193 protein-coding genes, 1 tRNA gene, 2 pseudogenes and 1 riboswitch (2 of these 197 running past the window's edge) are annotated in these 229408 nt (G+C 71.7%); of the genes and pseudogenes, 70 read left to right on the forward strand and 126 right to left on the reverse strand.

Going from position 1 to position 229408, the window contains the following annotated elements:
• From serA to ACF1G2_RS12920, 6 genes are all read right to left on the reverse strand, one after another.
• On the reverse strand, positions 1–346 hold the 5' portion of the coding sequence (serA, locus tag ACF1G2_RS12895; protein WP_391798301.1) for a phosphoglycerate dehydrogenase. 1244 nt of this gene lie to the left of the window's left edge; 346 of the gene's 1590 nt are visible here — the first part of the coding sequence; the start codon lies at positions 344–346; its stop codon lies beyond the left edge, outside the window.
• A 238-nt stretch (positions 347–584) separates the two neighbouring features.
• The gene (gene ilvC / locus ACF1G2_RS12900) at positions 585–1586 is read right to left on the reverse strand and encodes a ketol-acid reductoisomerase (protein ID WP_391798302.1); all 1002 of its coding nucleotides are present in this window, start codon (positions 1584–1586) and stop codon (positions 585–587) included.
• A 149-nt stretch (positions 1587–1735) separates the two neighbouring features.
• Entirely contained in the window at positions 1736–2260 is a 525-nt protein-coding gene (ilvN, locus tag ACF1G2_RS12905) for an acetolactate synthase small subunit (RefSeq protein WP_215065241.1), read from the reverse strand.
• A 30-nt stretch (positions 2261–2290) separates the two neighbouring features.
• Positions 2291–4168, reverse strand: a complete 1878-nt coding sequence (locus ACF1G2_RS12910) for an acetolactate synthase large subunit (protein WP_391798303.1) — start codon at positions 4166–4168, stop codon at positions 2291–2293.
• 211 nt (positions 4169–4379) lie between these two features.
• The gene (locus ACF1G2_RS12915; RefSeq protein WP_391798568.1) at positions 4380–7232 is read right to left on the reverse strand and encodes a putative bifunctional diguanylate cyclase/phosphodiesterase; all 2853 of its coding nucleotides are present in this window, start codon (positions 7230–7232) and stop codon (positions 4380–4382) included.
• 602 nt (positions 7233–7834) lie between these two features.
• Entirely contained in the window at positions 7835–8797 is a 963-nt protein-coding gene (locus ACF1G2_RS12920) for a 2-hydroxyacid dehydrogenase (RefSeq protein WP_391798304.1), read from the reverse strand.
• A gap of 74 nt (positions 8798–8871) precedes the next feature.
• Here ACF1G2_RS12920 and ACF1G2_RS12925 point away from each other — a divergent pair, with 74 nt between their 5' ends.
• From ACF1G2_RS12925 to ACF1G2_RS12935, 3 genes are all read left to right on the forward strand, one after another.
• A complete protein-coding gene (locus ACF1G2_RS12925) occupies positions 8872–9870 on the forward strand; it encodes an aldo/keto reductase (protein WP_391798305.1) in 999 nt (332 codons plus the stop codon).
• Between the two features lie 109 nt (positions 9871–9979).
• A complete protein-coding gene (locus ACF1G2_RS12930; RefSeq protein WP_391798569.1) occupies positions 9980–11089 on the forward strand; it encodes a PQQ-dependent sugar dehydrogenase in 1110 nt (369 codons plus the stop codon).
• A 19-nt stretch (positions 11090–11108) separates the two neighbouring features.
• Entirely contained in the window at positions 11109–11312 is a 204-nt protein-coding gene (locus ACF1G2_RS12935) for a DUF6191 domain-containing protein (protein WP_391798306.1), read from the forward strand.
• On the opposite strand, the gene ACF1G2_RS12940 is transcribed toward ACF1G2_RS12935, so the two are convergent.
• From ACF1G2_RS12940 to ACF1G2_RS12965, 6 genes are all read right to left on the reverse strand, one after another.
• Positions 11309–14389, reverse strand: a complete 3081-nt coding sequence (locus ACF1G2_RS12940; RefSeq protein ID WP_391798307.1) for an AAA family ATPase — start codon at positions 14387–14389, stop codon at positions 11309–11311. The genes ACF1G2_RS12935 and ACF1G2_RS12940 overlap by 4 nt on opposite strands.
• Before the next feature lie 7 nt (positions 14390–14396).
• Positions 14397–14576: a hypothetical protein gene (locus ACF1G2_RS12945; protein ID WP_391798308.1), complete on the reverse strand. Its 180-nt coding sequence runs from the start codon at positions 14574–14576 to the stop codon at positions 14397–14399.
• Positions 14577–14704: 128 nt separating this feature from the next.
• Complete coding sequence (locus ACF1G2_RS12950) at positions 14705–15319, reverse strand: hypothetical protein (RefSeq protein WP_391798309.1); 615 nt, start codon at positions 15317–15319, stop codon at positions 14705–14707.
• A 60-nt stretch (positions 15320–15379) separates the two neighbouring features.
• Entirely contained in the window at positions 15380–15946 is a 567-nt protein-coding gene (locus tag ACF1G2_RS12955; protein WP_391798310.1) for a GNAT family N-acetyltransferase, read from the reverse strand.
• Complete coding sequence (locus ACF1G2_RS12960; protein WP_391798311.1) at positions 15924–18203, reverse strand: MMPL family transporter; 2280 nt, start codon at positions 18201–18203, stop codon at positions 15924–15926. The genes ACF1G2_RS12955 and ACF1G2_RS12960 overlap by 23 nt, the downstream gene beginning before the upstream one ends.
• 197 nt (positions 18204–18400) lie before the next feature.
• Entirely contained in the window at positions 18401–20476 is a 2076-nt protein-coding gene (locus ACF1G2_RS12965) for a phosphocholine-specific phospholipase C (protein WP_391798312.1), read from the reverse strand.
• A 214-nt stretch (positions 20477–20690) separates the two neighbouring features.
• Here ACF1G2_RS12965 and ACF1G2_RS12970 point away from each other — a divergent pair, with 214 nt between their 5' ends.
• The gene (locus ACF1G2_RS12970) at positions 20691–21311 is read left to right on the forward strand and encodes a TOPRIM nucleotidyl transferase/hydrolase domain-containing protein (protein WP_391798313.1); all 621 of its coding nucleotides are present in this window, start codon (positions 20691–20693) and stop codon (positions 21309–21311) included.
• 123 nt (positions 21312–21434) lie between these two features.
• On the opposite strand, the gene gatB is transcribed toward ACF1G2_RS12970, so the two are convergent.
• From gatB to ACF1G2_RS13015, 9 genes are all read right to left on the reverse strand, one after another.
• Entirely contained in the window at positions 21435–22946 is a 1512-nt protein-coding gene (gene gatB / locus ACF1G2_RS12975; protein WP_391798314.1) for an Asp-tRNA(Asn)/Glu-tRNA(Gln) amidotransferase subunit GatB, read from the reverse strand.
• Between the two features lie 16 nt (positions 22947–22962).
• Positions 22963–23196, reverse strand: a complete 234-nt coding sequence (locus ACF1G2_RS12980) for a hypothetical protein (RefSeq protein WP_189513203.1) — start codon at positions 23194–23196, stop codon at positions 22963–22965.
• Positions 23197–23201: 5 nt separating this feature from the next.
• Positions 23202–24701, reverse strand: a complete 1500-nt coding sequence (gatA, locus tag ACF1G2_RS12985) for an Asp-tRNA(Asn)/Glu-tRNA(Gln) amidotransferase subunit GatA (RefSeq protein ID WP_391798315.1) — start codon at positions 24699–24701, stop codon at positions 23202–23204.
• 4 nt (positions 24702–24705) lie between these two features.
• Positions 24706–25002, reverse strand: coding sequence for an Asp-tRNA(Asn)/Glu-tRNA(Gln) amidotransferase subunit GatC (gatC, locus tag ACF1G2_RS12990; RefSeq protein ID WP_015036350.1), 297 nt, complete (start codon positions 25000–25002; stop codon positions 24706–24708).
• A 97-nt stretch (positions 25003–25099) separates the two neighbouring features.
• Positions 25100–27241: a putative bifunctional diguanylate cyclase/phosphodiesterase gene (locus ACF1G2_RS12995; protein WP_391798316.1), complete on the reverse strand. Its 2142-nt coding sequence runs from the start codon at positions 27239–27241 to the stop codon at positions 25100–25102.
• A gap of 262 nt (positions 27242–27503) precedes the next feature.
• Positions 27504–29684: an NAD-dependent DNA ligase LigA gene (ligA, locus tag ACF1G2_RS13000; RefSeq protein WP_391798317.1), complete on the reverse strand. Its 2181-nt coding sequence runs from the start codon at positions 29682–29684 to the stop codon at positions 27504–27506.
• A gap of 34 nt (positions 29685–29718) precedes the next feature.
• Positions 29719–30732, reverse strand: a complete 1014-nt coding sequence (locus tag ACF1G2_RS13005) for a methionine synthase (RefSeq protein ID WP_391798318.1) — start codon at positions 30730–30732, stop codon at positions 29719–29721.
• A gap of 33 nt (positions 30733–30765) precedes the next feature.
• A complete protein-coding gene (locus ACF1G2_RS13010; protein WP_391798319.1) occupies positions 30766–31464 on the reverse strand; it encodes an SDR family oxidoreductase in 699 nt (232 codons plus the stop codon).
• Between the two features lie 7 nt (positions 31465–31471).
• Positions 31472–32011, reverse strand: coding sequence for a TIGR00730 family Rossman fold protein (locus ACF1G2_RS13015; protein ID WP_391798320.1), 540 nt, complete (start codon positions 32009–32011; stop codon positions 31472–31474).
• A gap of 97 nt (positions 32012–32108) precedes the next feature.
• Between ACF1G2_RS13015 and ACF1G2_RS13020 the strand changes: the two genes are divergently transcribed.
• A complete protein-coding gene (locus ACF1G2_RS13020) occupies positions 32109–32894 on the forward strand; it encodes an alpha/beta fold hydrolase (protein ID WP_391798321.1) in 786 nt (261 codons plus the stop codon).
• 41 nt (positions 32895–32935) lie between these two features.
• On the opposite strand, the gene mnmA is transcribed toward ACF1G2_RS13020, so the two are convergent.
• Complete coding sequence (mnmA, locus tag ACF1G2_RS13025) at positions 32936–34072, reverse strand: tRNA 2-thiouridine(34) synthase MnmA (protein ID WP_391798322.1); 1137 nt, start codon at positions 34070–34072, stop codon at positions 32936–32938.
• Positions 34073–34133: 61 nt separating this feature from the next.
• Between mnmA and ACF1G2_RS13030 the strand changes: the two genes are divergently transcribed.
• Positions 34134–34784: an N-acetylmuramoyl-L-alanine amidase gene (locus ACF1G2_RS13030; protein ID WP_391798323.1), complete on the forward strand. Its 651-nt coding sequence runs from the start codon at positions 34134–34136 to the stop codon at positions 34782–34784.
• Here the strand turns inward: ACF1G2_RS13030 and ACF1G2_RS13035 are convergent.
• From ACF1G2_RS13035 to ACF1G2_RS13085, 11 genes are all read right to left on the reverse strand, one after another.
• A complete protein-coding gene (locus tag ACF1G2_RS13035) occupies positions 34777–35940 on the reverse strand; it encodes a cysteine desulfurase family protein (protein ID WP_391798324.1) in 1164 nt (387 codons plus the stop codon). The genes ACF1G2_RS13030 and ACF1G2_RS13035 overlap by 8 nt on opposite strands.
• Positions 35941–36083: 143 nt before the next feature.
• Positions 36084–36938, reverse strand: coding sequence for a thioesterase family protein (locus ACF1G2_RS13040; RefSeq protein WP_391798325.1), 855 nt, complete (start codon positions 36936–36938; stop codon positions 36084–36086).
• Between the two features lie 22 nt (positions 36939–36960).
• Positions 36961–37638: a trimeric intracellular cation channel family protein gene (locus tag ACF1G2_RS13045; RefSeq protein WP_391798326.1), complete on the reverse strand. Its 678-nt coding sequence runs from the start codon at positions 37636–37638 to the stop codon at positions 36961–36963.
• 256 nt (positions 37639–37894) lie between these two features.
• A complete protein-coding gene (locus ACF1G2_RS13050) occupies positions 37895–39118 on the reverse strand; it encodes an ABC transporter ATP-binding protein (RefSeq protein WP_391798327.1) in 1224 nt (407 codons plus the stop codon).
• Positions 39115–40236 carry an ABC transporter ATP-binding protein gene (locus ACF1G2_RS13055; protein WP_383222135.1) on the reverse strand — a complete coding sequence of 374 codons (1122 nt, stop codon included), beginning with the start codon at positions 40234–40236 and terminating at the stop codon, positions 39115–39117. Before ACF1G2_RS13055 ends, ACF1G2_RS13050 begins: the two co-directional genes overlap by 4 nt.
• On the reverse strand, positions 40233–41231 hold the full coding sequence (locus ACF1G2_RS13060; protein ID WP_383222133.1) for an ABC transporter permease: 999 nt from the start codon (positions 41229–41231) through the stop codon (positions 40233–40235). Before ACF1G2_RS13060 ends, ACF1G2_RS13055 begins: the two co-directional genes overlap by 4 nt.
• Before the next feature lie 125 nt (positions 41232–41356).
• Positions 41357–43123: an ABC transporter substrate-binding protein gene (locus ACF1G2_RS13065; protein WP_391798328.1), complete on the reverse strand. Its 1767-nt coding sequence runs from the start codon at positions 43121–43123 to the stop codon at positions 41357–41359.
• A 128-nt stretch (positions 43124–43251) separates the two neighbouring features.
• Complete coding sequence (locus ACF1G2_RS13070; protein WP_391798329.1) at positions 43252–44256, reverse strand: ABC transporter permease; 1005 nt, start codon at positions 44254–44256, stop codon at positions 43252–43254.
• Positions 44257–44566: 310 nt separating this feature from the next.
• The gene (locus ACF1G2_RS13075) at positions 44567–45355 is read right to left on the reverse strand and encodes an enhanced serine sensitivity protein SseB C-terminal domain-containing protein (RefSeq protein ID WP_391798330.1); all 789 of its coding nucleotides are present in this window, start codon (positions 45353–45355) and stop codon (positions 44567–44569) included.
• Between the two features lie 40 nt (positions 45356–45395).
• Positions 45396–46136: an enhanced serine sensitivity protein SseB gene (locus ACF1G2_RS13080; RefSeq protein WP_391798331.1), complete on the reverse strand. Its 741-nt coding sequence runs from the start codon at positions 46134–46136 to the stop codon at positions 45396–45398.
• A gap of 91 nt (positions 46137–46227) precedes the next feature.
• Positions 46228–46899 (reverse strand): AAA family ATPase, encoded by a 672-nt coding sequence (locus ACF1G2_RS13085; RefSeq protein WP_391798332.1) that lies wholly within the window; start codon positions 46897–46899, stop codon positions 46228–46230.
• 139 nt (positions 46900–47038) lie between these two features.
• Positions 47039–47141: riboswitch (glycine riboswitch) on the forward strand.
• A gap of 159 nt (positions 47142–47300) precedes the next feature.
• Here ACF1G2_RS13085 and gcvT point away from each other — a divergent pair.
• From gcvT to ACF1G2_RS13110, 5 genes are all read left to right on the forward strand, one after another.
• Positions 47301–48428 (forward strand): glycine cleavage system aminomethyltransferase GcvT, encoded by a 1128-nt coding sequence (gene gcvT / locus ACF1G2_RS13090; protein WP_385853296.1) that lies wholly within the window; start codon positions 47301–47303, stop codon positions 48426–48428.
• Positions 48429–48505: 77 nt separating this feature from the next.
• Positions 48506–48886: a glycine cleavage system protein GcvH gene (gene gcvH / locus ACF1G2_RS13095; protein ID WP_260227860.1), complete on the forward strand. Its 381-nt coding sequence runs from the start codon at positions 48506–48508 to the stop codon at positions 48884–48886.
• A gap of 20 nt (positions 48887–48906) precedes the next feature.
• Positions 48907–50166 carry a serine hydroxymethyltransferase gene (gene glyA / locus ACF1G2_RS13100; RefSeq protein ID WP_391798333.1) on the forward strand — a complete coding sequence of 420 codons (1260 nt, stop codon included), beginning with the start codon at positions 48907–48909 and terminating at the stop codon, positions 50164–50166.
• Between the two features lie 152 nt (positions 50167–50318).
• Entirely contained in the window at positions 50319–51689 is a 1371-nt protein-coding gene (locus ACF1G2_RS13105) for an L-serine ammonia-lyase (RefSeq protein ID WP_391798334.1), read from the forward strand.
• Positions 51690–51822: 133 nt separating this feature from the next.
• Positions 51823–51978, forward strand: coding sequence for a hydrophobic protein (locus ACF1G2_RS13110; protein WP_383172807.1), 156 nt, complete (start codon positions 51823–51825; stop codon positions 51976–51978).
• 60 nt (positions 51979–52038) lie between these two features.
• On the opposite strand, the gene ACF1G2_RS13115 is transcribed toward ACF1G2_RS13110, so the two are convergent.
• Positions 52039–52254, reverse strand: a complete 216-nt coding sequence (locus ACF1G2_RS13115; protein WP_352189563.1) for an EF-hand domain-containing protein — start codon at positions 52252–52254, stop codon at positions 52039–52041.
• Positions 52255–52358: 104 nt separating this feature from the next.
• Here ACF1G2_RS13115 and ACF1G2_RS13120 point away from each other — a divergent pair, with 104 nt between their 5' ends.
• Entirely contained in the window at positions 52359–52997 is a 639-nt protein-coding gene (locus ACF1G2_RS13120) for a GNAT family N-acetyltransferase (RefSeq protein ID WP_391798335.1), read from the forward strand.
• Positions 52998–53026: 29 nt separating this feature from the next.
• Here ACF1G2_RS13120 and ACF1G2_RS13125 read toward each other — a convergent pair whose 3' ends face one another.
• From ACF1G2_RS13125 to ACF1G2_RS13150, 6 genes are all read right to left on the reverse strand, one after another.
• Positions 53027–54214 carry a hypothetical protein gene (locus ACF1G2_RS13125; RefSeq protein WP_391798336.1) on the reverse strand — a complete coding sequence of 396 codons (1188 nt, stop codon included), beginning with the start codon at positions 54212–54214 and terminating at the stop codon, positions 53027–53029.
• Positions 54214–54987, reverse strand: a complete 774-nt coding sequence (locus ACF1G2_RS13130) for a polysaccharide deacetylase family protein (protein WP_391798337.1) — start codon at positions 54985–54987, stop codon at positions 54214–54216. Before ACF1G2_RS13130 ends, ACF1G2_RS13125 begins: the two co-directional genes overlap by 1 nt.
• A 389-nt stretch (positions 54988–55376) precedes the next feature.
• A complete protein-coding gene (locus ACF1G2_RS13135; RefSeq protein WP_391798338.1) occupies positions 55377–55880 on the reverse strand; it encodes an ATP-binding protein in 504 nt (167 codons plus the stop codon).
• A 166-nt stretch (positions 55881–56046) separates the two neighbouring features.
• Complete coding sequence (locus ACF1G2_RS13140; RefSeq protein ID WP_383172817.1) at positions 56047–56814, reverse strand: enoyl-CoA hydratase/isomerase family protein; 768 nt, start codon at positions 56812–56814, stop codon at positions 56047–56049.
• A 117-nt stretch (positions 56815–56931) separates the two neighbouring features.
• Positions 56932–58176, reverse strand: coding sequence for an Ig-like domain-containing protein (locus ACF1G2_RS13145; RefSeq protein ID WP_391798339.1), 1245 nt, complete (start codon positions 58174–58176; stop codon positions 56932–56934).
• 184 nt (positions 58177–58360) lie between these two features.
• Positions 58361–59545, reverse strand: coding sequence for an Ig-like domain-containing protein (locus ACF1G2_RS13150; protein WP_391798570.1), 1185 nt, complete (start codon positions 59543–59545; stop codon positions 58361–58363).
• A 217-nt stretch (positions 59546–59762) separates the two neighbouring features.
• Here ACF1G2_RS13150 and glgX point away from each other — a divergent pair, with 217 nt between their 5' ends.
• Complete coding sequence (glgX, locus tag ACF1G2_RS13155) at positions 59763–61979, forward strand: glycogen debranching protein GlgX (RefSeq protein WP_391798340.1); 2217 nt, start codon at positions 59763–59765, stop codon at positions 61977–61979.
• Positions 61980–62051: 72 nt separating this feature from the next.
• Here glgX and ACF1G2_RS13160 read toward each other — a convergent pair whose 3' ends face one another.
• The 4 genes from ACF1G2_RS13160 to ACF1G2_RS13175 are packed head-to-tail and all read right to left on the reverse strand — an operon-like array spanning position 62052 to position 65781.
• Positions 62052–62714: a response regulator gene (locus tag ACF1G2_RS13160; RefSeq protein WP_391798341.1), complete on the reverse strand. Its 663-nt coding sequence runs from the start codon at positions 62712–62714 to the stop codon at positions 62052–62054.
• A complete protein-coding gene (locus ACF1G2_RS13165) occupies positions 62707–64131 on the reverse strand; it encodes a sensor histidine kinase (protein ID WP_391798342.1) in 1425 nt (474 codons plus the stop codon). Before ACF1G2_RS13165 ends, ACF1G2_RS13160 begins: the two co-directional genes overlap by 8 nt.
• A 4-nt stretch (positions 64132–64135) precedes the next feature.
• On the reverse strand, positions 64136–64879 hold the full coding sequence (locus tag ACF1G2_RS13170) for an ABC transporter permease (protein WP_391798343.1): 744 nt from the start codon (positions 64877–64879) through the stop codon (positions 64136–64138).
• The gene (locus ACF1G2_RS13175; RefSeq protein WP_391798344.1) at positions 64876–65781 is read right to left on the reverse strand and encodes an ABC transporter ATP-binding protein; all 906 of its coding nucleotides are present in this window, start codon (positions 65779–65781) and stop codon (positions 64876–64878) included. The genes ACF1G2_RS13170 and ACF1G2_RS13175 overlap by 4 nt, the downstream gene beginning before the upstream one ends.
• A 153-nt stretch (positions 65782–65934) precedes the next feature.
• On the opposite strand from ACF1G2_RS13175, the gene ACF1G2_RS13180 reads away from it, so the two are divergent.
• Both ACF1G2_RS13180 and ACF1G2_RS13185 read left to right on the forward strand, forming a co-directional pair.
• A complete protein-coding gene (locus tag ACF1G2_RS13180; protein ID WP_391798345.1) occupies positions 65935–67755 on the forward strand; it encodes an ABC transporter ATP-binding protein in 1821 nt (606 codons plus the stop codon).
• Positions 67752–69797, forward strand: a complete 2046-nt coding sequence (locus ACF1G2_RS13185) for an ABC transporter ATP-binding protein (protein WP_391798346.1) — start codon at positions 67752–67754, stop codon at positions 69795–69797. The genes ACF1G2_RS13180 and ACF1G2_RS13185 overlap by 4 nt, the downstream gene beginning before the upstream one ends.
• A 435-nt stretch (positions 69798–70232) precedes the next feature.
• Here the strand turns inward: ACF1G2_RS13185 and ACF1G2_RS13190 are convergent, their stop codons facing one another.
• Positions 70233–71732 (reverse strand): MFS transporter, encoded by a 1500-nt coding sequence (locus ACF1G2_RS13190; protein WP_391798347.1) that lies wholly within the window; start codon positions 71730–71732, stop codon positions 70233–70235.
• 125 nt (positions 71733–71857) lie between these two features.
• Between ACF1G2_RS13190 and ACF1G2_RS13195 the strand changes: the two genes are divergently transcribed.
• From ACF1G2_RS13195 to ACF1G2_RS13210, 4 genes are all read left to right on the forward strand, one after another.
• Positions 71858–72763 carry a TetR/AcrR family transcriptional regulator C-terminal domain-containing protein gene (locus ACF1G2_RS13195; protein ID WP_391798348.1) on the forward strand — a complete coding sequence of 302 codons (906 nt, stop codon included), beginning with the start codon at positions 71858–71860 and terminating at the stop codon, positions 72761–72763.
• Positions 72764–72946: 183 nt separating this feature from the next.
• Positions 72947–74974 (forward strand): M4 family metallopeptidase, encoded by a 2028-nt coding sequence (locus ACF1G2_RS13200; protein WP_391798349.1) that lies wholly within the window; start codon positions 72947–72949, stop codon positions 74972–74974.
• 118 nt (positions 74975–75092) lie between these two features.
• The gene (locus tag ACF1G2_RS13205; protein ID WP_391798350.1) at positions 75093–75785 is read left to right on the forward strand and encodes a response regulator; all 693 of its coding nucleotides are present in this window, start codon (positions 75093–75095) and stop codon (positions 75783–75785) included.
• 56 nt (positions 75786–75841) lie between these two features.
• Positions 75842–77524 (forward strand): sensor histidine kinase, encoded by a 1683-nt coding sequence (locus ACF1G2_RS13210; RefSeq protein WP_391798351.1) that lies wholly within the window; start codon positions 75842–75844, stop codon positions 77522–77524.
• Between the two features lie 7 nt (positions 77525–77531).
• On the opposite strand, the gene ACF1G2_RS13215 is transcribed toward ACF1G2_RS13210, so the two are convergent.
• From ACF1G2_RS13215 to ACF1G2_RS13245, 7 genes are all read right to left on the reverse strand, one after another.
• Positions 77532–78767: an alginate lyase family protein gene (locus ACF1G2_RS13215; RefSeq protein WP_391798352.1), complete on the reverse strand. Its 1236-nt coding sequence runs from the start codon at positions 78765–78767 to the stop codon at positions 77532–77534.
• Positions 78768–78883: 116 nt separating this feature from the next.
• A complete protein-coding gene (gene glgP, locus ACF1G2_RS13220) occupies positions 78884–81472 on the reverse strand; it encodes an alpha-glucan family phosphorylase (protein WP_391798353.1) in 2589 nt (862 codons plus the stop codon).
• A gap of 139 nt (positions 81473–81611) precedes the next feature.
• Positions 81612–83090, reverse strand: coding sequence for an FAD-dependent monooxygenase (locus tag ACF1G2_RS13225; protein ID WP_391798354.1), 1479 nt, complete (start codon positions 83088–83090; stop codon positions 81612–81614).
• Positions 83087–84412, reverse strand: coding sequence for a monodechloroaminopyrrolnitrin synthase PrnB family protein (locus tag ACF1G2_RS13230; protein WP_391798355.1), 1326 nt, complete (start codon positions 84410–84412; stop codon positions 83087–83089). The genes ACF1G2_RS13225 and ACF1G2_RS13230 overlap by 4 nt, the downstream gene beginning before the upstream one ends.
• 230 nt (positions 84413–84642) lie before the next feature.
• Positions 84643–86064, reverse strand: coding sequence for an MFS transporter (locus ACF1G2_RS13235; protein ID WP_391798356.1), 1422 nt, complete (start codon positions 86062–86064; stop codon positions 84643–84645).
• Between the two features lie 151 nt (positions 86065–86215).
• Positions 86216–87628: a 4-hydroxyphenylacetate 3-hydroxylase family protein gene (locus tag ACF1G2_RS13240; protein WP_391798357.1), complete on the reverse strand. Its 1413-nt coding sequence runs from the start codon at positions 87626–87628 to the stop codon at positions 86216–86218.
• Between the two features lie 296 nt (positions 87629–87924).
• A complete protein-coding gene (locus ACF1G2_RS13245; protein ID WP_391798358.1) occupies positions 87925–88905 on the reverse strand; it encodes an AraC family transcriptional regulator in 981 nt (326 codons plus the stop codon).
• A 116-nt stretch (positions 88906–89021) separates the two neighbouring features.
• Between ACF1G2_RS13245 and ACF1G2_RS13250 the strand changes: the two genes are divergently transcribed.
• From ACF1G2_RS13250 to glgB, 5 genes are all read left to right on the forward strand, one after another.
• A complete protein-coding gene (locus tag ACF1G2_RS13250) occupies positions 89022–89966 on the forward strand; it encodes an SDR family oxidoreductase (RefSeq protein ID WP_391798359.1) in 945 nt (314 codons plus the stop codon).
• Between the two features lie 482 nt (positions 89967–90448).
• Positions 90449–92434 (forward strand): alpha-1,4-glucan--maltose-1-phosphate maltosyltransferase, encoded by a 1986-nt coding sequence (locus ACF1G2_RS13255; RefSeq protein ID WP_391798360.1) that lies wholly within the window; start codon positions 90449–90451, stop codon positions 92432–92434.
• A complete protein-coding gene (gene treS, locus ACF1G2_RS13260) occupies positions 92431–94140 on the forward strand; it encodes a maltose alpha-D-glucosyltransferase (RefSeq protein ID WP_391798361.1) in 1710 nt (569 codons plus the stop codon). The genes ACF1G2_RS13255 and treS overlap by 4 nt, the downstream gene beginning before the upstream one ends.
• Positions 94141–94381: 241 nt before the next feature.
• Entirely contained in the window at positions 94382–95731 is a 1350-nt protein-coding gene (locus ACF1G2_RS13265) for a maltokinase (protein WP_391798362.1), read from the forward strand.
• A 136-nt stretch (positions 95732–95867) separates the two neighbouring features.
• Positions 95868–98135: a 1,4-alpha-glucan branching enzyme gene (glgB, locus tag ACF1G2_RS13270; RefSeq protein WP_391798363.1), complete on the forward strand. Its 2268-nt coding sequence runs from the start codon at positions 95868–95870 to the stop codon at positions 98133–98135.
• Here glgB and ACF1G2_RS13275 read toward each other — a convergent pair.
• Positions 98122–100353: a HelD family protein gene (locus ACF1G2_RS13275; protein ID WP_391798364.1), complete on the reverse strand. Its 2232-nt coding sequence runs from the start codon at positions 100351–100353 to the stop codon at positions 98122–98124. The two genes, glgB and ACF1G2_RS13275, sit on opposite strands and share 14 nt — an antisense overlap.
• Positions 100354–100535: 182 nt before the next feature.
• Between ACF1G2_RS13275 and ACF1G2_RS13280 the strand changes: the two genes are divergently transcribed.
• Both ACF1G2_RS13280 and thrS read left to right on the forward strand, forming a co-directional pair.
• A complete protein-coding gene (locus ACF1G2_RS13280) occupies positions 100536–100859 on the forward strand; it encodes a DUF6817 domain-containing protein (RefSeq protein WP_391798365.1) in 324 nt (107 codons plus the stop codon).
• A 225-nt stretch (positions 100860–101084) separates the two neighbouring features.
• The gene (gene thrS / locus ACF1G2_RS13285; RefSeq protein ID WP_391798366.1) at positions 101085–102341 is read left to right on the forward strand and encodes a threonine--tRNA ligase; all 1257 of its coding nucleotides are present in this window, start codon (positions 101085–101087) and stop codon (positions 102339–102341) included.
• 34 nt (positions 102342–102375) lie between these two features.
• On the opposite strand, the gene ACF1G2_RS13290 is transcribed toward thrS, so the two are convergent.
• The 4 genes from ACF1G2_RS13290 to ACF1G2_RS13305 form a co-directional block, all read right to left on the reverse strand.
• Positions 102376–103482: a zeta toxin family protein gene (locus ACF1G2_RS13290; protein ID WP_391798367.1), complete on the reverse strand. Its 1107-nt coding sequence runs from the start codon at positions 103480–103482 to the stop codon at positions 102376–102378.
• A gap of 43 nt (positions 103483–103525) precedes the next feature.
• The gene (locus tag ACF1G2_RS13295) at positions 103526–103771 is read right to left on the reverse strand and encodes a hypothetical protein (RefSeq protein WP_391798368.1); all 246 of its coding nucleotides are present in this window, start codon (positions 103769–103771) and stop codon (positions 103526–103528) included.
• 65 nt (positions 103772–103836) lie between these two features.
• Positions 103837–104175 carry a thioredoxin family protein gene (locus tag ACF1G2_RS13300; RefSeq protein ID WP_391798369.1) on the reverse strand — a complete coding sequence of 113 codons (339 nt, stop codon included), beginning with the start codon at positions 104173–104175 and terminating at the stop codon, positions 103837–103839.
• Between the two features lie 3 nt (positions 104176–104178).
• Positions 104179–104571, reverse strand: a complete 393-nt coding sequence (locus ACF1G2_RS13305) for a MerR family transcriptional regulator (protein WP_215066265.1) — start codon at positions 104569–104571, stop codon at positions 104179–104181.
• A gap of 109 nt (positions 104572–104680) precedes the next feature.
• On the opposite strand from ACF1G2_RS13305, the gene ACF1G2_RS13310 reads away from it, so the two are divergent.
• Positions 104681–105508 (forward strand): DsbA family protein, encoded by an 828-nt coding sequence (locus ACF1G2_RS13310; RefSeq protein WP_391798370.1) that lies wholly within the window; start codon positions 104681–104683, stop codon positions 105506–105508.
• 65 nt (positions 105509–105573) lie between these two features.
• On the opposite strand, the gene ACF1G2_RS13315 is transcribed toward ACF1G2_RS13310, so the two are convergent.
• Positions 105574–106095 carry an Lrp/AsnC family transcriptional regulator gene (locus ACF1G2_RS13315; protein ID WP_391798371.1) on the reverse strand — a complete coding sequence of 174 codons (522 nt, stop codon included), beginning with the start codon at positions 106093–106095 and terminating at the stop codon, positions 105574–105576.
• A gap of 44 nt (positions 106096–106139) precedes the next feature.
• Here ACF1G2_RS13315 and ACF1G2_RS13320 point away from each other — a divergent pair, with 44 nt between their 5' ends.
• From ACF1G2_RS13320 to ACF1G2_RS13330, 3 genes are all read left to right on the forward strand, one after another.
• Positions 106140–107033 (forward strand): NAD-dependent epimerase/dehydratase family protein, encoded by an 894-nt coding sequence (locus ACF1G2_RS13320; RefSeq protein ID WP_391798372.1) that lies wholly within the window; start codon positions 106140–106142, stop codon positions 107031–107033.
• The gene (locus tag ACF1G2_RS13325) at positions 107033–107920 is read left to right on the forward strand and encodes an aldo/keto reductase (protein WP_391798373.1); all 888 of its coding nucleotides are present in this window, start codon (positions 107033–107035) and stop codon (positions 107918–107920) included. Before ACF1G2_RS13320 ends, ACF1G2_RS13325 begins: the two co-directional genes overlap by 1 nt.
• A 109-nt stretch (positions 107921–108029) precedes the next feature.
• Positions 108030–109487, forward strand: coding sequence for a glycoside hydrolase family 16 protein (locus ACF1G2_RS13330; RefSeq protein WP_391798374.1), 1458 nt, complete (start codon positions 108030–108032; stop codon positions 109485–109487).
• Between the two features lie 244 nt (positions 109488–109731).
• On the opposite strand, the gene ACF1G2_RS13335 is transcribed toward ACF1G2_RS13330, so the two are convergent.
• Positions 109732–111105, reverse strand: coding sequence for a cation:dicarboxylate symporter family transporter (locus tag ACF1G2_RS13335; protein ID WP_391798375.1), 1374 nt, complete (start codon positions 111103–111105; stop codon positions 109732–109734).
• Positions 111106–111228: 123 nt separating this feature from the next.
• Here ACF1G2_RS13335 and ACF1G2_RS13340 point away from each other — a divergent pair, with 123 nt between their 5' ends.
• From ACF1G2_RS13340 to ACF1G2_RS13355, 4 genes are all read left to right on the forward strand, one after another.
• The gene (locus ACF1G2_RS13340; RefSeq protein WP_391798376.1) at positions 111229–112884 is read left to right on the forward strand and encodes an ATP-binding protein; all 1656 of its coding nucleotides are present in this window, start codon (positions 111229–111231) and stop codon (positions 112882–112884) included.
• Positions 112881–113567: a response regulator gene (locus ACF1G2_RS13345; protein WP_391798377.1), complete on the forward strand. Its 687-nt coding sequence runs from the start codon at positions 112881–112883 to the stop codon at positions 113565–113567. Before ACF1G2_RS13340 ends, ACF1G2_RS13345 begins: the two co-directional genes overlap by 4 nt.
• 209 nt (positions 113568–113776) lie before the next feature.
• Complete coding sequence (locus ACF1G2_RS13350; protein ID WP_391798571.1) at positions 113777–114385, forward strand: helix-turn-helix domain-containing protein; 609 nt, start codon at positions 113777–113779, stop codon at positions 114383–114385.
• 48 nt (positions 114386–114433) lie between these two features.
• Positions 114434–115252: an inositol monophosphatase family protein gene (locus tag ACF1G2_RS13355; protein WP_391798572.1), complete on the forward strand. Its 819-nt coding sequence runs from the start codon at positions 114434–114436 to the stop codon at positions 115250–115252.
• 84 nt (positions 115253–115336) lie between these two features.
• On the opposite strand, the gene ACF1G2_RS13360 is transcribed toward ACF1G2_RS13355, so the two are convergent.
• Together ACF1G2_RS13360 and ACF1G2_RS13365 are read right to left on the reverse strand one after the other, a co-directional pair.
• Positions 115337–116413 carry a helix-turn-helix domain-containing protein gene (locus ACF1G2_RS13360; protein WP_391798378.1) on the reverse strand — a complete coding sequence of 359 codons (1077 nt, stop codon included), beginning with the start codon at positions 116411–116413 and terminating at the stop codon, positions 115337–115339.
• A 267-nt stretch (positions 116414–116680) separates the two neighbouring features.
• A complete protein-coding gene (locus tag ACF1G2_RS13365) occupies positions 116681–117706 on the reverse strand; it encodes an ATP-dependent 6-phosphofructokinase (RefSeq protein ID WP_391798379.1) in 1026 nt (341 codons plus the stop codon).
• A 259-nt stretch (positions 117707–117965) separates the two neighbouring features.
• Here ACF1G2_RS13365 and pta point away from each other — a divergent pair, with 259 nt between their 5' ends.
• From pta to pyk, 3 genes are all read left to right on the forward strand, one after another.
• Positions 117966–120077: a phosphate acetyltransferase gene (pta, locus tag ACF1G2_RS13370; RefSeq protein ID WP_391798380.1), complete on the forward strand. Its 2112-nt coding sequence runs from the start codon at positions 117966–117968 to the stop codon at positions 120075–120077.
• A complete protein-coding gene (locus tag ACF1G2_RS13375; protein WP_391798381.1) occupies positions 120074–121309 on the forward strand; it encodes an acetate kinase in 1236 nt (411 codons plus the stop codon). Before pta ends, ACF1G2_RS13375 begins: the two co-directional genes overlap by 4 nt.
• 74 nt (positions 121310–121383) lie before the next feature.
• Positions 121384–122814, forward strand: coding sequence for a pyruvate kinase (gene pyk / locus ACF1G2_RS13380; protein ID WP_391798382.1), 1431 nt, complete (start codon positions 121384–121386; stop codon positions 122812–122814).
• Between the two features lie 79 nt (positions 122815–122893).
• Here the strand turns inward: pyk and ACF1G2_RS13385 are convergent, their stop codons facing one another.
• The 4 genes from ACF1G2_RS13385 to ACF1G2_RS13400 form a co-directional block, all read right to left on the reverse strand.
• Complete coding sequence (locus ACF1G2_RS13385; RefSeq protein WP_391798383.1) at positions 122894–124198, reverse strand: hypothetical protein; 1305 nt, start codon at positions 124196–124198, stop codon at positions 122894–122896.
• On the reverse strand, positions 124188–124820 hold the full coding sequence (locus ACF1G2_RS13390; protein ID WP_391798384.1) for a DUF6114 domain-containing protein: 633 nt from the start codon (positions 124818–124820) through the stop codon (positions 124188–124190). The genes ACF1G2_RS13385 and ACF1G2_RS13390 overlap by 11 nt, the downstream gene beginning before the upstream one ends.
• A 137-nt stretch (positions 124821–124957) precedes the next feature.
• On the reverse strand, positions 124958–125608 hold the full coding sequence (locus tag ACF1G2_RS13395) for a DUF6230 family protein (RefSeq protein ID WP_352191711.1): 651 nt from the start codon (positions 125606–125608) through the stop codon (positions 124958–124960).
• Positions 125609–126190: 582 nt separating this feature from the next.
• Entirely contained in the window at positions 126191–127168 is a 978-nt protein-coding gene (locus ACF1G2_RS13400; protein WP_391798385.1) for a tetratricopeptide repeat protein, read from the reverse strand.
• Between the two features lie 251 nt (positions 127169–127419).
• Between ACF1G2_RS13400 and ACF1G2_RS13405 the strand changes: the two genes are divergently transcribed.
• Both ACF1G2_RS13405 and ACF1G2_RS13410 read left to right on the forward strand, forming a co-directional pair.
• Positions 127420–128058: a TetR/AcrR family transcriptional regulator gene (locus ACF1G2_RS13405; protein WP_352191709.1), complete on the forward strand. Its 639-nt coding sequence runs from the start codon at positions 127420–127422 to the stop codon at positions 128056–128058.
• 10 nt (positions 128059–128068) lie between these two features.
• Positions 128069–128479: a PPOX class F420-dependent oxidoreductase gene (locus ACF1G2_RS13410; protein ID WP_391798386.1), complete on the forward strand. Its 411-nt coding sequence runs from the start codon at positions 128069–128071 to the stop codon at positions 128477–128479.
• Positions 128480–128546: 67 nt separating this feature from the next.
• Here ACF1G2_RS13410 and ACF1G2_RS13415 read toward each other — a convergent pair whose 3' ends face one another.
• The 4 genes from ACF1G2_RS13415 to ACF1G2_RS13430 form a co-directional block, all read right to left on the reverse strand.
• Positions 128547–130247, reverse strand: a complete 1701-nt coding sequence (locus ACF1G2_RS13415; RefSeq protein ID WP_391798387.1) for a methylmalonyl-CoA mutase — start codon at positions 130245–130247, stop codon at positions 128547–128549.
• 83 nt (positions 130248–130330) lie between these two features.
• Positions 130331–130663: a DUF3817 domain-containing protein gene (locus tag ACF1G2_RS13420; RefSeq protein WP_352191706.1), complete on the reverse strand. Its 333-nt coding sequence runs from the start codon at positions 130661–130663 to the stop codon at positions 130331–130333.
• 54 nt (positions 130664–130717) lie between these two features.
• A complete protein-coding gene (locus ACF1G2_RS13425) occupies positions 130718–131227 on the reverse strand; it encodes a MarR family winged helix-turn-helix transcriptional regulator (protein WP_391798388.1) in 510 nt (169 codons plus the stop codon).
• A 9-nt stretch (positions 131228–131236) separates the two neighbouring features.
• On the reverse strand, positions 131237–132727 hold the full coding sequence (locus ACF1G2_RS13430; protein WP_391798389.1) for an MFS transporter: 1491 nt from the start codon (positions 132725–132727) through the stop codon (positions 131237–131239).
• Positions 132728–132809: 82 nt separating this feature from the next.
• On the opposite strand from ACF1G2_RS13430, the gene ACF1G2_RS13435 reads away from it, so the two are divergent.
• Entirely contained in the window at positions 132810–133808 is a 999-nt protein-coding gene (locus tag ACF1G2_RS13435; RefSeq protein WP_391798390.1) for a DUF5937 family protein, read from the forward strand.
• Between the two features lie 51 nt (positions 133809–133859).
• Here ACF1G2_RS13435 and ACF1G2_RS13440 read toward each other — a convergent pair whose 3' ends face one another.
• Complete coding sequence (locus ACF1G2_RS13440) at positions 133860–134153, reverse strand: MTH1187 family thiamine-binding protein (protein WP_391798391.1); 294 nt, start codon at positions 134151–134153, stop codon at positions 133860–133862.
• Complete coding sequence (locus tag ACF1G2_RS13445) at positions 134150–134494, reverse strand: DUF3817 domain-containing protein (protein WP_391798392.1); 345 nt, start codon at positions 134492–134494, stop codon at positions 134150–134152. Before ACF1G2_RS13445 ends, ACF1G2_RS13440 begins: the two co-directional genes overlap by 4 nt.
• A 113-nt stretch (positions 134495–134607) precedes the next feature.
• Here ACF1G2_RS13445 and ACF1G2_RS13450 point away from each other — a divergent pair, with 113 nt between their 5' ends.
• The 4 genes from ACF1G2_RS13450 to ACF1G2_RS13465 all read left to right on the forward strand — a co-directional run bounded on the left by ACF1G2_RS13450 (position 134608) and on the right by ACF1G2_RS13465 (position 137277).
• Positions 134608–135246: an AIM24 family protein gene (locus tag ACF1G2_RS13450; RefSeq protein WP_352191700.1), complete on the forward strand. Its 639-nt coding sequence runs from the start codon at positions 134608–134610 to the stop codon at positions 135244–135246.
• Entirely contained in the window at positions 135246–135896 is a 651-nt protein-coding gene (locus tag ACF1G2_RS13455; protein WP_391798393.1) for an AIM24 family protein, read from the forward strand. Before ACF1G2_RS13450 ends, ACF1G2_RS13455 begins: the two co-directional genes overlap by 1 nt.
• A complete protein-coding gene (locus ACF1G2_RS13460) occupies positions 135893–136684 on the forward strand; it encodes an AIM24 family protein (protein ID WP_352191698.1) in 792 nt (263 codons plus the stop codon). The genes ACF1G2_RS13455 and ACF1G2_RS13460 overlap by 4 nt, the downstream gene beginning before the upstream one ends.
• Before the next feature lie 116 nt (positions 136685–136800).
• Entirely contained in the window at positions 136801–137277 is a 477-nt protein-coding gene (locus ACF1G2_RS13465) for a MarR family winged helix-turn-helix transcriptional regulator (RefSeq protein ID WP_391798394.1), read from the forward strand.
• Here ACF1G2_RS13465 and ACF1G2_RS13470 read toward each other — a convergent pair.
• A pseudogene (locus tag ACF1G2_RS13470) lies at positions 137274–137582 on the reverse strand (sensor histidine kinase); the annotation flags it as partial. The gene ACF1G2_RS13465 and the pseudogene ACF1G2_RS13470 sit on opposite strands and share 4 nt — an antisense overlap.
• Between ACF1G2_RS13470 and ACF1G2_RS13475 the strand changes: the two are divergent.
• Entirely contained in the window at positions 137554–137691 is a 138-nt protein-coding gene (locus ACF1G2_RS13475) for a hypothetical protein (protein ID WP_391798395.1), read from the forward strand. The pseudogene ACF1G2_RS13470 and the gene ACF1G2_RS13475 sit on opposite strands and share 29 nt — an antisense overlap.
• Before the next feature lie 78 nt (positions 137692–137769).
• On the opposite strand, the gene meaB is transcribed toward ACF1G2_RS13475, so the two are convergent.
• Together meaB and ACF1G2_RS13485 are read right to left on the reverse strand one after the other, a co-directional pair.
• A complete protein-coding gene (meaB, locus tag ACF1G2_RS13480; RefSeq protein WP_391798396.1) occupies positions 137770–138726 on the reverse strand; it encodes a methylmalonyl Co-A mutase-associated GTPase MeaB in 957 nt (318 codons plus the stop codon).
• 26 nt (positions 138727–138752) lie between these two features.
• Positions 138753–139955, reverse strand: a complete 1203-nt coding sequence (locus ACF1G2_RS13485) for an acetyl-CoA C-acetyltransferase (protein WP_391798397.1) — start codon at positions 139953–139955, stop codon at positions 138753–138755.
• 137 nt (positions 139956–140092) lie between these two features.
• Here ACF1G2_RS13485 and mce point away from each other — a divergent pair, with 137 nt between their 5' ends.
• The 7 genes from mce (at position 140093) to ACF1G2_RS13520 (ending at position 149942) form a co-directional block, all read left to right on the forward strand.
• Positions 140093–140533 (forward strand): methylmalonyl-CoA epimerase, encoded by a 441-nt coding sequence (mce, locus tag ACF1G2_RS13490; RefSeq protein ID WP_391798398.1) that lies wholly within the window; start codon positions 140093–140095, stop codon positions 140531–140533.
• Between the two features lie 174 nt (positions 140534–140707).
• Positions 140708–144988, forward strand: coding sequence for a polarized growth protein Scy (scy, locus tag ACF1G2_RS13495; protein ID WP_391798399.1), 4281 nt, complete (start codon positions 140708–140710; stop codon positions 144986–144988).
• A 114-nt stretch (positions 144989–145102) separates the two neighbouring features.
• On the forward strand, positions 145103–146041 hold the full coding sequence (locus tag ACF1G2_RS13500; RefSeq protein WP_158990544.1) for a cellulose-binding protein: 939 nt from the start codon (positions 145103–145105) through the stop codon (positions 146039–146041).
• Between the two features lie 100 nt (positions 146042–146141).
• Positions 146142–147122 carry an ABC transporter ATP-binding protein gene (locus ACF1G2_RS13505; protein WP_391798400.1) on the forward strand — a complete coding sequence of 327 codons (981 nt, stop codon included), beginning with the start codon at positions 146142–146144 and terminating at the stop codon, positions 147120–147122.
• A 3-nt stretch (positions 147123–147125) separates the two neighbouring features.
• Positions 147126–147905 (forward strand): ABC transporter permease, encoded by a 780-nt coding sequence (locus ACF1G2_RS13510; RefSeq protein WP_391798401.1) that lies wholly within the window; start codon positions 147126–147128, stop codon positions 147903–147905.
• A 124-nt stretch (positions 147906–148029) separates the two neighbouring features.
• Positions 148030–149121 carry an ABC transporter ATP-binding protein gene (locus tag ACF1G2_RS13515; RefSeq protein ID WP_391798402.1) on the forward strand — a complete coding sequence of 364 codons (1092 nt, stop codon included), beginning with the start codon at positions 148030–148032 and terminating at the stop codon, positions 149119–149121.
• The gene (locus tag ACF1G2_RS13520) at positions 149118–149942 is read left to right on the forward strand and encodes an ABC transporter permease subunit (protein WP_391798403.1); all 825 of its coding nucleotides are present in this window, start codon (positions 149118–149120) and stop codon (positions 149940–149942) included. The genes ACF1G2_RS13515 and ACF1G2_RS13520 overlap by 4 nt, the downstream gene beginning before the upstream one ends.
• Positions 149943–150041: 99 nt before the next feature.
• Here ACF1G2_RS13520 and ACF1G2_RS13525 read toward each other — a convergent pair whose 3' ends face one another.
• On the reverse strand, positions 150042–150368 hold the full coding sequence (locus ACF1G2_RS13525) for an ATP/GTP-binding protein (protein WP_391798404.1): 327 nt from the start codon (positions 150366–150368) through the stop codon (positions 150042–150044).
• Positions 150369–150568: 200 nt separating this feature from the next.
• Between ACF1G2_RS13525 and ACF1G2_RS13530 the strand changes: the two genes are divergently transcribed.
• A complete protein-coding gene (locus ACF1G2_RS13530) occupies positions 150569–151603 on the forward strand; it encodes an LLM class flavin-dependent oxidoreductase (protein ID WP_391798405.1) in 1035 nt (344 codons plus the stop codon).
• A 98-nt stretch (positions 151604–151701) separates the two neighbouring features.
• Here ACF1G2_RS13530 and ACF1G2_RS13535 read toward each other — a convergent pair whose 3' ends face one another.
• On the reverse strand, positions 151702–152094 hold the full coding sequence (locus ACF1G2_RS13535) for an SCO5389 family protein (protein ID WP_017236120.1): 393 nt from the start codon (positions 152092–152094) through the stop codon (positions 151702–151704).
• Between the two features lie 228 nt (positions 152095–152322).
• Here ACF1G2_RS13535 and nucS point away from each other — a divergent pair, with 228 nt between their 5' ends.
• Complete coding sequence (gene nucS, locus ACF1G2_RS13540; RefSeq protein ID WP_329115828.1) at positions 152323–152994, forward strand: endonuclease NucS; 672 nt, start codon at positions 152323–152325, stop codon at positions 152992–152994.
• 79 nt (positions 152995–153073) lie between these two features.
• On the opposite strand, the gene ACF1G2_RS13545 is transcribed toward nucS, so the two are convergent.
• The 3 genes from ACF1G2_RS13545 to ACF1G2_RS13555 form a co-directional block, all read right to left on the reverse strand.
• Entirely contained in the window at positions 153074–155632 is a 2559-nt protein-coding gene (locus ACF1G2_RS13545; RefSeq protein WP_391798406.1) for an ATP-binding protein, read from the reverse strand.
• A 292-nt stretch (positions 155633–155924) separates the two neighbouring features.
• Positions 155925–156248, reverse strand: coding sequence for an STAS domain-containing protein (locus ACF1G2_RS13550; RefSeq protein WP_024761898.1), 324 nt, complete (start codon positions 156246–156248; stop codon positions 155925–155927).
• A 126-nt stretch (positions 156249–156374) separates the two neighbouring features.
• A complete protein-coding gene (locus tag ACF1G2_RS13555; RefSeq protein ID WP_383165288.1) occupies positions 156375–157223 on the reverse strand; it encodes a 3-hydroxyacyl-CoA dehydrogenase family protein in 849 nt (282 codons plus the stop codon).
• Positions 157224–157452: 229 nt separating this feature from the next.
• Between ACF1G2_RS13555 and ACF1G2_RS13560 the strand changes: the two genes are divergently transcribed.
• Entirely contained in the window at positions 157453–158025 is a 573-nt protein-coding gene (locus ACF1G2_RS13560; RefSeq protein WP_391798407.1) for a cob(I)yrinic acid a,c-diamide adenosyltransferase, read from the forward strand.
• On the opposite strand, the gene ACF1G2_RS13565 is transcribed toward ACF1G2_RS13560, so the two are convergent.
• Entirely contained in the window at positions 158022–158597 is a 576-nt protein-coding gene (locus tag ACF1G2_RS13565) for a hypothetical protein (RefSeq protein ID WP_391798408.1), read from the reverse strand. The genes ACF1G2_RS13560 and ACF1G2_RS13565 overlap by 4 nt on opposite strands.
• Positions 158598–158751: 154 nt before the next feature.
• Between ACF1G2_RS13565 and ACF1G2_RS13570 the strand changes: the two genes are divergently transcribed.
• The 3 genes from ACF1G2_RS13570 (at position 158752) to ACF1G2_RS13580 (ending at position 162576) form a co-directional block, all read left to right on the forward strand.
• Positions 158752–159966 (forward strand): sensor histidine kinase, encoded by a 1215-nt coding sequence (locus tag ACF1G2_RS13570; RefSeq protein ID WP_391798409.1) that lies wholly within the window; start codon positions 158752–158754, stop codon positions 159964–159966.
• Entirely contained in the window at positions 159954–160604 is a 651-nt protein-coding gene (locus ACF1G2_RS13575; protein WP_391798410.1) for a response regulator, read from the forward strand. Before ACF1G2_RS13570 ends, ACF1G2_RS13575 begins: the two co-directional genes overlap by 13 nt.
• Before the next feature lie 124 nt (positions 160605–160728).
• Positions 160729–162576 (forward strand): glycosyl hydrolase family 18 protein, encoded by a 1848-nt coding sequence (locus ACF1G2_RS13580; RefSeq protein ID WP_391798411.1) that lies wholly within the window; start codon positions 160729–160731, stop codon positions 162574–162576.
• A gap of 74 nt (positions 162577–162650) precedes the next feature.
• Here the strand turns inward: ACF1G2_RS13580 and ACF1G2_RS13585 are convergent, their stop codons facing one another.
• The 25 genes from ACF1G2_RS13585 to ACF1G2_RS13705 all read right to left on the reverse strand — a co-directional run bounded on the left by ACF1G2_RS13585 (position 162651) and on the right by ACF1G2_RS13705 (position 188663).
• Positions 162651–163097 (reverse strand): DUF2550 domain-containing protein, encoded by a 447-nt coding sequence (locus tag ACF1G2_RS13585; protein WP_391798412.1) that lies wholly within the window; start codon positions 163095–163097, stop codon positions 162651–162653.
• 144 nt (positions 163098–163241) lie between these two features.
• Entirely contained in the window at positions 163242–163616 is a 375-nt protein-coding gene (locus ACF1G2_RS13590) for a F0F1 ATP synthase subunit epsilon (RefSeq protein ID WP_352188973.1), read from the reverse strand.
• 111 nt (positions 163617–163727) lie between these two features.
• Positions 163728–165170, reverse strand: a complete 1443-nt coding sequence (atpD, locus tag ACF1G2_RS13595) for a F0F1 ATP synthase subunit beta (RefSeq protein WP_384521856.1) — start codon at positions 165168–165170, stop codon at positions 163728–163730.
• Positions 165170–166087: a F0F1 ATP synthase subunit gamma gene (locus tag ACF1G2_RS13600; protein WP_391798413.1), complete on the reverse strand. Its 918-nt coding sequence runs from the start codon at positions 166085–166087 to the stop codon at positions 165170–165172. Before ACF1G2_RS13600 ends, atpD begins: the two co-directional genes overlap by 1 nt.
• Before the next feature lie 20 nt (positions 166088–166107).
• A complete protein-coding gene (atpA, locus tag ACF1G2_RS13605; RefSeq protein WP_391798414.1) occupies positions 166108–167706 on the reverse strand; it encodes a F0F1 ATP synthase subunit alpha in 1599 nt (532 codons plus the stop codon).
• 133 nt (positions 167707–167839) lie between these two features.
• Positions 167840–168655, reverse strand: coding sequence for a F0F1 ATP synthase subunit delta (locus ACF1G2_RS13610; RefSeq protein ID WP_391798415.1), 816 nt, complete (start codon positions 168653–168655; stop codon positions 167840–167842).
• Entirely contained in the window at positions 168652–169194 is a 543-nt protein-coding gene (locus ACF1G2_RS13615) for a F0F1 ATP synthase subunit B (RefSeq protein ID WP_391798416.1), read from the reverse strand. Before ACF1G2_RS13615 ends, ACF1G2_RS13610 begins: the two co-directional genes overlap by 4 nt.
• 41 nt (positions 169195–169235) lie before the next feature.
• Entirely contained in the window at positions 169236–169493 is a 258-nt protein-coding gene (gene atpE, locus ACF1G2_RS13620) for an ATP synthase F0 subunit C (RefSeq protein ID WP_158990502.1), read from the reverse strand.
• 95 nt (positions 169494–169588) lie between these two features.
• The gene (gene atpB / locus ACF1G2_RS13625; RefSeq protein ID WP_329115866.1) at positions 169589–170398 is read right to left on the reverse strand and encodes a F0F1 ATP synthase subunit A; all 810 of its coding nucleotides are present in this window, start codon (positions 170396–170398) and stop codon (positions 169589–169591) included.
• Between the two features lie 225 nt (positions 170399–170623).
• Positions 170624–171040 carry a hypothetical protein gene (locus tag ACF1G2_RS13630; RefSeq protein ID WP_352188980.1) on the reverse strand — a complete coding sequence of 139 codons (417 nt, stop codon included), beginning with the start codon at positions 171038–171040 and terminating at the stop codon, positions 170624–170626.
• A 265-nt stretch (positions 171041–171305) separates the two neighbouring features.
• Entirely contained in the window at positions 171306–172652 is a 1347-nt protein-coding gene (locus ACF1G2_RS13635) for an MraY family glycosyltransferase (protein ID WP_391798417.1), read from the reverse strand.
• A gap of 107 nt (positions 172653–172759) precedes the next feature.
• Positions 172760–174007 (reverse strand): serine hydroxymethyltransferase, encoded by a 1248-nt coding sequence (glyA, locus tag ACF1G2_RS13640; protein ID WP_391798418.1) that lies wholly within the window; start codon positions 174005–174007, stop codon positions 172760–172762.
• A gap of 331 nt (positions 174008–174338) precedes the next feature.
• On the reverse strand, positions 174339–174983 hold the full coding sequence (locus ACF1G2_RS13645; protein WP_352188983.1) for a protein-tyrosine-phosphatase: 645 nt from the start codon (positions 174981–174983) through the stop codon (positions 174339–174341).
• Entirely contained in the window at positions 174980–175627 is a 648-nt protein-coding gene (locus tag ACF1G2_RS13650; protein WP_391798419.1) for an L-threonylcarbamoyladenylate synthase, read from the reverse strand. The genes ACF1G2_RS13645 and ACF1G2_RS13650 overlap by 4 nt, the downstream gene beginning before the upstream one ends.
• 44 nt (positions 175628–175671) lie before the next feature.
• Complete coding sequence (gene prmC / locus ACF1G2_RS13655) at positions 175672–176517, reverse strand: peptide chain release factor N(5)-glutamine methyltransferase (protein WP_391798420.1); 846 nt, start codon at positions 176515–176517, stop codon at positions 175672–175674.
• 37 nt (positions 176518–176554) lie between these two features.
• Positions 176555–177631, reverse strand: coding sequence for a peptide chain release factor 1 (prfA, locus tag ACF1G2_RS13660; protein ID WP_391798421.1), 1077 nt, complete (start codon positions 177629–177631; stop codon positions 176555–176557).
• Between the two features lie 98 nt (positions 177632–177729).
• On the reverse strand, positions 177730–177948 hold the full coding sequence (rpmE, locus tag ACF1G2_RS13665) for a 50S ribosomal protein L31 (protein WP_383553251.1): 219 nt from the start codon (positions 177946–177948) through the stop codon (positions 177730–177732).
• An 8-nt stretch (positions 177949–177956) separates the two neighbouring features.
• Positions 177957–179216, reverse strand: a complete 1260-nt coding sequence (locus ACF1G2_RS13670) for an LCP family protein (RefSeq protein ID WP_391798422.1) — start codon at positions 179214–179216, stop codon at positions 177957–177959.
• Between the two features lie 205 nt (positions 179217–179421).
• Positions 179422–181458, reverse strand: coding sequence for a transcription termination factor Rho (rho, locus tag ACF1G2_RS13675; protein WP_391798423.1), 2037 nt, complete (start codon positions 181456–181458; stop codon positions 179422–179424).
• 384 nt (positions 181459–181842) lie between these two features.
• Complete coding sequence (thrB, locus tag ACF1G2_RS13680) at positions 181843–182760, reverse strand: homoserine kinase (RefSeq protein ID WP_391798424.1); 918 nt, start codon at positions 182758–182760, stop codon at positions 181843–181845.
• A gap of 287 nt (positions 182761–183047) precedes the next feature.
• Positions 183048–184118 (reverse strand): threonine synthase, encoded by a 1071-nt coding sequence (thrC, locus tag ACF1G2_RS13685; protein WP_391798425.1) that lies wholly within the window; start codon positions 184116–184118, stop codon positions 183048–183050.
• A gap of 6 nt (positions 184119–184124) precedes the next feature.
• Positions 184125–185417: a homoserine dehydrogenase gene (locus ACF1G2_RS13690; RefSeq protein ID WP_391798426.1), complete on the reverse strand. Its 1293-nt coding sequence runs from the start codon at positions 185415–185417 to the stop codon at positions 184125–184127.
• Between the two features lie 116 nt (positions 185418–185533).
• Positions 185534–186925, reverse strand: a complete 1392-nt coding sequence (gene lysA / locus ACF1G2_RS13695) for a diaminopimelate decarboxylase (protein ID WP_391798427.1) — start codon at positions 186923–186925, stop codon at positions 185534–185536.
• A gap of 11 nt (positions 186926–186936) precedes the next feature.
• A complete protein-coding gene (nrtL, locus tag ACF1G2_RS13700; protein WP_391798428.1) occupies positions 186937–187980 on the reverse strand; it encodes an ArgS-related anticodon-binding protein NrtL in 1044 nt (347 codons plus the stop codon).
• Between the two features lie 200 nt (positions 187981–188180).
• Positions 188181–188663: a response regulator gene (locus ACF1G2_RS13705; protein ID WP_391798429.1), complete on the reverse strand. Its 483-nt coding sequence runs from the start codon at positions 188661–188663 to the stop codon at positions 188181–188183.
• 159 nt (positions 188664–188822) lie between these two features.
• Here ACF1G2_RS13705 and ACF1G2_RS13710 point away from each other — a divergent pair.
• Positions 188823–188894 (forward strand) — tRNA-Arg (locus ACF1G2_RS13710).
• Positions 188895–189110: 216 nt separating this feature from the next.
• Here ACF1G2_RS13710 and ACF1G2_RS13715 read toward each other — a convergent pair.
• Both ACF1G2_RS13715 and ACF1G2_RS13720 read right to left on the reverse strand, forming a co-directional pair.
• A pseudogene (locus ACF1G2_RS13715) lies at positions 189111–189287 on the reverse strand (site-specific integrase); the annotation flags it as partial.
• A 105-nt stretch (positions 189288–189392) separates the two neighbouring features.
• Entirely contained in the window at positions 189393–191768 is a 2376-nt protein-coding gene (locus ACF1G2_RS13720; protein WP_391798430.1) for a hypothetical protein, read from the reverse strand.
• A gap of 202 nt (positions 191769–191970) precedes the next feature.
• Between ACF1G2_RS13720 and ACF1G2_RS13725 the strand changes: the two genes are divergently transcribed.
• Positions 191971–192501: a hypothetical protein gene (locus ACF1G2_RS13725; protein WP_391798431.1), complete on the forward strand. Its 531-nt coding sequence runs from the start codon at positions 191971–191973 to the stop codon at positions 192499–192501.
• A 51-nt stretch (positions 192502–192552) separates the two neighbouring features.
• Here ACF1G2_RS13725 and ACF1G2_RS13730 read toward each other — a convergent pair whose 3' ends face one another.
• The 9 genes from ACF1G2_RS13730 to ACF1G2_RS13770 form a co-directional block, all read right to left on the reverse strand.
• Positions 192553–193947, reverse strand: coding sequence for an NADase-type glycan-binding domain-containing protein (locus tag ACF1G2_RS13730; RefSeq protein WP_391798432.1), 1395 nt, complete (start codon positions 193945–193947; stop codon positions 192553–192555).
• Between the two features lie 4 nt (positions 193948–193951).
• Positions 193952–194515 carry a phage tail protein I gene (locus ACF1G2_RS13735; RefSeq protein WP_391798433.1) on the reverse strand — a complete coding sequence of 188 codons (564 nt, stop codon included), beginning with the start codon at positions 194513–194515 and terminating at the stop codon, positions 193952–193954.
• Positions 194512–196476, reverse strand: a complete 1965-nt coding sequence (locus tag ACF1G2_RS13740; protein ID WP_391798434.1) for a putative baseplate assembly protein — start codon at positions 196474–196476, stop codon at positions 194512–194514. The genes ACF1G2_RS13735 and ACF1G2_RS13740 overlap by 4 nt, the downstream gene beginning before the upstream one ends.
• Positions 196476–196898, reverse strand: a complete 423-nt coding sequence (locus tag ACF1G2_RS13745) for a GPW/gp25 family protein (RefSeq protein WP_352189000.1) — start codon at positions 196896–196898, stop codon at positions 196476–196478. The genes ACF1G2_RS13740 and ACF1G2_RS13745 overlap by 1 nt, the downstream gene beginning before the upstream one ends.
• Positions 196895–197206 (reverse strand): PAAR domain-containing protein, encoded by a 312-nt coding sequence (locus tag ACF1G2_RS13750; RefSeq protein WP_391798435.1) that lies wholly within the window; start codon positions 197204–197206, stop codon positions 196895–196897. The genes ACF1G2_RS13745 and ACF1G2_RS13750 overlap by 4 nt, the downstream gene beginning before the upstream one ends.
• A 105-nt stretch (positions 197207–197311) precedes the next feature.
• Positions 197312–199093, reverse strand: a complete 1782-nt coding sequence (locus tag ACF1G2_RS13755) for a VgrG-related protein (protein ID WP_391798436.1) — start codon at positions 199091–199093, stop codon at positions 197312–197314.
• A complete protein-coding gene (locus ACF1G2_RS13760; protein WP_391798437.1) occupies positions 199090–199806 on the reverse strand; it encodes a LysM peptidoglycan-binding domain-containing protein in 717 nt (238 codons plus the stop codon). Before ACF1G2_RS13760 ends, ACF1G2_RS13755 begins: the two co-directional genes overlap by 4 nt.
• A gap of 46 nt (positions 199807–199852) precedes the next feature.
• Positions 199853–200278 (reverse strand): phage tail protein, encoded by a 426-nt coding sequence (locus tag ACF1G2_RS13765; RefSeq protein ID WP_383177814.1) that lies wholly within the window; start codon positions 200276–200278, stop codon positions 199853–199855.
• A 144-nt stretch (positions 200279–200422) separates the two neighbouring features.
• Positions 200423–201673, reverse strand: coding sequence for a hypothetical protein (locus ACF1G2_RS13770; protein ID WP_391798438.1), 1251 nt, complete (start codon positions 201671–201673; stop codon positions 200423–200425).
• Positions 201674–202043: 370 nt separating this feature from the next.
• Between ACF1G2_RS13770 and ACF1G2_RS13775 the strand changes: the two genes are divergently transcribed.
• Positions 202044–203285 carry a hypothetical protein gene (locus ACF1G2_RS13775; protein WP_391798439.1) on the forward strand — a complete coding sequence of 414 codons (1242 nt, stop codon included), beginning with the start codon at positions 202044–202046 and terminating at the stop codon, positions 203283–203285.
• Positions 203286–203773: 488 nt separating this feature from the next.
• Here the strand turns inward: ACF1G2_RS13775 and ACF1G2_RS13780 are convergent, their stop codons facing one another.
• From ACF1G2_RS13780 to ACF1G2_RS13815, 8 genes are all read right to left on the reverse strand, one after another.
• Entirely contained in the window at positions 203774–203932 is a 159-nt protein-coding gene (locus ACF1G2_RS13780) for a DUF6760 family protein (RefSeq protein WP_018492281.1), read from the reverse strand.
• Positions 203929–204444, reverse strand: a complete 516-nt coding sequence (locus ACF1G2_RS13785) for a hypothetical protein (protein WP_391798440.1) — start codon at positions 204442–204444, stop codon at positions 203929–203931. Before ACF1G2_RS13785 ends, ACF1G2_RS13780 begins: the two co-directional genes overlap by 4 nt.
• A complete protein-coding gene (locus ACF1G2_RS13790) occupies positions 204441–204881 on the reverse strand; it encodes a phage tail protein (protein ID WP_352189007.1) in 441 nt (146 codons plus the stop codon). The genes ACF1G2_RS13785 and ACF1G2_RS13790 overlap by 4 nt, the downstream gene beginning before the upstream one ends.
• Positions 204882–204902: 21 nt before the next feature.
• Entirely contained in the window at positions 204903–206456 is a 1554-nt protein-coding gene (locus ACF1G2_RS13795; protein ID WP_391798441.1) for a phage tail sheath family protein, read from the reverse strand.
• 180 nt (positions 206457–206636) lie between these two features.
• Positions 206637–208802, reverse strand: coding sequence for an ATP-binding protein (locus tag ACF1G2_RS13800; protein ID WP_391798573.1), 2166 nt, complete (start codon positions 208800–208802; stop codon positions 206637–206639).
• Positions 208803–208915: 113 nt separating this feature from the next.
• Positions 208916–209614 carry a DUF4255 domain-containing protein gene (locus ACF1G2_RS13805; protein WP_391798442.1) on the reverse strand — a complete coding sequence of 233 codons (699 nt, stop codon included), beginning with the start codon at positions 209612–209614 and terminating at the stop codon, positions 208916–208918.
• A complete protein-coding gene (locus tag ACF1G2_RS13810; protein WP_391798443.1) occupies positions 209611–212790 on the reverse strand; it encodes a hypothetical protein in 3180 nt (1059 codons plus the stop codon). Before ACF1G2_RS13810 ends, ACF1G2_RS13805 begins: the two co-directional genes overlap by 4 nt.
• A 115-nt stretch (positions 212791–212905) precedes the next feature.
• Complete coding sequence (locus ACF1G2_RS13815) at positions 212906–213571, reverse strand: response regulator transcription factor (protein ID WP_391798444.1); 666 nt, start codon at positions 213569–213571, stop codon at positions 212906–212908.
• 175 nt (positions 213572–213746) lie between these two features.
• Here ACF1G2_RS13815 and ACF1G2_RS13820 point away from each other — a divergent pair, with 175 nt between their 5' ends.
• Positions 213747–215081 carry a hydrolytic protein gene (locus ACF1G2_RS13820; RefSeq protein WP_391798574.1) on the forward strand — a complete coding sequence of 445 codons (1335 nt, stop codon included), beginning with the start codon at positions 213747–213749 and terminating at the stop codon, positions 215079–215081.
• Between the two features lie 212 nt (positions 215082–215293).
• On the opposite strand, the gene ACF1G2_RS13825 is transcribed toward ACF1G2_RS13820, so the two are convergent.
• A complete protein-coding gene (locus ACF1G2_RS13825; protein WP_391798445.1) occupies positions 215294–218218 on the reverse strand; it encodes a BTAD domain-containing putative transcriptional regulator in 2925 nt (974 codons plus the stop codon).
• A gap of 152 nt (positions 218219–218370) precedes the next feature.
• On the opposite strand from ACF1G2_RS13825, the gene ACF1G2_RS13830 reads away from it, so the two are divergent.
• A complete protein-coding gene (locus tag ACF1G2_RS13830) occupies positions 218371–219186 on the forward strand; it encodes a hypothetical protein (protein WP_391798446.1) in 816 nt (271 codons plus the stop codon).
• 229 nt (positions 219187–219415) lie between these two features.
• On the opposite strand, the gene ACF1G2_RS13835 is transcribed toward ACF1G2_RS13830, so the two are convergent.
• Positions 219416–220501, reverse strand: coding sequence for a Ku protein (locus ACF1G2_RS13835; protein ID WP_391798447.1), 1086 nt, complete (start codon positions 220499–220501; stop codon positions 219416–219418).
• 49 nt (positions 220502–220550) lie between these two features.
• Between ACF1G2_RS13835 and ligD the strand changes: the two genes are divergently transcribed.
• The 7 genes from ligD to ACF1G2_RS13870 form a co-directional block, all read left to right on the forward strand.
• Positions 220551–221435, forward strand: coding sequence for a non-homologous end-joining DNA ligase (gene ligD, locus ACF1G2_RS13840; protein ID WP_391798448.1), 885 nt, complete (start codon positions 220551–220553; stop codon positions 221433–221435).
• Positions 221432–222349 carry a DNA ligase gene (locus tag ACF1G2_RS13845; protein ID WP_391798449.1) on the forward strand — a complete coding sequence of 306 codons (918 nt, stop codon included), beginning with the start codon at positions 221432–221434 and terminating at the stop codon, positions 222347–222349. The genes ligD and ACF1G2_RS13845 overlap by 4 nt, the downstream gene beginning before the upstream one ends.
• A gap of 240 nt (positions 222350–222589) precedes the next feature.
• Complete coding sequence (locus ACF1G2_RS13850; protein WP_391798450.1) at positions 222590–224704, forward strand: HEAT repeat domain-containing protein; 2115 nt, start codon at positions 222590–222592, stop codon at positions 224702–224704.
• 313 nt (positions 224705–225017) lie between these two features.
• Entirely contained in the window at positions 225018–225806 is a 789-nt protein-coding gene (locus tag ACF1G2_RS13855; protein ID WP_391798451.1) for a hypothetical protein, read from the forward strand.
• Complete coding sequence (locus ACF1G2_RS13860) at positions 225803–227071, forward strand: ATP-binding protein (RefSeq protein ID WP_391798452.1); 1269 nt, start codon at positions 225803–225805, stop codon at positions 227069–227071. Before ACF1G2_RS13855 ends, ACF1G2_RS13860 begins: the two co-directional genes overlap by 4 nt.
• Positions 227072–227127: 56 nt before the next feature.
• Entirely contained in the window at positions 227128–228507 is a 1380-nt protein-coding gene (locus ACF1G2_RS13865; RefSeq protein ID WP_391798453.1) for an FtsW/RodA/SpoVE family cell cycle protein, read from the forward strand.
• Positions 228504–229408 carry the 5' portion of a penicillin-binding transpeptidase domain-containing protein gene (locus ACF1G2_RS13870; protein ID WP_391798454.1) on the forward strand. Its footprint extends 565 nt past the window's final position, so the window shows 905 of its 1470 coding nt (coding positions 1–905); the start codon lies at positions 228504–228506; its stop codon lies beyond the right edge, outside the window. Before ACF1G2_RS13865 ends, ACF1G2_RS13870 begins: the two co-directional genes overlap by 4 nt.

Genomic DNA, 229408 nt, shown 5'->3' on the forward strand with positions numbered 1-229408 from the left:
GCGCGGTGGCGACGAGCAGACCGCACGCGAGTTCGGCGGCGGTGACGATGTTGGAGGTCGGGGCGTTCACGACCATCACGCCGGCCTTGGTGGCGGCGGAGACGTCGACGTTGTCCAGGCCGACACCGGCCCGGGCCACGACCCGGAGCTTGTTCGCGGCGGCGATGGCCTCCGCGTCGACCTTGGTGGCGGAGCGGACCAGGATCGCGTCCACGTCGGCGATGGCGGGGAGAAGCTCGGCGCGGTCCGCGCCGTTGCAGTGCCGGATCTCGAAGTCCGGGCCCAGTGCGTCGACGGTGGCGGGCGACAGCTCTTCAGCGATGAGTACGACGGGTTTCGAGCTCACGTGAGTCCTCACAGATCCAGTGCGGACGGCCGTCCCGACGGCCGCAGGCGGTGGAGGGGGCTTGCCGCGTGAAAGCGCACGACGCTGTGGGCCTGAACGCGAATGTTGTTGAGCAGTGTAGTGGTGCGTCGGCGCCGATCATGCGCCTCGTTGGAAGGATCACCCGTCCGTGGTTGGACGGCCTGTCCAACGGTCCGGCGCGGGGCCGGACGGTGTGTCCGGCCCCGCGCCCGAAGGCTTACGCCTCCTCGTCGTTCACCCAGCTCATGAGCTTGCGCAGCTCCTTGCCGGTGGTCTCCAGGAGGTGCTTCTCGTCCTGGGTCTTGTACTCGTTGTACTTCTTCAGACCGCCGTGGTACTCGTCCATCCAGTTCTGGGCGAAGGTGCCGTCCTGGATCTCCGCGAGGACCTGCTTCATCTCGGCCTTGGTGGCGTCGGTGATGATGCGCGGGCCGGTGATGTAGTCGCCCCACTCGGCCGTCTCGGAGACGGACCAGCGCATCTTCTCCAGGCCGCCCTCGTACATGAGGTCGACGATGAGCTTCAGCTCGTGCAGGCACTCGAAGTAGGCGATCTCCGGCTGGTAGCCGGCCTCGACCAGGGTCTCGAAGCCCGCCTTGACGAGGGCGCTGGCGCCACCGCACAGGACGGCCTGCTCACCGAACAGGTCGGTCTCGGTCTCCTCGGTGAAGGTCGTCTTGATGACACCCGCACGCGTGCCGCCGATGGCCTTGGCGTAGGAGAGCGCCAGGGCGAAGGCGCTGCCCGTCGCGTCCTGCTCGACCGCGGCGATCGCGGGGACGCCGCGGCCTTCCTCGTACTGGCGGCGGACCAGGTGGCCCGGGCCCTTCGGGGCGACGAGCGCGACGTCGACGCCGGCCGGGGGCTTGATGAAGCCGAAGCGGACGTTGAAGCCGTGCGCGAAGAAGAGGGCCTTGCCGTCCTTCAGGTTCGGCGCGATGGACTCCTCGTAGACCTTGGCCTGGATCGGGTCCGGGATGAGGATCATGATGACGTCGGCCTCGGCGGCGGCCTCGGCGGGCGTCACCACGCGCAGGCCCTGCTCCTCGGCCTTGGCCTTGGACTTGGAGCCCTCGTGCAGACCGACACGGACGTCGACACCCGAGTCACGGAGCGACAGCGCGTGGGCGTGGCCCTGGCTGCCGTAACCGATCACCGCGACCTTGCGGCCCTGGATGATGGACAGGTCGGCATCGTCGTCGTAGAACAGCTCGGCCACTGGGATTCTCCTTGGTGTGCTGGTGTTGCGTCCCACCGTACGGCGGGCGGGGGAAGGGAAGTCTTCTGTCTCGTCAGGCGGACCGGTCGACGGACGCGTCGGCGGACCGCCCGGGAGGCCGGCCGGGGAGGCCTGGCCGGCGGGGCCGGTCAGGCGCTGCGGTCGAGGGCCCGCAGGGAACGGTCCGTGATGGACCGCGCACCGCGCCCTATGGCGATCGTGCCGGACTGCACGAGCTCCTTGATGCCGAACTGCTCCAGCATCTTGAGCATCGCGTCGAGCTTGTCACTCGAACCGGTGGCCTCGATGGTGACCGCCTCGGGCGAGACGTCCACGGTCTTGGCGCGGAACAGCTGGACGATCTCGACGATCTGGGAGCGGGTCTCGTTGTCGGCGCGGACCTTCACCAGGACGAGCTCGCGCTGGATCGCAGCGGAGGGCTCGAGTTCGACGATCTTCAGGACGTTGACCAGCTTGTTGAGCTGCTTGGTCACCTGCTCCAGCGGCAGGTCCTCGACATTGACCACGATGGTGATGCGGGAGATGTCGGGGTGTTCGGTGACACCGACGGCGAGCGAGTCGATGTTGAAGCCGCGGCGGGAGAACAGCGCGGCGATCCGGGCGAGGATGCCGGGGGTGTTCTCCACCAGGACGGAGAGCGTGTGCCTAGTCATGTGTCGTTCCTCTTCCTACGGCTCTCGGTCTCAGTCGTCTTCGTTGTCGCCGAAGTCGGGGCGGACGCCCCGGGCGGCCATGACCTCGTCGTTGGAGGTGCCGGCGGCGACCATGGGCCAGACCTGGGCGTCCTCGTGGACGATGAAGTCGATCACGACCGGGCGGTCGTTGATGGCGTTGGCCTCTTCGATGACCTTGTCCAGGTCGGCCGGGTCCTCGCAGCGCAGGGCGACACAGCCCATGGCCTCGGACAGCTTGACGAAGTCCGGGATGCGGGTGCCCTTGCGGGGTGCCGTGCTGGCCCCGACCTGGGAGCCCGTGGCGCCGTGGCCGGTCTCATCGGCGTGCAGGACCGTGCTGGAGTAGCGCTGGTTGTAGAAGAGGGTCTGCCACTGGCGGACCATCCCGAGGGCGCCGTTGTTGATGATGGCGACCTTGATCGGGATGTTGTTGAGCGCGCAGGTGACGAGCTCCTGGTTCGTCATCTGGAAGCAGCCGTCGCCGTCGATCGCCCAGACCGGGCGGTCCGGCATGCCGGCCTTGGCGCCCATGGCGGCGGGGACCGCGTAGCCCATCGTTCCGGCGCCGCCGGAGTTCAGCCAGGTGGCCGGCTTCTCGTAGTCGATGAAGTGCGCCGCCCACATCTGGTGCTGGCCGACGCCGGCCGCGTAGATGGTGTCGGCGGGGGCGAGCTGGCCGATCCGCTGGATGACCTGCTGCGGCGAGAGGCTGCCGTCCTCCGGCAGGTCGTAGCCGAGCGGGTACGTCTCGCGCCAGCGATTCAGGTCGCTCCACCAGGAGGTGTAGTCGCCCTGGTTGCCCTCGCTGTGCTCGGCCTGGACGGCCTGGACCAGGTCGGCGATGACCTCGCGGGCGTCACCGACGATCGGGACGTCGGCGGCGCGGTTCTTGCCGATCTCGGCCGGGTCGATGTCCGCGTGGACGATCTTGGCGAAGGGGGCGAAGCTGTCCAGCTTGCCGGTGACGCGGTCGTCGAAGCGGGCTCCGAGGGCGACGATCAGGTCGGCCTTCTGCAGCGCGGTGACGGCGGTGACCGCACCGTGCATGCCCGGCATTCCCACGTGCAGCGGGTGGCTGTCGGGGAACGCGCCCAGCGCCATCAGGGTGGTGGTGACGGGGGCTCCGGTGAGCTCGGCGAGCACCTTCAGCTCGGCCGTGGCGCCGGCCTTCAGGACGCCGCCGCCGACGTACAGGACCGGGCGCCGGGCGCCGGTGATCAGCTTGGCGGCCTCGCGGATCTGCTTGGCGTGCGGCTTGGTCACCGGGCGGTAGCCGGGCAGGTCGGTCTGCGGCGGCCAGCTGAAGGTGGTCTTCGCCTGCAGGGCGTCCTTGGCGATGTCGACCAGGACCGGGCCGGGACGGCCGGTGGAGGCGATGTGGAACGCCTCGGCGATCGTCCTCGGGATGTCCTCGGCCTTGGTGACCAGGAAGTTGTGCTTGGTGATCGGCATCGTGATGCCGCAGATGTCCGCCTCCTGGAAGGCGTCCGTGCCGATGGCCTTGGAGGCGACCTGGCCGGTGATCGCGACCAGCGGGACGGAGTCCATGTGGGCGTCGGCGATCGGGGTGACCAGGTTGGTGGCGCCGGGGCCGGAGGTCGCCATACAGACGCCGACCTTGCCGGTCGCCTGGGCGTAGCCGGTGGCGGCGTGGCCCGCGCCCTGCTCGTGGCGGACCAGGATGTGGCGGACCTTCTGGGAGTCCATCATCGGGTCGTACGCGGGGAGGATGGCGCCGCCCGGAATACCGAAGACGGTGTCGGCCCCCACTTCCTCGAGAGAACGGATGAGGGACTGCGCACCCGTGACGTGCTCGACGGTGGTGGCGGTCTGTCCGCCGCTACGGGCCCGCGGCTGCGGATGGTGCCCGGTGGCCTGCTCGGTCATCAGCATTCTCTTCTCGAAGCAGAGGGTTTTTGCGAGGGTTTGGGAGGAGCCGGTGCAACAAAAAACCCCTCGTGCCGGGAGGCAAGCGAGGGGAGCGCGTCGGTAGCGTTTCAAGCCGGGCCGTCATGGCCCTGCTTCAGCCGACGCGCTTTCCAAGTACGAGAATTCGGGTGCGCATGGCACTGACCCTCCCCCCGACGCACCATCAGTGTCAAGTGGGTGGGACGGGCGTCTCATTATTTGAGCGCATCGGGGGATGGTTTCCGGCCGGAACCGCCTCCCCACCGGGGACGGGGTACTCCTCCCGCACGAGCGCGCGGCGCAGCCGGTACTCGTCGAGCGGGCCCGAGAACGCCATGCCCTGGCCGTGGGTGCAGCCCATGGCGCGCAGGGCGAGCACCTGCTCGGGGACGTCCACGCCGTCGGCGACGGACTGCAGCCCGAGATCGGAGGCGATCCGGAGCAGCCCACTGGTGATCTTGCGGAGCCGGGCGGACTCCACCACGCCCTCGACGAGTCCCCGGTCCAGCTTCAGTACGTCGACGGGGAGGCGGCGCAGCGCGTTGATGGCCGCGTAGCCGCTGCCGAAGCCGTCGAGCGCGATCCGGACGCCCAGCCGGCGCAGCACGACCAGGCGCTGCTCCAGGTCGTCGAAGGAGACCCGGGGGTCGCTGTCGGCCAGCTCGATCATCAGGGAGCCCGAGGGGAGCTCGTACCGGGTCAGGAGCGCCTCGACGGAGGCGAGGGGCAGCGAGCGGTCGAGCAGGCGGCGGGCGGAGAGCCGGACGGAGACCGGGGTGCGGTGGCCCAGCGCGGCCCGCTCGGCGGCGTGCTCGACGGCCTGCTCCAGGAGCCAGCGGCCGAGCTGGGCGACCCGCTCGCCGTCTTCGGCGACCCGCAGGAACTCTGCCGGGGTGAACAGCACGCCCTGGGCGGAGCGCCAGCGCGCCTGGGCGGCGACGGCGGTGATCCGGCCGGTGGAGAGGTCCACCACCGGCTGGTGGAGCAGGGCGAACTCTCCGTCGTCCAAGGCGGTGCGCAGCCGCGTGGCCAGTTCGGTCCTGCGGACGATCTCGGCCTGCATCTGCGGCGCGTACATCTCGACGCGGTCCTTGCCGGCCGCCTTGGCCCGGTACATGGCCAGGTCGGCGTTGCGCAGCAGGTCCCCGGCGCTGATGCCGGGCTCGGCGAAGGCGACGCCGATGGAGGCGGCGACCCGCACCTCGTTCCCGCCCTCGACCTGGTACGGCTGGGAGAGGGTGAGGCGCAGCCGGTCGGCGATCTCGTGGACCTGGTACTCGCGGGCGGAGCGGTCGCGTGTGCCGTCGCCCAGGATGAGCGCGGCGAACTCGTCGCCGCCGAGCCGCGCGGCGGTGTCCCCCGCCCGTACGGAGTCCTGGAGGCGGCGCGCGGCCTGGACGAGCAGCTCGTCGCCCGCCTGGTGGCCGAGCCGGTCGTTGACCGCCTTGAAGCCGTCGAGGTCGATGAAGAGCACGGCGGTGCCGGGGTCGGAGGAGCGCCGTCCGGCTAGCGCCTTGCGGACGCGCCGGGTGAACAGCGCCCGGTTGGGCAGGTCGGTGAGCGGGTCGTGCTCGGCGTTGTGCTGGAGCTGCGCCTGGAGGCGGACCCGTTCGGTGACGTCCCGGCTGTTGAAGATCAGCCCGCCCTGGTGACGGTTGACGGTGGACTCGACGTTGAGCCAGTCGCCGCGGCCGGAGCGGAAGCGGCACTCGATCCGTGTGGTCGGCTCCTCCGAAGGAGGAGCGGCCAGGAAGCGGCGGACCTCGTGGACGACTCCGCCGAGGTCCTCGGGATGGATGAGCGAGGCCAGCTCGGAGCCGATCAGGTCCTCGGCCTCCCGTCCGTAGACCCCTGAGGCGGCGGGGCTGACGTAGCGGAGTATGCCGGTGGGCGCGGCGATCATGATGACGTCGCTGGAGCCCTGCACCAGGGACCTGAAGTGGTTCTCCTTCTGGGCCAGTTCGTGGGTGAGGGCGATGTTGTCGAGCAGCATGATGCCCTGCCGGACGACCAGGGCGAGCACGACCGTGCAGCCGGTGAGGACGACCACGCGGTCCACTCTGCGTCCCTCGACGACGTTGTACAGGATGCCGAGCGTGCAGACCGCCGCGGCGAGATACGGGGTGAGGGCGGCCAGCGAGCCGGCGACGGGGCGGCTGTGCGGGCGCTGGCCGCGCGGGGAGGGGACGCCCTCGGGCGTCCGGCGCGCTCCCCAGGGGGCGTACGCCAGGAGCAGCGAGCCGGCGAACCAGCCCGCGTCGAGCAGCTGGCCGGAGGTGTAGTTCTCGCGGAGCAGCGGCGAGGTGAACAGGGCGTCGCACAGGACGGTCAGGGCGAGGGCGGCGATGGCGGTGTTGGTCGCGGAGCGGTTCGCCTGCGAGCGGCGGAAGTGGAGGGCGAGGACCATGCTGACGAGGACGATGTCCAGCAGCGGGTACGCCAGGGTGAGCGCGCCCCGGGCGACGCTCTCGCCCTCGAAGTGGGCGGTGTGCGCGAGGGCGAGGCTCCAGGAGAGGGTGAGCAGAGAGCCGCCGATGAGCCAGGCGTCGAGAGCGAGGCAGACCCAGCCGGCCCGGGTGACGGGCTTCTTGGCGAGCACGAGCAGGCCGACGATGGCGGGCGGCGCGAAGAGCAGGAAGAAGACGTCCGCGACGGAGGGGCTGGGCACTTCCCTGTGGAGCACGACTTCGTACCACCCCCAGACGGCGTTCCCCGCGGCGGCCATCGCCGAGGAGAAGGCGAAGAGCAGCCAGGCGGGGCGGGAGCGGCTCTCGTGGACGCGGGCGTAGAGGAAGCAGGAGACGCCCGCGGCGAGGGCGGCGACGCTGAGCCCGAAGTCCCCCATGATCAGAGACAGTTGCTCGGATCCCCAGCCGAGGGCGGCACCCGTCGCGTATCCCCCGCAGACCAGGCCGAGGAGAATCTGGGTCAGGACCACCGGGGACCCGGAGCGGATGGGGCCGCGTCGGCGCTCCCCCGGGCCGGGGGCGACGGCGGGGCCCGCGACGCGGCCGCGCTCGATGAGTGCGCCGGGGGCGCTCATCGCCGCCACCGGGCCTTCGTGCGCACCAGGACGTGGGGATGCGGTGAAGCGCCTGACGCGGGGACGCGCGGCGCCCGCGGCGGAGCCTGCACCGACCTCGACGGAGTCAGGGGCGACCACCGAGAGACCCGAGGGCGCCGGGGCGGGCCCTGAGGGGGCCAGGGGCGAGGCGAGCGGATCCAGGGCGTCCGCGCCGCGGTCCAGGACTCCGGGACCCTGGGCCGCCGCGTCGTCCGGGTCCGAGACGTCCGGCTCGGCGGTGCGGCGGTCGACCTGGACGGGAAGGCCGGCTCCGCCGGCCGGCGTGCGGAGGCCGGCGCCCGGGCGGGGCGGCCCCGTGCCGTCGTCGCGTGCGAGGGTCGTGGACGGCGGCCCCGCCGCGTCGGATCGTCGGTCCATCGGCCGTACATCACCCGTCGCCCCCCTCGGAATCTGATGACCCGTCACGTTGCTCCCCGGCGTCAGCTCGTACTCGACGCAGCCCCCCGCTCCGGGACGATACACCAGGACCGTCACTCAGGGACAGGGGTGCTGTACTCTGCGTGACGGCCCCGGGGCTCGCGACAGGCGCACTGAGGGGGCGCGCTGCACGACCGCTCGGCTCAGGTGGTCAGGACCACGTTCGCCAGCCCCTCCCCCGCCGCGAACCGGGTGAGCTGGGCGGCGATCAGCCGCTTGGCGCGGGGCATGAACGCCGAAGTGGAGCCGCCGACATGGGGACTCACCAGAACACCGGGAGCGTGCCACAACGGGTGGCCCGGCGGCAGCGGTTCGGGATCGGTGACGTCGAGCGCGGCGGTGATCCGCCCGCTCTCGACCTCCTTGAGCAGCGCGGCGGTGTCGACGACGGGACCGCGGGCCACGTTCACCAGAAGGGCGCCGTCCTTCATCCGGGCGAGGAACCCAGCGTCGGCAAGGTGCCTGGTCGCGGGCGTGAGCGGGGTGGAGAGCACCACCACGTCCGCCTGCGGCAGGAGGGCGGGCAGTTCCGAGAGGGGATGGACGGGACCGCGCTCCGTGGTGCGTGCGGAGCGCGCGACGCGCACCACCCGCGCGCACTCGAAGGGCACGAGCCGGTCCTCGATGGCGGCGCCGATCGACCCGTACCCCACGATGAGGACGGACTTGTCGGCGAGGGCCGGATAGAAGCCGTCCCGCCACTCCTCCTTGTCCTGGCCCCTGACGAAGCCGGGGATCCCGCGCAGCGAGGCGAGGATCAGGGCGAGCGTCAGCTCGGCGGTGCTGGCCTCGTGGACGCCCTTGGCGTTGCAGAGCTCGACGCCCGGGGCCAGCGAACCGAGGCCGGGCGTCACATGGTCCGTGCCCGCCGAGAGCGTCTGCACCGCGCGCACCGAGGTCATCGCGGCGAGCGGCCGGACGGCGACCTCCGAGCCCTTCATGTACGGGACGACGTAGAAAGCGCAGCGCGCCGGATCGGCGGGGAAGTCGGGACCGCCGTCCCAGAGACGGTAGTTGAACCCCGACGCGCCCGGGTCGGGAAGTCCATCGATCTCGTCCGCGGGAATCGGAAGCCACACGTCGGCGGTCGTCTCATCGAGTGTCATGACCGGGAGGCTATGCGAAGAATCCCGCTCGCCATTGGTTACTTTGGGGGCGGCACAGGGAGGGGTACCGGCAGGTGGAGCGCAGGACTATCGGGGCGGCGGCGCTCGACGTGGGCGCGGTCGGCCTGGGCTGTATGCCGATGAACTGGGCCTACAGCGCCTCGCAGCGGCGCGGTGACCGCTCGCTGCGAACGGTGCACGCGGCGCTCGACGCCGGGGTGAGCCTGCTCGACACCGCCGACATGTACGGCCCGTTCACCAACGAGCTGCTCGTGGGACGGTCCTTGAAGGAACGCCGGGCGGAGGCCTTCGTGTCGACGAAGTGCGGCCTGCTCGTGGGCGACCAGCACATCGTGGCCAACGGCCGGCCCGGGTACGTACGGCGGGCCTGCGACGCCTCGCTGCGGCGGCTGCAGACGGACGTGATCGACCTCTACCAGCTGCACCGGGCGGACCCGGAGGTCCCGGTCGAGGAGACCTGGGGCGCGATGGCCGAGCTGGTGTCGGCGGGCAAGGTGCGGGCGCTCGGGTTCTGCGCGGTCGGGGCGCGGGCGGCGCGCCGCGGCGGGGCACACATGCACGAGGGAACGATCCGGCAGTTGGAGCGGATCCAGCAGGTCTTCCCGGTGAGCGCGGTGGAGGCGGAGCTGTCGGTGTGGTCCCCGGAGGCCCTGGAGCGGCTTCTGCCGTGGTGCGAGGCACGGGGTGTGGGGTTCCTGGCCGCGATGCCGCTGGGGAACGGGTTCCTGACCGGGACGCTGACGCCGGGCGGTGGCTTCGAGCCGGATGATCCGCGGGCCAGGCATCCCCGGTTCACCGCCGAGATGATGGCCGCGAACCAGCCGCTGGTGGCGGGGCTGCGGCGGGTGGCGGCGCGGCACGGGGAGGACGTCACCCCCGCGCAGGTGGCGCTGGCGTGGGCGCTGGCCCAGGGGCCGCACGTGGTGCCGATCCCGGGGACGAAACGGGAGTGCTGGGCGGTGGAGAACGCGCGGGCGGCGGAGCTGGTGCTCACGGCCGGGGATCTCGCGGAGATAGCGGGCCTTCCGGGGCCGCGCGGATCGTGGGACTGAGGGTCCGGGAACGCGGGCGGGCACGGAGTCGGGAACCTGATCGGTCCGAGCGGTGTATCAAGGGTAGTGATCGCCGTTCGAAGGGATCGGGACCGTGGGCCGAGCTTATGTGGGAGCCGTGGGGGCCGCCGCCGTTCTGGGGCTCCTGGCGGGCTGTGCGTCGGGCGGGGACGGGGAGGGTGCCGCTTCACCCTCGGGAGCGCCCTCCGCGTCCGTGTCAGCCACGGAGTCGGGGACGCCGGGCCCTGAGGGCTCGGTGCGCGTCGCCGGGACGCTGACCGGGGATCTGGAGTCGCCGTGGGGCGTGGCCGCCCTGTCGGACGGTGATCTCCTCGTCGCCTCGCGTGACGAGCGCACGATCACCCGGGTCGACGCGGAGACGGGAAGGAAGACGCCGGTCGGAGAGGTGCCGGGGGTGGTGCCCGGCGGTGAGGGCGGTCTGCTCGGACTCGCCGTGCGGGACGGCCACGTGTACGCGTACTTCACGGCGGAGTCCGACAACCGCATCGTCCGCATGCCGTACGGAGGCGGGGCGTCGGACCGGCTCGGTGCGCCCGAGGTGGTCCTCGCGGGCATCCCGAAGGGGAGCGTGCACAACGGCGGGCGGATCGCCTTCGGCCCGGACGGAATGCTGTACGCGGGCACGGGCGAGCGCGGCGAGACGGGGCTCGCGCAGGACGTGGAGTCGCTGGGCGGCAAGATCCTGCGAATGACGCCGGAGGGGAAGCCGGCGCCCGGTAATCCGTTCCCCGGCTCGGTGGTCTATTCGTACGGTCACCGCAATGTGCAGGGCCTCGCCTGGGACGCGGACGGGCGGCTGTGGGCGGCCGAGTTCGGCCAGAACACCTGGGACGAGCTGAATCTGATCCAGGCCGGGAAGAACTACGGCTGGCCGAGGGTCGAGGGCACGGCGGACGTGTCGGGCTTCGTGGACCCGGTGGCCCAGTGGAAGACGGACGAGGCGTCGCCGAGCGGTATCGCCTACGCCGAGGGCGCGATCTGGATGGCCGGCCTGAGAGGCGAGCGGCTCTGGCGGATCCCGCTGTCCGGAGCGGAACGCTCCGGGGACCCCGAGGCGTTCCTCGTGGAGGAGTACGGCCGGCTGCGCACGATCCTGGCGGCGGGCGACGGCCGGCTCTGGCTGACGACGAGCGAGACCGACACCCGGGGCACGCCCGAGGCCGGTGACGACAAGATCCTCCGCCTGGAGGTCGGATAGGGGCCCGATGTTCCACCTGATGGAAGAGCTGTTCGCGCCGAGCCAGAAGCACACGTCCGACGAGCGGCAGCGGCTCGAACTGACCCGGGAGGACCTGGGCGACGCCGACCCCGGGCGCGGTCCGGTCGACCTCGCCTCGGGCGCGGTGACGATACGCGTGCCGGCCCTGGCGACCCGCGACGACGAGGCCGGGGACGACGGGGACGGGGATGGGGAGCCCTAGGCCGTCGGCGCGGCCTCCTGCGGGAGGGGCTCCAGGAGGCGGAGACGGTGCGCCAGGGCGGCCGCCTCGCCTCGGCCGGAGACCCCCAGCTTGGCCAGGATGTTGGAGACATGGACGCTCGCCGTCTTCGGGGAGATGAAGAGCTCCTCGGCGATCTGGCGGTTGGTGCGGCCCGCGGCGACCAGGCGCAGGACGTCCTGCTCACGGGGGGTCAGGCCGAAGGCGTCGTCACCCGGTTCGGGTTCCGGGGCGCGGTCGGGCGAGGTCAGCGGGAGGCGGGCGCGGGCGGCCAGCAGCTCGACGTCCTCGCGGAGCGGGTGCGCGCCGAGGCGGACGGCCGTGGCGTGGGCCTCGCGGAGCAGCGCGGCGGCCTCGTCGCGCCGGCCGCCCTCGGCGAGGAGGGCGTCGGCGAGGCGGTGCCGGGCATGGGCCAGCAGGTAGGGGCGCTCCAGCGGCTCGTGTGCGGCGACGGTCTCCGCCCAGCGGTCCACCCGGTGGCGGCCCTCGGCGCGGTCCAGCTCCGCGGAGGTGTGCAGGGCGTACGCCTCCCAGACGGGTGCGGGCGTCGCCATCCCCCGGGCGCAGCGCCGGAGCAGGGCGAGCGTCTCGGCGCGGCCCTCCTCGGCGGCGGGCAGGCCCAGGGCGTCCGCCTCCGCGGAGGCGGCGGCGAGGAGCAGCGGCCAGGCCTCTCGGTGGGTGCCGGGCGGAAAGCCGGCCTCGACGGCGGCGGCGAGCACGGTCCGTACATCCTGGATCCGGCCGGTGACGGCGGCGAGGCTCAGCTCGACCATGCGGGTGGGGATGACGTACTGGGGCATCGGGTCGGCCTCCCCGAAGTACTCGCGCGCGACGGCGAGCTGCTCCGCCGCCACGGTCGGCTCGCCCCGGGCGATGGCCAGTTGGGCGAGGCGGAGCGCCACCGCACCGCGCGGCTTGGACCGGGTTCCGGAGCGCTCCAGCCACTCGCAGTTGCGCTGCGCCTCGCACCAGAGCCCGAGCGAGAGCTGCGTCTCCGCCAGGTTGGAGCGGATCCATCCCTCGCTGTCGAGGAGGCCGTGGTCGCGGGTGAGCCGGATGCCGTCCTCGGCGACCTGGGCGGCCTCCCGGGAGCGGCCGAGGTTCTCCAGGGAGTGGGAGAGGTTGACGTGCGCCCGGGAGGACTCGTGGTGGAGGCCGAGGGCGCGGGTGCGGTCGCGCACCTCGTACATCGTGGCGAGTCCGGTCTCGCGGTCGCCGGCGCTGACCTGGAGGGTGCCGAGGGTGAGGCGGGCGGAGAGTTCGATGGACTCGTCCTTGACGAGACGGGCGTACTCGACGGCCCGTTCGGCGGCGACGAGGCTCTCGGGGCCGGGCTTGTGGAGCATGCCCCAGCCCGCGGCCACGACGAGCACGCGGGCGTGCACGCCGGACGGGGGCAGGCCCTTGACCAGTTCCTGGGCGGTGGCGATCTCGGCCCAGCCGTCGGAGCGGCCGAGTCCGGAGACGATGCGGGAGCGTTCGGTCCAGAACCAGGCGGACCGCAGCGGGTCGCGCTCCTCGGCCTCGTCCCCTTCGAGGAGCCGCAGCGCCGTCTTGCCGATCTTCAGGGCGCGTTCGCGCTCTCCGCACAGCCGGGCCGCGTACGCGGCCTCGGCGAGCAGGTCGAGATAGCCCAGCGGGGTGGTCTCGGGGTCGCAGCCGCAGGGCGGGTAGGCCTCGGCGTAGTCCATCGGCCGCAGGGAGCGGCGCACTTCGTCGGGGACCTCGTCCCAGAGCTCCATGGCCCGCTCGAGGAGACGGAGCTGCTCGGCGTAGGCGTACCGCTTGCGGGCCTCGACGGAGGCGCGGAGCACGGCCGGCAGGGCCTTGGCGGGGTCGTGGGCGCGGTACCAGTAGGTGGCGCTCCTGGTGGCGCGCTCGTCGGCGCGGACGAGGGAGGGATCGGCCTCCAGGGCCTCGGCGTAGCGCCGGTTGAGGCGGGAGCGTTCGCCGGGGAGCAGGTCGTCGCTGACGGCCTCGCGGACCAGGGAGTGGCGGAAGCGGTAGCCGTCGCCGTCCGGGACGGCGAGCAGGATGTTGGCACCGACGGCGGCCCTGAGCGCCTCGATGAGGTCGTCCTCGGAGAGCCGGGCGACGGCGGCGAGCAGCGCGTACTCGACGGTGGAGCCGCCCTCGGCGACGATCCGCGAGACGCGCTGGGCGTCCTCGGGGAGCGCCTCGACCCGGACGAGCAGCAGGTCGCGCAGGGATTCGCTGAGGGAGCCGGGGGCGCAGCCGGCCTCGTGGGAGACGACGAGCTCCTCGACGAAGAAGGCATTGCCGTCGGAGCGGTCGAAGACCCCGTCGACGAGGGCGGCGTCGGGTTCGGCGGCGAGGATGCCGGTGAGCTGGCGGCGTACCTCGGCGCGGGTGAAGCGGGCGAGTTCGATCCGCCGGATGGTCCGCAGTCGGTCGAGTTCGGCGAGGAGCGGGCGCATCGGATGGCGCCGGTGGATGTCGTCGGAGCGGTAGGTGGCGACGACGACGATCCTGCCGCGGCGCAGGGTGCGCAGGAGATAGGCGAGGAGGTGCCGGGTGGAGGCGTCGGCCCAGTGCAGGTCCTCCAGGACGAGCACGATCGTACGGTCGGCGGCGAGGCGTTCCAGGAGCCGTACGGTCAGTTCGAAGAGGCGGGCGGTGGAGTTCTCGTGGGAGGGCTCGTGGCTGCCGACGTCGCCGAGTTCGGGGAGGAGCCGGGCGAGTTCGCCCTCCTGGCCGGCCGCGGCTTCGGCCAGTTCGGCCGGGAGCCGGCGGCTCAGGGCGCGCAGGGCCGTGGAGAAGGGCGCGAACGGAAGTCCGTCCGCGCCGATCTCGACACAGCCCCCGACGGCGACGTAGGCGCCGCGGTCGTGGGCAGTGGCCACGAACTCCTCGATGAGCCGCGTCTTGCCGACGCCCGCCTCGCCGCCGACGAGCAGAGCCTGGGGCTCTCCCTCGGCGGCCCGGACGAAAGCGTCGGTGAGGGCGGTGAGTTCACCGGCCCGGCCGACGAACACGGGGCTGACTGACCTGGTCTCCACGGCGCCGAGCATCGCACAGACGTCCGGCGTCCGGGCCATGCGGGGTTCACGCGGCCCGGACGAAGCGGCCGGGCTCGGTGCTCACCCGCCCCTCGGCTTCGTGGGTGCCGGACCGCTCGGCCTTCGCGGCCCGCCGCGCCTTGACGGCCTGGCGGGACAGACGGTGGGCGGCGGCCTCGCGGATGAGCTCGGAGTGGTGCATGCGGTGCAGTTCGTACGCGAACATCTCGTTCTCCCCGGTGTCGGTATCGCTCCTTGCGATGCCTCGACTCTCGTCTCCCAGGGGGTGCGGCCGCATCGGGCGAGTGCCGCATGTTCGGCGTACGGGGGGCCTTAGGAGTGCCCCAGGGTGCCTTAGGGCGCGGTCGGGAGGTTCAGGAACAGGTCGAAGTACATCCCCGCCGACAGGAAGAGGCCGACCGCGCCCAGGACGGCGCCGGCGAGGGCCACGGCACGGACCCAGGCGGGCCGCTGCGGGCGGACCAGGACGAGCACGGCGACGACGAGGGCGAGGAACGCGAAGACGCCGTTGACAAGTGCGGTGCTGTGCCAGGCGTCGGCGTAGATCTCGTTGATCTGCTGGGCGGCGGTGCCGCCCTGAGCCTTGATCTGCCCGACGAGGGTCTCGCGCTCGCTGACGACCTTGCCCACCCAGGTGCCGGTCAGGGCGGCGACCCCGAGGCCGGCCGAGACGACGGCCGCGGCGGCCGCGCCCACGCCGTCGGCCGAGACCTCGGCGGAGGCCTGCCGGGCCTCGGTGCCGTCCTCGTCTTCGTCGAACTCGTCGAGCTCCTCGGCTCCGTCGGGCTCGGCCGGCTCCCCCTGCGCGGACTTCACGGGCTCCACGGCATCCGCGGGCTCCACGGACTCGACAGCCGCGCCCTCGGTGCCCTTCCCGGCCCTCTCCGCCTTCTGCGTCTTCTCCGTCGTCTCGTCGGGGGCCGGCGTCTCGTCAGTCTTGATAGTCATGAACCGCACGCTAGGTGCCGCGCATGAGAAGCGTCTTAACGAAGAGCCGTGGGCGAGCCCTCAGGCCGCCTGCTCGGCCCTGAGGACCTTCCACTCCGGCGCGAGCACCGACCAGACCTCCATGTCGAGGCGCCGGCCCCGGTACGCGTAGCTCTCGCGCAGGACGCCGTCCCGCGTCATCCCGAGCCGTCGGGCCACCGCGATGCTGCTCTCGTTCTTCGAGGAGACCAGCCACTCGACGCGGTGGATGGAGCGTTCGCCGATCGCCCAGTCGATGATCGTCCGCGCGGCCCGGGTGACCAGGCCCCTGCCGACGGCCGACGGCTCCAGCCAGCAGCCGGCCTCGGCCGTCCCCTGGTTCACGTCCATCGCGCGGAAGAGCACACCGCCGACGAGGGTGCCCTCGCTCCAGATGCCGTAGATCCGGCCCGCGTCGTTCGCGGCCTTCTCGGCGTACGCCTGGAGGAAGGAGCGGGCCGAGTCGAGGTCCGCGACCACGTCGGCGAGGGCGATGTGCTCCCCGACGTACTCCCGTCCCCGGTTCATGTGGGTGAGGAACTCCTCGGCGTACGAGGGCTCCAGCGGCCTCAGTTCGGCGCCGTCGTCACCCAGCGATATCGCGAACACTGTCGTCGTCCTCCGCAGTCGAAACCGTCACACGCTGTGCGGGGATCTTCGCACGGGCGTCGGCGGCGGCGCGGGACTCCGGCGGTTCGATGCTGATCCGGGGCAGCCGGCGGTCGAGCCAGCGGGGCAGCCACCAGTTCGCCCCGCCGAGCATGTGCATGAGGGCCGGTACGAGCAGGGTCCGCAGGACGAAGGCGTCCAGCGCGACGGCCGCCGCGAGCGCGATGCCGAACATCGCGACGACCCGGTCGCCGGAGAGGACGAAGGCGAGGAAGACGGAGATCATGATGACCGCCGCGGAGTTGATCACGCGGCTGGTCTCGGCGAGCCCGACCCGGACCGCGCGCCGGTTGTCGCCGGTCTCCAGCCACTCCTCGTACATCCGGCTGACCAGGAAGACCTGGTAGTCCATGGAGAGCCCGAAGAGCACAGACACCATGATGACCGGCAGGAAGGGTTCGATCGGGCCCGCGCTGCCGAGTCCGAGGAGCTCGCTCCCCCAGCCCCACTGGAAGACCGCGACGACGATGCCGAAGGCGGACGCGACGGCGGCGACGTTCATCAGCGCGGCCTTCAGCGGGATGCCGAGGGACCGGAAGGCGACCAGGAGCAGCAGACAGCCGAGCGCGATGACGACGCCCACGAAGAGCGGCAGCTTGCCGACGATGATCTCGGCGAAGTCGTCGTAGGAGGCGGTGACGCCACCGACGTGGACATCGAGCGAGGTGCCCTGCTCGGCCGCCGGAAGCACGTCCGCGCGCAGCCGGTCGACGAGGTCGCTCGTGGACTTCGACTGCGGTGAGGAGTCCGGTACGACGGTCAGGACGGCGGTGTCGCCGCCGCTGTTGTAGACGACCGGGGAGACGGAGTCGACACCGCGGGTGTGCGCCAGCTCGGCCGACAGCTCGCCCATCGCGACACGGTCGTCGGCGCCGTCGATCTCGGCGACGAGGGTGAGCGGCCCGTTGACACCCGGCCCGAAGCCTCCCCCGGAGCCTTCGGCCTGGGAGGGACCCCCACGAGCCAGCAGGTCGTACGCCTGTCGGGTGGTCGCCGTGGCCGGGCCGTTGCCCTGGTCGGAGGTGCCGAGGTGGAGGGAGAAGGTCGGCAGCGCCAGGACCAGCATGACGACGGCGGCGACCGCGCCGAGCAGCTTGGGGTGGCGCTCGACGAAGGCGGACCAGCGGGCGGCGAAGCCGGTCGGGAGCTCGGGCTGCGGCCCGTGCTCGGCGAGGTGCCGGCGCTCGCGGCGGGAGAGCGCGCGCATCCCGATGAGGGAGAGCAGCGCGGGCAGCAGGGTGACGGAGGCGGCGACCGTGAGGACCACGGTCAGCGAGGCGGCGATGGCGACGCCGTTGAGGAAGCTGAGCCGCAGGATGAGCATGCCGAGGAGGGCGATGCAGACGGTCGCGCCGGCGAAGACGACGGCCCGGCCGGTGGTCGCCACCGCGATCTGCGCGGATTCGGGGACCGATAGCCCGCGTTTGAGTCCCTTGCGGTGGCGCGTGACGATGAAGAGCGCGTAGTCGATGCCGACGCCGAGGCCGATGAGCATGCCCAGCATCGGGGCGAAGTCGGCGACGGTCATGACGTGGCCGAGGAGCACGATCCCGGAGTACGCGATGCCGACGCTGACGAGCGCGGTGGCGATGGGGAGCGCGGAGGCGGCGAGCGAGCCGAAGGCGAGGAAGAGGACGACGGCCGCGACGACGACGCCGACGGCCTCGGCGACATGGCCGCCGGAGGCTTCGGTGAGGGCGACGGCGCTGCCGCCGAGCTCGACCTGGAGGTGGTCGGAGGCGGCCCCGCGAGCCGTGTCGACCAGGGCCTGGGCCTGCGCCTTCGGGATGTCGTCGGCCTGCGCGTCGAAGATCACGGGGGCGTAGGCGGTCCGCCCGTCCTCGCTGATCTGCGCCTGGGCGGCCGGGCCGCCGTCGTACGGGGAGGTCACGGAGGCGATGCCGGGCAGTTCGGCGACCTCGTCGAGCACCTCGGTCATGCGCTGCTCGACGCCGGTGGCGCGGACGCTGCCCTGGTCGGTGTGCCAGACGATCGTGTTGCTGTCGCCGCCGGCGCCGGGGAAGCCCTTCTCGAGGAGGGCGGTGGCACGCCCCGACTCGGTGCCGGGGACCTCGTAGTCGTTGGAGTAGGCCGAGCCCGCTGCCGATGCTCCGGCGACGGCTCCGCCGAGGGCGATGAGCCAGAGCAGAACGGCGACGAGGCGGTGCTTGATGCACCACCGTGCGATGGCTGCCAAAGGACGTGCTCCCTGGTGGTTCGTGGATCTTTACCGGGGAACAGCCCGCAAAGAACGCATGACCTGGATAAGGCCACTGTTGCAGCCTTAAGAGATCCTTTGTCCCTTTCGTGTCGTTACTCACAGGGGTGCGCGGAAGCTCGGGCCGTTGGTCCCGGGCTCCCGCGCGTGCCGCCTGGGGGGAGGCGTCGGGTCGGTCAGCCGGAGACGCTCGCCCGCCCGTTCTCGATGTGCCCCATGAGCCGCCGGCGGAAGCCGCCGGGCGCGGTCACCTCGACGTCGTACCAGCCGTGCGCGTCGGCCGCCGAGTGGACGAGGGTGCGGCTCCGGCCGGGCTTCACGGTGACGGTACGGGTCCAGTCGCGCAGGTCGTCGCGGTCCACGTAGCCGAGCGGGCGGACGGTGAAGGAGACCGGCGCGGTGCCCGTGTTCCGTACGGTGAGGTGCAGGTCACGGTCATGATGGTCGATGTGCGAGGCGAGGTCGGCGCCGCCCGCGGCCGGTCCCTCGAACTCGCGGCGGAAGCCGTTCGGGCCGGTGATCGTGAAGCGGTAGTGATCACGCGTGAGGGGTACGGCCCACTGCGCCTCGCCCTTGACGTCCCGGTGCTGGGGAACGGCGAACTCGCCTGCGTACGGGTACAGCGCGAAGTGCGCGGAGGCCTTTCCGCTGTTCTTCAGGCCGACGGTGATCGCACCGGCGCCGACGCGCGCCTGGGCGTCCGGCTGGTACGGCAGCGGGCGGGCCGGGCGGGTGCCCGGCTCCTGGACCGGCATCTGCTGGACGGCCGGGGGCTGCGGCCGCCAGCGGCCGGAGAACGGCGGGATCGGGCCGGGCTCCTCGACGTCGGGCTGCCGGTGCGCGCGCCGGAAGTCGAAGGCGGAGGTCAGGTCGCCTGTGACGGCTCGCCGCCACGGGGTGATGTTGGGCTCCTCGATACCGGTGAGCCGCTCCAGGAACCGGATCACGGAGGTGTGGTCGAAGGTCTCGGAGCAGACGTAGCCGCCTACCGACCAGGGCGAGACGACGAGCAGCGGGACGCGGATGCCGAGACCGGTGGGCAGGCCCTTCCAGCGCTCGTCCGTGTCGTCGGCCGGCGGGACGGGCGGCGGCACGTGATCGAAGAAGCCGTCGTTCTCGTCGTAGTTGATCAGGACGACGGTGTGGCGCCAGACGTCCGGGTGTGAGCCGAGGGCGTCGAGCACCTTGTAGACGAGCGAGGCCGAGGCGATCGGCGAGGAGGAGCCGGGGTGCTCGGAGTCGATCGCGGACGGGACGAGGTACGAGACCTCCGGGAGCGTCCCGGCGGCCACGTCGGCGCGGAAGGCGTCGGCGAGCTTCCCGGTCTCGACGCGGCGCAGACCGCGCTCGAAGAGCGAACGCTCGGCGGCGGTGAGCGTGGCGACGCCGTCCTCCAGGGCGGCGAGGAGCCTGGCCCGCTCGTTCCGGTCCTCCGTGTCGCGGACGGCGGCGTAGAAGGACTCCATGAAGGTGTGCCCGCCGGTGGCGGCGAGGGCCTTGCGGGCGATCTTCTTGAACGAGGTGAAGAACTCGATGTTGTTGTCGGTGAAGTTCTCCCACTCGGTGTACGTCTTCCAGCTCCGCCCGGCCGCTTCGAGGCGCTCGGCGTAGGTGGGCCAGGGGTAGCCGGGATGGGTGCCCTCGGCGTACGCGGCGTTGGTGACGGCGCGGCTGCCGTCGGCCTCGTAGCCGGTCCAGCCGGACCAGAGGTGGTTGCGGTTGGGGCTCGTCGAGGTGTGGGTGGACGAGTGGTAGGCGTCGCAGATGGTGAAGGTGTCGGCGAGTTCGTAGTGCAGCGGGATGTCCCGGCGGTCGTAGTACGCCATCGTCGCCGCGGTCTTCGCGGAGACCCAGCCGTCCATCCAGCCGTCGTGCCAGGCCTTGGCGCCGCCGCTCCAGGAGTGGTCGAGGTCGCCGATGTACTGGAGGTCCTTCTTCTGCGTCTCGGCGGCGCCGCGGATCGGGAACGGCAGGACGGTCCGGCCGAGGGCGGCAGGCTGCTCGAACACGGGCGTGCCGGAGGGGAGTTCGATCGCGTTGCGGTCGCCGAAGCCGCGGACACCGCGGAGGGTGCCGAAGTAGTGATCGAAGGAACGGTTCTCCTGCATCAGGATCACGACGTGGCGGACGGCCGACATACCCCCGGCCGGCGGTCCCGCGGCGATCGCCTCCTGGAGCGACGGCGGGAGCAGCGAGCTGGCGGCGGCGCCGAGCGCGCCTCCGCCCAGCGCGAGGACCCTGCGGCGGGACATGCGGGCATTCTCGGGGGACAAGACCGACCTCCAGTCGACGGCCAATGGTTCGTCTTCGAGCCATTGGGTGGTACTCCGGGGACGGTAGTGAGGCCGGATGACGCGCGGAAGACCCGACGCGGACCGGGCGGTGAACGTCCAACAGCCTCCGACAGGAGTCCAAGGCCGGAAATATTCGGTGCCGCACAGGCCGACGGGTGTGCAGACTCGGTCCATGGCGGACATGTGGGCGTTCCGGGACGCGGTCGGTGACTGGGCGGCGGGCGGTGACGGCGGGCCGGCGCGGGAGCTGGCCGCGCAACTGGGGCTGCGGACGGCGGTGTTGCTGGAGGGGCCGAGCGACCTCGCGGCCGTGGAGACGCTGGCCGCCCGGCGCGGCCGGGACCTGGCCGCCGAGGGCGTGTCCGTGGTCGCGATGGGCGGGGCGATGAACGTGGGCCGCTACGCGGGCCTTCTCGGGCCGCCCGGGCTCGGGCTGCGCCTGACGGGACTGTGCGACGAGCGCGAGGCGCCGTACTACGACCGCGGCCTGGACCGGGCCGGAGCGCCGCGCGACGGCGTCTTCGTGTGCGTGGCGGACCTGGAGGACGAACTCATCCGCACGCTGGGCACGGAGCGGGCCGAGCAGATCGTGCGGGCCGAGGACGACGACCTGCGTGCCTGGCAGACGTTCCTGCGCCAGCCCGCCCAGCACGGCCGGACCCGGCATCAGCAGCTGCGGCGCTTCCTCGGCACGAAGAAGGGCCGCAAGATCCGATACGGCCACCTCCTCGTCGAGGCCCTCTCCCCCGACCGGATCCCGGCCCCGCTCGTCGACCTCTTCAGGAGCGTGTGACCGTCGGGCCGACCACCGGGCCGACCGCCCGGGCCCATCACGCCGGACACGTGGAACGCGAGAGGGCGGCGCCCCGGGCCGTGGAAGACCCGGGGCGCCGCCCTCGTACGCGTAACCGGACGGTCAGCCCTCGCTGACGCCCAGCTTCTCCAGGATCAGGTCCTTCACGCGCGCCGCGTCCGCCTGGCCGCGGGTGGCCTTCATGACCGCGCCGACCAGGGCGCCGACCGCCGCGACCTTGCCGCCGCGGATCTTGTCGGCGATGCCGGCGTTGGCCGCGATGGCCTCGTCGACCGCCGTGCCGAGCGCGCCCTCGTCGGAGACGACCTTCAGACCGCGCTTCTCGACGACCTCGTCCGGGCCGCCCTCGCCGGCCAGCACGCCCTCGATGACCTGACGGGCCAGCTTGTCGGTGAGGTCGCCGGATGCCACCAGCTCGGTCACCCGGGCGACCTGCGCCGGGGTGATCGGCAGCTCGTCCAGGGCCGTGCCCGACTCGTTGGCGGAGCGGGCCAGCTCGCCCATCCACCACTTGCGGGCCTGGTCCGCCGGAGCACCGGCGTCCGTCGTCGCGACGATCAGGTCGACCGCGCCCGCGTTGAGGATCGACTGCATGTCGTGCTCGGAGACGCCCCACTCCTCGCGGAGCCGGTTGCGGCGCACGCGCGGCAGCTCGGGCAGAGCGGCGCGCAGCTCCTCGACCCACGCTCGGGCCGGGGCGACGGGGACGAGGTCGGGCTCCGGGAAGTACCGGTAGTCCTCGGCGTTGTCCTTGATACGGCCGGACGTGGTGGAGCCGTCGTCCTCGTGGAAGTGACGGGTCTCCTGCACGATCGTGCCGCCGGAGGAGAGCACGGCCGCGTGGCGCTGGATCTCGAAGCGCGCCGCGCGCTCCACGGAGCGGAGCGAGTTGACGTTCTTCGTCTCCGAGCGGGTACCGAAGGCCTTGGTGCCGTTGGGGCGCAGCGACAGGTTCACGTCGCAGCGCATCTGGCCCTTGTCCATGCGCGCCTCGGAGACGCCCAGCGCTCGGATCAGCTCGCGCAGCTCGGCGACGTACGCCTTGGCGACCTCGGGGGCCCGCTCGCCCGCGCCCTCGATCGGCTTGGTGACGATCTCGATGAGCGGGATGCCCGCGCGGTTGTAGTCGAGCAGCGAGTGCGAGGCGCCGTGGATCCGGCCCGTCGCGCCGCCGATGTGCGTCGACTTGCCGGTGTCCTCCTCCATGTGGGCGCGCTCGATCTCCACGCGGAAGATCTCCCCGTCCTCCAGCTGGACGTCCAGATAGCCGTTGAAGGCGATCGGCTCGTCGTACTGCGAGGTCTGGAAGTTCTTCGGCATGTCCGGGTAGAAGTAGTTCTTCCGGGCGAAGCGGCACCACTCGGCGATCTCGCAGTTCAGCGCGAGGCCGATCTTGACGGCCGACTCGACGCCGATCGCGTTGACGACCGGGAGCGAGCCGGGCAGGCCGAGACAGGTGGGGCAGGTCTGCGAGTTGGGCTCGGCGCCCAGCTCGGTCGAGCAGCCGCAGAACATCTTGGTCTTCGTGCCGAGCTCGACATGGACCTCCAGGCCCATGACGGGGTCGTACGCAGCGAGCGCCGCGTCGTACGACAGCAGTTCAGTGACGGTCACAGTGAGACTTTCCCTCTCAGCCCAGCAGGACGTCGTCGTCGCCCAGGCGCTTCAGCTCCCGGTAGAGGATCGCCAGGCCGGTAACGATGGCAGCGGCGGACACGGCGGAGTCGATCAGCCGCAGCATGTCGTTGTCGTTGCGGGCCATCTTGGCCTGCTTCGCGACGCTGATGGCACCGAACGCGGTGGTCGCCAGCGAGACGTAGACGCCGGTCTTCGACTTCTTGAAGTTCTTGGCCTTCTTTGCCATGGCACTCACAGCGACGGAGCCTCCTCAAGCAGTGGGTGACCCCACTTTTCCACGAAGGCGGCCTCGACGGCGGCGCCGACCTTGTACAGCCGGTCGTCCTTCATGGCGGGGGCGATGATCTGCAGGCCGACCGGCAGACCGTCCTCCGGCGCGAGGCCGCAGGGCAGCGACATGGCGGCGTTGCCCGCCAGGTTGGTCGGGATGGTGCACAGGTCCGCGAGGTACATCGCCATCGGGTCGTCGGCGCGCTCGCCGATCGGGAAGGCGGTGGTCGGGGTCGTCGGGGAGACGATCACGTCGACCTGCTCGAAGGCCTGCTCGAACTCGCGGGTGATGAGCGTGCGGACCTTCTGCGCCGAGCCGTAGTACGCGTCGTAGTAGCCGGAGCTCAGCGCGTACGTACCGAGGATGATGCGGCGCTTGACCTCGTCGCCGAAGCCGGCCTCACGGGTGAGGGCGGTGACCTCCTCGGCCGACTTCGTGCCGTCGTCGCCGACCCGCAGGCCGTAGCGCATGGCGTCGAAGCGGGCCAGGTTGGAGGAGCACTCCGACGGCGCGATCAGGTAGTACGCCGAAAGGGCGAGGTCGAAGGTCGGGCAGTCCAGCTCGACGATCTCGGCGCCCAGCTCCTTGAGGAGCTCGACGGACTCGTCGAAGCGCTGCACGACACCGGCCTGGTAGCCCTCGCCGCGGAACTGCTTGACGACTCCGACGCGCATGCCGGCGACGGAGCCGTTGCGCGCGGCCTCGACGACCGGCGGGACCGGGGCGTCGATGGACGTCGAGTCCAGCGGGTCGTGCCCGGCGATCGCCTCGTGCAGCAGGGCCGCGTCCAGGACCGTACGGGCGCAGGGGCCGCCCTGGTCGAGGGAGGAGGAGAAGGCCACCATGCCGAAGCGGGAGACCCCGCCGTAGGTCGGCTTGACGCCGACGGTGCCGGTAACGGCGGCGGGCTGGCGGATCGAGCCGCCGGTGTCCGTGCCGATGGCCAGGGGCGCCTCGTACGCGGCGAGCGCGGCGGAGGAGCCACCGCCGGAGCCACCGGGGATCCGGGTGAGGTCCCAGGGGTTGCCGGTGGGGCCGTACGCGCTGTTCTCGGTGGAGGACCCCATGGCGAACTCGTCCATGTTGGTCTTGCCGAGGATGACGACGTCGGCGGCCTTGAGGTTCTTCACCAGGGTCGCGTCGTACGGCGGGATCCAGCCTTCGAGGATCTTCGAACCGACGGTCGTCGGCACGCCGGCGGTGGTGAAGATGTCCTTGAGCGCCAGCGGGACGCCGGCCAGCGGGCCGAGCTTCTCGCCCTTGGCGCGCTTCTCGTCCACGGCGCGGGCCTGGGCGAGGGCGCCCTCGCGGTCGACGTGCAGGAAGGCGTGGACCTTCTCGTCGACGACCTCGATCCGGGCCAGGTGGGCCTCGGTCACCTGGACGGCGGTCAGCTCGCCGGAGGCGATCTTCCCGGCGATCTCGGCGGCCGTGAGCTTGATGATGGTGCTGTCCGTCATGTGATTAGTCCTCCCCCAGGATCTGCGGCACCTTGAAACGCTGCTGCTCCTGGGCCGGGGCGCCGGAGAGCGCCTGCTCGGGGGTGAGCGACGGACGGACCTCGTCCGCGCGCATGACGTTCGTCAGCGGCAGCGGGTGGGAGGTCGGCGGTACGTCTTGGTCGGCGACCTCGGAGACGCGGGCGACCGCGCCGATGATGTCGTCGAGCTGACCGGCGAAGTGATCGAGCTCTTCGCCCTTCAGCTCCAGACGCGCCAGCCGTGCGAGGTGGGCGACCTCCTCGCGCGTGATGCCAGGCATGCGATCCTCACGGGGTGAGTCTGATGGTGTTGGCCCCAATCCTATGGGGCCCGCACCGCTGCCCGTGAAACGGTTCGCACCGCCGCCCGCCGCGCGGCTACTGCACCACCTGGCCGGAGGGCTGGTCGAGGTCCGCGGCCGCGGCCGCCTCGGCGGCCTGCAGCGCGGCCTCCTCCGAGGGGCGGCGCCAGCCGCGCTCGCCCCGGGCCAGCAGCCAGGCGGTGGTCTCGGCCGGGGGCATCGCGGCGGCCACCAGCCAGCCCTGGACGGCGTCGCAGCCCAGGTCCCGCAGGCGCTCCCAGGTCTCGTCGTCCTCGACGCCCTCGGCGACCACGAGCAGGCCGAGGGAGTGGGCGAGGTCGAGAGTGCAGCGCACGATCTCGGCGTCCTCGGCGTCGACGGCGAGCCGGGCGACGAAGGAACGGTCGATCTTCAGCTCGCTCACCGGGAGGCGCCGGAGGTGGACGAGGGAGGAGTAGCCGGTGCCGAAGTCGTCCAGGGACATCTTCACGCCGTGGCCGGTCAGCCCGGCCATCGTGTCGGCGGCGCGCTGCGGGTCCTCCAGGAGCACGTGCTCCGTTATCTCCAGCTGCAGGGCCCCCGCCGGGACGCCGTGCCGGGCGAGCCGGGCGGCGACCGCGCCGGCGAAGCCGGGGGTGTGGACGTCCCGGGGCGAGACGTTGACGGCCACAGGAACGTTCAACCCCTGGGCACGCCACCGGGCGACCTGCGCGAGCGCGGTCTCCAGGACGTACTCGGTGAGGTGGGGCATCAGGCCCGAGGACTCGGCGATGGCGATGAATTCGTCCGGGGGGACCCGGCCGCGCTCCGGGTGCACCCAGCGCACCAGGGCCTCCAGGCCGGCGACCTGCCCGTCGAAGCGGACCTTGGGCTGGTAGTGGAGCTCGACCTCGCCGGCGTCCAGGGCGCGGCGGAGGTCGCCGAGGAGGCCGAGCCGGTCGGGGGTGTTGGAGTCGCGCTTCGACTCGTACACCTCGACGCCCGTACGGTCCCGCTTGGCCTGGTACATCGCGACGTCGGCCCGGCGCAGCAGCCCCTCGGCGTCGAGCGCGTGGTCGGGGAAGACCGCGACGCCTGCGCTGGCCTCCAGGACGAGGGTGAGGCCGTCCAGGTCGAGCGGCGAGGAGAGCTCGGCGACCAGGTGGCGGGCGACCCGCTGGGCGCTGGTGGTGGAGTCTGCGGTGGGGAGCAGGACGGCGAACTCGTCGCCGCCGAGCCGCGCCGCCTCCGCGCCGCGCGGCAGGGCGAGCTTGAGCCGCTCGGCGATCTGGAGCAGCAGCCGGTCCCCGGCGAGATGGCCGAGGGTGTCGTTGACCGAGCGGAAACGGTCGAGGTCGATCAGGACGAGCGCGGAGCGGGCGCCCTCTCCCTCGGCCTCCTCCAAGGCGGTCCAGGCCCGCTCCAGGAGCCACTGCCGGTTCGGCAGGCCGGTGAGCGGGTCGCGCAGCTGCTCCTCGGCGCGGGCGCGGGCGATCCAGAGCGTGGAGTCGAGGGCGATGAGCGGGACCGCGAAGAGCGGCAGCAGCAGCGGCTGCGCGACGGCGACGACGCAGATCAGCGGGGCGATGCCGAGCAGGGCGACGGCGACGAGACCCTGGCGGAGCAGGGCGGTGCGCGCGACGGTCGGCAGGCCGCCGCTGCGGGGCGAGAGGGCGTACCACAGGAGGAGCCGGGTCACCACGAGGTAGGTCCCGGCGGCGAGCACGACTTCCGGTACGTCGGCGATCCCCCAGTCGGGGGGCTGCCAGGGGTGCTCGACGGTCGGTACGTCTCCGAACGCGGCGAGGACCAGGGCGGCTGCGCCGACGCCGAGGACGTCCACGGCGCCGTGCAGCAGGCCCTGGCGCCAGCGGTGCCGGCGGGCCGCGCCGACGAGGAGCACGACGGCCATGGAGACGAGTCCGGCGGGCACCCAGCCGTAGAGGAGCAGGACGGCGAGGGTGAGGGCGGCGCCCGAGCCGGTGCCGCCCCACCAACGGTCGCGGCCGAGGGCGACCAGGTGTCCGACGATGAGTCCGGTGAGGACGGCGAGGGACCAGCCCTCGGCGCCGCCGGGGAAGAGACCGTGCCCGGCGCTCAGCACGTGGTAGAGCCCGGTGACGAGCGCGCCGGCGGCGAGCCCCACCACGGCTCCGGGAAGCCCGGAGGGGATGCCCACGAAGGCCGCGCGTGCACGCGGCCGTGAGACCGGGGCGGCGGCACTCTCGGTCGGTTTCATTCCGTCCCTCTCACAGCCGGCGGTGCCGTTGCAACGCGATGGGCCGTTGTCATGCCGCCACGACCGGCAGAGCCCTCACTCGGCCGTGTGCGACAGACGCACGGTCTCAACACTAGGCCGCGGAGGGCTCCGACGGGCAGCGCTCTCCATCTCTTGCCCGAATGCGACCTGGCCACCCGTAACGATCTGGTATGCGCCGAACGGGTGATGTTCGCGCGGCGGTCTCCCCGGCTCCCCCGCGGGCTCCCCCGGTCCCCTCCGGCTATCCCTCGACCGGAACCGCGGCCTCCCGAGCGGCCTCGGGCCCCTGTTCGAGCAGCACGGCGAAGCCGGCCTCGTCGAGAACCGGAACCTTCAGCTGCATCGCCTTGTCGTACTTCGAACCGGGGTTCTCGCCCACCACCACGAAGTCGGTCTTCTTCGAAACGGAACCGGTCACCTTCGCTCCGCGGCTCTGGAGCGACTCTTTTGCGCCATCCCTGGTGAAGTTCTGCAGCGTGCCGGTGACGACGACGGTCAGCCCCTCCAGCGGGCGCGGCCCCTGATCCTCGCCGGCGCCCTCGTCCTCGAACGCCACCCCCGCCGCACGCCACTTGCGCACGATCTCGCGGTGCCAGTCCTCGGAGAACCAGTCCTTCACCGCCGTGGCGATGATCCCGCCGACCCCGTCGACCGCCGCCAACTCCTCCTCGCTCGCCTGCTCGATGCGGTCGAGGGAGCGGAACTCGCGGGCCAGCGCCTGGGCGGCCACGGGCCCCACGTGCCGGATGGAGAGGCCGTTGATGAACCGGGCGAGCGGGCGGCTCTTGGCGGCCTCGATGTTGGCCAGCATGGCAAGCGCGTTCTTCTTCGGCTCGCCCTTCTGGTTGGCGAAGACCGTGACGACCTTCTCCTCACCGGTCTTCGGGTCCCGCTTCGGCAGCCCGCTGTCCGGGTCGAGGACGTACGCCTTGATCGGCAGGAGCTGTTCGATGGTGAGGTCGAAGAGATCGCCCTCGTCGACCAGCGGGGGCTCGGTCGGCTCCAGGGGCCGGGTCAGCGCGGCCGCGGCCACCGCGCCGAAGTTCTCGATGTCCAGGCACTCACGGCCCGCCAGATAGAAGAGACGTTCACGCAGTTGGGCGGGGCAGGTCCGCGCGTTGGGGCAGCGCAGATCGATGTCGCCCTCCTTCATGGCCCGCAGCGGCGTCCCGCACTCGGGGCACTCGGCGGGCATCACGAACTCCCGCTCGCTGCCGTCCCGGAGGTCGGCGACGGGGCCGAGGATCTCCGGGATCACGTCACCGGCCTTGCGCAGCACGACCGTGTCACCGATCAGCACACCCTTGGCCTTCACCACCTCCTGGTTGTGGAGGGTGGCGAACTCGACCTCGGAACCGGCGACCGTGACGGGCTCCACCTGGGCATACGGAGTGACCCGGCCCGTCCGGCCGACACCGACCTTGATGTCGACCAGCTTGGTGTTGACCTCCTCGGGCGCGTACTTCCACGCGATCGCCCAGCGCGGGGCGCGCGCGGTGGAGCCCAGCCGGCCCTGGAGCGGGATCTCGTCCAGCTTGACGACGACCCCGTCGATCTCGTGCTCCACGGAGTGACGGTTCTCGCCGAAGTACGCGATGAACTCCCGTACCTCGTCGAGCGAGGCGACGACCCGGTTGTGCCGGGCGGTCGGCATGCCCCACTCGCGCAGCAGCTCGTACGCCTGGCTGAGGCGGTCGATGTCGAAGCCCTCACGGGCGCCGATGCCGTGGACGACCATGCGGAGCGGGCGGGTCGCGGTGACCTTCGGATCCTTCTGCCGGAGCGAACCGGCCGCCGCGTTGCGCGGGTTGGCGAAGGGCTTGTCGCCGGCCTCGACCAGACGCGCGTTCAGCCCTTCGAAGGCCTCCATCGGGAAGTAGACCTCGCCCCGGATCTCCACGAGGGCCGGGACACGGTCCCCGTGCAGACGCTCCGGGATGTCGGCGATCGTGCGGACGTTGGGCGTGATGTCCTCGCCGGCCCGGCCGTCGCCGCGGGTGGCGGCCCGGGTCAGCCTGCCGCGCTCGTACGTCAGGTTGACCGCGAGGCCGTCGACCTTCAGCTCGCACAGCAGGTGGTAGTCGGGCGTGCCGACGTCACGCGCGGTGCGCTCGGCCCAGGCGGCGAGCTCCAGGTCGTCGAAGGCGTTGTCCAGGGAGAGCATGCGCTCCCGGTGCTCGACAGAGGTGAACTCCGTCTCGTACTGCCCCGCGACCTTCTGGGTCGGCGAGTCCGGCGTGCGCAGCTCGGGGTACTCCTCCTCCAGCGCCTCCAGGGAGCGCAGGAGCTTGTCGAACTCGCCGTCGCTGATGACCGGCTGGTCCTTCACGTAGTACCGGAAGCGGTGCTGCTCGACCTGCTCGGCAAGGTCGGCGTGCTTCTCCCGTGCCTCGGCGGGCAGGGCCCCCTGTTCGACTGCCACCGTTACTCGTCCTCCCGTTTGCCTCTGACCGAAGTCACTCAGGGTTGTCCGCGAGCGATCTCGCCGCCCGGACGCAGTGGGCGAGCGCCGCGCGGGCGTACGCGGGCGAAGCACCCGCGAGACCGCACGTCGGGGTGACCACCACGGACTCGGCGAGAGTCCCCGGATTCAGCCCCAGCCTGCGCCACAGCGTCCTGACACCCATGACGCTACCGCCCGGGTCGGACAATGCCGTGTCGGTGGACGGCACCACGCCCACGAAGAGCTTGGTACCGGCCTCGACGGCTTCGCCGATCGGCTCCTCGTCACGTTCGGTGAGGAGACCGAAGTCGAACGAGACCCCGGCGACACCGGCCCGCCGCAGCAGCCCGAACGGCACCTCGGGGGCGCAGGAGTGGACGACGACCGGACCGTCGTGGACCGCCACCACGTCGCGCAGGGCGCTCTCGACGACCTGCCGGTCGACGGCGCGGTACGTGCGGTAGCCGCTGGCGGTACGGACATGGCCGCGCAGGACGGCCGTGAGGGAGGGCTCGTCGAGCTGGACGACGAGCCGGGCGCCGGGGATCCGCTTGCGGAGCTCGGCGAGGTGGGCGCGCAGGCCCTCGGCGAGGGAGCCCGTGAGGTCCCGGCAGGCGCCCGGGTCGCCGAGGGCGGCCTCGCCGCCGCGCAGTTCGAGCGCCGCGGCCAGCGTCCAGGGGCCCACGGCCTGGACCTTGAGCGGGCCCTCGTACCCCTGGGTGAACTCCTCCAGGGCGTCCAGGTCCTCCCCCAGCCAGGAGCGTGCCCGCCGGGTGTCGCGGCCCGGCCGGTCGCTGACCCGCCAGCCGCTCGGCTCCACATGCGCGTACATCTCGACGAGCAGACCGATGGTCCGCCCGATCATGTCGGCGCCGGGGCCGCGCGCGGGCAGTTCGGCGAGGAAGGGGAAGTCCTCGAAGGAACCGGTGACGGTCCTGGCGGCCTCGCGGGCGTCACCGCCGGGCACGGAGCCGACACCGGTGGCGGGCCCCCAGGGGAACTCTTGCTGCTCGCTCGTCTCGCTCACTGTTCCTGGCGTCTCGCTCACTGTTCCTGGTTCCTACCGTCCCGGACGGACCGTCAGCTCGTTGATCTCCGCGTCGCGCGGCAGGTCGACGGCCGTGAGGATCGTGGTCGCGACCGACTCGGGGTCGATCCACTTCGAGGGGTCGTACTCCTTGCCCTCCTGGGCGTGCACCTTCGCCTGCATGGGGCTGGCGGTGCGGCCCGGGTAGACGGAGGTGACCCGTACCCCGTTGCCGTGCTCCTCGTGGCGGAGCGAGTCGGCGAGCGCCTTCAGGCCGTGCTTGGAGGCCGCGTAGGCGCTCCAGTCGGCGTGGGCGCTGAGCCCGGCACCGGAGTTGACGAAGACCACGTGGCCCTGGGAGACGCGGAGCTGGGGCAGGAAGTGCCGGGTCAGCTCGGCGGGGGCGACGAGGTTGACGTTGAGCTGGTGGCGCCAGGTCTTGGGGGTGAGGTCGCCCACCGGGCCGAGGTCGACCACGCCCGCGATGTGGAGGAGCGTGTCGACCCGCTCGGGCAGGCTCTGGTGCGAGAAGGCCCAGGAGAGCCGGTCGGGGTCGGCGAGATCCCCGACGAGCGTCCTGGCGCCGGGGAACTCGGCCGCGAGCTCCTTGGCCCGGCCGGCGTCGCGCGCGTGGAGGACGAGTTCGTCGCCGCGCGCGTGGAGCCGGCGCGCGACCGCCGCGCCGATGCCGGAACCTGCCCCGGTGATCACATGAGTAGCCATGGGGACCATGGTCCCATCACCGTGCGGCGATCGACGCCTCCAGGTAGGCGAGAGCGGATGCGCCGTCCTCTGCGAAGAACACCAGGTCGGCGAGGGGCAGCGGCAGGAAGCCCTCGTCCTCCATGCGCCGGAACTGCACCTTCAGGCCGTCGTAGAAGCCGGCGGTGTTCAGCAGGACCACCGGCTTGGTGTGCTGGCCGTGCTTCCTCAGCTCCAGGACCTCGGTGGCCTCGTCGAGGGTGCCGGTGCCGCCCACCATGACCACGATCGCGTCGGACTTGGCCAGGAGCAGTGCCTTCCGCTCGGCGAGGTCCTTGGCCACGATCATCTGGTCGGCGCCGGGCCGGGCCTTGGCGGCGAGGAAGTCGACCGAGACGCCGACGAGCCGGCCGCCCGCCCCCTCCACCCCGTCCGCGACGACCTTCATCAGGCCGACGTCGGAGCCGCCCCACACCAGGGTGTGGCCCGCCTTGCCGAGCCGTTCGGCGAAGTCGCGGGCGGGGGCGGTGTAGCGCTCGTCGAGCTCGGCGGCCGAGAGGAAGACGCAGATGTTCATGGCCCCCACCGTATTCCTGACCTCGGCTTTCAAGATTCTTCGGGGAATTTCCGTCCCGCGCCGATGAGTTCCGCACCCCCGTCCGGTCAGCACTGCCATGGACGAGATGAGCGGGACTCTGCACAGGTTCCGGGGGCGGGTCAGGTCCGCGGACGGGACGCGGATCGCGTACGAGCGGCGCGGGGAGGGGGCTCCGGTGATCCTCGTGGGCGGGGCACTGTCGACGGCCGGGACGGAACAGCCGCTGGCCGATCTGCTGGCGCCGCACTACTCGGTCGTGACGTACGACCGGCGGGGGCGCGGCCGGAGTGGTGACACCGGTCCGTACGGGGTGCGGCGGGAGATCGACGACCTGGCCGCGCTGATCGACGCGGTGGGCGGCCGGGCGTTCGTGCACGGCGTCTCGACGGGCGGGGCGCTGGCCCTCGCGGCGGCGGGCGGCGGGGTGCCGATCGGGCGGCTGTCGGTCTACGAGCCGCCGTTCTCGACGGAGGCCGGTGCCGGTGACGCCTTCGCGTGGCGGCGGCGCCGGCTGGCCGGGCTGCTCGACCGCGGGCAGCACGGCGCCGCCGTCGAGATGTTCCTGAGGGACGAGGCGGTGCCGGTGCAGGACGGGCCGCGGCTGGAGGCCGTCGCCCACACCCTGGCGTACGACCATGAGGTACTGGGCGACGGGACGGTGCCGGCGGCGCGGCTGGGGCGGGTCCACACGCGCGCGCTGGTCGTCGACGGCGGTTCGAGCCCGGCCCGGACGCGTCGCGCGGCCCTGGCGGTCGCGAGGGCCCTCCCCCGGGGCCGCCACCGCACCCTGACGGGCCAGACGCACCAGGTGGCACCGCACGTCCTCGCGCCGGTCCTCGAGGACTTCTTCGAGGAGGAGTGACCGGGGGCGCCCACGCCTCGGGTGACGGGGGCGCGTATGCCTCAGACCGTCGCCGTCGCCGTGGCCCCGCGCCGTACCGTCGTCGCGATCGTCGCCGAGCCCACCACGCGTGTGTCGTCGTACAGCACGATCGCCTGGCCGGGGGCCACGCCGCGGACCGGCTCGTCGAAGGTGACCGTCAGCCCGCCGTCCACCAGCGCCGCCGTCACCGCCGTCTCGCCGCCGTGGGCGCGCAGCTGTGCGGTGTAGCGGCCGGAGCCCTCCGGAGCCGTGCCGCACCAGCGGGGCTTGATCGCCGTGAGGCCCGTGACGTCGAGCGCCTCGACGGGACCCACCGTGACCGTGTTGTTCACGGGCGAGATGTCCAGGACGTAGCGCGGCTTGCCGTCCGGCGCCGGGTGCCCGATCCGCAGGCCCTTGCGCTGGCCGATGGTGAAGCCGTACGCACCCTCGTGGGTGCCCACCTTCTCCCCCGACTCGTCGACGATGTCGCCCTCCGCCCGGCCGAGCCGGGAGGCCAGGAAGCCCTGGGTGTCGCCGTCGGCGATGAAGCAGATGTCGTGGCTGTCGGGCTTCTTCGCCACCGCGAGCCCACGGCGCTCCGCCTCCGCCCGGATCTCGTCCTTGGTGGTGAGGGTGTCGCCCAGCGGGAACATCGCGTGGGCGAGCTGCTTCTCGTCCAGGACTCCGAGGACGTACGACTGGTCCTTGGCCGTGTCGGAGGCGCGGTGCAGCTCGCGCGAGCCGTCCTCGTTGAGCACGACCGTGGCGTAGTGACCGGTGCAGACCGCGTCGAAGCCGAGGGCGAGCGCCTTGTCGAGCAGCGCCGCGAACTTGATCTTCTCGTTGCAGCGCAGGCAGGGGTTGGGGGTGCGACCCGCCTCGTACTCCGCGACGAAGTCGTCGACGACGTCCTCGCGGAAGCGCTCGGCGAGGTCCCAGACGTAGAAGGGGATGCCGATGACGTCGGCCGCCCGGCGGGCGTCGCGGGAGTCCTCGATGGTGCAGCAGCCGCGCGCACCGGTACGGAAGGACTGCGGGTTCGCGGAGAGCGCCAGGTGGACGCCGGTGACGTCGTGCCCGGCTTCGGCGGCGCGGGCGGCGGCGACGGCGGAGTCCACGCCGCCGGACATGGCGGCGAGGACACGGAGGGGGCGCTGCGGCGGAGTCTGAGTCATAGCCCTACCAGGGTACGGGGCGCCGGGAACCGCGGTCGCGTGAGTAAGCGTTGTCCTGCACATGGGGAGCGAGAAGAAGCGGGGGGTGGGACGGCGGGCCGTCCTGCTCGGCGGCGGCGCGGCCGTCCTCGGTACGGCGGCGCTGGCCCGCGACGAGCTGGCGCGCGCGTGGTGGCGGCTGCCGGGGACGGAGAAGGACCGGGTGGAGGGTGAGCTCGACCACAAGGGCGCGGACTGGTCGGCGGCGTCCCGGGCGAACTGGCGGCGGGCGGACCGCCCGGCCGACTACACGATCGACCGCGTGGTGATCCATGTCGTCCAGGGCAGCTACGCGAGTGCCCTGAAGGTCTTCAGGAACCCGGGGCACGGTGCCGCCACGCATTACGTGGTCCGCAAGGACGGGCACGTGGCGCAGATGATCCGTGAGCTCGACGTGGCGTTCCACGCGGGGAACCGGGACATGAACGAGCGGAGCGTCGGGATCGAGCACGAGGGGTTCGTGGACCGTCCGCAGGACTTCACGGCGGCGATGTACGCGTCCTCGGCGCGGCTGACGGCGGGGATCTGCGCCCGGTACGGCATACCCGTGGACCGGGAGCACGTCATCGGGCACGTCGAGGTGCCCGGGACCGACCACACGGACCCCGGGCCGCACTGGGACTGGGACCGCTACATGAAGCTCGTACGGGAGGCTTCGAAGAGGGTCACGTGAGACCGGCGGTGCGGGCGCGCTCGACGGCGGGGCCGATGGCGGCGGCGACCGCCGCGACGTCCTCCTTCGTGGAGGTGTGGCCGAGGGTGAAGCGCAGGGTGCCGCGGGCGAGGTCCGGGTCGGTGCCGGTGGCGAGCAGGACGTGGCTCGGCTGGGCGACGCCGGCGGTGCAGGCGGAGCCGGTGGAGCACTCGATGCCCTGGGCGTCGAGGAGCAGGAGGAGGGAGTCGCCCTCGCAGCCGGGGAAGGTGAAGTGGGCGTTGGCGGGGAGCCGGTCGACCGGGTCGCCGCCGAGGATCGCGTCGGGGACGGCGGCGAGGACGGCCGCGACGAGGTCGTCGCGCAGGGCGCCGATCTCGCGGGCGAACTCCTCGCGCCGCTCGGCGGCGAGCCGCCCGGCGACGGCGAAGGCGGCGATGGCGGGCGCGTCCAGGGTGCCGGAGCGGACATGGCGCTCCTGGCCGCCGCCGTGGAGGACGGGCACGGGGCTGTACTCGCGGCCGAGGAGCAGCGCGCCGATGCCGTAGGGGCCGCCGATCTTGTGGCCGGAGACGGTCAGGGCGGCGAGGCCGGATGCGCCGAAGTCGACCGGGAGCTGGCCGAAGGCCTGGACGGCGTCGGCGTGCAGCGGGACGTCGAACTCGCTTGCGACGTCGGCGAGTTCGCGTACCGGCATGACGGTGCCGATCTCGTTGTTCGCCCACATGACGGTGGCGAGCGCGACGGTCTCGGGCTCGCGGGCGATGGCCTCGCGCAGGGTGTCGGGGTGCACGCGGCCGTACCGGTCGACGGGCAGGTACTCGACGGTGGCGCCCTCGTGCGTGGCGAGCCAGTCCACGGCGTCGAGCACGGCGTGGTGCTCGACGGGGCTGGCGAGGACGCGGGTGCGGGCGGGGTCGGCGTCGCGGCGGGACCAGTACAGGCCCTTGACGGCGAGGTTGTCGGCCTCGGTGCCGCCGGAGGTGAAGACGACCTCGCTGGGCCGCGCGCCCAGGGCGGCGGCGAGGGTCTCGCGCGCCTCCTCGACGACCCGCCGGGCGCGCCGCCCGGCCGCGTGCAGGGAGGATGCGTTGCCCGTGACGGCGAGCTGGGCGTTCATCGCCTCGATCGCCTCGGGGAGCATGGGCGTGGTCGCGGCGTGGTCGAGGTAAGCCATGGTGCCTCGATTCTACGAGTGCGGTGTCCCGCGCTCGGCCACGCCCCCGCGGCTCCTGCGGTGCCCGCCGGGCCGGCCCCCTGGGCGACGGCGCCGCACCGGCCCCGCTTACCCCGAACCCTGACGCCGAGAAACCCTGAGACTCAGTCGCGCGGCGCGCGGGCCAGCTGGCGGGACTGGGCGACGAGCCGGTCCGCGCTGTCCCAGACCTCCGCGTCCTCCTCAAGGAAGCCGCCGGCGAGGTTCCGCGTGGTGATGGAGACCCGCAGCGGTCCGGGGGCCGGGCGGCAGCGTACGTGCGTGGTGAGCTCGACGGTCGGGGTCCACCCCTTGAGGCCGAGCTCGAAGGAGGTCGGCGGCAGCGCGTCGACGGTGAGGAGCAGGGAGAGCGCGTCGGGCTCACGGCCGTCGGCGAGCGCGAACCAGCCGCGCATCTCGCCCTTCCCCGACGGCGCGCCGATCGCCCAGCCGACGGTGGCCGGGTCGAGCTTGAGGTCGAGGCGGTCGGTGATGGCGCTGGAGCCGGGGATCGGCGGCCGGGGGCCGTCGGAGGGGCCGAAGCACTGGTCGAGGGGGGCGACGGCCGGGGGCGTGGCGGAGGTGCGGACGTCGTCGCTGAGCGCGTCGAGATCGCCGTACGAGGCGAGGACGCGGATGCGCTCGACCTCGGTGCCGTCCTCGGCGTACTGGAAGAGGGACGCCTGGCCGGTGGAGAGCGTACGGCCGGTGCGGACGGTCTCCGTGCGGATCACGGCGGGGCCGGGCACGGACGGCGTGAGGTAGTGCGCCGAGATCGTGAACGGGTCCGGGTGCGGCAGGTGGTCGCCGAGGGCCCGGCCGAGCAGGGCGAGGAGGTAGCCGCCGTTGACGGCGTTGATGATCGTCCAGCCTGCGGAGAGGTCGGCGTCGTAGACACCGGGGGCGCGGAGGGTGACGGTGGTGTCGCGGTCGAACTCGCTGACCGCTTCGCTCGTCGTCGTCTCGATGCTCGTGCTCATGTCCCGACGGTACAACACGATGCTACTGAGCGGTAGCTTTTTCGGGTTCCTCGCGGGCGGAGGAACGGCGGTTCCACGCGCGGGGCGCGCGCCAGTGGTAGCGCATGGCGAGCAGGCGCAGCGCGAAGGCCAGGAGGACGGCGGCGCCGCTCGTGAACGCGTTGAGCACGTCGAACCGGATGCAGAGGACGACCGTCGTGGCGCCGACGATCGCGGGCACGGCGTAGAGGTCGCGGTCCCAGCGGAGCAGGGAGGGGATCTCGTTGGCGAGCACGTCGCGCAGGACACCGCCGCCGACGGCGGTCGCGAGACCGAGGACCGCGGAGGAGGTCAGGCCGAGACCGTACTCGTACGCCTTGATGGTGCCGGTGACGGCGAAGAGCCCGAGCCCGGCGGCGTCGAAGACGTTGACGGCGGTCTGGGTGCGTTCCACCTCGGGGTGCAGGAAGAAGACGAACGCCGTGGCGACGAGCGGCATCAGGAAGTAGCCGAGGTCGGTGAAGGCGGCCGGGGGCACGGCGCCGATGATCAGGTCGCGCAGGAGCCCGCCGCCGAGGGCGGTGACCTCGGCGAGGACGGCGATGCCGAAGACGTCGAAGTTCTTCCGGACGGCCAGCAGGGCGCCGGAGATGGCGAAGACGAAGATGCCGATCAGGTCGAGGGCATGTTGTACGGAGGGACTGAACAGATCGTGGAACACGGCGCCCATTGTGACGGGTGGGACGGGTGGCGTCGGCGGGCGCGGGCGGGGACGGGAGGTTTCCCCCCGCCCCACCCCTCACCGAAACCCTGACGGGCCCGGGGGCTCCGCCCCCGAACCCCCGTGGGGCGGCAGCTTCGCGCCACCCGCGCCGCAGGCCCGCCGGGCATGCGCGCGGCCCCCGCTGCCGTGTGGCAGCGGGGGCCGCGCCGCGTAGCTACGCCTTCGGGTCCTCACCCTCGGACTGAGCGCCGCGTTACTCCTTGGCCGTACCGCCCTCGGACGGCGCGTCACCCTCGGACGGCGCGTCCGCCTTCGACGGAGCGTCGTCCTGGGCCGGAGCGTCGTCCTGTGCCGGAGCGTCCGCCTCGGACACGGCGACGGCCTCGGCCGGGGTGGCCGCCTCCGCGGGCGCCTCCGTGGCCGTCGGCTTCGTGATCGACACCTCCACCGACTCCCGCGCCGACGGCACCGTCACGCCCTCCGCGTTCTCCGGGTGGTGGCACGCGACCCGCTGGCCCGGACGGAGTTCGATGAGCGGGGGCTCCACCGTCCGGCAGACCTCCGTCGCCTTCCAGCAGCGCGTGTGGAAACGGCAGCCCGGCGGCGGGGCGATCGGGGACGGGACGTCGCCCTTCAGCAGGATGCGCTCGCTCTTCGCGCCCTTGCGGCGGGGGTCCGGGATCGGGACCGCCGACATCAGCGCGCGCGTGTACGGGTGCATCGGCGACTCGTAGAGGGACTTGCGGTCCGCGAGCTCCACGATCTTGCCGAGGTACATGACCGCGATCCGGTCCGAGACGTGCCGGATCACCGACAGGTCGTGGGCGATGATCACGTACGTCAGGCCCAGCTCGTCCTGGAGGTCGTCCAGGAGGTTCACCACCTGCGCCTGGATCGAGACGTCGAGCGCCGACACCGGCTCGTCCGCCACGACCAGCCTCGGCTTCAGGGCGAGCGCCCGCGCGATGCCGATGCGCTGGCGCTGGCCGCCCGAGAACTCGTGCGGGTAGCGGTTGTAGTGCTCCGGGTTCAGGCCGACCAGGCCGAGGAGGCGCTGGACCTCCTTCTTGACCCCGCCCTCGGGCTCCACGCCCTGGAGCTTGAACGGCGCCGAGACGATCGTGCCGACCGTGTGCCGGGGGTTCAGCGAGCCGTACGGGTCCTGGAAGATCATCTGGATGTCACGGCGCAGCGGACGCATCTTGGCCACACCGAGGTGCGAGACGTCCACGCCCTCGAACTCGACCGTGCCGCCCGTCGGTTCGAGCAGCCGTGTGATCAGCCGGCCCATCGTCGACTTGCCGCAGCCCGACTCGCCGACGACGCCGAGGGTCTCCCCCGGGTACACCTCGAAGTCGATGCCGTCGACCGCCTTGACCGCCCCGACCTGGCGCTGCAGCAGCCCCTTCTTGATCGGGAAGTGCTTCACCAGGCCGTTGACCTTGAGCAGGGGCTCAGTGCTCTTGTTGTCGCTCACAGCTTCGGCGCAATCTCTTCGGTCCAGATCCGGGTCCGCTCCTCCGTCGACATGTGGCAGGCGGAGTAGTGACGGTCGGCGTGCTCGCCGCCCGTCGGCGCGAGCCGCAGCTCGGGGCGCTCGGTGCGCGTGATGCCGCCCTTGGGCACATCCGCGTACGGGCATCGCGGGTTGAAGGCACAGCCGCTGGGCACGTTGATCAGGCTGGGCGGGTTGCCCTTCACCGGGATGAGCCGCTCGGTCTGGTCGCGGTCGATCCGCGGCATCGAGCCGAGCAGGCCCCAGGTGTAGGGGTGCTGCGGCTCGTAGAAGACCGCCTCGGCCGGCCCGCGCTCCACGCACCGGCCGCCGTACATCACCAGGATGTCGTCGGCGACCTCGGCGACGACGCCCAGGTCGTGCGTGATGATGACGACCGCGGAGCCGAACTCCTTCTGCAGGTCCCGGATCAGGTCGAGGATCTGCGCCTGGACCGTCACGTCGAGCGCGGTGGTCGGCTCGTCCGCGATGAGCAGTTCGGGGTTGTTGACCAGCGCCATCGCGATCATCGCGCGCTGGCGCATACCGCCGGAGAACTCGTGCGGGTAGTTCGAGAAGCGCTTGGCCGGCTCGGGGATGCCGACCCGGTCGAGCAGTTCGACGGCCCGCTTCTTGGCGGTCTTCTTGTCGACCGGGTGGTGGACCCGGTACGCCTCCACGATCTGCGCGCCGACCGTGTAGTACGGGTGCATCGCGGAGAGCGGGTCCTGGAAGATCATCGCCATGTCGCGGCCGCGCAGCCGGCGCACGTCCTCCGGGTCGGCCGAGAGCAGCTCCCGGCCGTTGAGCCAGATCTCGCCGGAGATCCGCGCCTTCTGACGGCCGTACTGGCCGACGGTGTGCAGCCCCATGATGCCGAGCGAGGTCACCGACTTGCCGGAGCCGGACTCGCCCACGATGCCGAGGGTCTTGCCCTTCTCCAGCTGGAAGGAGAGCCCGTCGACGGACTTGACCAGGCCGTCGTCGGTCGGGAAGTGGATCTTCAGGTCGCGGACGTCGAGGAAGGCGTCGGACGGGGCGTTCCCGGACGCGACCGGTTCTCCCAGGGCCGCGCCGGTCTTGGTCAGCTTGTCCGTCATGCGAGCCTCACTCGGGGGTCGATCACCGCGTACAGAAGGTCCACCACGAGGTTGGCGATGACGACGGCGGCCGCGGTGATGAGCGTGACCGCCAGGATCAGCGGCAGGTCGCGGTCGCTGACCGCCTTGAAGGCCGCGTTTCCGAGGCCCGGCAGGTTGAACGCGGTCTCGGTCAGGACGGCGCCGCCCATGAGGGCGCCGAGGTCCATGCCGAAGATGGTCAGGATGGGGGTCATCGTGGAGCGCATGGCGTGCTTGCCGAGCACGACCCGCTCCTGGAGACCCTTGGCCCGTGCCGTACGGATGTAGTCCTCGCCGAGGACCTCCAGCATGGTGGCGCGGGTGAGCCGCGCGTACATCGCCGCGTACAGGAAGGCGAGCGTGATCCACGGCAGCAGCAGGCCGCCGAACCAGCTGCCGAAGGACTCGCTGATCGGCACGTACTTCGCGTCCAGCCAGCCCAGCTGGGTGCGGAAGAGGAACATCACCAGCATGGCGGTGAAGTAGATCGGGAGCGAGACACCGGCCAGGGCGGTGATCATGGCCGCGCGGTCGACGGCCGTGCCGCGCTTGAGCGCGGAGAGCACGCCGGTGGCCACGCCCATGACGAGCCACAGCAGGGCCGCGCCGATGACCATGGAGATCGTGACCGGGATCCGGTCGACGAGCAGGGTCCAGACGTCCTGTTCCGTACGGAACGAGTAGCCGAAGCAGGGCGCCGCGCAGTGGATGGTGTCGCCGCCGCCGGTGTAGTCCCGGCCGACGAAGATTCCGGAGACGAAGTGCCAGAACTGCACCAGGATCGGCTCGTCCAGGCCCAGCTTCTGGCGGACGCCCTCGATGGAAGCCGGATCCGCCTGCTTGCCGACGAACATCGCGGCAGGGTCGCTGCCGGTCAGCTTGGGGATGAGGAAGAAGATGCTGAGCGTCACCAGGGTGACGACCATCAGCATCACTGCGACGGCGAAGAGCCGTCGAACGAGATATGCAAGCATGCGGTCGGCCGTCCGGTGGCCGGGGATCCCGGTCGGGATCCCCGGCCACCGCGAGCGGCCATCACCTGCCCTTCGGACCTAGCGGCGGGTGGTGCGCCGTTGGAGCGGGTGGATTGACTCTGGACTTACTTCATGACGCCGAGCGACGCGTAGTCGTAGCGGCCGTTGTAGGCGTCGGCCGTGTAGACGTTGGTCAGTCGCGAGGAGCGCCAGATGATGTTCTTCTCGTGCGTGAAGGGCAGGTAGACCGCGGCCTCGGAGACCTTGGTGTTGATCTGCTTGTAGAGCTCGCCGGCCTTGGCCGGGTCGGTCTCCTTCAGCGCCTGGTCGAACAGGCCGTTGACGGCCGGGTCGTTCAGCTCCGAGAAGTTGTTGTTACCGCTCTGCAGGATGAAGCGGCCGTCGACCAGCGGCTGCAGGAAGCCCTGGCCCGACGGGAAGTCGGCGCCCCAGCCCATGATGATGATGCCGTAGCCCTTCTCCTTGACCACCTTCGGCGAACCGATGATGCCGGAGGTCTGGGCGCCGTCGAACTGGTCGATCTGGGCGTCGATGCCGACGGCCTTCAGCGACTGCTGGAGGGACTCGGCGGTGGCGATCTCGATCGGCTTGTTGTTGCGGACCGCGATGGTGGTCTTGAAGCCGTTCGGCTTACCGCACTTCTGCAGCGCCTCCTTGGCCTTCGCGACGTCCGCCTTGCCGGCCAGCTTGCCGTACGGGTCGGCCTTCGGGTCGGCACCCTTGATCGCCGGCGGCAGCATGTTGGCGGCGATGTCGCCACCGGCCTGCGGGCCGCCACGGGCGGTCTGGAGGGACTTGGAGTCGGCCGCGTAGATGATCGCCTTGCGGCACTCGACGTTGTCGATGACCGTCTGCGGGAAGACCGCGTAGCGGATGAAGCCGGTCTGCGGGTTGTCCGCGTTCTCCTTGTGCTGCTGGAGCACCTTGGCACGGGCCGCCGCGCCGACGCCGGTGGCGTTGAGGTCGAGGTCGTACTCGCCCTCGATGAGACGGTTGTCCATGTCGTCGGCGTTCGTGGTGAACGTGACGCTGATCTTGTCCGGCAGGGCCTTGCGGACGGTGTCCGTCTTGGCGTCCCACTTGTCGTTGCGGACGAGCAGCATCGACTTGTTGGGGGTGTACTCCTGCCACTTGTACGGGCCGGAGGAGAAGGGCTTCAGGCCGTACTTGGCCTTGGTGTCCTTGTCCTGGCGGACCGGGGAGGCGGCGGGCATGGCCAGCATCTGCAGGAAGTCACCGTTGGCGACCGGCAGCTTGAAGACGATGGTCTTGTCGTCCGGCGTCTCGATCGCCTTCAGGCCGAGCTTGTCCGCAGAGGTGTCCTTGTAGGGACCCTTGTACTCGCCCTTGGGGTCGAGGACCTGCTGGAGGTAGATCGGACCGCCGGAGATGACGTCCTGGGCCCAGATGCGCTCGATGCCGTACTTGATGTCCTTGGAGGTGATCGGCTTGCCGTCCTCCCAGGTCACCCCGTCCTTCAGCGTGAAGGTGTAGGTGAGGCCGTCGGGCGAGACCTTGCCGGCGTCGGTGGCGAGGTCGGGGACCAGCTCGGTGGAGGCGGCGCCCGGCTCGGCCTTGAAGGTGACCAGCTGGCGCGTGTAGTAGCGCGCGAAGTCCCACACGAAGCCGTAGTAGCCGCGCTGCGGGTCCCACGAGTCGGCCTCCTGCGAGCCGATGAACTTCAGCTCGCCGCCCTTCTTGTCGGAGGCGTTGGCGACCTTGTTCACGGCGGCGTTGAAGCCGGCCGCGCCGGCCTTGCCCTTGTCGCCGTCGCCGCTGCCGCCGCCACAGGCGGTGGTGACGACCATCGTGGCCGCGGCGAGCAGCGCACCGGCGGCGATTCTGCGCCGCGAAGAGCTGTTCAGAGTCATGGTCTCGCAACCTCCGGAATAGTGGCGGCCGTCGAAGCGGTCCGCCGGTCTTGACTGCCTCCTGTCACCAGCGGCAGGGGCGGGGTCGTACGGGCGTGCGGGCGGTCGGGTGGGTGCCGAGCGGGTGCTCAGCGGGCCCCCTTCGGGTCGAGCGCGTCACGCACGCCGTCGCCGAAGAGGTTGAACGCCAGAACGGTGATGAAGATCGCGAGGCCGGGGAACACCATGAACAGCGGATCCGCCTCATAGGTGTTGACGGCCTTCGACAGCATCTGCCCCCAGGAAGCGGTGGGAGGCTTCACTCCCGCGCCGAGGAAGCTGAGCGCGGCCTCGGTGAGGATGTTGGTGGGGATCATGAGGGTCGCGTAGACCGTGATCGGGGCGATCAGGTTGGGCAGCAGCTCCCGGCGCAGGATGTAGAGCCGGCCGGCGCCCAGGCTGCGGGCGGCCTCCACGTACTCGCGCTCACGCAGCGAGAGGGTCTGGCCGCGGACGATCCGGCCGACGTACGGCCAGCCGAAGAAGCCGATCACGACCACCAGGGCGCCGATGCGCACGCCCGAACCCTCGATCCCGAACAGCTCGTTGGGGAGCACGGAGACCAGGGCGATGGTGAAGAGCAGTTGGGGGAAGGCGAGCATGACGTCCATGACACGGCTGAGCGCCGCGTCGACCCAGCCGCCGAAGTAGCCCGCGACGATGCCGAGGATCGTGCCGAGGACGACGGCGAAGACCGCCGCGAGGAAGGCGACGAGCAGGGAGATGCGGGCGCCGTAGACGATGCGGCTGAAGACGTCACGGCCGTTGACGGGCTCGACTCCGAGCAGGAAGTCGGAGGTGATGCCGCCGTAGGAGCCGATCGGGGTGCCGAAGAGCGGGTCGATCTGGTCCTCGTGGAACTCGTCCGGCGGGTGGCCGAGCAGACCCACGATGAGCGGTGCGCAGACGGCGACCAGGATCAGGAACAGCACGATCGCGCCGCCGGCGAGGGCGATTTTGTCCCGCTTCAGCCGCATCCAGGCGATCTGCCAGGGAGAACGTCCCTCGATCGTCTTGCCCGGCGGCGCGTCGGGCACGGCGTCGACGGCGGTGGTCGCGTCGACCACGTTCGTCTCGTGCAGTGGTGCCGTCATCGTGGTCAGGACCCCTCTCGGCCGCCGGTAGCCGGCCCTTGCCCGCCGCGGGTAGCGGCTTGGTGGAACAACTGCGGGACAGCGGCCAGGAGGCCGAACGCCCGGTGTTCCGGGGAGTCTTCAATGGGTTCGCGATCACCCGCCAGACCTCACGGTGAATGTTTGCTCAACCGTGATGCGGTTCGTTGCCTTCCGTTATCCGGACGCTGAGATCACGTCAGCGGACCATCTCGCCCGCTATTCGGTCAGAACGGACATGTACCCCAACCCCTGGGATGCAGGAGCTAATTGGGGTGACGGAAGGGGCGTATCAGTACGTCCGGGGTGCGGCCGGAGGGTAGCCGTAGCCGGGCGTGTGCGGCGCGGGGGCTGCGTGCGCGTCGCGGTCGTAGAACGGCCGCGCGTTGGCGCGCAGCCACATCGCGACGGGGTCGTACGCATCGGACATCGCGACCGTCGAGACGGGCAGCCCGTCGGGTACGCCGGAGATCGACTGGCGCATCATCGCCCGTACCGACTCGACGGAGGCGGCGGAGGTGTCGTACAGGTCGAGACCGATGGCGAGGTACGGAGATCCCACCGCGGGCTGCACCCAGGCACGGCGCAGCGCCCTGACCGCAGGGGTGCGATGGGCGTTCTGGGTCAGAAGGGCATAGAACTGGGGAATTTCCAGCGCGGGTTCCGAGAGCCGCAGCGGTCCGGCGGGCATCCGGTCGAGACCGGTGGCGATCCGGCGGAGGTCGGTCCAGGGGATGCCGACGCCGCCGCCCGTGTCGTGCGGATTGAGCCAGATCCCCCAGCGGTCGGGGTAGAGAGCGCGGGCGATCTCCCGGCCGGTGACGACCTCGTGCGCGCGGTTCCAGCCGGAGGCGGCGAGCTCCTGGGCGGAGGTGACGCACGGGGCGTACCCGAAGCCGTCGACCTCCATGTTCCCGTACTGGGCCTCGGGCGCGCCGGGGGTGCCCTGCCACAGCAGCATCCAGACGCTGCCGTCGGCGAGGGCGTGCAGCAGCTGCTCGTACGCGTCGTAGCGTCCGGGTGCCACCTGGCGCAGCATGTGCTCGACCTGTCCGGCCGCAGCGGTGCCTGACGCGCTCACCCTGGTTCCCGCCCCTCTTCCGTCCACCGCACCAGCTTAATTACAGGGAGGCCCGCTGATAGAAGGGGCGCACCCGCTCCAGCATCCAGTCGCCCACCGGGTCCTGCGCGACGTCGAGCAGGATGAGGTTGACGGGCCAGGCGACCTCGACCCGGCCGAGCGCGCGGCCGAGGGCGTCGAGCGGGGCGTTCCGGTCGACGCCGTCCCATGCGACGAGCTCGACGCCGACGAAGAGGGCCGGCTCGGTGCCCTCCACGCTGGCCAGGGCGCGGCGGGCGGAGACGACGACACCGGTGGCCTCGAACTCGGCGGCCGCGGCGGAGAGGAAGTCGACGGGGTCGTCCTGCCAGTCGGGCTCGAACAGCCGGACCCGGCCACCGCTCGCGGGGCCGTCCAGGGGGGTGCGTCCGACACGGCAGAGCTCGGCGACCGCGGGCGGCGGCAGCGGGGCGCCGACCGTGCCTCCGGGGTTCACGGCGATGCCGAGCTGCGGCGGCAGACCGCGGGCGAATTCACGGGCGGGCGCGACGGTGAAGGACATGTGGCTGCCGACGCAGGCGAGGAACTGCTGCTCGGAGCTGAAGACGGGGACGTACGGGAGTCCGTCGATCTCCAGTGTGGGCAGGTCGAGGTCCCGGCTCTCGGGGCTGCCGCCGTTGGGCAGCGGCACCCAGACGGGGCTCCGGCCGAGCACCTCCACGAGCCGGCCTCCGGCGGAGGCGTTGCCGAGCGAGGCCGCGAGGACCTCTTCGAGCTCGTTGCCCGGCCACGTAACGTCCACGGTTCCCGTTTCCCCTTCTCGCGCGCCCTGGTCACGACGCCCTCGGGGCAGAACCCTAACGCCGCCCTGATGTCGTCGTGGCCAAAAGTACTCAGTGGGCGGCGCGGAAGGCGATCGTGCGCAGAGCGCCCGCGGCGTCCCGGTCGAGCAGGGTCGCCGAGGCGCAGCCACGGGGCAGGCGGCCCGACTCGACGGAGCCGATCATCCGGCCGACGGCCCGGCGGTGGCGGGCGAAGGCGTACCCGGAGACGCCGCGGCCGCGCTCGCGCTGTCCCTGGCGGGCGGTGCCGGGGGTGACGTCGAGCAGGATCAGGTGCAGGGCGCGGCCGCGGCGGCGGGCCTCGCGGGCCAGCCAGTTCCGCACCCAGGACTGGGTGCCGCAGTCGTGGACGACGAGGCTCCGTCCGGAGCGCAGCGCCCGCCACAGCCCGGCGTAGTGGGCGATCCGGGCCAGGGGGCGGTACACCGCGTACGGCAGGAAGCCGGGCAGCCGGGCCTCCCAGCGCTCCCGGGCGTCCTGGGAGTCGATGCCCAGGCCCTGGGCCGCGCGCCGCATCAGGGTCGACTTGCCGCTTCCGGGCAGCCCGGAGACGACCACGAGGTCCCCCGCGGCGAAGGCGAGCGTCCGGGGGCCCCGGCCGCCGCGCTCGCGCAGGTCCCGCAGCAGGGGCGCGGCGAAGCGGCGCCTTCGCGTCCTGGCGCGGGCGCGCTGAGCCGGTATGCCCGTGCCCGTCGCGTATGCGCCGCTGTGCTGGAACGTCATCTTTTCTCCCCCTGTCGGGTCCCGGAGACCCCTGCCCACAAAGTGTAAAGAAGGGGTAATGAGGCACAAGCGATTTGCCGATCGGACACCGCATGCAATGATGTGCGCGCCAAGCGCACACAACCGCATACCGGCCGCTCGAATCCGCGCGGGAGAGTCCCGGAACCACCACGGTGGGCCCCGGGCGCCGAAGGAGCAAGACCCTCCCTTGAATCTCTCAGGCCCCGTACCGCGTGGATGAGGCAGATCTGAAAAGCGGGACGCCCCCGGCGTTCCCACCCAAGGTGCAAGCCGAACTCTCGGAGACGAGATGCCCTCGGTGAACCTCTCAGGTTCCATGACAGATGGGGAGGACGTCCTCGCCCGTCATGTTTTCCGCCCTTGGGACCCGGGAGCCACCCATGAGCACGTCTGCCCCCCGTCTGACCGCCCTCGATGCCCTGCATCGCTCCCTGGGCGCGACCATGACCGACTTCGCCGGCTGGGACATGCCGCTGCGCTACGGCAGCGAGCGTGACGAGCACAACGCCGTCCGCACCAAGGCGGGCCTCTTCGACCTCTCCCACATGGGCGAGATCACGGTCACCGGCCCGCAGGCCGTCGAGCTCCTCGACTTCGCCCTCGTCGGCAACATCTCCACCGTCGGCGTGGGCCGCGCCCGCTACACGATGATCTGCCAGGAGGACGGCGGCATCCTCGACGACCTGATCGTGTACCGCCTCGGCGAGACGGAGTACATGGTCGTCGCCAACGCGTCCAACGCGCAGATCGTCCTCGACGCGCTGACGGGGCGTGCGGCCGGCTTCGACGCCGAGGTGCGCGACGACCGGGACGCGTACGCCCTGCTCGCCGTCCAGGGCCCGGAGTCCCCCGGCATCCTGAAGTCGCTCACCGACGCCGACCTGGACGGTCTGAAGTACTACGCCGGCCTCCCGGGCACGGTCGCCGGGGTCCCCGCGCTGATCGCCCGTACCGGCTACACCGGCGAGGACGGCTTCGAGCTGTTCCTGAAGCCGGAGCACGCCGAGGGCGTCTGGAAGGCCCTGACCGAGGCCGGAGCCCCGGTCGGCCTGATCCCGTGCGGCCTGTCCTGCCGTGACACGCTCCGCCTGGAGGCGGGCATGCCGCTGTACGGGCACGAGCTGACGACCTCGCTCACCCCGTTCGACGCGGGCCTCGGGCGGGTCGTGAAGTTCGAGAAGACGACCAACGAGGGCCGTTTCGTCGGCCGCGAGGCGCTGGAGAAGGCCGCCGAGCGCGCCGAGACCGCGCCGCCGCGCAAGCTGGTCGGCCTGATCGCCGAGGGCCGCCGCGTCCCGCGGGCCGGCTTCTCCGTCGTCGCGGACGGCCAGGTCGTGGGCGAGGTCACCTCCGGTGCCCCGTCGCCCACCCTCGGTAAGCCGATCGCCATGGCGTACGTGGACGCGGCGCACGCCGAGCCCGGCACGCAGGGTGTAGGTGTGGACATCCGCGGCACCCACGAGCCGTACGAGGTCGTGGCGCTGCCCTTCTACAAGCGCCAGAAGTGACGCATCCGTCTCGCCCGGCGTCTCACCCCGCAAGACCCACGTTCATCAGCACTCGTCCGATCCAGGAGAATCAGGTCATGAGCAACCCCCAGCAGCTGCGCTACACCAAGGAGCACGAGTGGCTGTCGGCCGCCGAGGACGGCGTCGCGACGGTCGGCATCACGGAGTTCGCGGCCAACGCGCTCGGTGACGTCGTCTACGCCCAGCTCCCGGAGGTCGGTGACACGGTGACCGCGGGCGAGACCTGCGGCGAGCTGGAGTCGACCAAGTCCGTCAGCGACCTGTACTCCCCGGTCACCGGTGAGGTCGTGGCGGCCAACCAGGACGTGGTGGACGACCCGTCGCTGGTGAACACCGCTCCGTTCGAGGGTGGCTGGCTGTTCAAGGTGCGTGTCACCGGAGAGCCGGACGACCTGCTGACCGCCGACGCGTACGCCGAGTTCTCCGCCGGGAACTGAGACCCCTTAGGGATCGATTCATGTCTGTGCTGAACACCCCTCTCCACGAGCTGGACCCGGAAGTCGCCGCCACGGTCGACGCCGAGCTCCACCGCCAGCAGTCCACCCTCGAGATGATCGCCTCGGAGAACTTCGCTCCGCTGTCGGTCATGGAGGCCCAGGGCTCGGTCCTCACCAACAAGTACGCCGAGGGCTACCCGGGCCGCCGCTACTACGGCGGCTGTGAGCACGTCGACGTGGCCGAGCAGATCGCCATCGACCGGATCAAGGACCTGTTCGGCGCCGAGTACGCGAACGTCCAGCCGCACTCCGGCGCGTCCGCGAACCAGGCCGCGCTCTTCGCGATGGCCCAGCCCGGCGACACGATCCTCGGTCTGGACCTGGCCCACGGCGGTCACCTGACCCACGGCATGCGCCTGAACTTCTCCGGCAAGCAGTTCAACGTGGTCGCGTACCACGTGGACGACGCCGGCCTGGTCGACATGGCCGAGGTCGAGCGGCTGGCCAAGGAGCACCGTCCCAAGGTGATCATCGCGGGCTGGTCCGCCTACCCGCGTCAGCTGGACTTCGCCGAGTTCCGCCGGATCGCCGACGAGGTCGAGGCCTTCCTCTGGGTCGACATGGCCCACTTCGCGGGTCTGGTCGCGGCCGGTCTGCACCCGAACCCGGTCGAGTACGCGGACGTGGTGACCTCCACCACGCACAAGACCCTCGGCGGCCCGCGCGGCGGTGTCATCCTGGCGAAGCAGGCGTTCGCCAAGAAGATGAACTCCTCGGTCTTCCCCGGCTTCCAGGGCGGCCCGCTGGAGCACGTGATCGCGGCCAAGGCCGTCTCCTTCAAGATCGCGGCCTCGGAGGAGTTCAAGGAGCGTCAGCAGCGCACGCTGGACGGCGCCCGGATCCTCGCCGAGCGCCTGGTCCAGGACGACGTCACCGCGCACGGCGTCTCGGTCCTGTCCGGCGGTACGGACGTGCACCTGGTCCTGGTGGACCTGCGCAACTCCGAGCTGGACGGCCAGGCGGCCGAGGACCGGCTGCACGAGCTCGGCATCACCGTCAACCGGAACGCGATCCCGAACGACCCGCGTCCGCCGATGGTGACCTCGGGTCTGCGGATCGGTACGCCGGCGCTCGCGACCCGCGGCTTCGACGCCGAGGACTTCCGTGAGGTGGCCGACATCATCGCGGAGGCCCTGAAGCCCGGCTTCGACGCCGACGCGCTGAAGGCGCGGGTGACCGCACTCGCGGAGAAGCACCCGCTGTACCCCGGCCTGAAGTAATTTCGTACGCTTTAGTTCCAGAGCTCGTCCGTACGAAACTTCCGGGGCACCGCGCACACTGGACAGTGAGCGCGGTGCCCCACCCCCTTTTTCCTGCTGTTCTGCACCACCCCGGCAGACAACGGCGTCTAGCCCCCCACAAGGAGTTCCCCGTGGCCATCTCGGTCTTCGACCTGTTCTCGATCGGCATCGGCCCGTCCAGCTCCCACACGGTGGGTCCGATGCGGGCGGCCCGGATGTTCGCCCGCCGGCTGAAGAACGAGGGGCTCCTCGCCCACACCGCGTCGATACGGGCCGAGCTGTACGGCTCGCTGGGCGCGACCGGCCACGGCCACGGCACGCCGAAGGCGGTCCTGCTGGGCCTGGAGGGCAACTCTCCGCGCACGGTCGACGTCGAGTCGGCGGACGACGAGGTCGAGCGGATCAAGTCGAGCGGCCGGATCAACCTGCTCGGGGCGCACAAGATCCCCTTCGACTTCGACGAGGACCTGATCCTGCACCGCCGCAAGGCGCTGCCGTACCACGCCAACGGCATGACGATCTTCGCGTACGACGCGGAGGGCGCGCTCGTCCTGGAGAAGACGTACTACTCGGTCGGCGGCGGCTTCGTCGTGGACGAGGACGCGGTCGAGGGCGAGAGCCCGATCGTCCCGGACGACACGGTCCTGAAGTACCCCTTCCGTACGGGTGACGAGCTGCTGCGCCTGGCGAAGGAGACCGGCCTGTCGATCTCCGCGCTGATGCTGGAGAACGAGAAGGCCTGGCGCACCGAGGACGAGATCCGGGCGGGTCTGCTGGAGATCTGGCGGGTCATGCAGGCCTGTGTCTCGCGCGGCATGTCCCGCGAGGGCATCCTGCCCGGCGGCCTGAAGGTCCGCCGCCGCGCCGCGAACACGGCCCGCAAGCTGCGCTCCGAGGGCGACCCGGCGTCGCTGGCGATGGAGTGGATCACGCTCTACGCGATGGCCGTGAACGAGGAGAACGCGGCGGGCGGCCGCGTGGTCACCGCCCCGACGAACGGCGCGGCGGGCATCATCCCGGCGGTCCTGCACTACTACATGAACTTCGTGCCCGGAGCGGACGAGGACGGCGTGGTCCGCTTCCTCCTCGCGGCCGGCGCGGTCGGCATGCTCTTCAAGGAGAACGCCTCGATCTCCGGCGCCGAGGTCGGCTGCCAGGGCGAGGTCGGCTCGGCCTGCTCGATGGCGGCGGGCGCGCTCGCCGAGGTCATGGGCGGCAGCCCGGAGCAGGTCGAGAACGCGGCCGAGATCGGCATGGAGCACAACCTCGGCCTCACCTGCGACCCGGTCGGCGGTCTGGTCCAGATCCCGTGCATCGAGCGCAACGGCATGGCGGCGGTGAAGGCGGTCACGGCGGCGAAGATGGCCCTGCGGGGCGACGGCAGCCACATGGTCTCGCTCGACAAGGTCATCAAGACGATGAAGGAGACCGGCGCGGACATGTCGGTCAAGTACAAGGAGACCGCGCGGGGCGGCCTGGCGGTGAACATCATCGAGTGCTGAGGCTGTGGGCCGTCGGCGTGATCGGAGTCGCCGAGCCGGCTGCGGCGTCGGCCCGGGCCCGGCGGTCGCGGCAGGCATGGGTCGGGGGATCGTGGGCACTCGCGTGGGGACTCACTACCACGGAGGTGTCGCCATGGTCCCGCTGCTCATCGTGTTGGCCCTGATCCTGATTCTCTTCGGAGCGGGGTTCGCGGCCGACGTGCTCTGGTTCATCGCCATCGCCGTGCTGGTGCTGTGGGTGCTCGGGTTCTTCATGCGCAGCGGCGGGGCGCGTTGGTATCGCTGGTGAGGCTCACCGGCAGACCGGACGGGCGGCGAGTCGTTCGCCGCCCGTCCCGCTTCCGGTGGGTCAGGCCTTGTTGAGGTGCGCCCAGAACTCGTCCCAGGACAGCTTGCCGTCGCCGTTGTCGTCGCGCTGCTTGATGAGCGCCTCGGCGACCGTCTCGGTGACGTTGAAGTCACCCAGCTGAGCCATGACGCTCTTGTACTCGGCGGCCGTGATGAGACCGTCCCCGTCCACGTCGAACCGCTCGAACGCCGTGCGTGCCGACTCGATGTCCGCCACTGATTCCGCCCCTTCTCGATGCTTCGATGTCGGGGGAAAGATTATCGGGCGGCCCGCGGGGTCCGGCCGCCGGGCCATGGCGGAACGTGGGAGATCATGGGGGTATGAGCGACGACGTGGCACGGATCCTGGCGGCTGCGGCGCGCGGGCAGTTCCCGCCGCCGGACGGTACGACGACCGTCGTCCCGCCGCCGAACGACCGGGACGCCGGCGTCCTCGCCTTCACCGCGCACTCGGTCGTCTTCACGGACGCGGACCCCGCCTGGGTACGGGCCGAGCTGGCGGCCACCTCCAGTGACCCGCTGGCCGCCTCGATGAACCCGGGCTTCCTGCTCGCCCTGATGCGGCACACGGGCCGGCGGATGAACACCATCGACCTGCTGACGGTCGCACCGGCGCTGCCCGGCGAGCCGGAGCTGGCGCTGCGGGAGATCGAGGACCCGGAGCACCCCCGGGTGGCGCGGGCGCTGAAGTTCCGCGACGACGTACGGGTGTGGGCTGCCGACGGCGGGGTGGTGATCCTGGGGCGTGGCGTGGCCGGCCGCTGGGAGGCGGCCATCGAGGTCGACGAGGACGTCAGGCACCGGGGGATCGGCCGGGCGCTGGCCCTCGCCGCCCGGCATCTGACGCCGGGCGACGTGGTGTGGGCGCAGCAGTCCCCCGGCAACGCCCGCAGTGTCCGCGTCTTCCAGGCGGCGGGGTACCGCCCGGTGGCCTCCGAGGCCCTTCTGACGTCGGGCTGAGCGCCACCGGGCCCCGTCCGGCACGGGCGTCAGCGGAAGACGCCCGTGTGACCGAGGGAGTAGCGGCCGGGCTGGGGGTAGACGGCGAGGCCGTGGGGGCCGCCGCCGACCGGGATGCGGGCCAGCTGCTCGCCGGTCGTGGTGTCGATCGCGTACACCTCGGAGTGGTAACGGCCCGACAGCCACAGCACCTTGCCGTCGGCGGAGACCCCGCCCATGTCCGGGGAGCCGCCGTTCGGCAGGCGCCACTTCTTGGTCAGCTTGTTCTGGCCGAAGTCGAAGACCGAGACGGATCCCTCACCTCGGTTGGGGATGTACATCTCCTTGGAGTCGCGGGAGATGTAGAGGCCGTGGGCGCCCTTGCCGGTCGGCATCAGCTGCGGCGTGGTGAACTTCTCGCCGTCCAGGACCCACATGCCGTGGGCCATCATGTCGGCGATGTAGAAGGTCTTGCCGTCCGGGGAGATCTTCACGTCCTGCGGCATGGCGCCCTGCAAGGGCAGCTTCTGCTGGCCGATGACCTCCATCTTCGCCGTGTCGACCTTCAGGAGCTCGCCGGAGAACTCGCAGGAGACGACGAAGTACCGGCCGTCCGCGGAGAAGTCGGCGTGGTTGACGCCGTAGCAGGAGACCGGGACGGACTTCTTCCGCTCCATGGTGTGCGGGTCGCGGAAGACCAGCTCGCGGTCGAGGGAGGCCATGACGACGGCGTACTTCCCGTCGGGCGTGAAGTACAGGTTGTACGGGTCGTGGACCTCGACCGGCTTGCCCGCGACGCCGGTGGCCGGGTCGATCGGGGTGAGCGTGTGGCCGCGGTTGTTGTTGACCCAGAGGGTCTTCAGGTCCCAGGACGGGACGACGTGCTGGGGCTGGATGCCGACCGGGATGGTCTCGATGACCTTGTACGTCGCCGGGTCGATGACCGAGACCGTGTTGGAGTTGGTGTTGGGCACGTAGACCCGGGAGGGGAAGTCCTTGACGACGGGCGAGAGCCTGCCGGGCCGGTCCGCCGCGTAGATGTCGTCCGGGTCGAGGACCGGCGGCATGCCGGGCAGTCCGGCCGGGGCGGCCTTCTTCGGCGGAGCGGGAACGGCGGCGGCCTCCTTCTTGGCACCGCCCCGGGGTTCGGGCGCCTCGTCGGCGATGCCGCATCCGGCGAGCGCGGTGAGCAGGGCGGCGGCGAGGAGGCTCTTCGTACGCGTGGTGAGAGGCGGCATCAGGTCAGCAGCTCCGTGGTCGTCACCGCGCGCAGGCCGCGGCGGTCGAGGTCGGCGAGGAGGGGCGGCAGCGCGGCGAGGGTGTCCGCGTAGCCGAGGTGCAGGCTCACCACGGATCCGCCCCGGATCTGTCCGGTGACGGTGCGGACGACGGCCGGTCCGCCGGGTGAGGTGTGGTCGAGGGAGTCGACGTCGTACGAGAGGACGTGCGGGTAGCCGGCGCGGGCGGCCGCGCGCAGGACGGTCTCCGAGGCGCTGCGGGTCCTGGAGGGCCGGAACCAGGTGCCGATGGAGCCGGTGAGGCGCCGCAGCCGGGTGGCACAGGCCGCGATCTCGGCGTACGCCTCCGCCTCGGCCATCGCGTTGACGTCGACGTGGCGCTGGGTGTGGTTGCCGAGGTCGTGGCCGCCGTCGAGGATCCGGCGGGCGATCTCGGGGTACCGGTCGAGCCACTCCCCGACGGCGAGGACGGTGACCCGGGCACCGCCCTTCTCGGCCTCGGCGAGCACGGCACGGGCGAGGGCGGGGTCGCCCGCGCCGTGGAAGGTGAGGGCGACCCGGGGGCGGTCGCGCGGGCCGCTCTCGATCTCGGCAGGGAGGCCGGCGAACCGCCGGGGAGCCGGTGCGGCGGGCTTCGCGGCGGGGTCGGGGCCGCGCGGCGCGGGGCGTCGCGGCGGCGGGCCGGTCTCCGTGCCGCAGGCGGTGGTGAGGGCTCCCGCGAGGGCGGCCGCCGCACCTGCCCGCAGTGCGGCGCGACGGTCGGTGAGGGTCACGCGCCCATTAAAAGGGTGAGATGCCCGAAAAATAACGATTAAGCCAATTCAGGACGTTTGCGGGCCCCCTTCGGGTGTCCGACATGCGGACGCGGCGAGGAAACACCCGATGAACACCATACTTATTCAGCATTTATAAGGGTGGTGCTCCATGTCACCAACGATTCATTGGTGAACTATGCCGGTTTGACCGATTTTGACCCTATAGGGACTTTTGGCGACACGGCCGCCCGTCTGCCATAGTCGAAGCCACGACCCCCTTTGACCCGGGCCAGGTCGTCTTCACGGCCGTGGATTACACCCCCCCGATCCACGGCCGTCTCACGGAAGCCCCCAGGCGCCCCACAGCGGCGGACGGGGGCTTCTGTGCATCCGGGGGGCGGGGGGGGTCAGCGGTCGGAGACCCTCATCTCGAACCAGGTGGTCTTGCCGCGCGGCTGCAGATCCACGCCCCAGCGGTCGGAGAGCTTGTCGACGAGGAAGAGCCCGCGGCCGCTGATGTCCATCTCCTGGACCGGCATCAGACAGGGCAGACCGCGCGAGGGGTCACGGACCTCGACACGGATCCAGCCGCGGCGGCGCAGCAGCCGCAGCGCGAAGACGCGCGCACCGGTGTGGCGCACGGCGTTGCCGACGAGTTCCGAGACGAGTAAAACCGCGTGTTCCGCGATCTGCGGGGTCAGCGCCCACTGGCGCAGCACGACGCACTGGGTGAGCCGGCGGGCCACTGCGGCGGACTCGGGACGGGACGGCAGCCGGACGTCGTCCTCGGCCGGATTGCCGTACAACTCCAGGGCTTTGAGGGCCTGTTCGTCCTCTACGGTCGGTACCCACCGCGCGGCGGTCGCACCGCCGTGCTGCCGCGGTTGTTCCACACCCTCCAGGCCCGCCATGCCCCCATCATGGCCGGACGGACGGGGCCGTGTGGGCGTTCCGGAGGAATAGGTACCACCGGAATCAACAATTCCGCGAGATTCCTCCGGCATATGCCAGAGGCGGGCGGCGGTACTCGCGAGTACGTACGGAACACACCCGGGAAACCGCCGCCCGCCACACCGGTCAGACGAACTTGGCCTTGCCCGGGCCCTCCTCGACGAAGCTCCGCATCCCGCGCTCCCGGTCCTCGGTCGCGAACAGGCCCGCGAACCAGGTGCGCTCGATCGCGAGGCCGGTGTCGATGTCGGCCTCCAGACCCTGGTCGATGGCCTCCTTCGCGGCCCGCAGGGCGATGGCGGGACCCTGGGCGAGCTTCGCGGCCCAGGCGTGCGCCTGCTCGTACACCTCGGCCGCGGGGACGACCCTGTCGACCAGACCGAGCGACAGCGCCTCGTCGGCCTTGACCATCCGGCCGGTGAAGATGAGGTCCTTGGCCTTGGAGGGGCCGATCAGGCGGGAGAGCCGCTGGGTGCCGCCGGCGCCGGGGATCAGGCCGAGCAGGATCTCGGGCTGACCGAGCTTGGCGTTGTCGGCGGCGATCCGGTAGTCGGCGCAGAGCGTCAGTTCACAGCCGCCGCCCAGGGCGTAGCCGGTGATCGCGGCGACGACGGGCTTGGGGATCCGGGCGATCGCGGTGAAGGAGTCCTGGAGCGCGCGCGACCGCTTGACCATGGCCGCGTGGTCCATGACCTGCATCTCCTTGATGTCCGCGCCGGCCGCGAACACCTTCTCGCCGCCGTACAGGATCACGGCCCGTACGTCGTCGCGGTCGGTCACCTCCTGGGCCAGCTCGCGCAGCCGGTCCTGGACGGCGATGTCGAGGGCGTTCATCGGAGGGCGGTCGAGGCGGATCGTGCCGACGCCTTCGGCGACTTCGAGGTTCACAGTCATGGAAGGCAGGTTATCCGCGGGGGGCCTGGGGGGAATCCCCCGGAGAGCACAGCACGGCGAGGGACCCGGTGCTGTTGCTCACAGCACCGGGTCCCTCGCGACGACAGCCTCAGTGGCCTACTTGGTCCACTCCGACCAGGACATGTTCCAGCCGTTCAGGCCGTTGTCCGGGGCGATCTGCTTGTCCTTCGAGTTCTTCACGACCACCACGTCGCCGATGATCGAGCGGTCGTAGAACCAGGCCGCCGGCATGGTGCTGTCGCCCGCGCCGCGCGCGTCGCGCAGACCCACGCAGCCGTGGCTGACGTTGGCGGAGCCGAAGGTGCCCGACGAGGCCCAGTAGTTGCCGTGGACGAACGTGCCCGAGTTGGACAGACGCATCGCGTGCGGCACGTCCTTGATGTCGTACTCGCCGCCGAAGCCGACGGTGGCTCCGTTCATCCGGGTCACCTTGTACTTCTCGCTGATGACCATCTGACCGTTGTACGTGGTCGTGGACGGCGCGCCCGCGGTGATCGGGATCGTCTTGATGATCTTGCCGTCGCGCTCGACCTTCATGGTCTTGGCGGTGGCGTCGACCGTGGAGACCTGGCGGCGGCCGATGGTGAAGGAGACCTTCTTCTTCTGCTTGCCGTAGACGCCGGGGCGGCCCTCGACGCCGTCGAGGTTGAGCTCGACGGTCACCTTGGTGCCGGCGGCCCAGTAGTTCTCCGGACGGAAGTCGAGGCGGTCGTTGCCGAACCAGTGGCCCTCGACCTGCACGGCGGGCGTCGCGGTGACCTTGATGGCCTTCTCCACGGCCTCCGGGTCGGTGATGCCCCGGGTGAAGCGGATGGAGACCGGCATGCCCACGCCGACGGTCGAGCCGTCCTCGGGCGTGTAGTGGCCGATGAAGGTGTTCTTCGGGACCAGCGTGGTGAAGGTGGTGTCCTTCGCCGACTCACGGCCGTCGCTGTCCTGCGCGACCGCGTGGACCTTGTACTCGGTACCGGCGGCGAGGTGCCCGACGGGCTGCCAGCTGGCGCCGTCCGCCGCCATCTTGCCCTCGACCTCGGCGCCCTTGCTGTCGGCGACCGTGACGGTCGTCAGCTTGCCCTGCTCGGCCGTCACCTTCAGCACCCCGCTGGTGGCGACCGAGTCGGCGCCGTCCTTCGGAGCGATCGTGACGACCGCCTTCGACGCGGCGATCTCCTGCTTGCCGCCCTGCGCCGGATCCTGTCCGCCCTTGCCCCCGTCGGCCGGGTCCCCGCCCCCGCACGCCGTCAGGACCAGGAGCAACGCCCCCGCAGCCAGAGCCTGCAGACGCGCGCCCCCGCGTCGCCGTCCGCGCCCCACCCCGGCCGATATCGGCTGCCCGTTCAAAATGGTCGTCTCCCCTCGCACGGCCTGGTCTCACCACGGCCTGCACCCCCGCGCGCATCCATCGCACGCACGGCGATAGATAATCACACCGCAGGACACGAAAGTTCCACGTGAATGTCACCGTTCAGTCCCAGTTGCACCGGGAACCGTGCACGTGGGACCGGTCGACGAGGGGCTGACGGGCTCAGCGCAGGGCGGAACCCTCCGTCCACTCGGCCCACTCCATGTTCCAGCCTCCGAGGCCGTTGTCGGGAGCGACCTTTCGGTCACGGGAGTTGACGACCTCGACGACGTCGCCGATGAGCGTACGGTCGAAGAACCAGCCCGCAGGGGAGTCCGGGCTGCCGCCCTTGTCGTCCCGCAGGCCGACGCAGCCGTGGCTCACGTTGGCGGAGCCGAACGTGGAGGGGTCGGCCCAGTAGTTGCCGTGCAGGAACGTTCCGGAGCTGGTGAGCCGCATCGCGTGCGGCACGTCCTTGATGTCGTACTCGCCGCCGAAGCCGACCGTCCTGCCGTCCATCCGTGTCACGTCGAAGAGCTCCGTGACGACCATCTTCCCGTTGTACGTCGTCGTCTTGGGCGCCCCGGCCGTGATGGGCACGGTGGCGAGCAGCTCGCCGTCCCGGTGCACCTTCATCGTGTGCTCGGCCGCGTCGACCACCGAGACCTGGGAGCGCCCGACCGTGAACCCGACGGTCTTGCTCTGGATGCCGTACACGCCCGGCGCGCCCTCGATGTCGCGCAGCGCCAGCTCGACGGTCACCTTGGTGCCGGGCCGCCAGTACTCCTCGGGGCGGAAGTCGAGCCGCTCCTTGCCGAACCAGTGGCCGACCACCTCGACCGGTGGGTCGGAGGTGACCTTGATGGCCCGTTCGACGGCCTCACGGTTCTCGACGGCCCGGTTGAAACCGATCGAGACGATCATGCCGGTGCCGACCGTGGAACGGTTCTCCGGCTTGAAGTAGCCGATGAAACGGCGCTCGGGCACGACGGTGGTGAACGTCGAGTGCCGGGCGGAGCGCCGCCCGTGCGCGTCGAGCGCCACGGCGTCCACGCTGTACTTGGCGGCCAGCGCGAGCCGGGAGTCCGCCGTGGGCCGCCAGCGCAGCCCGTCCTCGCTGATCTCGCCGGGCACCTGGGTCCGCTGCGCGTCCTCGACCCGGACGACGGTGACCCGCTCCAGACGGCCGCTGTCGACCTTCACCTCGATGGGCCCCTCGGCCGGTACGCCCCTGCTGCCGTCCTCCGGACTGATCCGGATGACGTCCCCCGGTGCCCGCGCCTTCCCTGGCAGCGGCAGGTCGATACCTCCCCCACCGCCACCACCGCCGCCGTCGCCCGTGCCGGTGCAGCCGGTCAGGCCCGCCATCAGTGCCGCCACCGCGAGGGCGTAACCCGCCCGCTTCCATACAAGTGTCACGCCCAGCCCAACGACGGCCACCCTCCAGGGGAAACGTGCGTGCGGGTCATGTTGGGAGTACGGCCGTACGGGCAGAACAGGTGGGAGGCCCCGTGCGGGGAGCCGCGGCCGGGACGCCGCGGTACCCGTGCCGCGCGAGGCCCGACGAGCCGCGGGAGGCCGACAGGTGTCGAGCGCAGCCGAGCAGGAGGCGGTACGGGACGGAGTGGGGCTCCCGCCTGCCCCGAAGCAGGCCCGGCCGGTGGTGTGGCCGGGCGCACCCACGCCGTTGGGTGCGCGCTGCCGGGTCGGACCGGACGGCGTGGCGGGGACGAACTTCGCTCTGTGGGCCGGCGGGGCGGAGGCCGTCGAGCTCTGCCTCTTCGACGCCTCCGGAGCGGAGAGCCGGCTCCCGCTGACCGAACTGACCCATGAGATCTGGCACGGATTCGTGCCCGGGGTGGGTGCCGGACAGCGGTACGGGTTCCGGGTGCACGGCCGCTGGGACCCGTGGACGGGCGCCCGCTGGAATCCGGCGAAGCTGCTCCTCGACCCGTACGCACGGGCCGTGGACGGATCCTTCGCCCTGCCCCCGGAGGTGTACGGGCACGTGCGGGACTGGCCGCAGCAGCATGTGGCCGACACCGTGCGGGACGACCGGGACTCCGCTCCGCACGTACCGAAGGGTGTCGTCGTCCTGGACGACGACGACTGGTCGGACGACCGCAGACCGAAGACGCCCTGGCCGGACTCGGTCATCTACGAGCTGCACGTGAAGGGCTTCACCCGGCTCCACCCGGGCATCCCCGAGGAGCTGCGCGGCACCTACGCGGGCCTCGCGCACCCGGCGGCCCTCGACCATCTCGTACAGCTCGGGGTGACGGCCGTGGAGCTGCTCCCCGTACACCAGTTCGCGCACGAGGACCATCTGCTGCGGCGGGGACTGCGGAACTACTGGGGCTACAACTCCATCGGCTACTTCGCGCCGCACGCCGGCTACTCCTCCTCGGGGACCACCGGGCAGCAGGTCGGCGAGTTCAAGCGGATGGTGCGGGCGCTCCACGCGGCCGGGATCGAGGTCATCCTCGACGTCGTCTACAACCACACGGCGGAGGCGGGCGAGCTCGGGCCGACGCTGTCGCTGAAGGGCATCGACAACCGGGGCTACTACCGGCTCCAGTCCGACGCCCGCCGGTACGCCGACTACACGGGCTGCGGCAACACCCTGCACGTGGTGCAGCCCCAGGTGCTGCGGCTGATCACCGACTCGCTGCGGTACTGGGTGACGGAGATGGGCGTCGACGGCTTCCGCTTCGACCTTGCGGCGGCGCTCGCCCGCTCGATGCACGACGTCGACATGCTCTCCCCCTTTCTGGCGGTCATCGCCCAGGACCCGGTGCTGCGGCGGGTCAAGCTCATCGCCGAGCCGTGGGACGTCGGCAACGGCGGCTACCAGGTCGGCGCGTTCCCGCCGCTGTGGACGGAGTGGAACGACCGCTACCGCGACGCGGTGCGGGACTTCTGGCGCGGCGCGCTGCCGGACGTACGGGATCTGGGCTACCGGCTGTCGGGCTCCAGCGACCTGTACGCGTGGGGCGGGCGGCGGCCGTACGCCTCGGTCAACTTCGTCACCGCCCACGACGGCTTCACGCTGCGGGACCTCGTCACCTACGAACGGAAGCACAACGAGGCCAACGGGGAGGGCAACCGGGACGGCACGAACGACAACCGGGCCTGGAACTGCGGGGCGGAGGGCGAGAGCGACGACCCGGAGGTGGGTGCGCTGCGGCTGCGGCAGCTGCGCAACCTGCTGACGACGCTGCTGCTGTCGACCGGGGTGCCGATGCTCGTGGCGGGCGACGAGATGGGGCGCACGCAGGGCGGCAACAACAACGCGTACTGCCAGGACAACGAGACGAGCTGGCTGGACTGGTCGCTGCCCGAGGACCCGGGGCGGGCCGGGCTTCTGGCGCTGACCCGGCGGCTGCTCGCGCTGCGCCACCACCATCCGGTGCTGCGCCGTCGCGCGTTCTTCTCGGGCCGGCCGCAGGGCGCGGACGGACTGCGGGACCTGGCGTGGTTCACGGCGGACGGCGCGGAGATGACGGAGGCCGACTGGTACGCGCCGGCGGCGACCCTGGGCCTCTATCTCTCGGGCCGCGACATCCCGGGCCGTGACGAGCGGGGCGCCCAGGTCACCGACGACAGCTTCCTGGCGGTCCTGCACGCGGGGTCGCGTCCGGTGGAGTACCGGCTGCCGGGTCCGCCGTGGGCGGAGTCGTACGAACTGGTCCTGGACACCGCCCTGGAGGACCAGTCACGGCCCCCGGGGACGGTCCACGCGGGCGGGGCGACGGTGACGGTCGGGGCGCGGTCGGTGTGGCTGCTGAGGGTCGGGGGGTGAGGGGCGGGGGTGACAAGGCGGGGCTGAGAGGGCTGGGCTGAAAGGGCTGGGCTGAGGGGCCGGCGCGCTCTGTCAGCCGCGGCCCAGGATGCCCCGGTCGTACCCGACCGCGACGGCGGCCGCCCGGTCCTTGACCCCCAGCTTGCCGTAGATGTGCGTCAGATGGGTCTTCACCGTCGCCTCGCTGATGAAGAGCTCGGCGGCGACGGCACGGTTGGAGGTCCCCTTGGCGACGAGTTCGAGGACTTCGCGTTCGCGGGCGGAGAGCGTCTCGCCGGCGGGTGCGGCAGGGGTGCGGACGCGCGAGACGAGCCGCGAGGCGACGGCCGGGGAGAGGACGGTACGGCCCTCGGCGGCGGCCCGGACCGCGGCGAACAGCTCCTCGCGGGGAGCGTCCTTGAGGAGGTAGCCGGTGGCGCCCGCCTCGATCGCGGGGAGCGTGTCCGTGTCGGTGTCGTACGTGGTGAGGACGAGGACCCGGGAGCGGGCGCCGCGCCGGGTCAGCTCGGCGATGGCGTCGACGCCGTTGCCGCCGGGCATCCGCAGGTCCATGAGGACGACGTCCGGGTCCAGGCGCAGGGCGAGTTCGACGGCCTCGACGCCGTCGGCCGCCTCGCCGAGGACGGTGAAGCCGGGCCGGCCGGCGGCGGGCGCGGTGAACATGCCGCGCAGGCCGTCGCGTACGACGGGGTGGTCGTCGACGATCAGCAGGGTGATGCTCGTACGGTCAGCCATGGTGCACCAACGGTACGCGGGCGGAGATCGCCGTGCCCTCACCGGGCGCCGCCTCCACGGTGACGCAGCCGGCGAGGCGTTCGGCCCGGGAGCGCATGCCGTCGAGACCGAACCCGCCGCCGTCGGCGGTGGTGGAGCGGGCGGGGACGCGCGAGGGGTCGAAGCCGTGCCCGTCGTCCCGTACGTCGAGGGTGATCTCGTCGCCCATGTAGGAGAGCGTGACGCCGGCCCGTGAGGCGCCGGAGTGGCGCTCGGCGTTGGCCAGGGCCTCCTGGGCGATCCGCAGCAGCGTGGCGGCGACCTCGTCGTGGAGGGGCTCGTGCGTACCGGTGACGGTGAACCGGGTGGTGATGCCCGTGCGTTCGGACCAGGTGGCGACGGTCTTCTCCAGCGCCTCGGGGAGGCTGTCGTGCTCCAGGGCGACCGGGCTCAGGTTCTGCACGGAGCGGCGGGCCTCGCCGAGGCTGTGCCGGGCGAGGTCGGCGGCGCGCTGGATGTGGACGCGCGCGACGTCGGGGTCGGGGGTGGCGGTGACGACCTGGAGCTGGGCGATGATCCCGGTCAGGCCCTGGGCGATGGTGTCGTGGATCTCGGCGGCGAGGCGCCGCCGTTCGTCGGCGACCCCCGCCTCGCGGGCCTGGAGCAGGAGTTGGGCCTGCAGAGCGGCGTTCTCGGAGAGCGCGTCCTTCAGCCGGGCGTTGGTACGGGCGAGTTCGGTGATGGTGGCGGCACGCTCGGCGGCCTTCTCGGCCTCCTTCGTGCCGAGGTGGGAGAAGACCATGGCGAGGCAGGCGTTGAGGGCGAAGAGGCCCGCGAAGGCGAACCAGTTGAGGAGCGACGCGGGCGGCAGCCCGCCGGACTGGGCGCCCGCCATGATGACGGCGGTGCACAGGAGTCCGGCGCGGGCGAGGCGGCGGGGCAGAAGCTGCGGGGCGTCGAAGAAGCCGATGCAGGCGTAGACGGAGAAGAACGGGTTGAGCCAGGTGAGCGTGAACGCGAGGACGGTGCGCAGGGCGAAGTAGCAGAGGGACACGGCGCCGGGGGCGCCGGGGATGAGCTGGGGGGCGGAGTCGTCGGCGCCGACGTCGGCACCGAGGACGGCCGCGGGCGGAGAGGTGGTCTCGCGCGCGACCGCACGGCGCCGCAGGACCTCCCAGCCCGCCTGGAGGGCGAGCGCGGCGACGACCAGGACGGCGGCGACGACCGGCTCCGAGCCGTCCATGACCAGGTCGGCGGCCCCGGCGGCGAGGACGGTGGCGAGGGCGAGCAGTCCGTACGGACCCCAGCGGAAGAACTGCTGCCAGCGTTCCTCGACCGTCGTCGCCGTCGTCGCCGTAGCCGTTGTCGTAGCCGCTGTCGTAGCCGTTGTCGTCGTCGCCGGCGTCGTCGCCTTCGTCGCCGTCATCGTCTCCCCCATGCCGTCACTCCCAGCGGAACCAGCGGGCCGCCGTCGCGGTCAGCAGGACCGTCCAGAGAGCCATGGTCCCGAGCGCCGCCCACTCGGGCCACCCCCCGGACATCGCGGCGTCGAGGGCCTGCGAGGCCGCTCCGTACGGCGTGAACCCGACGATGCTCTGCAGCGTATCCGGCATGGCCTGGACCGGGACCCAGACGCCGGCCGTGAACATCGTCGGGAAGAACACGGCCGATCCGATCGCGGTGGCGATCTTCTGGGTGCGGGAGACCGCGCAGACGGCGGCGCCCAGGGCGAGGCCGCCGGCGATCGAGAGCAGCAGCGCGAGGGCGTAGCCGGCGAGGTTCTGCGGCAGCCGGACACCGAAGGCCAGCCGGCCGACCGCGATGACGAGCGCGGAGGAGACGAGGGCCGCGGCGCCGTGCAGGGCGAGCTGGGCGGTGAGGAGCGAGGCGGGGCGGACCGGGGTGGTCGACATCCGGCGCAGGATGCCGCGTTCGCGGTAGCCGGCCAGGACGGGCGGCATGGCCTGGAGCCCGGCCATGATCATGGCGAAGAGGACGGTGACGGGGACGTAGAGGTCGATGACGCGGCGGCCGCCGAGGTCGTCGGACGCCTCCCGGAAGGACGGGATCAGGCCGAGGATCACCAGGAGGACGGTCGGCGAGACCATCACCCAGAACAGCGCGCCGGGTTCGCGGGTGAAGAGGCGGGCCTCGGTCTTCAGGACCATGGTGGTGGCGGCGCTCATCGGTGGTCGGCTCCTGTCAGGTCGAGGAAGGCGTCGTCGAGGGTGGCGTCCGTGACCCGGAGCTGTTCGGCGGTGACGGCGCGCCGGGCGAGGAGCTGGACGAAGGCGTTGACGGTCGTGTCCGTGCCGGTGACGACGGTCCGTCCGTCCTTGGTCTCCATGGACGCGGCCTGCGGCAGGGCGCGGAGTTCGGCCGGGTCCAGGGCGGTCTCGGCGGCGAAGGAGATCACCTTGGAGGCGGCGGCCCGGCCGATCAGCCCCTCGGGGGTGTCGAGCGCGGCGATCCGGCCCTGGTCGACGAGGGCGATCCGGTCGCAGAGGCGCTGGGCCTCCTCCATGAAGTGGGTGACGAGCAGGACGGTCACGCCGCCGGCCCTGATGTCCTCGATGAGTGCCCAGGTGTCGCGCCGGGCGCGCGGGTCGAGCCCGGTGGTGAGCTCGTCGAGGACGACGGCCCGCGGGTTGCCGACCAGGGCGAGGGCGATGAAGAGCCGCTGCTTCTGCCCGCCGGAGAGCTTCCCGAACCGGGCCTTCAGATGGGCGTCGAGTCCGAGCCGCTCGGCGAGCGTCCGCCAGTCGGCGGGCCGCTCGTAGAGGGAGGCGTACAGCTCCAGGGCCTCCCGCACGGTCAGCTTCGCCTGGAGCTCGCTCTCCTGGAGCTGCACCCCGAGGATCCGGGTGACGTCGGCGTGCCGGTCGACGGGGTCGTACCCGCCGACCCGCACGGTCCCGGCGTCCGGGCTCCGCAGCCCCTCGACGCACTCCACGGTGGTGGTCTTGCCGGCCCCGTTGGGCCCGAGGATCCCGAAGATCTCCCCCTCGTCGACCGCGAACGACACCCCGTCGACGACCGTCCGGCCGCCGTAGGCCTTGCGCAGGCCCTGCACCTCGATCATTGGCATGCCCCGAGAATGGCGCCGGCGCCGTTCCCGGAACATCGGCCATCACGCTCGAAGCGCGATCAACCGATCGGTTGATGCCCGGTACGACCCGGGGGCCGTGCGGGAGAAAAACAGGATGAGGGATGTCAGTGGTGAACCCTAGGCTCGGACCTGATGCCCGGAGAACATGTAATTGACAAGGATTCCCCCGACCACCGCCGCTCCGCCGTCCGTTCGCTGGCGCGGCTGTGGCCCTATGTGCGGCCCGTGCGCGGGCGGCTGGCGTGGGCCGCCGTGGTCGCGATAGTCGCCTCCTGTCTGTCGCTCGTCATCCCGCTCGTCCTGAAGTGGATGGTGGACGGGCCCGTCGCCGCGGGTGATCCGGGCGGGGTGTGGCTCGGCGCCCTGTACCTGCTGCTGCTCGGGATCGCGGAGGCCGTGCTCTTCGGGTTCCGGCGGTGGCTGGTGGCCCGGCCGCTCGCCGGGGTCGAGGCGGGCATGCGGGCCGCCCTGTACCGGCGGCTGCAGCGGCTGCCGATCGCCTTCCACGACCGGTGGGCCTCGGGCCAGCTGCTCTCGCGGGCCACGACCGACCTGATGCTGCTGCGGATGTTCCTCGCCTTTCCGCTGACGTTCCTTCTGGTCAACGGCGTGACGATCCTCGCCGGTTACGTCCTGCTGCTCGCCCAGGACTGGACGCTCGGGCTCGTGCTGCTCACGCCCGTCGTGCCGCTGGTGATCCTCTGCTCGCTGTTCGAGACGAAGTACTCCGTGGTCGCGCGGCGGGCCCAGGACCAGGTCGGCGATCTGACGACCGTGGTCGAGGAGAGCGTCCTCGGCATCCGGATCGTCAAGGGCTTCGGGCGGCACCGCAGCCAGGCCCTCGCCTTCCGCGCGCTGGCCGAGCGGCTGCGCGGCACGGAGCTGGTCAAGGCGCGGCTGCTCGCCGGGATCTGGGCGCTCATCACGATCATTCCCGAGCTGGCGATCGGCGCGGCGCTGGTGCTCGGCACCGTGCAGGTCGCCGACGGGGAGCTGTCGGCGGGCACGCTCGTCGCGTTCCTGTCGACGGCGCTCGCGCTGCGCTGGCCGGTGGAGTCGATCGGCTTCCTGCTCGCGATGAGCCAGGAGGCGGCGACGGCGACGGAACGGTACTTCGAGGTGATGGACGCGGAGGAGGAGACCGCGGATCCCGCTTCGGCCCCGGCCGACGGCGACTCCGCGGCCGACGTGGCGCGGTTCGAGGTGGACGGCGTGCGGTTCGAGCAGGTGTCGTTCCGCTACCCGGACGCCGCCCCCGACGCCCCTCCCGTGCTCGACCGCGTGGATCTGCACATCCGGCCCGGCGAGACCCTCGCCCTCGTCGGCGGGACCGGTTCCGGCAAGACGACGCTCACCGCCCTCGTACCGCGGCTCCACGAGCCGACCGGCGGGCGGATCCTGCTGGACGGCGAGGACATCACGCTCATGGCGCGCGAACGGCTCCGCACGCTCGTGTCGACCGCCTTCGAGGAGCCGACGCTCTTCTCGGCGAGCGTCGGCGAGAACGTCCTGATGGGCGGTACGGAGGAGGCCGGCGAGCCCGAGCTGTGGCGCGCGCTCGGTGTCGCCCAGGCGGACGGCTTCGTCGCGGCGCTGCCCGAGGGGGCGGCCACCCAGGTGGGCGAACAGGGGCTGAGCCTCTCCGGCGGTCAGCGCCAGCGCCTCGCCCTGGCCCGCGCGGTCGTCGGCCGGCCCCGCTTCCTGGTCCTCGACGACCCGCTCTCCGCGCTGGACGTGCACACGGAGGCCCTTGTCGAGGCGGCCCTGCGCGAGGTCCTGCGCGACACGACCGCCCTGGTGGTCGCCCACCGCCCGTCGACGGTGCTGCTCGCCGACCGGGTGGCGCTGCTGTCGGCGGGCCGCATCGCCGCGGTGGGCACGCACCAGGAACTGCTGCGCGACAACGCCGAGTACGCCTGGCTCATGTCCGGCGAAGGGGCTGACGAACGATGACGGATCCGATGACGAGGACGACGTCGACGAGCAAGGCGACGACCGAGGGAACGGCGGCGAGCCCGGACCGAGCGGACCTCGCCGACGGGACCGGCCGGGCGGATCGGGCGGACCTCGCCGACCGGACCGGCCTGGCGGGCCGGGCGGACCGGCGGGACCTGGCGGACCGGCGGCCGCACCGGGCGGCGGCGGACGACGCCGCGCGGGGGCCCGAGGCCGAGGCCGACGCCGCGGGGCGCTCCGGCGGCGGAGATCCGTTCGACCGGGACGACCTGCCCACCGCGCCCGGCGCCACCGGCGCCCTGCTGCGGTCGCTGCTCGCCGCCCATCGCGCCCGCGTGACCGTCGCCGCGCTCGTCCTCCTCCTCCAGCAGGCGGCCGTACAGGCCGGCCCGCTGCTCGTCGCGTACGCGATCGACCGTGGCGTGCCGGCCTTCCGGGCCGGGGACTACGGCCCCCTGGTGGCCGTCGCCGTCGGGTACCTGCTCTGCTCCGTGGCCGGCGGCCTCCTCCAGTATGCCTTCGTGCGCGTCGCCGCCCGCGTCAACCAGGACGTGCTGCTCGATCTGCGCGGGCGGATCTTCCGGCACGCGCAGGTGCTGAGCGTCGACTTCCACGAGCGGTACACCTCAGGCCGGCTCATCTCCCGGTCCACGACCGACGTGGAGTCCCTCCGTGAGCTGCTCGCCGAGGGGCTCCAGGAGCTGATCGGCGTCGTCCTCGCGTTCGTCTACATCTCGGCGATGCTGCTCTGGCTCGACCTGGGCATCGGCGCGGTCGCCGTCGCCTCCTTCGTACCGCTGTATCTGCTGGTACGGATCTACCGGCGGCGCGCGGGCGTCGTCTTCGACGAGCGGTCCACGGCCATCGCGGGCGTGATCGTGAAGTTCGCCGAGACGATGAACGGGATCCGGCCCGTGCGGGCGTTCCGCCGTGAGCGGGCCAACGACGCCGAGTTCGCCGTGCTCAACCGGCGGCACGAGCGGTCCAACGGCGACGCGCTCCTGGAGATGGCGCGCTACGTCGTCGGCTCTCGGCTCGTCGCGAACACGGCCGTGGCCGGCATGTGCCTGTGGGGCGCGTACCGGGTGGCCGGCGGGACGCTGGCGTTGGGCGTGCTGGCGGCGGCGGTGCTGTACATGCGACGGCTCTACGACCCGATCGACCGGCTCGGCATGTTCCTCAACTCGTACCAGTCCGCCGCCGCCTCCCTGGGCAAGATCGCCGGCCTGCTCGCGCAGGAGCCCGGCGTCCCGGAGGCCGCCGCGCCACGCCCGCTGCCGGAGCGCCGGGACGGGCACCCCGGCCGGGAGGTCGTCTTCGAGGGCGTGCGGTTCGCGTACCGGACGGGCGGCGAAGTGCTGCCCCGCTTCGACCTGACGATCCCGGCGGGCCGGACGGTCGCGGTGGTCGGCTCGACGGGCGCGGGCAAGTCGACGCTCGCCAAGCTGCTGGCCCGCTTCTACGACCCGACGGACGGGCGGGTGCTGCTCGACGGCGTCGACCTCCGCGATCTGGAGACGGCCGAACTGCGGCGGGGTGTGGTGATGGTGACGCAGGAGGCGTTCCTGTTCTCCGGAACGGTCGCCGAGAACATCGCGATCGGCCGGCCGGACGCGACCCGGGAGGAGATCGAGCAGGCGGCGAAGGCGATCGGCGCGCACGACTTCATCGCGGGTCTGCCGGACGGGTACGACACGGACGTGCGGAAGCGTGGCGGCCGGATCTCGGCGGGCCAGCGGCAGTTGGTGGCCTTCGCCCGCGCCCTGCTCGCGGACCCGGCGGTGCTGATCCTGGACGAGGCGACCAGCTCGCTGGACGTGCCGGGGGAACGGGCGGTGCAGCGCGCGATGGACACGGTGCTCGCGGGCCGTACGGCGGTCGTGATCGCCCACCGCCTCTCGACGGTGGAGATCGCGGACCGGGTCCTGGTGATGGAGGGCGGCCGGATCGTGGAGGACGGCACCCCGTCGGCCCTGGTGCGCGGCGAGGGCCGCTTCGCGACCCTCCACCGGGCGTGGCGGGACAGCCTGGTGGGGTGAGACGCTCTTCGCAGGGTGTCATCGGCACGGACCGCGGGGGGGCCGGCATGACGGGGACGAGCTGGGCGACGCACGAGTGCCGCTGCGGCCATCCGAGGTTCCGGCACGGTGAGCCGAGGTTCTCGGGCGCCTGCCTCGGGTGTGACGACTGCCGCGGGTTCTCGACGGCACCGAGCGCGCACAAGGAGGCGTGCGGCTGCGCCTGGTGCGCGTACGAGGGGCTGTCCGGGCGCGAGGAGAGGAAACCGCACCCGAGTTGTCCGAACCAGGACCCCGACTGCCTCGGCGTGCATCACCTGGACGGCTGACGGGCCAGGTCCCGAAGAAGGATCGGGGCCGTCGGCCGTCCCGTACGGACGACCGGCGGCCCCGGGCAGGGTGGGCCCCGTCCAAGTCGGCGCCGGACAAGGTGAGCCCGTCCAAGTCGACGCCCGGTCAACGCGACGCAGCCGCCTTCGTCGTGCGGCCGCGTCCGAGCGCGCAGACGCAGAGCGCCGTCGCGACGAGCATGACCAGGGCGGCTCCGCCTGCCGCCCAGTTCAGGGCGTCGGTGAAGGCGGTGCGGGCCGCGTCGAGGACGGGTCCGGGGGTGGTGAGCGCGCCGCCGAGGGTCTCGCGGGCCGCCGCCGGGGCGGAGGCCGGCATGGCGTCGGTGTAGACGGCGGCGCCGATCGAGCCGAGGAGCGCCATGCCGAGCGAGCCGCCGAGTTCCGTGCCCGATTCGAGGACGGCGGCCGCGGCGCCCGCCCGCTCGGGCGGGGCCGCGCCCAGGGCGCTCTCGTTGGCGAGCGTCATGGCGGAGACGAGCCCGGAGGCGTAGACGGTGGCGGCCGTGAGCAGCGCCCAGAGCGGGGTGTCGGTACCGAGGAGGGTCAGCGAGGCGAAGCCGCCCGCGGAGAGCAGGAATCCGCCCGCCATCACGTACGCCCGGTCGAACCGCCGGGCGAGCGCGGCGCCGAGCGGGGCGGCGACCATGACGCCCGCCGACGGGACGAGGCTCAGCAGCGCCGCCTCGAACGGGCTCCGGCCGAGGACGGACTGGAGGTACTGGGTGACGAAGACGGCGAAGCCGACCGTGGCGAGCATCGCGAGCAGGTTGGCGAGGACCGAGCCTCCGAACGCCCGCGTGCGCAGCAGCGCCAGGTCCACCATCGGCTCCGCGAGCCGGCTCTGACGGCGCAGGAAGACCAGGGCGACGAGCAGGCCCGCCGTGACGGTGAGGAGCGGGAGCGGCCTGGCGCCCTTCTCGGTGATCTCCTTGATGCCGTGGATCAGGGGCAGCAGCGCGGCCAGGGAGAGGAGCGCGCTGGGCCAGTCGAACCGGCCGGGCGCACCGGGGCCCCTGGACTCCGGCAGGAGGACCGGGCCGAGGAGCAGGAGCAGGAGCATCGCGGGCAGGTTGAGGAGGAACACCGAGCCCCACCAGAAGTGTTCGACGAGGGCTCCGCTGACGACCGGGCCGAGCGAGATCCCGCCGGCCATGACGGCGGTCCAGGTGGTGACGGCCTTGGCCCGCTGGGCCTCGTCGCGGAAGAGCGTGCGGATCAGGGCCAGCGTGGACGGCATCAGGCACGCCCCCGCGACGCCGAGCAGTGCGCGGGCGGCGATCAGTGTGCCGGGGCTGTGGGCGTAGGCGGCGGCGAGGGAGGCGGCGCCGAAGAGGCCCGCTCCGAAGAGCAGCAGTCGGCGGCGGCCGATCCGGTCGCCCAACGCCCCCATGGTGATGAGGAGTCCGGCGAGCACGAAGCCGTACATGTCGAGGATCCAGAGCTGTTCGGTGGCCCCGGGGCGCAGGTCGGCGCTGATGGACGGGATGGCGAAGTAGAGGACGGAGACGTCCATGGAGACGAGGAGCAGCGGCAGCATCAGCACGCCGAGCGCGGTCCATTCGCGGCGGCCGGCGAGGGACTCTTCCGGTGGTGTCGTGAGCGTCATGCGGGGAGCGAAACAGCCCTGTGCGTACGGTGCCACCCTCGCCCTAGTGCGCCCCGCGTACGAGCAGTGAACCCCCAGGTCGTTCGCGTGTACGGGGCGTCAGGTGCACTAGTACACTGCCCGCCGTGACGACGCTGCCGCCCTACCTCGCCATCGCCGCCGAGATCCGTCGCCGGATCGGAGCGGGGGAGCTCTCCCCGGGCGACCGCGTCCCCTCCACCCGCGCCATCACCCGCGAGTGGGGCGTGGCGATGGCCACGGCCACGAAGGCCCTCGCGGCGCTGCGCCAGGAGGGCCTCGTCCGGGTCGAGCCGGGTGTCGGAACGGTGGTGGTCATGGCCGGATCGCCGAGCGGTCCGGCCGCGAAGGACCTGACGCGTGAGCGGATCGTCCGGGTCGCGCTCGAACTCGCCGACGCCGAGGGGCTGTCGGCGCTGTCCATGCGCAGGATCGCGACGCGGCTCGGCACGTCGACGATGGCGCTCTACCGGCATGTGCCGGGCAAGGGCGAGTTGGTGCGGCTGATGACGGACGCGGTCTGCGGAGAGGTGCCGTTGGGGCCGGTGCCGGCGGACTGGCGTACGGGGATGGAGCAGGCGGCCCGATGGCTGCGCGCGGTCTACGCGCGGCACCGCTGGATGGCGCACGCGATGGCCTCGTTCACGCGGCCGATCGCGTCACCGAACGCGATGGCGTACACGGAGTGGGTGCTCGGCGTGCTGCGGGGAACGCCCCTGACGCCGTTCGAGAAGATCCACACGCATCTGGTGATCTTCGCCTATGTCCAAGGAGTGGCCATGGCCGACGACTTGGAGGAGCAGGCGCGGCAGGACTCGGGGATCTCGGACGGCGAGTGGATGGAGCGGAACGAGCCACGCTACGACGCGATCTCGGGCGGTGGCGCGTACCCGCTGCTCAACAGTCTGGGCGAGGGCGAGGACTTCGCGCTCGACCTTGAGACGCTCTTCGAATTCGGGCTGCGGAGAACGCTGGACGGCGTCGCGGCCATGATCGACGAAACGTCCGGTTAACGAACACGACCATTCGGGCACCGGACGATTTCCGGCCAACTTGTTGACGCGCTCCTGACAGATACGTGTCACCCCTGCCACTCTCTCCCCGACTCGTCAGTGAGTTCGTGCTCCACAGCTCTGTTTGCTCTGCCCGGGCGACCCACCCAGCCGTCCGGTACCCCCCTCGCAAAAGGAGTCTGCGTGAGATCCACGCCCAGCCGTCGCGCCACCGCGACCGGCGCCCTGATCGCTGCCGCCGCCATGATCGCCGTCACCGTCCAGACGGGTTCCGCCACCGCGGCGGACACCGCCGGACCGGCCGCGGTCGCCCCGAAGGCCCTGGCAGCGAACCCCGGCAAGCTGCCCGCCGATCTGTCCCCCGCCCAGCGCACCGCGCTGATACGCGCGGCGGACGCCGACAAGGCGGCGACCGCCAAGTCCCTCGGCCTCGGCGCACAGGAGAAGCTCGTCGTCCGGGACGTCGTCCAGGACCGCGACGGCACCACGCACACGCGCTACGAGCGCACCTACGCCGGCCTCCCGGTCCTCGGTGGCGACCTGGTCGTCCAGGAGACCAAGGCCGGTGTGACGCAGGGCGTCACCAAGGCCTCCCGCGCGGAGCTGAAGAACGTCGACACGACCGCCGACGTCGCCCCGGCCGCCGCCGAGCGGCAGGCGCTCGGTGCCGCCGCCGCGGAGGGCTCGAAGAAGACCTCCGCCGAGCGCGCCCCGCGCAAGGTCGTCTGGATGGCGCAGGGTTCGCCCGTCCTCGCGTACGAGACCGTCGTCGGCGGCCTCCAGCACGACGGCACCCCGAACGAGCTGCACGTCGTCACCGACGCCACCAGCGGCGCGAAGCTGTACGAGTGGCAGGCCGTCCACACCGGTACCGGCAACACGCAGTACAGCGGCCAGGTGACGCTGGGCACCGCGCCGTCGTACACGCTGACCGACACCGGCCGCGGCAACCACAAGACGTACAACCTCAACCGCGGTACGTCCGGCACCGGAACGCTCTTCTCCGGCTCCGACGACGTCTGGGGCGACGGCACCGCCACCAACCCCGAGACCGCGGGCGCTGACGCGCACTTCGGCGCCGCTGTCACCTGGGACTACTACAAGAACGTGCACGGCCGCTCCGGCATCCGCGGTGACGGCGTCGGCGCCTACTCCCGGGTCCACTACGGCAACGCGTACGTCAACGCCTTCTGGCAGGACTCCTGCTTCTGCATGACGTACGGAGACGGCTCGGGCAACACCAAGCCGCTCACCTCGATCGACGTCGCCGCGCACGAGATGACGCACGGCGTCACCTCCAACACGGCCGGCCTGGTCTACAGCGGTGAGTCCGGCGGTCTGAACGAGGCCACCTCCGACATCTTCGCGGCGGCCGTCGAGTTCTACGCCAACAACGCCCAGGACAAGGGCGACTACCTCGTCGGCGAGAAGATCGACATCCGCGGCAACGGCACCCCGCTGCGCTACATGGACAAGCCGAGCAAGGACGGCTCGTCCAAGGACGCCTGGTACTCGGGCATCGGCGGCATCGACGTCCACTACTCCTCGGGCCCGGCGAACCACTGGTTCTACCTGCTCTCCGAGGGCAGCGGCGCCAAGACCGTCAACGGCGTCAACTACGACTCGCCGACCTCCGACGGCCTGCCCGTCACCGGCATCGGCCGCGACAAGGCCGCCCTGATCTGGTTCAAGGCGCTCACCACCAAGTTCAGCTCGAACACCAACTACGCCGGTGCGCGCACCGGTACGGTCGCGGTGGCCACCGAGCTGTACGGCGCCGGCAGCCCCGAGGTCCTGGCCGTCGAGCACGCCTGGGCCGGCATCAACGTGGGCTCGCGCCCCGGCGGCGGCAACCCGAACCCGGGCAAGGTCTTCGAGAACACGGCCGACGTGTCCATCCCGGACAACGGCGCCGCGGTGACCTCGACGGTCAACGTCACCGGCATCACCGGCAACGCGCCCTCGAACCTCGCGGTGGACGTCAACATCGTCCACACCTACCGCGGTGACCTCGTCGTCGACCTCGTCGCCCCCGACGGCTCGGTCTACAACCTGCACAACCGGTCCGGCGGCAGCGCCGACAACATCGTGCAGACCTACACCGTGAACGCCTCCTCGGAGGTCGCCAACGGTGCCTGGAAGCTCCGTGTCCAGGACCGGGCCGCGATCGACACCGGCTACATCAACAGCGTCAAGCTCACCTTCCCGTAACACCGGGTGAGTGAGTGACGGACGCCCGGGGGGCTCGTGCCCTCCGGGCGTCCGCCTGTTCGTACGGCGGCGCGACGGTGCGGGGCGGGGGCTTGCGGGCGGCTGCCAGGATGGGTCCATGGAGCCGAATGAGATCGCCGTGATCAGGGTGCTCGTCGCGGACGACGAGGCGATGATCCGGGCCGGGGTGAAGGCGATCCTCGCCGCGGATCGGGGGGTCGAGGTGGTCGCGGAGGCGGGCGACGGCCGGGAGGCCGTCGAGCTGGCCCGCCGCCATCTGCCCGACGTGGTCCTCCTCGACATCCGGATGCCGAGGCTCGACGGGCTCGGGGCGGCGGAGGAGCTGCGCCGGGTGGTACCGGACGCGGCGGTGCTGATGCTGACCACGTTCTCGGAGGACGCGTACATCGCCCGGGCCCTGGGCTCGGGCGCGGCCGGTTTCCTGCTGAAGTCGGGCGACCCGAGGGAACTGCTCGCCGGGGTACGGGCGGTGGCCGACGGGGCCGCCTTCCTCTCCCCCGAGGTGACCCGCCGCGTGATCGCCCACCTCCCGGCCGGCCGTCTCTCGCGCGCGGCGGAGGCACGGGAACGGCTGGAGCCGCTGACGGTCCGGGAGCGCGATGTGGTGGCCCTGGTCGGCGCGGGCCTGTCGAACGGCGAGATCGCCGCCCGCCTGTACGTCGTGGAGGGCACGGTCAAGGCCCACGTGAGCGCCGTCCTCGCCCGCCTCGGCCTGAAGAACCGTGTGCAGCTGGCGATCCTGGCGTACGAGGCGGGCATGGTGGAGGAGCCGGACGCGGCGGAGGCGTAGCCCGACCCCACTTTCGTCGGGGGCGGGCCGGCAGGCGGGTGCGGGAAGCTGGGGGGATGTGGGGTGGACGACTTCGGGAGACGGTGCTCGACCTGGGGCTGTGGGGGGTGCTCGTCGTCCCCGTGCTGCTGCGGCTCGATCCGAACGACGGCGGCTCCTGGGGGCAGGTCGCGATGGGGGTCGTCGGGCTCGGTGCCGGTGTGGCCGTCTGCCGCACCCGGCCGCTGCTCGCGCTCGCCCTCGCCGTCGCGCTGAGCCTCGCCACCTCCCCGGAGCTGTTCACCCCTCCGTACGCGCTGGCGCTCGTCGTCTTCGGCTACCTCGCCGGGCGCCGGCGGCGGCACACCCGGGCCGCGCTCGCCCTCTTCGCCGCGATCGCGGCGCTCGGCTTCGCCCTCGTCCCGCTCTCCGACGGCAACGTCTCCCAGGGCTTCACCGTCGTCCTGGCCCTCGCCCTGGCGGTCGTCGCCCCCTGGCTGACGGGCCGATACGTGCGTCAGTACGCCCGTCTCGTGCGCGCGGGCTGGGAGCTGGCCGCGCGCATGGAGCGCGAGCAGGCCGCCGTCGCCGACCGTGAGCGGCTCCGCGAGCGCTCCCGGATCGCGGGCGACATGCACGACTCCCTCGGCCACGACCTCGCGCTGATCGCGCTGCGGGCAGCGGCGCTCGAGGTCGATCCGGGGCTCGGTGCCCGGCAGCAGGCCGCGGCCGGAGAGCTGCGCGTGGCGGCGGCCCACGCGACGGCCCGGCTGCGGGACATCATCGGCGTTCTGCGGACGGACGACGAGCAGGGGCCGGACGCCGCCCCGACGACCCCGGTCGCGGAGACGGTCGAGGAGGTCGTGGAGCGCTCGCGCGCCTCCGGGCTGTCGGTCGAGCTGACGCTGACGGGGCGGCCGGGTGAGGACACACCGCCGATGGTCGACCGGGCGGCCCACCGGCTGGTCGTCGAGTCCCTCACGAACGCGGCCAAGCATGCCCCGGGCGCCCCGGTCCGGGTCGCGCTGGAGCGTACGGACGACACACTGACGGTGTCGGTGACCAACGGACCGGGGGCGGGGACGCGGACGACCGGTGCCGCGCCGGGCCGCACGCAGGCGCAGGCGCAGACGCAGACGCAGACACGGACTCAGGCACAGGCGCACGCGCAGGCGCAGATGCAGCGGGGCGACGGCATGTCACGGCGTGTACGGGCAGCCGCCCCGGGCGCCCCCGGCGGCACCGGTCTCGTCGGGCTCGACGAGCGTGTGCGCCTGGCCGGGGGGCGGCTGACCCACGGGGCCCGGGCGGACGGCGGGTTCGCCGTACGGGCCGTCCTGCCGCTCGTGCCCGGTGCCACGGCGGCGCCCTCCCCCGCCCGGCCCGCCGCACCCGCCTCCGTACGGGAGAGGGACCGCGCCCGGCAGGAGGTGCGGCGCGGTCTCGCGCAGGCGATCTGGATCCCGCTCGCGCTGGTCGCCGCGCTCGGCGTCGTGATGCTGGTCTTCGGTCTGTGGACGCAGTCCCGGTCCTTCCTGGACCGCGACGACTACACCGGGCTCCGTGTCGGCGACCCGCTCTCCGCGGACGCCGAGCGGCTGCCCCCACACCCCCTGGACGGGCCGCCCGCCTCCGCCCCGCCCGAGCCGCCCGGCATGGACGCGTGTCTGTACTACCGGGCGGCGATGACGGCCTCCGTGCCCGTCTACCGCCTGTGTCTCGTCGACGGGCGGCTGGCCGCCAAGGCGGTCGTCGGGTGAGCCGCCGTCAGTTCGGGTTGCCGGCGTGGGTCAGGGTCTCCCAGGAGACGAAGTAGTTGTCCGTGCCGGAGGGCCGGCGCGCCTCGGTGTAGATCCCGGTGTTCGTCATGCCGATCCCCATCCGGCCGTTGAGGGCGTTGTAGCCCATCTCGGTCACGTTCCCGAGGCCCTTCTTCACCGTGCCGCCGCAGAGCCAGGACGGGACCGCCGTGCCGTTCTCGTACCTGGTGTGGAAGCCGAGCGCGTGCCGCAGCCGCTCGGAGACCTGGGGGTACAGGTCCCCGCCCTGGATCCGGCTGGTCTCGGCGGTGTGGACGGCCGCTGCGAGGCCCCAGCCGGTGTGGCCGAAGTCCCGGCAGGTCTCCTGGGAGAGGCCGTCGGCGAAGGTGGACTGGCCCTGCCAGTACTTCACTATCTCGTCGCGGGTGTCGATGCCGCTGTTCGGCGGCGGCTTGGGCGTGGCGCCGTCGGCGGTCAGGTAGATGTACGCGGGGACCCGGCCGAGATAGGTCTTCACGGCCGTGTCGTAGGCCGCGCGGTCCTCCAGGTGGACGGCGATGCCGAGCGCGGCCTCGGTCATGATGAGTTCCCAGTTGCCGTTCTTCGTCGCGGCCCCGTTGATGATCTCGGGGAGGTAGACGGTGCGCAGCATGGTCGCGAAGCGGCCGGAGTTCGCCCAGCCGCCGGTGTAGGTGTGCTTGATGATCTCGGCCGCCCGGGGCCAGGAGGAGCCGGCCCAGCCGGTCTGGAGCGGGGCGTTGGAGTTGGTGTGGTCCTTGATCACGGCCGACCACGCGTCCATGATCTCGATCGCCTTCCGCGCGTGGCGGTCGTCCCTGGAGATGTACCAGGCCAGCGCCTGGGTGTAGGCGGCGACGGCGTCCTGCCGCTCGTCCGTGCAGCCGTGGTTGGGGTTGGAGGAGGAGCCGCACTCGACGATCGCGCGCGGCTTGGGGGCGCGCGTGAGGGAGGCGTAGGAACTCGCCATCATGTGGTCGTAGGCGCTCTTCCAGGGCTGCGCCCCGGCCTGCACCTTCGACCGTACGAAGTCGAGTTGCGGCCGGGACACGACGACCCCGGGGTGGGTGAAGGCCGCCGGGGCGGCGGCCGATGCGGGGGCGGCGGCCCGGACCGGGGACGCCGCCGCCCGCTCGGGTCCTGCGGAGGCCGTCGGGGCGAGCGCGACGGCGAGGACCGCGGCGAGACTCGCCGCGAGGGCGGGGACCAGGGTTGTGAGGCGCATGTGGGGGGTGCCTTCCGTTCCTGTATGTGGACGACGCGCGGGTGAATGAACTCCGCGTCGAGCGTGGAACGTAAAGGCGACTCATGGACACGTCAAGACCCTGGTCCATACCTGTGTCAGCGCATCAGGACCCCCGCCCCCTCGCGCGTCGCCTCCGTCGGCAGGGTCACCAGACCCAGCTCCGCCGCAGAGGCCAGCAGCCGGTGGGCGGGCAACACCCGGACCGTGCAGCCGAAGGAGCCCGTACGGTCCAGGACGAGGGAGCCCTCGTAGGGCACCCTGCCCTCCAGGTCCGGGCCGCCTCCCGCGGGCTTCAGCACGCACACCCGGGTGTCCACCAGGGCGTCGTCCGGGGTGACGCGGCCGGCCACCGCCTGCACCTCGATGTCGTCCGGCAGGAGGTCGCCGAGCGCCACGCTGACCCTCACTGCCGTGGTCGCGCCGAGCTCCGCGTCGGCCAGGTCCTCGCCGATCTCGCCCACCTCGATGTGGTCGACCGCCACCTTCGACCAGCCGCCCCGCACGCGGGACTTCCACCCCGCGAGTTCCCGCGCGGCCCCCGGCGCCAGAGCCCGGTGGGCCCGCGCCGCCGGGGCGTACAGCCGCTCCACGTACTCGCGCACCATCCGGTCGGCGAGCACCTTCGGGCCGAGGTCGCTCAGCGTCCTTCGGACCATCTCGGTCCAGCGGACCGGCACGCCGTCCGGTCCCCGGTCGTAGAAGCGGGGCGCGACCCGGCGCTCGATCAGCTCGTAGAGCGCGGCCGCCTCCAGGTCGTCGCGGCGCTCCTCGTCGGTCGCCGACGCCCCGTCGGCCGTGGGGATGGCCCAGCCGAAGTCGGACTCGTACCACTCGTCCCACCAGCCGTCCAGGACCGAGAGGTTGAGACAGCCGTTCAGGGCCGCCTTCATCCCGCTCGTCCCACAGGCCTCCAGCGGGCGCAGCGGATTGTTCAGCCAGACGTCACAGCCCGGGTAGAGCCTGCGCGCCATGGCCATGCCGTAGTCGGGCAGGAAGACGATCCGGTGCCGCACCCGCGGGTCGTCGGCGAACCGCACCAGCTCCTGCACGAGCCGCTTCCCGCCGTGGTCGGCCGGGTGCGCCTTGCCCGCCACGACGAGCTGCACGGGCCGCTCGGGGTGGAGCAGCAGCGCCCGCAGCCGGTCGCGGTCGCGCAGCATCAGCGTGAGCCGCTTGTACGAGGGGACCCTGCGCGCGAACCCGATGGTGAGCACGTCCGGGTCCAGGACGGTGTCGGTCCAGCCGAGTTCGGCCGCCCCCGCCCCCCGCTGCCGCCAGGAGTGCCGCACCCGCTCCCGTACCTCGGTCACGAGCTGTTCGCGCAGGGAGCGGCGCAGCTCCCACAGCTCCCGGTCGTCGGCCCCCTCGGCGCGGCGGCCGACCTCGGGCGCGGTCCAGGTCGGCGCGTGGACACCGTTGGTGATCGAGCCGATGGGCACCTCCTCCGGGTCGAAGCCCGGCCAGAGACCGGCGAACATCTCGCGGCTGACCGAGCCGTGGAGGGTGGAGACGCCGTTGGCGCGCTGGGCGAGCCTCAGCCCCATGGCGGCCATGTTGAAGAGACCGGGTTCGCCGCCGAGGGGGGTCTCGTCGCCGAGGGCGAGGATCCGGCCGACGTCGACGCCGACGAGCTCGCCGTCCTCGCCGAGATGGCGGGCGACGAGGCTCCGCTCGAAGCGGTCGATGCCGGCGGGGACGGGGGTGTGGGTGGTGAAGACCGTCCCGGCGCGGACGGTCTCCAGGGCCGCGTCGAAGTCGAGGCCCCGCTCGGCCAGTTCCCTGATGCGTTCGAGGCCCAGGAAGCCGGCGTGGCCCTCGTTGGTGTGGAAGACCTCGGGCGCGGGGGTGCCGGTGAGCCGGCAGTACGTGCGGACGGCGCGGACGCCGCCGATGCCGAGCAGCATCTCCTGGAGAAGCCGGTGCTCGCTGCCGCCGCCGTACAGCCGGTCGGTGACCTCGCGTTCGGCCGGCGCGTTCCCCTCGACGTCGGAGTCGAGCATCAGCAGCGGTACGCGTCCCACCTGGGCGGTCCAGATGTGGGCGACCAGGGAGCGGCCGCCGGGCAGCGCGAGGGTGACCCGGGCGGGGCTGCCGTCGCCCTCCCGGAGGAGGGTCACGGGCAGCTCGCCGGGGTCGAGGACGGGGTACTGCTCCTGCTGCCAGCCCTCGCGGGAGAGCGACTGGCGGAAGTAGCCGTGCCGGTAGAGCAGGCCGACGCCGATGAGCGGTACGCCGAGGTCGCTGGCGGCCTTCAGATGGTCGCCGGCCAGGATGCCGAGGCCGCCGGAGTACTGGGGCAGGGCCGCGGCGACCCCGAACTCGGGTGAGAAGTAGGCGATGCAGGCGGGCAGGTCCCCGTGCCGCTCTCGCTCCTCCTGGTACCAGCGGGGGGCGTGCAGATAGTGGTCGAGGTCCTCGGCCGCGGCGCGCAGCCGGGCCTGGAAGTCCTCGTCACTGGCGAGGGCGGTGAGGCGGGCGGCGGAGACGGAGCCCAGCAGACGGACCGGGTCGAGGTCGTCGGCACGGCGGTCCGCGGCCCGGCCGGCGCGGTCGGGGTCGACGGAGTCGAAGAGCTCACGGGTCGGGTCGTGCCAGGACCAGCGCAGGTTCCGCGCGAGGTCGGTGAGGGGTCGAAGGGTGTCGGGGAGGACGGGACGCACGGTGAATCGACGGATTGCCTTCACGTGTTCCACCTTCGCAGGGGATGACGGAGCGGAGCCGACGCACCACGCTGTGCGGCCGGTCGTGCATCCACCGAAGGTAGGCCAACCCGCGCTCCCGGGCCACGGCGCGCGGGGGTGGTGCCGTGGCCCGGGAGGGGCGTCAGCGCGGCGCGCGCACGTGTGGGGCGCCGACGTACGGCGCGCCGACGCGCGGGGTGTCGGCGCGTGGGGTGCCGGCGCGTGGGGTGCCGTTTCGTGCTTCGTGATCGCTTCGTGCCTCGTGGCCGCTGTGCGGCTCGTGGCCGCTGTGGAGCTCGTGACCGCTTCGCACCTCGTAGGGCGAGCCTTCGTTCACGGTGGCGGGGTCGGCCGCGCCGCTGACGGCGTAGCGTGCGGCGACGGCGGCCAGCTCGGCGGCGGGGATCACCTGGTGGATGTCGGTGAAGCCGTGCGGCGCCCGCTCGTGCGCCATGCTGATGACGACCTCGGGGCCGAGCCTGCGGTTGGCGCGCTGCAGTTCGGTGGTGACGGGCCTGCGGGCCGCTTCGTAGGCGGCGAGGGCCTCGGCCGGGTCGTGGTGGAGCGCGAGGGAGTGGGCGAGGGCGCGCGCGTCGAGGATGGACTGCGAGGCGCCGTTGGAGCCCACCGGGTACATGGCGTGGGCCGCGTCGCCGATGAGGGTGGTCCGGCCGTGGCTCCACCGGGTCAGCGGCTCGCGGTCGACCATCGGGTACTCGTGGGCGGTGTCGGCGGCCCTGAGGACGTCGGTGACGCTGACGCCGTCGAACTCCCAGCCCTCGTAGTGGTGCAGGAAGGACTCCACGGAGACGGGACGGTTCCAGTCGCCGAGGTAGCGCTCGTCCGCCGTGTCGGCCGGCCGGGCGAGCGCCCAGTTCACCAGGACCTCGCGGGTCGGGCCGGAGGGCTCGCTCATCGGGTAGACCACGGCCTTCTGGCGGTCGTCGCCCGCGATGAGCATGAAGGTGCCGACGGACCGGGCCGGCATCCGGGACACGCCGCGCCACACCAGGGTCCCGTTCCACGGCGGGGCGCCCTCGCCGGGGTTGAGCGCCGCCCGGACCGCCGAGCGGATGCCGTCCGCGCCGACGAGCACGTCCGGTTCGAGGGAGGCCCGGCCCCGGACGGCACCGTCCCGGTGGACCAGCTGGATCCGGGGGCGGCCGTCGGGGAGCGGTTCGACGCCGGTCACCCGGACGCCGGTCACCAGGGCTGCGGCGCCGAGCCGTTCCCGTACCGCCTCGGCCAGGACCTGCTGGAGGTGGGCGCGGTGGATGGAGAGCTGGGGCCACCGGTAGCCGGCGCCCAGGCCCCGGGGTTCCCGGGCGATCAGGCCGCCGGAACGGTGGTAGTAGCGCAGCTCGCGGGTGCGCAGGGCCCCGGCTTCGAGGCGGGGCAGGAGGCCCAGCGCGTCGAGTTCGCGGACCGCGTGGGGCATCAGGTTGAGTCCGGCGCCGACGGGGCGGTTCTCCCGGACGGACTCGACGACCGTGACGCGGTCGAATCCCGCGGCGTGCAGGGACAGGGCGGCGGTGAGGCCCGCGATGCCGCCGCCGGCGACGACGACGTGAAGGAGTCCGCCGTCCGGTACGGGCGGGGTGTGCGGAGCGGGATACCTCATCGGAGCCCCCCTGGGCGGCCGGCGGCGTAGGCCCGAGGGGCGTACGCGGGGGCGGCGGAGGACGCGACGGCCGAGGTGACGGGGGAGGTGGCTGCGGCGGCCGGAGCTGACCGGGGAGCGGCGTGGGCCGCCTGGGAGCGGGCCGTCGTGGAGCGGGCCGTCGTGGACCGGGCGGTCGCCCGGGACGGGGCCGCCCCCGACACGCCCTGGGAGGCGCGGCGTACCAGCGTCTCGTTGTCCCTGGTCAGATCGAGTATCGAGCGCAGCAGGGCGACGGGCGCGCCGCCGCTGCCCTCGTCGTACAGCCGCACGTCGTCGGCGTAGGCCTTGCGGGCGATGCCGATGTGCCGGGCGCGGAAGGTCTTGAGGATCTTCAGGACCCGGCCGAGCGCGTGGGCGGAGGCGGCCAGTTGCGGCGGCAGCCGGTCGCCGCTCTCCCAGCTGACGGCGGCCGAGAGCTTGCTGACGGCGGAGATCCCGCCGGCGTACCGGGCGTGGAACTCCCGCCAGGACGGCAGGCTGTACTCGACCGAGTCGGCGAGGAAGGCGTCGTACGCCGCGTCGGAGCGGTCGCACTGCCAGAGCGTCAGGTCGATCAGCCAGAGGGGGACCTGGGCGGCGGCGGGGCCGAGGTAGTCGCGCCCGTCGACGTCGATCTCCTCGAAGTACGGGCGCAGGGTGAGCGCGAAGTACTCCGGGCTGACATGGGCGACGGTGAAGTCGATGGCGTCGACGATGGACTGGACGTGGTGGGCGGTGCGGTCGAGCGCGACCGCGAAGCCTGGGTCGTACGGCTCCAGCGTGGCGAGCCGCGCGCAGGTGTCGAGGGCGGCGACCAGGCCGGGGAAGGTCATCCGGACGGCCTCCTGGAGCCGGCCCTCCATGGGGTCGCCGGTGTACATGCGCTGGCGCGGGCCGAGCGGGTTCCAGGTCGTGTAGTGGTGGACGGTGTCCCGCGGCACCATGTCGGTGCGGCGGCCGAGGAGTTCCAGGATCGGGACGACCTCGGGGACGGCGGCCGCGGGCTGCGTGCCGTGACGTTTCAGCGAACCGAGCAGGATGCCGAGGTCGCGCATCGCGGCGAGCGCGTCGACGACGCTCCACTCGACGGCGAGTTCGCGGTCCGGGAGGAGGGCCCGCAGCGCGACGGTGAGCGCGGGCACATCGGCGTGTTCGTTCATCGCGGGCACCGCGGCGAGCAGGGCGTCGGCGCCGAGTGGATCGGCGTCGCGTATGTCGGCTATGCGATAGCGCGGGTCGCCGCGTTCCTCGAGTCGGGGTGCGACAAGGTCGTACAGGGCCAACGGAAATGCCCCCTCCATTTGGGGCGCGTTCACCTCCGGGCGCCTCGCGCGCGTGTCGACGGTCGGTCGCGCTTCGGTCCCGCGTTCCTCGGGACCTGCGCGCGATCTCCCCTCTCGACACCCGCGACGCCCTTCGGTTCACTCGCCGGGTCTACGTGGTCACCGCGGTCACCGAAGTCATCGCGGCCATCGCGATCATCGCGGTCGCCGAGGTGATCGCGTCATCGCGTTCACCGAGGCCGTCGCGGTCATCGCGGTTCGGCCACGCGCCCCTGACGTGGCGGCGCCGGGGCGGGCGTGGGCAGGCGCAAGCGTAAGGAGGTCACGGCGGCGACGGCGGCAAAGGCCCCGCCGACGAGCAGAGCGGCCCTGAATCCGTCGGTCCGCGCGGCCGCGTTGGCCGATTCGCCATGGGTGGCGGCGACGGCCACGAGGACGGCGAGACCGAGCACCGAGCCGAACTGCTGGGCGGTGTTGACGAGTCCGGAGGCGAGACCGGTCTCCTCGGGGGCGGCGTCGGCGGTGGCGGCCACGTTGGTGGCGACCATGACCAGCGGCAGGGCGGCGCCGAGCAGCAGGCTCGGCGCGAGGACGGTGGTGACGAACGTGCCGTCGGGCCGGAGCGCGAGGGCGAGCCAGACGGTGCCGGCGCACAGCAGCGTGAAGCCGAGCGTCATGGTCCGGGTCAGGCCGAGGCGGAATATGAGCCGGCCGGTCTGCGGGGCGACCGCGACGACGACGAGGGAGAGCGGCAGGAGTCCGAGCCCGCCGCCGAGCGGGGCGTACCCGACGACGCTCTGCAGATAGAGGCTGACCAGGAAGAACATCGGGAACAGCGTCATCTGGGCGAGGGCGCTGAGCAGGTTGGCGAGCCGGAGCGCGGGGCGGGCGAGGACGGCGGGCGGGACGAGGGGCCGGGCGGTACGGGTCTCGACGACGGCGAACACGGCGAGCAGGACGAGGCCGGCGCCGCCCGCTCCGAGGGTCGGCACGGAGAGCCATCCGTGCGCGGCGGACCCGACGAGCGCGTACGCGACGAGGGCGAGCCCGGCGGTGGCGGTGAGCGCGCCGGCGAGGTCGAAGCCGGGTGCCTGGGCGGTCTTGGGGGTTCCGCGCAGGACGGCGGACCCCCACAGGGCCAGTACGGCGGCGGCGAGGACGTTGAGCCAGAAGGTGGAGCGCCAGCTCAGGAGGTCGGTGAGCACCCCGCCGAGTACGGTGCCGAGGACGCCGCCCAGACCACCCATCGCGGCGAACGCGCCGAGCGCCTTGTGCCGGGCGGGCCCGTCGGGGAAGAGGACGAGCAGCAGGGCGAACGCCGCGGCCGCGGCGAACGCGGCTCCGACGCCCTGCGCGGCCCGGGCGGCGACCAGGACACCAGCGCTCGGCGCGAGCCCGCCGAGCGCGGAGGCGGCGGCGAGCAGCACGAGTCCGGCCCGGAACACACGCCGGTGTCCGAGCAGGTCGGCGGCGCGCCCGCCGAGCAGCAACAGCCCGCCGAAGGCGATGAGATACGCGTTGGCCACCCAGGACAGGCCGGCGGAGCCCGCCCCGAGGTCCTCCCCGACGGAGGGCAGGGCGACGTTGACGATCGCGGTGTCGAGGATCAGAAGGAGCTGGGTGGCGGCGAGCAGCGGGAGGGCGCCACGGGGGACGCGGCCGGCCGTCACGGGGAGGCCTCCGCGCAGATACCGCACGAAGCCGCCGGCCGGCGCCCCCAACCGGGATCCGGCTCGCTCACCCCAAGCCGGCCCCAGCCGGGGTCCGGCTCGCTCACCCCGCGCCGGCCCCAGCCGGGATCCCCTTTCCTCCGGGGCGCGGTCACTTCGTCGTACCCAGGTCGTAGCCGTCCAGGCAGGTCTGGGCGAGGCTCTCGCAGGCGTCCGCGGCCCCGGCCCACGTCTGCATGGTGAGGTAGACGTGCGGGGCGCCCTGGTAGAAGCGCTCGTACTGCTCGTGGCGGCCGGCGAACTCCGAACCGAGGGCGTCCCAGGCGAGCTTGAGGAGCTTGAGCCGGCCCTCGGCGGGGTCGCCGGGGGTCCGGACGTAACGCTGGACGAGCGGTCCGAGCTCGGGGTGGAGCAGATCGCGTCCACTGGCCGGGGTCTGGATGATCGCCCCGCCGGCGAGCAGCTTGATGTCCGCCAGGGCCCGCGGGTACAGCTCGCCGGCCATGATGCGCTGGGCGAAGGAGATCTCCTGCCCGGGCCGTACACCGCCCCGCCCGCCGTCGACGGGCTCGTGGGACGCCTCGGCGCCGAGGACGAACGCCTTGGCCTGGGCGACCATCCCGAGGAGCCGCCCGATGGCCTGGGTGACCTGCGGAATGCTCTCCGTACCGTTGGACCGGGCGAGCAGGATCGCGAGTCCGGTGAGGAACTCCAGCTTGGTCCAGAACCGGGTGGCGGACTGGTGCACGAAGTTCACGTACGCCGGCGTCTCCCACCACATGGCGGCGGTCGCGGCGACGTCGCGGTAGGTCAGCACGCGGTCCCAGGGAACGAAGACGTCGTCACAGACCAGCAGCGCGTCGTTCTCGTCGTAACGGGAGGAGAGGGGCTGGTCGAACACGGACCGGGCGTTGCCCTCGTACGAGGTCCGCGAGACGAGCTTGAGCCCGGGCGTGTCGACCCGCACGGCGAAGGTGACGGCCCGATCGACCTCCCCTTCCGGGAGCGGCTCGATCGTGCCCACGAGTATCTCGTCGGCGAAGACGGCCCCGGTGCCGATGGTCTTGGCCCCGCGCACGACGATCCCGCCGTCGCGCTCCCCGACGACCCGCACGCCCTCACAGGCGGGGTCGGTGATGGTGAAGGCGCAGTGCAGCCCGCCCTCGGCGAGCCGACGGTGATAGGCGAGCGCGTTCTCACTCCCCGCGAAGTCCCCCCTGTCGAACACCCCTGGAGCGGCGGCGAACCCGGCGGCCCCTGAGGCCATGTAGTCCGGCGTACGCCCCAGGAACCCGTAACTCGCCTCGGCCCACACCTTGTACGCCCGGCGCCGCGCGACGAGATCCTCGTACGACCGGGGCACGGCGTACGCCCGGTGCACGCCGCCGGACACGAGGTCGGGCGCGTGCGGGGAGTCCCGGGCGAGGTCGAAGAGCCCGGCGAAGGAACCCGCGGTGGCCCGGAAGGCGGGGTGAGCGGTGACGTCCTTGACCCGCTCCCCGTCGAGCCAGACCTCACGCCCGTCGCGCAGCGCCTCCAGATACTCCTGCCCGGACCTCGTCACGGTGATATCGCCTCTCCTCGTGTGTCACGCCATGTACCGGACCCGAGCCTTCCCGTCACGGGACACACGAGGCAATGAACGACCGTCCACCGGTCCTTAAGAACCGGCCAGTCGCGTGGGGTTGGTGGGGCTTTTGTGGTGATCGGGCACCTCAAGGGTTCGACTGTCGCTCTAAAACGACGCCGAAGGCCTCGACAGCAGCGTGTACGTGCGCGCCTCCTCGCGGGGAGGTTTTCCGGCTGGTCGAGAACCCCCGCGGCCCGGTACCCGTCAGTGGTGTCGCGTGCGGACGCGCATCACGCCGCGCTGCACACCCCCGCCCGGTACTCGCCCGGGGTCATGCCGAACCACTTGCGGAACGCCAGGTGGAAGCCGACCGCGCTCTGGTAGCCCACCCTCGACGGGACCGCCGACTGGGGGAGGGTGGTTTCGGAGAGGAGTCGCGCTGCTTCCTGCATGCGGCGGGAGGTGAGGTGGCGGGCCGGGGATTCGCCCACCAGGGCGCGGAAGGCCGCCGTGAACGCCGAGCGGGACATGCCGACCTCGCGTGCCAGGGAGTCGATCGTCCAGGGCTGGGCGAAGCGGGTCGCGATCATCACCATCGCCTGGCTGATGCCCGGGTGGCGCAGCAGGGGCAGCGACGTCGGGTTGTCGGCCAGGTCCCGCAGCAGGGGGCGCAGCGCGAGGACCAGGGCCATCTCGAAGGCGCGCAGGGTGATGAGGCGGTCGCCCGGGCCCACGGGGCGGTCCGGGGAGGCGAGCAGGCGCAGGGTGTCGCGGAGCAGCGGCTCGCGGTCGACCTGGGCGCCGTCCAGGACCAGGGCCCAGGGCAGCGAGGTGTAGAGCGTGCTCGCCGCGCTGGCGTCGTAGTGGAGTCCGGCGCACAGCAGCCGGCTCACCGCTCCGGTGCCGTCGATGCGGATCTCCCCCGACGTGCCGGGCCGCCGCTCGGGCAGTACGGCCTTGAGCGGGACGCCCTGGCGGTCCGGGCGGTCGGAGAGCCGGTGGGCGGTGCCGGTCGGGAAGACGATCAGGTCGCCGGCGCTCAGCTCCAGCGGGGCCTGGCCGTCGCCCGTGATCCAGCAGCCGCCCTCCACGATGTAGTGGAGCACGGCACAGCTCTGCTCCGCGTCGCCCTCGATGGCCCAGGGCGCGCGGACGTGCCACCGGCTGTCGAAGACGCCGGTCAGGCGGAGCGGTTTGAGCAGCTCGCTCAGGAGGTCCTCTGCCTCGTCATCCTCACGCCGGTCGTCACGGTCGGTTGCCACGGTGTCCATGGACGATCCTTCAACTTCCGCCCCGGTTTGTTAATTGAACGGTGTGAGCCGCCGCCGCCAGCCTGAGAAAGACGTCATGGCAGCAGCCATACCTTATCGAAGGGCCTCAACGACACATGTCCAGTCAGATTCCGATGCGGGTCGCGGTCGTCGGAGCGACCGGTTTCCAGGGCGGCGCGATCGCGCGTCTGCTGGTCGAGCGCCACCACCGGGTCCGGACGCTCACCCGGCGTCCCTCGGGGGACCGCCCCCCGCTGCCCGGCGCCTTCTTCGTCGCGGGCGACCTGGCGCGCCCCGCCGACGTGCGGCGGCTCTTCGAGGGGACCACGCACGCCGTGGTGACGATGCCGCTCGTGTACGACGTGGAGCGGATACGCCGCTACGCGCGGAACGTGGCGCACGCCGCGCTGGCCGCCGGGACCGTGCGCCTGGTCTTCAACGCCAACACCCGTCTGCCGCACGGTCCGAACGCGGTCGCCGCGTTCGAGACGCGGCGGGTCGCCGAGGAGGAGCTGCGGGGCAGCGGCGTCCCGCTGGTCGTCGTACGGCCGCCGGTGTACCTGGACAACCTGTTCTCGCCCTGGAACGGGCCGGCGCTGGTGAACGAGGGAATTCTGGCCTATCCGCTGCCCGCCTCGACGCCGACGGCCTGGCTGTCGCACCGGGACCTCGCGGAGGCGGTGCACGCGGCACTGACCGTCGAGGGTCTCGAGGGCCGGACCTTCGACATCGGCGGGGCCGGGTCGCTGACGGGCGACGAACTGGCGGCCGCGTTCAGCCGGGGGCTCGGGCGTACGGTCCGGTATCTGCAGCTTCCTCCGGAGGTCTTCGAGCGCGGGCTGGGCCAGCTGCTCGGCCCGGAGACGGCGGCCGGGGTCGCCGGGATCTACCACTACATGGCGACGGGCGCCGACCCGCTGCTCCTCGCCGCCGACGACGGGGTGTCGGCGGAGGCGCTCCGGGTACGGCCCGCGCCGGTGGAGGAGTGGGTGACGCGTCAGCCGTGGCAGATGTGGTCCGGCGACGACGCGGAGGAGCAGTCCCCGTCCCCGCAGGGCTGACGCCGCGGCATGCCGGGCGGCATGCGCGCCCGACGGGCGTGAGGCCGCCGCCCACGCGCCCCCGGCCCGCTCCCACCCCGCCTCCACCCCGCCCCGGACCGCTCCCACCCCACTCCCACGCCACCTCCACCCGCCCCCGCCCCGCCTCCACCCGCCGCGCACATTCGGCCATTCGGCCCCGTCCCACAAGGACGGGGCCGGATTGTTGTGGGCACCGTGTCCTTGCACGCGCCACTACGCCCGAGTAGGTAACAAAGCGCCGGATTGCCCACCCCGAGTGGGTGGAAGGCTCCCCCGGTACACCCCCGAACACCCCCGTACACCCCGGCACACACCCGTACGTACATCCCGTAGACCCGCCATCCGAGTGAACGCGGACAGGAGCGGCCATGCCCGCAACCCGCAAGCCGTCGACGGAGCTACAAAGAGCGCACCACCACCCGCACCCCCGTACCCCCTCAGGTGATGCTGTGAATCCGCTCATGGGACGCATTCCCGTTCTGGACGTCCGCCCGCTGGTCGACTGCGGCCGCCGGCCCGCGAAGGCGGTGGCCGGCGAGACCTTCGAGGTGTCGGCCACCGTCTTCCGCGAGGGCCATGACGCCGTCGCCGCCAATGTCGTGCTGCGCGGCCCGTCCGGCCGGCCCGGGCCCTGGATCCCGATGCGCGAACTCGCCCCCGGTACCGACCGGTGGGGCGCCGAGGTCACGCCGGACACCGAGGGCCGGTGGACCTACACGGTCGAGGCGTGGAGCGACCCGCTGGCGACCTGGCGGCACGCCGCGAAGATCAAGATCCCGGCCGGCATCGACTCCGAGCTCGTGCTCGCCGAGGGCGCCGAGCTGCACGAGCGCGCCGCGAAGGGCGTGCCGAAGAAGGGCGGCGGCCGTGAGGCGGTGCTGGCCGCGGCGGACGCCATGCGGGACGAGTCCCGTTCGGCCGCGGCGCGGCTCGCGGCGGCGCTCGCCCCGCGGGTGACCGAGACCCTGGACCGGCACCCGCTGCGCGAACTGGTCAGCTCCTCCCCCGCGTTGCCGCTCCAGGTGGAGCGGGAGCGGGCACTGTACGGCTCCTGGTACGAGTTCTTCCCGCGCTCGGAGGGCGTGAAGAAGGTCCGGGGCCGTACGAAGCCGGGTACGTTCCGTACCGCGGCGGAGCGACTTCCGGCCATCGCGGCAATGGGTTTCGACGTCGTCTATCTCCCGCCCATCCACCCCATCGGCACCACTCACCGCAAGGGCCCCAACAACGCGCTCTCCGCGAGCCCGAACGACGTCGGCGTGCCGTGGGCGATCGGCTCCCCCGAGGGCGGCCACGACGCGGTCCACCCGGACCTGGGCACCATCGAGGACTTCGACGCCTTCGTCGCCCGCGCCCGCGAGCTGCGCCTGGAGATCGCGCTCGACTTCGCGCTCCAGTGCTCACCGGACCACCCGTGGGTGGAGAAGCACCCGGAGTGGTTCCACCACCGCCCGGACGGCTCGATCGCGTACGCCGAGAACCCGCCGAAGAAGTACCAGGACATCTACCCGGTGGCGTTCGACCGGGACATGGACGGGATCGTCGCGGAGACCGTCCGGGTGCTCCGGCACTGGATGGACCACGGTGTACGGATCTTCCGCGTCGACAACCCGCACACCAAGCCCGTCGTGTTCTGGGAGCGGGTGATCGGCGAGATCAACGGTGCCGACCCGGACGTGATCTTCCTGGCGGAGGCCTTCACCCGGCCCGCCATGATGCACACCCTCGGTGCGATCGGCTTCCAGCAGTCGTACACGTACTTCACCTGGCGCAACACCAAGGCCGAGCTCACGGAGTACCTGACGGAGCTGTCCGGGGACGCGGCGGCGCACATGCGGCCGAACCTCTTCGTGAACACCCCCGACATCCTGCACGCGTACCTCCAGAGGGGCGGCCGGCCGGCCTTCGAGGTACGGGCGGTGCTCGCGGCCACCCTCTCGCCGACCTGGGGCATGTACGCGGGGTACGAGCTGTGCGAGGGCGCCGCGCTGCGGGAGGGCAGCGAGGAGTACCTGGACTCGGAGAAGTACCAACTCCGGCCCCGCGACTGGGAGTCGGCCGAGCGTACCGGCGCCTCGATCGCGCCTCTGATCACCACGCTCAACCGGGTCAGGCGGCGCCATCCGGCTCTGCGCCGACTGCGGAACCTGCACTTCCACGCCACGGACAACGACGCGGTGATCGCGTACAGCAAGCGATCGGGTTCGAACACCGTTCTGGTGGTCGCCAACCTCGATCCTCACCACACCCAGGAGGCCACGGTCTCGTTGGACATGCCGGAGCTCGGCCTCGACTGGCACGAGACCGTACCGGTGCGCGACGAGCTCACCGGAGAGACCTATCACTGGGGCAGGGCCAACTATGTGCGCCTCGAGCCGGGCGTCACGCCCGCGCACGTCTTCGCCCTGCGACCGTCCCCGTCGACCGGAGGGTCACCCACACCATGACAGTCAACGAACCCGTCCCTGACACCTTCGAGGACACGCCTGCCAAGGACCGTGACCCGGACTGGTTCAAGCGGGCCGTCTTCTACGAAGTGCTCGTGCGGTCCTTCCAGGACAGCAACGGGGACGGCGTAGGCGACCTCAAGGGCATCACGTCCAGGCTGGACTACCTGCAGTGGCTGGGCGTCGACTGCCTCTGGCTGCCGCCGTTCTTCAAGTCCCCGCTGCGGGACGGCGGATACGACGTCGCCGACTACACGTCCGTGCTGCCGGAGTTCGGCGATCTCGCCGACTTCGTGGAGTTCGTGGACGCGGCGCACCAGCGCGGCATGCGCGTGATCATCGACTTCGTCATGAACCACACGAGTGACGCGCACCCGTGGTTCCAGGAGTCGCGCGCCAACCCCGACGGCCCGTACGGGGACTACTACGTCTGGGCGGACGACGACAAGCAGTTCCAGGACGCGCGGATCATCTTCGTCGACACGGAGACGTCGAACTGGACCTTCGACCCGGTGCGCAAGCAGTACTACTGGCACCGGTTCTTCTCGCACCAGCCGGATCTCAACTACGAGAACCCGGCGGTGCAGGAGGAGATCCTCTCGGCGCTGAAGTTCTGGCTGGACCTCGGCATCGACGGCTTCCGGCTGGACGCCGTGCCCTACCTGTACCAGCAGGAGGGGACCAACTGCGAGAACCTGCCGGCCACCCATGGCTTCCTGAAGCGGGTCCGCAAGGAGATCGACGACCACTATCCGGACACGGTGCTGCTCGCCGAGGCGAACCAGTGGCCGGAGGACGTGGTCGACTACTTCGGGGACTTCCCCTCGGGCGGCGACGAGTGCCACATGGCGTTCCACTTCCCCGTGATGCCGCGGATCTTCATGGCGGTACGGCGGGAGTCGCGCACCCCGGTCTCCGAGATCCTGGCCAAGACCCCGGCGATCCCGGACGGCTGCCAGTGGGGCATCTTCCTGCGCAACCACGACGAGCTGACGCTCGAGATGGTCACGGACGAAGAGCGCGACTACATGTACGCGGAGTACGCCAAGGATCCCCGGATGCGGGCGAACATCGGCATCCGGCGGCGGCTCGCCCCGCTGCTCGACAACGACCGCAAGCAGATGGAGCTGTTCACCGCGCTGCTCTTCTCGCTGCCCGGTTCGCCGGTGCTGTACTACGGCGACGAGATCGGGATGGGCGACAACATCTGGCTCGGCGACCGGGACGGGGTACGGACCCCGATGCAGTGGACGCCCGACCGGAACGCGGGCTTCTCGTCCTGCGATCCGGGCCGGCTGACGCTTCCGGCCATCATGGACCCGGTCCACGGTTATCAGGTCACGAACGTGGAGTCGGGGATGGCCTCGCCGTCGTCGCTGCTCCACTGGACGAAGCGGATGATCGAGATCCGTAAGCAGAACCGGGCCTTCGGGCTCGGCTCGTACACGGAGCTGCCGTCGTCGAATCCGGCGGTGCTCGCCTTCCTCCGGGAGTCCGGCGACGATCTCGTGCTCTGCGTGAACAACTTCTCGCGGTTCGCGCAGCCGACGGAGCTCGACCTGCGGCAGTTCGACGGGATGAGCCCCGTGGAGCTGATCGGGCAGGTGCGGTTCCCGGCGATCGGACAGTGGCCGTACCTGCTGACGCTGGCGGGCCACGGCTTCTACTGGTTCCGGCTGAAGAAGGCCCGTTCGGCCAAGAGCTGACCGAAAATCGCCCAACTGCCCGGGGTGGGGCGGGTTTCCCCCGCGTCACCCTGGGCACTGTGTCCCACACACGGTCGATTCAGGTCCATACGGGCCTTCTTGTCGGGCCCATATGGATCTTCCCCTCCCGACACGTCCCGCACTTCCGGACAGTCGATGCTGCCATCCGGGACACTCTGCGCATTTGAACTCGATTCACGCGAACTCGATTCTGCGCCCCCCGGGGAAAGGACGCGATGCCATGCCGGAGACCGCATCCACCACCCGGGCCCCGGCCGCCCTCCTCCCGTCACTCGCCCCCCTGCTCCATGAATGGCTGCCCCGGCAGCGCTGGTTCTCGGGCAAGGGCCGCCGGGTCACCGGATTCACGCTGGAAGCGGCCACCGAGCTGCTGCCGCTGGACGGCACGGGACCCGGGCTGCTGCACCTGCTCGTACGGGTCGAACAGCCGGGACGCCCGGCCGGGACGCCCGCCGACTGCTACCAACTGCTCCTGGGCGTACGGACCCAGCTGCCGCCGCGCCTCGCCCCCGCCCTGATCGGGCGGATCCGGCAGGGGCCGCTGGCCGGCCGGGCCGTCTACGAAGGGCTGCGGGACCCGCGGCTCGCCGGACTGCTCTACGAGCGGCTGCGCACACCGGGCCGGATCGGCCCGCTGACGTTCCACGGCTCGGCGCCGCTGCCCGCATCGCTCGCACCGAGGGTCCTGGACGCCGAGCAGTCCAACTCCTCGCTCGTGTACGGCGATGCGTACATCCTGAAGATCTTCCGACGGGTCAGCCCCGGGGTGAACCCGGACCTGGAGCTGCCACTCGCGCTGGCCCGGGCCGGCTGCGCGCGGGTGCCGGCACCGGTGGCCTGGTTCGAGTCGGGCGCGAACACGCTCGGCGTCCTCCAGCCCTATCTGCGGGACTCGCGCGACGGGTGGCGGCTCGCCCTCGACGCGCTGGCGGAGGGCCGGGAGTTCACCGCCGAGGCGCGCGCGCTCGGACGGGCGACGGCCGAGGTGCACCTCGCACTGGCGACGGCGCTGCCGACCGAGCGGCTGCGGCGGACGCAGGCGGAGCATCTGGCCGGGGAGATGGACCAGCGGCTGCACGCGGCGGCGCAGGCGGTGCCGGCGCTGCTGCCGTACGTGCCCGGGCTCCGGGCGGTCTTCGCGGCCGCCGGGGACACGGTGGGCGCGGGGCGGCTGCAGCGGGTGCACGGCGATCTGCACCTGGGGCAGACGCTGCGGGCGACGGACGGCGGCTGGGCGGTGATCGACTTCGAGGGCGAGCCCGCGAAGCCGCTCGCCGAGCGGTGCCGTCCGCAGCCGGCGGTCCGTGACGTCGCGGGGATGCTCCGCTCCTTCGACTACGCGGCGCGCACGCACCGCCCCTGGAAGCCCGAGTGGGCGGCGCGCTGCCGGGCGGCGTACTGCGCGGGGTACGCGGAGGCCTCGGGCACGGACCCGCGCACGGACCCGGCTCTGCTGTGCGCGTACGAGACGGACAAGGCGGTCTACGAGGTCCTCTACGAGGCCCGTCACCGCCCGGACTGGCTTCCGGTCCCCATGGCCGCGATCGAACGCCTCGCGGGAGCGGAGTGAACCCGGACCCCCGCCGTGGGCGTGCGCAGCCCGTTCGGCGGAGTGTCCTGTGCGGGACCCGCGCCGTTGCGGTTGCGTGGGAACCGGCGCATCTTCCTCGGCCCATCCTTCCGACACTTCTGCAGGAGGCATCCCCGTGACCGCCCGATCCGCTCGTAAGACGGCAGCGCCCCCGGCCAAGACGCCCGCACCCCGGGCCGCCCAGGAGGTAAGGAAGGCGCCGCCGCTCGATCCCGGGGACCGGGCGAGGCTGCTCGCCGGCGAGCACCACGACCCGCACGCCCTCCTCGGCGCGCACCCCGTCCGAGGCGGCGTCGCGATCCGGGTGCTGCGCCCGTACGCCCGTGAGGTCGCGGTCCTCGCCAAGGGCAAGCGCGTCGTCCTGCACGACGACGGCGACGGTCTCTTCTCGGGGCTCCTGCCGCTGCTGCGCAAGATCCCCCCGTACGAGCTCCGGGTCCGCTACGACGGCGACGAGCTGCCCGTGGAGGACCCGTACCGCTTCCTGCCCGCGCTCGGCGACCTCGACCTGCATCTGATCGGGGAGGGCCGGCACGAGGAGCTGTGGAAGGCGCTCGGCGCGCGGCCGATGGTCCACCAGGGCGTCACCGGCACCCGGTTCACGGTCTGGGCCCCGAACGCCCGCGGCGTCCGTGTCACCGGCGACTTCACCCACTGGGACGGCACCGCGCTGCCGATGCGCTCGCTGGGCGCGACCGGTGTATGGGAGCTGTTCGTGCCCGGGATCGGCGAGGGCGCGGTGTACAAGTTCGACATCACCCGGCCCGACGGCTCCCACACCCTGCGCGCCGATCCGATGGCCCGGCGCACCGAGTGCCCCCCGAACACCGCCTCGATCGTCACCGACTCGTACCACGAGTGGAGCGACGCGCAGTGGATGGCGGGCCGTGGCGCGCGCCCGCACCACGAGGCGCCGTTCTCCGTCTACGAGCTCCACCTGCCGTCCTGGCGGCCGGGCCTGACGTACCGCCAGCTCGCCGAGCAGCTGCCGGCCTACGTCCGCGACCTCGGCTTCACGCACGTGGAGTTCATGGCCGTCGCCGAGCACCCCTTCAGCGGCTCCTGGGGCTACCAGGTCACCGGCTTCTACGCGCCGACGGCCCGTATGGGCACGCCCGACGACTTCAAGTACCTCGTCGACGCGCTGCACCGGGCCGGGATCGGCGTCCTGATGGACTGGGTGCCCGCGCACTTCCCGCGCGACGACTGGGCGCTCGCCGAGTTCGACGGCCGGCCGCTGTACGAGCACGAGGACCCGCGCCGCTCCGCGCACCCGGACTGGGGGACGCTGGAGTTCGACTACGGCCGCAAGGAGGTGCGGAACTTCCTGGTCGCCAACGCGGTGTACTGGTGCGAGGAGTTCCACCTCGACGGTCTGCGCGTGGACGCGGTCGCCTCGATGCTCTACCTCGACTACTCGCGTGAGAACGGCGAGTGGCTGCCGAACGAGTTCGGCGGGCGGGAGAACCTGGACGCGGTCGCGTTCCTCCAGGAGATGAACGCGACGGTCTACCGCCGCTGCCCCGGTGTCATCACCTTCGCCGAGGAGTCGACGGCCTGGGACGGCGTGACGAGGGCGACCGACCAGGTCGGTCCCGGCGGCTTCGGCGGTCTCGGCTTCGGCATGAAGTGGAACATGGGCTGGATGCACGACTCCCTGGGCTACGTCTCCAAGGAGCCGGTGCACCGCAAGTACCACCACAACGAGATGACGTTCTCGATGGTGTACGCGTACAGCGAGAACTACATCCTGCCGATCTCCCACGACGAGGTCGTGCACGGCAAGCAGGCCCTGGTGTCGAAGATGCCCGGCGACTGGTGGCAGCAGCGCGCCAACCACCGCGCGTACCTGGGCTTCATGTGGGCTCACCCGGGCAAGCAACTGCTCTTCATGGGGCAGGAGTTCGCCCAGGGTGCGGAGTGGTCGGCCGAGCACGGGCCGGACTGGTGGCTGCTCGACCCGTCGTACGGCGCGGAGGCGGACCACCGGGGCGTACGGGACCTCGTGCGCGATCTGAACACGGTGTACGGCGACACCCCGGCGCTGTGGGAGCGCGACACCGTCCCCGCGGGCTTCCAGTGGGTGGTCGGCGACGCGGCCGAGGACAACGTCTTCGCCTTCCTCCGCTACGACGCCGAGGGCTCTCCGCTGCTCGCGGTCTGCAACTTCTCCCCCGTGGTGCGGCACGACTTCCGGTTCGGGGTCCCGGACACGTGCGCCGCCTGGGTGGAGGTCCTGAACACGGACGAGACACGGTACGGCGGCGGTGGCGTGGTGAGCACCGACCCGGTGAAGACCGAGTCGGCGCCCTCCCACGGCCGTTCGGCGAGCGTGCGGATGACGCTGCCGCCGCTGGCGACGGTCTGGCTCAGGCCCGCCTGACGATCCCCAGCCGCTGGGTGGCCCGGGTCAGCGCCACGTACAGGTCGTTGATGCCGTGCGTGGCGCCGGCCCGGATGCCGTCCGGGTCGACGACGAGGACCGTGTCGAACTCCAGGCCCTTGGCCTGACGGGGGTCGAGCAGGACCACGGGGCGGGTCAGGTCGGGCGCCGCGCCGTGCGAGGCCTCCGGCAGGGCCGCGATCAGCTCCGCGTGGAGCTCCGGCGGGGCGATCACCGCGAGGCGGCCCTCTTCCCGCGTCTCGGCGGCGACGGCGTCGGCCACCTCCTTCACCGGGTCCTCGACGGTCCGCTCCCAGGGCTCGACGCCCGTGGTGCGCACCGAGCGGGGCGGCTCGAAGTCCGGGTCGGCCTCGCGCCGGACGCCGGCGGCGACGGCCATGATCTCGGCGGGGGTGCGGTAGTTGACGCCGAGCCGTACGAGCTCCCAGCGGTCGTCCACGTACGGCGTGAGGATCCGCTCCCACGCCCCGACGCCCGCCGCGTCGCCGGTCTGCGCCGGGTCGCCGACGAGGGTCATCGAACGGTTGGGGCTGCGGCGCATCAGCAGCCGCCAGGCCATCGCGGAGAGCTCCTGCGCCTCGTCGACGATGATGTGGCCGAAGGCCCAGGTGCGGTCGGCGGCGGCGCGTTCGGCGGCGCTGCGGTGGTCGGCCTCCTCATGGCGCTCGGCGAACCGCTCGGCGTCGATGATGTCGTGCGCGGCGAGGACCTCGGCGGCGTCCTTGTCCTGCTCCTCCTTGTCCTCGAACTCGTAGGTGCGGGAGGCGTAACTGACGTCGAGCACGCCCTGCGCGTACCGGATCTGCTTCTCCCGCTCGGCCTCGGCGGCCGCGCGGGCGGCGGAGTCGTCCACGCCGAGGAGTTCGGCGGCCTCGTCGAGCAGGGGTACGTCGGCGGGGGTCCAGGGCCCTTCCTCGCGCCGGATCGCAGCCGCGTCCTCTTCGGTGAGGTGGGTGGGCTCGGCGAGGTAGTCGGCGAGGAAGGACTCGGGGGTGAGGTGCGGCCACAGGGTGTCGACGGCCGCGTGGACCTCGGCGCTCGCGGCGATGCCCTTGGCGAGCAGGGCGATGTCGTCGGGGCCGAGGAAGTTGGGGCCGCCGTAGGGGTCGGCGCCGATCCGGTCGGCGAGCTGCTCGGCGAGGGCGTCGAGGATGTTGAAGACGAAGTAGGGGCGGGCGAGGTTGTGCGGCAGGGCGGTCTCGCGGGCCTTGTGACGGGCCTCCAGGGCCATGTCCCAGTCGATGACGAGGTCGCCGTCGTCGTGCGGGACGACGAGCGGCTCGCCGCGCTCGGGGACCTGCTGCCGGTCTCGTACCGCATGGGCGAGGGCCTCGGCCATCGTGGCGGCGCCCTTGACGGCGGCGGCGCGCGGGGCGTCCGTACCGGTGGCGCGGACGCCGGGGAAGAGTTCGGCGGGGGTGGCGAGCAGGACGCCGGTCTCGCCGAGGGAGGGCAGGACGTTGCCGATGTAGCCGAGGAAGGCGGGGTTGGGCCCGACGATGAGGACGGCGCGCTTGGCGAGCTGCTCGCGGTGCGCGTAGAGGAGGTACGCGGCACGGTGCAGGGCCACGGCGGTCTTGCCGGTGCCGGGGCCGCCCTCGACGACGAGGACGCCGCGGTGCGGCGAGCGGATGATGCGGTCCTGCTCGGCCTGGATGGTCTGCACGATGTCGTGCATGCGTCCGGTGCGGGCCGCGTCGAGCGAGGCGAGCAGCACCTCGTCGGCGTCCCGGTTCTCGTGCCCGGTTCGGGTCCGGTCGGCGAGGTCGAGGACCTCGTCGTGGAGGGCGGTCACCTCGCGGCCCCTGGTGGTGATGTGCCGGCGGCGGCTGAGGCCCATCGGCTCGTACCCGGTGGCGAGGTAGAACGGCCGGGCGACGTCGGCGCGCCAGTCGACGACGAGGGGGGTGCGGTTCGGGTCGTCCTTGCGGACGCCGATCCGGCCGATGTGGTGGTCGCGCCCGTCCTGGAAGACGAGCCGCCCGAAGCAGAGGCCGCTCTCCCCCGCGTTGAGGGCGCCGAGCACTCCGGACTGTTCGGCGACCAGCACGTCACGTTCGAGGCGTCCCTGGTTGCCGACCCAGGGCGTCTTCAGGGCCTGCCCGACGGCCGCCTCGGCCTGGTCCCTCAGGTGGTCGAGTCGTGCGTAGAGCTCTGTGATGAATTGCTGCTCTTTCCGAAATTCCTCGGTTGACAATTCGACTCCCGGCGCGATACAGTGCGTTTATTGAACTTCTCCGCGTCTTCTGTTGTGCCTTGTTGCGCATAGACACGGAATCCATGAATATACGCGAGTTCCAGCCCCGACTGCAATTCTAGTCGGGGTATTTTCATGTCTCATGGGGAGAGGCACGGGGAAGGGCGCGGCACCCAGGGGGCATGCCGCTCGGTCGTCTGGACCGGGTCGAGGCCCGACTGGCCGCCTGGGGCGCGCGGGACGAACTTCGGGTCGCCGGACTGTGCCACGCCTTCTACGGCACGGACGGCTTTTCCGAGCATCTGCTGCCGCTGGAGGAGCGCGAGGTCCTGGCGGCGGCGATCGGCCGAGGATCTCGTGTACTTCTACGTGAGCTGCGACCGGGAATTCTCGTACGCGCGCATCGGGAGCGAGGACGGTCCCTTCCGGGACCGGTTCACCGGCGAACTCGTTCCGCCGCGAGGGGGACGAACTGTCCGTCGAGGTCGCCTCGGTCGACCTCGTGACGCGCCGCGTGCGGCTCGGGCTCCCCGCATAACGCGGTGCGCGCCGGAGGCGGACCGGCTACCGTCGACCGTATGAAGCGTGCCGCGGTCATCACGACGACGCCGGAGAGTGTCCCGGCGCGCTGACCGCTGTCTTGACGTCACGAAGCCCCGGGGCCGAGCGCCCCGGGGCTTCGTCGTTCCTCCGGCCGCTCGCCCCCGGGCGGCCACCCCCAGGAGGGCGACATGCACCACGACCACCGCAGGCTCGGACGCGAGCTGGACCTGTTCGACACCGACCCGCTGATCGGGGCCGGCCTGCCGTACTGGCTGCCCGACGGAGCCGCCGTACGGCACGCGCTGGAGGAGTACGTACGGGAGGTCGAGCGGCGCGCCGGATACCGGCACGTGTACTCGCCCGTCCTCGGGAAGCGGGAGCTCTACGAGATCTCAGGGCACTGGGCGCACTACAGCGACGACATGTTCCCGCCCATGGAACTCGGCGGCGAGCAGGTCGTCCTGCGCCCCAGTCTCTGCCCCCACCACGCGGTGATCTACCGCTCCCGCCCCCACAGCCACCGCGACCTGCCCCTGCGCATGGCCGAGCTCGGGCCCATGTACCGCTCCGAACTCTCCGGTGTCCTCGGCGGGTTGACCCGGGTCCGGGCCATCCAGCTGAACGACGCGCACATCTTCTGCGCCCTGGACCAGGTCCGGAAGGAGGCCGCGGGCGCGCTGGAGCTGATCCGGAGGGCGTACGAGGCGATGGGCATCGTCCCGGCGCGCTACCGGCTCTCGCTCCCCGGGCCGGGCGGGAAGTACGTCGACGCCCCCGAGCTGTGGCAGCGCTCCGTGGCCCTGCTCCGGGAGGTGCTCGACGACTCGGGGCTGCCGTACGAGTCCGCCGAGGGCGAGGCAGCGTTCTACGGTCCGAAGATCGATGTGCAGGTCGCCGACCGGGCCGGCCGTGAGTCCACCCTGTCGACCGTGCAGATCGACTTCCACCAGCCGGAGCGGTTCGACCTGCGCTACATCGGCGCGGACGGCGCCCGGCACCGTCCGGTCATGATCCACCGCAGTGTCGTCGGCAGTGTGGAGCGTGCCGTCGCCCACCTCCTCGAACAGCACGGCGGCGCGTTCCCCGGCTGGCTGGCCCCCGTCCAGCTGGTCGTCCTGCCCGTCTCGGAGTCCGAGCGGTCCGTCGCCGAGGCGCTCGCCGCACGGTGCGCGGAGCGCGGTCTGAGGGCGGAGGTGGCGGGCCCCGACCGCGGCAGCCTGGGCGCCCGCGTCCGGGAGCACCGCCTCGTGCCGTACCAGGCGGTGGTCGGCGCGAGGGAGGCGGCGGACGGTCTGGTGGCCCTGCGGCTGCGCGACGGCCGCCGACTCGCCCCCCTGCCGGCCGACGAGGCCCTGCGCCGGATCGAGCACCTCATCGGCGCGCACAGCACCGCGCTGTGGGAGGAGGAGCCGCGCCCCGGGTCGGGGGCCGAGTCCCGGTCGTGATCCGGGTCCAGGCCCTGACCCCGGTCCTGCGCCGTCAGCGGTCGACGCCCGTGCCGCGCGCGGGTCCCGGCGTGGGCGGCGGGGGTGTCGTCGGGGTGACGGGACCCGGGGAGGCCGGGGGGCGCGTCGGGGTCACCGTCACGCCAGGCATGAACGCGGCGCCCCTGCCCACCCCTACCGTGGTGTCGCCCTGCTGGAAGGCCCGCGCGGGGGGCCGGTTCGGGACGGGCGGGGCGGCCGCCGGGAGCGGAGGGGCAGCGGGCTTCGCGCGGAAGTCCCCCCGGTCGGTGGTGATGAGCCCGGTGGCCAGGCCCTGCTCCGCAAGGTGCTCGGCGTTCTCCCGGCCGACGGAGTAGCCCCGGCCCGTCTCGCTCGCCTCGTACAGGCTCCGGATGAACCCCTCGGGCGCCATCCGGCCGCCGTACCAGTCCTCCCCGGCGTCGAACCGTTCACGGCCGGTCATCCAGCGGTCGGCGTTCTGCTGCAGGCACTGCTCCTCGGGGACCTCGACGGACAGCACGACACGCTTGTCGTAGCCCTCGTTCTGAAGGTCGTTGAGAAGGTTCGCGGTCCAGCCGAGCGCGCGCAGGGACTGGTCGTAGAGCAGGTTGTAACCCTCGCTACGGGCCCACTGCTCGATCATGTTCTGGACATGGCCCGACTCGCGGTGGACCAGAGAGGCCTTCTCCGACGGGGACAACGCGCGGCCGTCGTGCAGTCGGTCGAGGGAGGCGGGAAGCTCCGGCGCGCCACCGTGCTCGAAGAGCTTCACCTTGAACTCGTCCGGATCGAGGACGACGTAGTCGTCGAGGTCCACACCGTGCAGGCGGCGCAGTTCCTCACCGAGCGCGGTGTCCTGCGACTCCCACAGCGCCATGTTCTTCTGTGCCCTGCCCTTGCCGGAGCCGGGCGCCCCGCCCGTGAAGAGCACGGCGTGGCCGTCGCGGGGCTTGCCCTTGCACTGTTCCTTGAACTGCTCCAACAGGCCGTCGTGCAGGCGCGCCCGGTCGGGAGTCCAGATGCCCTTCGGGGCGTACCGGTTCGTTGTGTCGAACTCCCCTGCCACCGACAGGTCGCCACCGGTCCCCATCCGCTGTTGCAGCTCCCGGTAGAGCGGCTCGTACTCCCCCGTCTCGGGCACGTGCGGTTCTTCCCTTCCCCTGTTCGTCCCGGACACTGCGAGCTCAGACCCCACGCTGCTCGAGAAGCGCCCGGATCACCTCGATGTCGTCGGCGGTGAGCTTGCCGAGCCCCCGCGCCTGGTTGACCACGGCCAGGGTGTTGTCCTGGTGCGTCGGGGCCGTGTGGGTGGGGTCGAACCACTCCTCCTCGAAGTCCCAGGCGGCGATGGCGGCCAGCGCCTCGTCGCGCGGGATCTCACCCGCCGCGTAGCGGTCGATGTACGCGCGCAGCGATGGCTTGTCGGTCATGCCTGTGGCTCTCTTCTCCCGTTGCGACGTCTGCCGTCGTCGTATCAGGCGATCCTGCCAGAGGACTACCGGGCCGCCGGGGTCAGGACGTCCTCCAGGTCGTGGAGGAGGCGGCGCTTCGGGCGGGCGCCGACGATCGACTTCACCGGTTCGCCGGCCCGGAACACCATGAGCGTGGGCGTGGCCAGGACACCGAAGCGGACCGTCGTCTCCGGGTTGCGGTCCACGTCGATCCGGACGATCTTCAGCCGGTCGTGCTCCTCCTCCGCGATCGCGCCGAGCACCGGCTCCAGTTGGCGGCACGGGCCGCACCAGTCCGCGGTGAACTTCACCAGGACCGGGAGGTCCGCCTGGAGCACCTCGTGGTCGAACACCGCGTCCGTCACATCGGTTACGTCGGCCATGGCTCATCCTCCGAGTTCGCAGGTGGGTTCGGGGCCGCCCGGCAGTTCCGCCTCGGCCCTCAGCAGTTGCGCGGCGACCTGTGCGCGTACCGCCTGGAGCTGCTCGACGAGGCCGTCCAGCTCCGCGAGCTTGCGGCGGTACACGTCGAGCGAGGCGGGGCACGCGTCCCCCGCCGGGTGGCCCGCCCGCAGGCACTCGACGAACGGCCGGGTCTCCTCCAGTTCGAACCCGAAGTCCTGCAGGGTCCTGATCTGCTGGAGGAGCCGCAGGTCGTCCTCGTCGTACGTGCGGTAGCCGTTCTCCGTGCGCCGGGCTGCCAGAAGGCCACGGGACTCGTAGTAGCGCAGAGTCCGCGTGGTCGTTCCGGCCCGCTCGGCCAGCTCGCCGATTCGCATGTCCCCGAACGTACGCCTTGACGCCGACGTCAAGGCAAAGGCCCTGTGGCGCGACTGTCCGGCCGGACACGTAGAGTCCGCCTGTTCACAGGGGAGGGGCAGGAGTTCGATGAAGATCAGCAGAACGGTCCGCGCGGCCATCACGGTAGGTCTCATAGGTGCGTTCGTGGGATGCACGCCGCTTGGCCACCGTGCCGGAGAAGCCGGGCCGGACGGAGAAGAGCCGGGCGATGCCCACCCGGCCGTACGGACCGGGACGGCCCGCTACGCGTCCGCCGAGCGGCTGCCGGAGGAGCGGGATCAGGACGGCACGACGATCGTGGTCGGGAATCCCGCGGCTCGTTCGGCGGTGCGCGTGTACGAGGATCCGCGGTGCCCGGTCGTCGAGGAGTACGAGCGCACGGGCGCCGAAGGTCTCCAGAAGCTACTGCTCACGGGAGAGATCAGGGCCGAGTACACCTTCGCCTCCTTCAAGGACGAGCGTCTCGGAGGCGACGGCTCGAAGCGCACGGTGAACGCACTGCGTGCCGCTCTGGAGAAGCAGAAGTTCGTCGAGTACCACGCGGTGATCTTCGAGAACCAGGCCGCCGTGGAGAGCAGCGGCGGGTTCACCACCGAACGCCTTCTGAAGCTGGCCGACGAGGTTCCGGGGCTTCGCGATGAGACCTTCGACCTGGCGGTCAGGACGATGAGGTACCGCTCGTTCGTCACCGCCTCCCAGCAGGCCTACGAGAAGACCGGCGACGATCCCATCGGCCCGGGCACACCCACGGTCGTCGTCAACGGCAACAACATCGACGGCGGTCTGTACGGGGTCAATTTCGACGCGAACCTGTTCACGCTCCTGGTAGGGGACCTCCACAGGCGCCCCGGTGCATGGGACGCGGTCTACAAGCCTCTGAAGGAGAAGGCGGAGGCCGAGGCCGCCCAGTCCTGACACGGGGGTGGCCCGACGCCCTCGGCGTCGTGCGCGGGGGCGGCCGGCGGGATGTCGGGCCTCGTTCACGGCGCCGGGGGCAGGAGCGGTTTGCGTTCCACCGGGGACGACAGGACGATCGACGTGGTCGTCCGGCCGAGTGCCGAGGTCTGTTCCAGGACGTCTTCGAGGTGGAGGGTGTCGGTGACGGCGACCTTGAGGATCCAGCAGTCCTCGCCGACGACGTGGTGGGCCTCCAGGACCTCCGGGCGGCCGGTCAGCTCCAGTGTTCTGGGGTGTCTGAGGGTGTAGCCGCCGTGCGGGTCGACGCGGATGAAGGCCCGGATGCCGTAGCCCAGGCGGGCCGGGGAGACGTGCGCGCCGTAGCCGGTGATCGCCCCGCAGGCCTCCAGTCTGCGGACCCGCTCGGTGACGGCCGCGGGGCTCAGCCGGACGCGGCGGCCGAGTTCGCTGAGCTTGATCCGGCCGTCCTCCTGGAGGAGTTCCAGGATCTGCCGGTCGATGGGGTCGAAGGCCCCCGCCGAGGTTTCGTCGGCGGCAGGGCGCGAATGCCGTGGTTCCTTCGGTGCGGCGGCCTGGACTCCCATGTTTCCCCCTTCAGTCAACGAGCGCTCAACGTAACACTTGTCGCATGAACGTATTGATCATCGGCGGAAACCGCTATTTCGGAAAGCGTCTGACGTTCCGTCTGCTGGAATCCGGGCATGGCGTGACGATTCTCAACCGGGGTTCTTCGGGTGTTCCGAAGGGCGTGGACCATCTGATCGCCGACAGGAACGACGAGGCCGCTCTGGAAAGCGCGCTGGGCGACCGGGAATTCGATGTCGTCGTCGACCAGGTCTGTTACACCCCGCGTCAGGCGGCGATCGCACGGCGGGTTCTCGGGCCGCGCACACGGCGCTATGTGATGACGTCGACGGTCGAGGTGTACGCGTACGAGAACGCGGCCGAACCCGTACGGGAGGAGGCGGTCGACCCGCGCACCGTCATCGTCGATCCCGATCTCCCCTGGGACGACCCGGAGTTCCTCGGCACGCACTACGGAGAGGGGAAGCGGCAGGCGGAGGCGGTCTTCGCGGCCGGGCCCGCGTTCCCGTACGTGGCCGTAAGGGTCGCCCATGTGCTGGGTGGCGAGGACGACTTCACCGGCAGGGTCGGCCATTACGCGGATCGTATCCGGGCCGGCGAACCGATCTCGGTCCCCGCGGAGAACCATCCTGCCACCTATGTGTACGTGGAGGAGATCGCGGAATTCCTGGCCTGGGCGGCCGAGGCGTCGTTCACCGGGCCGGTCAACGCGCATTCCCACGGCCCGCTCACCACCGCCGACATCTGCGCCGAGATCGAGCGCCGGATCGGGGGCCGGACCGTTTTCCGGGAGGTCGAGGTCGGCGAGGTGTCGCCCTTCTCGTTCGCCCGCTCGTACGGAATGGACAACTCCAGGGCGACGGCGCTCGGATTCTCCTTCCGCCGTTCCACGGAGTGGCTGGGGCAGGCCCTCTCCGAGACGCTGGGGGTGCGCTGATGCGGTACCGCGTGCTCGGGGACGTACGGGTCGGCGAGGTCGGTCTCGGGGCCATGCCGCTCTCCATCGAGGAGCACCCCGACGAGGCCCGCGCCCTGGCCACGGTCCACGCGGCGCTGGACGCGGGCGTGACGCTGCTCGACACCGCGGACTCCTACCACCCGCCGGGTGGTGAGCCGGGCGCCGGCGAGCTGCTGCTGGCGCGGGCGCTGGCCGCGTACGGGGGTCGCGGCCGGACCGGGGACGTGCTCGTGGCGACGAAGGGCGGGCGCGGACGGACCGCCGACGGCGGCTGGACGGTCGACGGGAGGCCGGAGCATCTGCGGCGGGCGGCCGAGGCGTCGGCGCGGCGGCTCGGCGTCGAGGCGATCGGGCTGTACCAGCTCCACAAGCCGGACCCGGCCGTGCCGTACGCCGAATCGCTGGGCGCGATGAGGGAGTTGCTGGACGCGGGCACGATCCGGCTGGCCGGGATCTCGAACGTGGACGTCGACGGGATCCGGCTCGCCCGGGAGATCCTGGGTGAGCGGCTCGTCTCCGTACAGAACCGGTACTCACCGGCGGTCCGGTCCTCCGAGCCGGAGCTGCGGCTCTGTGCGGAACTCGGTCTCGCGTTCATGCCGTGGAGCCCGCTGGGCGGGATCTCGCGCAGCTCGCTGGACGGGGCGTCGGCCCTGGAGGCGGACCCGGAGTCCGGGGCGTTCCACCGGGTGGCGCGGAAGCGCGGGGTGAGCCCGCAGCGGGTGGCGCTCGCCTGGCTGCTGGCCCGCTCGGAGACGGTGCTGCCGATCCCGGGGGCGAGCCGGCCGGAGACCGTGCGGGATTCGGCGGAGGCCTCCGAACTCGTGCTCAGTACACGGGAGTTGGCCGAGCTGGACCTTCGGTGATCCTTCGGTAGTCGAAGACACCGAACCCATTGACGGGCTCGGTGTCTCCATCTACAAAAGCTTCCTGAGAGCGCTCTCACGCCCTCAACCCCCACCGGAGGTGTTCTCCTTGAGCCGCGTCCGACGCACCCCTCTTCTCGCATCGCTCCTCGCCGGCACTCTTGCCGCGGGCGCCCTGCTCGGCCTGGGCGGGGCCGGCACCGCCAGCGGCGCCGTACCCCCGGCGCCCGGCTGGTCGCTCCAGTGGAGCGACGACTTCGACGGCCCCGACCGTTCCCTGCCCAACGGCGCCGACTGGCAGATCGACACCGGCCACGGCTATCCGGGCGGCCCTGGCAACTGGGGCACCGGAGAGATACAGAACTACACGTCGAGCCCCGACAACGTGCGCCTCGACGGCACCGGGAACCTCCGCATCACCCCCCTGAAGGACGGCGCGGGCAACTGGACCTCGGGCCGGATCGAGACGAAGCGGGCCGACTTCAAGGCTCCGGCCGGCGGGACCCTCCGCATCGAGGGCCGGATTCAGATGCCGAACGTGACGGGTGACGCCGCCAAGGGCTACTGGCCCGCGTTCTGGGCGCTCGGCGCCCCCTACCGGGGCAACTACTGGAACTGGCCCGCCATCGGCGAGTTCGACATCATGGAGAACGTCAACGGCATCAACTCGGTCTGGGGCGTGCTGCACTGCGGCGTGAACCCCGGCGGGCCGTGCGGCGAGACCACCGGTATCGGCGCCAGCCGCGTCTGCCCGGGCGCGAGCTGCCAGTCGGCCTTCCACACGTACCGTTTCGAGTGGGACCGTTCGGTCTCCCCCAACGAGCTGCGCTGGTACGTGGACGACCAGCTCTTCCACAGCGTGAACGAGACCCGGGTCGGCGCCCAGGCGTGGGCCGACATGACCAGCCACGCGGGCTACTTCCTGCTGCTCAACGTGGCGATGGGCGGCGCCTTCCCGGACGCCCTGGGCGGTCCGACGCCGACGGCCGCGACGGTGTCGGGACGGCCGATGCTGGTCGACTACGTGGCGGTGTGGACGAAAGGCGGCGGAACGACGACCCCGCCGACGACCCCGCCGACCACTCCGCCGCCCTCGGGCTCCTCGCAGCTGTACCTGCGGACGGGTTCGAGCGCCGGGGACGCCCAGGCGGCCGCCTCGACCGTCTCCCTCGCCTCGGCGGGCGGAGGGAACCACGACGGCGCGCCGGCCAACCCTCAGGTCTTCACCTCCGGTCCGGTCACGCGGACGTACAACGGCGGTGCGACCCAGTTCGACCTGTTCGTGGACGCGGGGGCGGTGGTCGCCAACGGGCAGCAGGTGCGGGTCAGTTACGACCGTACGGGCGACGGGAGCTGGGAGCGGGTGGAGACGTACCAGTACTTCGCGACCGATCCGGTGCCGGGGTACGAGCACTACACCCAGGCGAGCGGCCTGAAGTCGGCGACCGGCAGCCACGGGAACCTGACGAACGGACGGGTCCGGGTCGAGGTGTGGAACGCGATCGGGAACGGGCCGAGCACGGTCGGCGTGGGGAACCAGTCGGTGGTGCGGATCCCGTTCTCCTGAGCGGTGACCGACGCGGATCGGTGAGGCGGGACGGCGCTGCGGACCCGTGAGGCGGATCGGTGACCTACGGGAAAGGCGCCCCCGGCCGCGTGAGCGGCCGGGGGCGTCCCGTACCCCGGAGCCCGGATCCGGCTCAAGGCCCGGGAGCCGGGGTGGTCTCCGGATCCATGTGGTGGATCCAATGTCCAGGATCCCGTGTCCGGAATCATGGATTTCGGACATTGGATCCTGGATCCGATATCGCTCAGACGCTCGCGCGGGCCTTCTCGTCGCCCTTGCCGAGGCGCTGGTCCGGTACGTCCGACTCCTCCTCCGGCTCCGGCAGACCCGCGTGGTCGTCGACGAGGGTCTTCTCGTCGAACGGAACCCGCCCAGCGAGCACCTCCGTCACCCGCTGCCTGTCGATCTCCTTGGTCCAGGTGCCGACGAGGACGGTCGCGACCGCGTTGCCGGCGAAGTTCGTCAGGGCCCGGGCCTCGCTCATGAAGCGGTCGATGCCGACGATCAGGCCGACGCCGTCGACGAGCTCGGGGCGGTGCGACTGCAGACCGCCGGCGAGGGTCGCCAGGCCCGCGCCGGTGACACCGGCTGCGCCCTTCGAGGCGATGATCATGAAGACCAGCAGGCTGATCTGCTCGGCGACGGAGAGCGGGTTGCCCATCGCCTCGGCGACGAAGAGCGAGGCCATCGTCAGGTAGATCGCCGTGCCGTCCAGGTTGAAGGAGTAGCCGGTCGGGACGGTGATGCCGACGACGGGCTTGCTGACACCCAGGTGCTCCATCTTCGCGATGAGCCGCGGCAGCGCGGACTCGGAGGACGAGGTGGAGAGGATCAGCAGGAACTCGCGGCCCAGGTACTTCAGGAGCGTGAGGATGTTGACGCCCGCGACGATCCTGAGGATCGCGCCGAGCACCACGAAGACGAACAGGGCGCAGGTGACGTAGAAGCCGATCATGATGACCGCGAGCGACTTCAGCGCGTCGATGCCGGTCGCGCCGACGACCGCGGCCATGGCACCGAACGCGCCGATCGGCGCGACCCACATGATCATGGCGAGGATGCGGAAGACCAGCCGCTGGATGTGCCCGATGCCGCGCAGCACGGGCTCTCCGGCCCGCCCCATCGCCTGGAGGGCGAAGCCCGCGAGGAGGGCGACGAGCAGGGTCTGCAGGACCTCGCCCTCGGTGAAGGCGGAGACCAGCGTCTTGGGGATGATCCCGAGCAGGAAGTCAGCCGTCGATTCGCTCGCCCCGTCCGCCTGCTGGGCGCCCGCCTCGGCGACCTCCTTGGTCAGGTGGAGGCTGGAGCCCGGCTCCAGGACGTTGCCGACGACCAGGCCGATGGCGAGGGCGACGGTGGACATCACGAGGAAGTACCCGAGCGCGAGCCCGCCGACGGCTCCGACCTTCGCGGCCTTGCGGACCGAGCCGACGCCGAGAACGATCGTGCAGAAGATGATCGGGGAGATCATCATCTTGATCAGGTTCACGAAGCCGGTGCCCAGCGGCTTGAGCTCGACGGCGAAGTCCGGCGCCACGAAGCCGACCGTGACGCCGAGGATCACGGCTCCGATGACGGCGAGATACAGATAATGGGTACGGTCCCGGCGTGCGGCCACGGGGTCCTCCTCGTGCTGATGGATGTCCACGTCCCGGTGGATCCCAGCGAATATCCATCAGCCTGTGACCCGGGTCACGCTTGCGTTCGTTTCGTTCACGGCCGGACTGTCACACTGTCCGGCATGCGCATACCCGTCCCCCGTCCACGGAGCCTCGCCGGCCAGCTCTTCGCGATGCAGGTCGTGCTGGTGGCGGCGATCGTGGCGGGGTGCGCGGTCTTCGCCTACCTCACCGACCGGGACCAGGCCGAGGAGACCGCGCGCCGCCAGGTCACCGCGCTCGCGACGGCCGTCGCCGAGTCCCCCTCCGTGGTGGAGGCGGCGGGCTCCCCCGACCCGAGCTCGCGGCTCCAGCCGTACGCGGAGTCGCTGCGGATCCACTCCGGGGTTGCCTTCGTCGTGATCATGGCGCCCGACGGCACGCGGTGGACACATCCCGAGCCGGACCAGATCGGCCGCACGTACCTCGGCCACATCGAGCCGGCCCTGCGGGGGACGACCTTCTCCGAGACGCACCTGGGCACGCTCGGCCGCTCGGTGCGCGCGGTCGCGCCGGTGCTCGACGACGGCCGGGTCGTGGGCCTGGTCAGCTCGGGCATCACCATCGAGAAGATCAGTGAGCAGGTACGGGAACAGGTCGTCGCGCTCCTGGGCATGGCGGGGGCGGCGCTCGCGCTCGGCGGCGCCGGTACGTACGTGATCAACGCCCGGCTGCGGCGGCACACGCACGGGATGAACGCGACGGAACTGAGTCGGATGCACGACTACCACGAGGCGGCCCTGCACGCGGTGAGCGAGGGCCTGGTGATGCTGGACGGGCAGCGGCGGATCGCGCTGATCAACGACGGGGCGCGCGAGCTGCTCGGCCTGGACGCGGAGGTGGTGGGCCGGTCGGCCGCGGATCTGGGCCTTCCGGTCTCGCTCACCAGCGCGCTGCTCGCCTCCGAGCCGCGGGTGGACGAGCTGCATCTGACGGCGGAACGTGTACTCGTCGTCAACACCCGCCCGGTGGTGGGCGGGGAGCGCCGCGGAACGGTGGTGACGCTCCGGGATCGCACCGAACTCCAGGCATTGTCAGGTGAGTTGACGTCGGAGCGGGGGTTCACGCAGGCGCTGCGCTCGCAGGCCCACGAGGCGGCGAACCGGCTCCACACGGTCGTCTCGCTGATCGAACTCGGCCGGGTGGACGAGGCGGTGGGCTTCGCCACGGCGGAGCTGGAGCTGGCCCAGGCGCTCACCGACCGGGTGGTCGACGCGGTCGGTGAGCCGGTCCTCGCGGCGCTGCTCCTGGGCAAGGCGGCGCAGGCCAACGAGCGGGGTGTGGAGCTGGTCCTGACCGAGGACAGCCGGATAGACGACGGGCTCCTGCCGCCGGAGATCCCTTCGCGGGACCTGGTGACGATCCTCGGCAACCTGATCGACAACGCGGTGGACGCGACGAGCGGCACCCCGCACGCGCGCGTGACGGTCACCGCCCGTACCCGCGACGGCGAACTCCTCCTCCGGGTCTGCGACACCGGGCCGGGGATCGCCGAGGCCGACCGCGAGACGGCCTTCGACCGCGGCTGGTCCACCCACGGTCCCGGGCGGGGTCTCGGCCTCGCCCTGGTCCGCCAGGCGGCCACCCGCGCCTCGGGCACGGTGGTCCTGGCCGACCCTCCGGAGGGCGGCGCCGAGTTCACCGTACGCCTGCCACTGGTACGGGAGCGGGCCGATGGCGGGACGCCGGGGCCGAGGCACCATGACGGGGGCGGGACGAGCAGGGAGGTTCCCGTATGAGCCAGGACATCCGCGTACTGGTGGTCGAGGACGACCCCGTCGCAGCCGACGCGCACGCGCTCTACGCCGGGCGGGTGCGAGGGTTCACGGTCGTCGGGGTCGCGCACTCCCGGGCCGCCGCCGTGCGCGTCCTCGACCGCGCGCCCGTCGACCTCATCCTGCTCGACCTCTACCTCCCGGACGGTCACGGCCTCCAGCTGCTCCGCTCGCTGCGGGCGGGCGGGCACTCCGCGGACGTGATCGCGGTGACGTCGGCCCGCGATCTGGCGATCGTGCGCGAGGGGGTGTCCCTGGGTGTCGTCCAGTACGTCCTGAAGCCGTTCACCTTCGCGACGCTGCGGGACCGGCTCACCCGGTACGCCGAGTTCCGCGCCACCGCCGGCGAGGCGGCCGGGCAGGACGAGGTGGACCGCGCCCTGGCCACGCTGCGGGCGCCGCAGCCGGCCTCGCTCCCCAAGGGCCTGAGCGCTCCCACCCTGGAGGCCGTCACCCGCACCCTCCGGGACGCCGCGGACGGCCTGACCGCCACGGAGGCCGCGGCGGCCGTGGGGATATCCCGGATCACGGCACGCCGCTATCTGGAACACCTGGTCACGGACGGGCGCGCCGCCCGGGCTCCGCAGTACGGTCAGATCGGCCGCCCGGAGCTCCAGTACCGGTGGATCACGACCATCGTCCGCTGACCGGACGGCGATCCTCGGTCACCGAACCCATGGGTGATCACTACGGATGGTTACCGTCGAGTTCCCATGTTTCTACGACTTCTGGCCTTGGGTGAACGCACCGTAGCCCACGGTCACGTGGCGCACCTACGGTGTGGGGCGTGCACCACACCCCTCCCTCCCCTCCCTTCAACGCGCTCGCCGCACGTCAACTGCGCGAAGGCCTCGGCATGGCTCCCGGCCATGTCGCCTACGGTCTCCGCGCGCAGTACGGCCTCGCCACCACCCCCGACATCGTCGTCGCCTGGGAACGCGGGCGCCTCGCCCCCACCGCGCAGGAGCTCACCGCACTCGCGGGTGTCCTCTGGTGCGCCCCCGGCGAGCTGATCGCGGCCGCCACCACTCTTCGCGAACACCGGATCGCCCGGGGCATCGGCCTCGACGACCTGGCCCGGCATGTGGGTCTCGACGCTGCCGCCTACACGCGCATGGAGGACTCGGGCCGCTGGCGCGGCAACGAACGCCAGACCGGCGCCCTCGCCGAGGCGCTCGGCCTCGGACCGAAGGAACTGCTGCAGGCGACCGGCCGCGACGAGGAGCTGGCGGGGCTGCTGCGGGACGCGGCCACGACGCGCTGGCAGGCGTACGTCCGCCCTGTGGCGAAGCTGCTGCCGCTGACGAAGCGGGTCCTAGAGCCCGCGCTCCAGCGTCTGCACACGGACTACCACGCCAGGATGGCGGCCACCAGCAGCTGGGGCGCCTCAGGTGGCAGCGGGGAGTCCGGCCGGGAGTACCTGGACGGAATCGTCCAGCACTTCTGGGACGCCGTCGGCCCGTAGAACGCCCGGCGGGGACGGTGTTCCCGTCGGTAGGGTCGGGACATGGACATGATCAATTCATCCGCGAACCGCCTTGACGACAGGGATGTCGCGGTGGCCGCGGTGCGCGCCGGCTCGGACGTCGTACGCACCCTGTACGGTCGGCGGCTCGCCCGTATCGACAAGGGCGACGGGGACTTCGCCACCGCCGCCGACGTGGCGGCGGAGCAGGCGATCCTCGACGTCATCCGGGCCGCTCGGCCCGACGACTCGGTGCTCGGCGAGGAGAGCGGGCGGCAGGGTGCGGCCGACGCCGCGCGCCGGTGGCTGGTGGATCCGCTCTGCGGAACCCTGAACTACGCCGTCGGCAACATGCTCGTGGCCGTCAACGTGGCGCTGCGCGACGGGGCCGCGGCGGTGGCCGACCCGTTCAGCGGCGAGGTCTTCTTCACGGACGGCAAGGCCGCCTGGGTGCGGCGCGGGGGCGACGGAGACGGAGACGGTGAGTGGTCCGTCACGCCGCTCGCGCCGACGCCCGCCACCAGCCTGGTGGACGTCAACCTCGATCCGCCGTTTCCGAGCGCACCGGGGTTCCGGGCGGTGGACCTCCTGGCCCACCCCCGCTTCGTCGAGCGGTTCCGGCCGCGGGTCGTGTCGTCGACGCTGGCGCTGGCCTGGGTCGCGGCCGGCAGGCGGGCCGCGTACGTCACCGACGGCGGCGACCTGTCGGGCAGCGTGCACTTCGCTGCGGGCATCGCCCTGTGCCGGGCCGCCGGCTGCGTCGTCACCGGGATCGACGGCGGCCCGGTCGGCGCCGGCGGCCGGGGGCTCGTGGCGGCGGCCGACGCCGAGACCCACGACCAGCTGATGTCGATGATCCGGGGCTGATCGGGACTGATCGGGTCGGCCGGGGTCGGCCGGTGTCGATCGGGGCCGGCCGGTGTCGATCGGGGCCGGTCCGGCCTCGAAGCGTCAGCGGCGGTCGAAGCTGAAGAGCTGGCCCCTGGCGTCCGTACGACACGGCCCCTGGGCCAGCTTCGCCCAGGCGGCGGCCCGGTCGCCGACGACGGTGACGCAGGAGTTCGCGGTCGCCGAGCCTCTCGGGACGATGCGGTAGCCGGTCACCGGGGTACCGAAGGGCTCCAGGCGGAACGTTTCCACGCGCGACGGGTCCCCGCACTCGGAGTCCTCGAACGCGGCGTCGGGGATCCGGCCCCCGGAGGGGATGCCGGAACAGCCGGGGCCGTAGTCGGGGTGGTCGGAGACGATCCGCCACTCCCCGGATCCGAGGTCCTTGAGGGAGTACCGGGGGACGTCGGCGCCCTCGCACTCCCGCTGATGGATCTGGCCGCTGCGGCCGCCTCGCCGCTCGTTCAGGCAGAGGTCCGAGCCGATCACCCGTATGCGTACGTCTCCGGTGGCCGGCGAGGTGAGGGCCCTGGCCGCGGCCTTCGGGCGGTCGCCGCCCTCGTCCCGCACCAGGGCGGCGACCACGCTCACGGTGGCGAGGACGAGGCCGGTGACGGCGACGACGGTGACGAGCGTCCGCGGTATCCGGGGGCCGGGGTCGGCGTCGGCGGCGGCGTCGTGGTCGGGACCGGGTGGCGAAGGCTCGGGGCCGTGGACGGAGTCGGGGCCGAGGTCGGGGACGGGTGCCTGCGCCGGCCCCGCCGGCCACTCGGTCCCGGACTCCTCGGCATCGTGCTCCCCGGTCTCCTCCTCCAGCCCCTCGGGGCCGCCCCCGTACACCCCTCGTACCGCGAGTTCCTCGCGGACCGACTGCCAGTCCTCAAGCGCTCCGGGCGCCACTCCGCACGCGCGGACGAAGGACGTCAGGAGTTCCTCACGGGGAACGGTCGAGCGGGCGAGCATGTTGGCCACGGTCGAGCGGGGCAGGACGTCGCCGAGCGCCTCCGCCCGGGCCGACAGCTCGCGGTAGGTCAGTCCGGACCAGTCCTTGAGTGCCTGGAGCCGCGCGATGAACGAGGCGGCGTCGGTGGCCCCGCGCGGGTCGGGGGCGCCGTCCGCGCCGGCGTGTCCCTCGGTCATGCGTGCTCGCCGCCCCTCCCCCGGACAGGGTTGGGACATGTCCGGGACAGCCCCAAGCCTTGTTGATCCGGCTGTTCGACTCAAGAGTGGAAATCGGCAATTCCGGCCCCGGGCCGGAACCGCCACGGGGGAGACACGGGGGAGCACGGGAACGGAAGGGCCCCGATCGTCCACGGGGGGACGATCGGGGCCCTTCGGTGTCGGGACGGCTCGGGACCGAGGTCCCGGCCGGGGTGGGGTCGGAAGACCCGTCCCGGCCGGGTGGGGTCAGAAGACCGATTCCGCCTCGGACATCCGGCTCGACGGGACGGTCTTCAGCTGCGTGACGGCCTCGGCCAGCGGAACCATGTGGATGTCGGTGCCGCGCAGCGCCGTCATCCTCCCGAAGTCGCCCCGGTGCGCGGCCTCCACGGCGTGCCAGCCGAAGCGGGTCGCGAGCACCCGGTCGTACGGCGTCGGCGTGCCGCCGCGCTGGACGTGACCGAGGATGACCGGCCGGGCCTCCTTGCCGAGGCGTCGCTCCAGCTCGATGGCGAGCCGGGTGCCGATGCCCTGGAAGCGCTCGTGACCGTACTGGTCGATCTCGCCCTTCTTGTACTCCATGGAGCCCTCGGCCGGGTGCGCGCCCTCGGCCACGCAGATGACGGCGAACTTCTTGCCGCGCGCGAAGCGCTCCTCGACCATCTTGACGAGGTCGTCGACCTGGAAGGGACGCTCGGGCAGGCAGATGCCGTGGGCGCCGCCGGCCATGCCGGACTCCAGCGCGATCCAGCCGGCGTGCCGGCCCATCACCTCGACGACCATCACGCGCTGGTGGGACTCGGCGGTGGTCTTGAGACGGTCTATGGCCTCGGTCGCCACGCCCACGGCGGTGTCGAAGCCGAAGGTGCGGTCGGTGGAGGAGATGTCGTTGTCGATCGTCTTGGGGACACCGACGACGGGCATGCCGGCGTCCGCGAGCATCCGGGCGGCCGTGAGGGTGCCCTCGCCACCGATCGGGATGAGCACGTCGATGCCGTACTCCCTGGCCAACTCCGGGGCGGACGCGGCGGCTTCGGACAGCCGGTTGCGCTCCAGGCGGGCCGAGCCGAGGATGGTTCCGCCGCGGGCGAGGATGCCGCTGACCGCGTTGAGGTCGAGGGGGCGGAAGTGCCCGTCGAGGAGACCCTTGAACCCGTCCTCGAAGCCGATGACTTCGTCGCCGTGGCCGGTGAGCGCCCGGTGTACGACCGACCGGATCACTGCGTTCAGGCCAGGGCAGTCGCCGCCTGCGGTGAGAACTCCGATGCGCATCGTGCCGTGTCTCCTGCTCGGTAGTGGTACGTGTGAGCTCCGTCGATTCTCCCACGTCCGGCGCGGCGCTCGCGCTCCCGGCGGCTCCGCGGACCCGTCCCGGAGGGCCTTTCGTCCCCTTTTACGGGCCCTTCGCCCGGCGGGCGTCCTATCCACCCCCAGAGGTATTGTCAAGAGGGCTATGCCACCCTATCGGGGTTTTTTGAACACACTCGGTTGACGCGATCGGGTGGACGGAAACGGGACAGGAGACCACGGCGTGACGCGCAGCGTGTACGTGACCGGGATCGACCGCGGGGACGGCCGGCAGGTCGTCGAGCTGGGAGTCATGGAGCTCCTGACCCGCCAGGTGGACCGGGTGGGGGTGTTCCGGCCCCTGGTGCACGACGGCCCCGACCGGCTCTTCGACCTGCTGCGCGCCCGCTACCGGCTCTCCCAGGACGCGGCGAGTGTCTACGGCATGGACTACCACGAGGCGTCCGCGCTCCAGGCCGAGCAGGGTACCGACGAACTGGTCTCCCGGCTCGTTGCCCGCTTCCATGCTGTGGCCCGGGAGTACGAGGTCGTCCTCGTCCTCGGTACGGACTTCGCCGCCACCCAGCTCCCCGACGAGCTGGCGCTCAACGCGCGCCTCGCCAACGAGTTCGGCGCCTCGGTGATACCCGTGGTGGGAGGAAAGGGCCAGCCGGCCGAGTCCGTACGGGCCGAGGCGCGCAACGCCTTCCGGGCGTACGACGGACTGGGCTGCGACGTACTCGCGATGGCCGTCAACCGGGTGGCCGCCGACGACCGGGCCGCCATCGCCGAACGGCTCGCGGCCCGGCTGCCGGTGCCCTGTTACGTCCTCCCCGACGAGCCCGCGCTCTCGGCCCCCACGGTTGCCCAGATCACCCACCACCTGGGCGCCTCGGTCGTGCTCGGCGACGACGCGGGCCTGGCGCGCGACGCGCTGGACTTCGTCTTCGGCGGCGCGATGCTGCCGAACTTCCTGAACGCGCTGACCCCCGGCTGTCTGGTGGTCACCCCCGGGGACCGCGCCGACCTCGTCGTCGGGGCGCTCGCGGCGCACTCGGCCGGCACCCCGCCCATCGCCGGTGTCGTGCTCACCCTCAACGAGCGTCCCAGCGACGAGATCCTGACCCTGGCCGCCCGGCTCGCGCCCGGCACCCCGGTCATCTCCGTCCCCGGCAACAGCTTTCCCACGGCCGCCGAACTCTTCTCCCTCGAAGGGAAGTTGAACGCCGCCACGCCCCGCAAGGCGGAGACCGCGCTCGGTCTCTTCGAGCGGCACGTGGACACCGCCGATCTGCTGAAGCGGATCTCGGTGGCCCGCAGCGGGCGGGTCACGCCCATGATGTTCGAGCACGAACTCCTGGAGCAGGCCCGCGCCGACCGCCGTCGTGTGGTCCTGCCGGAAGGCACCGAGGAGCGCGTTCTGCGCGCGGCGGACGTGCTGCTGCGTCGGGGCGTCTGCGACCTGACGCTCCTCGGCGACGTCGAGGTCATCCGCAAGAAGGCCGCCGACCTCGGCATCGACCTGTCGTCGCCGTCGACCCAGCTGATCGACCCTCAGACCTCCGAGCTTCGGGACGCGTTCGCCACGAAGTACGCCGAGCTGCGCGCCCACAAGGGCGTGACGGTGGAGCTGGCGTACGACGTCGTCTCGGACGTCAACTACTTCGGGACGCTGATGGTCGAGGAGGGACTCGCCGACGGCATGGTCTCCGGCTCGGTGCACTCGACGGCGGCCACCATCCGTCCGGCGTTCGAGATCATCAAGACGAAGCCCGAGGCGTCGATCGTCTCGTCCGTGTTCTTCATGTGCCTGGCCGACAAGGTGCTGGTGTACGGGGACTGCGCGGTGAACCCGGACCCGAACGCGGTGCAGCTTGCGGACATCGCCGCGCAGTCGGCGGCCACCGCGGCCCGATTCGGTGTCGAGCCGCGGATCGCGATGCTGTCGTACTCCACCGGCACCTCGGGCTCCGGCGCCGACGTCGACAAGGTCCGCGAGGCGACGAAGCTGGTACGGGAGTCCCACCCGGAGCTGCGGATCGAGGGCCCCATCCAGTACGACGCGGCCGTCGAGCCGTCCGTGGCGGCGACCAAGCTGCCGGGGTCGGAGGTGGCCGGTCAGGCGACCGTGCTGATCTTCCCGGACCTCAACACCGGCAACAACACGTACAAGGCCGTGCAGCGTTCGGCCGGCGCCGTGGCCGTCGGCCCGGTCCTGCAGGGTCTGCGCAAGCCGGTGAACGACCTCTCGCGCGGCGCGCTCGTCAGCGACATCGTCAACACGGTCGCCATCACGGCGATCCAGTCCCAGACCCCCCAGGCCCCCGAGGGCCAGTCCCAGGAGCTCCCCGCATGACCGGCACCGCGACCCGCGTCCTCGTCCTCAACTCCGGCTCCTCGTCGGTTAAGTACCAGCTGCTCGACATGCGTGACCGGAGCCGGCTGGCGGTCGGCCTGGTGGAGCGGATCGGCGAGGAGACCTCGCGTCTGGTCCACACCCCGCTGCAGGGCGGCGGAGGTGCCCGGCGGGAGCGGACCGGCGCCATCGCCGACCACGCGGCCGCCCTGAAGGCGGTGGCGGAGGAGCTGTCGGCCGACGGCCTCGGCCTCGACTCCCCCGAACTGGCCGCGATCGGCCACCGGGTGGTGCACGGCGGACTGCGGTTCACGGCGCCGACCGTGATCGACGAGGAGGTGCTCGCCGAGATCGAGCGGCTCGTCCCGGTCGCGCCGCTGCACAACCCGGCGAACCTGACCGGGATCCGTACGGCGATGGCGCTCCGCCCCGACCTGCCGCAGGTCGCGGTCTTCGACACCGCCTTCCACACGACGATGCCGGAGCCCGCGGCCCGGTACGCGATCGACGTCGAGACGGCGGACGCGCACCGCATCCGGCGGTACGGCTTCCACGGCACCTCGCACGCCTATGTGTCCCGTGAGACGGCGAAGCTGCTGGGCAAGGAGCCGGAGGAGGTGAACGTGATCGTGCTGCACCTCGGCAACGGAGCCTCGGCCTCGGCCGTCAGGGGCGGGCGGTGCGTGGACACCTCGATGGGGCTCACCCCGCTGGAGGGCCTGGTCATGGGCACGCGCTCGGGTGACGTCGACCCCGCGGTGACCTTCCACCTCAAGCGGGTCGCGGGGATGACGGACGACGACGTGGACACCCTCCTGAACAAGAGGTCCGGGCTCGTCGGGCTCTGCGGCGACAACGACATGCGGGAGATCCGCCGCCGGATCGACGAGGGCGACGAGCGGGCGGCCCTCGCCTTCGACATCTACATCCACCGGCTGAAGAAGTACATCGGGGCGTACTACGCGGTACTCGGGCGGGTGGACGCGGTCGCGTTCACGGCGGGTGTCGGCGAGAACGCGGCTCCGGTGCGGGAAGCTGCGATCGTGGGCCTGGAGGAGCTGGGCCTGGCGGTGGACGCCGATCTCAACGCCGTACGGTCCGGCGAGGCACGGATCATCTCGCCGGCGTACGCGCGGGTGGCGGTCGCCGTGGTGCCGACGGACGAGGAGCTGGAGATCGCGCGCCAGAGCTACGACCTGGTGGCCCCGGCCGCTCCGGAAGTGAACGCCTGAGCGACCCCGCGCCCATTTGTACTTTCCACCAGACGGAATATTCCGCAGTGAAACAAACCGATAGGATCCGCCTCATGCGCCGTTCCAAAATCGTCTGCACGCTGGGCCCCGCCGTCGACTCGTACGAGCAGCTGAAAGCGCTCATCGAGGCCGGTATGAACGTGGCCCGATTCAACATGAGCCACGGGACCCAGGCAGAGCACCAGGAGCGGTACGACCGTCTCCGCAGGGCGGTGGCGGACACCGGCCGCGCCGTCGGTGTGCTCGCCGACCTCCAGGGCCCCAAGATCCGTCTGGAGACCTTCGCGGAGGGTCCCGTCGAGCTGGTGCGCGGTGACGAGTTCACCATCACCACGGAAGACGTCGCGGGTGACAAGTCCATCTGCGGCACCACGTACAAGGGCCTGCCCGGAGACGTCTCCAAGGGCGACCAGGTCCTGATCAACGACGGCAACGTCGAGCTGCGGGTCGTCGAGGTCGAGGGGCCGCGGGTCAAGACCGTGGTCATCGAGGGCGGTGTCATCTCGGACCACAAGGGCATCAACCTGCCGGGTGCCGCGGTCAACGTCCCGGCCCTCTCCGAGAAGGACGTCGAGGACCTCCGTTTCGCGCTCCGTATGGGCTGCGACATGGTCGCCCTCTCCTTCGTCCGCGACGCCAGCGACGTCAAGGACGTCCACAAGGTGATGGACGAGGAGGGCCGCCGGGTCCCCGTCATCGCCAAGGTGGAGAAGCCGCAGGCGGTGGAGAACATGGCCGCCGTCGTCGCGGCCTTCGACGCCGTCATGGTGGCCCGCGGCGACCTCGCCGTGGAGTATCCGCTGGAGAAGGTCCCGATGGTGCAGAAGCGCCTCGTGGAGATGTGCCGCCGCAACGCCAAGCCGGTCATCGTCGCCACCCAGATGATGGAGTCGATGATCACCAACTCCCGCCCCACGCGCGCCGAGGCCTCCGACGTGGCCAACGCGATCCTGGACGGCGCGGACGCGGTCATGCTCTCGGCGGAGTCCTCCGTCGGCGCCTACCCGATCGAGACCGTGAAGACGATGTCGAAGATCGTCGCCGCGGCCGAGGAGGAGCTGCTCTCCAAGGGCCTCCAGCCGCTCGTGCCCGGCAAGAAGCCGCGCACGCAGGGCGGTTCGGTCGCCCGCGCGGCCTGCGAGATCGCGGACTTCCTGGACGGCAAGGCCCTGATCGCCTTCACCCAGTCCGGCGACACCGCCCGCCGCCTCTCGCGCTACCGCACGATCCAGCCGATCCTGGCCTTCACCACCGACGAGGCCACCCGCAACCAGCTCACCCTGAGCTGGGGCGTGGAGTCCTTCCTCGTGCCGTTCGTGGAGACCACGGACGCGATGGTCGACATCGTCGACGCGGAGCTGCTGAAGCTCCAGCGCTACAACGAGGGCGACACCATGGTCATCACGGCCGGCTCGCCCCCCGGCGTCCCCGGCACCACGAACATGGTCCGGGTGCACCACCTGGGCGGCGACGGCCGCGACTGACGCGCCGAGCCAGGCCTCCGGGCCATGACGAGGGCCCCCGTCCGGATCGGACGGGGGCCCTCGTCATGTCGGGCTGCGGTCAGCCGGGCTCGACCGTGTTGCGCAGGCCGGGGACCGTGAGCGTGCCGCCGAACTGGCCGGCCTGGGTCACCTCGACGTCGGTGAAGATCGCGAACGGCACGTCGAGCGGCGGCGGGGTCTCCGGGCTGAAGGTGACCGGGATGATGCCGAAGAGGTTGCCCTTCAGCTTCTCCGTGTACATGGTCACGGTGCCGTTGCTCATGGTCGACGTCGAGCCCTTGTCGGAGCGGACGTGTCCCGTGTAGCCCTCGGAGTGGACGGTGCGCTGGTGCAGGTCCTTGATGTCCACACCGTCCTTCGCGGTGAACTTCAGGACCTTCTTGATCTTTCCGCTGCCCGTCTTCACCTCGACGATGCCGTGGTACTTGAGGCCCTTGAGCGTGAGCCTCGTGCTGTTGAGGATCCACGGCTCGTCCGGGAGCAGCGGGATGCCGGGCTCCAGCTCCGCGGCCGCGAGCGCCTCGGGGTCGGCCTCGGGACACGGGAAGCGCGGCTTGGCGCCCTCCGGTATGTCCTCGTCCTTCTTGGCGTCGAGGCCCTTGGCGTCCTCCGGCAGCTCCTCGACCTTGGCGCCGGCCTTCTCGGCGGCATCCTTGATCGCTTCCTTGGCGGTGTCGACCGGGTCGTCGGCGGTGGCCTCGCCCGGCTTGGGCGCCGTGGTCGACGGCGTGTCGTCGGGCTCGGCCGTCGGCTTCCCGGCCGGCTCCTCGGTCGGCGGCTTCGTCGCGGAGGCGGTCGGCGCCGGCGTGGCCGTCGGAGTGGCGTCCGGCCCGTCGAAGAGGTCCTTGATCTTGTCGCCGAGGCCCAGCGGGTCGAGCGGGTTGACGCTCTTCGTCGGGGTCGGCGTCGGGGCCGGGGCCTGCTGCTCCTCGGCGTCCGGGTTCGTCGTGGCCGTCGCCGAGGGGGTGGCGGTCGGCTTGGGCGCCTCCGGCTCCTCCGTCGTGCCGGGCTTCGGCGATCCGGTCGGGTCCGGGCTCTCGCTCGCGTCGGCCGTGGGCTTGGGCTTCGGCGTCTCGGCGGGCTTCGTCGACTCCTCGGCCACCGGCTCGTCCGAGCGGGTCACGCACGGACCGGGCGCGAAGGGGATGTCCTTCTCGTCGGCGAGGGCGAGCTTGGGCGCCATGCCCATGCCCATCAGGACCGCGGTCGGCATGGCGGCAAGGGCCATCGCCTTGCCCGCGGGTCCCTGGATCTTGTTCAGCAGCGACTTGCGCGGTGCCGCGTGCCGCGGACCCCTGCGAGCCAGAGTGGCGTCGTCCGCAGCCGTCGCCGACTGCGCCGACTGTGTTTCGTCACCCCGCACTGTTCCTCCCGCCGTTGGCGTCGATCGTCGATTCGGTCGCCTGCGCACCGGGACCCGCGTGCGGGTCCGGCTCCTCACCGGCGCGCTGCTCCGGAACCGCGGCCTTCCCGAAGTCGACCGGCTGGGTCTCCTCCGGCGCCTCGGATCCCTGCGGCTGACCGTCGTACTCGTGCTCGCCCGCCTCGGCGCCCGTCGGCTCGCCGGCCGGTATCGCGGTCTCCTGCACCGGAGCGCCCGGGGCCCACGCGACGGAGAGTCCGCCACCGATCAGGGCCAGCAGAAAGCCCATGAAGAAGCCGCCGAGGTTGGAGACCGGGATGGAGACGAGCGCCAGCACGATCGCCGCGACACCCGCGAAGACCCGTACGACGGGCTGGAACCACATCGTCAGTCCGAGCGTCACCAGGAGCACGCCGATGATCAGCGCTCCGGCGCCGCCCGTCGTCGCCATGGCGATCGTCATGTTGCCGAGTCGCAGGTCGGCGTACGGGAAGTAGGCGATCGGTACGCCGCCGATCATGGTGAACAGACCGGCCCAGAAGGGCCGGCTGCCCCGCCAGTCGTGGAAACGGCGCTCGCGCTGGCTCGGGACTCCGCGGGAAGCAGTGGACTCGGCGCTCATGGAAAACAGCTCCCTGGAAGCGGTGTTGCTGAGAAATGTGGAGAAGGTGGCGCTATGGCCGGGAACGGGCGGGGCCGTACGGAACGAACGACGGCCCTCGCCCGCCGGGCGGTTGTGCCAGATGCCGCACCGAGTGACTACTCGGTGAAGCACTCCTTGGTGCCCTTGTGCAGCTTCAGGCTCAGGTTGCTGAGCTTGAACGTTCCGGCCGTGGTCGCCCACGCCTTCTGCTCCACGTTGGTGAGCTTCGCCGTCTCGGCGCGCTGCGAGAAGCCGTAGGGGTTGGCCTTCGTACCGGGCTGGATGCCCGGCTTGCCCTCGGACTTCGGGAGCGAGCCCGCGGCCACACCGATGTCGATGTTGCCGAACTCGGCGTCCGCCTTCAGCGAGGAGACATCGAGGTAGATGTCCTTCGCGTAGACCGGCTTGTTCTTCTCCGTACCGGCGCGCAGCTCGAGCGACACGTTGCCGATGAACGGCACGTTCGGCGTCACCACGGACTGGCACATGTTGGTGATCCAGGCCTCGGAGAAGCCCGAGACACCGACCGGCTCCGCGAAGGGCTTGCCTTCGAGGTCCTTGCCGGACGCCACGCTGCCGTACTGGACGAAGTCATTGCCGACAAGGCTGTCGGCCTTCACCTTGAACTCCTGGCCGGAGATGCTGAAGGACGCGGCGAGCGCGCCCTGAGCCAGGCCGACACCGATCGCGGCCGTCGCGGCCACACTCGGCACCATGACGACGGCGAACCGCTTCCATCTGGTCCCGCCACGAACCTGGGACTTCATGAGAATCCTCCTTCTCGGACGTACATCTCCGGATGGGCCCAGGGGCCCGTCCTGGGATGGGAGAAGTGCTACGTCCTCGGGAAGGAGCGCCGAACACCGGGCGCGAGGAGCGTCCGACTTCACCGGCGATCACCCCCGAGCGACAACCACTGGCCACGCCTTGCGCGCAACCTCTTGGACAGGCCCTGCCGGTGAGAGCAGGAACCCCCCTGTCCACGGCCGGCGCCACTGTCGCCGACCCGCTCGGTGGGGACCCTCGCCGCCGCCCCGGTTGGGTGCCGGGGTGCGGTACAGGACCGAGCGTCGCCGATCGTGGTCCATTACGGGCCGGGGCACAAGGGGGTTCGTTACTGACTAGTAACGGCTGGATAACCGCGCCACGACGGGGCGATGTCGCCCGGCCACACAGGGTGCAGTCAAGTGAGGTGACATAGGAGGAGGATGGCGGTGAAACCCGGACAGAAATCGGGGTTCGATTTACTGCAAGTAACAGCGGCCGCGATTACCAAGTTTTGGTAAAGCGCGGCCGCGTTTTGTCACTGTGTCGCCAAATCGGTGCTGTCCCGGGCGGGATGGAACGGGTCAGAACAGCACGCGTGCGAGGGCCTGACGGGCCGTCGTGACCCGCGGATCGTCCGGACCGATGACCTCGAAGAGTTCCAGGAGCCGCAGCCGTGCCGCGTCCCGGTCCTCACCGGCCGTGCGCCGCACGGCGTCCACGAGACGGCTGAAAGCGTCCTCGACATGACCGCCCACCAGATCGAGGTCGGCGGCGGCGATCTGCGCGGTGACGTCGGCCGGGTCGTCGGCCGCGTTCTTCCGCACCTGCTGCGGGTCCATGTCCTGCACCCGGGCGAGCAGTTCCGCCTGGGCGAGGCCCAGCTTGGCCTCCGGGTGGGCGGGGTCGTCGGCGAGCACGTTCTTGTACGCCTGGACGGCACCGCCCAGATCACCGGCGTCCAGCGCCGACATGGCCGCTTCGAGCAGCGCGTCGTACGGACCGGCCGGCGCGGGGGCGGCTGCGGCCGACGCACCGTCGGCCGCGGCGTCCGGGTCCACGGCGATACCCGTGAGGCCGAAGCGCTCCTCGCCGACCTGGATCAGCTGGTCCAGGGTCTCGCGGATCTGGGCCTCGGGCGCGGCACCCTGGAAGAGCGGCAGCGCCTGGCCGGCGACCACCGCGAAAACGGCCGGAATCCCCTGGATGCCGAACTGCTGCATCAGCATCTGGTTGGCGTCGACGTCGATCTTCGCCAGGAGGAAGCGGCCGTTGTACTCGACGGCGAGCCGCTCCAGGAGGGGGCCGAGCTGCTTGCAGGGCTCGCACCACTCGGCCCAGAAGTCGATGACGACCGGAACCTCGGCGGAGCGCTGGAGGACATCGCGCTCGAAGCCGGCCTCGTCGACATCGATCACCAGGGCGGAGGGGGCGACGGCCGTGGGCCCGCCCTGCCGGGCGGCCTGCGCGCGAGCCTGCTCCGCCTTGGCCTTGGCCTCTCCGGCCGCCTTCACCGCGGCGAGGTCGACGACGCCGCTCATGGACATGTTTCTGGGCTGCATGAGTACATCCTCCCCCCTCCGCGCGCGTAACCGGTAAGTCATGGCTGAACCGCACACCAAGGTGCACGGTTCCCTTCGGTCGCGCCGGGTCCCCACCCGGCGCATGTGGTTGTCGCTCAGGCCGGTCGAGGCCTTTCGCTACAGGTCGTAGCGTAACTGTCCCGGTCGGCTCGCGGGAAGGACTGCCCGGTGAACTGGCTCACATCACGCACCTCTGGCGCAATACCTACCGGCGGGTATGGTCGACCTCCATGTGTAGCCGCACCAGTTCCCGCAGCTCCCGGAGCCGTACCGGACGCCCGCGCAGTGTCGAGGCCGATGCCGCGATCCTCGAGGCGACCCGGGCGGCGCTGGTCGAACTGGGCTGGTCCAAGCTGACGATGGGCGACGTGGCCGGCCGCGCGGGGGTGGCCAAGACCACCCTCTACCGGCGCTGGGCGAGCAAGAACGAACTGGTCGTGGACGCCGTCGCCGTCCTCTTCGACGAACTCGAACTGCCCGACCTCGGTTCCCTCCAGGCCGACATCGAGCATGTGGTCCTCCAGTTCGCCGCGCTGCTCCAGCGGCCGGAGACCAAGACGGCGCTGATGGCCGTGGTGGCGGAGTCCACCCGGGACGAACCGCTGCGCGAGCGCATCCGCACCTCCATCGTGGACCGGCAGAAGCGGCTCGTCCTCGAGGGCCGTCAGCGCGCCCAGGAGCGCGGCGAACTCCCCTCCGACCGGGACCCGACGTCGGTCGACAGCACCGACGACCTGATCTTCGACGTGATCGCCGGCGCGGTGGTCCACCGCGCCCTGGTGAGCGCCGAGCCGGTCGACGCGGCCTGGGTCCAGCGCTTCACGGCGCTGCTCATCGGGGGTCTGGGCGCGGCGGCGGCCACACCCTAGGGTGATCGCCGTGACGATCACCCTGAACAGCACTGTGCGCACGCTTCTGGACGACCCCAACCCGGCGATCCTGGGCACGGTCCTCCCCGACGGCTCTCCGCAGAACTCCGTGGTCTGGGTGGCCAGGGACGGCGACGACCTGCTGATCTCCAGCCAGGACGGCCGCCGCAAGGTGCGGAACATCCAGGCCGACCCGCGGGTCAGCCTGCTCGTGTACGACGTCGAGGACCCGCAGCTGTACGCCGAGATACGGGGCACGGCCACGGTCACCGAGGACGTCGGGCGGGCGTTCGCCGTCGCGGTCGAGGAGCAGTACGAGGGGCCCGGCTCCGGCCAGGGCTACCTCGAACTGCCGCCGGAGGTGGTGCGGGTGGTCATCCGGATCACGCCGGTGAAGGTGGCGGGCACGGCCGCCGCGTAGCCCGGAGAAGAAGGAAGGGGCGGTACGGGAGGTCCCGTACCGCCCCTTCTCGTCCGGGGGTGTGCGGCTAGAAGCCCGGGGGCTCGGTGTAGATGCCCCACTCCTCGCGGAGCACGCCGCAGATCTCGCCGAGCGTGGCCTCCGCCCGTACCGCGTCCAGCATCGGGCCGATCATGTTCGAGCCGTCGCGGGCCGACGCCAGCATCGCGTCCAGCGCGGCGCGGACCCGCGCGTCGTCGCGGCGGCCCTTGCGCTCGCCGAGGACCCGGACCTGCTCCCACTCGACCTCGTGGCTGACACGGAGGATCTCCAGGTCGCCGGTGACGGAGCCGTGGTGGACGTTGACGCCGACGACCCGCTTGTCGCCCTTCTCCAGCGACTGCTGGTACTGGAAGGCGGACTCGGCGATCTCGCCGGTGAACCAGCCGTCCTCGATCCCGCGCAGGATGCCGGAGGTGATCGGGCCGATGGGGTGCTGACCGTCCGGGTGGGCGCGGCGGCCGCGCTCCTTGATCTGGTCGAAGATCTTCTCGGCGTCGGCCTCGATCCGGTCGGTGAGCTGCTCGACGTACCAGGAACCGCCCAGCGGGTCGGCCACGTTGGCCACACCCGTCTCCTCCATCAGCACCTGCTGGGTGCGGAGCGCGATCTCGGCGGCCTGCTCGCTGGGGAGCGCCAGGGTCTCGTCGAGGGCGTTGGTGTGCAGCGAGTTGGTGCCGCCGAGGACCGCGGAGAGCGCCTCGACCGCGGTCCGTACGACGTTGTTGTACGGCTGCTGGGCGGTGAGCGAGACACCGGCGGTCTGGGTGTGGAAGCGGAGCCACTGCGCCTTGTCGGTCTTGGCGCCGTAGACCTCCTTCATCCAGCGGGCCCAGATCCGGCGGGCGGCGCGGAACTTGGCGATCTCCTCGAAGAAGTCGAGGTGCGCGTCGAAGAAGAAGGAGAGGCCGGGCGCGAAGACGTCGACGTCCAGGCCGCGGGAGAGGCCGAGCTCCACGTAGCCGAAGCCGTCGGCGAGGGTGTACGCGAGCTCCTGCGCGGCCGTCGCTCCGGCCTCGCGGATGTGGTAGCCAGAGACGGAGAGCGGCTTGTACGCGGGGATGCCCTGCGCGCAGTGCTCCATCAGGTCACCGATGAGGCGCAGGTGCGGCTCGGGCTGGAAGAGCCACTCCTTCTGCGCGATGTACTCCTTGAAGATGTCGGTCTGGAGCGTGCCGTTGAGCACGCCCGGGTCGACACCCTGGCGCTCGGCGGCGACCAGGTACATGCAGAAGACGGGCACGGCGGGCCCGGAGATGGTCATCGAGGTGGTGACGTCGCCGAGCGGGATGTCCTTGAAGAGGACCTCCATGTCGGCGGCGGAGTCGATGGCGACACCGCAGTGGCCGACCTCGCCGAGCGAGCGGGGATCGTCGGAGTCGCGGCCCATGAGGGTGGGCATGTCGAAGGCGACCGAGAGCCCGCCGCCGCCGGCGGCCAGGATCATCTTGTACCGCTCGTTGGTCTGCTCGGCGTTGCCGAAGCCGGCGAACTGGCGGATGGTCCAGGTCCGGCCGCGGTAGCCGGTGGGGTGCAGACCCCGGGTGAAGGGGTACTCGCCGGGCCAGCCGATGCGCTCGAAGCCCTCGTAGGTGTCCCCGGGCCGGGGACCGTAGACGGGCTCGACCGGATCACCGGAGAGCGTGGTGAAGTCTGCGTCCCGCTTGCGGGCCTTGTCGTACCGGGCCTGCCAGCGTCGGCGGCCTTCCTCGATCGCGTCTGCGTCCATGCTTCGAATTTACTAGGACGTCCTAGTAAATGTCGATGGCAAACCCCCGCACATCCGTGCGGGGGGTGTGGCGCCGGGCCGGGTCAGGCCTTGGCGGGAGCCGGCTGCGCGCCGCTGACCAGCGGAAGCGTCTCGCGGACGACCTTGCGCTCGACGAAGAAGGCGGCGAAGGGAATCGTCCCGGACAGCAGCACCCACAGGAGCTTGCCGAACGGCCACTTCGCCTTGGAGCCGAGGTCGAAGGCGAAGATCAGGTAGATGATGTAGAGGACGCCGTGGGCCTGGGAGACCGCGAAGGTCACGTCCTCGCCCATGTCGAACCCGTACTTGAAGACCATGCACGTGCAGAGCACGAGCAGCATGACGGCGGTGATGTACGCCATCACGCGGTAACGGGTCAGCACGCTGGATTTCATGCCGTCGAGCGTAACGGCACGTTCCGGGCGATCTTCGGGCGGGCCCGGTTCCGGTCAGCTCTCGTCGAAGTCGTGCGCGTCCACCCGGAGCGGGCGCAGCATCGCGAAGATCTCCCCGCACTCCTCGGCGTCGTAGGCCCCGAGCCCGAAGTCCATCGCCATCAGGTCGCGGGTGGCGGCCTCGACCACCTCGCGCCCCTTCTCGGTGATCGAGGCGAGGGTGCCACGGCCGTCGTTGGGGTTGGGCCGCTTGTCGACGAGACCGGACTTCACGAGCCGGTCGACGGTGTTGGTGACCGAGGTCGGGTGGACCATCAGCCGCTCACCGATCTTGGACATCGGCAGCTCACCGGCCTTGGAGAAGGTGAGCAGCACCAGCGCCTCGTACCGCGCGAACGTCAGTCCGTACGGCTTGACGACGGCGTCGACCTCCGCGAGGAGGATCTGGTGGGCGCGCATGATCGAGGTGATCGCGGCCATCGAGGGGACCGGCCCCCAGCGCTTCTGCCAGAGTTCGTCGGCACGGGCGATGGGGTCGAAGGGGAGACTGAGCGGCTTCGGCACGCGTCGACCTTACCCACTGGTCACATGGTGGTCAGCCCCGTCTCGCACTTCGGTCGCACGGACATGGAGGACGGCGGCGAGGACGCAGAGGGTGCCGACCACTCCCGTGCCGGCGACGACGAGGTGGACGGGGAGGAACTCGGCGGCGAGGCCCGCGCCCGCCATGCCGACGCCCTGCGCGGTCATCATGCCCGCGGTCATCAGGGTCATGGCCCTCCCCCGCTGCCCCTCGGGGACCGCTACGACGAACCAGGCGTCGAGGCCGAGCGTGTACGCGCCGGTGGCGCCGGCCAGGACGAGGGCGAGGCCCGCGAGGGCGGCGCCGGGCTCCACGGCGTAGAGGAGATAGGGGAGGACGCCGGCCAGGGCCAGCGGGTACACGATCCGGGAGCGGGTGGCCGCGCTCAGCCTGGACCCGGCGAACAGCTCGCCCGCGACGGTGCCGACGGGCAGGGCGCACATCAGCAGCCCGAGCGCGGCGGTGGAGACGCCCGCCTCGTCGGCGTAGGGCGCGGCGAGGGCCTCGGGGACGACGGCGAACAGGGGCGGCAGCCAGAACAGCAGCATGAGCGCGCGGACACGGCGGTCGCGGAGGACGGCCAGGTTGCCGCGCTCGCGCGGGGCGGTGGCGGTGACGGCGGCGCGGGCGGGCCGCTTCCGCGTCCCGAGACGGAGAAGGAGGGCGGAGGCGAGGAAGGTCGCGGCGGTGACGGCGATGACGTCGCGCGGTTCGACGACGGTGAGGAGCACTCCGCCGGCGCCGAACCCGGCGAGCAGGGCGCTCTGGGACACGATGCGGAGGAGGGAGCGCCCGAGGACGAAGAGGTCGCCCTCGCCGAGGATGTCGGCGAGGGTCGCGGTCCGGGTCCCGTTGAACACGGGGGCGACGGCGGCGACGGCGCACCGCAGCACGAGCAGCCCGGCGACGGGCATGACGGGCACGACCATGAGCGCGACGCACGCGGCGCAGACGAGGTCACAGACGACGAGGACCCGCCGGGGCGGGTACCGGTCGGCGACGCCGGCGAGGAGCGTGCCGCCGAGGAGGTAGGGGAGGAAGCCGAGGGCGAAGGTGAGGGAGGAGAGAAGGGGGGAGCGGGTGAGGTCGTAGACGAGGACGGTGAGCGCGATCTCGCTGACGACGACGCCGAGGAGGGAGAGCAGATGGGCGACGAAGACGGTCCGGAACTCCCGCACGGCGAACACGGCGCGGTACCCGGACCCGCGCGCCCCCTTGCCGCCCACTCCAGCCGCCCCGGAGCCGTCGGTCGCCGCGGCGGTCGGCGGGTCCGCGCGAGGAGGCGCGTCCGCACCACCGGCCACCGACTCCGCCGCGGCCGAGTCCGGCGCGGCGGGGTGCGCCGAGCCGGGCTCCGCCGCGGTGCGGGCAGAGGAAGCCGCCGGCCGGGGCGGGCCGGACGACGACGCCTCCGTGCTCGCGTCGGCGGGCGGCGCCGGTGCGGAGGGCGGGGGCTCGGGGGCGGTGTCTCGGGTCGGCATGTGCCGCAGCGTGCCCGGGGCGTACCCGCGGGCCTAGACTTTCGGACCCAGCCGAATCTTCCGCCCCCGAGGTACCCGCTCCGTGCCCTACCACCTCCACTTCGGCGAGGCCGACCCGCTGCGGATCCGGTTCGCGCTCTCGCCGCTCTGGGAGACGCACTCCGCCGTACGCGTGCTGGCGCGCCCCCGCCAGCAGGGCTATCACCTGCCTTGGCTGCGGCGGGTCCGGGAGGCCGCCCGAGGGCTCGAACTCGCGCCCCTGCACCTGCTGATGCCGCTGCGCGGGCACAGCCCCGACTTCCTCTATCCGCCGCCCCTGGGGGCCGCCGCCTCCTTCGCGGAGGAGATCGCGGCCGTACGGGAGACCGATCCGGCCCTTGCTCGGGACGACTTCGCCCGGGCGCTCGCCGAGACACCCGGCGCCACGGCGAGCGACGAGGGCCGGCGGATGCTGGACGACCCCGCGGCGACCGTCCGCCGGCTCGCCGATCTGCTCCACGCGGCCTGGGAGGCCCTGATCGCGCCCGAGTGGCCGCGGCTGCGGGCCGTCCTGGAAGCCGACGTGGCGTACCACTCTCGACGGCTGGCCGAGGGCGGCCTGGAGCGGCTCCTCGGCGAGCTCCACCCCGGCTTCGGCTGGGACGCCGACCGCGCCACCCTCACCGTCGCGTACCCCGGCGACCACGTCCGCGCCCTCGACGGCCAGGGCCTCGTCCTGATGCCGTCCGTCTTCACCTGGCCCCACGTCGTGAGCGGCTTCGACCCGCCCTGGCAGCCGACCGTCGTCTACCCCGTGCGCGGGATCGGCGGGCTCTGGACCGAGGCCCCCGACCGGACCCCCGACGCGCTGGCCCGGCTGCTCGGGCGGGCCCGCGCGGACGTGCTGTGCGCGCTGGACGAGCCGGCCGGCACGACCGCGCTCGCCCACCGGCTCGGTCTCGCGCCCTCCTCCGTATCGGCCCATCTGTCGGTCCTGCGCGATGCCGGTCTGCTGACCTCCCGCCGCTACGGCCACCAGGTCCTCTACGAACGCACCCCGATCGGCATCGCCCTGACCGCCCCCGGAGACACACACGACTGAGCCCCCGGCACCCGCGGAGGGGTTCGGGGGCTCGGAGACCCGGGGTGGCGGTCAGGCCTCCAGGTGGCGTTCCACCGTCGCGACCTTGGACGTGAGACCGTCCGTGACACCCGGGCGGATGTCGGCCTTCAGAACGACGGAGACCCGGGGCGCCCGTGCCTCCACCGCGGCGACGGCGCGCTTCACCACGTCCATCACCTCGTCCCACTCTCCTTCGACGGAGGTGAACATCGCGTCCGTGCGGTTCGGGAGACCCGACTCCCGCACGACCCGGACGGCGTCGGCGACGTACTCGCCGACCTCCTCCCCCACGCCGAGCGGGGTGACCGAGAAGGCGACGATCATGCCTCCACCGCGCTCTCGCGGCGGGCGCGGGAGGCGATGACCGCGTCCTCGGCCTCGCGCTTGAGCTTGCGCTCCGCGTAGAAGCCGCCGAACGGCAGCACCGAGAGGACGAAGTAGAGGGCGGCCGTCTTGAACTGCCACTTCGTACGGTTCCAGGCGTCCAGCCAGAAGAGCACGTACAGGATGAAGAGGATGCCGTGGACCGCGCCCATCACGGGCACGGCGTTGAAGTCCGTCGTGCGCTTGAGCACGGAGCAGACGAGCAGCAGCAGGAAGGAGACGGCTTCCGGCGCGGAGACGAGCCGGAGGCGGTGGAGGGAGGAGGCGGTCTTGATGTCCACGGGGAGGGGGTCACCTTCGTTCGATCTTGTGAACGGATGCACAAGGGTGGGCGGCTCCATTGTGCACGCCGACTTTGCTGTTCCTTTAGCCGGGGGGCCCGTAATCTCCCTCCGTGGCAACGTTCCGACTCCAAGGCAGCAAAGTGCTCGCCGTGTCCATGACCGGCGACGCCGTCAAGGCCAAAAACGGCTCCATGGTCGCCTACGACGGCCAGATGGCCTTCAAGAAGATGTCCGGCGGAGGCGAGGGCCTGCGCGGCATGGTCACGCGCCGGCTCACGGGTGAGCAGATGGAGGTGATGGAGGTGAAGGGCCAGGGGACCTGCTGGTTCGCCGACCGCGCCTCCGAGATCAACCTCGTCTCGCTCCACGGCGACAAGCTCTACGTCGAGGCGAGCAATCTGCTCTGCACCGACGCCGGGCTGCGCACCGGCACGAGCTTCACGGGCCTGCGTGGCGGAGCGACCGGCAACGGCCTCTTCACCACGACCGTCGAGGGCACGGGACAGGCGGCGATCATGTCCGACGGCCCCGCGGTGGTGCTGCGCGTGACCCCGCAGTACCCCCTCTCCGTCGACCCCGGCGCGTACATCGCCCACCAGGGCAACCTGCAGCAGAGCTTCCAGTCCGGTGTGACGTTCCGCACGTTCCTCGGCGAGGGCGGCGGCGAGGCCTTCCAGATCCGCTTCGAGGGCGACGGCGTCGTGTACGTCCAGCCCAGCGAGCGGAACACGATCGGGGGCGACGTCTGATGCCGTTCCGCGAGATCAACTCGAAGATGGTCGAGGCGACCGTCGTCCCGGGGCAGCGCATGTTCAGCCAACGCGGCGCGATGCTCGCGTACCGCGGCGACGTCACTTTCACGCCGAACATGGCCGGCGGCCAGGGCGGCGTGATGTCGATGATCGGCCGCCGGGTGGCCGGCGAGGCGACGCCGCTGATGACCGTCGAGGGCAACGGCACGGTGATGTTCGGGCACGGCGGTCACCACATCCAGGTGATCCAGCTGACCGGCGACACCCTGTACGTCGAGGCCGACCGGCTGCTCGCCTTCGACGGCACCCTGCAGCAGGGCACGATGTTCATGGGCTCCCAGGGCGGGGTCATGGGCATGGTGCGCGGTCAGGTGACGGGCCAGGGGCTCTTCACGACGACGCTCAAGGGTCATGGCGCGGTCGCCGTCATGGCCCACGGCGGCGTGATCGAGCTGCCGATCACCCCGGGACGCGCGGTCCACGTGGACCCGCAGGCGTACGTCGCGCACCACGGCGACGTACGGAACAAGCTCTCCACCGCGCTGGGCTGGCGCGACATGGTGGGGCGGGGCTCCGGCGAGGCGTTCCAGCTGGAGCTGAGCGGCAGCGGTGTGGTGTACGTGCAGGCCTCGGAGGAGAAGCTGTGACCGGTCCCGTCGTCCTCGACCCGCAGTCCCTCCCGTCCGACGACAACGTCAATCCGTACACCTTCTGCGTGGAGCTCAAGGGCTCCCAGTGGTTCCTGCAGAAGGGCAAGATGATCGCCTACTACGGGCGGATCGACTTCAACGGCATCGGCCACGGGCGCCTGGACCGCCTGGTCCGTACGTCGTTCCACTCGCCGCTGCACGCGAGCGACTGGGTGGTGGCGGAGGGCAGCGGCAAGATGCTGCTCGCCGACCGGGCCTTCGACGTGAACTCGTTCGACCTGGACGAGGGCAATCTGACGATCCGTTCGGGCAATCTGCTGGCGTACCAGCCGACGCTGGCGCTGAAGCAGTCGATCGTGCCGGGGTTCGTGACGCTGATCGGCACGGGCAAGTTCGTGGCGGCCTCGAACGGGCCGGTGGTCTTCATGGAGCCGCCGATGCGGGTGGACCCGCAGGCCCTGGTCGGCTGGGCGGACTGCCCGTCTCCCTGCCACCACTACGACCACGGGTACATGACGGGCGTGATGGGCGGCGTCCGCGCGCTGACGGGGCTCGGGGGGACCTCGGGCGAGGAGCACCAGTTCGAGTTCGTGGGAGCGGGTACGGTACTCCTCCAGTCGAGCGAGATGCTGATGGCCGACCGGGCGATCGGTGAGGTCGGCGGGCAGCCGGGCGTCCCGGGCGGCGGCGTCCCCGGAGCGCATGGTTCCGGCCAAGGGGGGCACGGTTCGGCACCGCGCCTTCCCGGACAGCTCGGGGACCTCCAGCGTCGCTTCGGTCTGTAGCCGGTAGTCTGCGGAGTGTGACGCCCTCGAACGTCTGCGCCCGTCGGGGCCCTGGGTGCCCGGCGTCACACTCCCTTACTTCGTCCAGTTTTCAACTTCTTAGGTAGAATCCATATATGGAGACCGAGACGGCCACCCCCTGGCTCACCGACGCCGAGCAGTGTGCGTGGCGCACCTATCTGGACGTCAACCGGATGCTGACGTATCAGCTGGAGAAGGACCTCCAGCCCTTCGGCCTGACCATGAACGACTACGAGATCCTCGTGAACCTCTCGGAGTCGGCCGACCGGCGTCTGCGCATGAGCGACCTGGCGGCGGCGACGCTGCAGTCCAAGAGCCGGCTCTCGCACCAGATCACACGCATGGAGAACGCGGGGCTCGTGCACCGCGCCAACTGCGAGTCGGACCGCCGCGGGCTGTACGCGGTCCTGACGGACCAGGGCATGGAGACCATGCGCAAGGTCGCGCCCCACCACGTGGAGTCGGTGCGCAGGCACTTCATCGACCAGCTGTCGCCCGAGGCCCTCGGCGACCTCCACGAGTCCCTGAAGCCCGTCGCCGAGCAGCTCCGGGGCCGCCGGGGCAAGCCCTAGGGGCTCTCCGGGTCGCTCCAGGGGCTCTCCGGCAGCGGCAGAGTCAGTTCGAACAGCGTGCCGCCCCCCGGTCCGTCACGGACGGTGAGGGTGCCGCCGTGCCGTACGGCCACGTCCCGGGCGATCGCGAGGCCGAGCCCCGCCCCGCCCTCGTCGCGGGTGCGCGCGTCGTCGAGCCGTACGAACCGCTCGAAGATCCGCTCGCGGTCGGCCGCGGGCACCCCGGGCCCGTCGTCGGCCACGCCGACCACGGCCCGGTCCCCCGCCCTTCGTACGGTGACCGTCGCCTCCGCACGGGCGCGGCGCAAGGTCCTCGGCAAGGAGACCCACCGGGACGACGACGGTGACGACGACCGGGACGACCGCGCGGAGGCGGCCGACCACGCGGACGACACCGACGACACCGACGAGTGACGGAACGGCCGCGCCGCTGTCGGGCACGGGGCCCGGCGGCGGCGCGGCCGTGTCGGCGGCCTTCCGGCCGGCCGGACCTCAGGACTCCGTCAGGCCCGCCACCAGTTCGTCCGCCGCGCGGTACGGGTCGAGCTCACCCGCCACGATGCGCTCGGCCAGCGCGTCCAGGCGGCGGTCGCCGTGGAGGTCGCCGATGCGGGCGCGCAGCGCCGTGACGGCGATCGTCTCGACCTCGTGCGCCGAGCGCGCCCGGCGGCGCTCCGCCAGGACCCCGTGCTCCTCCATCCACGCGCGGTGCTTCTCCAGGGCCTCGACGACCTCGTCGATGCCCTCGCCCCGCGCCGCGACGGTCTTCACGATCGGCGGCCGCCAGGCCCCGGCGCCGCGCGCCTCGCCCAGGCCCAGCATGTGGTTCAGCTCGCGGGCCGTCGCGTCCGCGCCGTCCCGGTCCGCCTTGTTCACGACGTACACGTCGCCGATCTCCAGGATGCCCGCCTTCGCGGCCTGGATCCCGTCGCCCATGCCCGGAGCGAGGAGCACCACGGACGTGTCGGCCTGGGAGGCGATCTCGACCTCCGACTGCCCGACGCCGACGGTCTCGACGAGGACGACGTCGCAGCCGGCCGCGTCCAGGACCCGGATCGCCTGCGGCGCCGCCCAGGCGAGCCCGCCCAGGTGACCGCGGGTCGCCATCGAGCGGATGTAGACGCCCGGGTCGGAGGCGTGCTCCGACATCCGGACCCGGTCGCCGAGCAGCGCTCCCCCGCTGAACGGGGACGAGGGGTCGACGGCCAGGACGCCGACCCGCTTGCCCGCCCGCCGGTACGCGGAGACCAGCGCCGACGTCGACGTGGACTTGCCCACGCCGGGCGAGCCCGTCAGGCCCACCACGTACGCACCGCCGGTCAGCGGCGCGAGCGCCGCCATCACCTCGCGCAGCTGCGGGGACGCCCCCTCCACGAGCGAGATCAGCCGGGCCACGGCGCGCGGCCGGCCCTCCCGTGCCTGGGCGACCAGTTCGGGGACGTCCACCATTGCCGATGCTCCTTGCTTGACGGGAACTACTTGCCGGGTACGCGAACGATCAGAGCGTCGCCCTGACCGCCGCCGCCGCACAGCGCCGCCGCGCCGACGCCGCCGCCGCGCCGCTTGAGCTCCAGGGCGAGGTGCAGCACCACACGGGCGCCGGACATGCCGATGGGGTGGCCCAGGGCGATCGCGCCGCCGTTGACGTTCACCTTTTCCGGGGTAACGCCCAGGTCCTTCATTGACTGGTGGGCGACGGCCGCGAACGCCTCGTTGATCTCGATCAGGTCGAGGTCCTCGACGCCGAGGCCCTCCTTCTTCAGGGCGTGCTGGATCGCGTTGGCCGGCTGCGACTGCAGCGAGTTGTCCGGGCCCGCGACGTTGCCGTGCGCGCCGATCTCGGCGATCCACTCCAGGCCCAGCTCCTCGGCCTTCGCCTTGCTCATGACGACGACCGCGGCGGCGCCGTCCGAGATCTGCGAGGAGGTGCCGGCGGTGATGGTGCCGTCCTTGGCGAAGGCCGGGCGCAGCTTGCCGAGCGACTCGACGGTCGTCTCGGCGCGGATGCCCTCGTCCTTCGAGAAGACGACCGGCTCGCCCTTGCGCTGCGGGATCTCGACCGGGGTGATCTCGGCCTCGAAGATGCCGTTCTTCTGCGCGGCCGCGGCGCGCTGGTGCGACAGCGCGGCGATCTCGTCCTGCTCGGGGCGCTTGATGCCGAGGTGGGTGTTGTGCTTCTCCGTGGACTCGCCCATGGCGACGTTCTCGAAGGCGTCGGTCAGACCGTCGTAGGCCATCGCGTCGAGCATCTCGATCGCGCCGTACTTGAAGCCCTCGCGGGACTTCGGCAGCAGGTGCGGGGCGTTGGTCATGGACTCCTGGCCGCCGGCGACGACCACGTCGAACTCACCCGCGCGGATCAGCTGGTCGGCCAGGGCGATGGCGTCCAGACCGGACAGACACACCTTGTTGATGGTGAGGGCCGGGACGTTCATCGGGATGCCGGCCTTGACGGCGGCCTGGCGGGCGGGGATCTGGCCGGCGCCCGCCTGGAGCACCTGCCCCATGATCACGTACTGCACCTGGTCGCCGCCGATCCCGGCCCGGTCGAGCGCGGCCTTGATGGCGAAGCCACCCAGGTCGGCGCCGGAGAAGGACTTGAGGGAGCCGAGCAGACGGCCCATGGGCGTGCGGGCGCCCGCGACGATCACTGAGGTGGTACCGGTCGTTCCAGACATGAGGCACAGCCCCTTGGGATGAGGAGTGAACGAGGGTTTACCGCCAATGTACTGAGCGGTGCCGTACGCGGTCACCGGCCTGCCGGTGTGACGGCGCGCACGTTGCGTAACCATCCCCCTGGCGCTGCACTGGAGGCATGCTGACGCGAATCGACCACATCGGGATCGCCTGTTTCGACCTCGACAAGACCGTCGAGTTCTACCGTGCGACCTACGGTTTCGAGGTGTTCCACTCCGAGGTGAACGAGGAGCAGGGCGTCCGCGAGGCCATGCTCAAGATCAACGAGACCTCCGACGGCGGAGCCTCCTACCTCCAGCTCCTCGAGCCCACCCGCGAGGACTCCGCGGTGGGCAAGTGGCTGGCCAAGAACGGCGAGGGTGTCCACCACATCGCCTTCGGCACGGCGGACGTCGACGGCGACGCCGAGGCCATCCGTTCCAAGGGCGTCCGGGTCCTCTACGACGAGCCGAGGACCGGTTCCATGGGCTCCCGCATCACCTTCCTCCACCCCAAGGACTGCCACGGCGTACTGACCGAACTGGTCACGTCCGCTGACCCCTCCTCAGCGGAGCACTGACCTCCGGATTCCTGGCCCGGTAGAGTGGGCGACTCCGGGCCGGGGCCGGTCGGTGCCGCATGCCATGCGGCGTCGAAGTCGGGGTATCCGATCTGCCACGATTCCCGGGGGGCCGTTCTCCGGGGAACGGTGCTCGTTGGAGTGTTGCGACCAGGGGACGGATGGGACCGCGCAGTGCGGGGCTACGAACGCCAGGAGAGCCACCGAGCTGAAGACGACCATCTTTCGCGGTTCGAAGCCGAGATGGACCGGCTGAAGACCGAGCGGGAGAAGGCCGTCCAGCACGCCGAGGACCTCGGTTACCAGGTCGAGGTGTTGCGTGCCAAGCTCCACGAGGCGCGGCGCACCATCGCGTCCCGTCCCGCCTACGACAGCGCGGACATCGGCTACCAGGCCGAGCAGATGCTGCGCAACGCGCAGGTCCAGGCCGACCAGCTCCGCCAGGACGCCGAGCGCGAGCTGCGTGACGCCCGCGCCCAGACCCAGCGCATCCTCCAGGAGCACGCCGAGCACCAGGCCCGGCTCCAGGCCGAGCTGCACGCCGAGGCCGTCCAGCGCCGGCAGCGCCTCGACCAGGAGCTGGCGGAGCGCCGCCAGACCGTCGAGGCGCACGTCAACGAGAACGTGGCCTGGGCCGAGCAGCTGCGCGCCCGCACGGAGTCGCAGGCCCGCCGCCTGATGGAGGAGTCCCGCGCCGAGGCCGAGCAGGCGCTCGCCGGCGCGCGCGCCGAGGCCACCCGCCTGGCCGAGGAGACCCGTCAGCGGGTCGGTTCGGAGGCGGAGGCGGCCCGTGCCGAGGCCGAAGCGATTCTGCTGCGCGCCCGCAAGGACGCCGAGCGGCTCCTGAACGCCGCGTCCGCCCAGGCGCAGGAGGCCACCAGCCACGCCGAGCAGCTGCGCTCCTCCACCAGCGCCGAGACCGAGCAGGCCCGGCAGCAGGCCACCGAGCTCTCCCGCGCCGCCGAGCAGCGGATGCAGGAGGCGGAGCTCCGGCTGCGCGAGGCCCGCGCCGAGGCCGAGAAGGCGCTCGCCGAGGCCAAGGAGGCGGCGGCCAAGCAGCTGTCCTCCGCGGAGTCCGTCAACGAACAGCGCACCCGTACGGCCAAGGCGGAGATCGCCCGGCTCGTCGCCGAGGCGACGAAGGAGGCCGAGACCCTCAAGAGCGAGGCCGAGGAGAAGCTGCGCGAGGCCGGCGCCGAGGCGGAGAAGCTGGTCTCGGAGGCCTCCGACAAGGCGCGTACGGTCGCGGCCGAGGACTCGGCCGCCGCACTCGCCAAGGCGGCCCGTACCGCCGAGGAGGTCCTCACCAAGGCGTCCGAGGACGCCCAGGCGACCACCCGCAAGGCGTCCGAGGAGGCCGAGCGGATCCGCCGCGAGGCGGAGTCGGAGGCCGACCGGCTGCGCAACCAGGCGGAGGAGCAGGCAGGCGAGCTGCTCGGGTCGGCGAAGGACGACACCAAGGAGTACCGCGCCAAGACCGTCGAGCTGCAGGAGGAGGCGCGCAGGCTGCGCGGCGAGGCCGAGCAGCTGCGGGCCGAGGCGATCGCCGAGGGCGAGAAGATCCGCGGCGAGGCCCGGCGCGAGGCCGTCGGCCAGATCGAGGAGGCGGCCAGCACCGCCGAGGAGCTGCTGACCAAGGCCCGTACCGACGCCGACGAGCTGCGCGCGAGCGCGGGCGCCGAGGGCGAGCGGGTCCGCTCGGAGGCCATGGAGCGCGCCCAGACGCTGCGCACGCAGGCCGAGGAGACCCTGGAGCGCACCCGCGCCGAGGCCGAGCGGATGCGGACCGAGGCCGACGAGCAGGCCGAGGCGGTCAGGGAGGCGGCCGAGCGGACCGCCGCCGAGCTGCGCGAGGAGGCCGAGCGGGCCGCCCGGGCGCGGCACGCGGAGGCGGCCGACGAGCTGTCCCGGCTGCACACCGAGGCCGAGACCCGGGTGGAGAGCGCCGAGCAGACGCTGACCGACGCGCGCGCCGAGAGCGAGCGGCTGCGGCGCGAGGCCGCCGAGGAGACCGAGCGGCTCCGTACGGAGGCCGCCGAGCGGATCCGTACGCTCCAGGCGCAGGCCGAGGAGGAGGCCGAGCGCCTCCGCACGGAGGCGGCGTCGGACGCGTCCACGTCGCGCGCCGAGGCGGAGACCGTGGCGGTACGGCTGCGGACGGAGGCGTCGACGGAGGCCGAGCGGCTGAAGTCGGAGGCCCAGGAGACCGCGGACCGGGTCCGCGCCGAGGCCGCGGCCGCCGCCGAGCGGGTGGCCGCCGAGGCCGCCGAGGCGCTGTCCGCCGCGCAGGAGGAGGCCAACCGGCGGCGCCGGGAGGCCGACGAGACGCTGGAGTCGGCCCGTTCCGAGGCCGGCCGGGAGCGCGAGCACGCCCGTGAACAGTCCGAGGAGCTGCTCGCCTCCGCCCGTAAGCGGGTCGAGGAGGCGCAGACCGAGGCCCAGCGCCTGGTCGAGGAGGCGGACCGGCGGGCCACGGAGATGGTGTCCGCGGCCGAGCAGACGGCCAAGGAGGTCCGGGACTCCGTCGCCGGCCTCCAGGAGCAGGCCGAGGAGGAGATCGCCGGGCTGCGCAGCGCGGCCGAGCACGCGGCGGAACGCACCCGCACCGAGGCGCAGGAGGAGGCGGACCGGGTCCGCGCCGACGCGTACGAGGAGCGGGAGCGGGCCACCGAGGACGCCAACCGCCTCCGGGCACGTGCCCAGGAGGAGACCGAGGCCGCGAAGGCGCTGGCCGAGCGGACGGTCGCGGACGCGATCGCCGAGTCGGAGAAGCTGCGCGCCGACACGGCCGAGTACGCCCAGCGGGTACGGACGGAGGCGTCGGACGCGCTGGGGTCGGCCGAGCAGGACGCGGCCCGGACCCGTGCGGACGCCCGCGAGGACGCCAACCGGATCCGTTCCGAGGCGGCGGCGGAGTCCGAGCGGCTGACCGCCGAGGCCGAGGAGCTGGTGGCGCTCGCCCGCGCCGAGGGCGACCAGATCCTGGACGAGGCCCGCAAGGCGGCCGACAAGCGCCGCACGGACGCGGCCGAGCAGGCGGACACCCTCATCACGGAGGCCACCGGCGAGGCGGAGCGGCTGACGGCCGAGGCCGACGCGCTGCGTGCCGAGGCCGAGCAGCTGAAGACGGACGGCGAGGCGCACGCGCAGGCGCTGCGGGTAGCCGCGCTCGCCGACGGCGAGCGGGTCCTGGACGAGGCCCGCAAGGCCGCCGACAAGCGGCGTACCGACGCGGCCGAGCAGGCCGACGCGATCACCGCCGAGGCGGTGGCCCTCCTGGAGTCCACCGAGCAGGACGCGCTGCGGCTCCGGGCCGAGGCCGAGCAGGTCAAGGAGGAGGGCGAGGCGCAGGCCGAGGCGCTGCGGGCCGCCGCGCGGGCGGACGGCGAAGGTGTCCTCGACGAGGCCCGGAAGGCCGCGGACAAGCGGCGCGCGGACGCGGCCGAGCAGGCGGACTCGCTCATCACCGAGGCGAGGAGCGAGGCCGAGCGGATCATGGCCGAGGCGGCCGACGACGCGGAGCGGCTCCGGGCCGAGGGCGCCGAGACCGTGGGGCAGGCTCAGCAGGCCGCCGAGCGGATCCGGTCGGAGGCCGAGCGGATCAAGGCCGATGCCGAGGCGGCGGCGGAGCAGATGCGTGCCGAGGCGCGCGCGGAGGCCGACCGTACGCTCGACGAGGCGCGCGAGGCCGGTGCCAAGCGCCGTTCGGACGCGGCCGAGCAGGCCGACCAGCTGATGGCGAAGGCCCAGGAGGAGGCGCTGCGCGCCACCACCGAGGCCGAGTCGCAGGCCGACACGATGGTCGGCGCGGCCCGTCAGGAGGCCGAGCGGATCGTGGCCGAGGCGACGGTCGAGGGCAACTCGCTCGTGGAGAAGTCGCGTACGGACGCGGACGAGCTCCTGGTGGGCGCGCGCAGCGACGCGACAGCCATAAGGGAGCGGGCGGAGGAGCTGCGGGCCCGCATCGAGGGCGAGATCGAGGAGCTGCACGAGCGGGCGCGGCGCGAGACGGCCGAGCAGATGAAGACGGCCGGCGAGCGTGTCGACAAGCTGGTGAAGGCCGCCGAGGAGCAGCGGGCCGAGGCCGAGGCGAAGTCCAAGGAGATGCTCTCCGACGCGAGTTCGGAGGCGAGCAAGGTCCGCATCGCCGCGGTGAAGAAGGCCGAGGCGCTGCTCAAGGAGGCCGAGCAGAAGAAGGCCTCGCTGGTCGCGGAGGCGGAGAAGGTCAAGGCGGAGGCCGAGCGCGAGGCCGAGGAGATGATCTCCGAGGGCAAGCGCGAGCTGGACGTCCTGGTGCGCAGGCGCGAGGACATCAATGCGGAGATCTCCCGTGTCCAGGACGTCCTGGAGGCGTTGGAGTCTTTCGAGACGCCGTCCGCGGGAACGAAGGAGGGGGTCAAGGCGGGTGTTCCGGCCGGAGCAACACGTTCGAGTGGCAAGTCCTCCGACGGCTAGCCACTCAAAAGGCTGGACATTCTCCATATCAAACGGGCATCCGCTCGATGACACGCCGCTTCGGCCCCTAGGATTCCCCCTAACACCTCACCGGTCTCATTCGACAGGAACCCCATGAGCGACACTTCCTCCCCCTTCGGCTTCGAGCTCGTGCGGCGTGGTTACGACCGCGGTCAGGTGGACGACCGCATTACCAAGCTCGTCGCCGACCGTGACAGTGCTCTGGCCCGAATCACCTCGCTGGAAAAGCGCATCGAGGAACTCCACCTCGAGACGCAGAACGCCCAGGCCCAGGTCACCGACGCCGAGCCGTCGTACGCCGGCCTCGGCGCCCGCGTCGAGAAGATCCTCCGGCTGGCCGAGGAGGAGGCGAAGGACCTGCGTGAGGAGGCCCGTCGCGCCGCCGAGCAGCACCGCGAGCTGGCCGAGTCGGCCGCCCAGCAGGTGCGCAACGACGCCGAGTCGTTCGCCGCGGAGCGCAAGGCGAAGGCCGAGGACGAGGGCGTCCGGATCGTCGAGAAGGCGCAGGGCGAGGCCAACTCGCTGCGTGCCGAGGCCCAGAAGGACGCGCAGTCCAAGCGCGAGGAGGCGGACGCCCTCTTCGAGGAGACCCGCGCCAAGGCCGCCCAGGCCGCCGCGGACTTCGAGACCAACCTGGCCAAGCGCCGGGAGCAGTCGGAGCGCGACCTGGCCTCGCGTCAGGCCAAGGCGGAGAAGCGCCTCGCCGAGATCGAGCACCGCGCCGAGCAGCTCCGCCTGGAGGCCGAGAAGCTGCGTACGGACGCGGAGCGCCGGGCCCGCCAGACGGTGGAGACCGCGCAGCGCCAGGCCGAGGACATCGTGGCCGACGCGAACGCCAAGGCCGACCGGATCCGCTCGGAATCGGAGCGCGAGCTGGCGGCGCTGACGAACCGCCGCGACTCGATCAACGCGCAGCTGACCAACGTCCGCGAGATGCTGGCGACGCTGACCGGTGCCGCCGTGGCGGCCGCCGGTTCCCCGATCGACGACGAGCCGGCCACCCGTGGTGTCCCGGCGCAGCAGACCCGTTGACCGTTCCGGTTCCCCCGGTCCGGTAACCGGAACGCGAACTCCCACAAAACCCTCCGTCATTCCAGTGGCGGAGGGTTTTTGGCACCCGTAGCGTGGTCGCATGATCGAGCTCGAGGGCCTGACGAAACGGTTCGGAACGAAGACGGCGGTCGACCATCTCTCCTTCCAGGTGCGGCCCGGTGTGGTCACCGGCTTCCTGGGGCCCAACGGCGCGGGCAAGTCGACGACGATGCGCATGATGCTCGATCTGGACAACCCGACGAGCGGTACGGTCCGGATCGACGGCAAGCACTACCGCGAGCTCCAGGAGCCGTTGAAGTACATCGGCGCACTCCTCGATGCCAAGGCGATGCACGGCGGCCGGTCGGCGTACAACAACCTGCTCTGCCTCGCCCAGTCGAACCGCATCCCGGAGAGGCGGGTCGGCGAGGTCCTGGATCTGGTCGGTCTGACGGCGGTGGCGCGGAAGAAGTCGAAGGGCTTCTCCCTCGGTATGGGCCAGCGGCTGGGAATCGCCTCGGCGCTGCTCGGCGATCCCGAGATCCTGATGTTCGACGAACCCGTCAATGGTCTGGACCCCGAGGGAATTCACTGGATCCGCAATCTGATGAAGGCGCTCGCGTCCGAGGGGCGGACGATCTTCGTTTCCAGCCATCTGATGAGTGAAATGGCTCTGACGGCCGATCATCTCATCGTGATCGGGCAGGGAAAGCTGCTGGCGGACACGACGATGGCCGATTTCATCCACCAGAATTCGCGGAGCTATGTACGGCTCCGTTCGCCGCAGCAGGAACGGCTGCGGGACATCCTCCACGCCAACGGGTTCACTCCCGTGGAGGCGGGCAACGGCACGCTGGAGGTGGACGGCGCCACGACCGAGAAGCTCGGTGAACTGGCCGCCGAGCACGGCCTCGTCCTGCACGAGCTGAGCTCCCAGCGCGCCTCCCTGGAGGAGGCGTTCATGCAGATGACCGCGGGCGCGGTGGAGTACCACTCGCACGGCACGGACGTACACGGCACGGACGTACACGGGGCGGACGCGCCCGGCCCCCGCTGGGGCGACACCACCAAGGGAGCCTGAACGATGGCAGCGGTATCGGCGGTCCTCCAGTCGGAGTGGACCAAGATCCGGACGGTCTCGTCGACGGTCTGGACCCTGGCGAGCGCGCTCCTGGTGACGGTCGCCATGAGCGCGGCTCTCTGCGCCCTCCTGAAGTCGACCTTCGACGACCTCTCGGAGGCCGAGCAGGCGACCTTCGACCCGACCTTCGTCAGCTTCTCCGGGATGGTGCTCGGCCAGCTGGCGATGGTGGTCTTCGGCGTCCTCGTCGTCGGCACCGAGTACAGCTCGGGCATGATCCGTACGTCCCTGGCGGCCGTCCCGCAGCGGGCGACGTTCCTCTTCTCCAAGATCGCCGTGGCCGGGGTGCTCGCCCTGGTGGTGGGCCTGGCGACCAGCTTCCTGTCGTTCTTCCTCGGGCAGGCGCTCCTGGGCGAGCACCGCACCTCCCTCGGCGCGGACAACGTGCTGCGGGCGGTCGTCGGCGGCGGGCTCTACATGGGGCTGATCGCGCTGTTCTCGATGGGTGTGGCGGCGATGCTGCGCTCCTCGATGCTCTCCCTCGGGATCCTCGTGCCGTTCTTCTTCCTGGTCTCGCAGATCCTCTCCGCGGTGCCGAAGGCCAAGGAGGTGGCGCTCTACTTCCCCGACCAGGCCGGCTCGAAGATCATGCAGGTCGTCCCGGACGCCATGAACACGGAGGAGGCGCCGTACGGTCCGTGGGGCGGCCTCGGCATCATGCTGATCTGGGTGGCGGTGGCGCTGCTCGGCGGCTATCTGGTCATGAAGAAGCGGGACGCGTAGCGCGTACATGACGATCGGGGCTTCGCCGGAACCGTCAACGGCTGGATAAGCTCCTAGCTCATACGGGGGTTCCGGCCCAGGAGGCCACGACCCCGACGACCTGACCTGTCGATGGGGCTGGAGAATGATCGAGGCAGTCGGCCTGACGAAGCGCTACGGCGCCAAGACGGCCGTGTACAACCTTTCCTTCCATGTGCGGCCGGGCACCGTCACCGGCTTCCTCGGCCCCAACGGTTCCGGCAAGTCGACGACGATGCGCATGATCCTGGGGCTCGACCGCCCGACGTCGGGGCACGTCACGATCGGCGGCCATCCGTTCCGGCAGCTGCCGAACGCGCCCCGCCAGGTGGGTGCGCTGCTCGACGCCAAGGCCGTGCACGGCGGCCGGAGCGCCCGCAGCCATCTGCTGTCGCTCGCCCAGCTCGCCGGGATCCCGGCGCAGCGGGTCGACGAGGTCCTCGGGGTCGTCGGCCTCCAGGACGTCGCCAAGCGCCGCTCCAAGGGCTTCTCGCTGGGCATGGGCCAGCGGCTCGGCATCGCCGCCGCGCTGCTCGGCGACCCGCAGGTGCTGCTCTTCGACGAGCCGGTCAACGGTCTCGACCCCGAGGGCATCCTCTGGGTCCGGAACCTGATGAAGAAGCTCGCCTCCGAGGGCCGGACCGTCTTCGTCTCCAGCCACCTCATGAGCGAGATGGCGCTCACCGCCGACCATCTGATCGTGATCGGCCGCGGCCAGCTCATGGCCGACATGAGCGTCAAGGACTTCATCTCGGCGAACTCGGCGGACTTCGCCCGGGTGCGCACCCCGCAGACGGAGCCGCAGCAGCGCGAGAAGCTGACCGCCGCGCTCACCGAGGCCGGCGGCCGGGTGATGTCCGAGCCGGACGGCGCGCTGCGCGTGACGGGTCTGCCGCTGCCGCGGATCAGCGACCTGGCCCACGACGCGGACGTACGGCTCTGGGAGCTGTCCCCGCACCAGGCCTCGCTGGAGGAGGCGTACATGCGGCTGACGCAGGGCGCCGTGGACTACCGCTCCACCGACGACCAGCTGGCGCACCTCCAGCAGCCGCAGCCGCACCACTTCCAGCAGCCGCCTGCCCAGCCGGCCGTGCCGGACGTACCGCAGCAGGGCTGGTACGCCCCGCCGCCGCCCGGACAGAACCCGTACGCGACGCAGAGCGAGCCCGCCAGGAACGACAACGAGGACGCCCGATGACCGCCCCCAGCCCCTTCCCGGCCTCGTACGTCTCGCCGATCCCGGTGCGCCGGGCGCACCTCGGGGACGCGCTCGCCTCCGAGTGGACCAAGATCCGTTCGCTGCGCTCCACGGTGTGGACGCTCGGCGTGATGGTGCTGCTGATGCTGGGCATCGGCCTCGGCGTGGCCGCGGTCGTGGCCAGCACCGAGGCGCCCACGGCGAACGAGTCGGCGCTCACCCTCGGCTTCTTCGGCGTGCTGCTCGGGTCGATCTGCGTGATGACGCTCGGCGTGCTGACGATCGCCTCCGAGTACGGCACGGGCATGATCCGCACGACGCTGACCGCCTGCCCGAGCCGCAGCCGGGTGCTGACGGCCAAGGCGATCGTCTTCTTCCTGCTGGTGTTCACCGTCACCACCGTCACGGCGGCGGTGGTGGGGATGGCCCAGGTGGCGATGGTGAGCACCGCAGTGGAGCCCTCTTCCGGCGAGTGGCTGCGGGCCACGGTCGGCGTCGGCCTGTTCCTGGCCCTGCTCGGCCTGCTGTCGCTGGCCGTCGGCGCGATCATCCGGCACTCGGCGGGCTCGATCACGATCATGATCGGTGTTCTGCTGCTGCCGCTGGTCGCGGCGATGTTCATGTTCTCGGAGTCGCTGGCCGCGGTGCAGGAGTGGCTGCTCGACTACGCGATCCCGAGTCAGCTCATCGCGCTGTACGCGGGCCGGGCGACGGTCGGCGAGGGCGGCCCCTCGGGCTGGGACCCGATCTGGATCATGGCGGTCATCGTCGCGGCGGCGATGGGCGGCGCGTACGCGCTGCTGAACAGCCGGGACGTCTGACCCGCGTCCGGTGCCAGGGCGACCGGGGCGAGGGGCCCGGCCTTCCGGCCGGCCCGGACCCCGCCCTTCGGGCGAACGACGCTACTTTCGAAACACGCCCTAGTACTTCGGGGCGTTACGGGACCGCTGCACCCTCGTGGTGCGGCGGTCCTTCGCGCTCCAGCAGGCCTTGTGCCAGTGGCGGCGGTCGTCCACTCCCCCGTACTGCGGCCAGGCCACCACGTGCGGCGCGCCCCCGGGGATCTCCTGGTCGCAGCCGGGGCAGCGGTAGCGCTTGCCGGGAGCGCTCGCGCCGGCCACGTGGCGGACGAGCCACTCCTCGCCCTGCCAGTTCTCGCTGCGCTGCGACCCGCCGTACCGGTCGCCCGACTCGCCCTGACGATCGGGCTTCTCGCCGCCCTGGGGGCGGTTGCGACGGGGGGACACGTAATCACCTCACGGGACCGGGGACACACGGAACGTTCTCTCCAGCCTACGGGCCGCGACGGAGTCGCCCTTCCACCCTCCGAGCCGAATGAGCGGAAAATCGCAAGAACTTCGGCGCAGGCCGTTGCCTTTGGCACGTGTCAGACGTTGTTGCCGGTACGAGGGGGAGAAACGCGTCGGCCGCAAGGAGGCAGAAGGCGATGCGCGTGGGTACGTTTGTTCTGGCCGCCCAGTTCCCGGGCCAGGGTCAGGGCGAGGCACTGCACCGGGCGGTGCGGACCGCCGAGGTGGTCGAGGAGTCGGGGCTCGACTCCGTGTGGCTCGCCGAGCACCACTTCGTTCCGTACGGCGTCTGTCCGTCGGCCGTGACCCTGGCGGCGCTGCTCCTGGGGCGGACGCGCCGGATCCGGGTCGGTACGGCGGTCAGTGTGCTGCCGACGGTCCATCCGGTCGCCCTGGGCGAGCAGGCGGCCCTGCTCCATCTGACGTCCGGGGGCCGGTTCACGCTCGGCGTGGGCAGAGGCGGCCCGTGGGTCGACCTGGAGGTGTTCGGCGCGGGCCTGCCGGCGTACGAACAGGGATTCCCCGAGTCGCTCGATCTGCTGCTGCGCTGGCTGACGGAGTCCCGGGTCTCGGCCGAGGGAGAACGATTCGCCTTCCGCGAGGTGGCCGTCGTGCCCCGCCCCGGGGAGCTCATCGGCGGGGACGCGGCCCCCGAGGTGGTCGTCGCCTGCACCTCCCCGAAGAGCGTCGAGCTGGCCGCTCGGCGCGGACTGCCGATGCTCCTCGGGATGCACTGCGGCGACGAGGAGAAGGCCGACATGGTGGCCGCATGGGAACGTTTCTCCCGGGACGCGGGCCGCACCCCCGACGAGATCGCGCGGATCGGCGCCGGCCATGTCTCGGCGGGCGTCGTCCAGCTGGCGGACGGTCCGCGGGACGCGGCCGAGGCGCTGATGAAGGCGATGCCCGGCTGGCTGAAGCAGGGGCTCGAAGCCCATGTCACCGTGGACGGCCGCGTTCGCGCGATGCGGGACCCGGTCGGCTACACGGAGCTGCTCTGCGGGCTGCACCCGGTCGGCACGCCCCGGCTCGCGGCGGACCGCCTCGCGGCGACGGCGGAGCGGACGGGCGTCACGCGCTTCGCGCTGCTCGCCGAGGGCACGGGCGATCTCGCGGCCACCGAGGAGAACGTCCGGCGGCTGGGCGCCGAGGTGCTCCCCCTGCTGGTCTGAGTCCATGAGTCTGGTGCGGTGTGCGGGTCCGGTGCCGCCGCGCCGGCATCTCTCGCAACGATCGCGTCTCCCGCGATGCGGAGCGGCGGCACCTTGCCTCAGCAGTCGCGCAGTTCCGGCGACTGGTTGAGCAGCTGACCCCGTACGGAGGTGAAGCGGGCGAGCCGTTCGTCGACCGCGGGGTCGAGCGGGAACACCGCCACACGGTGGCAGTTCTGGAAGGCCAGACGCACCCCGAAGTGCCGCTGCAGCGCACCACGGATGGCGTCACTCGCGAGTGCACGCAACAGCTGACCACGTGCCTGCTCGTTCGGCGGCGGCGTCTGGTTGTCGGCGAACTCGCCGCCGTCGACCTTCAGCTGGGCCACCAGAGAACTGATCATCTCCCATGCGTAGGGCAGGGAGGTCCGGACGCAGTCGACGAAGTCGGCTTCGTCGACCTCGCCTCGCTCGGCCTGTTCCAACAGCGCCGGTGAGACGTCGAGCGACATGGGTTCTCCTCTCGCGACCCCGACGGACGGGGTCTTACGGGCAGGGATGAAGGACCCCCGTGCGACACGCAGCGTGCACGGACGGCGACCTCCTGTCTCCACGGTAAGCGCGGCGTCCGGAGCGCACCAGGAGAATGGGAGCACAACCGGCCAATAAGTGACGGTCGTCCAGCGGGCGTTAAGAGCCGAATCGCGCGGAAGAGCGTGTGTCTTGTAGCGTTGCCGACCATGCGTCTCGTCATCGCCCGCTGCTCCGTGGACTACGCCGGCCGGCTCACCGCCCACCTGCCCTCCGCTCCCCGTCTGATCCTGGTCAAGGCAGACGGCAGCGTCTCCATCCACGCGGACGACCGCGCGTACAAACCGCTCAACTGGATGTCGCCCCCGTGCACCCTCAAGGAAGGTGTCGACGGAGAGGCCGGCATCTGGACCGTGGTGAACAAAGCGGGCGAGAAACTGATCATCACGATGGAGGAGATCCTCCACGACTCCTCGCACGAACTCGGCGTCGACCCGGGCCTCATCAAGGACGGCGTGGAAGCGCACCTCCAGGAGCTGCTGGCCGACCGCATCGAGACGCTGGGCGAGGGCCACACCCTGATCCGCCGTGAGTACCCGACGGCGATCGGCCCGGTGGACATCCTCTGCCGGGACGCCGACGGGGCGACGGTCGCGGTGGAGATCAAGCGCCGGGGCGAGATCGACGGTGTGGAGCAGCTGACCCGCTACCTGGAGCTGCTCAACCGCGACCCGCACCTCGCGCCGGTGAAGGGCGTCTTCGCGGCCCAGGAGATCAAGCCACAGGCGCGGGTGCTCGCGACGGACCGCGGCATCGACTGTGTGGTGCTCGACTACGACGCGATGCGCGGCATCGAGGACGACAAGCTCCGACTGTTCTAGGACGTCTTCAGGACGTACGGATACGTCGACGGCCCCGGGTGCGGTGAACGCACCCGGGACCGTCGACGTTCCGCGACGGTCAGGCCGGGTTGCCGGTGGAGTCGCCGGAGGCGGTGTTGCTGGGGCTCCCCTCGCCGCCGGGCGGCGTCGTGGTCGGCGGCGTCGTCGGAGGTGTGGTGGGCGGGGTCGTCGGCGGCGTGGTCGGCGGCGTCGTGCTCGGCGTCGGCTTGGGCGACGTCGACCGCGTCGGACTGACCGTCGGGCGCGGCGAGGTCGCCGTCGGAGCCGGCTTTCCCGTCGTCGTCGCCGTGGCGCCCGGCGTACCGGACGGCGAGGTGGCCGGGGCGCCCGAGCTGCCGGGCGTGGCCGGGCTCGCCGATCCCGAACGGCTGGGCGAGGCGCTCTCCGAGGGGCCGTCCGCGGCGCCCTCGGCCGGCTCCTCGGCGTCGAGGATCTCGTCGCCGTTCTCCTCGTCGGCCGTACGGTCGGAGGTGACCCGCCCGGTGCCCGGGTCCTGGGCTTCGCCCGAGGTGGCCCCGATGGTCACGACCGTGCCGAGCACGGCGGCCAGGAGCACTCCCGTACCGACCGCGACCAGGTTGCGGCGGGCCCCGGCGACGATGCCGAAGCGGCCGCCCCCCTTCGTGCTCTGCTCGCCCGGCCGGGTGTCCGGGCGGGAGATGAGGGTCGGGCCCTCGTCGGCGAAGTCCGGGAAGGCGGGGATCGGCGAGGTCGGGGCCGCGGCCGCGGCCGCGGAACGTGGTACGGCGGGGCGGGGCACGACGGGCGGGGCGACGGCCTTCGGGATGCCGCGCGGCGGGGAGGGGGACTCCTCCTGCCGTGCCGCCGACGGCGCGCCGTCGGCGCCCAGCGGCCCGCCGCTGCGGTCGGCGACCAGGGCGAGCGCCCGGCGGCCGGCGACGGTGCCGCGCTTGTCCGCGAGGACGCCGCGCATGCCGACGGACGCCTCCAGTTCGGCGCGGGCCCGCTCCAGGTTTCCGGCGCAGAGCGCGAGGATGCCCAACTCGTGGTGGAAGTACGCCTCTTCGGCCACCTCGCCGGCCAGCCGGGCGGCCTCCTGGCCGCCGCGCAGCACCCGCTCCCAGGCGCCCCAGTGCAGCCCCGCGGCGAAGGCGGGGGCGGCGCTGCGGGCGAGCAGGACGGCGGTGGCGGAGTGTTCGGGGTCCGAGCCGGGCACGATCGCCGCCAGGGCGGCGAGGACGGCATCGGCCTCGGCGGCCGCGCGGGCGGGGGTGACGGAGGGGTGTCCGGCCCACCAGGCGTAGTGCTGGGCGACGGCGTGGGCGCGGCCGGTGGCGTCCTCGTCGTACCCGTGGGCGACGAGCTGGGTGAGGATGCCGGCGGCGAGACGGTAGCGGGTGCCGACGGGGGTCAGCAGTCCGCACGCCATGAGTTCGCCGAGGGCGGCGTCCGCGTGGGTGTCGCCGACGAGGGCGGGAAGGTGTGCCTGGTGCGGCACCTCGCCGCCGAGGGCGACCGCGAACCGCAGGGTGTCCTGGGCGGAGCGGCTGAGCCGGGAGGCGAGCAGGGCGGCCGGAGCCGCACCCTCGCCGAGGCTGGGCAGGGGTATCTCGCGCAGTTCGATGTCGACGGGGTCCACGGAGTCCTGCGGGGCGCTGGGACCGTCGGCGCCCGGTCCGAAGGCGTCGTCGAGGGCGCCGAAGGCGTCGAACTCCGAGGGGGCGGTCTCCTCCTGGGTTCCGAACGCGTCGAACTCGGCCGGGGTGACCCGGAGCCGGTCGCGCTGCCGGAGCAGGGCACCGGCCTGGACGAAACGCAGCGGCAGCCCCTCGGACTCGAACCAGAGGTCGCCCGCCCAGTTCGCCTCGTCGTCGGTGAGCGACCGGTCGACGGCGCGCTCCAGGAGGGCGAGGGAGGCGGCGCGGCCGAGGCCGGCGAGCGCGACCTCTTCGAGGTGGGCGTCGGGCGAGGGGGCCGGGGCGTCGGGGGCCGCGGCGAGCAGAAAGGCGCACTCGGGGGCGGCGTCGAGGACGTCGTCGAGCGCGGCGCCGCCGAGCTCCAGGTCGTCGATGACGACGACGGCGCCGATGTCGTGGACCAGGGCGAGCAGGCCGGAGCGGTCCGGCCGGTGGTCCGGGGCGTGCTGGACCGTGGCGTGGAGTTCGTACAGCAGCTCGGTGGCGGTGCGGTGGTGGCCGGAGAGCCGTACGACGCCGTCCGGCGCGAGGTCGGCGCAGTCGGCGGCGACGGCGTCGAGGAGCGCGGTGCGGCCGGAGCCGGCCGGGCCGGTGACACGGGCGGAGCGGCCGCGGGAGAGGAGCTGGACGAGCCGCTCGTGCTCCTCCTGCCGTTCGAGCAGCGGCAGCGGCGGGGCGGCGGGACCGGGCGGTACGGGCGGGGTGGCCGCGCGGGCGGCCTCGGCGCGCTCCTGGGCGGTGCGGCGGCGGGGCGGCTCGGGCTGCTCTCCGGGCGGGCAGGCCTCGATCTCGCTGCCGTCGACGGGGTTGACGGTCAGCAGCAGGTCGCCCGAGACGACGCGGGCGGTGCGGACGCGGGCGGGTGTGGCCGGACCGCGTTCGGGCAGGAGGCCGCCGCGGACGTCGTCGCCTTCGTGGTCGTAGCCGTGCTCTTCCGGCTCCCGGTTCATCGGGTCCATGGTTCAAGCCCCCCAAAAGCGGTGCGTACGGAAGCCCCTCCGGCCGATCCGCACGCGCGCTGTCGCTTCTGGTCCGGTGCCCGCCGGGTGGGTTCGTCAATGGGCGGGCGACCGAACCCTAGACGTTCCACGAGTATCCGGGAACAGGCGGGGTGCCACCCCGCCCAAGACGTCACGGTCCGCTAAGGATTGGCCCGGGACGCCGGTTTCTCACAGCAGCTTCACAGCCGGTTACGGCGTCGGCTGGCGCCGCGGTCCGCCCCGCGACCGGTCCGCCCGGCAGGGGCGCGGGTCAGACGCGGGGCAGCGACTCGGCGGCGAGGCCGCCCTCGATGGCGAGGATGCGGTGCAGCCGGGTCGCCACGAGCAGACGCTGCATCTGGGGCGGCACGCCACGCAGCACGAGCCGCCGTCCGCAGCGGCCGGCCCGGCGGTGCGCGCCCATGATGACCCCGAGCCCGGTGGCGTCCCAGGAGTCGAGACCGGTCAGGTCGAGCACGAGGTCGCCGACTCCGTCGTCGACGGCCGAGTGCAGGACCGTACGGGCGTCCGCCGCGCTCCGGACGTCGAGGCGGCCCCCGACGACCAGCTCGACATGGTCGCCCCTGATGTGCATATGCGCTCCCCTAGGGTGCTCCGTCTTTTCATCAACTGACTGTCGTTGGCGCAGAAGCGTTGCGCCTTGTAAGCGAACTGATACCGAATTCACCCGGTGGGGTGAACGCCGATCGATTTCCGGCGATCAGTGCTCGTAGAACCCCTGCCCGCTCTTGCGGCCGATGTCACCGGCGTCCACCATCCGGCGCATCAGCTCCGGCGGCGCGAACTTCTCGTCCTGGGACTCCGTGTAGATGTTGCTCGTGGCGTTCACCAGGATGTCGATGCCGGTGAGGTCCGCCGTGGCGAGGGGGCCCATGGCGTGGCCGAAGCCCAGCTTGCAGGCGATGTCGATGTCCTCGGCGGTGGCGACGCCCGACTCGTAGAGCTTGGCGGCCTCGACGACCAGCGCCGAGATGAGGCGGGTGGTGACGAAGCCGGCGACGTCACGGTTCACCACGATGCAGGTCTTGCCGACCGACTCGGCGAACTCCCGCGCCGCGGCGAGGGTGGCGTCGCTGGTCTTGTAGCCGCGGACGAGCTCGCAGAGCTGCATCATCGGCACCGGCGAGAAGAAGTGGGTACCGACGACGGCCTCCGGGCGCTCCGTCACGGCCGCGATCTTGGTGATCGGGATGGCGGAGGTGTTGGAGGCGAGGACCGCGCCGTCCTTGGCGATCTTGTCGAGGGAGCGGAAGATCTCGTGCTTGACCTCGAGCTTCTCGAAGACGGCCTCGACGACGATGTCGGCGTCGGCGACCGCGTCGAGCTCGGTCGTGGCGGTGATCCGGCCGAGGGCCGCCTCGGCGTCGGCGGCGTCCAGCTTGCCCTTGGCGACGAACCGGTCGTACGACGCCTTGATGCCGTCGGTGCCCCGGGTCAGCGCGGCGTCGGTGACGTCACGCAGGACGACGTCCCAGCCCGCCTGGGCAGAGACCTGCGCGATTCCCGACCCCATGAGTCCGGCTCCGATGACGGCGAGCTTCCTGGCCACGTCTTCCACCCCTCAACACCTGTTCACTTCTGACTCTTCGGCGGAGATTAGCGGGCGGGAGGCGGGATGTGACCGCGAAGTAACGCGCGTCACGCCCGGTTTGACGGACGTCACACTCGCGACAGGCCGCCTGCCCCCGTACGGCGTACGCCAGCGGGGTCGGCGGCGCTCGCCGTGACGGTCGGCACAGGGGCGCTCCGGAGGGCCGGTGCGTCACTACGCTGGGCTCATGGTCAATCTGACGCGCATCTACACCCGTACCGGCGACCAGGGCACCACCGCCCTGGGCGACATGAGCCGGACCGCCAAGACCGATCTGCGGATCTCGGCGTACGCCGACGCCAACGAGGCCAATGCCGTCATCGGTACGGCCATCGCCCTCGGGCAGCTCGACCAGGAGGTCGTGAAGGTCCTCGTCCGCGTCCAGAACGACCTGTTCGACGTGGGCGCGGATCTCTCCACCCCGGTGGTCGAGGACCCGAAGTACCCGCCGCTGCGGGTCGAGCAGAGTTACGTCGACAAGCTCGAGGCGGACTGCGACCGCTTCCTGGAGGAGCTCGAGAAGCTGCGTTCCTTCATCCTGCCCGGCGGCACGCCCGGTGCGGCGCTGCTGCACCAGGCGTGCACGGTGGTCCGCCGGGCGGAGCGCTCGACATGGGCGGCGCTGGAGGTCCACGGCGAGACGATGAACGCCCTGACGGCGACCTACCTCAACCGCCTCTCGGACCTGCTCTTCATTCTTGCGAGGACGGCGAACAAGGAGGTCGGGGACGTGCTCTGGGTCCCCGGCGGAGAGCGCTAGACGCGGTCCCGGGCGGTGAGCGGTGACTCCGGCTCCCCCTCCGGGGCCTTCCTCGGCCAGACGACGTAGCTGAGCGCGAAGAGGCCGTGGAAGCCGACCGCTCGCCAGGCGAAGCCGATCCAGCCCTTCAGCGACTGCGTGTCCCCGGCGTCGCCGACGTACCAGATCGCGAGCAGCAGCAGTCCGGACGCGACCGCCGCGCCGGTCACCGAGCCCAGCCAGACCTTCCCCTCGTGGCGGGCGCGCGCCATGCCGTAGCGCGGCGGGCCGACCGGCGGCGGCGCGCCGCCCAGGCGGTGCGCGGCGTGGCCGTCGAGCCACTTCACGGTGCGGTGGCCGTGGCCGACGGTGTAGCCGATGTACACGGCCGCGAGACCGTGCCGCCAGCTCGGCTCCGCGCCGTTCTTCAGATCGATCGCGGTCACGACGAGCAGCAGGACCTCCAGGAGCGGCTCGCACAACAGCAGGGCGAGGCCCAACCGGGGCATCTTCAGCAGGTAGCGGGCGGCGAGGCCGGCGGCCAGCAGCACCCAGAAGCCGACCTCGCAGATCACGATCAGCGTGACGATCACGGCGGAACTCCCCTCTCGGTTCCCCTCCAGCGTCCCCCGGCGTTCCGCCCGGATCGTCGTCGCCGATGACGACGTACGCCTACATCCTTCGGCGGAGGGGCGGATCGGCCCGCACGGCGAGGCCCGGCGCCGCACCGCCGTGTTGGATGGGACCGTGACACTCCCCCGACCGCACCGCGTCGATCTGCTCATCGCCGTCGGCGGCCTCGCCGTCGGCCTGCTGATGTGGTCCTACGGGCTGCACACCCAGACCGACCGGCTGATCACCGCGCGGTGGGCGACCCTGATCCCGCTCGTCGTGATGGCCGCCATGGCGACCCTGCGCCGTTCGCTGCCGCAGACCGCCCTGATCGTCGGCACGGTCGCGCTCGTGGCGGACCAGTTCACCTACGGCACCCTCGTGACCGCGCTGATGTTCACGGACCTGGTCTACGCGGCCGTTGTCTACGGGCCGCCGTCCGCCGCCCGGCGCGTCCCGTACACCACCGGGCTGATCACGATCGGGGTGACGATCGGCTTCCTCGTCTGGTGGCAGAACGCTGCCGCCCTGGTGATCGGGCTGATCACCGGCATGCTGTCGTTCCTGCCCGCCGTCACCGGAGCCGTCGTGCGCAACCACCGCCAGGCAGCCGACGCCGCCCGCCTCCGCGCGGAGCAGACCGCGCTGCTCGCCGAGATGGACCGCAGTCAGGCCGTCGTGGCCGAGCGCGCCCGGATGGCGCGGGAGCTGCACGACATGGTCGCCAACCATCTCTCCGCCATCGCGATCCACTCCACGGCCGCGCTGTCGCTCGACGAGCCGGGGACCACCCGGCAGGCACTGACCGTGATCCGGGAGAACAGCGTGGAGGGCCTCGCGGAGATGCGGCGGCTGATCGGACTGCTCCGGGACAGCAGCGGGGACATGGAGCCGTCGGCCGCGCCCACCCTGGAGGGCCTGGACGCGCTGGTGGCCCAGGCGGCGACGAACGGGCGGAGCAGCGGGCTGACGTTCTCGATCGACGACACCCGGGCGGGGAGCCGCGAGGCGCTGCCGGCCCCGGTCGGGCTCGCCGCGTACCGGATCGTGCAGGAGTCGCTGACGAACGCCCTCAAGCACGCGGCGCCGGGTGAGGTACGGGTGGAGCTCGGCCGCCGCGCGGGCGGCGCCCTCACGGTGGGCGTGACCAGTGCGCTCGGCGGGCAGCCCGGGCCGCGCGCCCCCGGCTCGGGGGCGGGTCTGGTGGGGATGCGGGAGCGGGTGGCGCTGCTCGACGGGGAGTTCGAGGCCGGCCCGGTCACCTCGGACGGCGGACGGAAAGAATGGCGGGTACGGGCTGTCCTGCCCGTCGGGACGAACGACAAGGAGCCGTCGGCATGGTACGGGTGATCGTGGCCGAGGATCAGAGCGCGGTCCGGGCGGGGCTCGTCCTGATCCTGGGCAGCGCGCCGGACATCGAGGTGGTCGGGGAGGCCGCCGACGGCGAGCGGGCGGTGGAGCTGGCCCGGGAGCTGCGCCCGGACCTGGTCCTGATGGACATCCAGATGCCGCGGATGGACGGAGTGACGGCGACCGGCCTCGTCGTGTCGGAGGGGCTGGCAGACGTGCTCGTGCTGACCACCTTCGATCTGGACGAGTACGTGTTCGGGGCGCTGCGGGCCGGGGCGGCGGGCTTCCTGCTGAAGAACGCCGAGGCGAAGGACCTGATCGAGGCGGTACGGACGGTGGCGCGCGGGGAGGGCCTGATCGCCCCGGCCGTGACGCGGCGGCTGATCGCCGAGTTCGCCACCCCGCGCGCACCGGCGCCCACGCGGAGCGCGGTGGACCCTGCCGCGCTGGACGCGTTGACACCCCGGGAGCGCGAGGTGCTGGCGGCGCTGGCCAGGGGGCTGTCGAACGCGGAGGTGGCGGAACGGCTGGACATGGCGGAGGCGACGGTGAAGACGCACGTCAGCAAGGTGCTGGGAAAGCTGGGTGTCCGCAGTCGGGCCCAAGCAGCCGTTCTGGCACGGGAGTTGGGTGTCTGATCCACCCTTTCCGACGTTGGTCTGGACCTCTTGACGGTTGGTCCAGACCTTTCTACGCTCGCGGGGCGCGCGCACTTCACGGACCACCCCCATCGCTCGTCCGTCCGCAACTTGAGGAGCACCGTTGAGCACTCAAGCACCGACGCGCAGAACAGGGTTCAGACACCGGGCCGCCGCCGGTCTCACCGCCCTGATCCTGCCCCTGGCCGCCATGGTCGGCCTCGCCGCCCCCGCCGAAGCCGCCACGGCGGCCACCGCCACGTACACCAAGGTCTCCGACTGGGGCACCGGCTTCGAGGGCAAGTGGACGGTGAAGAACACCGGCACCACCACCCTCTCCTCCTGGACCGTCGAGTGGGACTACCCCGCCGGCACCGCGGTCACCTCCGCCTGGGACGCCACCGTCACCAGCTCCGGCACCCACTGGACCGCCAAGAACGTCGGCTGGAACGGCACCCTCGCCCCGGGCGCCTCCATCTCCTTCGGCTTCAACGGCTCCGGCTCCGGCGCGCCGAGCGGCTGCAAGGTCAACGGCGGCTCCTGCGACGGCGGCACCCAGCCCGGCGACAACGCGCCCTCCGCCCCCGGCACCCCGGTCGCCTCCGACGTCACCAACACCTCGGTCAAGCTGACCTGGACCGCGGCCACGGACGACAAGGGCGTCAAGAACTACGACGTCCGGCGGAACGGCACCACGATCGCCACGGTCACCGGACTCACGTACACGAACACCGGGCTGACCGCGGGCACCGACTACAGCTACACGGTCGTCGCCCGGGACACCGTCGACCAGACCGGCCCCGCCAGCGGCGCCGCGAACGTCCGCACCACGGGCGGCGACCCGCCGCCACCGACCGGTTCCACCGTGAAGCTGGGCTACTTCACCAACTGGGGTGTCTACGGCCGGAACTACCACGTCAAGAACATCGCGACGTCCGGCTCCGCCTCCAAGATCACGCACATCAACTACGCCTTCGGCAACGTGACCGGCGGCAGGTGCACGATCGGCGACTCCTACGCGGACTACGACAAGGCCTACACCGCCGACCAGTCGGTCGACGGCGTCGCCGACACCTGGGACCAGCCGCTGCGCGGCAACTTCAACCAGCTGCGCAAGCTGAAGAAGGCCTACCCGCACATCAAGGTGCTGTGGTCCTTCGGCGGCTGGACCTGGTCCGGCGGCTTCGGCCAGGCCGTGCAGAACCCGACCGCCTTCGCGCAGTCCTGCTACGACCTGGTCGAGGACCCGCGCTGGGCCGACGTCTTCGACGGTATCGACCTGGACTGGGAGTACCCGAACGCCTGCGGTCTGTCCTGCGACACCAGCGGCCCGGCCTCCTTCAAGAACATGATGCAGGCCATGCGCGCCAAGTTCGGCAGCAACGCCCTGGTCACGGCCGCGGTCACGGCCGACGCCTCCTCCGGCGGCAAGATCGACGCCGCCGACTACGCGGGCGCCGCGCCGTACATGAACTGGTTCAACGTGATGACGTACGACTTCTTCGGCGCCTGGGCGGCGCAGGGCCCGACGGCCCCGCACTCCCCGCTCACCTCGTACGCCGGCATCCCGCAGGCGGGCTTCAACTCCGCCGAGGCGATCGCCAAGTTCAAGGCGAAGGGCGTCCCGGCCAACAAGCTGCTCCTCGGCATCGGCTTCTACGGCCGCGGCTGGACCGGCGTCACCCAGTCCGCCCCCGGCGGCACGGCCACGGGCCCGGCGGCCGGCACGTACGAGCAGGGCATCGAGGACTACAAGGTCCTGCGGAACTCGTGCCCGGCCAACGGCACGGTGGCCGGAACGGCGTACGCGCACTGCGGATCCAACTGGTGGAGCTACGACACCCCGGCCACGGTCACGTCCAAGATGAGCTGGGCGAAGAACCAGGGCCTGGGCGGCGCGTTCTTCTGGGAGTTCAGCGGTGACACCGGCAACGGCGAGCTGGTGGGAGCCATCAACAGCGGGCTGAACTAGGGCGGGAACGACGCGGCGGGGACGGTGCAGCACACCGTCCCCGCCGTCGTCGTTCGCTACGTCGTTCGCCTGCGTCAGGCCACGTTGACGCGCTGACCGGGAGGCGCCGCCTCAAGCCAGGCGAGAAAGCCGGTGAGAGCGTCCTCGCTCATCGCCAGCTCCAGCCGTGTCCCCCGGTGCATACAGCCCTGGATCACGGCGTCGGAGAGCAGCGCGAGCTCCTCCTCGCCCTCGGGCATCCGGCGCTCCAGGACCTCGATGGCCGAGCGCTCCAGGACCCGGCGGGGGCGGGGCGCGTACGAGAAGACCCGGAACCAGGCGATCTCGTCACCGCTGTAGCGGGCGACGCCGTACACCCAGCCCTTGCCGGAGAGGTCCGGCTCCTCGGGGATGTTCCAGCGCAGGGAGCAGTCGAAGGTCCCCCCGGCGCGCTGGATCAGCCTGCGGCGCAAGCCGAAGACGAAGAGCCCGATCACCACCAGTGCGACGACCAGGCCGCTCAGGAGCAGAGCGAGGAACATCTTCACCGACCTCCTCGCTGCGTCCCGTGACCGGCATCGCCGGCGTAACCGAATACAACCTGCATCTGCATCGCCTCAGCCGCGACACGGTCTGGATAGTTCCAGCCGTGCCGCGGCTGAGGGCACAACTCTCGGCGCGGTCCGCTAGCGGACCGCTACCGCACGCAACCGGACATCGGCGCGACGCTCGGCGGCGGCGTCCGACTCCGACTTGGCGCGCTCCAGCGCACGCTCCGCGCGCTGGGCGTCGATCTCGTCCGCCAGCTCGACGATCTCCGCAAGCAGAGACAGCTTGTCGTCGGCGAACGAGATGAATCCACCGTGCACAGCGGCGACGACGGTCTCGCCCTCGCTGGTACGGATGGTCACCGGGCCCGACTCCAGCACACCGAGCAGCGGCTGGTGGCCGGGCATGACGCCGATGTCGCCGGAGGTGGTACGTGCGATGACCAGGGTGGCCTCGCCGGACCAGACACTCCGGTCCGCGGCGACCAGCTCGACGTGCAGCTCAGCAGCCAAGGGTGGCTCCTCGGGTCACCACCCGGCGGTCGTGCCGGGTGTTGGGGTCAATTCTAATGGGCGTGACGAGGGGGGCGGGACACACCCGCCCCCCTCACGAGAGCACGGGGCTCAGGAGACGCCGAGCTCCTTGGCGTTCTTCTTGAGGTCCTCGATGCCACCGCACATGAAGAAGGCCTGCTCGGGGAAGTGGTCGTACTCACCGTCGCAGATCGCGTTGAACGCGGCGATCGACTCGTCGAGCGGAACGTCCGAACCGTCCACACCGGTGAACTGCTTCGCCGCGTGGGTGTTCTGGGACAGGAAGCGCTCGACACGGCGGGCGCGGTGGACAACGAGCTTGTCCTCCTCGCTCAGCTCGTCGATACCGAGGATCGCGATGATGTCCTGGAGGTCCTTGTACTTCTGCAGGATTCCCTTGACGCGCGTGGCGGCGTCGTAGTGGTCCTGCGCGATGTAGCGCGGGTCCAGGATCCGGGACGTGGAGTCCAGCGGGTCCACGGCCGGGTAGATGCCCTTCTCGGAGATCGGACGGGAGAGAACCGTCGTCGCGTCGAGGTGGGCGAAGGTGGTGGCCGGGGCCGGGTCGGTCAGGTCGTCCGCGGGGACGTAGATCGCCTGCATCGAGGTGATCGAGTGACCACGGGTCGAGGTGATGCGCTCCTGGAGGAGACCCATCTCGTCGGCCAGGTTCGGCTGGTAACCCACGGCGGAGGGCATGCGGCCGAGCAGGGTCGAGACCTCGGAGCCGGCCTGCGTGAAGCGGAAGATGTTGTCGATGAAGAACAGCACGTCCTGCTTCTGCACATCGCGGAAGTACTCCGCCATGGTCAGACCGGCGAGGGCCACGCGCAGACGGGTGCCCGGGGGCTCGTCCATCTGGCCGAAGACCAGCGCGGTCTTGTCGAGAACGCCGGCCTCCTCCATCTCGACCATGAGGTCGTTGCCCTCACGGGTGCGCTCGCCGACGCCCGCGAAGACCGACACACCGTCGTGCAGCTTGGCCACACGGACGATCATCTCCTGGATCAGAACGGTCTTGCCGACACCGGCGCCACCGAACAGACCGATCTTTCCACCCTTGACGTACGGGGTGAGAAGGTCGACGACCTTCAGGCCGGTCTCGAACATCTCGGTCTTGGACTCGAGCTGGTCGAAGGCCGGGGCCTTGCGGTGGATCGTCCAGCGCGGCGCGTCGGCCACGGTGGAGGCGTCGGCGTTCAGCACCTCACCCAGCGTGTTGAACACACGGCCCTTGGTGACGTCGCCGACGGGCACGGTGATGCCCTCGCCGGTGTCGGTCACCGGGGCCTGGCGAACCAGGCCGTCGGTCGGCTGCATGGAGATGGTGCGGACGACGCCGTCACCGAGGTGCTGGGCGACCTCGAGGGTCAGCGTCTTGGTCGCGCCCTCCTCGGCCGGGTCCGGGACCTCGACGTTCAGCGCGTTGTAGATCTCCGGCATCGCGTCGACGGGGAACTCCACGTCGACGACCGGGCCGATGACCCGGGCGACGCGGCCCGTGGCGGCGGCCGTCTCAACAGTGGTCGTCATTACTTGTCACTCCCCGCGGTCGCGTCGGCCAGGGCTGCGGTGCCACCGACGATCTCGCTGATTTCCTGGGTGATTTCGGCCTGGCGGGCCGCGTTGGCAAGTCGGGAGAGGTTGTTGATCAAGTCTCCCGCGTTGTCGGTCGCCGACTTCATCGCACGGCGCGTGGCGGCGTGCTTGGAGGCAGCCGACTGGAGCAGCGCGTTGTAGATCCGGCTCTCGACGTAGCGCGGCAGAAGGGCGTCGAGGACGTCCTCCGCCGACGGCTCGAAGTCGTACAGCGGACGGAGCGTGTCCTGCTCGCCCGCCTCCTTCGCCACCTCGTCGAGGCTGAGGGGCAGCAGCCGGGCCTCGACCGCCGTCTGCGTCATCATCGAGACGAACTCGGTGTAGACGATGTGGAGCTCGTCCACTCCGCCCTCGGCCGTGTCCTTCTCGATCGCCTCGATCAGCGGAGCCGCGATGTTCTTGGCGTCCGCGTACTCCGGCTGGTCCGTGAAACCGGTCCACGAGTCGGCCAGCTTGCGCTCACGGAAGTTGTAGTGCGCGATGCCACGACGGCCGACGACGTAGATGTCGACCTCGCGCCCCTCGCTCTCCAGCTTCCTCGTCAGCGCTTCCGCCGCCTTGATGGCGTTGGAGTTGAAGGCACCGGCCAGACCACGGTCGCTCGAAAGGAGCAGGACCGCGGCGCGGGTCGGGTTCTCCGTCTCGGTGGTCAGCGGGTGCTTGTCGTTCGCACCCGTGGCCACCGCGGTGACCGCGCGGGTCAGCTCGGTGGCGTACGGGGTCGACGCCTGCACCTTGCGCTGCGCCTTGACGACACGCGAGGCGGCGATCATCTCCATCGCCTTGGTGATCTTCTTCGTCGCGGTGACGGATTTGATGCGACGCTTGTAGACCCGGAGCTGCGCTCCCATGAGTCAGGTCCCTTCCGTCGTCACTTCGAGACGTTGACGGCAGCGGAAGCGTCGTCGCCCAGCAGCTTCCCGTCAGAGGTCTCGAACTGCTTCTTGAACTCCGCGATGGCGTCGGCCACGGACTGCAGGGTGTCGTCCGACATCTTGCCGCCCTCACGGATGGAGGTCATGAGACCGGAGTGGCTCTGGCGCAGGTACGCCAGCATCTCGGCCTCGAAGCGGCGGATGTCGGCCACCGGGACGTCGTCCATCTTGCCGGTGGTGCCGGCCCAGACGGAGACGACCTGGTTCTCGGTGGGCATCGGCTGGTACTGAGCCTGCTTGAGCAGCTCGACCATCCGCTGACCACGCTCCAGCTGCGCCTTCGACGCGGCGTCCAGGTCCGAACCGAAGGCGGCGAACGCCTCCAGCTCACGGAACTGGGCCAGGTCGACACGGAGGCGACCGGAGATCTGCTTCATCGCCTTGTGCTGGGCGGAGCCACCGACACGGGAGACCGAGATACCGACGTTCAGGGCCGGACGCTGGCCGGCGTTGAACAGGTCGGACTCCAGGAAGCACTGGCCGTCGGTGATGGAGATGACGTTGGTCGGGATGAACGCCGAGACGTCGTTGGCCTTCGTCTCGACGATCGGCAGACCGGTCATCGAGCCGGCACCCAGCTCGTCCGAGAGCTTCGCGCAGCGCTCGAGGAGACGCGAGTGCAGGTAGAAGACGTCACCCGGGTAGGCCTCACGGCCCGGCGGGCGGCGCAGCAGCAGCGACACGGCGCGGTAGGCGTCGGCCTGCTTCGACAGGTCGTCGAAGACGATCAGGACGTGCTTGCCCTGGTACATCCAGTGCTGGCCGATGGCGGAACCGGTGTACGGCGCCAGGTACTTGAAGCCGGCCGGGTCGGACGCCGGGGCGGCGACGATCGTCGTGTACTCGAGCGCACCGGCCTCTTCCAGGGCGCCGCGAACGGACGCGATGGTCGAGCCCTTCTGGCCGACGGCGACGTAGATGCAGCGGACCTGCTTGTTCACGTCGCCCGAGCGCCAGTTGTCACGCTGGTTGATGATCGTGTCGACGCACAGCGCGGTCTTGCCGGTCTGACGGTCACCGATGATCAGCTGACGCTGGCCACGGCCGACCGGGGTCATGGCGTCGACAGCCTTGTAACCGGTCTCCATCGGCTCGTGCACCGACTTACGGGCCATGACGCCCGGGGCCTGCAGCTCGAGGGCGCGGCGGCCCTCGGTCGCGATCTCGCCGAGGCCGTCGATCGGGTTGCCGAGCGGGTCGACGACGCGGCCGAGGTAGCCCTCGCCGACACCTACGGAGAGAACCTCACCGGTGCGCTGCACCGGCTGGCCCTCCTCGATACCGCTGAACTCGCCGAGGACGATCGCACCGATCTCGCGCTCCTCGAGGTTGAGGGCGAGACCGAGGGTGCCGTCCTCGAACTTCAGCAGCTCGTTCGCCATGGCCGAGGGAAGACCCTCCACCTTGGCGATGCCGTCGCCGGCCAGGCTGACCGTTCCGACCTCCTCGCGCGAGGCCGCGTCCGGCTGGTACGACTGGACAAAGTTCTCCAGCGCGTCCCGGATCTCCTCCGGCCGGATCGTGAGCTCCGCCATCTGGGTTCCCTGCTCTCCTTGTTGGGCCCGAAGTTTCTTAGGGGGTCTGGGGGCCGACCCCCAGGAATCTTCTGCAATCTCTGCACGGCCCAACCGGGCCGCTGGTGATGCTGTGTTCTGTTGGTGGCTGACGTCAGCCGGCCAGTCGCCGGGTCGCCTCGTCGAGGCGCTCAGCGATGGTGCCGTTGATGACCTCGTCGCCGACCTGCACCGTGATCCCGCCGAGGACCGCGGGGTCCACTTCGAGGTTCAGGTGCATCTGGCGGCCGTACAGCTTGGCCAGGACGGCACCGAGGCGCTGCTTCTGCTGATCGGTCAGCGGCACCGCCGACGTCACGACGGCGACCATCCGGTCCCGGCGCGCCGCGGCGAGCTTGGAGAGGGACTCGAGTCCCGCTTCCAGGCTACGTCCACGCGGCTGGGTCACGAGACGGACGACCAGGCGCTCGGTGACCGGGTTGGCCTTGCCACCGAGCAGGCTGCGCAGCAGCTCGCTCTTGGCGGACGCCGCGGCGGCCTTGTCGGTCAGCGCCGAGCGCAGCTCGGTGCTGGAGGTCACGATCCGGCCGAACCGGAACAGCTCGTCCTCGACGTCGTCCAGCGCACCGGCCTGCTGCGCCGCGGTGAGGTCGGCGATGTTCGCCAGCTCCTCGGCGGAGTCGACCAGGTCACGCGAGGACGACCAGCGGGCACGCACCATGCCGGACACCAGGTCGACGGTCTCGCCGCCCACCTGGCCGCCGAGCAGTCGCCCGGCGAGCTCGGCCTTGGCCTCGCCCGCCTGCGCCGGGTCGGTCAGGACCCGACGCAGCGACACCTCGCGGTCGAGCAGCGCGGTGACCGCGGCCAGCTCGCCCGCGAGCTTCGCGGCGTCGACCGAGGTGTTGTCGGTCAGCGCGTCGAGAGACTCGCGTGCGGCGACCAGTGCCTCACGGCTCGCTCCGTTCATCGGACAGCCTCGGCCTTCTCCTCGAGCTCGTCGAGGAAGCGGTCGATCGTGCGGCTCTGGCGGGCGTGGTCCTCGAGGGACTCGCCGACCAGCTTGCCGGCCAGGTCGGTGGCGAGCTTGCCCACGTCCTGACGCAGCGAGGTCGCCGCGGCCTTGCGGTCGGCCTCGATCTGCGTGTGACCGGCCGCGATGATCTCCTCGCGCTGGCGCTGGCCTTCCGCCTTCATCTCCTGGATGATCGCGGTGCCCTGCTCCGTCGCCTCCTGGCGAAGACGCGCGGCCTCATGGCGGGCTTCGGCGAGCTGGGCCTTGTACTGCTCCAGCACACTCTGGGCCTCGATCTGGGCCGACTCGGCCTGCTCGATGCCACCCTCGATGGCCGCCCGACGCTCTTCCAGAACCTTGTTGATGTTCGGGAGGAGCTTCTTGGCGAGGAAGCCGAAGACGATGACGAAGGCGATCAGGCCGATGACGAGCTCGTCAAGATGCGGGATCAGAGGAGGCTGGGGCTCCTCCGCCGCAAGAAGCAGAGCGTTCACATCAGTGCCTTCCGTAAAAAGGTGTGGGCTGTCGGTCCGATTTACTGGTAGACGAAGCCCATGACGATGCCGATGAGGGCGAGCGCCTCACAGAAGGCGAAGCCCATGATCTGGTTGGTGCGGATCAGACCGGCGGCCTCGGGCTGGCGGGCGAGCGCCTGCGTACCGTTACCGAAGATGATGCCGACGCCGACGCCGGGGCCGATCGCGGCCAGGCCGTAGCCGATCGAGGCGACGTTGCCGACGACGTTCTCCTTGGCGGAGGCCGCGAGGTTGACCATGTCGAGAGCAGCGGACATGCCGTTACTTCCTTCTCTTTCAATGACCCGGTGGGGGTTGGCCACCGGACGACTGTTGGATTGGGGGTCTAGCTGGGTCCCTGGGCGGGAGTGGCTCAGTGGTGCTCGGCCAGCGCGCCCTGGACGTAGCTGCAGGCCAGGAGGACGAAGACGTACGCCTGGACGGCCTGGATGAAGAGCTCGAAGGCCGTCATCACGAGGACCATCACGAACGAGGCGCCGGCGTAGACGAAGCCCAGGCCGTTCATGAGGTACCAGGTGGCCAGCGAGAACATCACGATCAGCAGGTGACCGGCGAACATGTTCGCGAACAGTCGGACCGCGTGCGTGAAGGGCCGGATGATGAGGTTCGAGAAGAACTCGAGGACGACGACCATCGGGAGGATCGCACCGAGGGACTTGTCGTAACCGACGATGTTCTTCCAGCCGCCGACGAAGCCGTGCTTCTTGAAGGTCAGCGAGATCCAGAGCACGTACACGATCAGCGCGAGACCGGCCGGGAAGGCGATCAGCGAGGTGACCGGGAACTGGGCGAGCGGAATGATCGACCAGAGGTTCATGATCCAGACGAAGAAGAACAGCGACACCATGAAGGGGACGTACTTCTCGCCGTCCTTCTTGCCGATGATCTCGTAGACGATGCCGCGGCGGACGAAGTCGTAACCGGCCTCGCCGACCATCTGCATCTTGCCGGGGATCAGCTTGGGCTTGTTGAAGGCCGCCCAGAAGAACCCGACGACCACGATGGAGCCCAGCAGAGCGAGCAGCATCGGCTTGGTGATGTCGATGCCTCCCACCGTGGCGATGGGCTCGTACATGAACGTGTGCAGGCCCGGCGCCGGGAAGCCGCATCCACTGAAGATGTGGCAATCCGGGTCGAAGGCAAGCGTCTGGTCAGCACTCACCGCGGGCTCCTTCAGCGTGGCGCATAGGTACGGCAACCTCGTTGTGTCGGCGCGGCACGCAGCCGCGGGTCGGCACTGGACTGGTCTTACGGATAAGGGGGCGGCGGTTCGGCGTCGAGCCTCGCGCTGGGACAGGCGTCAGCTCAGATGCCCGCGCCCGCAATGCCGCAGTTGGCACCGGACGATAGCAGGAAGCCGAACGCGCCTTTATCCCGGCCCTACCCCTCACTGCGACGACCCCGGCTTCTTGGGGTCGTCGACGTACATGATCTTGGCCTTCATGTACGCGCGTGCCTGCGCGGCGATCCAGACGAGGGTCGACGCGAGGAGGGTGAAGGCGAAGGCCTTGAAGTCGAAGAACGTCGTGTTCTTGAGCATCAGCATCAACACGAAGAGCAGCAGCAGCTGGGTCGTGTAGAGCAGCAGGCCCATCGCCTGGAACAGGTGCGGGTACGACTTGGCCGTCCGCTGGAGCACCACGAGCCCGATCCCCATGAAGGCGATCACGACGGCGCAGCCGATGACGGCGCCGATCGCGCCCTTCCCGCCGGCAACCACGCCGCTGATGACCGCGGCGATGGCGCCGGTGGCAGCAGCGGGAATGGCAGCTGACAGAAGGATGCGTGCGTCGTTGGACGGCATGGCGGTGTCTCCGCTGTTGCTTGGTGGGGGCGATGGTGTCGTCAGGGACGAGCGTAAGCCCGGTCCGAGGTGTGTCTCGGGGCCAACGGACCGTCGCACTACGGTCTTTCGGCTCTGTCTCCGGGTCTCGTGAACGGTATCACAAACTATTTGAGTAGTTCTTTACCCAGGAAGTGTGCTGACTGTCACACATGAGTGTGACCGTGCGCGTGTGTGCAGCAAGCCGGGGAGTTTTGTCTGGTAATGCGGCTCGATATGACATTCGTCAACTCGGCGTTCCGGCCTTCCGCCGGTCGGTGAAGCGCGAACGGTGGCCGATGGCGGTGGCCCCGTTGACCCCCGCGGGCACCGGGACGCGCTCCTCCGCCGGCTCCTCGACGGCCGCGGCGACCGGAACGGCGCCGTCCGGGCGCGTGCCCGGCAGGCCTCCCCGGCGTCCGGCTCCGCGGCGCCGGTAGCGCGGCGGGACGAAGGACTCCGCCCAGCGCGGGGCGCGCGGCGTGAAGCGCGGCAGCAGGAGCAGCACCAGGCCGATGGCGCTCAGGAACACGACCACGAGCACGATCCACATCGACGTCGAGTGCACCGAGTACGCGAGCGTCCCGAAGGCGATGAGCGCCGACCAGAAGTACATGATCAGGACGGCCCGGCTGTGGGAATGCCCGATCTCAAGGAGTCGGTGGTGCAGATGCCCGCGGTCGGCGGCGAACGGCGACTGACCGTTCCAGGTGCGGCGCACGATGGCCAGGATCAGGTCGGCCATGGGGATCGCGATGATCGTCAGCGGCAGCACGAGCGGGATGAAGACCGGCAGGGCGGCGTGGGTGGCCTCACGGGTCGAGCCCTCGAAGAGCTTCAGCACGTCCGGGTCGACCTGGCCGGTGATCGAGATCGCCGAGGCGGCCAGGATCAGACCGATCAGCATCGAGCCGGAGTCGCCCATGAAGATCCGGGCCGGATGCATGTTGTGCGGCAGGAAGCCCAGGCACATGCCCATGAGGATCGCGGCGAAGAGCGTCGCGGGCGCGGCGGCCTCGATCGTGTAGCCGTACCAGAGGCGGTACCCGTACAGGAAGAAGGCCGCGGCGGCGATGCAGACCATGCCGGCGGCCAGGCCGTCGAGGCCGTCGACGAAGTTCACGGCGTTGATGGTCAGGACGACCAGGGCGACGGTGAGGAGCGTGCCCTGCCCCTTGGTGAGCGCTACCGTGCCGACACCCGGGATCGGCAGCCACAGGATCGTCAGACCCTGCATCACCATCACGCCGGCGGAGATCATCTGCGCGCCCAGCTTGATCAGCGCGTCCAGTTCGAACTTGTCGTCGAGGACACCGATCAGCCAGATCAGGGCGGCGCCGGAGAGCAGCGCGCGGGGCTCGTTGGAGAGCTCGAAGACGCTGTTGAGGTTCTGCAGGTGGTCCGCCACCAGCAGTCCGGTGCACAGGCCGAAGAACATGGCGATGCCACCGAGCCGCGGAGTCGGTTCTCGGTGTACGTCTCGGGCACGGATCTCCGGCATCGCCCCGGTCGCGATGGCGAACTTCCGCACCGGACCGGTGAGCAGATAGGTCACCGCGGCCGTGACACAGAGCGTCAGCAGGTAATCACGCACGGGCTGCCCCACAGGAATCGCTGGCCATCTCAGCCCCACACCCTAGCCGTGCTGTCCATGTGCTTGAGGACATACGTCCCGGCCGGATGGTTGCGCTCCGGGCTTCCTCACCGTCCATACGGGGGAAATCGTCCGGCAAGATCACGTACTTCCGCGCGTACCCGGGCCGTCTCCTGCGGTTCGTCCCGTAGCGCGATCGTGAACAGCGCGGCGATCCGGGCCATCTCCGAAGCGCCCATTCCCTGGGTGGTGACGGCGGCGGTTCCGAGACGAATCCCACGTCCGTCTCCGTACGGCAGGGCGCAGGTGTCGAGGACCATGCCGGCGGCGGCGAGGCGCGAGCGCGCCGTGCGGCCGTCGACACCGAGGGGGGCGGGATCGGCGGTGATCAGGTGGGTGTCGGTGCCGCCGGTGGTGAGCGCGAAGCCCTCGGCGGAGAGCGCGTCGGCGAGGACCCGGGCGTGGGCGACGACCTGATGGGCGTACGTGGTGAAGGCGGGGGTCGACGCCTCGCCGAAGGCGACGGCCTTGGCGGCGATCGTGTGCATCTGGGCGCCGCCCTGCGTGAACGGGAAGACGGCACGGTCGACACGGTCGGCCAGCTCACCGCCGCAGAGGATCATCCCGCCGCGAGGGCCGCGCAGGACCTTGTGGGTGGTGGCGCAGACCACATCGGCGTACGGGACGGGGTTGGGCGCCGCTCCCCCGGCGACGAGCCCGATGGGGTGGGCGGCGTCGGCGATGAGATAGGCCCCGGCCTCGTCGGCGATCTCCCGGAAGATCGCGTAGTCGATGTGGCGCGGGTAGGAGATGGAGCCGCAGACGATCGCCTTGGGGCGGTGGTGACGGGCGAGGGCGGCGACCTGCTCGTAGTCGACCAGACCCGTCTCGGCGTCGACGCCGTAGGGGACGAAGTCGAACCAGCGGCCGGAGAAGTTGGCGGGCGAACCGTGCGTGAGATGACCGCCGTACGGAAGTCCCATGGCGAGGACGGTGTCTCCGGGCCTGAGAAGGGCCGCGTACGCCGCCAGGACGGCCGAGGAGCCGGAGTGGGACTGGACGTTCGCGTGCTCCGCTCCGAAGAGCGCGGTGGCCCGCTCGACGGCGATCCGCTCGGCGGCGTCGGCGAACTCGCAGCCGCCGTGGTGGCGGGCGCCGGGATACCCCTCGGCGTACTTGTTGGCGAGCGGGGAGCCGAGCGCGGCGAGGACGGCGGGCGAGGTGAAGTTCTCGGCCGCGATCAGCTGCAGACTGTCGGCCTGTCGGCGTGCCTCCCCGAGCAGCACGTCGGCGATCTCCGGGTCCTGACGGCGCAGGACGTCGAGATCCTCTTCGGGTGGAGCGGTGACCGGCATCGTGGGCTCCAGGCGGCGCGTGGGCTGGCCTTCAGCTCCAATGTAGGCGCGTGGGCACGCGTTTGCCCGATGTTCACCAGGACCCTGGGCCGGATGGCTCTGCAACGCCCGGCGGCTCCCCGCCGCCGCCACGCGACCAACCCGCACAGCGGCTCCCCTCAGCGGCGCGCCGGTACCCCGGTCAAGGCCGTCACGACGGGGTCCAGCGCCGTGGTGAGTCCCCTGCCTCGACGCGCCCCTCGCACTGCTCGGCCCCTGGGGGCCTTCCCAGCCATCGGGCCGCTGCACCGGCCTCCGGCCGACGGACGTGGGCAGCACACGTCGGCACACCTCAGCGGCGCGCCGGCACCCCGGTCAAGGCCGTCACGACGGGGTCCAGCGCCGTGTTGATCTCCTCGCCGATGGAGCGGAAGAACGTGATCGGCGCACCGTACGGGTCGTTGACCTCGTCGGCCTCCGCGCTCGGGGCCAGGAGCCACCCGCGTAGAGCAGCCGCCGCACGCACCAGCGCACGCGCGCGTTCGACCATGCCCTCGTCCAGCGGATCCGGCAGGGTCGCGGGATCTATGGCGCGGACGAGGCGCGTGAACTCCTTCAGGGTGAAGGTGCGCAGGCCCGCCGAGTGGCCCATCGAGATGACCTGCGCCCGGTGGTCGCGGGTCGCCGTCAGGACCAGGTCCGCGCGGATGACGTGCTCGTCGAGGAGCTCACGCCCGACGAAGCCGCTGTGGTCCGCGCCGAAGTCGGCGAGGACCAGCTCCGCGTTGGCCTCCATCGGGGCCCCCTCGTGGCCCCAGGTGCCCGCGCTCTCCACGATCAGGCCGCCGCCCCGGGGGTCGCCGAGGCGGGAGCTCAGGGCATGGCGGGTCAGCCGCTCGGTGATCGGCGAGCGGCAGACGTTGCCGGTGCTGACGTGGAGGATGCGGAAGGAAGTGCTCTCGTGCCCCGCTATGCCACGCCCCTCAGGGGCGGTCAATTGGCCACCTCGAGGTCGGGTACGACCTTCCGGAGCTCCTCCGGGGAGAGCGCGCCCTGACGCAGCAGGACCGGCACCGTGCCCGTCACGTCGACGATCGACGACGGGACGATCCCCGGCGTCGGACCACCGTCGAGGTAGACGGAGACCGAGTCGCCGAGCATGCCCTGCGCCGCGTCGCAGTCCTCCGGCGACGGGTGCCCGGTGAGGTTCGCCGAGGAGACCGCCATCGGGCCGACCTCGGTCAGCAGCTCGATCGCGACCGGGTGCAGCGGCATCCGGATCGCGACCGTGCCCCGGGTGTCGCCCAGGTCCCACTGCAGCGACGGCTGGTGCTTCGCGACGAGCGTGAGCGCGCCGGGCCAGAACGCGTCGACGAGCTCCCACGCCTGCTCGGAGAAGTCCGTGACGAGCCCGTGCAGCGTGTTCGGGGAGCCGATGAGGACGGGCGTGGGCATGTTGCGGCCCCGGCCCTTGGCGTCCAGCAGGTCCGCGACCGCCTCCGAGCTGAAGGCGTCCGCGCCGATCCCGTACACGGTGTCGGTGGGCAGCACGACCAGCTCGCCACGGCGCACGGCGGACGCGGCCTCGCGCAGCCCGGTCGCACGGTCGGTCGCCTCGTTGCAGTCGTATCGCCGAGCCATTTAGCGGGCCTCCTCATACACAAGCGTGGTCATGGCAGCGCGGATCACGGCGTGGCCTTGCGGGCGGTCGCGAAACGCGGACGGTTGTTCAGGTCCGGGTGGTCGGCGGCATCCGCCCAGCCGGCCTCCTCGTTGAAGATCCACGGCACCTGGCCGCCCTGCGTGTCCGCGTGCTCGATCACGACGAGGCCCCCCGGGCGCAGCAGACGGTGCGCGGTGCGCTCGATGCCGCGGATCGTGTCGAGGCCGTCCTCGCCGGAGAACAGCGCCATCTCCGGGTCGTGGTCACGCGCCTCGGGCGCCACGTACTCCCACTCGGTGAGCGGGATGTACGGCGGGTTGGAGATGACGAGGTCGACCTGGCCGTCGAGCTCCGGCAGCGCGCTCAGCGCGTCGCCCTGGTGCACCGTGACGCGCGAACCCTCCGCGTTCTTGCGGGTCCACACCAGCGCGTCGTCGGAGAGCTCGACCGCGTGCACGCGCGAGCGCGGCACCTCCTGCGCCATCGCGAGCGCGATCGCGCCCGAACCGGTGCACAGGTCGACGATCAGCGGCTCGACCACGTCCATGGCCCGTACGGCGTCTATGGCCCACCCGACGACCGACTCGGTCTCCGGGCGGGGCACGAAGACGCCCGGTCCCACCTGGAGCTCCAGATAGCGGAAGAACGCCCGGCCGGTGATGTGCTGGAGCGGCTCTCGCGCCTCGCGGCGGGCGACCGCCTCCCAGTAGCGGGCGTCGAAGTCCGCGTCCTTGACGTTGTGCAGCTCCCCCCGCTTGACGCCGTGCACGAACGCGGCGAGCTCCTCGGCGTCGAAACGCGGTGAGGGAACGCCGGCGTCGGCCAGCCGCTGGGTGGCCTGGGCCACCTCGGCAAGCAGCAGGTTCACGCTGGTCCTCCGTGGTGCGGGTGGGGCTGACAAAGTCCTACGCTGCTGCGAGCTTGGCGGCGGAGTCGGCGTCGACGCAGGCCTGGATCATCGTGTCCAGGTCGCCGTCGAGCACCTGGTCCAAGTTGTACGCCTTGAAGCCGACGCGGTGGTCCGAGATCCGGTTTTCCGGGAAGTTGTACGTACGGATCTTCTCGGACCGGTCGACGGTGCGGACCTGGCTGCGACGGGCGTCGGCGGCCTTGGACTCCGCCTCCTCCTGTGCGGCGGCGAGCAGCCGGGACCGCAGGATACGCATGGCCTGCTCCTTGTTCTGGAGCTGGCTCTTCTCGTTCTGGCAGGAGGCGACGATGCCGGTCGGCAGGTGCGTGATGCGGACCGCGGAGTCGGTGGTGTTGACGGACTGGCCGCCGGGGCCCGACGAGCGGTACACGTCGATGCGGAGATCGTTGGCGTGGATCTCGACGTCGATCTCCTCGGCCTCGGGGGTCACGAGGACACCGGCGGCGGAGGTGTGGATCCGGCCGGCCGACTCGGTGGCGGGCACGCGCTGCACGCGGTGCACCCCGCCCTCGTACTTCAGCCGCGCCCAGACGCCCTGGCCGGGCTCGGTCGCGCCGTTGCCGCCCTTGGTCTTCACGGCGACCTGGACGTCCTTGTAGCCGCCGAGCTCGGACTCGGTGGAGTCGATGATCTCGGTCTTCCAGCCGACGCGCTCGGCGTAGCGCAGGTACATCCGCAGCAGATCGCCGGCGAAGAGGGCGGACTCGTCGCCGCCCGCGCCGGCCTTGATCTCCAGGATGACGTCCTTGTCGTCGCTGGGGTCGCGCGGGACGAGCAGCAGCCGCAGCCTGTCGGTCAGCTCCTCGCGCTGCTTCTCCAGGTCCTTGACCTCGGCCGCGAAGTCGGGGTCGTCGTGCATCAGCTCGCGGGCGGTCTCGATGTCGTCACCGTTCTGCTTCCAGGAACGGTAGGCGGCGACGATCGGGGTCAGCTCGGCGTAACGCTTGTTCAGCTTGCGCGCGTTGGCCTGGTCCGCGTGGACCGAAGGGTCAGCGAGCTTCGTCTCGAGATCGGCGTGCTCGCCGATCAGTTCCTCGACCGCCTCGAACATCGGGGGCTCCTGGTTTTCGTACGAACGGACTGCGGGGACGGCAAAGCGCCGGTCCGGTACTCCCAGCGGGAGCGACCAAGGACCGGCGCAGTGACGTGCTACTTCTTGGCCGCAGCCTTGCCGAAGCGGGCCTCGAAGCGGGCGACGCGGCCGCCGGTGTCGAGGATCTTCTGCTTGCCCGTGTAGAACGGGTGGCACTCGGAGCAGACCTCGGCACGGATGGTGCCCTCGGCCAGGGTGCTACGGGTGGTGAACGACGCGCCACAGGTGCAGCTGACCTGGGTCTCGACGTACTCGGGGTGGATCTCGCGCTTCAAGGTGTCTCCTAGTTTCGGGAGGGCTCCGGGTCGCCGTGCGGATTGCACCTGCGTGAACCGGGACCGACGTACCAGTCTGCCAGGACCGGCCGTATCTCCCAAAACCGGGTCCCTGGTGAAACTATTCCGTAGGCCGTGGCGGGCGGTCCCACGACGCCGTCCGCCTGGCCCGTGGCCGCGTCCTTCGTGGCGGAGGCGGGGATGGGGCGGTCGGCCTTGAGGGCCTGCCAGACCTGCCGTGACGGGGCCTCCAGCGGGATGACGCGGTTCGGGTCGGCGGGGTCGTACTCGACCGGCATGGTGACCATGTGGACGTCCTCGGCGCCGAGCCCGGAGAGGCCCTGGGCGAAGCCCATCAGCTCGTTGACGGAGTCGAGCTCCGAGTCGGGCGTGATGGCCTTGGTGGCGGTGTCGGCGACGTCCAGGAGCTTCTTGGGGTTCGTGAAGACGCCGACGTCCTTGACCTGGTCGATGAAGGCCTTCATGAACGCCTGCTGGAGCTGGATGCGGCCGAGGTCGCTGCCGTCGCCGACGCTCTTGCGGGTGCGGACCAGGCCGAGGGACTGCTCGCCGTCGAGGGTGTGCGTACCCGGTTCGAGGTCGAGGTGGCTCTTGGAGTCCTTGATGGCCTTCGTCGTGGTGATCTCCACGCCGCCGAGCTTGTCGATCAGCTTCTTGAAGCCGGAGAAGTCGACCTCGATGTAGTGGTCCATGCGGATGCCCGACATCGACTCGACGGTCTTCACGGCGCAGGCCGGGCCGCCGACCTCGTACGCGGTGTTGAACATCGCCCGCCGCTCGCGGGGGACGGCCTTGCCCCGGCCGTCGGTGCAGGAGGGACGCTCGACGAGGGTGTCACGCGGGATCGAGACGACGCTGGCCTTCTTGTGGCCCTCATAGACGTGGACGACCATCGCGGTGTCGGAACGGGCGCCGCCCTCGTCCTTGCCGTAGGCGCCGTTGTCGCCGGACCGGGAGTCGGAGCCGAGGACGAGGATGTCCATCGAGCCGTTGTCGACGTTCTTGGGCCGGTCGGTGCCGAGCTGGGCGTTGATGTCCACGCTCTTGAGGTTGCCGTCGAGCTTCAGATAGACGTATCCGAGCCCGGAGCCGCCGACGACGACGAGCGCGGCGGCGCTCCAGACGGCGACTGTCACCGCGCGGCGGCCCTTGGGGGGCTCCTTGCGGCGGCGGCCGCTGCCTGGGGATCCCCCCACGCCCCCTGGGCGTAGGGGGAATATTCGGCCGCCCTTGCTCTGCTCGCTCATCTCCCACCTCAGGTCTTCGCTTCACCTTCTGTGACGGCGAAGCACCCGAAAGGGTTGCATAGGAACCTGTGGGGTTTCGCAGAGCGACGGACCGGAACGCACGGCGCCCACCGTGCCGAGGCACGATGGGCGCTGTGTTCATCCAGGTCACGGCAGAGTTACGGCCTCAGGGCCGGCCACCCGCCGTGTGACCGAGGTCTCTCCCTCAGTCGTTGTTCCCGCCAGGCGTCGTCTTCTGGATCTGGAGCAGGAACTCGCCGTTCGACTTCGTCTGCTTGAGCTTGTCGAGCAGCAGCTCGATCGCCTGCTGCTGGTCGAGCGCGTGGAGCACGCGACGCAGCTTCCAGGTGACCGCGAGCTCGTCGCTGCCGAGCAGGATCTCTTCCTTACGCGTACCCGAGGCGTCGACGTCGACGGCCGGGAAGATGCGCTTGTCGGCGAGCTTCCGGTCGAGCTTGAGCTCCATGTTGCCGGTGCCCTTGAACTCCTCGAAGATCACCTCGTCCATGCGCGAGCCGGTGTCGACCAGCGCGGTGGCCAGGATGGTCAGCGAGCCGCCGTCCTCGATGTTGCGCGCCGCACCGAAGAAGCGCTTCGGCGGGTAGAGCGCGGTCGAGTCGACACCACCGGACAGGATGCGGCCGGAGGCCGGGGCGGCGAGGTTGTACGCGCGGCCCAGGCGGGTGATCGAGTCGAGCAGGACGACCACGTCGTGACCCAGCTCCACGAGACGCTTGGCGCGCTCGATGGCCAGCTCGGCGACCGTGGTGTGGTCCTCGGCCGGACGGTCGAAGGTCGAGGAGATGACCTCGCCCTTCACCGACCGCTGCATGTCGGTGACCTCTTCCGGACGCTCGTCGACGAGGACGACCATCAGGTGGCACTCGGGGTTGTTGTGCGTGATCGCGTTGGCGATCGCCTGCATGATCATGGTCTTGCCGGTCTTCGGCGGGGCCACGATCAGACCACGCTGGCCCTTGCCGATCGGCGACACGAGGTCGATGATCCGCGTGGTCACCACGCCCGGGTCGGTCTCCAGACGGAGCCGGTCCTGCGGGTAGAGCGGGGTCAGCTTGTTGAACTCCGGGCGGCCGCGGCCGGAGTCGGCGGCCATGCCGTTGGAGGAGTCCAGACGCACCAGCGCGTTGAACTTCTCGCGGCGCTCGCCCTCCTTCGGCTGACGCACGGCGCCGGTGACGTGGTCACCCTTGCGCAGGCCGTTCTTGCGGACCTGGGCGAGGGAGACGTACACGTCGTTCGGGCCGGGCAGGTAGCCGGAGGTCCGGATGAACGCGTAGTTGTCGAGGATGTCCAGGATGCCCGCGACGGGGATCAGGACGTCGTCGTCGGAGACCTGCGGCTCACCGGTCGCGAAGTCGTCACGGCCACGACGGCCACGACGGTCACGGTAGCGGCCGCGACGGCCACGGCGGCCGCCCTCGTCGTCGAAGTCGTCCTGCGGGCCGCCCTGCTGACCCTGCTGGCCGCCCTGACGCTGCTGACGCTGACCGCCCTGGCCACCGCCCTGCTGGTCGTCGCCCTTGCCGCCACGGTCACGGCGGTCGCGCTGACGGTCGCCGCGGTCACGGCGGTCCCCGCGCTCGCCCCGCTCGCCGCGGTCACGGCGGCCGCGGCCCTCGGCGGTGTCGGCGGCGGTCTCGGCCTTGGCGTCGGCGGAGCCGTCCGTACGGGACTCGGTTCGGGAGTCCGTCCGGGTGTCGGCCTTGGCCTCGGTCTTCACGGCCTGGGAGGACTCGGTCTTGACGTCGCCCTCCGGGCTGCCGGCCGGAGCCGTGGCCCGACGGCGGCGGCGCTCGCCGGCCGGCTGGTCGTCGGAGGCCGGCTGGCCGGGGATGTCGATCTGCTGCTGGGCGACGGCCTTCTCGGCCTTCTCCGCCTTGGGGGCAGCGGTCTCGGCGGCGCCCTCGGCCGTACGGGCCTTGGAGGTGGCGCGGCGCTTCGGCTTGGTCTCAGCCGTGTCGGCGGCGGCCTTGGCGGGGGCTCCGCCCCCGGCCTGCGCCTCCTTGATGACCTCGATCAGCTGGCTCTTGCGCATCCGCGCGGTGCCCCTGATGCCGAGGCCGGACGCGACCTGCTGCAGCTCGGCCAGGACCATGCCCTCGAGGCCGGTGCCGGAGCGGCGGCGCCGTGCGGTGGTGCCAGTGGCAGCACCTGCGGCGGGCGCGGAAGTGTCGACGGGGTTGTCGGCAGTCACGCCCATCAGATCGGTGGTGTCGCTCACGAAGGGTCCTTCCCTGGAGCGGACGTCGGCCATCTGGCTCGGCGACCGGTTGTGCTGTCCGACGACGGTCTGGTTTGTGGACCGTGTCGGGGCGGTGGTCCCGCCGGGTACGGCGGAGGAGGAAAAAACGTGCTGTGGGTCCGGCCCGAGGCCCCCTGCTCGGCCCTCACATGGAAAGAGCGAGGGGTGTCGTGCCGGTTCCGGAGCGTGCTCGAAACTGCTCAGGCGGGCTGCTCAGGCAGTTGGGGAGGCTCCCGGAAGAATGGGTGGTCCCTGATGGGGACACTCCGCACCGCGCCTCAAAAACGTCGGGTGCAGACTTGAGGTTAACACTACCGGCTCCAACAAACATTCCCCCTCTCCCTCACCGGCAATCACGTGTCCCTATGGCGCGAGCGGCAGGACACTCGCTCCGGACACATCGAGGTCGAGCCGGTTCGCGGCCCATCCCTCGCCCGCCAGCAGGGCGACCTTGTCGGCCGACCCCGGTTCGGCCAGCGCGAGCACCGTGGGGCCCGCGCCGGAGATGACCGCGGGGACTCCGTCCGCCCGCAGCCGGTTCACGAGGGCGATGCTCTCGGGCATCGCGGGAGCCCGGTACTCCTGGTGCAGCCGGTCCTCCGTGGCCGCGAGCAGCAGCTCGGGGCGGCGGGTGAGCGCCTCCACGAGGAGCGCGGCGCGTCCGGCGTTGGCCGCGGCGTCGACGTGCGGGACGGTGCGCGGCAGCAGACCGCGGGCGGTCTCGGTCAGTACGGGCTTACCGGGGACGAAGACCACCGGAACGATGGAATCGGCAGGATCCATCCTGATCGCCCGCGCGGCACCGGACTCGGTCCAGGCGAGCGTGAAACCGCCGAGCAGACAGGCGGCGACGTTGTCGGGGTGTCCCTCGATCTCGGTGGCGAGTTCGAGGAGCGCCGCCTCGTCGAGGCGGGTGTCGCCGCCTATGGTCACGGCGCGGGCGGCGACGATGCCGGCGCAGATGGCGGCGGAGGAGGAGCCCAGGCCTCGGCCGTGCGGGATGCGGTTGGCGCAGACGACCTCGAGGCCGCGCGGCTGGCCGCCCAGCAGGTCGAATGCGGTACGCAGGGAGCGTACGAGCAGGTGGCTCTCGTCGCGCGGGAGCGTGTCGGCACCCTCACCGGCGATGTCGATGTGCAGCCCGGAGTCGGCGACCCGGACGACGACGTCGTCGTAGAGACCCAGCGACAGGCCGAAGGCGTCGAAGCCCGGGCCGAGGTTGGCGCTGGTGGCGGGAACGCGCACCCGTACGGCGGCGGCGCGGAACGCGGGACCGGCCATCGCTCGATGACTCTCCTTGACTTGCGACTACGGGATTTCAAGAGAAGTACACGGAAACCCGGGGGCCGTTTCTGCCTCGGGGGCGACAACGGCAACGACACCGCGCATATGCAACGGGGCGGGTTCGGTACAGCCTATCGAAGGAAGGTTCTGTGGCGACATAGGGCGCACAGGAGGCGCACGATGCGTGTCGCATGCCTTCCTGTGCGCCTATGTACGTTCCTGATCGGGTTTGCCTCTCCGGGGGTTCCCGGAGAGGCGAACTTCGTCAGGGGGGTGCCTACGGCTTACGCGAGGCCGAGGCGCTCGGCCGCCGCTGCGGCGTCGACCGGGACGGTGACCGGCTGCGGCGCGCCGGCGACGGCCCAGTCGGGGTCCTTGAGGCCGTTGCCGGTGACCGTGCAGACGATCCGCTGGCCCGGGTCGACCTTGCCCTGCTCGGCGGCCTTCAGGAGGCCGGCGACGGACGCGGCCGAGGCGGGCTCGACGAAGACACCCTCCTGGGAGGCCAACAGCCGGTAGGCGCGCAGGATCTCACGGTCCGTCACCTCGTCGATGAAGCCGCCGGACTCGTCCCGGGCGGCGATCGCGTAGTCCCACGAGGCCGGGTTGCCGATGCGGATCGCGGTGGCGATGGTCGACGGGTCCTTGACGACCTCACCGCGTACGAGCGGTGCGGAGCCGGAGGCCTGGAAGCCCCACATGCGCGGGGTGTGGGTGGCGAGGCCGTCGGCCGCGTACTCCCGGTACCCCTTCCAGTAGGCCGTGATGTTGCCGGCGTTGCCGACGGGCAGCACGTGGATGTCGGGGGCGTCGCCCAGCATGTCCACGATCTCGAAGGCGGCGGTCTTCTGACCCTCGATACGGACCGGGTTCACCGAATTGACCAGCGCCACCGGGTAGTTCTCGGAGAGACCGCGCGCCAGCGTGAGGCAGTCGTCGAAGTTGCCGTCGACCTGGAGGATCTTCGCGCCGTGCACGAGCGCCTGGCCCATCTTGCCGAGCGCGATCTTGCCCTGCGGCACGAGGACGGCGGAGACCATCCCGGCACGTACCGCGTAAGCCGCCGCGGACGCCGAGGTGTTGCCGGTGGAGGCGCAGATGACGGCCTGCGCGCCCTCCTCCTTGGCCTTCGAGATGGCCATGGTCATGCCGCGGTCCTTGAAGGACCCGGTGGGGTTGGCGCCCTCGACCTTGAGGTGCACCTCGCAGCCCGTGCGCTCGGAGAGGACCTGAGCGGGAACGAGCGGCGTGCCGCCCTCACGGAGCGTGACGACCGGCGTCGTGTCCGTGACCGGAAGACGGTCCCGGTACTCCTCGATGATGCCGCGCCACTGGTGGGTGCCCTTGCTGGTCATGGGTCCTTACTCCCCTTCAACACGCATGATGCTGGCGACACCGCGCACGGTGTCGAGCTTGCGCAGCGCCTCGACGGTCCCGGAGAGGGCTGCGTCGGGCGCGCGGTGGGTGACGACGACGAGGGAAGCCTCGCCGTCCTTGCCCTGCTGGCGGACCGTGTCGATCGATACGCCGTGCTCGGCGAAGACCGTCGCGACCTGGGCGAGGACGCCCGGCTTGTCGGCCACGTCGAGGCTGATGTGGTACCGCGTCACCACGTCGCCCATGGGGCTCACGGGCAGCTGGGTGTACGCGGACTCGCCGGGGCCGGTGGCCTCGTTGAGCTTGTTGCGGCACACGGCGACCAGGTCGCCGAGGACGGCCGACGCCGTCGGGGCGCCGCCGGCACCGGGGCCGTAGAACATGAGCCGCCCGGCGGCCTCCGCCTCGACGAAGACCGCGTTGTAGGCCTCGCGGACGGAGGCGAGCGGGTGGCTCAGCGGGATCATCGCGGGGTGCACGCGCGCGGTGACGGACTCGCCGTCGGCGGCCCGCTCGCAGATGGCGAGCAGCTTGATGGTGCAGCCCATCTGCCTGGCCGAGGCGAAGTCGGCGGCGGTGACCTCGGTCATGCCCTCGCGGTAGACGTCGTCGAGGCGTACGCGGGTGTGGAAGGCGATTCCGGCGAGGATGGCGGCCTTGGCGGCGGCGTCGAAGCCCTCGACGTCGGCGGTCGGGTCGGCCTCCGCGTACCCGAGGGCGGTGGCCTCGTCGAGCGCCTCGGAGTAACCGGCGCCGGAGGTGTCCATCTTGTCGAGGATGAAGTTCGTCGTGCCGTTGACGATGCCCATCACCCGGTTGATCTTGTCGCCGGCGAGGGACTCCCGCAGCGGCCGGATGAGCGGGATGGCGCCCGCGACGGCGGCCTCGTAGTAGAGGTCCTGGCCGTGCTGGTCGGCGGCGGCGTACAGGCTCGTGCCGTCCTGGGCGAGGAGCGCCTTGTTGGCCGAGACGACCGACGAGCCGTGCTCGAAGGCGGTGGTGATGAGGGTGCGGGCGGGCTCGACACCGCCGATGACCTCGACGACGACGTCGATGTCGCCGCGTTTCACCAGCGCGGTCGGGTCGGTGGTGATCAGCTCCGCGGGAATGCCCTCACGGACCTTGTCCGGGCGGCGGACCGCCACGCCGGCGAGCTCGACCGGGGCGCCGATGCGCGCGGCGAGGTCGTCGGCGTGCGTCGTCATGATGCGCGCCACCTCTGAGCCGACCACACCACAGCCCAGCAGCGCCACCTTCAGCGGACGCGTACGCATCATCCGACCTCGTCTCTCGTACTGCTTCTCGTACTGCTTCGTATCTCTACGGTTGGACCAGTCTCACTCACCGGACGAGGGTTTCTGCCCCTCGTCCGGATCCTGAGACATCTATTTCATCACCCGACATCGAGACGCAGGAGATCTTCCTCCGTCTCACGCCGGACGATCACGCGCGCCTCGCCGTCGCGGACGGCGACGACGGGCGGGCGGAGTGCGTGGTTGTAGTTGCTGGCCATCGACCGGCAGTACGCGCCGGTGGCGGGCACGGCGACCAGATCGCCGGGCGCGATGTCGGCGGGCAGGAACGCGTCCCGTACGACGATGTCGCCGCTCTCGCAGTGCTTGCCGACGACACGGGTCAGCATGGGCTCGGCGTCACTCGTCCGCGACACGAGCGCGACGCTGTACTCGGCGTCGTACAGCGCGGTGCGGATGTTGTCGGACATGCCGCCGTCCACGCTGACGTACGTCCGCAGCCCGTCGAGCGGCTTGACGGTGCCGACCTCGTACAGCGTGAAGGCGGTGGGCCCGACGATGGCGCGGCCCGGCTCCACGGAGATGCGGGGCGTGGCGAGCCCGGCGGCGGCGCACTCCCGGGTGACGATCTCGTGGAGGGCCTTGGCGATGTGGTGGGGCTCGCGCGGGTCGTCGTCGGAGGTGTAGGCGATGCCGAGGCCGCCGCCGAGGTCGATCTCGGGGAGTTCGACGCCGTGTTCGTCGCGCACCTCGGCGAGGAGCTGGACGACGCGGCGGGCGGAGACCTCGAAGCCCGCCATGTCGAAGATCTGCGACCCGATGTGCGAGTGGATGCCGATGAGCTCCAGTCCGTCCAGCTTCAGCACGCGCCGGACGGCCTCGGCGGCCTGTCCGCCGGCGAGCGCGATGCCGAACTTCTGGTCCTCGTGGGCGGTGGCGATGAACTCGTGTGTGTGGGCCTCGACGCCGACGGTCACACGGATCTGGACGCGCTGCCGCTTGCCGAGGGATTCGGCGATGTGGGCGACGCGGACGATCTCCTGGAAGGAGTCGAGGACGATGCGCCCGACGCCGACCTCGACGGCCCGCCGGATCTCCGCCTCGGACTTGTTGTTGCCGTGGTAGGCGATGCGCTCCGGCGGCATGCCGGCGGAGAGGGCGGTGCTCAGCTCACCGGCGGAGCAGACGTCGAGGTTGAGCCCCTCCTCCTTGAGCCAGCGCACGACGGCGCGGGAGAGGAAGGCCTTGCCGGCGTAGAAGACGTCGGCGTCGGCGCCGAAGGCGTCGGCCCAGGCACGGCAGCGGACGCGGAAGTCGTCCTCGTCGAGGATGTAGGCGGGCGTGCCGTACTCCTCGCGGAGCTCTTCGACGGTGAGACCGCCGACGGTGACCTGCCCTTCGTCGTCACGACGGACGGTCCGGGCCCAGACCTTGGGGTCGAGCCGGTTGAGGTCGGCCGGCGGGGCGGTGTAGTGGCCCTCGGGGAGGACGTCGGCGTGGCGGGGCCCGGCGGGGTGGGCGGAACGGCTCATGTCTGCATCTTTCAGATCTGGTCGGGTGCGCTGATGCCGAGCAGGGAGAGGCCACCGGCGAGCACCACCCCGGCGGCTTCGGCGAGCGCGAGCCGGGAGCGGTGGGCGGCCGAGGGTTTCTCGTCGCCGAGAGGCAGGACGGTGTGCTGGAAGTCGAGCAGCGCGTCGGCGACGACTTCGAGATGCCGGGCGACCCGGTCGGGGGCGCGGTGGCGTGCGGCGGAGGCGAGAACGGCGGGGTGGTCGCCGAGTGCGCGGGTGAGGGCGGGCGCGTCGACGCTCTCACGGACATCGCTGTGGAACGAGAGCTGTTCGGCGTTCCGGACGAGCGCGCGGGCGCGGGAGTGGGCGTACCGGACCCGGAAGAGGGGATTGCCCTCGTCCTGCCGCAGCAGCAGTTCGTCCAGAGGGGCCCGGTCATGACCGGCGGCGGAGAGGAGCCCCCAGCGGGCGGCGTCGAGCCCGAAGCGGCCGAGGAGCTCGGCGGCGGTGTACGGGACGGGCAGCGGGGCGATGTCGGTGACGAGGCGGCCCCTGGATTCCTCGACCTCGATCCGTACCCCGAGATCGGCCCAGGCGGGGTCGGCGGCGTCCTCGCAGGAGGTGCGCACGGCGTACCCCTGGAAAAGAAGGACGCGCCGCACGGCGTCGGCGGTGACGGCGGCCCGCACGTCGGCGCGGTAGGCGGGCTGGACGACCTGACCGGTGGGCTCGACCCGCCCGTACCGCTCACCGCGCCGGAGGATCTCGCGCACGAGCTCCTGCTGGGCACCGGTCTGCAGGGTGAAGTTCAGGAACCCGGGCCCGGTGATGTCGACGGAGGCGATCCCGGGGCTCGGGTGGAGCCGGTCACGCAGGATCGCGGCGACATCGAGGGGCGGACGCCGGGCGGCGCGGGCGAGGGTGAGGGCGACGTTACTGGCATAGTCCCCGAGCCCCCCGGGCCGGGGCCGCTCGACCTTGACCCTCTCGGGAACGTCGACCCGCAGCACACCGTCATCGACCGCACGGCGCACGGCGTGCAGCACGGTGAGGGAGAGGTCCGCGGGGGTCACGGGACAAGCGTATGGGAGAGGGGGGGTGGAAACGCGAACCGGTTTCGCGATGCGGGCAGGGGGCGGGAGCAGGGGCGGGCTCGGCGGATGCAGGGGCGCGGGCTCGACGGGCGAGGGTCGCACGGTCGCCTTGGCTCTCGCGGCTCTCGCGGCTCTCGCGGCTCTCGCGGTCGCCGAACGTGAGAGAGAAGAAGAAGTCCCTAGGGGCGGGTACGGGCGTGCCGGACGCTGTGCGGCCGCCCGTCGGGTCTGCCGTCGACGCCCGACGGCCCCTCCCGTCCGCCACGCCGCTGGCCGGGCTCGCGCCCGTCGCGGTGCATGAGCTTGCGCACGACGCGCACGAGCTCGGCGGGTTCGAAGGGCTTGGTGAGGAAGGCGTCGACCCCGACGGCGACGCCGCTGTCCATCTCGTACTGGGTGCAGCCGCTGACGATGGCGACGGGCAGATGGCTGGTCCGCGGGTCGGCGCGAAGTCTCTCAGCGGTGCTCAACCCGTCGAGCCGGGGCATGACGACGTCGAGGGTGACGACATCAGGCCGAACCTGATGCACGACATCCAGACACTCGGCACCATCGGCCGCGGTCACGACCTCGAAGCCCTCAAGCTCGAGATTGACCCTGATCAACTGCCGGATCACCCGGTTGTCATCGACAACGAGCACCCGACCGGACATGCCTGACACACGACGAGAGTAGGTCGCCGGAAGTGGCTGCGTCCGGGTTTTGCCCACTTCCGACCCGTGAGAGGGAACGAGGGGTCGGTGACTCGACGGAAATACCTGTTCACAGGCACGGCTCGGATGCTGGTAGGGTTCTACCCGTCGCCGCCGAACGCGGCGGACGCCCCCGTAGCTCAGGGGATAGAGCAACGGCCTCCGGAGCCGTGTGCGCAGGTTCGAATCCTGCCGGGGGCACTTCGCAGGAAGTGCCCAAAGACCCCGCCACCAGCGTTGACGCTGAGGACGGGGTCTTTTGCGTTGTGCAGGCGTGTGCCGCTCAGAGTCGCCGTATGACGAGGTCTGTGGACGAGGCGTGGACGGGATCTTGTCCCCCAACGCCCCAGGTGGGACTGGCGAAACGACGAGGCCGCCAGGTGGAATGCCAGGGAGCCTTCAACGGGTCACGTGCCCTCACAAGTATGCGCGGAGCAGTTCCTCGATGCGCCGGTTGGAGACGTCCCGGCGCCCGTCCAGACACAGAACCTCGACGCTGTCGCCGGCGCGCTCGGCCACCTCGGTCGGATCGACGCCCGCGTTGAGCCAGGTCGACAGCGCCGAGTGCCGAAGGTCGTACGGCCGGCTCGCGAGCCGGGTGCGTCAGGGCAGCCGGTCAGCGCGGCGGTCGGTATCGGCGGCGTATGGGGAAGGGCCCCGCCCCCGGTGGACCGGGGGCGGGGCCCTGTGCTCTTCGGGCTATTCCTGGACGGTGCGGCGGCGCCGCATCCACCACATCAGGGCCGCGCCCGTGGCGGCGATCGCCGCGGCGATGCCGGAGATCAGGCCGATCGGGGTGTCCGATCCGGTGTCGGCGAGGTCGCCGTCCGGGTCCGGCCGGTTCGCCGGAGGCGTGGCGCCTCCGCTGCCGCCGGTGCCACCGTCGCCCGGCTTGGTCGGGTCCGGGCCCGGCGACGTGGGCGGATCGGTCGGCGTCGGGGTCGGCGTCGGGTCGGGCTTGCCGTCATCCGTCAGGCCGGCGCCGTTGCCGCCCAGGAACGCGGTGTCGCTGTCGCGGGCGGAGGTCTCCGTACGGACGGAGTCCTTCGTCGTGCGGGGCAGTTCACGGTGCTGGGCGGTGAACTCGACGCCGGTGACGTTCCGCTTCGGGGCCTTGGCGAAGTCGACGCCTCCGACGAAGAACGTGTAGATCCGGCCGTCACCGAGGGGCCATTCATAGGTGAAGTCGCCCTTGGTGAAGGACTTCACCATCTCCTTCCACACGGTCCGCTTGTCCCAGTCGGCGTTCTCACCGCGCAGCGGCCACCGCTTCAGGTTGTTGCTGTCGATGATGGGGCGGAAGTCGGTGGCCTTCTTCGCGTCCCGCTGGCGGATCCACTCGGCCGCGACGCGGGACTTGTAGACACGGCGCAGGTCGGCGTACTTGGGCTCGGTGTTGATCTGCTTCTCGACGTGCGGGACGAGGTAGCGGGTGATCAGCCGGTGGCTGCGCTCCTTCTCCTCCTTGCTGAGCTTCTTCGAGCAGTCCTCCCCCTGCACGGGGGTGTCGAAGTCCATCGCCGCGTGGTTGACCTCCAGCGGGGCGTCGAGGATGTAGATCCCGCCGTCCTGCTCGCGGACCTTCGCCCGGCCGGGAACGATCCAGTTGCGTCCCGATCCCCAGCACGGCACCCCGTCGACCTTGGGTGCGGCGTTCATGAACTCCTTGCCGGGGGACTTCTTGGGGTCCATGGCGCGGGAGAAGTCCCGCTTCATCTCCATGTCGGCCACGAGGAGGACACGGCCGGCGTCGGTTTCGCCGAACGCCTTGTCCATGATGGTGTCGGGCTGGTCGGGGTTGAGGTTCACCCACTGCCGGTCCGGGGTGAGCGCCAGCCACGTGAACAGGGCGTCGGAGGCCAGTTCGAGCTTCGCCTGTCCGCCCCAGCCCGGGTTCTCGTCCTCGTCAGGCATGAGGTCGGCCTTCATGGAGTAGTCCAGGGCCTTGCCCTTGACCGGGTTGCCGACGTACTGGAGCTCCAGGGTGGAGAAGTCCACTCCGCCCGGGCCCCGGCCGAGCGCGGACTGGCCGTTGTTCGCCAGGTACTGGTTCTGCAACTGCCTGGCCTGGGCCGGGTTCTGGCCCGAACCGTAGGCCATCGAGGCGCCCGGGCCCTGGGTGCCGCGGTTCGGCAGCGGGTTGAAGACGTTGTACGTCTTCGTGTACTTCGTCTGCGGCCACAGGCCCTTCGCGGTCGCCCGGCGCTCCGCGATCCGGATCGGGTTGTTCCCCGTCCCCCGCTCCGCCCGCAGCTTGGCGTTCTCGGCCTTGTAGTCGCGGGTGGTGGCCCCGTTCGGCTTCTCCGACGTGAACATCGTCAGCCGGTGCCGGGTGAAGTCGTGCTTCGCGTCCTTGTGCCGCAGGATGATCCTGTCGGCGCGGAGCTGGGCCGGCTTGCGCTTCCCGTCGGACTTGAACTCCCCCAGCTCACCGGTGCGCTGGTTGTAGGAGTCGTACCGCCGGGAGGCGATCTTCTTGCCGTCCTTGTCGAAGATCTCGATCGTGACCTCGCACAGCCAGTCGGGGCCGACCATGTTGAAGTCCTGAACCGCCTTGACCTCGAACGTGCCCCCCTTCTGCTTGCTGTGCTGCGCGCTGATCAGGTTGACCTTCCACTTGCCGAACGGCCTGGGGCTGTTCGACTCGTTCTGGTGCCGCTTGTAGCGGGAGTAGATCGCCTTGCGCATGTCCTCCGGGTCTTTGGAGGCCGCGAACGCCTTGTCCCACTTGTCGATGTCCGCGCGGCTGCCGGTGACCTGCCCCAGCTCGGCCGCAGTGGGCGCGGGAACGTTCTCGAAGCCCTTGAACGCGTTGTTGTAGTAGAACTCTTCGTCCGGGCCCGACTTCGTCCAGTGGTGCTGCCCCGTCGGCGCACCCGAGTTGTTCGGCGTACGCGGGACGGTCTTCTTCAGATGCATCTGATCGCACCGCTTGCCGCCGGTGATCTTCGCGTAGTCCCCCGGCGCGGCCGACGCCACGGACGGCAGGCCGACCAGCAGCACCGCCGCCGAGGAGACGACCGCCAGCGCGGCAGAGAGGCGCCTTTTCAGGCGCCTTCGTATGGATGTGCTCACGTAGTGTCCCTGGTCGTGGGGGCCACGGGACTCAAGACTGCGAGGGCAGGCCGGACAAGGGGCCCCCGTATCGTGCCCGTTCCCGCCGACCCACCACACTAGGTGGCGTCAACTCCCCATGTGCAATGGGTTGTTGACGTGTCGTGTGATGACTCCGCGAAGATCCTGAGCGGGTGGCAGGGCGGTTCGGTAGGTTCGGGCCATGACCACACCCCCCTCCGACTACGACTCCACCCGCCACCCCGACCTCCTGGTATGGCTCACCGAACGGCAGGACGCCTTCGAAAGCTGGGCCCAGGAAGCCGGCGGCGTCGACCGGTTCGACTTCTCCGACGCCTCGCTCGATGCCCTGGAAGACCTCGTCGAGGAGAGGTTCGCCGAGTCGGAGGAGGTCACCGCAGAGCGCCGCTCCCCCTTCGTCCAGGGTGCCGTGTGGTACATCGGCGAGACCCTGCGCCGACGGCGCGAGGGCTGGGTGTGGAAGTTCGAGCCGGACGTCACCTTCGGCCTGCTCCCGGCGTTCTATCCGGCGGTCCCGGACCCCGCGTACCTGGACACCCCCTGCGTCGGCGCACCCGACGCCAAGCCCGGCGAACACTGGTACCCCCTGAACACGCTGCGCCGGCTCCTCGCCACCGAGGACGAGTTCGACAACCCGATCGACGAACGGCTCGTCGGCATGATCGAAGGCTGGTACGACGAAGACGACGAGGACGACGAGGACGACGAGTAGCGGGCGACTGCGCAGCGATCCGGGTGTACTTCCGCCGACGGCCTTGAGCCGTCAGCTTCTCTTGAAGAACTCGACCTCCGACAGGGCGATATGGCGGCCCTCGGTCAAGCCTGCCGCTTCGGTGAGGATGAGTTGGACCGAGACCACGTCGCTGTGGCCCGTCTGGATCGTCTGAGGGCCCGGTTTGTCCGCGAGGGTGATCGTCTTCTTCTTCGTCGTTCCGTCCGACGCCGTGATCAGCAGGTCCGCCTTGATCGGGCGGGCCTGGTTGCGGTGCGCCTCCGGTTTCTTCGAGACGCCCGTGTGGACCACCACGTCCACCAGGCGGAACGGAGAGCGGAACGTGAAGGTCAGCGCGTCGCCGACCGCGGGCGCGCCCCAGTACGTGTTGGTCAGGCCGTCCGTCGCCAGCGCAGGCCCGTGCTTCGGGACCGACGCCGTCGCCTCGACCGAGGCCGGCGTGATGTGCGTCGCCTTCGCGAGCTTGTCCCGTACGTCCTCGTACAGCCAGCGGCCCGCCGGGATCAGGAAGTAGCCCCCCACCAGGAGGCCCAGCACCACGACCGCTGTCACCGTTCGGCGTGCCCACTGGCCCGAGCCCGAGCGCACCCGGCGGCGGAACGGCCACACCGTCCGCCACCACGGCAGCGGCGCCGCCTTCGCCGTCGCCCGCAGCGGGGTCGCACAGCGGCGGCAGAAACGGCGGTCCGAGGCGTTCGGCGTTCCGCACGACGGGCACGGGGGGCCCACCTGCTCCGCCTGTGCCGCAGTGGGACGTACCTTCGGGCGCTGCGCGATCGGCTTCGCCGGCTTCACCGCCCCTACCTGAGACTCCGCCGCGGGAGTCGGTGGCAGCGTGGGAGTGGGCGTGGGGACGGGCGTGGGCGTGGAGGTGGGGGTCCTCGTGGGGATCGGTGGCGGCGTGACGGTGTTCGTGGGGCTGTGTGTGGGCCTCGGTGGGGTGGTCGGGGCGGGGCGGGGCGGGGGTGCCTGGCGCTCCTTGGGGGTTTCCTCCTCCTCTTCCGTCGGAGAATCCGTACGGGAGTCCGTCCCCGCCTGGAGGTCCGTCGGGAGGTCCGTCGGGAAGCCCGTCGAGAGGTTCGTCGGGAGGTCCGCCTGCAGGTCCGTCGGGAGGTCCGCCTGGATGTTCGTCGGGAGGTCCACCGGCACGTCCTGCTGGAAGCCCCTCAGCAGACCCCTCAGGAATCCTGGCTGAGCCTCCTCCGGGAGTTCCGGTGCGAGTGACGGCGGCATCGCCGCCAGGGGTGCCGACGGGAGATCCGGGGGCGTCAAAGGGAGTTGGGGGGCCTCGGGCTCGTCCCGCTCCTCCTCCTTCTTCCTCTCCTCTTTCCTCTCCTCCTGCGACCAGCCCAGGTATCCCCCGCAGTTGCCGCAGAAGTCGTCCGTCTCGCCGTTCGCCGTTCCGCAGTCCGGGCATGAGCGCATGGCCTCAGCTACCTCCGTCTTCCGGTGGGCCGGTGAGGATCTCCACCCGGCATGTCAGGTGGACCGGGCACGACGCCGCGATCACGTCCAGGACCTGGCGCTCGTTCACCGTCGGGGTGCGGACCGGCCAGACCAGGACCAGGAGTTCGCCCGGTGGTGCCGGGGGCAGTTCCGAGTCGGGCGTCGTCGACCAGGTGGCGCCGCCTCCGTCGACGATCCGTGCCTCCACCCCGAGGCAGAGGCGCAGGCTCTCCACCAGGCCGCGGCGCGTGCCGCGGCGGCGGTGGAGGTCCATCGCCCGGGCCACGACCTGCCGGGAGAGTTCCTCCGGCCACTCCTCGTCCAGCTCCACGCCCAGCCAGGTCGCGAGCCACCGCAGGAAGTCCGGGGGTGTGAGCGCCGGATCGAAGTACGCGGGGAGGTTGTCCAGCGTGGACAGCACCGGGGCGAGGACCGTGTCGAGGCCCGTCGTGAAGCGCTGGGCGAAGTCGTCGTCCGCGTACAGGGCCGGAAGCAGGCCGCCGATCGGGTGGCGGCTCGGCAGGCCGGGGACCGCTGCTCTGGTCATGTCGCGCCGCCCAGGTCCCCGGGGGCCACGACCACCTGGTGCTGGTACGAGAAGACCAGGGCGTTGCGGGCCACGTCGATCCGTTCGACCGGGGCTCCGCGGCGGCCGGTCACCGGGTCGGCGGGGAAGAGGCGGACCTCCTCCACCAGGGCGTTCCTGGACGCCCGTTGGAGGACCGCGAACACCTCTCCGTACTGGACGGGGCGGCCGAACGGCCAGCCCTTGCCGTCGGCTCCGCCGTGCAGCGGGTTGAAGTGCCGGAACAGCGCGGCGAGCGCGTCCTCCCGTACCCGGTCCACGTCCTGCGGGTCCGCGATCAGGCGCGCCACCACCGTGATCCCCTGGTACGCGGGGGGCTCCACCACCAGGCGCGTGCCGACCAGGCGGCGTTCGTCCAGGCGGGCCGTGATCGCCGACAGGACCTGCTCGGAGGGGATCAGCTGTTCGAACCGGAGCCGGTCGTCCCCCTCGTCGGCGACCGCGTCCGGGACGATCAGTACCCGTACCGCCCCGCCCTCCCCCGCCACGGCCGGGAGACAGCGCACCCGTCGCACCGAGGGCGCCGCCTCGCGGGCGATGAACTCGTAGTCCTGGGCCGTGACCGCCCTGTCCCGGATCCGCAGCACGTGCGGCGCCCGCACCTTGGCGTTGTCGACGGTCTCGCCGTCCACCCCGCCGCGGGCCGCCTCGCGGTTCTCCACCCGGGCGACGTACGGTACGGAGCTGCGCAGGACCGAGATCGCGCCGCGCGCCACGTTGCCGCCCGCGCCCCCTCCCGTACGGTGACGCGGGACCCGGATCTGGGCTCCCTGGTCGGGGACCGCCCCGTAGGTGCGTATCGTGCCGTCGGGCTCGCGCAGCGCGGGCGGGAAGGTGAACTCGCCGTTCGTGGCGTCCACGACCACGTGCCGGTCGGTGGGCGAGGAGTCGCCGAAGTGGTCGACCGCCGTCCAGGTCTGCCAGCCGTCCGCCGAGGACACCTCGACCACCACCGGTCCGCCGTCGAGCAGCAGCGGCGGCCGTGGCAGCCGGAACCGCTGGCCCGCCACGCCGTCGGAGGTGCCGAGCAGGGTGTCGTACACCGCCTCCGCGTGCTCGACCGTCATCGTGCCGCCCACCGTGAAGATCTCCGCCTCGCGGATCGTCGGCGACTCGGAGTAGAACGGCTGGCCCGCCTCGGGCGCGGTCACGCGGCAGCGCAGCCAGCCGGCGCGCGTGCCCGCGACCACCGACGCGGTGTGCCCCGCCGGTACGAACACGATGACCTCGCCCGGCCTGTTGAGCCCGCCCGTCGTGTCCGAGCCCGTCTCGCAGACCACCCACCGGGCGCCGTCCCAGGCCTCCCACGCGAGGGGCGGCTGCCGCGGGTCGACGCCGACGCCCTCGACCCGGCTGTCGAGCCTGACGGCGACGATGCAGCGCGGCACGGCCATCGGCAGGCCGAACAGCAGGGCGTCACCGGGGGCCGGGGCCGCCTGGAAGCACGGGATGTCGCGGCCCTCGCCGAGCGCCGTCGTCCGGTCCGTCTGCTCGCCGCCCGCCGGGGCGGTCACCAGGCGGGTGAGGGAGCTGGGCACGATCGGCAGGTCGGCGGCGGTGCCGAACACCACCGCGTCCTCGGTCTCGCTCCGTACGGTCGCCACCTCGACGCCCGCCCGCAGCATCACCGTGTCGGGCTGGGGCGCGGAGAGCCAGAAGTCGACGTCCGCCGTCGCCGCCGTCGGGGGGAACAGCCGTACGCCCAGCAGGTCGAGGAACGCGGCGTAGTTCTTCTCCGGCACCCGGTTCAGCCGGTAGAGCAGCTGGTCGACCATGTAGGCGAAGGTCTCGATGAGCGTGACGCCCGGGTCGGACACGTTGTGGTCGGTCCACTCCGGCGCCGCCTGCTGCACGTACCGCTTCGCCTCGTCGACGAGCTGCTGGAAACGCCGGTCGTCCAGGTTCGGTGAGGGCAGAGCCATCAGCGTCCTCCCGCCTCGTCGGAGCCCTCGTGGGAGGGGATGGAGTAGAACGGGAAGACCAGGTTCCGCAGGTCGTTGGTGGAGCGCACCGTGTACCGGACGTCGATGTAGAAGATGCCGTCGTCCACCGCGTCGAAGGCGACCACCACGTCGTCGACCTCGATCCGCGGCTCCCAGCGCTCCAGCGCCGTCCGCACCTCGTGGCCGATCCGGCCCGCCGTCTCGCCGTCCCCGGGCGCGAAGACGTACTCGTGGATCCCGCAGCCGAACTCGGGGCGCATCGGGCGCTCGCCCGGCGCCGTACCGAGGACGAGACGGATCGCCTCCTCGATCTCCCGGTCGCGCTCCACCATGCCGATCCCGCCGGTGGGGCTCACCCGGAGCGGGAAGCCCCAGCCCCGGCCGATGAACCGCTCGCTCACACCGGCCCCCCGATGAGCACGTTGAACGCGCCGGCCACGATCTGCGCCCCGCAGCTCGTCTGGTCCCGTACGCAGGCGGCGGGCAGACCGCCGATCAGTACGGGGCCGGTCACGGCGGCGCGCGGGTTCGGCATGATCACGTTGCCCGGGCCGAGGTAGGCGTGCGGCACGCACGCGTGCAGGCTTCCTGTCACCGCGGCCGGCTTGCCGCCGATGAGCACGGTGGGGACCAGGACGGCGCCGGGCGGCGGGGTGCCGATGACACCGCCGTGGGCCGTGGGGTCTCCGACGCGGGCTGCGGGAGGCATTCTCTTTCTCCTTGCTGATGATGACGGGGTGGGAGGTGGGATGGGGTGGGGCGGGTGGGATGGGGTGGGGCGGGTGGGATGGGTGGGGTGGGGCGTGGGGGGGGATCAGTTGAGGCGGATCATCCGTGCCTTGATCGTCGCCAGCAGCCCGCCGTCCACCGTCACCCCCGTCTTGCCGTTGATGTTCACCGTCCGGCCGTTCAGGTCGAGCGTCCCCGTCCCCGCGTCGAGCGTGATGCCCTTCGGGGTCAGCGTCACCGAGCTCAGCGCCCGTCTGCCGCCCGGGCCGAACACCGTCAGTTCGAGCCGGTTGCGGCGCTCGTCGAGCTTCACCTCCAGCCGCTTGTTCCCACTGGCCAGGCGCACCCCGGACGTGCCGCGCGGAGTGTCGAGCAGTTCCAGGCGGTGGCCCGAGCGGGACACCAGGGAGCGGCGCTGGACCTTGCCGCTGGTCCTGTCGACCAGCGGGACGTCGTGCGGTGACGGCTTGTCCACGCCGTTGTAGAGGCCGCCGAGCACGTACGGGCTGTCGAGCAGCCCCTGTTCGAAGCCGACGAGCACCTCGTCGTTGACCTCCGGGCTGAAGACCCCTCCCCCGCCCTGGCCGCCCCACTGGACGGTCCGTACCCAGTCCGTCACGTACGTGGCGTCGAGCCAGGGGAACTTCAGCTTCACCCAGCCGCGCTGGCCGCCGCCCGTCTCGCGGATGTCGGTGACCACGCCGATCGCCAGACCGGGCATGCGCGAGCCTCGCGCGGGCGCGTTCCCGCCCGTGGCGAGGCCGGTGAGGGAGCGGTCGGGCGAGGAGCTGACGACGATCGTCGTACGGTAGCCGCCCTGCGGCTCCAGGACGTGGTGGGCGGCGGTGGCCGTGTACCGGCCGGAGAACGCGGGGCCGACGTTGCCGAGGGCGACCGGCTTGCCCGCCCGCAGCTTGGGGTTCCCCTCGGCGACCGCCTCGATCTCGCCGAACCCGGCGCTCACCGACGCGGCCACCGAGCCGGCCACGGCCGTCGTCTCGGCCTGCGAACGGTACGGGGTGTCGGTGACGGTGACCTTCGCGGACGCGCCGAACGCGGACGCCACCGACGGGTTGAGGCCCGGGGTGACGGTGGTGCTGCGGACGGCGGGCCGGGTGGCGACCAGCGGGGTCTTGGTGGTCACGTTCCAGCCGCGCACCTCCACGTTGCCCGCCCCGTCGGCGCCCGTCAGGACCGCCCGCAGGGCCAGCAGGTTCCGGCCGTACTCCAGGACCAGCGGGCTGCGGGTCGCCGGGGTGGACGGGGCCGGCGCGGACGCGGCGGGCGTCGGCTTCACGAACTGGAGCAGGCCCTTCTCGTCGACCCGCACATGGGCACCGCTCTCCCCCGCCAGGTACTGGAGGAAATCCCAGTCGGAGACGTTGGGCTGGGAGAGCTGCTGATGGGTGACCGGAGCCGCCTCGATCTTTCCGCAGGCCAGACCCGCGCCGGCGGCGACCTTGCGGACGATGTCCGCCGTCGTCATGTTGCGGTACGCGACGACCTTGCGGCCGCGCTGGAGGCGGTGCGCCTTGGAGTACGCCCGGATCACCGTGAACGATCCCGTGGTGTCGGTGTCCAGTTCGACGGCCGTCACCTCGCCCGTGAACAGGCGCTCTCTGGCCTGGCCCGTGACGGTCACCACGGAGATCTTCAGCGGCGTGCCGATGGTGATGCCGGTGGCGGTGAGCAGTTCGTGGTTCGGGTCGCGGTAGGTCAGCAGCGCGGTGTCCGGCAGTCCGACGTTCTCGTCGACCACACAGCTGACCAGCTGCGCGACCCAGGCGGGCGGCAGTTCGGCGGGGGCCTCGACGATCGGGTCGGCCGCGAACGACCTGCCGCCCCGCGACTCGCCGGCAGCGCTCATCGGTCCTCCTCGGCTGTTCCGTCGGCGCCGGGCACGACGAGTTCGGTACCGGGCACGAGCACCATCGGGTCGTCGATGGCGTTGGCCTCGGCGATGACGCGCCAGGCGGTGGCGTCCCCGTACTCGCGCCAGGCCAGCAGCGGCAGGCTGTCGCCCGCGACGACCCGGTGCGTACGGCGTGCCTCGCGCGAGCCCGACGTCGGGTTCTGGCCCGGCGGGTCGACGCTCGCCTCCTCGATCGACAGCGAGCAGGTGGCGCGCAGAGGCTTACCGTCGACGTCGAACAGGGTGTAGTCGACGGAGAAGTTGGACAGCACGCCGTCGAACGAGGTGGTCTTCGAGGTTCCCCATTCGAACCGCACCCAGGGGCTGGCCGGTGTCTTGCGGGCCAGGCTGGCCTTGGTGGGCACACAGGCCGTCATCATCTGCTGCACGGCCTGTTCGACGGAGTTGTCGTGCTTGGCCGTCGCGTCGAGGAAGACCTCCAGGGAGAGCGAACGCGGTCCGCTGCCGACGAATTCGGGCAGGGCCGACTGGCCCGCCATCCGGGACGGGGTGCGCCGCCACTCGGTGGACTTGCTCATGCTCAGCGTCGACGGGTTGAACTGGAGCTTCACGCGGGCCAGGGTGCCGCCGGGCTTGGCGCCGACCTTCGCGGGCGGCTCCATGATCGTCAGCTGGGCCCGTGCGCGGCTCGATCGGGCGGGTGCCATCGCGGACGTACCTCCTCTCCGTGGGTGTGGCCGGGTCGGCCGGGTCTCAGGACGGGCGCAGGCCCTCGTGGGCGATCTCCAGGGTCTCGATCGCGGCCTGGGAGTTCGCCGGGTCGAACGACGGGCCCTGCCAGCGCACCGGGACGATGCCGAGCACCTGCCAGCTGACGATGCGGCTGAGATCGGGCCTGAGCGCGACGATCTCCCCGTCCTTGGGCTCGACCCGCTCGATGATCTCGTCGAGCCAGCGGGCGATCTTGGCGGTGTCCGCGGTGACGGGCCGGGTCAGGGTGATGTTGGACCAGGTGATGCGGCCGGGGAGCTGCCAGGCGAACCCGTTGTTGCCGCCCTCCGCGTACTGGTGCATCTCCACTTCCGCGCCGAGGCCGGAGCAGGTGTGGAAGGCACCGAGGTCGTTGCCGCCGATCGCGAGCCGGAAGAACACGCTCGTCGCGACGATGCTGTCCGTCATCTCTCTCCTTGGCCCGTGGGCCCGTTCTGTGTGCCGGTCTGTGTGCCGGTTGCTTGCCGGTGTGCTTGCCGGACTGTTCGCCGGTTGCTTGCCGGTCTGTGTGCCGGTCTGGGTCTGGGTGGCGGCGGGGGTGAGCGGCCGGGGTCAGCGGCGGCTGTCGTACGGACGTCCCGTGCGCTCCCGCCCTCGGCGCATCTCGGCCCGGAGCAGCCGGGCCACCGGGTCGATCAGCTGCCTGGCCAGCTCCTCGATCTCGGGCCCTCGCGGGTTGGAGGCCGGAGTGGACTTGGCCGCGGCTGCCGGGGGCGCCGGGGACGTCGGTTCGGTGGCCGACGGGGGCGTGGCGGGCGTGGCGCGGGTCACCGGGGTCACCGGGACGCCGCCGAGCCCTTCCTGCGCCATGCGCTGGACGGCCCTGGCCTGAAGCCGGTTGGCGGCCGGCGCTTTCACGACAGGGGGCGGGGACGGCTCGGCCCCGAGTCCCGGTCCGGCGCCTCTTGTGAACGGCATCGGCAGCGGGGAGGCGGTCCGCTGCACGGAGGCTGGGGCGGAGGCGGAGTGGCCGGGCGTCGGGTCGAGACGTACGCGCGGGACGACAGGGGGAGCGTCGGCGGCGCGCACGGGGGCGGGGGTGGGAGTGGGGGCGGGGGCGGGAGTGGGGACGGGGGCGGTGGTGGCGCGTTGGACCGGGGCGGTGGTGGTGGCGGTGCGGAGTTCGGGCGCGGCTCCGCCGGACCCGACCTGGCGGGCGGGGTGGCCGGTCCGTGGCCTCCGATCCGCTGCCCGCTGCCCGGAAGCAGGGGCGGGCGCGGGCTCGCGGCGCCACGTGGCGGCCACGACCGGGCGGCTGGCGGCGCCGGCCGCCTGAGCGGGAGCGGGCTGCGCCGAGAACCCCTCGGGCACGCCCGTACTGACGACGAGAGGACGCTCGGGGAGTAGCCGGCGCGAGCGCTGGACGGCGGTGGCGGCGGCGGTGATCAGCCCGGCCGCCGGTCGGGTGGGGGCGCCCCCGGAGGGCGGGTTGGACCCCGCCGGGCCCGCCGCCCTCTCGACGGCGCGGGCCACCGGGACCAGCGGGAGCGGAGGGCGCGGCTGAGCCGAAGGTGTCTGCGACGGGCCGGAGGCGACCGCCGGGGCACCGCCCGGGTTCACCGCGTCACGCTGTACGGAAGTGCGGCCCGTGGGCGCGGCCGGTCGCCGCTCGCGGCCGCCGAGCAGGGGCGCCGCAGGCGTGGCCGTCGGCGGGAGTTCCCGCAGCGGGGCGCCGAGACCGGAACGCGTCGTGGGCCCGGGACCGGTCGTCGCGTCGGCCTCGGTCATGCGTCGCATGACGGGCAGCGGCGGCGCCTCGCTCGTCGGTGCGGGGGCCGGGGTCGTCGTGTTCGTGGGGTCCATACGCCGTGCCGTGACCGGGAGTTCGGAGAGCGGTGCGCCCAGGCCGGGTCGGGCGGCGGGCGTACGGGGGCTCCGGTCCGCCCTCGCGGGCGGTGCCGACTCCGGCTCGGGTGCCGGGGCGCGCGGCGGTACCGCGGCGAGCACGCGCGGTGCGACCGCCGGGCGCCTGGCCACGACCAACGACGCGCCGACCGGGCGTGGCCGAACCGGTGCCGGCCGGGTCCGCCGGGGGGTGGTGGCGGACGGCCGGCCCGTAGGGGTGCCCGCAGGGTCGCCGGACGCGTCCGGGCGCGACCCGACGACGGGCAGGGTGGTGGGTCCGTTCGCATCGGGCGTGCCCGTCGCGGCCGGCGCCGTACGCCGGAGGATCGTGGGCATACCACTGCCGGTGCCGAGGGTGTGGGCCGTGGTCGAGGTGTGGGGAGGAGCCACGTCTCGGCCAGGTCCGGCCGGACTGTCGGGCGTAGCCGAGTCGCCGCGCGTGGCCGGCCCGCTGGGCGCGGTCGAGTCGTTGTGCGTACCCGATCTGTTGGACACGGACGAGTCGCCGCGGTTGCCCGAACCGCTGGGCGCAGTCGGGTTCTTCGGCGTCACCGAAGCACGCGGAGTGACGATTCCGGCGTTCCTGGGCGCCCCGGACGTCGTCGCGTGGGTGGTGGGGGCCGCTCCCGTAGCGGGCTCGGCGCCCGTGCGCCGGGAGACGACCAGCGGGTCGGTCGACGCCGCCGTCGAACCGCCTCCGGTCGCGTCCGGCGTCCGGCGCGACACCATCAGCGCGTCGGAGGCGCCGGGGTCCGCGCCCAGCACCGGCGCGGTGCCGGCAGTCCCGCTCTCCGGGACCGACGCCGTCCGCCGGGGGGCGGCGGACGACGTCGGGGTTCCGGGCGCCGCGTCCGCGGCCGGGTCGGCCTCCGTACGCCGGGACGCCGGCAGGGCATCGGAGGCCCCGGAGCCCGCACCCGGCACAGGCGCGATGCGCGCGGGCCCGCCTTCCGACCCTCCCTCGGGGACCGACGCCGTCCGCCCGGGGGTGGCGGACGACGTCGGGGTTCCGGGTGCCGCGCCCGTGCTCCGGGACACGACCAGCGGGTCGGTCGACGCCGTCGTCGAACCGCTTCCGGGCGCGTCCGGCGTCCGGCGCGACACCGTCAAGGCGTCGGAGGTGCCGGAGTCCGCGCCCAGTACAGGCGCGGTGGCCGCCGGTCCGCCCTCCGCCGCACGCTCGGAGGCCGAGGCCCCGGCCGTAGCTGAAGTGCTGCCCGTGCGCCGGGACACCACCAACGGGTCGGTACCCGCCGTGGTCGCACCGCTTCCGGCCGCCTCCGTCGTACGACGGGACACCGTCGGCGCAGCCGGGGCGCCCGAGTCCGCATCCCGCACCGGCGTGGTGGCCGTGGGCCCGCCCTCGAGGACCGACGCCGTCCGCCGGGGGGCGGCGGACGACGCCGGAGTTCCAGGCGCCGCGCCCGTCCCCGTGCTCCGGGACACGACCAACGGGTCGGTCGCCGCAGTCGTCGCGGCGGAATCCGCACCCCGTTCGGGAGCCGACCGCGTCGGGGCTCCAGGCGCCGCGTTCGTCCCCGTGCTCCGCGGTGTGACGGTTCGCCGCTGAACCGGGTGCTCGGGGCCCTGGGCCGACACCGCCGGCCCCGGCTCTCCCTGAGTCTCGGCGTCCGGTTCCCGCACGGCGCGCAGCAGAAGCGGGCCGCCGCCCTCGACCGTCGGCGTACGCGGCCCCCGGGCGGGGCGGGCGACGCCGTGGATCAGGCCGGCGGGCGCGGACGGCATGAGGCCGTGGCCGAGCTCCGAGGTGAGTGTGGGGTTCTGCCAGGCGGCGAGGCCCGAGCGGAAGCGCAGTCCGTCGCTGACGGCCGGCGTCGAGCGCGCGATGGTGACCGACGGCGGGGCGACCTCGCGCCAGCCCCCGTCCCAGTCCGGGCGCCCGGCCGGACCCTCGGGCGCGGCAGCCGTGGCAGCCGATGCGGGTGTGACCGTCGGCGCGTCCGTGGCGCCCGGCCCCGCCGTGGTGGCCGATGCGGGCGTGGCCGGCGGCTGTGCGCCGCCCCGTCGGAACCTGTCCCAGAACCCCATGCCCTCACCTCACCCGCCTTCGTTCACCCGTGTGTTGATCCGCGCTATCTCCCTCACCCACTGCTGACGCTCGGCGTGGGTGAGGTCGAGGATGTCCTCGCGCTGCCAGTGGAAGTGATAGGCGACGTACGCGATCTCCTCCCGCAGCCGGGGAAGGGCGTACGTCACGATTCCCCCAGGCGCCCGCCCGAGAGGTCCACCTCGAAGTCGCCCTGGCAGTGGGGGCAGGTCACCGCGGCGTGCGTGTGCCCCTCGCTGTTGATGCGCCGGTAGAAGTCCTGGAGGAAGGCGACGTCGGTCGCGTACATCCGCTCGACGACTCCGGCGTGGACGTCGGTGATCGTGCCGAGCGTGGTGATCACCTGGCTGAGCAGGACCACACTCAGGTACGCCGGGTTCTCCTTCACCCGCAGGTCGATCTGCGGACGCAGCTCGTCCCGGGCGGTCGCGAGCCGCATGGTGCCGGTGCGGTGGACCGTGCCCTCGTCGTCGACGTACCCGCGCGGAAGCTCGAAGGTGAACTCGGTCTGGAGCTGTTCGCGTTGCCGCGCCGCCGGCGGGGGCGGGGCCGCCGCCGGGGCCGGGGCGGCCGCCGGAGTGGCGGCCGCCGCGCGCTCGGCGGACGAGGCGGCTTCGAGGAGTTCTTCGAGGCCGCCCGAGGTGACCGTCCTGCGCCTCATTCGATCACGATCTCCTCGAAGGTGATGGTCACCGTCTCGGTGGCGGCGCTGGACTCGCCGGCCTTGAGCGAGGGCCCTTCCCACTTGCTCGCCCAGCCCTGCATGAGCTGGATGCGGCGGACGGTCTCGCCGGCGGCGTCCTTGACCTCGATCGTGAGGTTCTGGCGGGCCGAGTCGACCGCGCCGTTCTCCAGCGTCTCCTTGACCCACTTGGTGAACTCGGTGCTCTTGTCCATGCCGCGGGTGATCGTCACCTCGCCGGCCTGGCGCGCGCCCGGCTGCTTGCGGATGAGCAGCTTGCCGTCGGGGGTCACCTGACGGACCTCGACCACGTCCTCCTCGTAGGACAGGCCGCTGATCTCCTGGATCGACTCGACCATGTAGCCGCCCAGCTGCACGCCGAAGACATGAGTGGAAAGAGCGTCGCCCTCTGCCATGACTGCTTTCACCTTTTCTTGTTACTCGTTGACGAGGCTGGTGCTGTCGGAGAACTGCGAGAGCCGGAAGATCACGAACTCGGCGGGCTTGACGGGTGCGACGCCGATCTCGCACACCACCTGACCGAGGTCGACGGACTCCTGCGGGTTGTTCTCGCGGTCGCACTTGACGTAGAACGCCTCGGCCGCCGTGCGTCCGAAGAGCGCGCCGCGGCGCCATTCCTCGGTGAGGAAGGCGGTGACGTTCCGCCGGATGCTCGCCCACAGCCGGTCGTCGTTCGGCTCGAAGACCACCCACTGGGTGCCCAGGAGGATGGACTCCTCCAGGTAGTTGAAGAGCCGGCGGACGTTGAGGTAGCGCCAGGCCGGGTCCGAGGAGAGGGTGCGGGCGCCCCAGATGCGGATGCCCCGCCCCGGGAAGGCGCGCACGCAGTTGACGCCGATCGGGTTGAGCAGGTCCTGCTCGCCCTTGGTGAGCCGGACGTCCAGGTCGACGGCGCCGCGGATGACCTCGTTCGCCGGGGCCTTGTGCACCCCGCGCTCGCCGTCGCTGCGTGCCCAGACGCCGGCGACGTGGCCGCTCGGCGGCACGGTCGTGTTGCGGCCGGTGGCCGGGTCGAAGACCGAGATCCAGGGGTAGTACAGGGTGGCGTAGCGGGAGTCGTAGCCGGCCTCGTCCTGGCGCCAGGTACGGATCTGCTGCGCGTTCATGCTCGGCGGGGAGTCCAGGACCGCGACGCGGTCGCCCATCTGCTCGCAGTGGGAGATGACCGCGAGCTGGACGGTCCTGACGCCCTCGGCGTCGATCTCGCCGCGCTGGTGGGCGCCCATGAGGTCCGGTACGGCGACCATGGTGATCTCGTCGATGGCCTCGAGGCCGGCGAAGCCGGTGCGGGCGGAGGAGTCGCCGACGTACTCGGTGGGGTCGATCCGCGCGACGCCGCCCTGAGCCGAGGCCGCCGGGGTGGCGGCGGGGGCGGCCGCCAGGGTGACGGTCTGCTTCTCGGGGCGGGTCTGCGCCGTGCCGGGCTGCTCGGCGACCTCGATGAGCTTCGACTCGCGTACCTGGTTGAGCAGGTAGCCCTTGACGTTCTTGCGGACGGAGGCGTCGTACGTCTCCACCACCTTGCCGCCCTGGCGGACCAGCAGCTTGAACTTGTCCTCCGGCGGGTTCTCGCCGTCGGCGTCGGCGATCTCGACGGAGACGTCGGCTCCGGCGCCGGGGCGGGTCGAGAGCAGGAAACCGCCGAGCGCGGTGGGCCGGGGCGCCTGGAGGGCGGCGGGGCGGCCGTCGTCGGCCTGGTCGGACGCCGGGCCGCCGACGCGGACGATGTACGCCGTGCCGCCGCCGTTGGCGAAGTAGCCGTAGACGGCGTGGGCGAGGTAGGTGCCGGTCGTGAAGCCGCCGAACGTCTGGACGTACTGGTCCCAGTTGGTCACCAGCGTCGGCCGGTGGAAGGGCCCCTGCTCAGCGAAGCCGACGAAGGCGGCAACCGCGGTGCCCACTCCCTCGATCGGCCGCGCACCGGACTGCACCTCCTCCACATACACGCCCGGGGTGAGGTACGACGGCATACTCGCTCCTTGAAGTGGCCACTGGGTCACCACCGAGTCTCACCGCCACGACGTGCCCGGTCCTAGGCCTCCAGGTCCCCGGCGGAGGGCAACTCCTCTGCCTGAACGGGCAGGTGGGAGAGGTCGAACCGGCAGGTGGGAGGGGTCGAACCGGCAGGTCGGGGGCGCGTCGGCCGCCGGTCAGCCCGCCGTCGGGGTCTGTTCGCTCCGCAGCCAGGGACCGAACTCGCTCTCCAGGACCAGACGGCCGAGCTTGCGGTACTCCTGCAGGACGGCGGAGGCGAGCTGGGGCATGCCGAGCGGCCGGCCCGCCTCGGCCGCGAGGTAGGCCGCCGTCACCGCGCAGGCGCGGATCGAGCCGCCGGCGAGCTCGAAGCGGTCGGCGCAGAACTGCAGGTCGAGGTCGTCGCCCCGGGGCATCTCGGGACCCAGACAGCGGTCCCACAGCGCCAGCCGCTGCCGCGCGTCGGGCATGGGGAAGTCGGCGATCACGTCGATGCGCCGGGTGAACGCCTCGTCCAGATTGGCCCGGAGGTTGGTGGTGAGGATCGCTATGCCGTCGAAGGACTCCATGCGCTGGAGCAGGTACGCCGACTCGACGTTGGCATGGCGGTCGTGCGCGTCCTTCACCTCGGAGCGCTTGCCGAAGATCGCGTCCGCCTCGTCGAAGAGCAGCACTCCGTTGACCTCCGAGGCCTCGACGAAGATCCGCTCCAGGTTCTTCTCCGTCTCGCCGACGTACTTGTCGACGACCGTGGAGAGGTCCACCACGTAGAGCTCCATGCCCAGTTCGGCGGCCACGACCTCGGCGGACATCGTCTTTCCCGTACCGGACTCGCCGGCGAACAGGGCGATCACGCCGCGTCCGCGCCCGCCGCCGGGACGCATCCGCCAGCGGCCGAGCACCTGTTCGCGATGGCGGGCGCGCAGGGCGAGTTCGCCGAGCTGGCGGCGGGTGGGCGGAGGCAGGACGAGGTCGTCCCAGCCGACGGCGGGGTCGATGCGACGGGCGAGGCGTTCGAGGCCCGCGCCGTTCTGGGCGCGTACGGCGGTGCGGAGGTCCTGCGGTACGACGGGCCGGCGCTGTGCGACCGCCGTGCGGACGGCAACGGTCGCGGCCTTGCGCACCTGCTCGGCGTCGAGGCGGTACGAGGCGACGGCCGCTTCGAGAGCGTCGTCGTCCGGCAGGGTCACGGGCAGCGGGTGCGGGGGTGCGGCGCCTGCGGCGCCGGAGGCCCCGGAGACGCCGGAGGGTGCAGAGGGTACGGAGGCGGCCGCCGCGTCCGTCAGGGCCTGACGCCACTGGGCCGCCCTGCGTCCGGTGGCGGGCGGGCCGATCGTGAAGGGGACCGGGCTGTGCCGGGACCAGAGCGGGTCCCAGTTCTTCGCACCGTGGGTGATCAGCGGGAGGCCCGCCGCGGCGGCGCACAGGTCGCGCAACCAGCGCGCCCGCTCCGGGCGTTCGGGTTCGAGGGCCTCGAGCGGTCCGACGACGATGCCACCGCCGGAGAGCCGGGCCTCGGTCGCGAGGAGGTGCGGCAGACGGGCGGCCTCGGGGTCCGTGGTGAGCGCGGAGACGTCGAGGACCAGGGGCCGGCGGCCCGCGGCGGTGAGCGCCTCGACGGCGGCCCGGCCGGCGTCACCGCCCCGGGCCCTGAGGTGGACCGGGCCGGTGCCGGGGGCGGCTGCCGCCGCCACGCGCAGCACCGTCTCGTCGTACGGCCCCGGAGCGTACGCCCCCGTGTCGACCAGCCCCGCGAGCCTGCCGTCGGGCTCGTCGTGGCCGAGCAGATGCGCGGCGACCCGGTCGGGCACGCGCAGGGTGCGCGAGAGGAGCGGACGGTCCGGTTCTGTGATCTCCAGGAGACCGCCGCGCATCAGGGGCGCGGCGGCGGAGAAGCGGAACCGGCCCGGTCCCGCGACGGGTTCCCCGCAGAGTTCGAGGGCGAGGCCGATGGTCGGGCGCCGCCGGGTGAGGTCGTCGTTGAGGTAGCCGTAGAGCGCCTCGAAGCGGGCGTCGACGTCGGGAACGAGGGCCACGAGCAGCAACTCCTCGTCGAGCGGGAGGAGTCCGAAGTCCTCGGCGAGGCGGCGCAGCCGGGACCCTGCGGATGCCGGGGCCGCGTCTGCGGTACGCGCGGCGGAGCCCGGGCCCGGGTGGAAGGCCGCCGGGGCACTCAGGAGCCGCTCCGCGCCCTCCGGGGTGAGGTACTGGCCCCGGTAGGGGTCGTCCGGGTTCGGGTCGGTCGCGTGGCGGGCCGCCACCGCGTCGCGGACCCGCAGTTCGACGCGGGCCAGCCGCTTCCAGAGGTGGGCGAGCCCGGCCGGATCCCCGGCCCCGTCCATGGGCGCAGCCGCCTCCCTGTCCGCGTCCACGCCCGGCTCCATGCCCCTGTCCACGCCCGGCTCCGCGCCCGCCTCCATGTCCGCGTCCACGTCCGTCCGTACGTCGTCCTGGATCACCGGACGGGCCCCCGGTGGCGGCGCGTCGGCCGGGGCCTGTCGCGCGGGGCGGCGAAGCCCTGCGGACCGGGGTCGCCGGCGTCGTCGTAGCGCAGGCGCCGTCCGGGGTCCGGCGGTGTGTCGTCGGCCGCGGGGGCGACGCGTACCTCCATCCCCTCGGTGACCGGCGGCGCGGCGTCGATGAGCTCCCCCGCCAGCGGGGCCAGCACCCTGAGGTCGATCGCGGCCTTCAGCTCGCCGCCGAGGGCGGACCACACGTCTCCGGCCGACCGGCCCTGGGTGCCGCCGCCGGCCACCTCGATGGGGACGGCGAGGCCCAGCTCGGCCAGGGTGCCGGTGCGCAGACGCGCGGGCAGCACGTCCGTACGGGCCATGCACCGCAGCACCTCGGAGAGCAGCCGGTGCTCGTCCTGGGGCCGGTTGGTCCAGGCCGTGACCAGGTAGGTGAGGTCGAACCAGCGGGGCGGGGTGCGGTAGGCGACGATCCGGCCGGTGTCGTCGTACTCCTCGAGCCTGCCGGTCCGCCGCCGTTCGACGTCCTCCCTGATGTCGTAGAGGAAGACGCTGACGGTCGGGGCGTTGCGGCGCGCCGCCCACTCACGGGTGGGCGGGTCGAAGACCAGGTCGACACCGCTCTCGGTCAGGCCCGACTGGGTGAGCAGCAGGCGCAGCCCCTCGTCGACTTCGTGGATCACCGGCGCGCCACCTCGTCGGGCGGGGCGACGTTGCCGGTGACGACCAGGAAGGGCGTGGTGACCGGGGAGAACCCCGCGCCCTTGGCGGTGATCGTGCGCGGCCCCGTCTCGTCCTTGGCGAGGATCAGCAGCTGGGCGATGAACGTGCCGTCGGCGCGGGGGACGGTGGGCACGGCCGCGGCGGTGATACCGGGCTTCCAGCTGAGCGTGACGGGGGTGCCGGGCGGGAAGTCCTTGCCGCGCACGGAGGTCACGAAGCCGGGCTTGCCGATGGCCGGTACGGCCACGATCTTCGGCTGGAGGATCCGGATCCGCTGCCGGTCGGCGTTGTCGGAGGCGTCGGCGTCCGTGCCGGAGGTGGTGATCCGGCCGCTGGCGGTGGCCGTGAGCGCCTTGTCCGGGGAGAGGACGACCGTGACGACGGTGGAGGCGCCGGGGGCGAGGTCTCCGAGGGCGCACACACCGTCGACGCACCCTGCGGGGGCCTTCCCGGCCGGGATGCCGCGGGGCAGGCCGAGCCGCAGGGAGAGGCCGGTGGCCAGCGCCTCCCGGCCGTTGCGGACGGTGTACGTGAGGACCACGCGACCGCCGACGTACCCCGGTTCGGGCTGGGCGGTGAGGGTCAGCGCGGGGCCGGCCTCGGGCGCGGGCGGCGGCGGGGTGGGCTTCGGCGGGGCCGGCGTGGGTGTCGGCGTCGGCGTCGGCGTGGTCGGGGTCGGCGTCGGGGGCGCGGGGGCGTCGTCGACGGGGACGAGGGTCCGGGTGGCGTTGTCGGCCGGACTGCGGTCGATCACGGCTCCGGTGACGGACCAGTCGATCACCTGGTCGCCGGGGGTCACGCCGGTCAGCGTCACGAGGACGGTGACGCTCTCGCCCGGGGTGAGGACCCCGAGGTCGCACTGCGGGGACCCGGGCTCGCACCGCCCCTTCGACGGGGTCAGCAGGTCGAGGCGTACGCCGGGGGGTACGGCCGCGGTGAAGGTCGTGCCGGGCGCGGCGGAAGGGCCCTGGTTGGTGACGGTCACGGTCACCGTGCCGGTCTCGCCCTCGGTCACCGGGTCCGCGGCGGGCGGAGCGGTGACCGTCAGGTTCACGGACTGCTGGTACGCGGGCTCCTTCTGGCGGCCCGGAAGGGCACCGGTGAGGGACGTGACGGCGCCGGTGGCGAGCTCGACGGTGGACAGGGCCTCCGGCGAGTTGGGCGCGAGGGCCCGGCGGGAGCTGAACACGAGCCGGCTCGCGTCCGGGGACCAGGCCACGTCGCGGGGCTGGAAGGGGCCGGTGGCGGAGGTGTCGGGGACGTCCCGCCGGCATCCGTCGGGGTCGCCGCTCCGGCCCGCCGGCAGGAGGACCTGGCAGCGGCCGTCGGTGAGGTCGGTCATGAGGACGCTGTTGCGTTCGTTGACCCGCCCGCCGCCGTCCTTGCGGTTGAAGGCGAGGCGCTTGCCGTCGGGCGAGAACGCGGGGCTGTCGTCGATGACCTGGCAGGTGCCGGGGCAGAGGCGTGCGCTCAGGTCGCTCTGCTGGTCGAGCGCCTTCACGGGCACGGTCCAGATGTGCTTGTTGCCGCCCACGCCGTCGATGGTCTGGTTGCGGGTGAAGGCGAGGGTCGTGCCGTCCGAGGACCAGGTCGGCTGGGCGTCGCCGCCGGTCTGTCCGGCGGGCGGGCGTACCTCGGCGACGAGTGCGCCGGTCGTGGCGTCCGCGACGAGGATGCGGCCGGGGCCGGAGGCCGTACCGACGCCGCCGGGCGAGGTTCGGGTGAAGGCGAGGAGCCTGCCGTCGGGCGAGAAGGTGGGGTCGGTGTCCCAGTCCTTCTCGCCGCGTCCTGCGAGCGGTACGAGGGTGGGCTTGGTGCCGTCGGCGTCGGTGAGCCAGATCTGTTCGATCCGCCCGGTCTCGGGGTCGCCCGAGAAGCGGGAGACGACGATCCGCCGGCCGTCGGGGGTGTAGTTCTGGCGCTGGGTCCACGGGTCGTAGCCCTTGGCCGGGTTGAAGAGCGGGTCGGCCGCCGGGTCGGTGGTGGTCCTCGCGGCGGGGTCCTCGCGGAGGATCTTGACACCGAGGTCGCGCGGGTCGGAGCCGTCGGGCCGGACGTCCTGGAGGTACGCGTGGTTGCGGGCCTCGGCGGTGGTGCGGGTGACGACGACGGAGCCGCCGTTCTGCGGGCCGAGCCAGGTCGGGGAGTCGACGACGCGGTCCTCGTAGAGGACGACCTCGGCCCTGGTCGTGGAGTGGGCGACGGCCCGGTAGACCGTGTCGTACGGGTTGGTGCAGCCGCAGGCCCCGTTGATGCTGAGGAAGAGGAGGGTGTCGCCGTCGGGCTGCCAGGCGGCGGCCCGGGTGTTCCAGCCGGCCTGTTCACCGGAGAGAAGCGGGCCGTCGGCGCCCCGGCCGGAGGTGACGCGCAGTCGGGAGCCGGTCTCCTGACCGCCGGGGGCGAGGGTGAGGGTGTAGGCGACGAGGTCGCGGTTGACGGTGTCGTCGACCGGGTTCCAGGCGGGGTCGTCGGCGTCGCCGGCCGGTCCGTCGCTGATCCGCTCGGATGCTCCGCCGGCCAGCTGGCGGCGGTGGATCTGCCGTCCGCGCAGCGGGTCGGCGTCGGTCGCGTACGCGATCCTGGCGCCGTCCGGCGAGACGGTGGGCGCGGTCTCGTTCGCGGGGGTCTCGGTGAGGGGACGGGCCCCGGACCCGTCGGTGCCCACGATCCACAGGTCGCGCTGGGTGCCGCCGATGCCGGGCTCGGCGGAGTCGAACACCACGGACCGGCCGTCCGGGGTGAGTTCGGGGTTGGCCGCGTCGCGGTCGGAGGTCAGCTTGTGGATGCCCCCGGCGGCGTCCCGCAGGTACACCTGGGGACGGGTGCCGTCGCGCAGGCTGGTGAAGACGACCTGGTCCCCGCGCGCGGAGGCCTCGGTGTCGTAGTGCGCCGGGCCCTTGCCGAGCAGCGGCTCGCTCGTGGCCGGCTCGCCGGTGACGCGCCCCATGGAGCGGTGCTCGGTGCCCGCGAAGGCGATGCGGCCGGTCTCGTCGGCGGCCGCCGCCGCGCGGGCGGGCGCGGCGGCGGGGGTGGCGGCGCGGGGTGAACTCACCGCGAGCAGGGGCACGATCAGCGCCACGGCGACGGACAGTCTGCCCAGCCCGATACGGCCCACCGGGCCGGGGGTGCCGATCACGTCCACCTCACAGTCTGGGAGCGGTTCACCGTCGTCGAGCGTCACAGCCCGGGTCGAGCGGTGCCAGGGCGCGAGTACCCGTGCCGGGGGAAGCGTCCGCTGCTCTTTCGGGCACTCATATGAGTCCGTGCCGCATCGCGTAACCCACCGCGTGGGCGCGGTTGCGCAGTTGGAGCCGACTGGTGACCTCGTGCAGCACGTTCTTGACGGTCCGTTCGGAGTACGAGGTCTTCTGCGCGATCTCCACGGTGTCGAAGCCCTCGGACACCAGCCGGAGCATGTCGGCCTCACGGGTCGTCAGGGTGGAGAGGGTCAGGCCGCGCGGGTCGAGGACCGTCCGCTGGAGGCTGCTGACATGGGCGAGGAGCTTGCCCAGCAGGTCGCCGGGGAGGACGCCCTCCCCCTTGGCCAGCGCGGTGACCAGGTGCACGAGGCGGTCCTGGTCGGCCTCGGCGCGTCGCAGTACGGCGGCGACCGAGCATTCGATCATGGTCTGTAGCGCGCCGGCCTCGAACCGTCCGACGACGAGTCCGGTGCTCGTGGCGGTGTTGCGCTGGAGGCGGCGCAGCAGTTGCACGGTGGAGTCGTCGACCGTGTCCACCACCACCAGGGTGGCCCTGGCCCGGTCGGCGTCGGCCTCGGGCAGCAGCTCCACCTCGGGGCGCCTGCGCAGTTGTTCGGTGATTCCCGCCTGGAGGATCAGGTCTTCGGCGTAGACCGAGACCGACACCCTGGAATTGCACTGATCGCTGTTCGTCATGTTTCTTCCCACCCGTTTCATGGTCGTCCGCCGGCCGGAGGGTCTACGGCCGGCGGGTGGTTCAGATGTGGCGCGTGGCCGTGCGGCGTTGGTCCGCGGGGGCATTCGGGCTGCCCGGTCGTTGGCCCCTGCGGCCCTGGAGAAGGGCCCTTCGGCGGCCTAGGTTCCCTGCGTGACCACTTCTGCCGAACTCGAAATGCCGACCGTGACGGTCTCGCCCGGTGGCGAGGCGACGACCACCCTGAACGTCCGCAACGACAGCGACATCGTCGAGGCGTACACGTTCACGGTGGTCGGTGAGTGCGCCGCGTGGAGCACCGTCGAGCCGGCCCGTGTCTCGCTCTATCCCGGCACGTCCGAGACGGTGACGGTGCGGCTGGCCCCGCCGCGCTCCCCCGAGGTCCGTGCCGGGGAGAAGCCGCTCGGTGTGCGGGTCCTGCCCGTGGAGCACCCGGAGAACGTGACGGTCCCGGAGACCACGGTGCGTGTGGGGGCCTTCCGGGAGGTACGTCAGGAGCTCACGCCCCGCCGGCGGCGCGGCTGGCGCGGGGCGCGCTACCGGGTCGCCCTGCGGAACCAGGGGAACACGCCCGTGTCGCTCGTCCTCTCGGGCCGGCAGGCCGGGGAGGAGCTGAGCCTGCGCACCACTCCGCAGCGGAAGCGTCTCGAGCCCGGCGAGTCCGCCGAGGTCGCGCTGAAGGCGGGGGTACGGCCGCTGATCTGGTTCGGCGAGCCGGTGAGCCACCCCTTCGAGATCGAGGTGGCCGAGGCTGCCGCGTCGGCCGAGGGCGGTGCGGACGCGCCGGGGATCGCCAAGACCTCGGGGTCCGCGGAGAGCTCGTGGAGCACGGAGAGCGGCGGTGAGCCCGCCGTGTCGGGCGTCGTCGAGGGCGAGTTCGTCCAGCTGCCGGTCCTGCCGAAGTGGCTGCTGATTCTGCTCGCCGTGCTCATGGCACTGCTGGTCGCCTGGTTCGCGCTGGTCAGGCCCGCGGTGCGCAGCGCCGCGAAGGAGGCCGCGACCACCGCGCAGAAGGAGGAGGCCGCGAAGCAGCAGGAGGCCGCCGAGCAGGAGAGGGCGCGGGTCAAGCCGGCCGACAGGACCGGTGGTCAGGACCAGGGTTCGGGCGGCGGACAGGGCGACGGCGGGTCCGGTACGGGCCGTTCCGGTCCCGGTCAGCAGAGTTCCGCCACGATCGACGTCCAGACGGGCAAGGGCGGCAAGAAGGCGGGGACGTACCAGGTGCCCCGGGGGAAGGTGTTCGGGGTCACGGACATGGTCGTCGCGAACTTCCAGGGCGACGAGGGTGTCATCACGATCTCGTTCGGTGAGCGGAAGATCACCACGATCGCGCTCGAGACCTTCCGGAATCAGGACTACCACTGGGTCACCCCCATCGAAATCCCCGAGAACTCGACCGTGACCGCGGAAGTGACCTGCGCGAAGCCGGGAACTCCGGCGACCGGCCGGCAGGCGTCCGGCTGCCACGCCGTGCTGAACGTCAGCGGTGTGCTCCGTGACCTGAGGCCGTGAAGCGGAACGTAAACACATCTTTGTTCTCGGTTTCGTGAACGGGAAGACCGGGCCGACGGGTTCGTCCTGAACCCGACGGCCGTACCGGTCTTCTGTCATCCTCATGAGGAACGGCCTGACCTGTCACGATCGTTGGCCACGGCCCGATTCCCTGAGAGCGGTTTCAGGAACAGGGTAAACAGAGTTCAGTGCCGAAAAAGTGACGTCCCGCTTCACCACCGCGCCGATGGCGGTGCGAGCGTGTCCCGTTCGGCGAGCCGCTCCCTGACCTGCTCGGCGTCGGGATGACCCAGGTGCTCGAAGAGCCGCAGGGCTTCCCGCCAGGCGACCGCCGCGGCGGCGGGGTCGCCCGCGGCCGCGTGGCTGTCGCCCAGGTGCGCCAGGGTGTCGGCCTGCAGGCTGAGGTCCCCGATCTCGCGGTAGAGGGCGATCGCCCGCGCGTAGGCGTCGAGCGCCTCCGCGTGTTCACCGCGGTGGTGCCTGGCGTAGCCGACGCTGTCCCAGGCCGCGGCCTCGCCGTTGCGGTTCCCGTTCCGGCGGTGCAGGAGGACGGCTCTGCCGCAGTCGTCCAGCGCCTGTTCGTAGGCGCCGGTGAGGATGTGCGTCCAGCCGATCTCGTTGAGCACGGCCGCCGCTCCCGTGCGGTGTCCGGAGGACTCGTAGAGCGCGGACGCCAGCCGGTAGTGCTCCAGCGCCTGCGTGTGCCGCCCCCTCGCGTTGCAGAGGAACGCCAGGTTGCGGTGGGCGGTCGCCTGTCCGTCCCGTTCACCGGCTGCGGTGAAGCGGTCGAGCGCCTGCGAGAGGGTGTTGTGGGACTCCTTGAACAGCCCGAGCCTGCAGTACGCGAATCCCAGCGCGCGCAGGATGTACGCCTCGCCCGTGGTGTCGCCTGCCTCGCGGGCGGCGCGCAGGGCCCGTTCCTGGATGACCCGCTGCTCCTCCCAGCGTCCGGCCCGGTCCAGGAAGAGCTCCAGGGTCGCGGCCAGCCGCCAGCAGAGACCTTCGCCGCCGTCGCCGTCCGCGGCGGCGCGCTCCACGGCCGCCAGCAGCACCTGCCGCTGCCGGTGGAGCCACTGCGCGGCCTGCGTCTCGTCGGTCAGCTCCTCCGGCACCACGCCCTCGCCCGGGGGCGCCAGCGGAACCCGGTCCCGGTACGGGGCGAGGAGGGCGTCGGCCGCCCACGCGCTGTGCAGATGGTGCTCGACGAGCCTGCGCCGGGCATGGGACCGCTCCGCCTCGTCGTCGCGTTCCCGGTTCAGCTCCCCGGCGTACGCCCGCAGCAGCTCGTGGCAGGAGTAGCGCCCCGGCGCCTCCTCCAGGAGGAGCTGGCTCTCCAGCAGTTCGGCGATCTGGCGGCGGGCCTCCCGTACCGGCACGCCCGCGAGGCTCGCGGCGGCCGGGACGGAGATTTCCGGCCCCGCGTGCGAGCCGCCGAGCAGCCGGAAGAGCCGGGCGGCGGGCGGGGTGAGAGCCCGGTAGGACCAGGAGAAGACGCTCCGGGCGTCGGCGCTCGCATCGCTGCCGGCGAAGGAGTCCAGGCTGCCCCGGTCGGCGCGCAGCTCCTTGGCGATCGCCTCCAGGGCGAACCGGGGGTTGAGCAGGGCGCGCGCACAGACGATCGCGAGGGCGAGCGGCAGATGTCCGCAGAGCTCGACGATGTCCCCGGCGGCTTCGGGCTCGGCCGCGACCCGGTCCAGGCCGAGCCGCCGGGCCAGGAACTCGTAGCCCTCCGCGCGGGAGAGCACGTCCAGACCGAGGAAGCGGACGGCGTGGGTGACGAGGAGCCCGTCGAGCCGGTGTCGGCTGGTGACGAGGGTCAGACAGCCGGGGGTGCCGGGGAGCAGGGGCCTGACCTGCTCGGCGTCCCGGGCGTTGTCCAGCAGGATCAGCATGCGGCGGGGCGCGAGAAGGCTGCGGTAGAGGGCGGGGAGGGCCTGGGGGTCCTCCGGGACGCGCTGGGGCGGGACCCCGAGCGCCGAGAGCACCTCGCGCATGACGTCGGGCGCGCCGAGGGGGGTCATGGTGGGGTGGAAGCCGCGGAGGTTCACGTAGAGCTGGCCGTCCGGGAAGCGGCGCGCCTCGCGGTGGGCCCAGTGCACGGCGAGGGTGGTCTTGCCCACCCCGGCCATGCCGCTGATCGCCACGATCGCCGGCGCCCCGCCGGAGGCGGAGGCGGGGGTGGAGGCGCCGTCCGTGCCGTCGGGCCCGTCCAGCAGCTCCTTGGACAGGGCCAGTTCACCGCGGCGCCCGGCGAAGGTGGGTATGTCGGAGGGGAGTTGGGCCGGAAGGAACGAGGGTGCCGGCGGTCGGGTCTCCGGCTCCGCCGCGCCGCCCCGCGGGTCGACGGCTCGGACCACGACGGGCACGGCCTGCCGCAGGACGCGTTCGTGGGCGGCGCGCAGCTCAGGCCCCGGGTCGACGCCGAGCTCCCCCACGAGCCGGGAGCGTACGGACTGGTGGACGGCCAGGGCCTCGGCCTGCCGTCCGAGGGCGGCGAGGGCGGTGACGAGCCTGGCGTGCAGCGCCTCGTCGAACGGGTAGTGGTGGGTGGCCTGTTCGAGCAGCGTCAGCACGCGCTCGACGTCGACCTGCCGCGCCGCCGGGACGTGCCCGGTCGCCAGGGCGAGGTCTGCGGCCTCCTTGACGGCGGCCAGGTACTCGTGGTTCAGCGTCGTGAAGAGAGGGTGCGCGGCGACGCCCGGGGGCAGGCCCGTGCCGGCGGGACCGCCCCACAGCCCGAGGGCGTCCACGAGGAGCGACACCCCCTTGGGCCGGTCGCCGTCCGCCGTGGCCCGACCGGCGTCCTCGCGCAGGGACCGGAAGCGCATCAGGTCCAGCTCGCCCGGTTCCACACGCAGCCGGTAGCCGCCCGCCCCTCGCAGGAGCCGCCTCGCGGCGGTCCGGCTGGGCAGTTCGGGTTCCAGGAGCCTGCGCAGCGCCCCGACATGGCGGTGCACCACGTTGACCGCGCTGCCGGGCGGCTCCTCCCAGAGGGCGTCGATCACCTCCTGAGGTGTGAGCAGTTCTCCCGCCCGCGCCAGCAGCAGCGCCAGCACGGCCTGCTGCTTCGGGGGCCCCAGGGCCAGTTCGGCGTCACCTCGCCAAACCCGCACCGGTCCCAGGATCCGGTAGTGCATGCTGCCGCCCTCACCTCTCGCTCTCGCACCTGTGTTCGCTCACGTTAAGTGTCGGAGGAGGCGTATCCGTTACGGCTGTGGCCAGCGTGTTTCCGTCACGTAATCTGTGGCGATCCGGCCACCGAACGCGAACCGGGCAGAGGGGACCACACATGGAATCGCTTCTCTACGTCACCGACCTCGGCTACCAGGCACGCGGGCGGCGCTACTGCGACGAGGACATCTGGCTCTCCGGACGGCTGCGCGAGGAGTTCGACGTCGCGCTCTGCCATCCGCTCGACGCCGCCGCGCTGATGGGCCGCTTCGACGCCGTCGTCGTACGCAACAGCGGGCCCGTCCTCCACTACCAGGAGGCGTACGACGCCTTCACCCGCGCCGCGCGCGAGGGCGGCGCGCGCGTGTTCAACTCGCTCAGCGGGAAGGGCGACATGGCCGGAAAGGACTACCTCCTCCAGCTGTCGAGGGAGGGATTTCCGGTCATTCCCACGGCGGGTCGGCGCGAGGAGTTCGCGCGGCTGCCGGAGGCCGAGGAGTACGTGGTCAAGCCGGTCCTCGGGGCTGACTCGGTCGGTCTGCGGTTCGTGGAGCGGGCGGACCTCCAGGACGTGGACCCCGCAGGGATGCTCGTCCAGCCGCGGATCCCGTTCACGTACGAGGTCTCGTTCTACTTCGTGGGGCACGCCTTCCAGTACGCCCTCTACGCGCCCGACCCGGACGCGCGGTGGAGGCTGGAGCGGTACGAGCCGACCGGCGACGACCTCGCGTTCGCGCGGCGGTTCGTGGACTGGAACGGTCTGGAGTTCGGCATCCAGCGCGTCGACGCCTGCCGGGCGCCGGGCGGGGAGCTGCTGCTCGTGGAGCTGGAGGACCTCAATCCGTACCTCTCGCTCGACCTGGTGGGCGAGTCGGAGCGGGAGGCGTTCGTGACCGCGATGAAGGGGTCGCTGCGGGAGCTGCTGAAGAGCTAGGGGCCCGGGGGCGGGCCACGGCGCCGAAGGCCCCGGGGGCGGGCCACGGCGCCGAAGGCCCCGGGGGCGGGCCACGGCGCCGAAGGCTCCGGGGGCGGGCCACGGCGCCGAAGGCTCCGGGGGCGGAAGAGCCCGGGCGCGGAAGAGGCTCAGGCCCGGCGGCCGGTCGCCCGCGACCACCCGGGGCGCCGCCCCACCGCCTCCGCCTCGCCGCCTCGCGGCTATGCCCCTATGCCGACCGCTTGCGCGGGGTCGCCTTCTTCGCGGACGCCGTGGTCTTCTTCGCCGCCGTCTTCTTGGCGGCCGTCTTCGCCGTCGACTTCGTGGCCGACTTCGCCGTCGTCTTCTTCGCCGCCGCCTTGCCACCGCCCGCCCCGGACCCCGTGCCGGCCGTCTTCGACGTCGACTTGCGGGCCGGGGCCGCCTTCTTCGCCGCCGTCTTCGACGTGGACTTCCGCGCGCCCGTCTCCTTCGGGGTGCGTGCCGAGGTCTTGCGGGGAGTCAGCTCCCTCACGTCGGCGTCCCCGCCCTCGCCGCGCGCCTCCTTGGCCGCGCGGACACTGCTCTCCAGGGCCGCCATCAGATCGATGACCTGGCCGCCGCCCGCCTCCTCGGGCTCCGGGGGCGCCACCGCGGCGCCGCCCTCCGCCTTGGCGGCGATCATCTGCTCGACCGCCTCCCGGTAGTCGTCGTGCAGGGTGTTGATGTCCACCTCGCCGAGGGTCGCCATCAGCGCGTCCGCCAGGTCGAGTTCCGCGTCCCGCACCGAGACGGGCGTCTCCGGGGCCACTCCCTCGGGCGCCCGGATCTCGTCCGGCCAGAGCAGTCCGTGCATCGCGATCACGTCGTCCACGACCCGGAGCATCCCGAGCCGCTCGCGCCCGCGCAGCGCGTACTTGGCGACGGCCACCTTGTCGCTCCGCTTGAGCGCCTCGCGCAGCAGGGTGTACGGCTTGGCGGCTGCCGCCCCGCTCGCCGAGAGGTAGTACGCGGCATCCATCTGGAGCGGGTCGATCTCCCCGGCGGGCACGAAGGCCACGATCTCGATCGTCTTCGCCGTCGGCAGCGGGAGCGTCGCCAGATCCTCGTCCGTGATCGGGATCATGGTCCCGTCGGACTCCTCGTAGGCCTTGCCGATCTCGGCCTGGGAGACCTCCTCGCCGTCCAGCTCGCACACCTTGCGGTAGCGGATCCGGCCGCCGTCGGCGGCGTGGATCTGGCGGAAGGACACGGACCGGCTCTCGGTGGCGTTCACCAGCTTGATCGGGATGCTCACCAGACCGAAGGAAATGGCGCCGTTCCATATGGATCGCACGTTTCATCCCTTTCGCACGGTACTTCCGGATTCGTGGGATTCTCATCGTATGACGCCCATCACGGAGGTGGAGGGGCGGCGCCTCCCGCTCAGCAATCTGGAGAAGGTCCTCCACCCCTCCACCGGCACCACCAAGGGCGAGCTGCTGCACTACTACGCCACCGTCGGCGCCGCGCTCCTGCCGCATCTGCGCGACCGCCCGGTGTCCTTCCTGCGCTATCCGGACGGCCCCGACGGGCAGCTCTTCTTCACCAAGAACCCGCCGCCCGGCACACCCGCCTGGGTGAAGACCACCCCGGTCCCCCGCTCCGACGACCCGCGTGCGCGCCAGGTCATGATCCAGGACCTCGCCTCCCTGATGTGGGCGGCGAACCTGGTCGTGGAGTTCCACACCCCGCAGTGGCGGGCCGGCTCGCAGGCCGTCGCCGACCGACTCGTCCTCGACCTCGACCCCGGGCCGCCGGCCACCGTCGTGGACTGCTGCCGGGTGGCCCTCTGGCTGCGGGAGCGGCTCGCGGCGGACGGCCTGGAGGCCTTCGCCAAGACCTCCGGGGCCAAGGGCCTGCACCTGCTCGTTCCGCTGGAGCCGACCCCGTCCGACCAGGTGTCGGCGTACGCGAAGCGACTCGCCGTCGAGGCGGAGGCGGACCATCCGGCGCTCGTCGTCCACCGGATGGCCCGGTCGCTGCGGCCGGGGAAGGTCTTCGTCGACTTCAGCCAGAACGCCGCCGCCAAGACCACCGCGACCCCCTACACCCTGCGCGCCCGCCCCCGGCCCACCGTCTCCGCGCCGGTGACCTGGGAGGAGGTCGAGGCGTGCGACGCGCCCGAGCGGCTCGTCCTGCTGATGGACGACATCGCGCCACGTCTGGAGCGGCACGGAGACCTGCTCGGGCCGCTCTTCGACCCGGACCGGGCCGGGGCCCTGCCATGACCGCGGCCCCCGGACCGGGGCCCGCGGAGGGTCCCGTCCTGCGGCCGCCGGTCGACGTCATGCGCCCGCGCCCGGCCGACGAGATCCCGGCGCAGGGAAGCACTCCGGGGGGTCTGCAGTACACCCTCAAGCTCGACGGTTTCCGGGCCCTCGCCTTCGTCCTGGAGGACCGCAGGGTCTTCCTGCAGTCGCGCTCGCACCGGGACCTCTCCCGGGAGTTTCCCGAGATCGCGGCGCATCTGGGCGCCCGGCTGCCGGCCGGCGTCGTCCTGGACGGGGAGCTGTGCGCGTACCGCGAGGGACGGCTGAGCTTCACCGACCTGCTCCGCTCGCACGCCGACCGCAGACAGGCCGGCGTGCCGGTCTCGTACATCGCCTTCGACGTCCTCGCCCTCCCCGGCAGGGACGTCAGGGCGCTGCCGCTCGTCGAGCGCTGGAAGCTGCTGGGCGTCGCGCTGAGCGATGTCGGACCGCCCGTGCAGCCCGTGCTCGCGACGCTGGACGAGGAGACGGCACGGGGCTGGTTCCGCGATCTGCGCGCGGTGGGCGTCGAGGGGATCGTGGCGAAGGCGCTGCGCTCTCCGTACCGGGCCGGTGAGACGTGGGCGTGGCGGAAGGTGCGGCACGCGGACACGCTCGACGGCACGCTCCTCGGACTGGTGGGCCCGGCGGACCGGCCCCGGGCACTGCTCGTCCGCCTCCCCGACGACCGTACGGTGACGACCTCGCCGAAACTGACTCCGGCGCAGGCCCGCGAGGTCGGCGCGCTGGCCGCGGGCCGGCTCGGGGCCCCGGTGGAGCATCCCGAGCACGGCACGGTGACCCCGCTCGCCGAGCCTCTCGCCGTGGAGCTGCGGCAGCAGGCCGGGCGCCACGAGACGGCCCGCTTCGTGCGCGTACGGTCCGACGGCTAGGCCGCCGGCGACGGTCCGGCGGGTCTCCGTCCCCGGCTCCGTACACCCGTTCTCCCGCGCTCCCCATACGCCACTCCCCGTACCGGCGGGCGCAACTCCGCTTACCGCTCCCGCAGATGGCGCAAAGCGAGCGGCTCGCGGGCCCTTCGGGGACCGCGTCCGGTCAGCGGGTCCTTGTTCCCGGTGTGGTGGTGCACACTTGCTGCCTGGTACAGCGCTCACGGGGAAGGCGGCGGCCGCATGCTGACGGGGATCGAGGAGGTCGACTGGGCCTCGTTGGGGCATGCCTACGGACCAGCCGACGATGTACCGGGGATGCTGCGCGGACTCGCCTCGCCCGACCCCGGTGAACGGGAGCTCGCCCTCGACGGCATGTACGGCGCGGTGCACCACCAGGGAGACGTGTACGACTCGACGCTCGCCTGCATCCCCTTCCTGCTCGAACTCGTCGCCGACCCGGAGGTCCAGGACCGGGGCGGCATCGTCGAGTTGCTGACCAGCATCGGCGGGATCGATCTGAGCGGCGAGGACGAGCTCGACGAACTCGACCCGGACGACGAGGACTTCATCCCGGCCGCGAACTACGCCATGGCCGCCGCCGCGGTCGCCGCGGGCGCCGACGTGTTCCTCGGGCTCGTCGGCGACCCGGACTGCGAGGTGCGGCTCGCCGCCCCGTGCGCGCTCGCCTCGCTGCACCCGGACCCGGCCGGTGTGCTGACCCTGCTGAGAGAGCGGCTGACCGTCGAGCGGGACACGGAGGTGCGGCTCGCGCTGGTGGAGGCGGTCGGGCGGATCGCGCGGCGGCACGAGTCGCTGCGGGACGAGACCGTCGACTGGCTCGGCTGGCTCACCCGCGCGGCCCACGCGCCGGGGCTGCGGCTCGCGGCGCTCACACAGCTGGCCCGGTGCGCGCCGGGCGAGGTCCCGGACGACGTGGTCGAGCGGGTGACGCGGCTGCTCGACGAGGTGCGGACCGCGCCGCCCGAGGCGGCCGCCCCGGAGAGCTCCCGGCCTTCCGCGCCCACGTTCGCGGGGCAGGTCCGTGAGCTCTTCGAGGAGCATGCCGCGAGCCGTGCGACCCCGTGGACCGACGAGCTGATGCGCACCCTGCACACCGCGCTCGACGACCGCGTCGAGGACCGGATCGCGCTGATCCTCGCCCAGCTGCGCAGCCCGGACCGGTGCCAGCGCGCGGACGCCATCTGGCTGAGCGGCGGTCTGATACGGGTCTGGCGCGGGCGGTACGAGGAGGTGGTGCGGCTGGTCGGGACGCAGCTCGCCGACCCCGATCCCCGGCTGCGCGAGGCCGCCACCTCGTTCCTGGAGAGCCTCTTCGAGCTCACCGGGCCCGCGACCGACGCCCTCGCGGCCGGGCTCGCCGCGCGCCCCGGACGGCCCGACCGGCCCGAGTGGGAGGAGTGGGCGGACCGGCCGGAGGACGAGCCGGGGGCACCGGACGTGCGCGGCCGCGCCCTGCTCGCCCTCACCCGCTCGGGGGACGCGCGGGCCGTACCGCTGCTCGCCCGCGCCCTGGTCGAGCCCGAGGTCCGGCGTGATCTGCTGTACGCCGTCCCCACCCTGGGGCCTGCCGCCGCGCCGCTCGCGCCGCTGCTGCGCCGCCGGCTGGCCCGCGTCGACCTGGGCGACCGGCTGTACGAGCACGCGGCGCCGCTGCTCCACGCCCTGGCCTCGGTGCGGGGCGTGCAGGCGATGCCCGAGGTGCTGCGGGTGCTGCGCGGGGCGCCGTCGAACCGGCGGGACTGGGTGCAGGAGGCGGCGCTGAGGACGCTGGCCGCGTTCGGCCCCGCGGCGCGGGAGGCGATCCCGGACGCGCGGGCCCTGCTGGAGAGCGAGTCGGCGGCGGTCTCGGCGCAGGCGGCGCTCACGCTCTGGGCGGTGGAGGGCGACCGGGAGGCCGTCCTGCCGGCGCTGGTGGCCTGGCTGGGCCCGGACGCGACCGCTCCTGACCGGTGCGCGGCGGCCCGCGCCCTGGGCGCGATCGGCCCGGCGGCGGCGAGCGGCGCGCCCGCCCTGCTCCCGGGGCTCACGGCGCTCGACCTGTGGGTACGGGTGCGCAGCGCGACGGCCCTGTGGCGGGTCTCCGGGGACGCGGCGGCGGCGCTGCCGGTGCTGCTCGCGGCCTGGGAGGAGAACCGGCACGCGCGCGTGGACATCGCGGAGTGCCTGGCGGAGATGGGTCCCGAGGCGGTGGAGGCGCGGTGGGTGATCCGTTCGGAGCTGGCCCGGCCGCGCCGTCACAACGTGCGGGAGAGCGGCTACAGCAGCCATGACATCCACGAGGACGAGAAGCTGCTGACCTTCTGCCGCGCCGCGCTCGACCGGATGGAGCGGTAGGAGGCCGGGTGCGACGGCTTCGTCGCACCACGTACGGGCCACTGCTACAAGACCGCAATAGCGGACATTTAGCTTCGAACCATCTCCGCCGGCGACTGCTCGCCGGTTCGGCGCTCACCCCCGCCCTCGACCGGGAGATCCAGCGGGTCGACAAAAAGGACTTCCCTACGAATAGGGTCTATGGGAGGACCGACCGTCCGGACCTCCTGCTGATCACCCGTGGGGCCGGTCGTGGGCGGTCACCGGAGTGACACCGTCATCCTCTTCGCCGAACCTGGTGAAGCAGCGAACCGATCGCCCCCCGAGGAGCAGAGTGAGACCGCCCGGACGGCCGCTCGCCGCCGCCGTGGCCCTGGCCGCGGCGGTGCCGCTCGCGCTCTCCGGCTGCGGCGCCGAGGGCGAGCTGAGGAGCGCGGGCGCCACTCCCACCGCCGTCGGACCCGTGCGCCTCTGGCCCGACCTGCCGCCCGCGACCGCGCCGCCGCTCGACTACGGCGAGACCGACACCGAGTCCGTCCCCGGCATCGAGGTGCCCGACAACAACGTCCACCGGGTGGACGCCGTGGCCGTGGTCCGCGCCGAGGTGAAGGCCCATCCGGACACGTACTCCGGGGCCGACGGCATGTACCAGGAGACGGCGCGGCAGATCGGCCGGTGCACGGAGGACCCCGCGAAGTGCCCGGTCATGACGCCGTACTACCGCGATCTGACCGGCAACGGCCGGGACGAGCTGATCGTCGGCATCCGGATGCCCGAGCAGCAGGTGGGGGTGCGGGTGTATCTGGCCGAGAACGGCGGGCTCACCCGGATCATGTCCACCGTCGACCAGGTGATCAGCGTGGAGCTGGCGGGCCGGGACCTGATCGTACGGGCCTCCTCGGCCGGCATCCCGGGGTACGAGTACCGCACGGCCTGGTCCTGGGACGAGCAGCAGGGGGCGATGCTGCCGGCCCGGGACGAGATCGTCCGCGTCAAGCCGCCGGGCCCGTCCGTCTCACCGGCTCCCCGGCCCCGGCTCGTCGAGCCGACGCCCACGCCCGGTCCGACCGGCTCCTCCCCGGCTCCCTCCGACACCGACGACGCCTTCGGGGAGGCCCCGTGACCGCGCGCGGGCGGCTCCGCCTGCCCGCCTGGACCGCGACGCTCACCTGGAAGTCCGCGGTCTTCATCACCGTCATGTGCTGCGCCCTGGCCGCGCTGCTCGGCGCCCTCGTCCATGTCTCCGTGTCCCGGCAGACCGAGGACGACTTCCGCGAGCGGGCGCTCGCCCGGCTGACCACGGCCTCCCGGGCCTACGAGGCGGGCGACCCGCTCCCCCGGGCCACCGGGATCGACCCCGAGGACCTCCCGGACGAGCTGCGCGCGCTCGCCCTGAAGGGGGAGCGCGGCACGATGGCCGGGGAGTACCGGGACCGGCCGACGATGTGGGCGGCGGGCCCGGCCGACGGCCGGGCCCTCGCCGTCCGGGTCGACTACTCCACGGGCACGGAGATCATCGACGGCCTCGACCGCTCGATCCTGGGCTCCTCGGTCCTCGCGATCGGGGCGACGCTGCTCGTGGGCGCGTTCGCGGTCACCCGGGTCACACGGCGGCTGCATCTGACGGCCCAGGTGGCCCGGCGGATCAGCGCGGGCGATCTCGACGCGCGCGTGGACGACCCCCGCACGAAGGTCCCCGGGCGCCCGCAGGACGAGGTGGCCACGGTCTCCGGGGCGCTCGACACGATGGCCTCCTCGCTCCAGCGCAAGCTCCAGACCGAGCAGCGCTTCACGGCGGACGTGGCGCACGAGCTGCGCACCCCGCTGACCGGGCTGTCGGCCGCCGCCGAACTGCTGCCGGAGGGGCGGCCGTCGGAGCTCGTGCGGGACCGGGTGAAGGCCATGCGCGGGCTGACCGAGGACCTGCTGGAGATCTCGCGGCTCGACGCCCGCAACGAGACCGTCGACCTGGCGATGCACGATCTCGCACCGCTCGCGCGCGGGGTGGTGCGGGCCTCCGGGACGGAGACGGAGGTACGGGTCGTCCGGGACGCGATGGTCGAGACGGACCGGCGGCGCCTGGAGCGGGTCCTCGGCAACCTCGTCGCCAACGCGCATCGGCACGGCGCCCCGCCGGTCGTGCTGACCGTCGACGGCCCCGTCGTCACCGTGCGGGACCACGGGGCCGGATACCCGGAGTACCTGCTGGCGTCCGGGCCGCAGCGGTTCCGTACCGAGAGCGGCGGCAAGGGACACGGCCTCGGGCTCACCATCGCGGCAGGCCAGGCCGAAGTGATCGGCGCGGAGCTGGTCTTCGGCAACCCGCCGGACGGCGGCGCCGAGGCGCGGCTGACGCTGCCGGAGTACGTACCGTTCACCGGCCCCTGACGGCACACCGTCACACATAAGGGATATAAGCCATATCGCTTGCTACGTTGCGGACCATGACCGCAACGACGGCGGACGCTCCCCCGCCCGCGCTACGTGTCCCGAAGCGCCGCGGCGTGGAACTCTCCCTGCTCGTCGGCGCCGTCCTCATCTCCGTCATGGGCTACGCGAACGTCGGACTGGCCAGGAACGACGCCGTCCCGCCGGACGCCCTGCGCTACGGAGCCGGTCTGGGCGCGCTCGCGCTCCTCGCCCATCTCGCCGTACGGTTCCGCGCCCCGTACGCCGATCCGCTGCTGCTGCCCATCGGCGTCCTCCTCAACGGCCTCGGTCTGGTGCTGATCTACCGTCTCGACCTGGAGACGCCGAAGGACCAGGCGGCCTTCACCCAGCTGGTCTGGTCGGCGCTCGGTGTCGCGCTCTTCGCCGCCGTCGTGGTGCTGCTGCGCGACCACCGGGTGCTGCAGCGGTACGCGTACCTGTCGATGGCCAGCGCCCTGGTCCTGATGCTCGTGCCGATCCTCTTCCCCGCGGTGAACGGGGCCAAGATCTGGATCCGGATCGGCGGACTCTCCTTCCAGCCGGGCGAGTTCGCCAAGATCCTGCTCGCGGTCTTCTTCGCCGCCTATCTGGCCGCGAACCGCAACGCGCTGGCGTACACGGGCCGCAGGATCTGGCGGCTCCAGCTCCCCACCGGCCGGGTGCTCGGGCCGATCGTGGCGATCTGGGTGCTGAGCGTGGGAGTGCTCGTCCTGGAGCGGGACCTCGGCACGTCCCTGCTCTTCTTCGGACTCTTCGTGATCATGCTGTACGTGGCGACGGGCCGAACCGGCTGGATCGCGGTCGGGCTGCTCCTCGCGGGCGTCGGGGCGTTCGCGGTCGGCTCGCTCGAACCCCATGTGCACAGCCGTGTCGAGGATTGGCTCAACCCCTACGCCTCCATCGAGGCGGGGGACGGACCGAGCCAGCTCGCGCAGTCCCTGTTCTCCTTCGCCGCGGGCGGGATGCTCGGCACGGGACTCGGCCTCGGGCACTCCATCCTGATCGGCTTCGCCGCCAAGTCCGACTTCATCCTGGCGACGGCGGGCGAGGAGCTCGGACTGGCGGGGCTGACCGCCCTGTTCCTGCTGTACGCGCTGCTCGTCGCGCGCGGGTTCCGGGCCGGGCTCGCCCTGCGCGACCCCTTCGGGCGGCTGCTCGCGATCGGTCTCGCCTCCATCGTGGCGCTCCAGGTCTTCGTCATCGCCGGCGGGGTGATGGGCCTCATCCCGCTCACCGGCATGGCGATGCCGTTCCTGGCACAGGGCGGCTCGTCCGTCGTCACCAACTGGATCATCGTGGCGCTGCTGATCCGGCTCAGCGACTCGGCCCGCGCACCGCTTCCGGACACGGTCGAGCCCGGTGTCGTCGCACCGGCGGTGGAGGACGCCCGGTGATCCCGTACATCCGGCGCGCTGCCGCGCTCTGCCTGATCCTGCTGGCGGCGCTGCTCGTCAACGCGGCGCGGGTGATGGTCGTCCAGTCCGACGAGCTGAACGAGAACCCGGCCAACCGGCGCGTCGCGATCACCCGCTGGGGCGAGCCGCGGGGCGAGATCGTGGTCGAGGGACGGCCGGTGACCGGCTCGCGGGACAGCGGCCAGCAACTGCGCTACGAACGGACGTACAAGCAGGGACCGTTGTACGCGCCGGTGACCGGCTACGCGTCGCAGACGTACGGCACGACCTTCGTCGAGCACGCCGAGGACGACATCCTGGCCGGTACGAGCCCGTTGCTCGCCCCTCTGCCGTTCTGGAACGACATCGGCCGCGGACGGCAGCCCGGCGGCGACGTGGTGACGACGGTCCGGGCGTCGATGCAGGAGGCCGCGTACCGGGGGCTCGGCGGGAAGCGGGGCGCGGTGGCGGCGATCGAGCCGTCGAGCGGGCGGATCCTGGCCCTGGTCTCCTCCCCCTCGTACGATCCGGCGCTGCTGTCCGGGACGGGTGCCGAGGTCAAGGCCGCCTGGGCCCGGCTGAACACCTCGCCGAACCAGCCGATGCTGAACCGGGCGATCCGGCAGACGTATCCGCCCGGCTCCACGTTCAAGATGGTGACGGCGGCGGCGGCGCTGGACGCGGGCGTGGTGACGGACGTCGACGCGCCGACGGACACCCCGGATCCGTTCGTGCTGCCGGGGACCCGGCAGGTGCTCCCGAACGCCGCGGAGGGGTGCGGGAACGCGTCGCTCGCGTACGCCATCCAGTGGTCGTGCAACACGGTGATGGCCGGGCTCGGGGTGGAGGTCGGGCTCTCCGGGATGGTGCAGGCGGTGGAGAACTTCGGCTTCAACGACAC

Source organism: Streptomyces sp. NPDC013457 (assembly GCF_043089925.1).
GTDB lineage: Bacteria > Actinomycetota > Actinomycetes > Streptomycetales > Streptomycetaceae > Streptomyces.

Coding starts and splice junctions, on each gene's coding strand:
- ACF1G2_RS13455 (WP_391798393.1), top strand. CDS start 135,246: ATGCCGTTCCGCGAGATCAACTCGAAGATGGTCGAGGCGACCGTCGTC.
- ACF1G2_RS13430 (WP_391798389.1), bottom strand. CDS start 132,727: ATGCCGACCCGAGACACCGCCCCCGAGCCCCCGCCCTCCGCACCGGCG.
- ACF1G2_RS13755 (WP_391798436.1), bottom strand. CDS start 199,093: ATGAGCGCTGCCGGCGAGTCGCGGGGCGGCAGGTCGTTCGCGGCCGAC.
- ACF1G2_RS13065 (WP_391798328.1), bottom strand. CDS start 43,123: ATGACTCTGAACAGCTCTTCGCGGCGCAGAATCGCCGCCGGTGCGCTG.
- gcvT (WP_385853296.1), top strand. CDS start 47,301: ATGAGCACGTCTGCCCCCCGTCTGACCGCCCTCGATGCCCTGCATCGC.
- ACF1G2_RS13255 (WP_391798360.1), top strand. CDS start 90,449: ATGGGACGCATTCCCGTTCTGGACGTCCGCCCGCTGGTCGACTGCGGC.
- atpA (WP_391798414.1), bottom strand. CDS start 167,706: ATGGCGGAGCTCACGATCCGGCCGGAGGAGATCCGGGACGCGCTGGAG.
- ACF1G2_RS13180 (WP_391798345.1), top strand. CDS start 65,935: ATGCCCGGAGAACATGTAATTGACAAGGATTCCCCCGACCACCGCCGC.
- ACF1G2_RS12965 (WP_391798312.1), bottom strand. CDS start 20,476: ATGTCCCGCCGCAGGGTCCTCGCGCTGGGCGGAGGCGCGCTCGGCGCC.
- gcvH (WP_260227860.1), top strand. CDS start 48,506: ATGAGCAACCCCCAGCAGCTGCGCTACACCAAGGAGCACGAGTGGCTG.
- ACF1G2_RS13135 (WP_391798338.1), bottom strand. CDS start 55,880: ATGGCGGGCCTGGAGGGTGTGGAACAACCGCGGCAGCACGGCGGTGCG.
- ACF1G2_RS13010 (WP_391798319.1), bottom strand. CDS start 31,464: ATGGTCCCCATGGCTACTCATGTGATCACCGGGGCAGGTTCCGGCATC.
- ACF1G2_RS13265 (WP_391798362.1), top strand. CDS start 94,382: ATGCCGGAGACCGCATCCACCACCCGGGCCCCGGCCGCCCTCCTCCCG.
- ACF1G2_RS13320 (WP_391798372.1), top strand. CDS start 106,140: ATGAACGTATTGATCATCGGCGGAAACCGCTATTTCGGAAAGCGTCTG.
- ACF1G2_RS13845 (WP_391798449.1), top strand. CDS start 221,432: ATGACCGCGGCCCCCGGACCGGGGCCCGCGGAGGGTCCCGTCCTGCGG.
- ACF1G2_RS13315 (WP_391798371.1), bottom strand. CDS start 106,095: ATGGGAGTCCAGGCCGCCGCACCGAAGGAACCACGGCATTCGCGCCCT.
- ACF1G2_RS13395 (WP_352191711.1), bottom strand. CDS start 125,608: ATGAAGTCCCAGGTTCGTGGCGGGACCAGATGGAAGCGGTTCGCCGTC.
- ACF1G2_RS12950 (WP_391798309.1), bottom strand. CDS start 15,319: ATGACTATCAAGACTGACGAGACGCCGGCCCCCGACGAGACGACGGAG.
- ACF1G2_RS13545 (WP_391798406.1), bottom strand. CDS start 155,632: ATGGACCCGATGAACCGGGAGCCGGAAGAGCACGGCTACGACCACGAA.
- thrS (WP_391798366.1), top strand. CDS start 101,085: ATGCACCACGACCACCGCAGGCTCGGACGCGAGCTGGACCTGTTCGAC.
- ACF1G2_RS13160 (WP_391798341.1), bottom strand. CDS start 62,714: ATGGCTGACCGTACGAGCATCACCCTGCTGATCGTCGACGACCACCCC.
- ACF1G2_RS13020 (WP_391798321.1), top strand. CDS start 32,109: ATGGACGAGATGAGCGGGACTCTGCACAGGTTCCGGGGGCGGGTCAGG.
- ACF1G2_RS13530 (WP_391798405.1), top strand. CDS start 150,569: ATGCGCGTGGGTACGTTTGTTCTGGCCGCCCAGTTCCCGGGCCAGGGT.
- ACF1G2_RS13125 (WP_391798336.1), bottom strand. CDS start 54,214: ATGCCGCCTCTCACCACGCGTACGAAGAGCCTCCTCGCCGCCGCCCTG.
- meaB (WP_391798396.1), bottom strand. CDS start 138,726: ATGGTGGACGTCCCCGAACTGGTCGCCCAGGCACGGGAGGGCCGGCCG.
- ACF1G2_RS13850 (WP_391798450.1), top strand. CDS start 222,590: ATGCTGACGGGGATCGAGGAGGTCGACTGGGCCTCGTTGGGGCATGCC.
- ACF1G2_RS13300 (WP_391798369.1), bottom strand. CDS start 104,175: ATGGCCGACGTAACCGATGTGACGGACGCGGTGTTCGACCACGAGGTG.
- ACF1G2_RS13360 (WP_391798378.1), bottom strand. CDS start 116,413: ATGACCGAGGGACACGCCGGCGCGGACGGCGCCCCCGACCCGCGCGGG.
- ACF1G2_RS13070 (WP_391798329.1), bottom strand. CDS start 44,256: ATGACGGCACCACTGCACGAGACGAACGTGGTCGACGCGACCACCGCC.
- ACF1G2_RS13040 (WP_391798325.1), bottom strand. CDS start 36,938: ATGAGCACGAGCATCGAGACGACGACGAGCGAAGCGGTCAGCGAGTTC.
- ACF1G2_RS13790 (WP_352189007.1), bottom strand. CDS start 204,881: ATGGCAGAGGGCGACGCTCTTTCCACTCATGTCTTCGGCGTGCAGCTG.
- glyA (WP_391798418.1), bottom strand. CDS start 174,007: ATGCCGGTCACCGCTCCACCCGAAGAGGATCTCGACGTCCTGCGCCGT.
- ACF1G2_RS13500 (WP_158990544.1), top strand. CDS start 145,103: ATGAGCGACACTTCCTCCCCCTTCGGCTTCGAGCTCGTGCGGCGTGGT.
- ACF1G2_RS13535 (WP_017236120.1), bottom strand. CDS start 152,094: ATGTCGCTCGACGTCTCACCGGCGCTGTTGGAACAGGCCGAGCGAGGC.
- ACF1G2_RS13150 (WP_391798570.1), bottom strand. CDS start 59,545: ATGGCGGGCCTGACCGGCTGCACCGGCACGGGCGACGGCGGCGGTGGT.
- ACF1G2_RS13800 (WP_391798573.1), bottom strand. CDS start 208,802: ATGGACGGGGCCGGGGATCCGGCCGGGCTCGCCCACCTCTGGAAGCGG.
- ACF1G2_RS13015 (WP_391798320.1), bottom strand. CDS start 32,011: ATGAACATCTGCGTCTTCCTCTCGGCCGCCGAGCTCGACGAGCGCTAC.
- ACF1G2_RS13440 (WP_391798391.1), bottom strand. CDS start 134,153: ATGATCGTCGCCTTCTCGGTCACCCCGCTCGGCGTGGGGGAGGAGGTC.
- ACF1G2_RS13175 (WP_391798344.1), bottom strand. CDS start 65,781: ATGCCAATGATCGAGGTGCAGGGCCTGCGCAAGGCCTACGGCGGCCGG.
- ACF1G2_RS12970 (WP_391798313.1), top strand. CDS start 20,691: ATGGCGGACATGTGGGCGTTCCGGGACGCGGTCGGTGACTGGGCGGCG.
- atpD (WP_384521856.1), bottom strand. CDS start 165,170: ATGACGACCACTGTTGAGACGGCCGCCGCCACGGGCCGCGTCGCCCGG.
- ACF1G2_RS12940 (WP_391798307.1), bottom strand. CDS start 14,389: ATGGCCCGGACGCCGGACGTCTGTGCGATGCTCGGCGCCGTGGAGACC.
- thrB (WP_391798424.1), bottom strand. CDS start 182,760: ATGGCCGGTCCCGCGTTCCGCGCCGCCGCCGTACGGGTGCGCGTTCCC.
- glyA (WP_391798333.1), top strand. CDS start 48,907: ATGTCTGTGCTGAACACCCCTCTCCACGAGCTGGACCCGGAAGTCGCC.
- ACF1G2_RS13520 (WP_391798403.1), top strand. CDS start 149,118: ATGACCGCCCCCAGCCCCTTCCCGGCCTCGTACGTCTCGCCGATCCCG.
- ACF1G2_RS13585 (WP_391798412.1), bottom strand. CDS start 163,097: ATGTTCCTCGCTCTGCTCCTGAGCGGCCTGGTCGTCGCACTGGTGGTG.
- prfA (WP_391798421.1), bottom strand. CDS start 177,631: ATGTTCGAGGCGGTCGAGGAACTGATCGGCGAGCACGCCGATCTCGAG.
- thrC (WP_391798425.1), bottom strand. CDS start 184,118: ATGACCAGCAAGGGCACCCACCAGTGGCGCGGCATCATCGAGGAGTAC.
- ACF1G2_RS13650 (WP_391798419.1), bottom strand. CDS start 175,627: ATGGCTCGGCGATACGACTGCAACGAGGCGACCGACCGTGCGACCGGG.
- ACF1G2_RS13170 (WP_391798343.1), bottom strand. CDS start 64,879: ATGAGCGCCGCCACCACCATGGTCCTGAAGACCGAGGCCCGCCTCTTC.
- ACF1G2_RS13730 (WP_391798432.1), bottom strand. CDS start 193,947: ATGCGCTCATGCCCGGACTGCGGAACGGCGAACGGCGAGACGGACGAC.
- ACF1G2_RS13210 (WP_391798351.1), top strand. CDS start 75,842: ATGTGGGGTGGACGACTTCGGGAGACGGTGCTCGACCTGGGGCTGTGG.
- ACF1G2_RS13365 (WP_391798379.1), bottom strand. CDS start 117,706: ATGCGCATCGGAGTTCTCACCGCAGGCGGCGACTGCCCTGGCCTGAAC.
- atpE (WP_158990502.1), bottom strand. CDS start 169,493: ATGTCCGCTGCTCTCGACATGGTCAACCTCGCGGCCTCCGCCAAGGAG.
- ACF1G2_RS13230 (WP_391798355.1), bottom strand. CDS start 84,412: ATGGAGGGGGCATTTCCGTTGGCCCTGTACGACCTTGTCGCACCCCGA.
- ACF1G2_RS13245 (WP_391798358.1), bottom strand. CDS start 88,905: ATGGACACCGTGGCAACCGACCGTGACGACCGGCGTGAGGATGACGAG.
- ACF1G2_RS13405 (WP_352191709.1), top strand. CDS start 127,420: ATGTGTAGCCGCACCAGTTCCCGCAGCTCCCGGAGCCGTACCGGACGC.
- ACF1G2_RS12945 (WP_391798308.1), bottom strand. CDS start 14,576: ATGTTCGCGTACGAACTGCACCGCATGCACCACTCCGAGCTCATCCGC.
- ACF1G2_RS13185 (WP_391798346.1), top strand. CDS start 67,752: ATGACGGATCCGATGACGAGGACGACGTCGACGAGCAAGGCGACGACC.
- ACF1G2_RS13345 (WP_391798377.1), top strand. CDS start 112,881: ATGAGCCAGGACATCCGCGTACTGGTGGTCGAGGACGACCCCGTCGCA.
- ACF1G2_RS13390 (WP_391798384.1), bottom strand. CDS start 124,820: ATGAGCGCCGAGTCCACTGCTTCCCGCGGAGTCCCGAGCCAGCGCGAG.
- ACF1G2_RS13485 (WP_391798397.1), bottom strand. CDS start 139,955: ATGTCTGGAACGACCGGTACCACCTCAGTGATCGTCGCGGGCGCCCGC.
- ACF1G2_RS13515 (WP_391798402.1), top strand. CDS start 148,030: ATGATCGAGGCAGTCGGCCTGACGAAGCGCTACGGCGCCAAGACGGCC.
- ACF1G2_RS13060 (WP_383222133.1), bottom strand. CDS start 41,231: ATGCTTGCATATCTCGTTCGACGGCTCTTCGCCGTCGCAGTGATGCTG.
- nucS (WP_329115828.1), top strand. CDS start 152,323: ATGCGTCTCGTCATCGCCCGCTGCTCCGTGGACTACGCCGGCCGGCTC.
- ACF1G2_RS13760 (WP_391798437.1), bottom strand. CDS start 199,806: ATGGCACCCGCCCGATCGAGCCGCGCACGGGCCCAGCTGACGATCATG.
- ACF1G2_RS13400 (WP_391798385.1), bottom strand. CDS start 127,168: ATGCAGCCCAGAAACATGTCCATGAGCGGCGTCGTCGACCTCGCCGCG.
- ACF1G2_RS13600 (WP_391798413.1), bottom strand. CDS start 166,087: ATGGGAGCGCAGCTCCGGGTCTACAAGCGTCGCATCAAATCCGTCACC.
- ACF1G2_RS13350 (WP_391798571.1), top strand. CDS start 113,777: ATGGCTCCCGGCCATGTCGCCTACGGTCTCCGCGCGCAGTACGGCCTC.
- ACF1G2_RS13325 (WP_391798373.1), top strand. CDS start 107,033: ATGCGGTACCGCGTGCTCGGGGACGTACGGGTCGGCGAGGTCGGTCTC.
- ACF1G2_RS13225 (WP_391798354.1), bottom strand. CDS start 83,090: ATGAGGTATCCCGCTCCGCACACCCCGCCCGTACCGGACGGCGGACTC.
- ACF1G2_RS13560 (WP_391798407.1), top strand. CDS start 157,453: ATGGTCAATCTGACGCGCATCTACACCCGTACCGGCGACCAGGGCACC.
- ACF1G2_RS12980 (WP_189513203.1), bottom strand. CDS start 23,196: ATGGCAAAGAAGGCCAAGAACTTCAAGAAGTCGAAGACCGGCGTCTAC.
- ACF1G2_RS12915 (WP_391798568.1), bottom strand. CDS start 7,232: ATGAGCGCCCCCGGCGCACTCATCGAGCGCGGCCGCGTCGCGGGCCCC.
- ACF1G2_RS13865 (WP_391798453.1), top strand. CDS start 227,128: ATGACCGCAACGACGGCGGACGCTCCCCCGCCCGCGCTACGTGTCCCG.
- ACF1G2_RS13375 (WP_391798381.1), top strand. CDS start 120,074: ATGACCGGCACCGCGACCCGCGTCCTCGTCCTCAACTCCGGCTCCTCG.
- ACF1G2_RS13250 (WP_391798359.1), top strand. CDS start 89,022: ATGTCCAGTCAGATTCCGATGCGGGTCGCGGTCGTCGGAGCGACCGGT.
- ACF1G2_RS13215 (WP_391798352.1), bottom strand. CDS start 78,767: ATGCGCCTCACAACCCTGGTCCCCGCCCTCGCGGCGAGTCTCGCCGCG.
- ACF1G2_RS13305 (WP_215066265.1), bottom strand. CDS start 104,571: ATGCGAATCGGCGAGCTGGCCGAGCGGGCCGGAACGACCACGCGGACT.
- ACF1G2_RS13280 (WP_391798365.1), top strand. CDS start 100,536: ATGCCGCTCGGTCGTCTGGACCGGGTCGAGGCCCGACTGGCCGCCTGG.
- ACF1G2_RS13575 (WP_391798410.1), top strand. CDS start 159,954: ATGGTACGGGTGATCGTGGCCGAGGATCAGAGCGCGGTCCGGGCGGGG.
- lysA (WP_391798427.1), bottom strand. CDS start 186,925: ATGAGCCGTTCCGCCCACCCCGCCGGGCCCCGCCACGCCGACGTCCTC.
- ACF1G2_RS12910 (WP_391798303.1), bottom strand. CDS start 4,168: ATGACCGAGCAGGCCACCGGGCACCATCCGCAGCCGCGGGCCCGTAGC.
- ACF1G2_RS12920 (WP_391798304.1), bottom strand. CDS start 8,797: ATGACACTCGATGAGACGACCGCCGACGTGTGGCTTCCGATTCCCGCG.
- ACF1G2_RS13765 (WP_383177814.1), bottom strand. CDS start 200,278: ATGACGGACAGCATCGTCGCGACGAGCGTGTTCTTCCGGCTCGCGATC.
- ACF1G2_RS13295 (WP_391798368.1), bottom strand. CDS start 103,771: ATGACCGACAAGCCATCGCTGCGCGCGTACATCGACCGCTACGCGGCG.
- ACF1G2_RS13820 (WP_391798574.1), top strand. CDS start 213,747: ATGCCGACCGTGACGGTCTCGCCCGGTGGCGAGGCGACGACCACCCTG.
- ACF1G2_RS13725 (WP_391798431.1), top strand. CDS start 191,971: ATGACCACACCCCCCTCCGACTACGACTCCACCCGCCACCCCGACCTC.
- ACF1G2_RS13355 (WP_391798572.1), top strand. CDS start 114,434: ATGATCAATTCATCCGCGAACCGCCTTGACGACAGGGATGTCGCGGTG.
- ACF1G2_RS13795 (WP_391798441.1), bottom strand. CDS start 206,456: ATGCCGTCGTACCTCACCCCGGGCGTGTATGTGGAGGAGGTGCAGTCC.
- ACF1G2_RS13420 (WP_352191706.1), bottom strand. CDS start 130,663: ATGAAATCCAGCGTGCTGACCCGTTACCGCGTGATGGCGTACATCACC.
- ACF1G2_RS13120 (WP_391798335.1), top strand. CDS start 52,359: ATGAGCGACGACGTGGCACGGATCCTGGCGGCTGCGGCGCGCGGGCAG.
- ACF1G2_RS13030 (WP_391798323.1), top strand. CDS start 34,134: ATGGGGAGCGAGAAGAAGCGGGGGGTGGGACGGCGGGCCGTCCTGCTC.
- ACF1G2_RS13750 (WP_391798435.1), bottom strand. CDS start 197,206: ATGCCTCCCGCAGCCCGCGTCGGAGACCCCACGGCCCACGGCGGTGTC.
- ACF1G2_RS13505 (WP_391798400.1), top strand. CDS start 146,142: ATGATCGAGCTCGAGGGCCTGACGAAACGGTTCGGAACGAAGACGGCG.
- ACF1G2_RS13830 (WP_391798446.1), top strand. CDS start 218,371: ATGGAATCGCTTCTCTACGTCACCGACCTCGGCTACCAGGCACGCGGG.
- ligD (WP_391798448.1), top strand. CDS start 220,551: ATGACGCCCATCACGGAGGTGGAGGGGCGGCGCCTCCCGCTCAGCAAT.
- ACF1G2_RS13205 (WP_391798350.1), top strand. CDS start 75,093: ATGGAGCCGAATGAGATCGCCGTGATCAGGGTGCTCGTCGCGGACGAC.
- ACF1G2_RS13340 (WP_391798376.1), top strand. CDS start 111,229: ATGCGCATACCCGTCCCCCGTCCACGGAGCCTCGCCGGCCAGCTCTTC.
- ACF1G2_RS13815 (WP_391798444.1), bottom strand. CDS start 213,571: ATGAAACGGGTGGGAAGAAACATGACGAACAGCGATCAGTGCAATTCC.
- ACF1G2_RS13035 (WP_391798324.1), bottom strand. CDS start 35,940: ATGGCTTACCTCGACCACGCCGCGACCACGCCCATGCTCCCCGAGGCG.
- ACF1G2_RS13140 (WP_383172817.1), bottom strand. CDS start 56,814: ATGACTGTGAACCTCGAAGTCGCCGAAGGCGTCGGCACGATCCGCCTC.
- ACF1G2_RS13415 (WP_391798387.1), bottom strand. CDS start 130,247: ATGGACGCAGACGCGATCGAGGAAGGCCGCCGACGCTGGCAGGCCCGG.
- ACF1G2_RS13055 (WP_383222135.1), bottom strand. CDS start 40,236: ATGACGGACAAGCTGACCAAGACCGGCGCGGCCCTGGGAGAACCGGTC.
- ACF1G2_RS13770 (WP_391798438.1), bottom strand. CDS start 201,673: ATGGACCCCACGAACACGACGACCCCGGCCCCCGCACCGACGAGCGAG.
- ACF1G2_RS13085 (WP_391798332.1), bottom strand. CDS start 46,899: ATGACGTTCCAGCACAGCGGCGCATACGCGACGGGCACGGGCATACCG.
- ACF1G2_RS13510 (WP_391798401.1), top strand. CDS start 147,126: ATGGCAGCGGTATCGGCGGTCCTCCAGTCGGAGTGGACCAAGATCCGG.
- ACF1G2_RS13610 (WP_391798415.1), bottom strand. CDS start 168,655: ATGAACGGAGCGAGCCGTGAGGCACTGGTCGCCGCACGCGAGTCTCTC.
- gatC (WP_015036350.1), bottom strand. CDS start 25,002: ATGCCTGGCATCACGCGCGAGGAGGTCGCCCACCTCGCACGGCTGGCG.
- ACF1G2_RS13630 (WP_352188980.1), bottom strand. CDS start 171,040: ATGCCGTCCAACGACGCACGCATCCTTCTGTCAGCTGCCATTCCCGCT.
- ACF1G2_RS13310 (WP_391798370.1), top strand. CDS start 104,681: ATGAAGATCAGCAGAACGGTCCGCGCGGCCATCACGGTAGGTCTCATA.
- mnmA (WP_391798322.1), bottom strand. CDS start 34,072: ATGACTCAGACTCCGCCGCAGCGCCCCCTCCGTGTCCTCGCCGCCATG.
- ACF1G2_RS12995 (WP_391798316.1), bottom strand. CDS start 27,241: ATGAAACCGACCGAGAGTGCCGCCGCCCCGGTCTCACGGCCGCGTGCA.
- ACF1G2_RS13190 (WP_391798347.1), bottom strand. CDS start 71,732: ATGACGCTCACGACACCACCGGAAGAGTCCCTCGCCGGCCGCCGCGAA.
- mce (WP_391798398.1), top strand. CDS start 140,093: ATGCTGACGCGAATCGACCACATCGGGATCGCCTGTTTCGACCTCGAC.
- ACF1G2_RS13110 (WP_383172807.1), top strand. CDS start 51,823: ATGGTCCCGCTGCTCATCGTGTTGGCCCTGATCCTGATTCTCTTCGGA.
- ACF1G2_RS13690 (WP_391798426.1), bottom strand. CDS start 185,417: ATGATGCGTACGCGTCCGCTGAAGGTGGCGCTGCTGGGCTGTGGTGTG.
- gatA (WP_391798315.1), bottom strand. CDS start 24,701: ATGACGGACAGCACCATCATCAAGCTCACGGCCGCCGAGATCGCCGGG.
- ACF1G2_RS13465 (WP_391798394.1), top strand. CDS start 136,801: ATGGAGACCGAGACGGCCACCCCCTGGCTCACCGACGCCGAGCAGTGT.
- treS (WP_391798361.1), top strand. CDS start 92,431: ATGACAGTCAACGAACCCGTCCCTGACACCTTCGAGGACACGCCTGCC.
- ilvN (WP_215065241.1), bottom strand. CDS start 2,260: ATGACTAGGCACACGCTCTCCGTCCTGGTGGAGAACACCCCCGGCATC.
- ACF1G2_RS13785 (WP_391798440.1), bottom strand. CDS start 204,444: ATGAGGCGCAGGACGGTCACCTCGGGCGGCCTCGAAGAACTCCTCGAA.
- ACF1G2_RS13735 (WP_391798433.1), bottom strand. CDS start 194,515: ATGACCAGAGCAGCGGTCCCCGGCCTGCCGAGCCGCCACCCGATCGGC.
- ACF1G2_RS13165 (WP_391798342.1), bottom strand. CDS start 64,131: ATGGGGGAGACGATGACGGCGACGAAGGCGACGACGCCGGCGACGACG.
- pyk (WP_391798382.1), top strand. CDS start 121,384: ATGCGCCGTTCCAAAATCGTCTGCACGCTGGGCCCCGCCGTCGACTCG.
- ACF1G2_RS12935 (WP_391798306.1), top strand. CDS start 11,109: ATGGAAGAGCTGTTCGCGCCGAGCCAGAAGCACACGTCCGACGAGCGG.
- ACF1G2_RS13740 (WP_391798434.1), bottom strand. CDS start 196,476: ATGGCTCTGCCCTCACCGAACCTGGACGACCGGCGTTTCCAGCAGCTC.
- ACF1G2_RS13550 (WP_024761898.1), bottom strand. CDS start 156,248: ATGCACATCAGGGGCGACCATGTCGAGCTGGTCGTCGGGGGCCGCCTC.
- ACF1G2_RS13825 (WP_391798445.1), bottom strand. CDS start 218,218: ATGCACTACCGGATCCTGGGACCGGTGCGGGTTTGGCGAGGTGACGCC.
- ACF1G2_RS13670 (WP_391798422.1), bottom strand. CDS start 179,216: ATGAGCGAGCAGAGCAAGGGCGGCCGAATATTCCCCCTACGCCCAGGG.